This is a genomic window from Micromonospora sp. IBHARD003, from assembly GCF_056106285.1.
The window spans coordinates 6423221-6653906 of sequence record NZ_JBWBBX010000001.1; the positions used below are offsets into that span (position 1 = coordinate 6423221).

General features: G+C 70.7%; 182 protein-coding genes and 3 pseudogenes (2 of these 185 cut by a window edge). 96 read left to right on the forward strand and 89 right to left on the reverse strand.

The genetic code is table 11. The features are described 5' to 3' along the window. Both ACTWOL_RS28325 and ACTWOL_RS28330 read left to right on the forward strand, forming a co-directional pair. Positions 1 to 258, forward strand: partial view of a helix-turn-helix domain-containing protein gene (locus ACTWOL_RS28325; protein ID WP_474299636.1) — the 3' portion only. The gene continues 87 nt to the left of window position 1, outside the view; 258 of the gene's 345 nt are visible here — the last part of the coding sequence; its start codon lies beyond the left edge, outside the window; it ends in the stop codon at positions 256 to 258. Between the two features lie 173 nt (positions 259 to 431). Then, positions 432 to 2156 carry a hypothetical protein gene (locus ACTWOL_RS28330; RefSeq protein ID WP_474299637.1) on the forward strand — a complete coding sequence of 575 codons (1725 nt, stop codon included), beginning with the start codon at positions 432 to 434 and terminating at the stop codon, positions 2154 to 2156. Between the two features lie 266 nt (positions 2157 to 2422). Here the strand turns inward: ACTWOL_RS28330 and ACTWOL_RS28335 are convergent, their stop codons facing one another. From ACTWOL_RS28335 to ACTWOL_RS28345, 3 genes are all read right to left on the reverse strand, one after another. Beyond that, positions 2423 to 3568 carry an IS701 family transposase gene (locus tag ACTWOL_RS28335; RefSeq protein WP_474301278.1) on the reverse strand — a complete coding sequence of 382 codons (1146 nt, stop codon included), beginning with the start codon at positions 3566 to 3568 and terminating at the stop codon, positions 2423 to 2425. A 66-nt stretch (positions 3569 to 3634) separates the two neighbouring features. Next, on the reverse strand, positions 3635 to 4117 hold the full coding sequence (locus ACTWOL_RS28340) for a hypothetical protein (RefSeq protein WP_474299638.1): 483 nt from the start codon (positions 4115 to 4117) through the stop codon (positions 3635 to 3637). Between the two features lie 63 nt (positions 4118 to 4180). Next, positions 4181 to 4663 carry a hypothetical protein gene (locus tag ACTWOL_RS28345; protein WP_474299639.1) on the reverse strand — a complete coding sequence of 161 codons (483 nt, stop codon included), beginning with the start codon at positions 4661 to 4663 and terminating at the stop codon, positions 4181 to 4183. Between the two features lie 169 nt (positions 4664 to 4832). Here ACTWOL_RS28345 and ACTWOL_RS28350 point away from each other — a divergent pair, with 169 nt between their 5' ends. Next, positions 4833 to 5252: a TOBE domain-containing protein gene (locus tag ACTWOL_RS28350; protein WP_474299641.1), complete on the forward strand. Its 420-nt coding sequence runs from the start codon at positions 4833 to 4835 to the stop codon at positions 5250 to 5252. A 144-nt stretch (positions 5253 to 5396) separates the two neighbouring features. On the opposite strand, the gene pabB is transcribed toward ACTWOL_RS28350, so the two are convergent. Next, positions 5397 to 7673 carry an aminodeoxychorismate synthase component I gene (gene pabB / locus ACTWOL_RS28355; protein WP_474299642.1) on the reverse strand — a complete coding sequence of 759 codons (2277 nt, stop codon included), beginning with the start codon at positions 7671 to 7673 and terminating at the stop codon, positions 5397 to 5399. Between the two features lie 2 nt (positions 7674 to 7675). Continuing rightward, positions 7676 to 8386, reverse strand: coding sequence for a 50S ribosomal protein L11 methyltransferase (locus tag ACTWOL_RS28360; protein ID WP_474299643.1), 711 nt, complete (start codon positions 8384 to 8386; stop codon positions 7676 to 7678). A gap of 245 nt (positions 8387 to 8631) precedes the next feature. On the opposite strand from ACTWOL_RS28360, the gene ACTWOL_RS28365 reads away from it, so the two are divergent. Beyond that, positions 8632 to 10581 carry a helix-turn-helix domain-containing protein gene (locus ACTWOL_RS28365; protein WP_474299644.1) on the forward strand — a complete coding sequence of 650 codons (1950 nt, stop codon included), beginning with the start codon at positions 8632 to 8634 and terminating at the stop codon, positions 10579 to 10581. On the opposite strand, the gene ACTWOL_RS28370 is transcribed toward ACTWOL_RS28365, so the two are convergent. Then, on the reverse strand, positions 10560 to 11945 hold the full coding sequence (locus tag ACTWOL_RS28370) for an IS701 family transposase (RefSeq protein WP_474299645.1): 1386 nt from the start codon (positions 11943 to 11945) through the stop codon (positions 10560 to 10562). The genes ACTWOL_RS28365 and ACTWOL_RS28370 overlap by 22 nt on opposite strands. Positions 11946 to 12304: 359 nt before the next feature. Between ACTWOL_RS28370 and ACTWOL_RS28375 the strand changes: the two genes are divergently transcribed. Together ACTWOL_RS28375 and ACTWOL_RS28380 are read left to right on the forward strand one after the other, a co-directional pair. Further along, entirely contained in the window at positions 12305 to 13882 is a 1578-nt protein-coding gene (locus ACTWOL_RS28375; RefSeq protein ID WP_474299646.1) for an alpha/beta hydrolase, read from the forward strand. Between the two features lie 264 nt (positions 13883 to 14146). Next, a complete protein-coding gene (locus tag ACTWOL_RS28380; protein WP_474299647.1) occupies positions 14147 to 15244 on the forward strand; it encodes an XdhC family protein in 1098 nt (365 codons plus the stop codon). A 28-nt stretch (positions 15245 to 15272) separates the two neighbouring features. Here ACTWOL_RS28380 and ACTWOL_RS28385 read toward each other — a convergent pair whose 3' ends face one another. Continuing rightward, positions 15273 to 16703, reverse strand: coding sequence for an MFS transporter (locus ACTWOL_RS28385; RefSeq protein ID WP_474299648.1), 1431 nt, complete (start codon positions 16701 to 16703; stop codon positions 15273 to 15275). Between the two features lie 144 nt (positions 16704 to 16847). Between ACTWOL_RS28385 and ACTWOL_RS28390 the strand changes: the two genes are divergently transcribed. The 10 genes from ACTWOL_RS28390 to argF all read left to right on the forward strand — a co-directional run bounded on the left by ACTWOL_RS28390 (position 16848) and on the right by argF (position 28284). Next, a complete protein-coding gene (locus tag ACTWOL_RS28390) occupies positions 16848 to 17258 on the forward strand; it encodes a cell division protein SepF (protein ID WP_474299649.1) in 411 nt (136 codons plus the stop codon). A 297-nt stretch (positions 17259 to 17555) separates the two neighbouring features. Then, positions 17556 to 18743: an AAA family ATPase gene (locus ACTWOL_RS28395; protein WP_474299650.1), complete on the forward strand. Its 1188-nt coding sequence runs from the start codon at positions 17556 to 17558 to the stop codon at positions 18741 to 18743. Further along, a complete protein-coding gene (locus ACTWOL_RS28400; protein ID WP_474299651.1) occupies positions 18682 to 19053 on the forward strand; it encodes a nucleotide pyrophosphohydrolase in 372 nt (123 codons plus the stop codon). The genes ACTWOL_RS28395 and ACTWOL_RS28400 overlap by 62 nt, the downstream gene beginning before the upstream one ends. A gap of 125 nt (positions 19054 to 19178) precedes the next feature. Beyond that, positions 19179 to 19661 (forward strand): DUF6099 family protein, encoded by a 483-nt coding sequence (locus ACTWOL_RS28405; RefSeq protein ID WP_474299652.1) that lies wholly within the window; start codon positions 19179 to 19181, stop codon positions 19659 to 19661. A gap of 99 nt (positions 19662 to 19760) precedes the next feature. Further along, a complete protein-coding gene (locus ACTWOL_RS28410) occupies positions 19761 to 20684 on the forward strand; it encodes an LLM class F420-dependent oxidoreductase (protein WP_474299653.1) in 924 nt (307 codons plus the stop codon). A gap of 45 nt (positions 20685 to 20729) precedes the next feature. Further along, positions 20730 to 21647 carry a homocysteine S-methyltransferase gene (mmuM, locus tag ACTWOL_RS28415; protein ID WP_474299654.1) on the forward strand — a complete coding sequence of 306 codons (918 nt, stop codon included), beginning with the start codon at positions 20730 to 20732 and terminating at the stop codon, positions 21645 to 21647. 68 nt (positions 21648 to 21715) lie between these two features. Beyond that, the gene (locus ACTWOL_RS28420; RefSeq protein WP_474299655.1) at positions 21716 to 23176 is read left to right on the forward strand and encodes a 3' terminal RNA ribose 2'-O-methyltransferase Hen1; all 1461 of its coding nucleotides are present in this window, start codon (positions 21716 to 21718) and stop codon (positions 23174 to 23176) included. Continuing rightward, the gene (locus tag ACTWOL_RS28425) at positions 23173 to 25743 is read left to right on the forward strand and encodes a polynucleotide kinase-phosphatase (protein ID WP_474299656.1); all 2571 of its coding nucleotides are present in this window, start codon (positions 23173 to 23175) and stop codon (positions 25741 to 25743) included. The genes ACTWOL_RS28420 and ACTWOL_RS28425 overlap by 4 nt, the downstream gene beginning before the upstream one ends. Before the next feature lie 212 nt (positions 25744 to 25955). After that, positions 25956 to 27206, forward strand: coding sequence for an arginine deiminase (locus ACTWOL_RS28430; RefSeq protein WP_474299657.1), 1251 nt, complete (start codon positions 25956 to 25958; stop codon positions 27204 to 27206). Positions 27207 to 27267: 61 nt separating this feature from the next. Further along, complete coding sequence (argF, locus tag ACTWOL_RS28435; RefSeq protein ID WP_474299658.1) at positions 27268 to 28284, forward strand: ornithine carbamoyltransferase; 1017 nt, start codon at positions 27268 to 27270, stop codon at positions 28282 to 28284. Positions 28285 to 28299: 15 nt separating this feature from the next. Here argF and ACTWOL_RS28440 read toward each other — a convergent pair whose 3' ends face one another. After that, positions 28300 to 28863: an ATP-binding protein gene (locus ACTWOL_RS28440; RefSeq protein ID WP_474299659.1), complete on the reverse strand. Its 564-nt coding sequence runs from the start codon at positions 28861 to 28863 to the stop codon at positions 28300 to 28302. 363 nt (positions 28864 to 29226) lie between these two features. On the opposite strand from ACTWOL_RS28440, the gene ACTWOL_RS28445 reads away from it, so the two are divergent. Beyond that, positions 29227 to 30054, forward strand: coding sequence for an enoyl-CoA hydratase family protein (locus tag ACTWOL_RS28445; RefSeq protein ID WP_474299660.1), 828 nt, complete (start codon positions 29227 to 29229; stop codon positions 30052 to 30054). Positions 30055 to 30056: 2 nt separating this feature from the next. Beyond that, positions 30057 to 32360 carry a bifunctional salicylyl-CoA 5-hydroxylase/oxidoreductase gene (locus ACTWOL_RS28450; protein ID WP_474299661.1) on the forward strand — a complete coding sequence of 768 codons (2304 nt, stop codon included), beginning with the start codon at positions 30057 to 30059 and terminating at the stop codon, positions 32358 to 32360. A gap of 84 nt (positions 32361 to 32444) precedes the next feature. On the opposite strand, the gene ACTWOL_RS28455 is transcribed toward ACTWOL_RS28450, so the two are convergent. Both ACTWOL_RS28455 and ACTWOL_RS28460 read right to left on the reverse strand, forming a co-directional pair. Further along, the gene (locus ACTWOL_RS28455; protein WP_474299662.1) at positions 32445 to 33257 is read right to left on the reverse strand and encodes a PaaX family transcriptional regulator; all 813 of its coding nucleotides are present in this window, start codon (positions 33255 to 33257) and stop codon (positions 32445 to 32447) included. Positions 33258 to 33449: 192 nt separating this feature from the next. After that, entirely contained in the window at positions 33450 to 35063 is a 1614-nt protein-coding gene (locus tag ACTWOL_RS28460) for an AMP-binding protein (protein WP_474299663.1), read from the reverse strand. 158 nt (positions 35064 to 35221) lie between these two features. On the opposite strand from ACTWOL_RS28460, the gene ACTWOL_RS28465 reads away from it, so the two are divergent. Both ACTWOL_RS28465 and ACTWOL_RS28470 read left to right on the forward strand, forming a co-directional pair. Then, complete coding sequence (locus tag ACTWOL_RS28465; RefSeq protein ID WP_474299664.1) at positions 35222 to 36406, forward strand: acyl-CoA dehydrogenase family protein; 1185 nt, start codon at positions 35222 to 35224, stop codon at positions 36404 to 36406. Then, positions 36403 to 36801: a RidA family protein gene (locus ACTWOL_RS28470; RefSeq protein WP_474299665.1), complete on the forward strand. Its 399-nt coding sequence runs from the start codon at positions 36403 to 36405 to the stop codon at positions 36799 to 36801. The genes ACTWOL_RS28465 and ACTWOL_RS28470 overlap by 4 nt, the downstream gene beginning before the upstream one ends. A 217-nt stretch (positions 36802 to 37018) precedes the next feature. On the opposite strand, the gene ACTWOL_RS28475 is transcribed toward ACTWOL_RS28470, so the two are convergent. Next, the gene (locus tag ACTWOL_RS28475; protein ID WP_474301279.1) at positions 37019 to 38320 is read right to left on the reverse strand and encodes an aminopeptidase P family protein; all 1302 of its coding nucleotides are present in this window, start codon (positions 38318 to 38320) and stop codon (positions 37019 to 37021) included. 339 nt (positions 38321 to 38659) lie between these two features. On the opposite strand from ACTWOL_RS28475, the gene ACTWOL_RS28480 reads away from it, so the two are divergent. The 11 genes from ACTWOL_RS28480 (at position 38660) to ACTWOL_RS28530 (ending at position 51966) form a co-directional block, all read left to right on the forward strand. Further along, a complete protein-coding gene (locus ACTWOL_RS28480) occupies positions 38660 to 41059 on the forward strand; it encodes a collagenase (protein WP_474299666.1) in 2400 nt (799 codons plus the stop codon). A gap of 57 nt (positions 41060 to 41116) precedes the next feature. Further along, positions 41117 to 42466, forward strand: coding sequence for an NAD(P)/FAD-dependent oxidoreductase (locus tag ACTWOL_RS28485; RefSeq protein WP_474299667.1), 1350 nt, complete (start codon positions 41117 to 41119; stop codon positions 42464 to 42466). Then, positions 42463 to 42777: a (2Fe-2S)-binding protein gene (locus tag ACTWOL_RS28490; protein ID WP_474299668.1), complete on the forward strand. Its 315-nt coding sequence runs from the start codon at positions 42463 to 42465 to the stop codon at positions 42775 to 42777. The genes ACTWOL_RS28485 and ACTWOL_RS28490 overlap by 4 nt, the downstream gene beginning before the upstream one ends. Then, positions 42758 to 44332, forward strand: a complete 1575-nt coding sequence (locus tag ACTWOL_RS28495; protein ID WP_474299669.1) for an FAD-dependent oxidoreductase — start codon at positions 42758 to 42760, stop codon at positions 44330 to 44332. The genes ACTWOL_RS28490 and ACTWOL_RS28495 overlap by 20 nt, the downstream gene beginning before the upstream one ends. A gap of 187 nt (positions 44333 to 44519) precedes the next feature. After that, positions 44520 to 45419 carry a dihydrodipicolinate synthase family protein gene (locus ACTWOL_RS28500; protein ID WP_474299670.1) on the forward strand — a complete coding sequence of 300 codons (900 nt, stop codon included), beginning with the start codon at positions 44520 to 44522 and terminating at the stop codon, positions 45417 to 45419. Positions 45420 to 45587: 168 nt separating this feature from the next. Beyond that, positions 45588 to 46589 carry a proline racemase family protein gene (locus ACTWOL_RS28505; protein WP_474299671.1) on the forward strand — a complete coding sequence of 334 codons (1002 nt, stop codon included), beginning with the start codon at positions 45588 to 45590 and terminating at the stop codon, positions 46587 to 46589. After that, a complete protein-coding gene (locus tag ACTWOL_RS28510) occupies positions 46586 to 47632 on the forward strand; it encodes a proline racemase family protein (protein ID WP_474299672.1) in 1047 nt (348 codons plus the stop codon). The genes ACTWOL_RS28505 and ACTWOL_RS28510 overlap by 4 nt, the downstream gene beginning before the upstream one ends. Before the next feature lie 5 nt (positions 47633 to 47637). After that, a complete protein-coding gene (locus ACTWOL_RS28515) occupies positions 47638 to 48600 on the forward strand; it encodes an ornithine cyclodeaminase family protein (RefSeq protein ID WP_474299674.1) in 963 nt (320 codons plus the stop codon). Positions 48601 to 48640: 40 nt separating this feature from the next. Beyond that, on the forward strand, positions 48641 to 49351 hold the full coding sequence (locus ACTWOL_RS28520; RefSeq protein ID WP_474299675.1) for a GntR family transcriptional regulator: 711 nt from the start codon (positions 48641 to 48643) through the stop codon (positions 49349 to 49351). Between the two features lie 297 nt (positions 49352 to 49648). Next, positions 49649 to 51118: an MFS transporter gene (locus tag ACTWOL_RS28525; RefSeq protein ID WP_474299676.1), complete on the forward strand. Its 1470-nt coding sequence runs from the start codon at positions 49649 to 49651 to the stop codon at positions 51116 to 51118. 311 nt (positions 51119 to 51429) lie between these two features. Further along, positions 51430 to 51966, forward strand: a complete 537-nt coding sequence (locus ACTWOL_RS28530) for a hypothetical protein (protein WP_474299677.1) — start codon at positions 51430 to 51432, stop codon at positions 51964 to 51966. A 153-nt stretch (positions 51967 to 52119) separates the two neighbouring features. Here ACTWOL_RS28530 and ACTWOL_RS28535 read toward each other — a convergent pair whose 3' ends face one another. From ACTWOL_RS28535 to ACTWOL_RS28575, 9 genes are all read right to left on the reverse strand, one after another. Continuing rightward, positions 52120 to 52398: a hypothetical protein gene (locus tag ACTWOL_RS28535; protein ID WP_474299678.1), complete on the reverse strand. Its 279-nt coding sequence runs from the start codon at positions 52396 to 52398 to the stop codon at positions 52120 to 52122. A gap of 320 nt (positions 52399 to 52718) precedes the next feature. Then, entirely contained in the window at positions 52719 to 53126 is a 408-nt protein-coding gene (locus ACTWOL_RS28540) for a hypothetical protein (protein WP_474299679.1), read from the reverse strand. A gap of 303 nt (positions 53127 to 53429) precedes the next feature. After that, positions 53430 to 53762: a hypothetical protein gene (locus ACTWOL_RS28545; RefSeq protein WP_474299680.1), complete on the reverse strand. Its 333-nt coding sequence runs from the start codon at positions 53760 to 53762 to the stop codon at positions 53430 to 53432. A 3-nt stretch (positions 53763 to 53765) separates the two neighbouring features. Beyond that, positions 53766 to 58217 (reverse strand): DUF6531 domain-containing protein, encoded by a 4452-nt coding sequence (locus tag ACTWOL_RS28550; RefSeq protein ID WP_474299681.1) that lies wholly within the window; start codon positions 58215 to 58217, stop codon positions 53766 to 53768. Then, on the reverse strand, positions 58217 to 58699 hold the full coding sequence (locus ACTWOL_RS28555; protein ID WP_474299682.1) for a hypothetical protein: 483 nt from the start codon (positions 58697 to 58699) through the stop codon (positions 58217 to 58219). Before ACTWOL_RS28555 ends, ACTWOL_RS28550 begins: the two co-directional genes overlap by 1 nt. Continuing rightward, positions 58686 to 59141, reverse strand: coding sequence for an SseB family protein (locus ACTWOL_RS28560; protein WP_474299683.1), 456 nt, complete (start codon positions 59139 to 59141; stop codon positions 58686 to 58688). The genes ACTWOL_RS28555 and ACTWOL_RS28560 overlap by 14 nt, the downstream gene beginning before the upstream one ends. Before the next feature lie 203 nt (positions 59142 to 59344). Beyond that, positions 59345 to 60874: a helix-turn-helix domain-containing protein gene (locus tag ACTWOL_RS28565; protein WP_474299684.1), complete on the reverse strand. Its 1530-nt coding sequence runs from the start codon at positions 60872 to 60874 to the stop codon at positions 59345 to 59347. A 123-nt stretch (positions 60875 to 60997) separates the two neighbouring features. Beyond that, positions 60998 to 62167: a low temperature requirement protein A gene (locus tag ACTWOL_RS28570; RefSeq protein ID WP_474299686.1), complete on the reverse strand. Its 1170-nt coding sequence runs from the start codon at positions 62165 to 62167 to the stop codon at positions 60998 to 61000. Positions 62168 to 62272: 105 nt separating this feature from the next. Next, entirely contained in the window at positions 62273 to 63160 is an 888-nt protein-coding gene (locus ACTWOL_RS28575) for a winged helix-turn-helix transcriptional regulator (protein WP_474299688.1), read from the reverse strand. A gap of 56 nt (positions 63161 to 63216) precedes the next feature. On the opposite strand from ACTWOL_RS28575, the gene ACTWOL_RS28580 reads away from it, so the two are divergent. Next, positions 63217 to 64485, forward strand: a complete 1269-nt coding sequence (locus ACTWOL_RS28580; RefSeq protein WP_474299689.1) for an MFS transporter — start codon at positions 63217 to 63219, stop codon at positions 64483 to 64485. Positions 64486 to 64604: 119 nt separating this feature from the next. Here the strand turns inward: ACTWOL_RS28580 and ACTWOL_RS28585 are convergent, their stop codons facing one another. From ACTWOL_RS28585 to ACTWOL_RS28605, 5 genes are all read right to left on the reverse strand, one after another. Further along, positions 64605 to 65090: a GntR family transcriptional regulator gene (locus ACTWOL_RS28585; protein ID WP_474299690.1), complete on the reverse strand. Its 486-nt coding sequence runs from the start codon at positions 65088 to 65090 to the stop codon at positions 64605 to 64607. Beyond that, positions 65083 to 65877 (reverse strand): hypothetical protein, encoded by a 795-nt coding sequence (locus tag ACTWOL_RS28590; protein ID WP_474299691.1) that lies wholly within the window; start codon positions 65875 to 65877, stop codon positions 65083 to 65085. The genes ACTWOL_RS28585 and ACTWOL_RS28590 overlap by 8 nt, the downstream gene beginning before the upstream one ends. Positions 65878 to 66266: 389 nt before the next feature. Then, positions 66267 to 66488 carry a helix-turn-helix domain-containing protein gene (locus ACTWOL_RS28595; protein ID WP_474299692.1) on the reverse strand — a complete coding sequence of 74 codons (222 nt, stop codon included), beginning with the start codon at positions 66486 to 66488 and terminating at the stop codon, positions 66267 to 66269. After that, entirely contained in the window at positions 66488 to 66979 is a 492-nt protein-coding gene (locus ACTWOL_RS28600; RefSeq protein WP_474299693.1) for a DUF2975 domain-containing protein, read from the reverse strand. The genes ACTWOL_RS28595 and ACTWOL_RS28600 overlap by 1 nt, the downstream gene beginning before the upstream one ends. A gap of 463 nt (positions 66980 to 67442) precedes the next feature. After that, a complete protein-coding gene (locus tag ACTWOL_RS28605) occupies positions 67443 to 68324 on the reverse strand; it encodes a LysR family transcriptional regulator (protein WP_474299694.1) in 882 nt (293 codons plus the stop codon). Positions 68325 to 68384: 60 nt separating this feature from the next. On the opposite strand from ACTWOL_RS28605, the gene ACTWOL_RS28610 reads away from it, so the two are divergent. Together ACTWOL_RS28610 and acnA are read left to right on the forward strand one after the other, a co-directional pair. After that, positions 68385 to 68750 (forward strand): DoxX family protein, encoded by a 366-nt coding sequence (locus ACTWOL_RS28610; protein WP_474299695.1) that lies wholly within the window; start codon positions 68385 to 68387, stop codon positions 68748 to 68750. Positions 68751 to 69006: 256 nt separating this feature from the next. Further along, on the forward strand, positions 69007 to 71721 hold the full coding sequence (acnA, locus tag ACTWOL_RS28615; protein ID WP_474299697.1) for an aconitate hydratase AcnA: 2715 nt from the start codon (positions 69007 to 69009) through the stop codon (positions 71719 to 71721). 115 nt (positions 71722 to 71836) lie between these two features. Here acnA and ACTWOL_RS28620 read toward each other — a convergent pair whose 3' ends face one another. The 3 genes from ACTWOL_RS28620 to ACTWOL_RS28630 form a co-directional block, all read right to left on the reverse strand. Then, positions 71837 to 73213 (reverse strand): acyl-CoA thioesterase/bile acid-CoA:amino acid N-acyltransferase family protein, encoded by a 1377-nt coding sequence (locus ACTWOL_RS28620; RefSeq protein WP_474299698.1) that lies wholly within the window; start codon positions 73211 to 73213, stop codon positions 71837 to 71839. 100 nt (positions 73214 to 73313) lie between these two features. Further along, complete coding sequence (locus ACTWOL_RS28625; protein ID WP_474299699.1) at positions 73314 to 74588, reverse strand: aromatic ring-hydroxylating oxygenase subunit alpha; 1275 nt, start codon at positions 74586 to 74588, stop codon at positions 73314 to 73316. A 227-nt stretch (positions 74589 to 74815) separates the two neighbouring features. Next, the gene (locus ACTWOL_RS28630; protein ID WP_474299700.1) at positions 74816 to 78592 is read right to left on the reverse strand and encodes a GH92 family glycosyl hydrolase; all 3777 of its coding nucleotides are present in this window, start codon (positions 78590 to 78592) and stop codon (positions 74816 to 74818) included. A gap of 582 nt (positions 78593 to 79174) precedes the next feature. Between ACTWOL_RS28630 and ngcE the strand changes: the two genes are divergently transcribed. The 10 genes from ngcE (at position 79175) to ACTWOL_RS28680 (ending at position 92774) form a co-directional block, all read left to right on the forward strand. Continuing rightward, a complete protein-coding gene (ngcE, locus tag ACTWOL_RS28635; protein WP_474299701.1) occupies positions 79175 to 80629 on the forward strand; it encodes an N-acetylglucosamine/diacetylchitobiose ABC transporter substrate-binding protein in 1455 nt (484 codons plus the stop codon). 127 nt (positions 80630 to 80756) lie between these two features. Continuing rightward, complete coding sequence (locus ACTWOL_RS28640; protein WP_474299702.1) at positions 80757 to 81680, forward strand: carbohydrate ABC transporter permease; 924 nt, start codon at positions 80757 to 80759, stop codon at positions 81678 to 81680. A 1-nt stretch (position 81681) separates the two neighbouring features. After that, the gene (locus ACTWOL_RS28645; RefSeq protein ID WP_474299703.1) at positions 81682 to 82611 is read left to right on the forward strand and encodes a carbohydrate ABC transporter permease; all 930 of its coding nucleotides are present in this window, start codon (positions 81682 to 81684) and stop codon (positions 82609 to 82611) included. A gap of 206 nt (positions 82612 to 82817) precedes the next feature. Beyond that, positions 82818 to 84017, forward strand: coding sequence for an ROK family transcriptional regulator (locus ACTWOL_RS28650; RefSeq protein ID WP_474299704.1), 1200 nt, complete (start codon positions 82818 to 82820; stop codon positions 84015 to 84017). A 120-nt stretch (positions 84018 to 84137) separates the two neighbouring features. After that, on the forward strand, positions 84138 to 85250 hold the full coding sequence (locus ACTWOL_RS28655; protein ID WP_474299705.1) for a substrate-binding domain-containing protein: 1113 nt from the start codon (positions 84138 to 84140) through the stop codon (positions 85248 to 85250). A 174-nt stretch (positions 85251 to 85424) separates the two neighbouring features. Continuing rightward, a complete protein-coding gene (locus tag ACTWOL_RS28660) occupies positions 85425 to 86204 on the forward strand; it encodes an ATP-binding cassette domain-containing protein (protein ID WP_474299706.1) in 780 nt (259 codons plus the stop codon). Next, positions 86201 to 87496: a sugar ABC transporter permease gene (locus tag ACTWOL_RS28665; RefSeq protein ID WP_474299707.1), complete on the forward strand. Its 1296-nt coding sequence runs from the start codon at positions 86201 to 86203 to the stop codon at positions 87494 to 87496. Before ACTWOL_RS28660 ends, ACTWOL_RS28665 begins: the two co-directional genes overlap by 4 nt. 255 nt (positions 87497 to 87751) lie before the next feature. Then, a complete protein-coding gene (gene dxs, locus ACTWOL_RS28670; RefSeq protein WP_474299708.1) occupies positions 87752 to 89674 on the forward strand; it encodes a 1-deoxy-D-xylulose-5-phosphate synthase in 1923 nt (640 codons plus the stop codon). A gap of 150 nt (positions 89675 to 89824) precedes the next feature. Further along, on the forward strand, positions 89825 to 91336 hold the full coding sequence (locus ACTWOL_RS28675) for an amino acid permease (protein WP_474299709.1): 1512 nt from the start codon (positions 89825 to 89827) through the stop codon (positions 91334 to 91336). Positions 91337 to 91613: 277 nt separating this feature from the next. Further along, positions 91614 to 92774 carry a PLL family lectin gene (locus ACTWOL_RS28680; RefSeq protein ID WP_474299710.1) on the forward strand — a complete coding sequence of 387 codons (1161 nt, stop codon included), beginning with the start codon at positions 91614 to 91616 and terminating at the stop codon, positions 92772 to 92774. A gap of 79 nt (positions 92775 to 92853) precedes the next feature. Here ACTWOL_RS28680 and ACTWOL_RS28685 read toward each other — a convergent pair whose 3' ends face one another. Next, entirely contained in the window at positions 92854 to 93810 is a 957-nt protein-coding gene (locus ACTWOL_RS28685) for a hypothetical protein (protein ID WP_474299711.1), read from the reverse strand. A gap of 531 nt (positions 93811 to 94341) precedes the next feature. Between ACTWOL_RS28685 and ACTWOL_RS28690 the strand changes: the two genes are divergently transcribed. The 4 genes from ACTWOL_RS28690 to ACTWOL_RS28705 are packed head-to-tail and all read left to right on the forward strand — an operon-like array spanning position 94342 to position 99853. Continuing rightward, a complete protein-coding gene (locus ACTWOL_RS28690; protein WP_474299712.1) occupies positions 94342 to 96540 on the forward strand; it encodes a cache domain-containing protein in 2199 nt (732 codons plus the stop codon). A 5-nt stretch (positions 96541 to 96545) separates the two neighbouring features. Beyond that, entirely contained in the window at positions 96546 to 98279 is a 1734-nt protein-coding gene (gene pgsB, locus ACTWOL_RS28695) for a poly-gamma-glutamate synthase PgsB (protein WP_474299713.1), read from the forward strand. Further along, positions 98276 to 98758: a poly-gamma-glutamate biosynthesis protein PgsC/CapC gene (locus ACTWOL_RS28700; RefSeq protein WP_474299714.1), complete on the forward strand. Its 483-nt coding sequence runs from the start codon at positions 98276 to 98278 to the stop codon at positions 98756 to 98758. Before pgsB ends, ACTWOL_RS28700 begins: the two co-directional genes overlap by 4 nt. 21 nt (positions 98759 to 98779) lie before the next feature. Continuing rightward, entirely contained in the window at positions 98780 to 99853 is a 1074-nt protein-coding gene (locus tag ACTWOL_RS28705) for a C40 family peptidase (protein WP_474299715.1), read from the forward strand. Between the two features lie 172 nt (positions 99854 to 100025). Here the strand turns inward: ACTWOL_RS28705 and ACTWOL_RS28710 are convergent, their stop codons facing one another. The 5 genes from ACTWOL_RS28710 to ACTWOL_RS28730 all read right to left on the reverse strand — a co-directional run bounded on the left by ACTWOL_RS28710 (position 100026) and on the right by ACTWOL_RS28730 (position 107175). Next, positions 100026 to 102155, reverse strand: coding sequence for a 3-hydroxyacyl-CoA dehydrogenase NAD-binding domain-containing protein (locus tag ACTWOL_RS28710; protein ID WP_474299716.1), 2130 nt, complete (start codon positions 102153 to 102155; stop codon positions 100026 to 100028). Beyond that, positions 102152 to 103378 carry a thiolase family protein gene (locus tag ACTWOL_RS28715; RefSeq protein WP_474299717.1) on the reverse strand — a complete coding sequence of 409 codons (1227 nt, stop codon included), beginning with the start codon at positions 103376 to 103378 and terminating at the stop codon, positions 102152 to 102154. The genes ACTWOL_RS28710 and ACTWOL_RS28715 overlap by 4 nt, the downstream gene beginning before the upstream one ends. Before the next feature lie 820 nt (positions 103379 to 104198). Beyond that, positions 104199 to 105482: an HRDC domain-containing protein gene (locus ACTWOL_RS28720; protein WP_474299718.1), complete on the reverse strand. Its 1284-nt coding sequence runs from the start codon at positions 105480 to 105482 to the stop codon at positions 104199 to 104201. A 78-nt stretch (positions 105483 to 105560) separates the two neighbouring features. Next, positions 105561 to 106223, reverse strand: a complete 663-nt coding sequence (locus ACTWOL_RS28725; protein ID WP_242330499.1) for a response regulator transcription factor — start codon at positions 106221 to 106223, stop codon at positions 105561 to 105563. Positions 106224 to 106485: 262 nt separating this feature from the next. After that, complete coding sequence (locus tag ACTWOL_RS28730) at positions 106486 to 107175, reverse strand: DUF3000 domain-containing protein (protein ID WP_474299719.1); 690 nt, start codon at positions 107173 to 107175, stop codon at positions 106486 to 106488. Positions 107176 to 107266: 91 nt separating this feature from the next. Here ACTWOL_RS28730 and hemE point away from each other — a divergent pair, with 91 nt between their 5' ends. Beyond that, positions 107267 to 108388 carry a uroporphyrinogen decarboxylase gene (gene hemE, locus ACTWOL_RS28735; protein ID WP_474299720.1) on the forward strand — a complete coding sequence of 374 codons (1122 nt, stop codon included), beginning with the start codon at positions 107267 to 107269 and terminating at the stop codon, positions 108386 to 108388. 37 nt (positions 108389 to 108425) lie between these two features. Here the strand turns inward: hemE and ACTWOL_RS28740 are convergent, their stop codons facing one another. Continuing rightward, complete coding sequence (locus ACTWOL_RS28740) at positions 108426 to 109820, reverse strand: FAD-dependent oxidoreductase (RefSeq protein ID WP_474299721.1); 1395 nt, start codon at positions 109818 to 109820, stop codon at positions 108426 to 108428. A 28-nt stretch (positions 109821 to 109848) separates the two neighbouring features. Then, positions 109849 to 110844 (reverse strand): DUF4349 domain-containing protein, encoded by a 996-nt coding sequence (locus ACTWOL_RS28745; protein ID WP_474299722.1) that lies wholly within the window; start codon positions 110842 to 110844, stop codon positions 109849 to 109851. A gap of 142 nt (positions 110845 to 110986) precedes the next feature. Here ACTWOL_RS28745 and hemG point away from each other — a divergent pair, with 142 nt between their 5' ends. Together hemG and hemQ are read left to right on the forward strand one after the other, a co-directional pair. Beyond that, a complete protein-coding gene (gene hemG / locus ACTWOL_RS28750) occupies positions 110987 to 112429 on the forward strand; it encodes a protoporphyrinogen oxidase (RefSeq protein WP_474299723.1) in 1443 nt (480 codons plus the stop codon). Between the two features lie 4 nt (positions 112430 to 112433). Continuing rightward, on the forward strand, positions 112434 to 113147 hold the full coding sequence (gene hemQ / locus ACTWOL_RS28755) for a hydrogen peroxide-dependent heme synthase (RefSeq protein WP_474299724.1): 714 nt from the start codon (positions 112434 to 112436) through the stop codon (positions 113145 to 113147). A gap of 245 nt (positions 113148 to 113392) precedes the next feature. On the opposite strand, the gene ACTWOL_RS28760 is transcribed toward hemQ, so the two are convergent. From ACTWOL_RS28760 to ACTWOL_RS28785, 6 genes and pseudogenes are all read right to left on the reverse strand, one after another. After that, on the reverse strand, positions 113393 to 115042 hold the full coding sequence (locus tag ACTWOL_RS28760) for an alpha/beta hydrolase (RefSeq protein WP_474299725.1): 1650 nt from the start codon (positions 115040 to 115042) through the stop codon (positions 113393 to 113395). A gap of 179 nt (positions 115043 to 115221) precedes the next feature. Then, positions 115222 to 116265, reverse strand: coding sequence for a TIGR04222 domain-containing membrane protein (locus ACTWOL_RS28765; protein WP_474299726.1), 1044 nt, complete (start codon positions 116263 to 116265; stop codon positions 115222 to 115224). Positions 116266 to 116270: 5 nt separating this feature from the next. Continuing rightward, entirely contained in the window at positions 116271 to 116873 is a 603-nt protein-coding gene (locus ACTWOL_RS28770; protein WP_474301280.1) for an SCO6045 C-terminal-like domain-containing protein, read from the reverse strand. Then, positions 116862 to 117662, reverse strand: a pseudogene (locus tag ACTWOL_RS28775) (MbnB/TglH/ChrH family RiPP precursor modification enzyme); the annotation flags it as partial. The pseudogene ACTWOL_RS28775 and the gene ACTWOL_RS28770, both read right to left, overlap by 12 nt. Positions 117663 to 117799: 137 nt before the next feature. Beyond that, positions 117800 to 118582, reverse strand: coding sequence for a DUF4142 domain-containing protein (locus ACTWOL_RS28780; protein ID WP_474299727.1), 783 nt, complete (start codon positions 118580 to 118582; stop codon positions 117800 to 117802). A 118-nt stretch (positions 118583 to 118700) separates the two neighbouring features. Next, the gene (locus tag ACTWOL_RS28785; protein ID WP_474299728.1) at positions 118701 to 119603 is read right to left on the reverse strand and encodes a peptidyl-tRNA hydrolase; all 903 of its coding nucleotides are present in this window, start codon (positions 119601 to 119603) and stop codon (positions 118701 to 118703) included. A gap of 60 nt (positions 119604 to 119663) precedes the next feature. Between ACTWOL_RS28785 and ACTWOL_RS28790 the strand changes: the two genes are divergently transcribed. Continuing rightward, positions 119664 to 120341, forward strand: coding sequence for an AIM24 family protein (locus ACTWOL_RS28790; RefSeq protein WP_474299729.1), 678 nt, complete (start codon positions 119664 to 119666; stop codon positions 120339 to 120341). 451 nt (positions 120342 to 120792) lie between these two features. Further along, a complete protein-coding gene (locus tag ACTWOL_RS28795) occupies positions 120793 to 122163 on the forward strand; it encodes a S1 family peptidase (RefSeq protein ID WP_474299730.1) in 1371 nt (456 codons plus the stop codon). 111 nt (positions 122164 to 122274) lie between these two features. On the opposite strand, the gene ACTWOL_RS28800 is transcribed toward ACTWOL_RS28795, so the two are convergent. From ACTWOL_RS28800 to zapE, 3 genes are all read right to left on the reverse strand, one after another. Further along, a complete protein-coding gene (locus ACTWOL_RS28800; RefSeq protein ID WP_474299731.1) occupies positions 122275 to 123213 on the reverse strand; it encodes a PPK2 family polyphosphate kinase in 939 nt (312 codons plus the stop codon). Between the two features lie 153 nt (positions 123214 to 123366). Beyond that, the gene (locus tag ACTWOL_RS28805) at positions 123367 to 123792 is read right to left on the reverse strand and encodes an OsmC family protein (RefSeq protein WP_474299732.1); all 426 of its coding nucleotides are present in this window, start codon (positions 123790 to 123792) and stop codon (positions 123367 to 123369) included. A 61-nt stretch (positions 123793 to 123853) separates the two neighbouring features. Next, positions 123854 to 124924: a cell division protein ZapE gene (gene zapE, locus ACTWOL_RS28810; protein WP_474299733.1), complete on the reverse strand. Its 1071-nt coding sequence runs from the start codon at positions 124922 to 124924 to the stop codon at positions 123854 to 123856. Between the two features lie 37 nt (positions 124925 to 124961). Here zapE and ACTWOL_RS28815 point away from each other — a divergent pair, with 37 nt between their 5' ends. From ACTWOL_RS28815 to msrB, 4 genes are all read left to right on the forward strand, one after another. Further along, a complete protein-coding gene (locus ACTWOL_RS28815) occupies positions 124962 to 125732 on the forward strand; it encodes a pyrimidine reductase family protein (protein WP_474299734.1) in 771 nt (256 codons plus the stop codon). A gap of 136 nt (positions 125733 to 125868) precedes the next feature. Next, positions 125869 to 126321, forward strand: a complete 453-nt coding sequence (locus tag ACTWOL_RS28820) for a hypothetical protein (RefSeq protein WP_474299735.1) — start codon at positions 125869 to 125871, stop codon at positions 126319 to 126321. Between the two features lie 43 nt (positions 126322 to 126364). Further along, entirely contained in the window at positions 126365 to 127786 is a 1422-nt protein-coding gene (gene murC, locus ACTWOL_RS28825) for a UDP-N-acetylmuramate--L-alanine ligase (RefSeq protein ID WP_474299736.1), read from the forward strand. A 34-nt stretch (positions 127787 to 127820) separates the two neighbouring features. Beyond that, complete coding sequence (msrB, locus tag ACTWOL_RS28830; protein WP_474299737.1) at positions 127821 to 128228, forward strand: peptide-methionine (R)-S-oxide reductase MsrB; 408 nt, start codon at positions 127821 to 127823, stop codon at positions 128226 to 128228. 71 nt (positions 128229 to 128299) lie between these two features. On the opposite strand, the gene ACTWOL_RS28835 is transcribed toward msrB, so the two are convergent. Both ACTWOL_RS28835 and ACTWOL_RS28840 read right to left on the reverse strand, forming a co-directional pair. After that, positions 128300 to 128527 (reverse strand): hypothetical protein, encoded by a 228-nt coding sequence (locus ACTWOL_RS28835; protein ID WP_474299738.1) that lies wholly within the window; start codon positions 128525 to 128527, stop codon positions 128300 to 128302. Between the two features lie 225 nt (positions 128528 to 128752). Then, entirely contained in the window at positions 128753 to 129655 is a 903-nt protein-coding gene (locus ACTWOL_RS28840; protein WP_474299739.1) for an SGNH/GDSL hydrolase family protein, read from the reverse strand. Between the two features lie 530 nt (positions 129656 to 130185). On the opposite strand from ACTWOL_RS28840, the gene ACTWOL_RS28845 reads away from it, so the two are divergent. The 8 genes from ACTWOL_RS28845 to ACTWOL_RS28880 all read left to right on the forward strand — a co-directional run bounded on the left by ACTWOL_RS28845 (position 130186) and on the right by ACTWOL_RS28880 (position 138660). Next, entirely contained in the window at positions 130186 to 130995 is an 810-nt protein-coding gene (locus ACTWOL_RS28845) for a C40 family peptidase (protein ID WP_474299740.1), read from the forward strand. 31 nt (positions 130996 to 131026) lie between these two features. Then, positions 131027 to 132316, forward strand: a complete 1290-nt coding sequence (locus ACTWOL_RS28850; protein WP_474299741.1) for an RICIN domain-containing protein — start codon at positions 131027 to 131029, stop codon at positions 132314 to 132316. Positions 132317 to 132823: 507 nt separating this feature from the next. Continuing rightward, complete coding sequence (gene kdpF, locus ACTWOL_RS28855) at positions 132824 to 132913, forward strand: K(+)-transporting ATPase subunit F (RefSeq protein ID WP_290353327.1); 90 nt, start codon at positions 132824 to 132826, stop codon at positions 132911 to 132913. 8 nt (positions 132914 to 132921) lie between these two features. Then, positions 132922 to 134586 (forward strand): potassium-transporting ATPase subunit KdpA, encoded by a 1665-nt coding sequence (gene kdpA / locus ACTWOL_RS28860; protein WP_474299742.1) that lies wholly within the window; start codon positions 132922 to 132924, stop codon positions 134584 to 134586. Positions 134587 to 134621: 35 nt separating this feature from the next. Continuing rightward, a complete protein-coding gene (gene kdpB / locus ACTWOL_RS28865) occupies positions 134622 to 136736 on the forward strand; it encodes a potassium-transporting ATPase subunit KdpB (RefSeq protein ID WP_474301281.1) in 2115 nt (704 codons plus the stop codon). 21 nt (positions 136737 to 136757) lie between these two features. Further along, positions 136758 to 137471 (forward strand): potassium-transporting ATPase subunit C, encoded by a 714-nt coding sequence (locus ACTWOL_RS28870; protein WP_474299743.1) that lies wholly within the window; start codon positions 136758 to 136760, stop codon positions 137469 to 137471. A gap of 132 nt (positions 137472 to 137603) precedes the next feature. Beyond that, positions 137604 to 138290 (forward strand): response regulator, encoded by a 687-nt coding sequence (locus ACTWOL_RS28875; RefSeq protein ID WP_474299744.1) that lies wholly within the window; start codon positions 137604 to 137606, stop codon positions 138288 to 138290. Positions 138291 to 138372: 82 nt separating this feature from the next. Further along, positions 138373 to 138660 (forward strand): hypothetical protein, encoded by a 288-nt coding sequence (locus tag ACTWOL_RS28880; protein WP_474299745.1) that lies wholly within the window; start codon positions 138373 to 138375, stop codon positions 138658 to 138660. A gap of 79 nt (positions 138661 to 138739) precedes the next feature. Here ACTWOL_RS28880 and ACTWOL_RS28885 read toward each other — a convergent pair whose 3' ends face one another. Beyond that, positions 138740 to 140689 carry an APC family permease gene (locus tag ACTWOL_RS28885; RefSeq protein ID WP_474299746.1) on the reverse strand — a complete coding sequence of 650 codons (1950 nt, stop codon included), beginning with the start codon at positions 140687 to 140689 and terminating at the stop codon, positions 138740 to 138742. Between the two features lie 345 nt (positions 140690 to 141034). Here ACTWOL_RS28885 and ACTWOL_RS28890 point away from each other — a divergent pair. Continuing rightward, positions 141035 to 141241 (forward strand): annotated as a pseudogene (locus tag ACTWOL_RS28890) (peptide-methionine (R)-S-oxide reductase); the annotation flags it as partial. A gap of 201 nt (positions 141242 to 141442) precedes the next feature. On the opposite strand, the gene ACTWOL_RS28895 reads toward ACTWOL_RS28890, so the two are convergent. From ACTWOL_RS28895 to ACTWOL_RS28915, 5 genes are all read right to left on the reverse strand, one after another. Further along, on the reverse strand, positions 141443 to 142969 hold the full coding sequence (locus ACTWOL_RS28895; RefSeq protein ID WP_474299747.1) for an Ig-like domain repeat protein: 1527 nt from the start codon (positions 142967 to 142969) through the stop codon (positions 141443 to 141445). Positions 142970 to 143273: 304 nt separating this feature from the next. Further along, complete coding sequence (locus tag ACTWOL_RS28900) at positions 143274 to 144272, reverse strand: IPT/TIG domain-containing protein (protein ID WP_474299748.1); 999 nt, start codon at positions 144270 to 144272, stop codon at positions 143274 to 143276. A gap of 158 nt (positions 144273 to 144430) precedes the next feature. Then, the gene (locus tag ACTWOL_RS28905) at positions 144431 to 145219 is read right to left on the reverse strand and encodes an IPT/TIG domain-containing protein (RefSeq protein WP_474299749.1); all 789 of its coding nucleotides are present in this window, start codon (positions 145217 to 145219) and stop codon (positions 144431 to 144433) included. 790 nt (positions 145220 to 146009) lie between these two features. Then, positions 146010 to 147167: a pentapeptide repeat-containing protein gene (locus ACTWOL_RS28910; protein WP_474299750.1), complete on the reverse strand. Its 1158-nt coding sequence runs from the start codon at positions 147165 to 147167 to the stop codon at positions 146010 to 146012. Positions 147168 to 147507: 340 nt separating this feature from the next. Continuing rightward, positions 147508 to 149142, reverse strand: coding sequence for an alpha/beta hydrolase (locus tag ACTWOL_RS28915; protein WP_474299751.1), 1635 nt, complete (start codon positions 149140 to 149142; stop codon positions 147508 to 147510). A gap of 232 nt (positions 149143 to 149374) precedes the next feature. Between ACTWOL_RS28915 and ACTWOL_RS28920 the strand changes: the two genes are divergently transcribed. The 3 genes from ACTWOL_RS28920 (at position 149375) to ACTWOL_RS28930 (ending at position 152629) form a co-directional block, all read left to right on the forward strand. Continuing rightward, entirely contained in the window at positions 149375 to 150007 is a 633-nt protein-coding gene (locus ACTWOL_RS28920; protein WP_474299752.1) for a nucleoside/nucleotide kinase family protein, read from the forward strand. Between the two features lie 249 nt (positions 150008 to 150256). Further along, positions 150257 to 151216, forward strand: coding sequence for a DUF1444 domain-containing protein (locus ACTWOL_RS28925; protein WP_474299753.1), 960 nt, complete (start codon positions 150257 to 150259; stop codon positions 151214 to 151216). Positions 151217 to 151498: 282 nt separating this feature from the next. Continuing rightward, positions 151499 to 152629: a M24 family metallopeptidase gene (locus ACTWOL_RS28930; protein WP_474299755.1), complete on the forward strand. Its 1131-nt coding sequence runs from the start codon at positions 151499 to 151501 to the stop codon at positions 152627 to 152629. An 85-nt stretch (positions 152630 to 152714) separates the two neighbouring features. Here the strand turns inward: ACTWOL_RS28930 and ACTWOL_RS28935 are convergent, their stop codons facing one another. Together ACTWOL_RS28935 and treZ are read right to left on the reverse strand one after the other, a co-directional pair. Next, positions 152715 to 153221, reverse strand: a complete 507-nt coding sequence (locus ACTWOL_RS28935) for a GNAT family N-acetyltransferase (RefSeq protein ID WP_474299756.1) — start codon at positions 153219 to 153221, stop codon at positions 152715 to 152717. A 132-nt stretch (positions 153222 to 153353) separates the two neighbouring features. Further along, the gene (treZ, locus tag ACTWOL_RS28940; RefSeq protein ID WP_474299757.1) at positions 153354 to 155105 is read right to left on the reverse strand and encodes a malto-oligosyltrehalose trehalohydrolase; all 1752 of its coding nucleotides are present in this window, start codon (positions 155103 to 155105) and stop codon (positions 153354 to 153356) included. A 323-nt stretch (positions 155106 to 155428) separates the two neighbouring features. On the opposite strand from treZ, the gene ACTWOL_RS28945 reads away from it, so the two are divergent. Beyond that, positions 155429 to 156820: a GH1 family beta-glucosidase gene (locus ACTWOL_RS28945; protein WP_474299758.1), complete on the forward strand. Its 1392-nt coding sequence runs from the start codon at positions 155429 to 155431 to the stop codon at positions 156818 to 156820. A gap of 134 nt (positions 156821 to 156954) precedes the next feature. Here the strand turns inward: ACTWOL_RS28945 and ACTWOL_RS28950 are convergent, their stop codons facing one another. After that, entirely contained in the window at positions 156955 to 157836 is an 882-nt protein-coding gene (locus tag ACTWOL_RS28950) for a GNAT family N-acetyltransferase (protein ID WP_474299759.1), read from the reverse strand. 318 nt (positions 157837 to 158154) lie between these two features. On the opposite strand from ACTWOL_RS28950, the gene ACTWOL_RS28955 reads away from it, so the two are divergent. The 8 genes from ACTWOL_RS28955 (at position 158155) to ACTWOL_RS28990 (ending at position 169819) form a co-directional block, all read left to right on the forward strand. Continuing rightward, positions 158155 to 158703 (forward strand): DUF1707 and FHA domain-containing protein, encoded by a 549-nt coding sequence (locus tag ACTWOL_RS28955; protein WP_474299760.1) that lies wholly within the window; start codon positions 158155 to 158157, stop codon positions 158701 to 158703. Positions 158704 to 159218: 515 nt separating this feature from the next. Then, positions 159219 to 160073, forward strand: coding sequence for a universal stress protein (locus ACTWOL_RS28960; protein ID WP_474299762.1), 855 nt, complete (start codon positions 159219 to 159221; stop codon positions 160071 to 160073). Positions 160074 to 160336: 263 nt separating this feature from the next. After that, positions 160337 to 162415, forward strand: coding sequence for a transketolase (tkt, locus tag ACTWOL_RS28965; RefSeq protein ID WP_474299763.1), 2079 nt, complete (start codon positions 160337 to 160339; stop codon positions 162413 to 162415). Beyond that, positions 162412 to 164055, forward strand: coding sequence for a glucose-6-phosphate isomerase (pgi, locus tag ACTWOL_RS28970; RefSeq protein WP_474299764.1), 1644 nt, complete (start codon positions 162412 to 162414; stop codon positions 164053 to 164055). Before tkt ends, pgi begins: the two co-directional genes overlap by 4 nt. Beyond that, a complete protein-coding gene (gene gnd, locus ACTWOL_RS28975; RefSeq protein WP_474299765.1) occupies positions 164045 to 165076 on the forward strand; it encodes a phosphogluconate dehydrogenase (NAD(+)-dependent, decarboxylating) in 1032 nt (343 codons plus the stop codon). Before pgi ends, gnd begins: the two co-directional genes overlap by 11 nt. A 3-nt stretch (positions 165077 to 165079) precedes the next feature. Beyond that, entirely contained in the window at positions 165080 to 166549 is a 1470-nt protein-coding gene (zwf, locus tag ACTWOL_RS28980; RefSeq protein ID WP_474299766.1) for a glucose-6-phosphate dehydrogenase, read from the forward strand. A 130-nt stretch (positions 166550 to 166679) separates the two neighbouring features. Next, the gene (locus ACTWOL_RS28985; RefSeq protein WP_474299767.1) at positions 166680 to 167423 is read left to right on the forward strand and encodes an HAD family hydrolase; all 744 of its coding nucleotides are present in this window, start codon (positions 166680 to 166682) and stop codon (positions 167421 to 167423) included. Beyond that, positions 167420 to 169819, forward strand: a complete 2400-nt coding sequence (locus ACTWOL_RS28990; RefSeq protein ID WP_474299768.1) for a glycoside hydrolase family 65 protein — start codon at positions 167420 to 167422, stop codon at positions 169817 to 169819. The genes ACTWOL_RS28985 and ACTWOL_RS28990 overlap by 4 nt, the downstream gene beginning before the upstream one ends. A 75-nt stretch (positions 169820 to 169894) precedes the next feature. Here the strand turns inward: ACTWOL_RS28990 and treY are convergent, their stop codons facing one another. Both treY and glgX read right to left on the reverse strand, forming a co-directional pair. Next, positions 169895 to 172228 (reverse strand): malto-oligosyltrehalose synthase, encoded by a 2334-nt coding sequence (treY, locus tag ACTWOL_RS28995; protein WP_474299769.1) that lies wholly within the window; start codon positions 172226 to 172228, stop codon positions 169895 to 169897. Between the two features lie 187 nt (positions 172229 to 172415). Further along, positions 172416 to 174536: a glycogen debranching protein GlgX gene (gene glgX, locus ACTWOL_RS29000; RefSeq protein ID WP_474299770.1), complete on the reverse strand. Its 2121-nt coding sequence runs from the start codon at positions 174534 to 174536 to the stop codon at positions 172416 to 172418. 675 nt (positions 174537 to 175211) lie between these two features. Between glgX and ACTWOL_RS29005 the strand changes: the two genes are divergently transcribed. Continuing rightward, positions 175212 to 176456: an SAV2148 family HEPN domain-containing protein gene (locus ACTWOL_RS29005; protein WP_474299771.1), complete on the forward strand. Its 1245-nt coding sequence runs from the start codon at positions 175212 to 175214 to the stop codon at positions 176454 to 176456. Positions 176457 to 176510: 54 nt separating this feature from the next. After that, positions 176511 to 177233 carry an exonuclease domain-containing protein gene (locus tag ACTWOL_RS29010; protein ID WP_474299772.1) on the forward strand — a complete coding sequence of 241 codons (723 nt, stop codon included), beginning with the start codon at positions 176511 to 176513 and terminating at the stop codon, positions 177231 to 177233. Between the two features lie 116 nt (positions 177234 to 177349). On the opposite strand, the gene ACTWOL_RS29015 is transcribed toward ACTWOL_RS29010, so the two are convergent. Then, the gene (locus ACTWOL_RS29015; RefSeq protein ID WP_474299773.1) at positions 177350 to 178201 is read right to left on the reverse strand and encodes a phosphotransferase enzyme family protein; all 852 of its coding nucleotides are present in this window, start codon (positions 178199 to 178201) and stop codon (positions 177350 to 177352) included. A 345-nt stretch (positions 178202 to 178546) separates the two neighbouring features. On the opposite strand from ACTWOL_RS29015, the gene ACTWOL_RS29020 reads away from it, so the two are divergent. From ACTWOL_RS29020 to ACTWOL_RS29035, 4 genes are all read left to right on the forward strand, one after another. Beyond that, positions 178547 to 179116: an AMIN-like domain-containing (lipo)protein gene (locus ACTWOL_RS29020; RefSeq protein ID WP_474299774.1), complete on the forward strand. Its 570-nt coding sequence runs from the start codon at positions 178547 to 178549 to the stop codon at positions 179114 to 179116. A 457-nt stretch (positions 179117 to 179573) separates the two neighbouring features. Beyond that, on the forward strand, positions 179574 to 180779 hold the full coding sequence (gene mgt, locus ACTWOL_RS29025) for a macrolide-inactivating glycosyltransferase (protein WP_474299775.1): 1206 nt from the start codon (positions 179574 to 179576) through the stop codon (positions 180777 to 180779). Positions 180780 to 181357: 578 nt separating this feature from the next. Continuing rightward, complete coding sequence (locus tag ACTWOL_RS29030; protein ID WP_474299776.1) at positions 181358 to 182560, forward strand: S8 family peptidase; 1203 nt, start codon at positions 181358 to 181360, stop codon at positions 182558 to 182560. Positions 182561 to 182642: 82 nt separating this feature from the next. Next, a complete protein-coding gene (locus ACTWOL_RS29035; RefSeq protein ID WP_474299777.1) occupies positions 182643 to 183209 on the forward strand; it encodes a DUF1697 domain-containing protein in 567 nt (188 codons plus the stop codon). Positions 183210 to 183253: 44 nt separating this feature from the next. Here ACTWOL_RS29035 and ACTWOL_RS29040 read toward each other — a convergent pair whose 3' ends face one another. Further along, positions 183254 to 183445: a DUF4236 domain-containing protein gene (locus ACTWOL_RS29040; protein WP_474299778.1), complete on the reverse strand. Its 192-nt coding sequence runs from the start codon at positions 183443 to 183445 to the stop codon at positions 183254 to 183256. A gap of 286 nt (positions 183446 to 183731) precedes the next feature. Here ACTWOL_RS29040 and ACTWOL_RS29045 point away from each other — a divergent pair, with 286 nt between their 5' ends. Together ACTWOL_RS29045 and ACTWOL_RS29050 are read left to right on the forward strand one after the other, a co-directional pair. Then, positions 183732 to 184193, forward strand: a complete 462-nt coding sequence (locus ACTWOL_RS29045; protein WP_474299779.1) for a hypothetical protein — start codon at positions 183732 to 183734, stop codon at positions 184191 to 184193. 200 nt (positions 184194 to 184393) lie between these two features. Beyond that, positions 184394 to 184966, forward strand: coding sequence for an AMIN-like domain-containing (lipo)protein (locus ACTWOL_RS29050; RefSeq protein ID WP_474299780.1), 573 nt, complete (start codon positions 184394 to 184396; stop codon positions 184964 to 184966). Positions 184967 to 184984: 18 nt separating this feature from the next. Here ACTWOL_RS29050 and ACTWOL_RS29055 read toward each other — a convergent pair whose 3' ends face one another. The 14 genes from ACTWOL_RS29055 to ACTWOL_RS29120 all read right to left on the reverse strand — a co-directional run bounded on the left by ACTWOL_RS29055 (position 184985) and on the right by ACTWOL_RS29120 (position 198693). Beyond that, the gene (locus tag ACTWOL_RS29055; protein WP_474299781.1) at positions 184985 to 185773 is read right to left on the reverse strand and encodes a sirohydrochlorin chelatase; all 789 of its coding nucleotides are present in this window, start codon (positions 185771 to 185773) and stop codon (positions 184985 to 184987) included. A gap of 6 nt (positions 185774 to 185779) precedes the next feature. After that, positions 185780 to 186739, reverse strand: coding sequence for an ABC transporter permease (locus tag ACTWOL_RS29060; RefSeq protein ID WP_474299783.1), 960 nt, complete (start codon positions 186737 to 186739; stop codon positions 185780 to 185782). Further along, entirely contained in the window at positions 186726 to 187523 is a 798-nt protein-coding gene (locus tag ACTWOL_RS29065) for an ABC transporter ATP-binding protein (RefSeq protein WP_474299784.1), read from the reverse strand. Before ACTWOL_RS29065 ends, ACTWOL_RS29060 begins: the two co-directional genes overlap by 14 nt. A 52-nt stretch (positions 187524 to 187575) precedes the next feature. Further along, on the reverse strand, positions 187576 to 188685 hold the full coding sequence (locus ACTWOL_RS29070) for an aliphatic sulfonate ABC transporter substrate-binding protein (protein ID WP_474299785.1): 1110 nt from the start codon (positions 188683 to 188685) through the stop codon (positions 187576 to 187578). 219 nt (positions 188686 to 188904) lie between these two features. Beyond that, a complete protein-coding gene (locus ACTWOL_RS29075; RefSeq protein ID WP_474299786.1) occupies positions 188905 to 190245 on the reverse strand; it encodes a sulfate adenylyltransferase subunit 1 in 1341 nt (446 codons plus the stop codon). 2 nt (positions 190246 to 190247) lie between these two features. Next, a complete protein-coding gene (cysD, locus tag ACTWOL_RS29080; RefSeq protein WP_474299787.1) occupies positions 190248 to 191186 on the reverse strand; it encodes a sulfate adenylyltransferase subunit CysD in 939 nt (312 codons plus the stop codon). After that, a complete protein-coding gene (cysC, locus tag ACTWOL_RS29085) occupies positions 191183 to 191716 on the reverse strand; it encodes an adenylyl-sulfate kinase (protein WP_474299788.1) in 534 nt (177 codons plus the stop codon). Before cysC ends, cysD begins: the two co-directional genes overlap by 4 nt. A gap of 56 nt (positions 191717 to 191772) precedes the next feature. Continuing rightward, positions 191773 to 192474, reverse strand: a complete 702-nt coding sequence (locus ACTWOL_RS29090; RefSeq protein ID WP_474299789.1) for a phosphoadenylyl-sulfate reductase — start codon at positions 192472 to 192474, stop codon at positions 191773 to 191775. Beyond that, positions 192471 to 192650 (reverse strand): hypothetical protein, encoded by a 180-nt coding sequence (locus ACTWOL_RS29095; protein WP_474299790.1) that lies wholly within the window; start codon positions 192648 to 192650, stop codon positions 192471 to 192473. The genes ACTWOL_RS29090 and ACTWOL_RS29095 overlap by 4 nt, the downstream gene beginning before the upstream one ends. Further along, the gene (locus ACTWOL_RS29100) at positions 192647 to 194344 is read right to left on the reverse strand and encodes a nitrite/sulfite reductase (protein ID WP_474299791.1); all 1698 of its coding nucleotides are present in this window, start codon (positions 194342 to 194344) and stop codon (positions 192647 to 192649) included. Before ACTWOL_RS29100 ends, ACTWOL_RS29095 begins: the two co-directional genes overlap by 4 nt. A 125-nt stretch (positions 194345 to 194469) precedes the next feature. Then, complete coding sequence (locus ACTWOL_RS29105) at positions 194470 to 194553, reverse strand: putative leader peptide (RefSeq protein WP_361290638.1); 84 nt, start codon at positions 194551 to 194553, stop codon at positions 194470 to 194472. A 209-nt stretch (positions 194554 to 194762) separates the two neighbouring features. Continuing rightward, the gene (locus ACTWOL_RS29110) at positions 194763 to 195332 is read right to left on the reverse strand and encodes a GNAT family N-acetyltransferase (RefSeq protein WP_474299792.1); all 570 of its coding nucleotides are present in this window, start codon (positions 195330 to 195332) and stop codon (positions 194763 to 194765) included. A gap of 156 nt (positions 195333 to 195488) precedes the next feature. After that, positions 195489 to 196772, reverse strand: coding sequence for a helix-turn-helix domain-containing protein (locus ACTWOL_RS29115; protein ID WP_474299793.1), 1284 nt, complete (start codon positions 196770 to 196772; stop codon positions 195489 to 195491). A 262-nt stretch (positions 196773 to 197034) separates the two neighbouring features. Further along, positions 197035 to 198693, reverse strand: coding sequence for an acyl-CoA dehydrogenase family protein (locus ACTWOL_RS29120; RefSeq protein ID WP_474299794.1), 1659 nt, complete (start codon positions 198691 to 198693; stop codon positions 197035 to 197037). Between the two features lie 17 nt (positions 198694 to 198710). Here ACTWOL_RS29120 and ACTWOL_RS29125 point away from each other — a divergent pair, with 17 nt between their 5' ends. Both ACTWOL_RS29125 and ACTWOL_RS29130 read left to right on the forward strand, forming a co-directional pair. Continuing rightward, a complete protein-coding gene (locus tag ACTWOL_RS29125; RefSeq protein ID WP_474299796.1) occupies positions 198711 to 199898 on the forward strand; it encodes a YihY/virulence factor BrkB family protein in 1188 nt (395 codons plus the stop codon). A 157-nt stretch (positions 199899 to 200055) separates the two neighbouring features. Further along, positions 200056 to 200598: pseudogene (locus tag ACTWOL_RS29130) on the forward strand (DUF6597 domain-containing transcriptional factor); the annotation flags it as partial. A 53-nt stretch (positions 200599 to 200651) separates the two neighbouring features. Here ACTWOL_RS29130 and ACTWOL_RS29135 read toward each other — a convergent pair. Beyond that, the gene (locus ACTWOL_RS29135; protein WP_474299797.1) at positions 200652 to 201113 is read right to left on the reverse strand and encodes a VOC family protein; all 462 of its coding nucleotides are present in this window, start codon (positions 201111 to 201113) and stop codon (positions 200652 to 200654) included. Between the two features lie 241 nt (positions 201114 to 201354). Here ACTWOL_RS29135 and ACTWOL_RS29140 point away from each other — a divergent pair, with 241 nt between their 5' ends. From ACTWOL_RS29140 to ACTWOL_RS29150, 3 genes are all read left to right on the forward strand, one after another. After that, positions 201355 to 202089 (forward strand): response regulator transcription factor, encoded by a 735-nt coding sequence (locus tag ACTWOL_RS29140; RefSeq protein WP_474299798.1) that lies wholly within the window; start codon positions 201355 to 201357, stop codon positions 202087 to 202089. Between the two features lie 148 nt (positions 202090 to 202237). Continuing rightward, entirely contained in the window at positions 202238 to 203203 is a 966-nt protein-coding gene (locus ACTWOL_RS29145; protein WP_474301282.1) for a sensor histidine kinase, read from the forward strand. A 379-nt stretch (positions 203204 to 203582) separates the two neighbouring features. Further along, complete coding sequence (locus tag ACTWOL_RS29150; protein ID WP_474299799.1) at positions 203583 to 203924, forward strand: hypothetical protein; 342 nt, start codon at positions 203583 to 203585, stop codon at positions 203922 to 203924. On the opposite strand, the gene ACTWOL_RS29155 is transcribed toward ACTWOL_RS29150, so the two are convergent. From ACTWOL_RS29155 to ACTWOL_RS29165, 3 genes are all read right to left on the reverse strand, one after another. Then, positions 203899 to 204462, reverse strand: a complete 564-nt coding sequence (locus tag ACTWOL_RS29155) for a cupin domain-containing protein (protein ID WP_474299800.1) — start codon at positions 204460 to 204462, stop codon at positions 203899 to 203901. The two genes, ACTWOL_RS29150 and ACTWOL_RS29155, sit on opposite strands and share 26 nt — an antisense overlap. Continuing rightward, the gene (locus ACTWOL_RS29160; protein ID WP_474299801.1) at positions 204459 to 205682 is read right to left on the reverse strand and encodes a cytochrome P450; all 1224 of its coding nucleotides are present in this window, start codon (positions 205680 to 205682) and stop codon (positions 204459 to 204461) included. The genes ACTWOL_RS29155 and ACTWOL_RS29160 overlap by 4 nt, the downstream gene beginning before the upstream one ends. Positions 205683 to 205752: 70 nt before the next feature. After that, complete coding sequence (locus ACTWOL_RS29165; protein ID WP_474299802.1) at positions 205753 to 206838, reverse strand: type III polyketide synthase; 1086 nt, start codon at positions 206836 to 206838, stop codon at positions 205753 to 205755. Between the two features lie 217 nt (positions 206839 to 207055). Here ACTWOL_RS29165 and ACTWOL_RS29170 point away from each other — a divergent pair, with 217 nt between their 5' ends. Next, positions 207056 to 208339: a cytochrome P450 gene (locus ACTWOL_RS29170; protein WP_474299803.1), complete on the forward strand. Its 1284-nt coding sequence runs from the start codon at positions 207056 to 207058 to the stop codon at positions 208337 to 208339. A gap of 6 nt (positions 208340 to 208345) precedes the next feature. Beyond that, positions 208346 to 208573, forward strand: coding sequence for an acyl-CoA carboxylase subunit epsilon (locus ACTWOL_RS29175; protein WP_474299804.1), 228 nt, complete (start codon positions 208346 to 208348; stop codon positions 208571 to 208573). A 369-nt stretch (positions 208574 to 208942) separates the two neighbouring features. On the opposite strand, the gene ACTWOL_RS29180 is transcribed toward ACTWOL_RS29175, so the two are convergent. Beyond that, positions 208943 to 209902, reverse strand: a complete 960-nt coding sequence (locus ACTWOL_RS29180) for a hypothetical protein (RefSeq protein WP_474299805.1) — start codon at positions 209900 to 209902, stop codon at positions 208943 to 208945. After that, positions 209899 to 210912, reverse strand: a complete 1014-nt coding sequence (locus tag ACTWOL_RS29185; RefSeq protein ID WP_474299806.1) for an SPFH domain-containing protein — start codon at positions 210910 to 210912, stop codon at positions 209899 to 209901. Before ACTWOL_RS29185 ends, ACTWOL_RS29180 begins: the two co-directional genes overlap by 4 nt. Before the next feature lie 138 nt (positions 210913 to 211050). Between ACTWOL_RS29185 and ACTWOL_RS29190 the strand changes: the two genes are divergently transcribed. Then, positions 211051 to 211410 carry a DUF488 domain-containing protein gene (locus ACTWOL_RS29190; RefSeq protein ID WP_474299807.1) on the forward strand — a complete coding sequence of 120 codons (360 nt, stop codon included), beginning with the start codon at positions 211051 to 211053 and terminating at the stop codon, positions 211408 to 211410. Between the two features lie 25 nt (positions 211411 to 211435). On the opposite strand, the gene ACTWOL_RS29195 is transcribed toward ACTWOL_RS29190, so the two are convergent. The 9 genes from ACTWOL_RS29195 to ACTWOL_RS29235 form a co-directional block, all read right to left on the reverse strand. Continuing rightward, positions 211436 to 212206, reverse strand: coding sequence for a VOC family protein (locus ACTWOL_RS29195; protein WP_474299808.1), 771 nt, complete (start codon positions 212204 to 212206; stop codon positions 211436 to 211438). Between the two features lie 156 nt (positions 212207 to 212362). Further along, positions 212363 to 212770 carry a hypothetical protein gene (locus tag ACTWOL_RS29200; protein WP_474299809.1) on the reverse strand — a complete coding sequence of 136 codons (408 nt, stop codon included), beginning with the start codon at positions 212768 to 212770 and terminating at the stop codon, positions 212363 to 212365. Next, entirely contained in the window at positions 212697 to 213752 is a 1056-nt protein-coding gene (locus ACTWOL_RS29205; RefSeq protein ID WP_474299810.1) for a hypothetical protein, read from the reverse strand. Before ACTWOL_RS29205 ends, ACTWOL_RS29200 begins: the two co-directional genes overlap by 74 nt. Further along, positions 213742 to 215280, reverse strand: a complete 1539-nt coding sequence (locus tag ACTWOL_RS29210; protein WP_474299811.1) for a hypothetical protein — start codon at positions 215278 to 215280, stop codon at positions 213742 to 213744. The genes ACTWOL_RS29205 and ACTWOL_RS29210 overlap by 11 nt, the downstream gene beginning before the upstream one ends. A gap of 1 nt (position 215281) precedes the next feature. After that, positions 215282 to 216994, reverse strand: coding sequence for a hypothetical protein (locus ACTWOL_RS29215; protein ID WP_474299812.1), 1713 nt, complete (start codon positions 216992 to 216994; stop codon positions 215282 to 215284). After that, entirely contained in the window at positions 216994 to 220557 is a 3564-nt protein-coding gene (locus ACTWOL_RS29220) for a hypothetical protein (protein WP_474299813.1), read from the reverse strand. The genes ACTWOL_RS29215 and ACTWOL_RS29220 overlap by 1 nt, the downstream gene beginning before the upstream one ends. Before the next feature lie 2 nt (positions 220558 to 220559). Beyond that, a complete protein-coding gene (locus ACTWOL_RS29225; RefSeq protein ID WP_474299814.1) occupies positions 220560 to 223361 on the reverse strand; it encodes a hypothetical protein in 2802 nt (933 codons plus the stop codon). Positions 223362 to 223601: 240 nt separating this feature from the next. After that, a complete protein-coding gene (locus tag ACTWOL_RS29230; RefSeq protein WP_474299815.1) occupies positions 223602 to 224156 on the reverse strand; it encodes a hypothetical protein in 555 nt (184 codons plus the stop codon). A gap of 11 nt (positions 224157 to 224167) precedes the next feature. Next, positions 224168 to 225796: a proline-rich domain-containing protein gene (locus ACTWOL_RS29235; protein ID WP_474299816.1), complete on the reverse strand. Its 1629-nt coding sequence runs from the start codon at positions 225794 to 225796 to the stop codon at positions 224168 to 224170. Between the two features lie 706 nt (positions 225797 to 226502). Here ACTWOL_RS29235 and ACTWOL_RS29240 point away from each other — a divergent pair. Together ACTWOL_RS29240 and ACTWOL_RS29245 are read left to right on the forward strand one after the other, a co-directional pair. After that, the gene (locus ACTWOL_RS29240) at positions 226503 to 228407 is read left to right on the forward strand and encodes a caspase family protein (protein ID WP_474299817.1); all 1905 of its coding nucleotides are present in this window, start codon (positions 226503 to 226505) and stop codon (positions 228405 to 228407) included. Next, positions 228404 to 230686, forward strand: partial view of a CHAT domain-containing protein gene (locus ACTWOL_RS29245; protein WP_474299818.1) — the 5' portion only. It continues 528 nt past the right edge of the window; the window shows 2283 of its 2811 coding nt (coding positions 1-2283); its start codon is at positions 228404 to 228406; the stop codon falls past the right edge of the window. Before ACTWOL_RS29240 ends, ACTWOL_RS29245 begins: the two co-directional genes overlap by 4 nt.

The window sequence follows — 230686 nt, forward strand, 5'->3', positions numbered from 1 at the left end:
ACTCCCTCCCTGAGCAAGGTCGCGGCCTTGTGGAGCGGCAAGCCGGTCACGGTCCGGCTGGAGGACCTGGACAAGATCTGTGCGGCGCTGGACTGCACCGTTGCTGACCTGATGCAGGCCGAGCCGGAGTCCTATCTCTCCTCGCGGGAGCAGGGCGAGCGCCGGGTGGCGGGGGCTGCGGCCGATCGCGGCCCGGCCCGTACCCGGCGCCAGCCGCGGCCTGCGCGAACTGCCGCCCAACTGAGATCCAGGACATGACGCACTGGCGCCAGGTGGTCTTCCGCTTCACCGCTGAGCTGCCCATTCCCCATTCTCATTGGCGTCCGTGGTCACCGGAACCGAGCGTGCCTGTCGTCCGTGATGATCCACGGGTCTGCCCGTTGCAGGTGCCCGGTCAGCTGGCCTGGCCCTCCCCGCCCCGGACGCTGACCGTGGACCATGCACACCGGATCGCGGACCGCGCATTCGTGGAACTGCCGGCTCTCTCGGCGGCCGTCACGCACATGGCGTCCGAGCGGAATCTGAGCGACGCGTGGGGAAGGCTCGCCCTTCACATGGCCCGTCTCGCGCTCGCCAGCCGCGAAGCCGGCCAGACTCTGGTGCGCGAGCAGGACATCGCGCAACTGCCTGAACTGCGTGGGCCGTTGGTGGAACTATTCCGTCGCACGGGGCTCCTGAGGCGGCGCCCCAACCGCTGGCATCTCGCGCTCCACCCCCACCTGCCTGCCGTCAGCTGCGGACACTGCCTGTCCTGGTCCGGTACCACGTCAAAACTGTGCTCCGCCTGCAGGAACTGGCAGCGGTTCAACGAGCAGGGTGAGTGCCGGCGCTGCCACCGCATCCTCCCGCTGTCCCTGGGACGCTGCCGGCGCTGCCGCGTCGTCCACCTGGAGCAGACCCTGGCCGGTGCACCTGTCCCGGACCAGCTCTGGTTCGGCGGCGAGATCGACATCTACGCGAACAGGACCGGCCGCGACCTCAACACCGCACGACGGCACCAGGCTCAGCAGGCCAGGGCAGCCCGCCGCTGCTGGCCCGAGCACCTGATCGATCCTGCCCAGCTCGAACTCTTCCCTGTTCCGGAGCGGGACTGGAAAAAGGTCAAAGACCCCGGGTTGCTGAAGATCAGCCCCGCGGCACAGGCGATCGTCGACGAACTCGACCAACTCGCCCGAGCCCAGTCGTGGACCTCCGCGACCCGCAAGAAGAGCCTTCGCACCCTACGGGTGCTGCTGGGCTGGCTCGGCACCCAGACCCCGATCCTCGAACGCGACGTCTACGGGGTCGGGCGCATGACTCCGTATTACAACGCCGTCCGTGTCGCCGGGTTCCTCCAGACCAAGGGCCTTCTGGCCTTGGACTCACAAGCAATCGGCGCCGATGAAGCATCCGTTCAGCGCTGGACCGCGCAAGCGCCACCGCAGTTTCAGGCAGACCTCAAGGTCTGGGTGGCCGTGCTCCGTGGCGACGGCAAACGGCCCTCCCTGCCAATGCCCTGGAACACGATCCGCGGCTACATGCTCAACGTCGTGGCCGTCCTGGATACCTGGGGCCACTTCACGTCGCTCAACGAAGTCACCGAGACGGAGGTGAAGACGGCAGCCGTCAACTACTCCTACTTCACAGGGCTGCGGTCGCTCTTCAGAGCCCTGCGGCGCGAGCGCCGAATCTTCCGCGACCCAGCCCGAAACGTGCACCTCAAGGCTCCCGTCAGAGTCCCCCGCGCTATCCCTTCGGACCGGCTCAGGGGGCTCTTGGACCATGTCCCCGGAGCCAAGGACAAACTCGCCCTCGTCTTGATCGCTGTCTATGCCATCCGCCCCAAGCAGGTCGCAGAGATCCGGCTGGACGATCTCAACCGATCGACCGGACGCCTGCGGATCCCCAGACCGAACCGGCTCGACCACGAAGTCTGCCTGGACGAGTTCGCTCTCCGGCTGGTCAAAGACTGGCTGGTCGAGCGTCACCACCGGTGGCCACACAGCACCAACCCCTACCTGATCGCAGCCCCATCACCGCCATGCATGTCGACCAGCCCGCAGTCACCGCCTCCAACTTCCAGACACTGCGGGACCGGATCGGGATCAACGCCACACAGCTCCGGCAAGATCGATTCCTCGACGAGGCCCGCGAGACCGCGGATCCGATCCGGCTGATGCGTCTGTTCGGAATTACCTCGCACACGGCGATCTACTACGTCCGCGCGGCCTATCCCGAGCGCTTCACTATCGACCCCACACAGGCCTAGTACTGCAACCGCATGTGGGGGTCGTGGCCTCGGCGTTGGTAGTGGCAGCGGCGGGCGCGGGCTTGGCTGCGACGCCGGAAGTGTGACCAGTGCAGACGGTGCTCGTTGGCATGGCAGCGGGGCGCACAGTGAGGTGCCCGATCATCCGGCGGATCTCCGGGACGCTGAGGGGTATCAGGTCGTGCTCGCCGCATCCGCTGCCCCTTTTACGGCTTCTTGGGCGCGGACGGCGGTGAGGTAGGCGAGGGCGGCCATGGCCAGGGTGATGTGCCGGTACCAGGCCCGGTAGAGCCGCACCTGGTAGTGATCGAGCCCGCACTCGCCCTTCGCGGTCTGGAAGCATTCCTCCACCTGCCAGCGGGCGCCGGCCGTCCTGACCAGGTCTTTCAGCCGGGAGGTGACGGGGCCGTAGCAGACGTGGTAGGAGATCTCGGTCGGGTCGGCCAGGCTGCGGCGGGCCAGTACCCAGTGCCCGTACCCGTCCGCCCAGGACGGCCGGATCGCCACGCGGGCCCAGTGGTAGATCCGCTGGCCGTGGGCGCCGGCTCCGGCCGAGATCCGCTTCCATGCCTGCTTCGGCAACGCGGCGATCAACTCGTCGACGCGGGCGTCGCGACTGTCGGTGGTGGTGACGGTGTCATTGACCTTGGTGGCCAGCACGTGCGCCACCTTGCGTTCCTCCAGCCACACGCGGAAGTGTTTGACCTGCCCGTATGCCTCGTCCGTGGTGACCCAGGCGAAGGGCACGGCCGCGTCGATGGCGCGCTGCAGCATCCACTTGAGGTGTTCGATCTTGGTGGCGAACGGCACCGCGTCGTCGATCCCGGCCGCCCGGCACCGCTCGCGGTCATCGGTCCAGGAGACGGGCAGGTATAACTCCCGGTCGATCAACGCCCGTCCCTTGGGGGAGGCGTAGGCGAGGAAGGTGCCGATCTGGCAGTTCTCGGTGCGGCCGGCGGTCCCGGAGTACTGCCGCTGGACACCGGCTGACTTCACACCCTTCTTGAGGAAGCCGGTGTCGTCCCCGACGAGCACGCCGTCTTTGGTGCCGATGGTCTCCATGACGAAGTCGCGGACATCGTCGCGGACCGCGTCCTCGTCCCACTCGGAGTGGTTGAGCAGACGCTGCACACCATCCGGGCGGAGCTGGCCGACCTGCTCGGCCAGCGTCCAGCCGTTCTTCTTCTCCAACGGCGCCAGCAGGCCACTCATATAGTCCAGAGCCCGATCACGCGGCTCCGACCTGCCAAAACGTCCCGCGAACCGGGCATGCAACCCGGCTACACCCTCGGACCACGACTCGACCTGCTCAACCGTCAGCGACTGATCACACAGTCACACCAACGACCAACAACGCCGACAGTCACGCCACATGCGGTTGCAGTACTAGGCCTCAGGGTCGGCAGAAGTGCGCCCGTAGGTGCACGAGTAGGACTCGCCGGGTTCCCCGTACGCCGGGACACTCCCGCTCATCCGCAGCTCCCCGTTCTCCACATAGAACCCCAGAGACCTGTGGTCGTTCCTCTTCTCGAAACGAAGCACCAGATAAGGTGTCAGGCCAGGGTCCTTGTTGACCGCATGCCATTTCCCGTCGATCGTAAGGCGCGTCACCTTGTCGTCGTCCGGCCCGGGGCCGGCCCATTCGACCGGAAAATTCTTGACAGAGAAGCTGTAATCGTCACGCAGTCGAATGACCGGAAGCGGCTCTCTGCAATCCGGCGCTCCGTCCCATCGACCGACCAATTCGGAATGGCGCACGGCCTCCGGAAAGACGCGGGCCGGCCCGCTCGGCCCGCAAGCGGTCGAGGCGAGAACTGTCAGGGTGGCAGTCGCAAGGCCTGCACTGATGCGAAATATGTCGAATTGCACGCTGTCTGCTTCCAGCCGTTGGATGACGCCCAGTATGCCGGTCGGTGATCCGAAAGAGACGGCCTAGCAGGCGCTGGACGAGATCCAGCCTTCGTTGTCACGGTGGCGGTCCAGCCCCACGGCCTCGAACTCGTCCTCACCCAGGCCCCTTCGCGCGCCCAGCCGCCCCAGGCACTGGGAGATCGGGCTGACTGTTCGGGAGAACCGCTTCTTGGTTGGCACATCCAGCGGCCCCAGCACCAGTGCCCCGTCAGCCCAGACGGCGGCTCGTTGCTCGCCGACGTCACCAAAGTACTCGGCCTCCACATAGGCAACCGGCCCTGAGACCGACCACTGAGCGAGCAGTCTCTCGAAGCCACCTGGCAGTCGCCAAAAACCCAGATCCCCTGCGGCGCTGCCGTCCGTGACGCCGTCGAAGACCTCATCCGTCATCGGCATCAGCGACAGGCCCTGCCGAAGGGGCGCCACTCGGGCTCCCGGAACGTCCCGTGCCGCGGCACTCAGCAGCTCGTCCCCTGCGATTACCGCCTGCAGTACGTAACCCACCCCAGGCCCCTCCCCAACCGATTGGAGCCCTCATCTTGCCTGACGCGTCGGGCACGAACCCGAGCGCCTCTCACTACAGAACCGACAACCCACCAGCGAGTTCCTGCCACGGCTACCACCAGATTCTGCGAACCCGCTGGTTTCCTCCTACGACCGAAGGCGCTGACCCATGAGCCTGAGCATCCGCAACCAGCTCCCCGGAACGGTCACGGGCGTCAGCCCCGGCGAGGTCATGGCCGCGGTCAAGGTCCGCCTGGCCGGCGGCCAGGACATCACCGCCACGATCACCCTCGAGGCCGTGCGCGAACTGGCACTCGCCGAAGGCTCCTCCGTACGCGCACTGATCAAGTCCACCGAGGTCGCGCTCGCCACCGGACCGGTCCAGGGAGTGAGCATCCGCAACCAGCTCCCCGGGACCGTCACGGACATCGCCGCCGGCGGTGCCATGGCCGGGGTGAAGGTGAGCATCGAAGGCGGTGAACTCACCGCGGCCATCACCACGGAGGCCGTCACCGAGCTCGGACTCGCGCCGGGCTCCTCCGTCGTGGCGCTGATCAAGTCGACCGAGGTCTCCTTGGCCGGCGACTGAGCAGCCCTCGCCGGCCCCGGGGCCTGAGGTACGTGCCGACCGGTGGCGGGCCGTCCCGAGACTGTGCGGGAGCGGCCCACAGCCCGAGCCGGCCGGTCATTCCACTCAGCCGTTCTTCACGCGCCTCCGCCGTCGGCGGCGGGTTCAGACGGTCAGCGAGTCCGGGCGGCGGCCCGGGAAACGGCCCCCGGTCAGGGCCAGCAGCGGAGCCGCCTTCACCGCGGTCTCCTCGTACTCGGCCTCCGGGTCCGACAGCGCTATCACCGCTCCTCCGACCCCGTAGCGCACCCGTCCGGGCGTGACCAGGGCAGTCCTGATCACCACGCTCAGATCGGCCGCTCCCGACAGCGAGAAGTAGCCGATGGCGCCGGAGTAGACGCCACGCGGCCCCGCCTCCAGCCCGTCGATGATCCGCATCGTCCGGATCTTCGGCGCCCCGGTCATGGAGCCCGCAGGGAAGGAGGCGCGTACACAGTCGACGGCGCCGTGACCGGCGCGCAGCTTGGCGCGGACCGGGCTGACCAGTTGGTGGACAGTCGCGTACGTCTCCACCCGGAAGATGTCGTCCGCCTCGACCGAACCGCTCTCGGCGTACCTCCCGAGGTCGTTGCGCACCAGATCGACGATCATCAGGTTCTCGGCGCGGTCCTTCTCGTCCGACAGCAGCTCCGCCACCAGCGCGGCGTCCTCCGCCGGGGTCGCCCCTCGAGGCCGGGTGCCCTTGATGGGCCGGGACTCGACCACACCGTCCGCACCGACGCGGAGGAAACGTTCGGGCGAGGTGCTCAGCACCGCCAGCGAGCCGAAGCCGAGCAGCGCCCCGTACGGCGCGGGACTGTGGCGGCGCAGCAGCCGGTAGCCCTCCCAGGGATCCAGCGCGCCGCGCACCTCCGCCATGTTCGTCAGACACACCTCGTAGGTCTCGCCGGCGGCGATCTCCTCCTGGGCATGGGCGATCAGCCGGAGATACTCCTCGCGGTCGTGCCGCAGCCGGATCCCGGAGAGCTCTCCGTGGACCCCGGACAGCTCGGGCGGCGGTGCCGCGGCCGGCCGGCCCGCCAGCGTCGCGAGGGTGTCCGCGGTGGTACGCAGCCAGCTCCGGGCCGCCTCCTCGTCGCCGTCCTCGGCCAGCGCCAGGAGGTGCGTGGTCCGCGTGGCGTGGTCGAAGACCACCGCACGGTCGGCGAACACCATCACGGCATCGGCGTCCTCGGACCGGTGGGACGTCTCGCCTCCGCATTCGGCCTTCAGCTCATAGCCGAGGTATCCGACCCAGCCGAGGGCGAAGTCGCAGGGCAGGGGCGGCACTTCGGTGCGCGTGGCCCTGAGGTCCCGGTCGAGCCACTCGAGGAACCTGCCCCAGACGACCTCGGTGTCGCCCGCGGAGCGCACGGTGACCGTACGGCTGGACACGTCGGCCTTCGCCACCCTGGCGAGTGGTCCCGATGCGTCGCCCATGACCGAGAAGCGGCCGCTGTCGGCATCGGTCCTGCCGCTGTCGAGCCAGAAGGCGTACGGGCCCGAGCGGAAGAGGTGGTCGAAGACGACCTCGTCGTCCCAGCGGGTGGGGTACGCCTCGGCCAGAACACGCAGGGTACGGGCGGGCGTTCCGCCGTCCACCCTGTCGTCCGGCCCGGCCGCCCCGGCCTCCCCGGCCTCAAGCCCGCCGTCCGGCCCGTTGTGACGCGTGCTCTGAGCCGTGTTGCGCTGCGTCCCTTCCGGCCCGCCCCCCTGCCCGCCGTCCACGTCGCCGAGCGCCGCCGCCCGTGCCTCCCGGCCGACAAGCGGCGCGGCGGCAGCCGCGGCACCGCTCTGCTTCCGCCCCCCGCCCTGCCCCGCGGCCTGCCAGGACCGGGACAGCCGCATGAAGTTGGCGAGCAGCTCGTGCCCGTACCTGGTGAGGATCGACTCGGGGTGGAACTGCAGCCCCCACATGGGCCGCTCCCGGTGCTCGACCGCCATCAGGACACCGTCCGGTGTCCAGGCGACGGCCTCCAGCTCCTCGGGCAGTTCCGTCACGGCCAGCGAGTGGTAGCGCACCACGTCGAACGGCGACGGCAGCCCCGTGAACAGACCCGAGCCGCGGTGCAGCACCGGCGACACCCGTCCATGACGCGGCTCCGGGGCGCGCGCGACCCTGGCGCCGTGCGCCAGAGCCAGCCCCTGATGACCGAGACAGACGCCCAGCAGCGGAATCTCCGAGTGCGCGACGATCTCACGGCAGATCCCGAAGTCGGCGTCGACCGCCGGGTTTCCGGGCCCTGGCGAGATGACGACGTTGTCGAAAGAGGCGAGCGCCCCGGGATGCCAGTGGGGATCGTCGTTGCGCAGGACGACCGGTTCGGATCCGCTCACCTCGGTGATCTGGTGGAACAGGTTGTAGGTGAACGAGTCGTAGTTGTCGATCAGCAGGGTGCGCACGGCTACGCCCGGATCTCGAAGAGAATGTGCTCCAGTTCCTCGCTGCCTTCGAGGAAACGGTGCCGGTTCAGCACGTGCAGCTCCCGGCCGCACTCGTCGGCCAGTGCGTGCAGGCGGGCGATGTCACCGCGGTCGCTGAACTGCAGCAGGGCGCGGCCGCCCTCGTTCAACAAGAGCGGTGCCTCTGCCAGATAACGCCGGTGCGCCTGGTAGCCGGGGTCGACGTAGGCGGCTTCGTGCTCCGTCTCGTAGTGGTAGTCGGTAGGCGCCAGTACGAAGTTGGAGTGCCAGTACACGGTGTCGAACCGTTCGTCCTCGTCCAGCGCCGAGAACAGATCGCTGTGTACGGCCCTGACGCGGTCGGCGACTGCGTGCCGTACGGCGTTCAGCTCGGAGTTCTTCACCGCCGCCGTGCTGATGTCCGCCGCCACCACACGGTCGCAGCCGCCCAGTGCGGCCGACACGGCGATGATGCCGGTGCCGGCGCCGATCTCCAGAAACGATCCGTTGCGCCGGTAGCGGACCTCGCCGTCGCCGGTCAGGCCGAGGACCTCCATCGCGACCTCGGTCGTGGCCGAGAAGGGGGGCGCGAACACATCGTCCAGAAGGTCCCATTCCCTGCCGGCCATGACGAACGTCCTGGGCCGGTCCTCCCGCGTCAGGGATCGCCTGCTTCGCTCCAGAGATCTCAGATAGTTCGTGCGTTCTGTCATTCCCACCCCTTGCAGACCGATGGGGTGCCGCGTTTGCCGACACCCCCGGCCATGCTTTCCCAGCCAGGGATCGCCCGGAAGGTGCTCTCGGCACACCTCCGGTCGCTCGTAAAGGTGTTCCCGGCACATATGTGTGACCGTCTTCTCGCCTCCCGCTTGACCATCGCAAATGCAGAACTTAGGCTCCTTGAGATTGATCTTGGCTTCTGTGTGGGGGGCGCCAGTTGAACCCGGACGACGGATCCATGGACTCCGACGCACTGGCCGTCCTCGAACTCCTCTCCCGCGAGGCTCCCTCGAGCCGTTTCGACGAACTGCTGCGGACGGCGCGTCAGCAGCTGCTGCCGGAACCGCGGTTACGGCGACTGGAACAAGCGGTGCGGCTGGCCCAGGAGGTCCGCGCCACCGCCGAGCAGCGGCGCAAGCGCGAGGCCAGACTCGTCGCACTGGTCGACACGTCCCAGGACATGTGCTCCCACAGCGACTTCGAGGGCCTGCTCAACGTCATCACGAGCCACACCAGACGGCTGCTGAACTTCGACATGGCGTATGTCAGCCTGCGCCTTCCGGGCGGCGGTTCGTATGTGCACAAGTCGGATGGCGAGACCACCGCGCTCAGCGTCGGCCTGGAAATGGGACGCGGCTTCGGCCTGGGCGAGTACGCCCAGAGCAAGCAGGCCCCGTTCTGGACCGCCGACTATCTCGTCGACGACCGCTTCCCGCACTCCCCGAACATCGACGAGGTCGTCAGCTCGGAGGGTCTGCACGCCATACTCGTGGTGCCGCTGATCCACAGTGGTGCCACCATCGGCGCGCTGTACGGAGCATCGCGGGAGATCCGCCATTTCACGCCGGACGAGGTCAGTCTGCTGCGTTCGCTCGCGGTCCTGTCGGCGTCGGCGATCGAGGCGACCCGCCGCACGGACCGGATCGAGTCCGCCCTGGCCGACGCACAGTCGCGGAGCGTGCGCCTCACCTCCGCCCTGGCCAGGGCGGACCACTTCGCCGCGGTGCGGGACCGGCTCGCGACCCTGGTCCTCGAGGGCGGAGGGCTCCACGACGTCACCAAGGCGGCGGCCAAGGCCCTGGACGGCATCCTTGTCCTGAGGGACGCCGAAGGCCGGACGCTGGCCGCCACCGGGGAGATCCGGGAGATCGATCCGGCGCGGGTGGTCCGCGCGCTCGTCGACTCCCACGCGACGTCCGCACCCGTGCTGGTGGACGGCAGCGATACGGCGGCGGCCGTCTGGGCGACGCATGTCACCACCGGCGTCGAGGCTCCCGGCACCCTGCTGCTGAGGTCGCGTACCTCCCTGACCGACGACGACAAGAGACTGCTGTACGCCACGGGCCAGACCCTCGCCCTCGTGCTGCTGCTCGGTCACAGCGCTGCGGCCGCGGCTGGTCCGGCCCGTGACGAATGCCTGGACGATCTGCTGGCCAGCACCCCCCAGTCGCCGCGCCGGCTGGCCGAACGGGTCCGCCGGCTCGGGATCGACCCCTCCGCCGAGCACCTCGTCCTCGCCGTCCGCCCCGAGGGCGGCAAGCAGGGCGAGTCCGCCGTGTGGGCCTCCTCGTACGCCTATCGGCACGGCGGCCTGAAGACCGTAAGCGGCGACTGCCTCGTCCTCCTCCTGCCCGGGACGGACCCGTCGGCCGCCGCCCGTGCCGCGGCCGACGAACTGTCACCGCTGCTGGGACATCCCGTCTCCGTCGGGGCGGCGGGACCGACCCCGGACCTGTCGGCGGTCGGCAAGGTGTATCTCGAGGCGCGACGCTGCCTCGACACCCTGGTGGCGCTCGGCCGCACCGGCGGTGCGGCATCGGCCGAGGACCTCGGCTTCCTCGGACTCCTGCTCTCCGACGACCACGACGCCGACGCCTTCATCATCTCCGCCCTGGGCCCGGTGCTCGCCTACGACACGGGGCGGTCCACCGAACTCGTCCGCACCCTCGAGGCGTACTTCACCGCGGGCGGCAGCCCCACACGGGCGGCGCAGCAACTGCACGTGCACACCAACACCGTCTCGCGCCGTCTCGACCGCATCACCGAACTCCTCGGCCCCGACTGGCAGGAGCCGGGGCACGCCCTGGAGATCCAGCTGGCCCTGCGGCTGCGGCGCGCCCAGGGCGCCGTGTACCGAAGGCAGGGGCAGGGCGCGGTGGAGCGGCCTCAGGCCGAACGGGAGACGTAGCCGGACGGGCTGTGGCCCCCGCCCGCGAGTGCCGCGACCGCATGGGCGGCCGAGGCGAGGGTGATGTGGCGGTGCCAGCCGCGGAAGGACCGCCCTTCGAAGTCCTTCAGGCCGACCTGCTCGCCCACTTCGGCCAGATCCCGGCTCGTCCGCTCGGCGAGCTTGGTCAACCGCAGCAGGTCGTCCGCCGGTACGGAGCGCATGTTGGTGACCCACATCGCCACCGGGGCGTGCAGTGGGTCGTCCCATTCGCCGAGCAGCGTCAGCTCACCGGTGCCCAGTCCGAAGCCGCGCCCCGGACGGGATCCCGGACGTGTGCCCGGTAGGGAACCGGTCCGGTAGGCCGCGCCGGTGCGGACGCCCGGGGCGGCACCGAGGCCGTGCCCGTGGCGGCGGCCCGGCGCCGGCCCGCGGACGCCGCCTGCGCCGCCGCGGCCCGCGTCCGCCTCGCCGACCGGGACGGTGACGGCCAGCGAGCTGCGGCGTGTGTACGACGGTCCCCACGGGTCGGTCCACTCGATCCGCCGGCGCATCCCCCGGACCGACTCCACGATGGCCTGTGCGCCCAACGGGCCACCCCGGTAACCCGGTAGCGCGGGCGCGCGCACCGTGAGCGCGGTGCTGCCGCCGGCCCGTGCGATGACCGGTATCCCGGCTCTGGTGAACCGGTCGACGGTGGCCGGGAGGTCTCTCATGTGGGCCTGCAGCACCACCGGGCGCACCGGCACCCGCCACGAGCTCATCGACTCCAGGACCGCTGCCGCCGCGCACTCCTCGTCCGTCTGCGATCCGACTCCTTCCGGAATCTCCGCACGACGACGCCTGCCGGCGTCCCGCACCCAGACGTCCGGCAGATGCAGCCGCCAGTTCACCGGTGTGCTGAACGACTCGGACGCGTACCACACCCCGAACGCCTGCTGACCGTGGAACGCCAGCCCCAGACAGGGATCGAACATCCGGTCCACGCCCACCGACTGATTGCCTGCCTTGCGGATCGGCATGGACCGTACGACCCAGGCCTGGGGAGCGCTGAGCTCCTCCAGACAGGAGGCGAGCGCCTCCCGTACGGGCATCCACTCCCAGGTCGAGCTGCAGATGAAGTGGTGCAGACTCTGCTCGGCCGCCGAACCGCCCACCTGGGCGGCTATATGGCGGATGGACTTCCGGCCCCGGGCGCTCAGCAGCCCGCGCAGATACTGCTCGCCCTTCTGCCGCTGGTCCTTGCGTGCGAGCGACGCGAACAGCACCGCCGCGAGCTCCGTCGCCAGAGCCTCACGCGCATGCCCAGGGCCGTCGGCCATGAGCCGCAGCCGTACAGCAGCGGGCTCCCGCTCGGATCCCGTCCCGGCACGTGGCGTGGTCACAGCGCTCCCTCCGACGGCCACGGCGGCGTCCGGCCGCCTCTCCCAGCCTGGACGCCGAAGGCCCCGGCGACGAGGTGCGCGGACCCCCTCCGTATGGCCGCGCATGGTCGCGCTGCCACCATCCCGCCGGTGAGCAGGGAGAACCGGGTCAATACGGGTGACGCGGCGGCCGTACGGGCCGCCCGGATCCCACCGAGGAAGCGCCGGCGGGAGCCGACTGCGAACACCACACCGCTGAGCGGTACTTGACGCACCGGTTATGGGTTCGGCAAAGAACATCAGTACGACCTGTACCCAGCCGAGCCCGGCGCGAAAGGATCACCCGGTACAACTCCACACCACCAGCGGGAGGTTCTCACGTGAGACGCACAGCAGCGCTCGGCTCGGCCGGCACCCTGGTCGCCAGCACCCTCATGGTGGGCGCCATGGCGGCTCCGGTGGCCTCTGCCGAAAGCCGTGGCCATGCGGCGTCCGAGGCACGCGGAGCCCAGATCGCGGCGGCGAGGGCGGCCGTGAAGGGCATCACCTGGGCGGACTGCCCACAGGACTGGGGCATCGCCAAGCCCGTCCAGTGCGGTTTCGTCAGCGTTCCGCTCGACTACGCACGGCCGGACGGCAGGCAGATCAAGATCGCCGTCGACCGGATCGGCAACACCGGGACCAAGGCCGAGCGTCAGGGCGCGCTTCTCTACAACCCCGGAGGCCCCGGCGGTTCGGGGATGCGCTTCCCCACCAGGGTCACCAACAAGAACCCGCTGTGGGCCACGACCGCGAAGGCGTACGACTTCGTCGGATTCGACCCGCGCGGTGTCGGCCACTCCACCCCCATCTCCTGTGTCGACCCGCAGGAGTTCGTCAAGGCGCCGAAGCCCGACCCCGTGCCGGACAGCGAGGCCGACAAGCGAGTGCAGCGCGGCATAGCCGCCGCCTACGCTGACGGGTGCGCGAAGCGCAGCGGCTGGATGCTGCCGCACATGACCACGGCGAACACCGCTCGCGACCTGGACGTCATCCGGGCCGCGTTGGGCGAGAAGAAGCTCAACTTCCTGGGTGTCTCCTACGGCACCTACCTCGGTGCGGTCTATGCGACGCTCTACCCCGGCCACGTCCGGCGGATGGTCGTCGACAGCGTGGTCAACCCCTCGCGCGAGAAGATCTGGTACCAGGCGAACCTCGACCAGGACGTCGCCTTCCAGAAGCGCTGGAACGACTGGAAGGCATGGGTCGCCGGGAACGACGCCGTCTTCCACATCGGCGACACCCCGCAGAAGGTCGAGAAGCAGTGGGTCAAGCTGCGCGCGACGGCCAAGAAGAGCCCGCTCGGCGGGGTCGTCGGCCCGGCCGAACTCGTCGCCTTCTTCCAGAGCGCCCCGTACTACGACTCAGCCTGGGTTCCCGTCGCCCAGGCCTGGAGCAAGTACCTCGCCGGTGACACCAAGGCGCTCGTCGACGCGGCGGCGCCCGACCCGTCCGACACCGCGGGCAACATCGCCGCGGAGAACGGCAACGCCGTCTACACGGCCGTCGAGTGCGCGGACGCCAAGTGGCCCACCAACTGGAAGAAGTGGGACCGGGACAACACCCGGCTGCACCGCGACCACCCCTTCCTCACCTGGTCCAACGCCTGGATGAACCTGCCGTGTGCCACCTGGCAGTCCAAGCAGCACACCCCGGTGGAGGTGCGGACCGGCAAGGGGCTCCCGCCGGTGCTCATCGTGCAGTCCACGCGTGACGCCGCGACTCCCTTCGACGGCGCAGTCGAGCTCCACAAGCGTCTCAAGGGCTCGCGCCTGATCATCGAGAAGGGCGCCGGCTCGCACGGTGTGACCGGACTGGTCAACCCGTGCGTCAACGAGCGGGTGGACTCCTACCTGCTCAGCGGCGAGGTGGGGAGCCGCGACGTGACGTGCGCCCCGCACGCCACTCCCAAGCCGTAAGGCGGGGGGACTTCCGGAGGGGCGGCCGCACTGGCCGCCCCTCCATCGCGTCCGGCGCACGCTGCCGGTCCCGGATGCCCAGGCCAGTGGGACCGTTGGTGCGGCCGCCGCATCCGCGGCCATGGTGCCGATGCCCGCACACTCGCGCCGGGCGCCCCGAGAGCGGATCATGGAAGCGGGTCGCGGTCCGCGGTACGGCGCGGGTCGTCCCGCGCCGTACGCGCCATTCGGGACGTGTCCGCGGCACTGCGGGAGGAGCGGAGGATGCGTGAGATCCTGCCGACGCTCGGTCAGTGGTACGCGTCGGGTCTGCCCTTCGGCCTGGCCACCGTCGTCGCCGTAAGCCGCAGCGCCCCCCGCGGACCCGGTGCGGCGATGGCCGTCGGCCCGGACGACGAAGTCGTGGGAAGTGTGTCCGGGGGATGCGTGGAAGGGGCCGTGTTCGAGCTCGCCCAGGACGTCGTCGCAGACGGCGAGGCACGGCTGGAGACCTTCGGCTACAGCGACGAGGACGCCTTCGCCGTCGGTCTCACCTGCGGCGGCTCGATCACCGTGCTGGTGCGCCGGGTGTCGCCCGAGACGGATCCGGCCTTCGGCGAGGTCGCCGCTTCGGTAGCCGCGCACCGGCCGGTGACGGTGGCGACGGTGACGGACGGCCCGGCGCCGCGCGGTGCCACGCTCGCCGTATGGCCGGACGGTGTCACCGGCACACTCGGAGCATCAGGACTCGACGCCGCCGTCACCGCGGATGCCCGCGGCGAGCTCGCCCAGGGCCTCACCGGGAACCGGCACTACGGGCCGCGGGGCCAGCGCCGCGAGGACGACGTCACCGTGTTCCTGCAGTCGTTCGCCCCTCCGCCGAGGATGCTCGTCTTCGGTGCGATCGACTACGCCGCCGCCGTCGCCCGTATCGGAAGCTTCCTCGGCTACCGGGTGACGGTCTGCGACGCCCGGCCGGTTTTCGCCACCCCCAGGAGGTTCCCCGAGGGCGTGGAGGTCGTGGTCGACTGGCCGCACCGGTATCTGAGCGCCACCGGGACGGACTCCCGCACGGTGATCTGTGTCCTGACGCACGATCCGAAGTTCGACGTGCCGCTGCTGGAGGAGGCGCTGCGCCGCCCGGCCGCGTACATCGGGGCGATGGGGAGCAGGCGCACCCACGAGGACCGGATGAAACGGCTGCGGGAGACCGGTCTGGGCGAACCGGAGCTGGCGCGGCTGCGTTCACCGGTGGGCCTGGACCTCGGAGCCCGTACACCGGAAGAGGTGGCGGTGTCCGTGGCGGCGGAGATCGTCGCCCTGCGCTGGGGCGGCAGCGGTGCGCCGCTGACGACGACCGCCGGTGCGATCCATCCTTCCTGAACGGGCCGTGGACGGACCATGGACGGTGTCACCGCGTCGGCGTGGACGGCTCCGGCGCCTGCGACGCCGTACGGCGGTGGAGCACGGCCAGGGCGGTGGCCCCCACGAGGGCGAGTACGGACACCGCCCGCAGGACCGATTCGATGGCCGGTCCGTCGGAAGCCGCACGGGCCGCGGAGCCGCTCACCTCCTCCAGGACGGTCGCGGCGACCGCCACGGCCACCGCGCCGACAAGCACCAGTGAGGTGAGGACCAGTCCGGAGGCAGCGGCGAGGCGGGAGGCCGGCACATAGGACTGCGTCGCCACATTGGTCAGGGCCCATCCGAGGCCCACCCCCACGCCCACCACCGCGAAGACCGCCGTATACAGGGGGAGTGCGTTCGCCCAGGTCAGGGCGTAGAGGCTGAGCCCGCTCAGCAGCATTCCCGTGGCCATCAGCGATTCGGCGGGCCAGAGCCGGGCGAGTCGTCCGGACCAGTAGCTGGCGGCGCCCGCGCCCACCGACAGGGAGAGGAAGACCAGACCCGACTCCAGTGGGGACAGCCCGCGTGCCTGCTGCAAGTACAGGGCGGACAGCACCGCCACGAGGCAGTACACGACGTTCGACACCGAGCCCGCCGCCGTGACGGTGACGAAAGGGACGTTGCGCAGCAGCGAGAGGTCCAGCAGCGGTTCCGGGGCGTGCCGCTCGATGCGCACGAACACCATCAGCAGAGCGCAGCCGCCGACCAGGCAGATCAGGGTGGCCGGGGACGCCCAGCCCCAGCGGGCGCCCTGGTCCACGCCCAGCATGAGACCGGTCAGTCCCGCCCCGACGGCGCACACCCCGGGGATGTCGAAACGCTTGCCCGCCTGCTCGTCCCGGGTCTCCGGCACGAAGCGCAGCAACAGCACCGCCGCCGCCACACAGAACGGCACATTCAGCAGGAAGACCGCACGCCAGCTCACATGCTCGGCGAACGCTCCGCCGACGAACGGCCCGAGAGCCGTGCCGATGGCGCTGAAGGCGAGCACCGTCGCCACCGCTCTGCCCTGGCGTTCGTCGCGGAAGTACGCGGTGACCACGGCGACGGCCACCGGGAAGATGAGCGCGGCCGTCGCGCCCTGGACGACCCTTCCGGCGACGAGCCAGGTCACGTTCTGCGCGGCACTGCACAGCACGGAGACGGCCGCGAAGCCGGTGAGCCCCACCACGAGGATCCGGCGGCGGCCGTGGACATCCGCCAGACGCCCACCGGTGATCATCAATGCGCCGAGGGACAGCATGTAGCCGCTGACGAGCCACTGGAGATCGGTCGACGGGGTGCCGAAGTCACGGGCGATCACGGGAAGCATCAGATTGAGGGCGAACCAGTCCATCTGGACCAGCAGCATCGAGATGGCCGCCGCGGCGATGACCGCGCGGTCGCGCGGTGGGAAGAGGCCCTCCGCCTTCGTCCGACTGCCGGCTGTGGTCATGAGCGCCCGTCCTCCGCGTCACCTCATCGTGGCACCGGACCACGGGTGCTGCGACCGCTCGGCGCGGTGACCGGGGGCCGTCATCCGGGCCGTCGGCCGTGTCGGTGTTGGGCCGAACGGGTGAGGCGCGCCAGGATGGTCCCCATGAGCAGGTACGAGAGGTACGACGTCACCGACGAGCAGTGGGAGGGCCTGGCCCAGGTCGTTCCGCTGCGCGGTCGCAACGAGTGGCCGTCACGAGCAGACCACCGCACGATTTCGCAGTCCTACGACGCCGTTCCCGCGGAGGCCGAGCAGCGCCGCATGGTGGTGCTGCGGGTGCAGGTCTTCGCCGACGCGCGTGAGGTCGCCGAACACCTCATCGCCCAGGTGCCGGTGCTGCTGGACCTCACCAGCGCGGACCCCGACGTGGCCAAGCGCATCCTGGACTTCAGCAGCGGCGTCGTCTTCGGGCTCGGGAGCGGGATGCACCGGGTCGACCGCAATGTCTTCCTGCTCGCACCGACCGGCACGGAGGTCGAGGGCGCCGCGGCCGCTGCCGTGCCGCACGCTTAGGGGGCTTCTGATGGATCTCCGCGGCGTCGCGACGCCCGGCCCGCCCCCACGGCCTTACGGCGTGGGAGGTACCCCCACTCGCCGCACCGGCCGAAAGCTCAAGAACGTCCAGTACGAGGGCTTCGGCACCCCGAGAGCACGCACCGGACGCCGCTCCTTCCTCCACGGAGATCCATCAGAAACCCCCAGGTCCTGTCCGGGCGATCTTCTGCGCCTTTGCCGTGCGGTCCCCCGTTCGTGGGAAGCCCCGTCCGGCGTAACGGTTCGGCGTCCGCGCCGGCGCGTAGCGTCCCGCGCATGGACCTGCTCAGCACCCGGCCTGCGGTCACCGAACTACGGCTCTCGGCCTTCGCCGGGCATCGCGCGGGCGTGTTCCCGCTCGGCCCCGTGACGCTGTTCGCGGGGCCGAGCGGCAGCGGCAAGTCCACCGTGCTGCAGGTGCACGAGGCGCTGGCGCGGCTCGCCGGGGGCGCCGCGCTCGACCGGGTCTTCCCGGATCCGGCGGGCTGCGTCCCCGAGGGCGCGCCGGGGGACGCCCAGGGCCGGCGCGGGTTCAGGATCGGCTGCACGGTCTCGGGTCCGGCCGGCCCGGTGCAGCTCGACCTCGCCGTGCAGGCCGAGCCCGAACTGCGCATCGTCGGGGAGCGGTTGGCCTGCGGCGAGCGCGTGCTGCTGAGCACGGCGCTGACCGATCCCGGACGCCCCCGTGTGCAGGCCGCCTGGCACACGGCGGGAGCGGCCGCGGTCACCCGGGAGCCCCTTCCCGACGACCGGCTCGCCACCGCGCTGCTCCCGTTGCACGTGGCCGGCCGGACGGACGGTCAGCGGCAGGTCCTGACCGCGGCCGAGCAGGTGGTGGTGGCGCTGCGCTCGGTGTTCCCGTGCGACCCCCAGCCCCGGAGGATGCGCGCGTCCGCCCGTCCGGGCGAGGGGCGGCTGCTCCCCGGCTGCGACAACCTCGCGGCCGTGCTGCACCGCACCCGCCACGAATGCGTCCGCCGGCATGCGCGGCTGACCTCGGCGGCCGGGGCGAGCTGTGCGGGCACCGTCCGCGACGTGGGCGTGGAGGAGCTCCCGGACGGGACGCTGCGTGCGGTGATCGGCCGGGCGGCGGGAGGCCCGGGGACCCCGCTCGGGCGGCTGGGCGACGGTGAACTGCGCTATCTGGCCCTGGCCCTGGTCCTGCTGACCGGTCCGGGTGTGCTGTCGGTGGACCAGGCCGCCGAGGTGCCGGGGGCACTGCAGTCCCTGACCGTGCTCGCCGACGGTTTCGACCGCTGCCTGGACGGGCGCCAGACGGCCGCCCTGGCCTCGCTGGCCGCGTCGGTCTGTGCCGACGGCCATCTGCGGCTGGTGGGCGCGATGGGCGGGGACGGCGCATACGCGCGTGAGCTGGAGGGTGTGACGGTGGTAGACCTGTGCCGTGACGGAACTGGACGTGAAAGCGCTGCAGCGCAGGCTGGCCGAGTTCGCGGCCGCCCGTGACTGGGGGCCCTACCACACCCCGAAGAACCTGGCGGTGGCACTGACCGTCGAGGCGGCCGAACTCGTGGAGATCTTCCAGTGGTTGACCCCGGAGGAGTCGGCGCGGGTCATGGACGACCCCCGCAAGGCCCACCGGGTGGCCGACGAGGTCGCGGATGTCCTGGCCTATCTGCTGCAGTTCTGCGAGGTGCTCGGGGTCGATGCGCTGGCCGCGCTCTCCGAGAAGATCGACAGGAACGAGCTCCGCTTCCCCGCCGCCGAGCGGTGCCCGGACGACTCCTCAGACCGTGATCGTCACTCTACGGAGTGACTGATCTTTCCAAAACCGGCTTCCTGTCCACAGATTTCCGAATTCCCTTGGCTTTTCCTTTGGGGAACCCTCACTCTGGGTAGTGAGTCAGTGAACGGAAAGTCGTACGAACGGGGGCGGCGCACATGGAAGCGGAGCGACTTATCGCGGCCGGCCGGCACGCGCTGGCACAGTGCCGGGACGCGCTGGACGTTGTGGCGGAGGCATGGCAGGCCCAGGCCCTGGCCCAGGCGATCGGAGGCCAACTGGCCCTGTGCGGCCCCCAGGAGCTGCGGGGGGAGGCGCGTGCGCTCGGCGAGGGAGCCGGGCGCGTCGGCGGCCCCGCGGACCTCCCGCTGCTGCGTATCGGCAGTCCCCGGGCGGCGCAGCTCACCGAGGTCTCCGACCCCCGGCGGGCGCTGACACTGCTGGGCGCGCTGCTCGGTGAGGTCGGCATAGCCCTGGTCGGAGTCGCCTGCGCCACCGACGAGGAGGGGCTGTACTGGCAGTGCATCGAGGCCATCGACGCCACGGACGAGTCCGGCGACCGTGTGGGTGCGATGCTGCGAAGACTCTCCGTGCGCGAGCGGGGGAGGGTGGGCCCCGACTCCGCCGTCAGTCCGCCGTGACCGGTGCAGCGGCCACCGGTCCGCGGTGACGGCGCCGCAGCCGCCAGCCCGCTTCCGCGGCAAGAGGTTGAACCGCGGACGGCGGTGCAGGATGGATGCATGGATCTTCGAATCTTCACCGAGCCCCAGCAAGGGGCCTCCTACGACACCCTGCTGACGGTCGCCAAAGCCGCCGAGGACCTCGGCTTCGACGCCTTCTTCCGATCGGACCACTATCTGAGCATGGGCTCGGCCGACGGCCTTCCCGGCCCCACCGACGCCTGGATCACCCTCGCGGGTTTCGCCCGTGAGACCAAGCGGATCAGGCTCGGCACGCTCATGACGGCGGGTACGTTCCGGCTGCCGGGAGTGCTTGCCATCCAGGTTGCCCAGGTCGACCAGATGTCGGGCGGCCGGGTCGAGCTCGGACTCGGCGCGGGCTGGTTCGAGGAGGAGCACAAGGCCTATGGCATTCCCTTCCCCAAGGAGAAGTTCGCCCGGCTCGAGGAGCAGCTGGCCATCGTGACCGGTCTGTGGGCCACGGAGACCGGCAAGACGTTCACTTACCAGGGCACCCACTACCAGCTGCAGGACTCACCCGCACTGCCCAAACCCGCCCAGAGCAAGGTCCCGGTGCTCATCGGAGGCCACGGTGCCACCCGCACCCCCCGGCTCGCCGCCCGTTACGCCGACGAGTTCAACATCCCCTTCGCGTCCGTCGAGGACAGCGAGCGGCAGTTCGGGCGTGTGCGCGCCGCGGCCGCGGAAGCCGGGCGGGGGCCGGACGAGCTGATCTACTCGAACGCCCTCGTCGTCTGTGTGGGCAAGGACGACGCGGAGGTCGCCCGCCGCGCCGCCGCCATCGGGCGCGAGGCCGACGAGCTCAAGGCCAACGGTCTGGCGGGGTCGCCCGCCGAGGTCGTCGACAAGCTCGGCCGCTATGCCGCGATCGGCTCCTCCCGCGTCTACCTCCAAGTCCTCGACCTCGACGACCTCGACCATCTGGAACTGATCTCCACCCAGGTCGGCACCCAGCTGAGCTGAGCTGAGCGCCCAGCCGGCCGGCCGGGCCGAACACCCGGAGTACCCGTGAAGCCCGCCCGCCCTCTCGCCGCCGCACTCGCCGACGAGGCACTCGTCCTCGACGGGGGCCTGTCCAACCAGCTGAAGGCACAGGGCTGCGATCTGTCCGACGACCTGTGGTCGGCGCGCCTGCTCGCCGACGGACCCGAGCAGATCGAGGCCGCCCACACGGCCTATGTGCGGGCGGGCGCACAGGTGCTCATCACCTCCAGCTACCAGGCGACGTTCGAGGGGTTCGCCCGCCGTGGCGTGGGCCGGGCGGAGGCGGGCGCGCTGCTCGCCCGCAGCGTGGAGCTTGCCCGCGCCGCGGCCCGGTCCACCGACCGGGAGGTGTGGGTGGCGGCCTCGGTGGGCCCCTACGGCGCCATGCTCGCGGACGGCAGCGAGTACCGGGGCCGCTACGGGCTCACGGAGCGGGAGCTGGCGGACTTCCACCGGCCCCGGATCCAGGCCCTCGCCGCGGCCCGGCCCGACGTCCTCGCCCTGGAGACCGTGCCGGACACCGACGAGGCCCGGGCCCTGCTCGGTGCCGCGCGGGAGACCGGACTGCCCCTGTGGCTCTCGTACACCGTGGTGGGGGAGCGCACCCGCGCCGGCCAGGACCTCGCCGGGGCCTTCGCCCTCGCCGCCGACGACGACCGGGTGATCGCCGTCGGCGTCAACTGCTGCGACCCCGCCGACACGGACCGTGCCGTGGAGCTGGCCACACACATGACGGGAAAACCCGTCGTCGTCTACCCGAACAGCGGTGAGCGCTGGGACACCGCCGCCCGGGGCTGGCGCGGCGCCACCACCTTCGACCCCGAACGGGCCCGCGCCTGGCAGACGGCCGGTGCACGGCTGATCGGCGGATGCTGCCGCGTCGGCCCGGACCGTATCGCCGCACTGGCCGGCGTACTGCGCCGGGACGACGGCCCGCCGTGAGTGCCCCATGGCCCCGATACGCGAAAACGCCTGGTCGGCCAGGGGGCGCCCAGGCAATACTCGGACATGTGTTCCTGACGATCACCACGACCGGTACCCCCGAGCGTCCTGCCACCGACCTGGGCTTCCTGCTGCACAAGCACCCGGACAAGGCGCAGACGTTCTCCACCTCCCATGGCACGGCGCATGTCCTCTACCCCGAGGCCACCGCCGAACGGTGCACCGCCGCGCTGCTCCTGGAGGTCGATCCCGTGGCACTGGTGCGGCGCGGCAAGGGCAAGGGCCGCGGCGGCGCACCGGACTCGGCGCTCGCCCAGTACGTCAACGACCGGCCGTACGCGGCGTCCTCGCTGCTCTCCGTCGCCATGAGCACCGTCTTCAAGAGCGCCCTGCGCGGGGTGTGCCAGGCCATGCCGGAACGCGCCGGGACACCGCTTCCGTTGCGCATCGAAGTGCCCACGCTGCCCGCGCGCGGTGGCGCCGAGCTGGTGCGCAAGCTGTTCGTCCCGCTCGGGTGGGCCTCCGTCGACGCCGAGCCCGTCCCGCTCGACGAGCGCTTCCCCGAATGGGGCGACTCACGCTACGTACGGCTGGTGCTGGAAGGCGAGTTGCGCCTCGCCGACGCACTGCGGCAGCTGTATGTCCTCCTCCCGGTGCTGGACGACGCCAAGCACTACTGGGTCGCGCCCGACGAGGTCGACAAACTGCTGCGCGCGGGGGAGGGCTGGCTCGCCGAGCACCCCGAGCAGAAGCTGATCACCAGCCGCTATCTGTCACGGCGCTGGGGGCTGACCCGGCAGGCCATGGAGCGTCTCGAGCTGGTCCGGCTGGCCGAGAGCGACGACCTCGAGGTCGAGGACGTCGACAACGCCGTCGACGAGACCACCGACACCGACGAGCGCCCGGTCCCGCTGGCCGAGCAGCGCCGGGAGGCCATCCTGGCGGCGCTGCGCGCATCGGGCGCGGCCACCGTGCTCGACCTGGGCTGCGGACAGGGCCAGCTGGTGCAGGCCCTCCTCAAGGACACCCGGTTCACGGGCATCGTGGGCGTGGACGTGTCCGTGCGCGCCCTCACCATCGCCGCGCGCCGGCTCAGGCTGGACCGGATGGGTGAGCGCCAGTCCGGCCGCGTCACGCTCATGCAGGGCTCGCTGACCTACACCGACAAGCGCCTCGCGGGCCATGACGCCGCCGTGCTCAGCGAAGTCATCGAGCACCTCGACCTGCCGCGTCTGCCCGCCCTGGAGTACGCCGTCTTCGGCTCCGCCCGCCCCCGCACGGTGATCGTGACGACCCCGAACGTCGAGTACAACGTGCGCTGGGAGAGCCTGCCCGCCGGGCACGTCCGCCACAGCGACCACCGCTTCGAGTGGACCCGCGAGGAGTTCCGCCGGTGGGCGGCACAGGTCGCCGCGCGCCATGGCTATGACGTCACCCACGCGGGAATCGGCGACGACGACCCCGAGGTGGGCGCACCGACCCAGATGGCCGTATTCACCCAGACCACGAAGAAGGAGGAGGCGGCATGACCACCAGCACCGGCACCGGCGCCAGTACCCGCACCCTGCCCGTCCCCGACCTCTCCCTCGTGGTCCTCGTCGGCGCCACAGGCTCCGGCAAGTCCACCTTCGCCAGGCGGCACTTCAAGCCCACCGAGGTGATCTCCTCGGACTTCTGCAGGGGTCTCGTCGCCGACGACGAGAACGACCAGAGCGCGAGCGGCGACGCCTTCGACGTCCTGCACTACATCGTCGGCAAGCGCCTCGCTGCCGGCCGGCTCACCGTCGTCGACGCGACCAGCGTCCAGCAGGAGAGCCGCCGCCAGCTCGTCAGTCTGGCCGGGGAACACGACGTCCTGCCCGTCGCGATCGTCCTCGACCTGCCCGAGGACGTGTGTGCCGAGCGCAACGCGGCACGCCCCGACCGCGCGGACATGCCCCGCCACGTCATCGCACGCCACCGCCGCGAACTGCGCCGCTCGCTGCGCGGACTCGAGCGGGAGGGCTTCCGCAAGGTGCACGTCCTGCGCAGCGTGGAAGAGGCCGACGCGGCCCGGGTCGTGCTGGAGAAGCGCTACAACGACCTGAGGCATCTGACCGGCCCGTTCGACATCATCGGCGACATCCACGGCTGCCGCTCCGAGCTGGACGCCCTGCTCGCCAAGCTGGGGTACCGGGACGGCGCGCACCCCGAGGGCCGCACCGCCGTGTTCGTCGGCGACCTCGTCGACCGCGGGCCCGACAGCCCGGGTGTGCTGCGCCGGGTGATGGGCATGGTGGCCTCCGGCAGCGCCCTGTGCGTGCCCGGGAACCACGAGAACAAGCTGGGCCGCTGGCTGAAGGGCCGCCAGGTCCAGCACACCCACGGACTGGCCGAGACCATCGAGCAGTTCGAGCGGGAGGACGCCGCCGACCCGCAGTTCCGTGAGCGGGCGCGGGAGTTCATCGAGGGCCTCGTCAGCCACTACGTGCTCGACGAGGGCAAGCTCGTGGTCTGCCACGCCGGTCTGCCCGAGAAGTACCACGGCCGCACCTCCGGCCGGGTCCGCTCGCACGCGCTCTACGGCGACACGACCGGTGAGACCGACGAGTTCGGGATGCCCGTGCGCTACCCCTGGGCCGAGGACTACCGGGGCCGGGCCGCCGTGGTCTACGGCCACACACCCGTGCCCACCGCGTCCTGGCTGAACAACACCATCTGCCTCGACACCGGCGTCGTCTTCGGCGGCAAGCTGACCGCGCTGCGCTGGCCCGAGCGTGAACTCGTCGACGTACCCGCGGAAAAGGTGTGGTACGAGCCCACCCGGCCGCTCGCCACCGAGGCGCCCGGCGGTCACCAGGGCCGCCCCCTGGACCTGGCCGACGTCCATGGCCGCCGCATCGTGGAGACCCGTCACATGGGCCGCGTCGCGGTGCGCGAGGAGAACGCGGCGGCGGCCCTGGAGGTGATGAGCCGGTTCGCGGTCGACCCGCAGCTGCTCGCCTATCTGCCGCCGACGATGGCGCCGACCGCGACCTCCCGGGAGGAGGGCTACCTGGAGCATCCGGCGGAGGCGTTCGCCCAGTACCGGGCGGACGGCGTCGCCCAGGTGGTGTGCGAGGAGAAGCACATGGGCTCCCGGGCGATCGCGCTGGTCTGCCGCGACGAGGACGCGGCACGGACACGCTTCGGCGCGCGCGGCGTGACCGGTTCGCTGCACACCCGCACCGGCCGGCCTTTCTTCGACGACCCCCAGGTCACCGAGGAGATCCTCCGGCGTCTGCGCACGGCCGTCACCGGAGCCGGACTGTGGGAGGAACTGGACACCGACTGGCTGCTGCTGGACGGCGAGCTGATGCCCTGGTCGCTCAAGGCGTCCGGCCTGCTGCGCAAGCAGTACGCCGCCGTCGGCGCCGCGTCCGCAGCCGTGTTCCCCGGGGCGACGGCCGCCCTGGAAGCGGCCTCCGCACGCGGGGTGGAGCTGGGCGGACTCCTGGAGCGGCAGCGGGAACGGGCCGCGGACGCGGCCGCGTTCACGGAGGCCTACCGCCGCTACTGCTGGACGACCGACGGCCTGGAGGGTGTGCGCTTCGCGCCCTTCCAGATCCTCGCCGCGCAGGGCCGTTCGCTGGCCGCAGTGCCGCACGACGGACAACTGGCCTGGCTGGACCGGCTGGTGGAAGCCGGCACCGCCGCCGGATCCGGGCTGCTGCAGCGCACCCGCCGACTGCTCGTCGACACCGCCGACGAGCAGTCACTGCGAGCGGGCACCGACTGGTGGCTGGAGCTCACCGAGGCGGGCGGCGAAGGCATGGTGGTCAAGCCGCTCGGCGCGCTGGTACGCGACGACAAGGGCCGGCTGGTGCAGCCCGGGATCAAGGTGCGCGGGCGGGAGTACCTGCGGATCATCTACGGCCCCGAGTACACGCGCCCCGACCAGCTGACCCGGCTGCGCAGCAGGTTCCTGGGCCACAAGCGGTCGCTGGCGCTCCGTGAGTACGCGCTGGGTCTGGAGGCGCTGGACCGGCTGGCCGACGGGGAACCGCTGTGGCGGGTCCACGAGGCGGTCTTCGCGGTGCTCGCGCTGGAGTCGGAGCCGGTCGACCCCCGGCTCTGACCGACTCTGACCGGCACCGACGGGCACCGACCGGCACCGAGGCACCGGGCATGCCCGGCTCCCGGGGCGGGGGAGAGCCCCCACCCCGGGAGCCCGCCGCGCGAGGTCCCGGGCCGGACGCGGCGCCGGCAAAGCCGGCCTGATCCACAGGAATCTCCCGAGTTCACGTGCCCTGTGGGCGCGGACGGGGCCCGTCTGGGAACGTTTCTTCCATGGGATTCCATGTCGACTCCGAGACCGGGCTGCTGCGCCGGGTCATACTCCACCGCCCCGATCTGGAGCTGAAGCGGCTCACCCCCACCAACAAGGACGCGCTGCTCTTCGACGACCTCCTGTGGGTCCGGCGCGCCCGCCAGGAACACGACGGCTTCGCGGACGTGCTCCGGGACCGAGGCGTCGAGGTCCATCTCTTCGGCGACCTCCTGCGCGAGTCGCTCGAGATCCCCGCGGCCCGGAAGCTGGTGCTGGACCGCGTCTTCGACGAGAAGGAGTACGGGCCGCTGGCCACCGGCCATCTCCGCGCGGCGTTCGACGCGATGGACACGGCCGACCTCACCGAGGCGCTCATCGGCGGAATGACCAAGCGGGAGTTCCTCGCCGGCCACTCCGAGCCCTCGTCCGTCCGCTTCCACGTCATGGACCTGGACGATTTCCTGCTGGATCCGCTGCCCAACCACATCTTCACCCGTGACACCTCTGCCTGGATCTACGACGGCGTCTCCATCAACGCGATGCGCTGGCCCGCCCGCCGGCGCGAGACGGTCCACTTCGAAGCCATCTACAAGCACCATCCGCTGTTCACCGGCCCCGAGGCGGGTCCCTTCCACCACTGGTCCGAAGGCCAGGACGACTATCCCTCCACCATCGAGGGCGGGGACGTCCTCGTCATCGGCAACGGCGCCGTGCTGATCGGGATGAGCGAGCGGACCACCCCACAGGCCGTCGAAATGCTGGCGCGCGGGCTCTTCGCGACGGGCTCCGCACGGACGATCGTGGCCCTCGACATGCCCAAGGGGCGGGCGTTCATGCACCTCGACACGGTGATGACGATGGTCGACCACGACACGTTCACCCAGTACGCCGGCCTCGGCATGCTGCGCTCGTACACCATCGAACCGGCGGAGAGCGAGCACGGCGTGGGTCTGCGTGTCAGCGACCATCCGCCGGAGCACATGCACAGCGCGATCGCCGCCGCTCTGGGACTGCAGGACATCAGGGTCCTCACGGCCAAGCAGGACGTGCACGCGGCGGAGCGCGAGCAGTGGGACGACGGTTGCAACGTCCTCGCCGTCGAACCGGGAGTGGTCGTGGCCTACGACCGCAATGTGACCACCAACACCCATCTGCGCAAGGAAGGGATCGAGGTCATCGAGATTCCCGGCTCCGAGCTGGGCAGGGGCCGTGGGGGACCGCGCTGTATGAGCTGCCCCATCGAAAGGGACGCCGTGCAGCAATCCGTATAGTGATACAGGGGATCGTATATACTTCCAGTGTCCCCGCGTACGTGACCCAGGAGCAGCCACCATGGCGACACACCTCGAAGGCCGCCACTTCCTCAAGGAGCTCGACTTCGGTGCGGAGGAGTTCCGCGCCCTCGTCGAGCTGGCCGCCGAGCTCAAGGCCGCCAAGCGGACCGGTACCGAGATCCAGCGGCTGCGCGGCAAGCACATCGCGTTGATCTTCGAGAAGACCTCGACGCGTACCCGGTGTGCCTTCGAGGTGGCCGCTGCGGACCAGGGTGCGTCGACGACGTACCTCGATCCTTCCGGATCCCAGATGGGGCACAAGGAGTCCGTCAAGGACACCGCACGGGTGCTCGGGCGGATGTTCGACGGGATCGAGTACCGCGGGGACAGCCAGGCGACCGTCGAGGAGCTCGCCGCACACGCCGGGGTGCCCGTCTTCAACGGACTCACCGACGACTGGCACCCCACCCAGATGCTCGCCGACGTGCTCACCATGTCCGAGCACTGCGACAAGGCCGCCCGTGGTGAGCAGATCGCCTTCGCCTACCTCGGGGACGCCCGCTTCAACATGGGCAACTCCTATCTGGTGACCGGCGCGCTGCTCGGCCTGGACGTACGGATCGTCGCTCCCCGGGCCTACTGGCCCGGGGACGCGGTCCTCGCCCGGGCCCGTGCCCTCGCCGAGCTCAGCGGCGCGCGGCTCACGCTCACCGAGGACATCGCCGAAGGGGTCGCCGGCGCGGACTTCGTCGCCACCGACGTCTGGGTCTCCATGGGTGAGCCGAAGGAGGTGTGGGACGAGCGGATCAAGGCACTCGCCCCGTACGCGGTGACGATGGACGTGCTGCGTGCCACCGGCAATCCGGCGGTGAAGTTCCTGCACTGCCTGCCGGCCTTCCACGACCTCGGTACCCAGGTCGCCCGGGAGGTGTACGAGCGTCACGGCCTGGCCGAGCTCGAGGTCACGGACGAGGTCTTCGAGTCCTCCCACTCGGTCGTGTTCGACCAGGCCGAGAACCGGATGCACACCATCAAGGCGGTCCTGGTGGCCACGCTCGCCACCAGTGGTGAATAGATATACGGACGGCCCTTAGGGCTCGGCCCGTGGGGCCCGCGGTGTCGGCACCCCGGGCGCGGGCGAGCCCGTATCGGCCGTACCGGCGGCCGGAACGGCTGCCGTAGCCGTAGCCGTCTCTGCGGCCGGAGGCCGGGCCGGGGCCGGAACGGCGGGGAGGGTGAACCAGACCGCCTTGCCGTGCTCGGTGGGGCGGTGTCCGCAGGCGGAGCTGAGGGTGCGGATGAGCAACAGGCCGCGGCCGTGCTCCTGCCACGGATCGGGCTCGCGGGCCGCCGACGGGCCCGACAGTCCGCCGGGCGGAGCGGGGTCGGAGTCGTGCACCTCGACCTGGCAGCCCGTCGGCAGCAGCTCCACGACCAGCACGATCGGGTCGTCGCCGGTGGTGTGCTCCACCGCGTTGGCGACCAGCTCCGCCGTGAGGAGCTCCGCGGTGTCGCGGTCCGCGGATACGTCGAGGTCCGCGAGCACCGCGCGGATCAGGGCACGCGCCAGCGGCACGGCGGCCGACGAGCGCGGAAGCGCGAGCCGCCGGCAGGCGGTGGCCGCGGTCTCCGCGGTGGCGGGTGCGTGACGCAAGGCAGGGATCCCGTTCGCAGTGGTTCGGACTGCTTGATGCATCCGGTCTGCTTGATGCAGCTGTCAACATACGAAGGGCAAGTGGGCGATCATGCACCTTCTGGGCGTTTTGCCCGATGTCCGTGCCTGACCTGATACGGGACCTTTGCCGAGTTGCGACCGTGTGACGGGGCGTCGGCTGCCACCCCCTGTGCCGCGGGGCCTCCGCCGATCATCCAGAGGGGTGGGCGGCACGGTCCGAGGGCGGGGTAGCGGCGGCTCCCGGGTGTCGCTTATCGCGCCCTCATGACGAGAGTCACGGATGAGTGATAGCTTCATGGGGTAGGCAGGCACCGGCCCCGCAGCCCGAGGGAGGCCCTCTCCATGAGCCCCTTTCACAGCTCAGCGCCCCGTACCGAGCACTGGCGCCATCTGAGGCTGACCAGGCAGGACGGAGTCGCCACGGTCACACTCGACCGGCCCGAGAAACTCAACGCACTCACCTTCGGTGCCTACGCCGACCTGCGTGATCTACTCGCCGAGCTCTCCCGTGAACGCTCCGTGCGCGCCCTGGTCCTCGGCGGCGAGGGACGCGGCTTCTGCTCCGGGGGCGACGTCGACGACATCATCGGCGCCACCCTCGCCATGGACACCGCCCAGCTCCTCGACTTCAACCGGATGACCGGACAGGTCGTCCGCGCGCTGCGTGAGTGCCCCTTCCCGGTGATCGCCGCCCTGCACGGCGTCGCCGCGGGTGCGGGCGCCGTCCTCGCACTCGCCGCCGACTTCCGTGTCGCGGACCCCACGGCCCGCTTCTCCTTCCTCTTCACCAAGGTCGGACTCTCCGGTGGCGACATGGGTGCCGCGTATCTGCTGCCGCGGGTCGTCGGCCTCGGGCACGCCACCCGTCTGCTGATGCTCGGCGAACCGGTCCGGGCCGTCGAAGCCGAGCGCATCGGCCTCATCAGCGAACTCACCGAGGAGGGAGGCGCCGACAAGGCCGCCGCCTCCCTCGCCCGCCGCCTCGCCGACGGCCCCGCCCTCGCCTACGCCCAGACCAAGGCGCTGCTCACCGCCGAACTCGATATGCCGCTCGCCGCCGCCGTCGAGCTGGACGCCGCCACCCAGGCGCTGCTGATGAACGGCGAGGACTACGCCGAGTTCCACGCCGCCTTCACCGAGAAGCGCGCCCCGAACTGGAAGGGGCGCTGACCATGGGCGCGCCCGCCGACTCCCGGACCCCGCTGCGCGTCGCCGTCATCGGCGGCGGCCCCGGCGGACTCTACGCGGCAGCCCTGCTCAAACGGCTGGACCCCGCCCGCGAGATCACCGTCTGGGAACGCAATGCCCCCGACGACACCTTCGGCTTCGGTGTCGTCCTCTCCGACGAGACCCTCGGCGGCATCGAGCACGCCGACCCGGTGGTGTACCGGGCGCTGCAGGACGAGTTCGTCCGCTGGGACGACATCGACGTCGTCCACCGCGGCCACACCCTCACCTCCGGCGGCCACGGTTTCGCCGCGCTCGGCAGGCGCCGTCTGCTGGAGATCCTGCACCAGCGTTGCACCTCGCTCGGCGTACGGCTCCGCTTCCGCGCCGAGGCGCCGCCCGCCGCCGAACTGGCCGCCACCCACGATCTCGTCATCGCCGCCGACGGTGTGCACAGCCTCACCCGCGCCGCGCACACCGACACCTTCGGCCCCCGCATCACCACCCACCGCTGCCGCTACATCTGGCTCGCCGCCGACTTCGCCTTCGACGCCTTCCGTTTCGAGATCGCCGAGACCGAGCACGGGGTGATGCAGCTGCACGGCTACCCGTTCTCGCCCGGGGAGTCGACCGTGATCGTCGAGATGCGCGAGGAGGTCTGGCGGGCCGCCGGGTTCCACGAGTGCGACGAACAGCAGTCCGCCGAACGCTGCGCGAAGATCTTCGCGGACGCCCTCGGCGGACGCCCGCTGCGCGGCAACAAATCCGCCTGGATCGCCTTCCGCACCGTCGTCAACGACCACTGGTCGCACGGCACCACCGTGCTGCTCGGCGACGCCGCCCACACCGCGCACTTCTCCATCGGCTCCGGCACCAAGCTCGCCGTCGAGGACGCCCTCGCCCTCGCCGCCTGCATCGAGGAGCAGCCCACCGTCCCCGAGGCCCTCGCGGCGTACGAGGCCGAGCGCCGGCCGGTCGTCGAATCGACCCAGCGCGCGGCGGCGGCCAGCCTGCGCTGGTTCGAGGAACTCGGCACCTATCTCGGCCAGCCACCGCGGCAGTTCGCGTTCAACCTCCTCACCCGCAGCCGCCGTGTCACCCACGACAATCTGCGGCTGCGCGATGCCACCTTCACCGAGTCCGTCGAAGAGGACTTCGGCTGCACGCCCGGCACACCACCGATGTTCACGCCCTTCCGGCTGCGCGGACTCACCCTGCGCAACCGCGTCGTCGTCTCGCCCATGGACATGTACTGCGCCGAGGACGGGGTCCCGGGGGACTTCCACCTCGTCCATCTCGGAGGGCGGGCCCTCGGCGGCGCCGGGCTCGTCATGACCGAAATGGTCTGCGTCAGCGCCGAGGGACGCATCACCCCCGGCTGCGCGGGCCTCTACACCGACGAACAGGCCACCGCCTGGCGCCGTATCACCGACTTCGTCCACACCCGCTCACCCGGCACCGCCATCGGCGTCCAGCTCGGCCACTCCGGGCGCAAGGGTTCCACCAGGCTCATGTGGGAGGGCATCGACCAGCCGCTCGCCGACGGCAACTGGCCACTGGTCGCCGCCTCACCGCTGCCATACCGGCCCGGCGTCAACCAGATCCCGCACCAGCTGGACCGGGCCGGTCTCACCGAGATCCGTGAGCAGTTCACCGCCGCGGCCCTGCGCGCGGCGGACAGCGGATTCGACCTGCTCGAACTCCACTGCGCCCACGGCTATCTGCTCTCCGGCTTCCTCTCCCCGCTCACCAACCAGCGCACCGACACCTACGGCGGTTCCCTCACCGGACGGCTCCGTTACCCGCTCGAGGTCTTCGACGCCGTCCGGGCCGTCTGGCCCGACGACCGGCCCATGACCGTACGGATCTCCGCGACCGACTGGGCCCCCGGCGGCACGACGGCGGAGGACGCGGTCGAGATCGCCCGCGCGTTCGCCGCGCACGGAGCCGACGCCGTCGACGTGTCCACCGGCCAGGTCGTACCCGACGAACGCCCCGAGTACGGCCGCTCGTACCAGACCCCCTACGCCGACCGGATCCGCAACACCCTGCGCGTCCCGGTCATCGCCGTCGGCGCCATCTCCTCCTGGGACGACGTCAACTCCCTGCTCCTCGCGGGACGCGCCGACCTGTGCGCCGTGGCCCGCCCCCACCTGTACGACCCGCACTGGACCCTGCACGCCGCGGCGGACCAGGACTACAGCGGCCCGGCCGCCCCCTGGCCGCTGCCGTACCGGGCCGGCAGCCGCAAGCCGCCGACGGGCCGCACCGACGCGCCGAAACCCCGTCTCACCCTGCCGTCGTCGTGACGCCCCCGGCATCTGCGGCGCCCTGACGGGCCCAGCTGCCGGGCGCGGCACCCTTGCGCCCGCTCCTGCGCCGGAGGCCGGGTGTCAGCGCCCCGGGTTCACGAAACGCGCCCCGGCGTCCCTGAGCCGTGTGTGGAGCCCCATGAAGACCGCGGCCGAGCGCCCGCCCGGCCAGCCGTCGGGCAGCAGTTCCTCCGGCAGCCCCGGGTCCGCGTACGGCAGCCGGCGCCAGGAGTCGAGAGCGAGCAGATAGTCGCGGTAGGCATCCTCGGGCGGGGTGTCGTCACGTGCCTCCCAGGCCCGCAGCACCGGGCCGTGGGCATCCAGGAACTCCTCGTGCTGCTTGGCGATCCCCGCCAGATCCCACCAGCGCGCCGCCGCCTCGGCAGTCGCCGCGAAACCCAGGTGCTCGGCCCGGAAGAGGTCGACGTACGGGTCGAGTCCGAGGCGGCGCAGTGTGTGCGCGGTCTCCTCGTGGAAGCGGGCCGGCGCGATCCAGACGCCCGGGGCCGCGGTGCCGAACCCCAGCCGGGCCAGCCGTGAGCGCAGCAGATGGCGCTTGTTGCGCTCGGCCTCCGGTACGGAGAAGACGGCGAGGACCCACCCGTCCGCGAGCTTCGGCGCCGAGTGGTCGTAGATACGCCGGTCGCCGTCGTCGAGCAGCTGGCGGGCGTCCGCCGAGAGGGCGTACCCCGCCGCACCGGCGGCCGTGCGCTGTGCCACCAGCAGCCCGCGCCGCTTGAGCCGGGACACCGAGGAGCGCACCGACGGCGCGTCCACCCCGACCGCCGACAGCAGACGGATCAGCTCCGCCACCGCGAGCGAGTCCGCGGTCTCGCGTCCGTACGCGCCGTACAGGGTGACGATCAGGGAGCGGGGGGTGTGCTGTTCGGCCACGTGATCACTCTAGTGCCGGGACCGGAAGGGTTTGCCGGGAACCTCGCGGCGTCAGGTGCGGCAGGCGCCGGAAAGCGGACCCGGCGGGCAGGGAACGTAGGCCGCTCCCTCGCCCGCGGATCCCGCAGTTCCCACGGATTCCACAGAGCCCACGGATCGCATGGATCTCTCGGAGGTCCACCGGAGGGGCCCTCAGTCCCTCAGCCGGAAGCGTTGCAGCTTGCCCGTGGGGGTACGGGGCAGCGCGTCCCGGAAGACGATCGCGCGCGGGCACTTGTACGGCACCAGGCGGGTCCTGACGAAGTCACGCAGCGCGTCCGCCGTGCCGTCGCCGCGCTCCGCACCGTCGCGCAGCACCACATAGGCCGCCACGATCTGGCCGCGGAGCTCGTCGGGGTGCCCGACGACCGCAGCCTCCGCCACATCGGGGTGCTCCAGCAGCGCGTCCTCCACCTCGGGGCCCGCGATGTTGTAACCCGCCGAGATGATCATGTCGTCCGCGCGGGCGACGTAGCGGAACCATCCGTCCGGTTCGCGTACGTAGGTGTCCCCGGTGATGTTCCAGCCGTCACGGACGTACACGCCCTGGCGTGGGTCCGACAGATAGCGGCAGCCGACCGGCCCGCGTACCGCGAGGAGACCGGGCTCGCCGTCCGGCACCGGCATCCCGGTGGCGGCGTCCACGACCCGCGCCTCCCAACCGGGCACCGGCACCCCGGTCGTACCCGGACGGATGTCCCCGTCCGCCGCCGAGATGAAGATGTGCAGCAGTTCCGTGGCCCCGATGCCGTTGATGATGCGCAGCCCGGTGCGCTCGTGCCAGGCCCGCCATGTGGCGGCGGGCAGATTCTCCCCCGCCGACACACACCGCCGCAGGGACGTCACCTCGTGCGCGCCGAGTTCGTCGAGCATCACGCGGTACGCCGTCGGTGCCGTGAACAGCACGGAGACCCGGTGCGCCGCGATCGCCGGGAGCAGCTGCTTGGGCCCGGCCTGCTCCAGTAGCAGCGCCGAGGCACCCGCCCGCATCGGGAAGATCACCAGCCCGCCCAGACCGAAGGTGAAGCCGAGCGGGGGGCTGCCCGCGAAGACGTCGTCCGGAGTGGGCCGCAGCACCTGGGCCGAGAAGGTGTCGGCGATCGCCAGCACATCGCGGTGGAAGTGCATGCACCCTTTCGGGCGGCCCGTCGTCCCGCTCGTGAAGGCGATCAGCGCGACGTCGTCGGCCGCGGTCGCCACGGCCGTGTACGTCTCGGGCTTCCCCTCGGTCAGCCGCAGCAGGTCGTCGGGCGCGTCCCCGCCGTACGTGGTGATCCGCAGGCCCGGCACCTCGGCCTTCACCAGCTCGTCCACCCCGCGTACGTCGCACAGCGCGTGCTCCACACGGGCTATCTCGCATATCGTCGCGAGCTCCTTGGCCCGCTGCTGGGCGAGTACGGTGACGGCGACCGCGCCCGCCTTCATCACCGCCAGCCAGCAGGCGGCCAGCCAGGGCGTGGTGGGCCCGCGCAGCAGGACCCGGTTCCCGGGTACCACTCCCAGCTCGTCGGTCAGGACGTGCGCGATCCGGTTCACCCGTGCGCGCAGGTCCTCATAGCTCCAGACCGCACCGGACGTACCGTCACGGAAGACGGGCCGACCGCCTCCGTAGCGGTCGATCGTCGCGTCGAGCAGCTCCGTACCGCAGTTGAGCCGCTCCGGATAGCGCAGGCCGGGCGCGTCGAACAGCAGCCGGGGCCACTGCTCCGCGGGCGGGAGATGGTCGCGCGGAAAGGTGTCGCGGTGAGCCGAGGGTGACAGCTCCAAGGTTCGCCCCCCTTGTCGTGGTGGCGTCGCGCATCGAGCGTATCGTGAAGATGACGACAGTCAATGGTCCGCGATAAAGTGCCTTATCCGGGGACGACCGAGGGCGCGGCGCGGCCGCGCGGTCCCCGGGCCCCGGCCGTAGGGAAGTGGGGGACCGGATGTCCGCATTCTCGCTCGATCCTGCACAGACCGCCTGGTGCGCCGAGCTGCGCACCCTCGCCGTGGAGCGCTTGCGCCCACTGGCGGAGAAGGGAGAGCCGGGCAGGATCAACCGCCCGCTCGTCACCACCCTCGGCGAACTGGGCCTGCTCAAACGCCTGTTCGATGACGCGAGCGCACTCGACCTGTGTCTGCTGAGGGAGTCGCTCGCCCACGGCTGCACGGAGGCCGAGACGGCACTGGCGCTGCAGGGTCTCGGCAGCTATCCGCTGGTCCAGGCGGGGACCCGGGCGCAGCGCGAGCGTCTGCTCCCCGGCGTCATCGCGGGCCGCGCCGTTGCCGCCTTCGCGCTCAGCGAGCCCGATGCGGGCTCCGATGCCGCGGCCCTCACCCTCGAGGCCGCGCCGGACGGCGGCGGTTGGCGCCTCACCGGCGAGAAGCGCTGGATCTCCAACGCGCCCGAGGCGGATTTCTACACCGTCTTCGCCCGTACGGGTGAGGCCCCGGGTGCACGCGGCATCACCGCGTTCCTCGTTCCCGCCGACCGGCCCGGGCTCACCGGCAGCCCCCTCGAGATGCTCTCCCCGCATCCGATCGGGGCCCTCCGCTTCGACGGCGTACCCGTCACCCGCGACGATCTGCTCGGCGAACCCGGCGGCGGCTTCCGGGTCGCCATGAACACCCTCAACCTCTTCCGCCCCAGCGTCGGCGCCTTCGCCGTCGGCATGGCTCAGGCGGCGCTCGATGCCACGCTCGACCACACCGCGGAGCGCACCGCCTTCGGCGGTCGGCTCAAGGATCTCCAGGCCGTCTCCCACCAGGCCGCCGAGATGGCGACCCGGACGGAGGCGGCCCGGCTGCTGGTGTACGCGGCGGCCTGTGCCTACGACGCCGGTGCGGCGGACGTGCCGCAGCGCTCCGCCATGGCCAAACTGTTCGCGACCGAGACCGCGCAGTACGTCGTGGACACGGCCGTCCAGTTGCACGGAGCGCGGGCCCTCCAGCGCGGCCATCTCCTGGAGCATCTCTACCGGGAGGTCCGCGCACCGCGGATCTACGAGGGCGCGAGCGAGGTCCAGCGCAGCATCATCGCGAAGGAGTTGTACGCCAGGCGCGACGCTTGCGCGACGGGTAAAGGTCCCGGCCGGAGCGAAGCCCAGACCGACCCCAAGGACGTCCGATGAGTCTTGAACGCATCAACCCGCCGGGGCTGTCCCCGGCGAGCGGCTTCTCGCACGCCGTTGCCGCGAGCGGCTCCCGCCTGGTGTATCTCGCAGGCCAGACCGCACTCGACGCCAGCGGCAAGATCATCGGAGCCGGGGTCGTCGAGCAGTTCGAGACGGCCCTGTCCAACCTCCTCGAGGCCCTCGCCGCCGCCGGTGGAACACCGCACGATCTGGCCCGGGTCACCGTCTACGCCACGGACGTCGCCGACTACCGCGCCCACGCCGGGGAACTCGGACGTGTCTGGCACCGGCTGGCCGGGCGGGACTACCCGGCCATGGCGGTGATCGGGATCGTACGGCTCTGGGACGAGGAAGCACTGGTCGAGGTGGACGGGATCGCCGTGCTGCCGTAGGTCCTGTCCGGGCCCGAGAAGATCGCCCTGACAGGACGTTGGTGTATTGACCCGCAAGGCCAGGTGCCCCGGTCGACCCGCAAGGAGCCCGCCCCGCCTGCCGCACGCTTGGAAGGCGGGGCGCCCCCGGGGCCGCCCCCCGGCGGTCCTGGGGGGCCGGCCACATGCGTCACCCGTCGGCCCGTCATGTCGTGGCGGGCCGCACGGCGGACGCGCCTCAGCCGTCCAGAAGCGAACCCATCCACTCCTCGACGGCGTCCGCCGTACGCGGCAGCGCGCCGGACATCAGCCGGGCCCCGTCCGCCGTGACGACCAGGTCGTCCTCGATACGCACGCCGATGCCCCGCAGTTCGGGAGGCAGGGTCTCGTCGTCCGGCTGGAGATAGAGACCGGGCTCGACGGTGAGGACCTGCCCCTCCTCCAGCACCCCGCCGAGATAGGCCGAAGCGCGTGCCTTCGCGCAGTCGTGCACATCGAGCCCGAGCATATGACCGCTGCTGCAGAGGGTGTAGCGGCGATGGAGGTCACCGGCGGCATCCTTGAGGATGCCCCACTCGGCGAGGCCCTCGGCGATCACCCGCATACAGGCACGGTGGAAGTCGCGGAACTCGGCTCCGGGCCGGAGCGCGGCGATGCCCGCTTCCTGGGCGGCCAGGACGAGTTCGTACACCTGGCGCTGGACGGGGGAGAAGCGTCCGGAGAGCGGCAGGGTGCGCGTGACGTCGGCCGTGTACAGGGTGTCCGTCTCCACACCGGCGTCGAACAGGAGCAGTTCGGACGGGTCGAGCCGGCCGTCGTTGCGCGTCCAGTGCAGCACACAGGCGTGCGCGCCGGACGCGGCGATCGTCTCGTAGCCGGTTCCGTTGCCTTCCAGCCTGGCGCGCAACCCGAAGACCCCCTCGAGCCGGCGTTCCCCCCGGGGGTCGGCGAGGGCGCGCGGCACGGCACGCACGACGTCTTCGAAGGCGGCGGTGGTGTGATCGACCGCCAGCTGCAGCTGCTCGACTTCCCAGGTGTCCTTCACCAGGCGCAACTCGGAGAGCGCGGTGGCGAGTTCGGGGTCGGTCGCGGCGCTGCGTCCGGGCGGCAGCGCGCCGATGCCGTCCAGGTGCGCGCAGCGGATGCCGGTCAGCCGCTCGGCCTCCGCCAGGTCGGGACGGCGGCCCACCCAGAACTCGCCGTAGCGGCGGTCGCGGTAGAACTCGTCGTCGCCCTGACCCCGAGACGAACGCGGCCGCAGATACAGCACCGGCTCATGGCCGGACGGCCCCGACGGCTCGAGGACCAGGATGTGTCCGGGCTGGTCCTCCCCGGTGAGCCCGGTCAGCCAGGCGTAGGCGCTGTGGGGGCGGAACCGGTGGTCGCAGTCGTTGGAGCGCACCTTCAACTCGCCGGCGGGGATCAGCAGTCGCTCACCGGGGAACAGCGCCGACAGCCGTGAGTGCCGGGCCGGCGTGACGGCGCGGGCAGCCACTTCGGCGCCGGCGGGCAGAGGAGTGGGGGCCCAACCCGTACCCATCGAAGCCGTCAACTCGGGTGATACGGGCAGATCGTGACTACCGGTCGTCGGGCCGTTTCGCCCGGCGGTGCGACCCGTCGCGGGAGGGTGCTCCGAACCAGACAGCCCGGCAGGGCTGGTGGGACTCGTGGGGTGGGTGGCGCTGGAGGTGCGGTCGATCTCGGTCATCCGAGCTCCCTGGGAACGGACTTGGACGGAAGTCTTGTCAGTGCAATTTCACATTACTATGTTACGGGTCACATCGCGCTCGTCGGTTCGGTCAATCCCCATGCATGCCACGGCGGTTCGCGGTGACCGCACTGCCGCACGCTCCCAGCCACCTCCCACACAGGAGTCCCGGTGTTCCAGCCCAGATCCGTGCTGCCCATATCCCTGCGCAGGCCCCTGCTCTCCGGCGCCATCGCCGTCGCCGCCGTCGCCCTGCTTGCGCCTCTCGCCCCCGCCGCCGTCGCCGACGGAGCCGGGGCCGAGTCGACCCCGCGCACCGGCAGCCCGGTGCCCGCCGCGTTCGCCGCCCGACCCGGCAGTCCGGCCGCCCGCCCCGCCCACGCACCGAACCCCTTCGACGAGGTCGAGCGTCTGGCCAGCGCCCCCAAGAAGATCACCAAGGCCGCCTCCGCACCCGGTGAACTGGCCGAAGGCCGCATCCCCGGCCGCCAGGGAGCCCAGAGCGCCGGCGGGGTCCGCGCCGCGGCGACGCGCACCGGGGCCGGAGTGCCCTGCACCCTCGACGGTGTCACCCGCCTCGGTCCCGAGCAGCTCGCCGACTTCCTCGCCGACCCCGCGGTCACCGCCGACGGCTGTCTCCGGGGCCTCATCTGGACCTGGGACTCCCGGCTCGCGCCCATCATGTCCGACGCCCACGTCCAGGCCGTCGGCCGCCGGATCTCCTCACTCGCCGCCCGTCACGACGGCCGCAACGGCACGCATCTGCTGGAGATGTTCACGTATCTCCACGCCGTGGCCTACCACGACTTCTCGCGGCCGGAGATCGACATCACCGACCCTCCGACCACCGAGGTCCTGCGGCGCGCCACCAACGACTTCGGCACCGCGGCCCGCACCTTCGACGTCACCCGCACCAACGCCGAGACGCTGCGCGAAGCGCTCTACACGGGCAGCGCGCCCGGCGTGCGGCACAGTCAGCTCGGGCTCATCAAGAAGGTCCTGGCGACCATGGACAAGTACCACAAGGGCCAGTACGACGACGCCTCCTGGGGCGGCGCGGCACTGGCCGCCCTCTCCGTCAACTATCTGGGCATCTACCCCGGGAACAAGGACACCGCCTTCCACAACGTGGTCGCGCAGAACGCCTCCTACCGCACCGCCTTCCGCGCCTTCTCCGCCTACACCCACCTCAAGGGGACGCCCAACGAGTGGGTGGTGCGCGACGCACTGAGCGAATACGGGCGCTTCGGCCAGGTGGAGGCCCTCAAGGCGCGGATCGTGCCCGATCTCGGCACCCTGCTCCCCGTCGCGGTCGCCAACTTCGGCCAGGGCAGCCGCCCCTGGGCCTCACTCGTCACCTGGCTGGACTTCTTCGGGGCCTGTAAGCCGTACGGGGTCTGCAAGGACGACATCGAGCGGCGGATCTTCCCGTACACCTACACGTACGACAACGGGGCCATCAAGGTCCGCACCGGGCTCGACCGCGCGACCGTCGACCAGCTCTACTACGCGAGCAAGCAGGTGAAGGCGCAGTTCCACCGGGTGCTCGGCACCGAGCAGCCGCTGGCCGGCGACACCAACACCGTGCTCACCATCGTGCTGTACGGCTCCCGCTCCGACTACGAGGTCTACCACCCGATCCTCACCGGTATGGGGACCGAGAACGGCGGCATCTACATCGAGCGCGGCGCCACCTTCTACACGTACCAGCGCCGGGTGCCGCAGGACTCCTCGCTCACCCTCGAGGAACTCTTCCGGCACGAGTACGTGCACTACCTCAACGGCCGCTGGGCAGTGCCCGGCTACTTCGGAGAGGGGCCCTGGTACAACGGCGACCGCACGACCGCCATGGACGAGGGGACGGCGGAGTTCTTCGACGGGGCGACCCGGGACAACGGCATCGCGGTCCGCAAGTCCCTCGTCCAGGGGGTCATCGACGACACGGCGTCGGGCGGTCCGCGGATGAGCGTGAACCAGCTGCTGCACGCCACCTACGACGGTGACGGTTTCCGCTTCTACGACTACGCGGGCACGTTCTTCGAGTTCCTGTGGACGGAACGCCCCTCGCTGCTGCGTGAGATGTACGGATACCTCCGGGCCGACGACGTCGCGGGCTTCGACTCCTGGCGCAGCCGCGTCGGTGGCGACTCCGCCCTCCAGCGCGCCTACGACGCCTTCCTGGACGCACAGATCGCGAAGGTCGACGACCTGTTCGTGCCCAACACGTCGTACACACCCAACGACCGGCTCAAGGACGCCACGGCGGCGGCGGTCCGCTCGGCGTTCGCCCGCGCCACGTACTCCGACCCGGCCTGCACCGAGGGCGGCGACCTGGGCAAGCGGCGCTTCATCTGCACAGGGAGGATCACGGCCAACCTCTCGGACGTGAACAGCCCGGACCGCGTCTTCCGGGACATGTCCGAGACCGTCGACTACTTCCTTCTCGACCGGTCCGCGCCCGCGTCGACCAACCTGGCGGACATGAACTGCTCCTTCGGTCAGGTCGAGATCTGGTCCAACGGCCGGGCGGGCACGTCGACTTACCGCTGCGAGGGGCCGCTGCGAAGCTGACCGCCGGTTCTGCGCGTATCCCTTCCCCGCGGGCATGACATGTGACATATTACTGTCGTGTCCATCAGAAACCCAGCCGGTCCCCTGGACGCCGTCGTCATCGGCGCGGGCGTCGTCGGAGCGGCGTGCGCGTACTACGCGAGCCGCGCCGGACTGGCCGTCGCGGTCGTCGACCGGGGCTCGGTCGCGGGCGGCACCACCGGCGCCGGGGAAGGGAACCTGCTCGTCTCCGACAAGGAAGCGGGGCCCGAGCTCGACCTCGCGCTGCTGTCCGCCCGGCTCTGGCACGAACTGGCAGAGGTGCTCCCGCAGGACACCGAGTACGAACCCAAAGGCGGTCTCGTCGTGGCCCCCGACGAGACCGCACTGGGCGCCCTGCGGGACTTCGCCGCGCGGCAGCGCACGGCCGGCGTCGAAGCGCTCGAAGTCCCCGCCGACCGGCTCCAGGAGCTCGAACCCCATCTCGCACACGGGCTCGCCGGCGGCTTCCACTACCCACAGGACGCCCAGGTCCAGCCGGCCAGGGCAGCCGCCCGGCTGCTCGGCGCGGCACGGGAACGTGGCACCGTCCTACGGCTCGGCGAGGAGGTCACCCACATCCTCACCGCGCCGGGCGGCGGTATCCGGGGCGTACGCACCACACGCGGCGAACTCGCGGCCCCCGCCGTCGTCAACGCGGCCGGCACCTGGGGCGGCGACGTCGCCGCACTCGCCGGCGTCACCCTCCCCGTCCTGCCCCGCAGGGGCTTCGTCCTGATCACCGAGCCGCTGCCGCGCGTCGTCCGCCACAAGGTCTACGCCGCCGACTACATCGCCGACGTCGCCAGCGGTTCCGCGGCCCTGCAGTCCTCGGCGGTCGTCGAGGGCACGCCGTCGGGGCCGGTCCTGATCGGCGCCACCCGCGAGCGCGTCGGCTTCGACCGGAGCCTGTCGACCGGGGCGCTGCGACGGCTCGCCCGTCAGGCCGCCGCTCTCTTCCCCGTCCTCGAGGATCTGCGGGTGATGCGTGCGTACCACGGCTTCAGGCCCTACCTGCCCGATCACCTTCCCGCCATCGGATGCGATCCGCGGGTACCCGGTCTCTTCCACGCATGCGGGCACGAAGGAGCCGGCATCGGACTCGCCCCGGCCACCGGACTGCTGGTCGCCGAAACACTGACCGGTGGTCAGCCTGCCCTGGACCTGCGACCCTTCAGGCCGGAAAGGTTCGCCGAGCCAATGTCGGCTGACGACCGACGGGACGACAGTCGGGAGTGTGACGGACAGCGGGGCTCCGGCCGGCCGCACCCCGGACCGCGGGGCTGCGGCGACCAGGCCGGCTCTTACGAGGCAGGACCCCGTGACACCGCGGCGGGCCACCATGACACCGCATCCGCGGACTCCGGCGAGGCGGGAGAGACACAGTGACCAGAACACCGGCGTCCCTCGTGCGGGCCGAGCCCGGCCCTCACCACGAGATCACCTTCGACGGGCGCCCGATCCGCGCCCTGCCGGGACAGACCGTCGCCGCCGCCCTCTGGGCCGCGGGCATCCTCTCCTGGCGCACCACCCGCATCGGTGGCGCGCCGCGCGGGGCCTTCTGCGGCATCGGCGCCTGCTTCGACTGCCTGGCCACCATCAACGGCCGCCCCAACCAGCGTGCTTGTCTGGTTCCGGCGCGCCCCGGCGACGCGATCACCACCCAGGAGGGCACCGGACGTGACGACCTCGCCGTATGACTCCCCCTCGCCGGATGACACCCCTTCTTCGCATGACTCCCGCTCTTCGGACGGTGCACCCTCCCAGGACGGCTCCCTTCCGTCCTGCGACTCCTCCGCCACCTGTGAACTGGCCGTCGTCGGAGCGGGTCCCGCGGGACTCGCGGCCGCCGTGACAGCCGCCGACCTCGGGCTGGCGGTGACTCTGCTCGATGCAGGGGAGAGGCCCGGCGGGCAGTACTACCGGCATCCCGCACCGGCCCTCCGTGCCCGGCGCCCCGACGCGCTGCACCACGGGTGGCGTGCTTTCGCCGACCTTGAACGACGTCTGCGCGCCCACCGGGAGGCAGGCCGCATCCGCTATCTGCCCGCCCACCACGTCTGGACGGTGGTCCCTGACGACGATGAGCCGCAACCCGAAGCAAGCGGCCACGTCCCAGGTGCTCCCCATGCTCCCCAGTGGCGGCTGCACACCCTGGCCGGGCCGGGTGGCCCCGACGAGCGACCGGTGCTGGTCCGGGCCCGCGCCGTGCTGCTGGCCACCGGAGCCTACGAGCGCCAACTCCCCTTCCCCGGCTGGACCTTGCCCGGTGTCGTCGGTGCCGGCGGAGCCCAGGCGATGCTGAAGTCCGACCTGGTGGTGCCCGGACGGCGTGTGGTCGTGGCGGGCAGCGGTCCGCTGCTGCTCGCCGTCGCCGGGTCGCTCGCCGCCGCAGGGGCCAGGGTGCCCCTCGTCGTCGAGGCGGCGGCATACGGGGCGTACGTGCGTCGGCTGCCCGCGCTGCTGCGCAATCCCGCGAAGCTCGCCGAAGGGGCCGTGCACACCGGTGCTCTGCTGCGGCACGGGGTGCGGCTGCTCAGCAGACACGCCGTCACGGCGGTCCACGGCGCGGCACGGGTGGAGGCCGTCACCGTCACCCGGCTCGACCGGGACTGGCGGCCCGTGCCGGGCAGTGACCGCCGTATCGGCTGCGAGGCGCTCGCCGTCGGACACGGACTGGTTCCGCAGCTCGAACTCGCGACCGGGCTCGGTTGCGTCACCCGCCGCACACCCGACGGCTGCCTGGCGCTGGAAGTCGACGGCGAGCTGCGTACCTCCGTGCCCGGAGTCTGGTCGTCGGGGGAGACCGACGGCATCGGAGGTGCGGAACTCGCCCTCACCGAAGGCGAACTGGCCGCACGGTCCATCGCCCGGACCTTGCGCGGTACTGCATCGCCGCCCAGGCGCACGGCGGCACTCGTGGCACGCCGCCGCAGGCTCAGGGAGTTCGCCGATGCGATGGCTGCCGTGCACCGGCCCGGCGCCGGCTGGACCGCATGGCTCGACGACGCCACCGAGGTGTGCCGTTGTGAGGAGGTGCCCGCCGGACTGATCAGAGAGGCGGTCGGTGAACTCGGCGCGCACGACGCGCGTACCGTCAAGCTGCTCACACGCGCCGGCATGGGCTGGTGCCAGGGGCGCATGTGCGGGCCCGCCGTGGCCTGCCTGGTCGGAGACGAGCCGGCCGAAGACCGGCGGCCGCTGTCCTGCCCCGTGCCGTTGCGCCATCTCGCAGAACTGCCCGAACCACCCTGACCGTGAATCCCCCGAGCGTGAATCCCCCGAGCGCGAAGCCCCTGACCGTGCATCCGCTGAGCGCGAATCCCCTGACCTCGAACCGTTCTGACTTCGAACGGCTCTGACGACCTGTGTGGTGCGGCCGAGGGCTTGTGGCCGCCGCCCGCCTCCCAATAAAATGTCACATCGTACTTGAGGAGCTGACATGGCACTCGCACGTATCCGCCCCTGGCGCGGCATCATGGTCGCCACCGCCCTTCCCCTCCGCGACGACCACTCGGTCGACTACGACGCCTACGCCGACCATGTGGCCTGGCTCATCGACAACGGCTGCGACGGCGTCGTACCCAACGGCTCGCTCGGCGAGTACCAGACGCTCAGCGACGACGAACGCGCCCGTGTGGTCCGCACCGCCGTCGAGGCGGCGGGCGACGGAGACCGTGTGATGCCGGGCGTCGCGGCGTACGGCAGCGCCGAGGCGCGCCGCTGGGCCGACCAGGCCGCCGAAGCAGGCGCCGGATCGGTGCTCTTGCTGCCGCCCAGCGCCTACCGTGCCGACGAGGCGTCGGTGAGCGCCCACTACGCCGAGGTCGCCCGTTCCGGGCTGCCCATCGTCGCCTACAACAACCCGCACGACACCAAGGTCGACCTCACGCCCCCACTACTCGCCCGCCTCCACGGCGAGGGCTGCATCGTCGCGGTCAAGGAGTTCAGCGGTGATGTGCGGCGCGGCTACGAGATCGCCGAACTCGCCCCCGGGCTCGATCTGTTGATCGGCGCGGACGACGTCCTTCTCGAGCTGGCCCTGGCCGGCGCCGTCGGCTGGATCGCCGGATACCCCAACGCACTTCCGGAATCGTGCGTCGCCCTCTACCACGCCGCCGTCAGCGCGGACCTGGAGACCGCACTGCCCCTCTACAAGGCCCTGCACCCCCTGCTGCGCTGGGACTCCAAGACCGAGTTCGTCCAGGCCATCAAGGCGTCGATGGACCTCGTGGGCCGGCCGGGAGGCCCGACCCGCCCACCCCGTGCCCCCCTCGCGGCGGACCAGGAGACCGCCGTGCGCGCGGCCACCGAGAAGGCACTCGCGGAAGGGCTCCGGTAGCCCTGTCCGGTTCGTCATGTCCGGTTCGTCATGTCCGGTTCGTCATGTCCGGTTCGTCCTGTCAGGCAGCCCTGTCCGGCAATCCTGTACTGCCGGCCGTGAAGGCCCCCCGCGGCCGGGTCACCGGCCCGGGGCACCAGCCGCGCAGCAGAGCGAGAAGGTGATCTCATGCGCACGCGCCACGTGTTCCACGCCGTCGACTCACACACCGAAGGCATGCCCACCCGTGTCATCACCGGCGGTGCCGGTGTGATTCCCGGCGCCACCATGGCCGAACGCCGCACGCACTTCATCGAGCACCTCGACGAGATCCGCACCCTGCTCCTGTATGAGCCGCGCGGGCACTCCGCGATGAGCGGAGCGATTCTGCAGCCGTCGACCCGGCCGGATGCCGACTACGGTGTGCTGTTCATCGAGGTGTCGGGGCTGCTTCCGATGTGCGGTCACGGCACCATCGGCGTCGCCACGGTGCTCGTGGAGACCGGCATGGTGCAGGTCACCGAACCGATCACCACGGTCCGCCTCGACACCCCGGCCGGACTGGTGAGCGCGGAGGTGCGGGTCCAGGACGGTGCGGCCCTGTCCGTCACCCTCACCAACGTGCCGTCCTTCTGCCTCGCGCTCGACCGCAAGATCGAGGTACCGGGCCATGGCACGGTCACCTATGACATGGCATACGGCGGCAACTTCTACGCCATCGTCTCCCTGGACGCCCTCGGGCTCCCCTTCGACCGCGCGCGCAAGGACGAACTGCTCGCCGTCTCCCTCGCCCTCATGGACGCCATCAACAAAGCCGACCGCCCCGTCCACCCCGAGAACCCCCTCATCGGCGGCGTCAAGCACGTCTACCTCGCCGCCCCCGGTTCCGGTCCCGTCCGGTCCCGGCACGCCATGGCCATCCATCCCGGCTGGTTCGACCGCTCCCCGTGCGGCACGGGCACCAGTGCCCGGATGGCGCAGCTCCATGCCCGCGGTGAGCTGCCCATCGGCCGTGACTTCGTCAACGAGTCGTTCATCGGAACGGAGTTCACCGGCCGGCTGATCGGGGAGACCACCGTCGGCGCACTGCCCGCGGTCGTTCCCACCGTCACCGGCCGGGCCTGGATCACCGGCACCGCGCAGTACTTCCTCGATCCGTCCGACCCGTTCCCCGGAGGCTTCCTCCTGTGACCCCGCCGACCGCCCCGCCCCCCACGGCCGTCAGCGCCGTCGACTACCACGCCGCCGGCGAGCCGTTCCGTATCGTGGCCGACGGCCTGCCTCCCGTCCCCGGTGACAGCGTCGCCGAGCGATGCGCGAGCGCCATCGGCGACGGAGGCTCCGCCACCGCGCCACGCTCGGGGCCGCTCGACGACATCCGGCGTCTGCTTGTCCAGGAGCCGCGCGGTCACGCGGGCATGTACGGCGGCTTCGTCGTACCGCCCGACGACGACGGCGCTCACTTCGGCGTCCTGTTCTGGCACAAGGACGGCTACTCCACCGCCTGCGGCCACGGCACCCTCGCGCTCGGCGCCTGGGCCGTGGACAGCGGCCGCGTCGCCGCGCCCGACGACGGCTCCGTGCGGGTCGTCGTCGACGTTCCCTCGGGCCGTGTCACCGCGACGGTCCACCGGGAGCAGGGCCGCACCACCGCCGTCACCTTCCGCAACGTCCCCGCGCGGGTGACCGCCCGCAAGATCCCGGTGGCGACCAGCTTCGGCACGGCCGACGTCGATGTCGCGCACGCAGGCGCCTGCTACGTCTCGGTGCCCGCCGCCCAGCTCGGCCTCGACGCCGACCGTCCCTCGCTGCCCCGACTCGTACGCGCGGGGCGGGAGATCCGCGCCGCGCTGGCCGGACACCCCGCCACCTGGCACCCCGACAGCCCGCTGCTGTCGGGCGTCTACGGCGTGATCCTCTACGAAGAGCTGCCCGACACCCCCGCCGGACCCGCGCAGGCCAATGTGACCGTCTTCGCCGACGGCCAGATCGACCGCTCACCCTGCGGCTCCGGCACCTCGGCCCGACTCGCCCTGCTCGCCGAGGACGGCAGGCTCGGGCCGGGCGACACGCTGCACCACGAGTCGGTGGTCGGCACGGTCTTCACCGGTCGCGTCGTCTCATGTACGGACGGGGGGACGGTCACGGAGGTCACCGGAAGCGCCTACCGCACCGGCGAGCACACCTTCGTCCGCGACCCTTACGACCCGCTGCTCACTGGCTTCCTGCTGTGACCGCGGTGAGTACCGTCCCTGCAGCACCGCCCTTCCTCAGCGCCGACGACATCACCCGGCTGCTGCCGCCCGCCGCCGCCGCACAAGCGGTGGAGCAGGCCCTGCGAGACGGCCTGGACCCGGAGAGCTGCCCGCAGCGCACCGGCGTCGCCGTCCCGGCAGGGCAGCTGCTGGTGATGCCGGCAGTGGCGCGGGAGTACGCGGGCGTGAAGGTCGCCGGCGTCGCCCCGGCGAACCCGGAGCGCGGGCTGCCCCGGATCACCGGGAGCTATCTGCTGCTCGACGCCTCGACACTGGTCCCGCTCGCCCTGCTCGACGGGGCCGCGCTCACGGCGGTCCGTACTCCCGCGGTATCGGCCGTCGCCCTGCGGCACCTCGCGGTGGCCGACGCACACCACGCCGTGCTCTTCGGCGCGGGACCCCAGGCCTACGGCCACTTGGAGGCGGCAGCGGCACAGCGGCCCCTTGGCCGGGTCACGGTGGTCGCCCGCAGAACCGAGGCCGCGCGGCGGCTCGTGGCGTACGCCCGTGCGCGCGGTCTCGAGGCCCGCACCGGTGTCCCCCGGGATGTAGCGCATGCCGACCTCGTCATCTGCTGCACCACCGCACGCGAACCGCTCTTCGACGGACGGCTGGTGCCCGACCATGCCACCGTGGTCGCGGTCGGCTCGCACGAGCCGGACGCACGTGAGACCGACACGGCCCTGGTGCGCCGCTCGGCCGTGTACGCCGAATCGAGAGCGGCCGTATGGCGGGAGGCGGGGGACCTGGTCGTCCCGGAGACCGAAGGCGCCATCGGCAGGGACCACCTTGCGGGTACGCTCGCCGAGCTCGTCACCGGAGCCGTCACCGTGACCCCAGCCGGGCAGCCGAGGTTGTTCAAGAGCGTGGGCATGGCCTGGGAGGACCTCGTCGTCGCCGCGGTTGTCCACAGGGCATGGACCGGACAGTCCGGAGAGCAAACGTGACATTGTACGCTGGCTCCTCGCGGATTCACGGAGGCATGCCATGGGCGACCCGAAGCAGTTCACCCTGATCACGGCCCAGGAGAGGCTGCGCGACCAGGTCGCCCACGCATTGCGTGCCGCACTCGTCGCGGGCGAACTGCGGCCCGGCCACGTCTACTCCGCGCCCGGACTCGCCGCCGACTTCGGCATCTCCGCCACCCCCGTGCGCGAGGCCATGCTCGACCTCGCCCGCGAGGGCCTGGTCGAGCCGGTCCGCAACAAGGGCTTCCGGATCACCGAGGTCAGCGAACGCGACCTGGACCAGTACAGCGAACTCCGTGCGCTGATCGAGGTACCGACCGTCGGCAAAGTGACCCAGCTGGCCACCGTGGAGCAGCTGGAGGAGCTGCGCCCGGTGGCCGAGGAGATCGTGACGCACGCTCGGGAGCACGACCTCATAGGGTATCTGGACGCGGACCGCCGATTCCACCTCGGCCTGCTCGCACTCGCCGGCAACGACCGGCTGGTCGAGACGGTCGGAGATCTCCGCAAGCGCTCCCGGCTGTACGGGCTCACGAAGCTGGACGAAGCGGGTCGGCTGGTCACCTCCGCCGAGGAACACCACGAGCTGCTGGATCTGATGGTGGCCGGTGACGATGCGGGCGCCGAGGCGTGTATGGCCCGTCATCTCGGTCATGTCCGTTCTCTGTGGGCCGAGGCCAGGGACCAACCGGTGGAGCCGCGTCCGAAGCGCCGCCTCGGCAGCCGCTGACGTCTTCACCCGCGGAGCACACGCTCTCCCGGCCCCCACCCCACCCCGGCCCGCCCCCGCCCCTGCTCGCACCGGCCCGTCGCTCCCGGCCCAGGCCGATCGTGGACCGCCCCGGCCCGGCCCCCGCCGGGCTGGCGGCGTCTGCGGACGCGGACTACGGTCGAAGAGTGGGCTTAGTGCCGTGACCGGAACTGGCGGCCCACTGCCCCTCCCCGCCGAGGGCACAGCGCCATGACGAGCCCGCGACCCGCCCCGACACCGCGGACCACCGCCCCGGAGCGGGGTGATGGAAGCCCCGTGGCGCTGCTCGTCATCGCGTCCTGTCAGCTGATGGTGGTGCTCGACATCACCATCGTGAACATCGCGCTGCCCCACATCCAGACCTCGCTCGGCTTCTCCACGGCGAACCTCTCGTGGGTCGTCAGCGCGTACACCCTCACCTTCGGCGGCCTGCTGCTCCTCGGCGGACGGGCCGGAGACATCCTCGGCCGCCGCAGGGTCTTCGTCTGCGGGGTGGTGCTCTTCGCCGTCGCCTCGGCCGCGGCCGGACTCGCCGGGAGCGCCGCCGAACTGCTCGCCGCACGAGCCCTCCAGGGCATCGGTGGTGCCGTGGCGTCCCCGACCGCTCTCGCGCTGATCAGTACGACCTTCAGAGAGGGCCCCGAGCGCAACCGGGCTTTCGGCGTGTTCTCCGCCGTATCGGCGGGTGGTGGTGCCATCGGTCTGCTGGCGGGCGGTGTCCTCGTCGAATGGCTCGACTGGCGCTGGGTGTTCTTCGTCAATGTGCCGATCGGACTGCTCATCGTCTTCGCCGCCCCGCACTGGATCGCCGAGTCCGAGCGCCACCCCGGCACCTTCGACATCGCCGGCGCGCTCACGGCCACCGCGGGCATGGTGCTACTCGTCTACGGATTCATCCGGGCCGTACAACACGGCTGGCGGGACGGCCTCACCATCGCGTCGTTCGCCGGGGCGATCCTGTTCCTGGGCGTGTGCGTGCTCGTCGAGCGTCGCTCGGTACGGCCGATCATCCCCCTCCATCTGTTCGCCGACCGCAACCGGCGGGGGGCCTACGCGATGATGCTGAGCCTCGCCGCCGCGATGTTCGGCATGTTCTTCTTCCTCACCCTGTTCGTCCAGAACGTGCTCGAATTCAGCCCACTACAAGCGGGATTCGCCTTTCTGCCCGTCAGCGCGGTCATTGCGACGGGCGCGGCCACGGCCTCGCGACTTCTGCCCGGATTCGGGCCGAAGCCCTTCATGGCGACCGGTGCGCTCCTGGCGACGGCCGCCCTGATCTGGCTGATCCACATCGACCCCCATTCCACCTATCCGGGCAGTGTGCTCGGCCCGATGCTGGCCTTCGGCCTGGGAATGGGGCTGCTGTTCGTGCCGATCACGCTGACGGCCCTCTCCGGTGTCCCTTCCAGGGAGTCAGGCGCGGCTTCCGGCCTCCTCAGCACCCATCAGCAAGTGGGCGGCTCCCTCGGGTTGTCCCTCCTCATCACGGTGTACGGCACGGCCACCGGCAAGGAGGCGGAGCGGCAAGTGCCGGCGTTCCTCGCCAGGGCCACCCCGGCCGAGAGAATCCGCTTCGCGCGCACAGGTGCCCTTCCCACACCCTACGCGGACGCGATCCTCACAGCCGGTGCCACATCCGCCTTCGTCCTCGCCGCGGTCTTCACGGCCATCGCCCTGCTGATCGCCCTGCTGGTCATCCAGGTCAGTCCTTCGGACCTCGCGCGCCTCAACGGGGACAGCCCTTAGGGACCGAACAGGGGACGGCGACCCCGGCCCCGGGCACGATGCCTGGACCATTCGGGGCACTACCGTGCTCTCCCTGAGTGACGACCCGGAATATGTCACGGGTCCGCGCACTGCGGGCCGTGACATATTCGATGGCGGAAGAGGTCGCTCCGGGAGCCGGGCCGAAATGGCATCGCCACCTACTCAGCATGTGTTCTGAAGCCCTGCCGAATATCTACTCGGCGAATTCAGTGCCCACTTCGGCTGAATGACATGTAATGCCTACGCTTCGGTACGCCCGCGGCCTTGTGCTCATGGAGAGGAAAGCGCGAATGAAGAAGCTCACTTGGGCGGCCAGAAGCTTTGCGGCCGTGTCCGGAGCCCTGCTTACGGGCGCTCTCATCGCCCCGTCCGCGATGGCCGCGGACACCCCGGCAGAGGAAATGGCCGCCAGTATCGCGGCGCTGTCCGGGGGTGACTGGGGATACGGCGGCGGCGGCCGCGGGTGCAGCTCGGAGCGCGACATCGCCACCGTCGGCGTCGACGACAGCGACAGCCCTCTGTTCGGGACGCTGTTCAGCGGCACGACGAACCGCCAGGGAGAGGCATTCCTCAGCGACAGCCGGGACCCCGAGGACTGGTTCAGGCTCTCTCTGATCCCCGGCGCCCCGCGGTGCGCCGAGGACATCTCCCTGACGGTCAGTGAAGGCGACCCGGAGCCCGGCAACCTCCACATCACCGTGGTGGACAACAAGGGAGTGGTCCACGAGGCCGACTGCTCCGTGTCGAGCACGACGATCCTCGACGGCACGAACATCGCCTCGCTCTGCGGGCCCGGCTTCACCTCCAACCTGGGCACGCCGGTCTAGGTACATCGCCCCGGGACCGGCCGGGTGACGCCGGTCCCTTCCGAGGGAGCTTGAACGGGCGTGAGGGCCTTCCAGGTTCGGTTGGAGTGCGACAAGCACCGCCACCGAACGCACGGAAGGCCCTCACGCCCTGAGGCATTCCGGCACTCGTGTCTACGCCGGGGCCGGGCCCCGCTCCCGCAGTCTGCCGCTGCGTCGGTGGAAGAACCACGCCTGTCCGGCGGCCAGCATGATGTTGGCGCACGCCAGGGCCGTCCAGAGGCCCGGCAACCCGCCTGCGGCCGCGACGGGGATCGCCACCAGGGCGAGTGCCCCGTAATACACGGCGAAGACGGCAAGGCTCGGGACCGTGTCCTTGATGGCGATCAGACCGAAGCCGAGCACCGCCTGTACGGCGTCCGTGACGACCACAACGAGGACCAGCGGAAGCATCCCCGGTCACCATGTCGTGGGGCTTCGGGTCATGGGTGAACACCGAGACGACCGGGGACCGGAGCACGAAGGCGACCGCACCCAGAATCAGCACGGTCGCGAGTGCCACTCCGACTCCCGCCGTCACCCCGCTTCGCACCCCGCGGACGTCACGGCTCTTCACGAACGGTGCCAGCAGGGGGATCGGCGCCTGTCCGATCGCGATGGCGGCGGTGAAGATCACGTTCCCCGGCGTCCCAGACCGCTCCACGACCCGGCACCGCCCACCAGGACGAGCGAGAGCACCACGGCCGTCGCAGTGCCTGCGAGGCCCGCGCGCATCACCAGCCTCGACCGCCCGAGGCCCACGAGCGTGGACGTGGCCGAATTGCCGACGGCGGACACCAGCACACTGCAGGCGAGAAGTGCAGGCAGCGCGCCCAGTTGCTCGAGAGTGGTACCGGGGAGACCGGACGCCCGGCCGATGAACGGCAGTGCCGCCCCGGCGGCGGCGCCGAGCAGTCCGTGCTGATGCCGAGCCGGACGCCGTCGCGCACCACGGGAAGAAGGGCGTCGCGGTCGTCGTCCTTCGCCGCGACGAATGGCATCACGCCACGCATGGCCCCGGCGACGGCCGCGGTGGCCGGCGTGTAGATCGCCAGGGTGATGGCGAGGGCCGCGAGCGAGGTCGTGCCGTGTCTGCCGAGCACGGCGGTGTCCACCAGCGCACCGGCCGATGACGCGATCATGGTCACCTAGAGCGGAAGCGCCGCCACAACGATGCTCTTGACCGGACTCCGCAGTGCCTGCTGCGGCTTGCTCCGGTGTTCCGTCGTCTCCGTCATCCTCGCGCCGTCCCCCACTCCGGTGTGTACCGGGCATACCGGCTGTCTGTCGCGTATCCGCGGCGCGGGCCACCGGGGGCGGCGACGACCGGACGGACCCGGACCGACGGAACGGGGCACATCGTCGCCGCACGCCCCGCGGCGCCGTCGCCCGGGCCGAGCGCCGGCTCCCGCACACCGGGAGACCGAGCGCGGTTCACGACGCCGTCACGGCACCGTGAACCAGCAGACGTCACCCGAGTCGGGCAACCGCTCGTGCGACCGGACTTCCGCCGCGATCCGCTCCAGGACCCCGGCCTTCTCCATCCGCCACGGCACGAAGGGCTCTTGGTCCGACTCCGTCAGATCGCCCGCCCGCGCTCCGGCGTCGTACAGATCGCCGACGATCCGCAGGAGCAGCGCCAGCTGCTCCCGGAACGAGGCGCCGCGTCCGAGGAGGCTCCCCACGGACCCGCTGACGACCGAGAAACCGAGCCAGTCGTCGTGTGCGTACTGGACCAGATACTCGAGTTCGCGGCGGTATGCGTCCTGGTTCACCATGGCTCAGCTCCCGTGCTGCGGGATGTGGAATCGCTTCATGTCGAGGCCATCCACACCGTTGTAGTCGATGGTCGCTCCGCCGGACTTACTGAACGGGCGATACGTGACGGTCGCCTTGGGATCGTCCGACAGCTGCCACACTTCGATGTTGCCCTTCGGCGTGTTCTTGACCTCGGGCTCGCCGAGTTTGGCGTGCAGGTCCAGACGGATGCGTTCCAACTGCACGTCGTCGACCATGCGGACGCCGGGGCTGTCCTCCTCGCCCATCATCTTGCCGTCGCCGTCGACCGCCGTGGCACGCGCCGAATCATGCCGGGCCTGGTCGTCGGGATCGAGGCACTTCAGTCCTAGTGGGTCCAACCAGCCCAGGGGATTGGGTACGAAGGCATGGTGGTTGGGCGCGGCACTCAACCCGAGCGGGTCGGCCGAGACATAGGCGGCGACTTCGCTGTCGTAGTAGCGGAAGCAGTTGTAGTCCAGGCCGGTTTCCGAGTCGCGGTACTGGCCCGGGAAGCGGATGGGGCAGCCGGTTGCCGCCGAGCCGGGCGGGGCCGGGAGATCCGTGCCCCATACGGTGGTGCGGTGCTGCCAGGCGAGACGGCCGTCGGGAGTCACCAGCTCCGTCGGGGTGCCGACGACGTCCGTGACGATCGCGTGGAAACGGGCGTCGTCCTCCGCCCCGGCATGACCGTCGCTCTGGGCCAGGGGACGATGCGTACCCGGAGCGTGGTCCCAGGTGGTGAGGTGACCGTCGCTCGTACTTTCCTCGACCAGGCGCGTACCGTCCCAGGTGAAGGTGGTGCGGTCCACGACGTCGCCGTCGGCGCCGAGGCGCTGTTTGGCGGTGCGGCGGCCGAGGGGGTCGTAGATGTACTGCCAGTGCTCGCCGTCGGGCGTGGTGGCGGCGGTGAGACGGTCCTCGGCGTTCCAGGTGAAGGTCCATGTGCGCTGCTGGCCGTTCAGCAGCTTGCGGCTACGGCGGACGAGGCGGCCTTGGTCGTCGTGTCCGTACACCGTCCGCCCGGCGCGGCGGATCAGGGTTCCGCCGAACTCGCGTTCACCGGGGGAGGGATGGCCGGGAGCGGTGGCGTGCCCGACGTTGCCGACGCTGTCGTAGGCGTACCTCTCGCTCCAGCCGTGAGCGTGGACGGCCGTCACCCGTCCGGTCGTGTCGACGTCGAAGGTCCTTGCCCCGCCCGTCAGTTCACGGATCCCGGTGATGTGGTCGTCCGCCCGGTAGGCGTAGGTGCGGTGCTGGAGGAGGACCTGGTCGTCTCCCGGACGAGCGGTGAGCGACTGGACCGTCAGACGGTCGACGGCGTCCCACGTCTGTGTGAGGACAACCCCGTCGCCGACGGTGCGGGCGATCTCGCGACCGGCCGCGTCGTACGCGAACTCCAGCCGGTTGCCGCCGGTCGTCAGGCTGCTCGGGCGGCCTTCGGCGTCATAACTCCACTCGGACAGCGCGCCGCCTGGCGTGCGGCGTGACGTCCTGTGGCCCCGCGCGTCGTAGGTGTAGGTGCTGGTGCGGCCGTCGACCGACTCGGCGACGAGGCGGCCGGCGGCGTCGTACTCGCGTTGGACTTCGGCATCCGGGCCGGCGGCCCGGATCAAGCGGCCCACGGCGTCGTAGGCGCGGACCGTCTCGGTGCCGTCGTCAGTACGCGTGGACATGGTCCGGCCGAGGGCGTCCCGGTCGAAGCGGAGCGTCTCGCCCTCCCCGTTGGTCCGGGAGGCCAGTCGGCCGGCGGCATCGTAGGTGTACCCGAGGGACCGCCCGTTGAAGTCGGTCTCGCATATCAGACGTCCGGCTGGGTCGTACTCGTAGTTCCAGGTCAGGCCCTGGGGGTTGGTGACCTGCTTCAGCCGCAGCTCGGTGTCGTGGGCGAAGTCGTACTGTGCGCCGTCCGGATCGGTCCGGGTCGCGGGAAGGCCGAAGTGGGTGTGGGTGTGCCGCGTCGTGTTGCCGGCGAAGTCCGTGTGCTCGACGAGGTTGCCCTCGCCGTCCCACTGCCAGGTCTCGCGTGTGCCGTCCGGGCGTTGCCGCCAGGCCGGCTTGCCGTCGATGGTCCAGCCCTGCCGGGTGGTGCTGCCCAGCGGATCGGTCATGGCGGTGATGCGCCCGTGCGGGCCGCGTCGGACGGACGTGGTGTGGCCGAAGGGGTCGGTGACCGCCATCGGAAGGCCGGCCTCGTTGGCGGTGACGGTGGTCCTGTGGCCGAGCTCATCGGTGACGGTGCTGAGATGGCCGTGCACGTCGTAGGTGTAGTGGGTCCGGGCGCCAGCCGGGTCGGTGGCCGATGTGCGGTTGCCGCGCGCGTCATAGGTGTACCGCCACAGCGCGCCGTCCGGCTCCCGTACCTCCACCGGGAGGCCCAGGTCGTTGTACACGGCCGACCCCGTCGTGCCGTCGGGGCGCTCCACACGCAGGAGGTGACCGGCGCCGTCGTACGTGTAGCGGGTGGTGTTGCCGAGCGGGTCGGTCACGGCGAGACGCAGTCGGTTGGTCTCGTCCCATTCCGTGCGGGTGGTGTTGCCGAGCGGGTCGGTCTCGGCGACCACCTTGTACGCCTCGTTGCAGACGTACGTGGTCCGGTTGCCGAGGGAGTCGGTGTAGACGGTGGTGCGGGCGGCGTCGTCGTAGTGGAGTCGGCCGGTCATCATGTCGCCCGAGCCGACGGTCCGCAGAACGCGCCCGCGCCGGTCGTAGACATAGCCGAACGAGGTGCCGTTGCGGTCGGTCCATGCGGTGATGCGGTGTTCGCCGTCGTATGTGTAGCGCAGCGCCTCTCCCGTGGAGTTCACCACTTCGGTGAGGTCACCGGCCGTGTTGTAGCCGAAGGAGACGAGCGTCACCCCGCGTTCGCCGGTGCCGGTGCCGGTGCCGGTGCCGGGTCCGGTGTCCGTGCCGGTCCCTGTGCCGAGGAGCCGCAGGGCCGTGACGCGCAGCGCGGTCGGATCGGTGTCGACGGCGATGCGGTAGCCGCCGGAGTGGGTGATCTCCGCCGGATGCCCTTCGGGGCTGTACGCGATGGTGATGCGGTGTTCGTTGCGGTCGGTGACGGCGTGGAGGGCGAGTTCGGTCGCCCCGGTCACCGGCAGGGGAGCGAAGTGGAGGGTTCGTCCGCGCTCCGGCATCCGGATGGTCATGGAGCCGCCGGGCTTCCCGTCCCAGAGCAGTGGCCAGTGCGGGCCGCTGGCGGGAAGGGTCTCCACACCGGGGTGCGGTACGGGGTACCGCAGCAGCATGCCGTCGTCGGCGACGTAGACGATGCCCTCGGCGTCCATCTCCAGGCGCTGGTCGAGGGTGGCGGCCCAGGTACGGCCGAACCAGCCTCCGCAGGTGTGCCCGGAGACGTAGCTGCGTTCGAGGACCAGGGGCAGGGCTCCGGGCAGCGAGACGTCGGTGGCGGACATGACCATCTCGCCGGTTGCCACGTCGATCGGCTCGCCGGTGGTGCACCTCTCGTTGCCGCACTTGTCGTGCTTGCCCGGGTCCCCGTCCGCCCGTCCGCCGGCACTGCCGTCGCGGCTGAGTGCTTTCTGGCGGTGGGTCAGACGCTTGAGGGCGGCCCTGGCCGCGCTGCCGCCGCGCACCACCGCGCCGCCCCCGCCGCTGGCGAGGGCGAGCAGCACATCGGGGGTCAGCTGCCCTGCGGCGCGCCACGGGTTCCGCGACCACTCGTCCCAGTTGGCGACGGCCTTGGCGAACTCCTTCGGATTCTGCGCGGCGTAGGCGGCTCCGTCGGCCACTCCCGCGAGTTGCATGGCGAAGCCGTTGACGTCACCGTCGGTGAGCGGCTCGACGAGACCGAAGAGGCTGTCCACGCCGTCCGTGAAGCCCCCCCAGAGGTCGCCGGCGTTCTCCTTCGCCGCCGCCAGTCCCTTGGGTTTGTCCGGGGCGTCCTTGGCGCCCTTGCTCAGTTTGCGCTGGGAGTCGTCGACGACGGTCTGGAGCTCTTCGATGAGTTTGTCGAGCCGCCCGACGCACTTGGCCATGGCGGCCGCGCCCGGATCGTTCTCCGGCGGGCGCTCGGGCAGGGGATCGTCGCCGCGTTCGATGGCGTCGTTGTACGCCTCGACGTCCTTCCAGTGGCGCTTGGAGGCCGCCCGGGCATCGTCGGCGTCCTCGATGATCGGAATGCAGCGCTTGTGCACCGAGCGGAGCTTGTCCGCGTACGCGTCGAGGGCCGCGGCGGCGTCGAGGAAGTGCTTGTTGGCCGAGTCGAGCTCCTTGGGGAGCCGCTCGGTGGCCTGCTCGAAGGCGCTGGCGCCCTCGCCCGACCACTCCTTGAACTCCAGCACCTGGAGCTGGTCGCGGCCGTCGTCGAAGGCTCCGGCGTACGCGCGCAGTTCGATGACCAGGTCGTCGACCTTGTCCGGATCGCCGTAGATCAGGTCCTTGGGCGTGGAGCCGGCCGGTATCCGCTCCGGGGAGGGCCTGTCGTCCAGCACTACGCACTCACCTCGGTGGGGTCCGGGGGCCACTCCTCCTGCAGGAGCTTCTTCGGCGGGTCGAACGTGGGCCTGCCGACGTTCTCCCAGGCCCACTTGCCTGCGTCGCCGACGGGGAGCTTGGAGATGTTGTCCGGGGTGGGGGAGAAGTTCTCGACGTTGAGCAGGTCGGCGAGGATGTAGGCGGCGATCACCTCGTACAGCCGTGCCACCACCTCGTCGGCGTGGTCGGCGACCTGGCCCATGCCGAAGCCCCAGGCGGACAGGAAGCTCTTTCCTGAATCGAGGATCTCGAAGGTCGCGTTGCCCTGGAGGTGCGCGGCGAGTCTGTCCTTGTGGTCCTTGATGTTGCGTGCGGCGACGACCGACTCCTCCAGCGGGTCGATCATCTTCCGCACCGAGGCGATCTCGATCCTGTAGCCCTCGCCGGGCGCCGGAGCGTCTCCGCTCTGGCGGCCGTACATGGCGTCATGACTGGTCAACGCCTGATTCTCCCCCGTCGTCCTGCTGCCTGGGGCCATCGGTGGTTTCCGGCTCGCGCAGCGCCTCCACATCCAGCAGGAAAGGATGCTCGCCGAGCGGGTCGACCAGGGCCCGGATGCCGACGGGCAGGAGCTCGACGACGTCCGCGACGGTGGTGGACGCCCACGCACACGCGCCCGCGAAGTGCGCCAGACCCTCCACCGACGTGAACAGCGGCACCAGCGGGCCGGCCTCGGTCTCGGAGACCAGGAAGCCGGGCTGATCAGGGCGCTGGAAGTACAGGCGCGTCGCACGTGCGGCGACGAGCCTGTCCGCATCGGACATGCGCGCGGTCGCCTCCTGCCGCACCAGATCGGCAAGTGTCATCCGCCCGCCGGACCGCCCGGCACCGCCCCCACCCGCGTTCACGCCGCTCATGATCACATGTCGTGTATTGCTCAAGCAATTCCTGGACGGGACGGAGGGCGAGCGGGTCCGGCGAACGACGGTGGGGCCGTCCCGGCGGCGGGGCGTGGGCCGAGCCCGCCCGCCGGGACGGTCGCACGGGCCACGGCCCACCCTGTCCTGGCCCGTCAAGGACGGGAACAAGGACGGGAACAAGGACATGGTTCAGGAGGCGTGAAGCGGGAGGCATTACCCGCGGTTCAGATGTCCCGGAAGATCTCGATCTGCGCGCCCACCGAGTTGAGACGCTCCGCCAGATCCTCGTACCCCCGGTTGATGACATAGACGTTGCGCAGCACCGAAGTGCCCTCGGCCGCCATCATCGCCAGCAGTACGACCACGGCGGGCCGCAGGGCGGGAGGGCACATCATCTCGGCGGCGCGCCAGCGGGTCGGTCCCTCGACCAGGACGCGGTGCGGGTCGAGGAGCTGGAGGCGGCCGCCGAGGCGGTTGAGGTCGGTGAGGTAGATCGCACGGTTGTCGTAGACCCAGTCGTGGATGAGGGTCTGGCCCTGCGCGACAGCGGCGATGGCTGCGAAGAACGGCACGTTGTCGATGTTGAGGCCGGGGAACGGCATCGGGTGGATCTTGTCGATCGGCGCTTCCAGCTTCGACGGGCGCACCGTCAGGTCCACCAGCCTGGTACGGCCGTTGTCGGCGGTGTACTCGGCCGTGCGGTCGTGGTCGAGGCCCATCTCCTCCAGCACCGCGAGCTCGATCTCGAGGAACTCGATCGGCACCCGGCGGACCGTCAGCTGGGACTCGGTGACGACGGCCGCCGCGATCAGGCTCATCGCCTCGACCGGGTCCTCGGAGGGCGAGTAGTCGACGTCCATGTCGATGTCCGCCACGCCGTGCACGGTGAGTGTGGTGGTGCCGATGCCGTCGACGCGTACGCCGAGCGCCTCCAGGAAGAAGCACAGGTCCTGGACCATGTAGTTCGACGAGGCGTTGCGGATCACGGTGACGCCGGGGTGGCGGGCGGCCGCGAGCAGGGCGTTCTCGGTCACGGTGTCGCCGCGCTCGGTGAGCACGATCGGACGCTCGGGGCCGGTCGAACGCTCGACGACGGCGTGGTAGAGGCCCTCCGTGGCGGTGATGTCCAGTCCGAAGCGGCGCAGGGCGATCATATGGGGCTCGATCGTGCGGGTGCCGAGGTCGCAACCGCCCGCGTACGGGATCCGGAAGCGGTCCATACGGTGCAGCAGCGGTCCGAGGAACATGATGATCGAGCGGGTCCGGCGTGCCGCCTCGGCGTCGATGGCGTCCATGTCGAGCGTGGCGGGCGGGACGATCTCGAGGTCGGTGCCGCCGTTGATCCAACGGGTTCGGACACCGATGGAGTTGAGGACCTCCAGGAGCCGGTAGACCTCTTCGATGCGGGCGACCCGGCGCAGTACCGTGCGGCCCTTGTTGAGCAGCGAGGCGCACAGCAGTGCCACACAGGCGTTCTTGCTGGTCTTGACGTCGATGGCGCCGGAGAGCCGGCGCCCCCCGACGACGCGGAGATGCATGGGGCCGGCGTACCCGAGCGACACGATTTCGCTGTCGAGTGCCTCACCGATACGGGCGATCATCTCAAGGCTGATGTTCTGATTGCCGCGCTCGATGCGATTGACAGCGCTTTGGCTGGTGCCGAGTGCTTCGGCGAGCTGCGTCTGTGTCCAGCCACGGTGCTGCCTGGCGTCACGGATGAGCTTGCCGATGCGTACGAGGTAGTCGTCTGCCATAGAGGCAGGCTATCTCAGATATGAGATGAGCCGTCCAATGGGGTGGACCATGCGGGTGATCCCTGGTTTTGATGCTCCCTCACTGCATCAACTCGGGCAAAGGGTGCAATCCATTCGAGTGACTCACATCTTTCCTGCCGCGAGACGCCGGCGGGCCATCGTTCTCGCGTAGAGCAGATGGGCGATCGCCTCGGCCGCCAGGATCAGCACGACCAGCCAGGGCGCGAGATGGTGCCCGAAGAGCACGACCAGGACGGGGATGCCGACGCCCGGCACGGCCCAGGTGGCGACGCCCGTCACCGGCCGGCGGTAGCGCAGGGCGATGCAGGCATGGGTGAGGTGGTAGAGCGCCAGCCCGCCGGCCAGGGCGACGATCGCGCCCACGGGGAGATGGGCGTGACCGGCGTCGTCCACGGCCGTGGCGAGGCCGCCCGCCACGCAGATCACCGAGGCGGTCACGAAGAAGTGCAGGAATCCCGCGACGTCACGGGCGAGCAGAAAGGCCTCGCGTCCCCGGGCCGCTCCCAGCATCAGCTCCGCCGAGGCCGTCCCGTAGTCGAAGTACGACCACCAGAGCGCGGCGAGCAGTACGAAGCCCAGCAGCGCCGTGACGCCCGCCTGCGCCGTCCAGGTCTGGTCGGCCGAGGTGATCAGCGCGAGCACCGACTCGCCGAGCACGATGATCACGAACAGCCCGACCCGCTCCACGAGGTGTCCCGTGTGCAGCCGGCGCGCGATCTCGCTGCCGCGCGCGGTGAGCAGCAAGACCACCTCCGCGACGATGAGCAGCGCCCACATCGTGTACCGCCAGGGGCTCGGCACGAATGCGGAGGCCACCCACAGCACCCCGGACACGAGGCAGTAGGCGAGCGGCCGCCACTTCGGGACCCGCGTCGGCCCGGGCAGCCGGGTCGCCGGCCACCACAGCCCCAGCAGCACGAACCGGGTCCCGGCGTAACCGATCGCGTACGCGGGCCCCCGGTCTCCGGTCGCCTCGGGCACCGCCGCCGCCATCAGGGCGAGGCAGGCCATCGCCGAGAGCATCAGCAGCCGGCGGCGGGCGCTTTCGTCCGCGAAGACGTTGGCCGCGACGGTGAAGTTGATCCACATCCACCACGGCGGGAAGTAGAGCGCCAGGAAGACGCCGAAGTCCTGCGGGCTCGGGTTTCCGTGCAGGGAGTGGGACAGCTGTGCCGCGAAGGCGACGAAGACGAGGTCGAAGAAGAGCTCGAGCCAGTCCGCGTGCCGCTGCACCGGCGTCGCGCTTCCGGGGGCTTCGGATGTGGTGGTCACCGGCTCATTGTGCGAGAAGGGCCGGTGTGCTTCGAGGAGGTGGGTGGACAGCCTGGTCCCGGTGGGCTACGCGGCCCCTGTGCGAGCGGGGGAAGGGACGGGGCGTCACCGGGCCCCGGCCAGCGAGCCGACGAGCGCCAGGGCGTCGTCGACCGACCCCGCCGGGTCGTCGAGCGGGTACAGCACGCCGCGCACCCTTCGGGAGGAGTCGAGGACCAGGGTGAGCCGCTTGAGCCGGTCCACACCCGCTGCGCGGAAGGTGGGGAGCCGCAGTGTTCCGGCCAGTTGCAGCTCGGCGTCGGACAGGAGCGGGAACGCGATCCGCTCGTGCTCCGCGAAGGCGGCGAGCTGGTCGGGGCGCTGTGTGCTGACTCCGTGCACTGTCGCGCCCCGCTCCGCGAAGTCCGCCATCCGGTCGCGATACGTGCACGACTCCAGCGTGCAGCCGCGGGCGCCCGGGATCTCGCCCCAGCCCGGTGGGTAGTCGTGCCCGCCGGGTGCGTAGGCCCCGGGGAAGCAGTAAAGGACCGTCCAGGCCCGGTCCGTGGCCACCGGATCGACGGGTACGCCCCCGGGGCCGGTGAGCTCGAGCCCGGGGAGCCGTTGCCCCACCAGGGCGTGCACGCGCCGGGTCTCTGCGGAGTCGGTCGCGCTCGTGGCCGAGAGGGTGCCGTCGCCCATGACATGGCGGGCGCCCCAGTCCTGGAGGGCGACGAGGGCGGGGAGCAGGCCGCGTCCGGCCGGCGTCAGGTGGTACTCGTACCGGGGAGGGCGCGGGCTGTAGAGACGCTTCTCCAGCACCCCGTCCGCGACAAGGGCCTTCAGGCGCTCTGTCAGTACCTTGCGGCTGATGCCGAGCCCGTCCCGGAGCGCGTCGAACTGGTGCGTCCCGCCCGCGACGTCGCGGATGAGCAGCAGTGTCCATGGGTCCCCGACCACCGTCAGCGCCTGCGCGATCGCGCAGTCCGGGTCGCCGAGCTCTGTGTACCGCATGATCCATGAGTATAGTCAGTTCCCCAAAGAGACTCACTCGGACCACGGGGGCAGTTATGGCGACGGCGGTACAGGGGCGGGGAGAGAAGGGGGACCGGGAGGACCGGCCGGACCGTGGGTCGCGGGCGGCGGCGTTCTGGCGGTTCTGGGCCGCGTCGACGGCGAGCGGGATAGGCGACGCCGTGACGGCGGTGGCCCTGCCGCTGCTCGCGGTGCTGGTGCTGCATGCCTCGGCGTTCGAGGTCAGCCTGATCACGGCCGCGTCCTTCGCTTCGTGGCTCCTGATCGGCCTCCCGGCCGGAGTCCTCGTGCACCGACTGCCGTTGCGCGGGACGCAGGTGGCGATGGATCTGATCCGGGCCGCCGCGGTGGTCTCGGTGCCGGTGGCCGCCGCACTCGGTGTCCTGAGCCTGCCGCAGCTGATCGCCGTGGCCCTGGTGGTCGGGCTGGCGTCCGTCGTCTTCGACGTGGGCAACTCGACCTTCCTGCCCTCCATCGTCAGCAAGGAGGAGCTCACCGCCCGGAACAGCCTCACATCGGGGACCAGCGCGGCGACCCAGCTCGGAGGTCCGTCTCTCGGCGGGGTGCTGGTCCAGCTGCTCGGCGCGGCGATGTCGATCGTGGTCGACGCGGTGAGCTACCTCGTCTCGGCCGCGCTCATGAGCACCCTGCCGCGGGTGGCGCACCCCGCGCAGGAGGGTCCGCGCCGCCGTGTGGGCGAGATGATCCGCGAGGGCTGGCGGTACGTCACCCGCCACCCCGTCATGGGTCCTTGTGTGGCGGACGCGACCGCGGTCAACTTCGTCTGCGGCGGCCTGATGGCGCTCACCCCGGTCTTCCTGGTCCGCACCCTCGACGCTCCGCCTGCCCTGGTCGGGATACTCATCGCGACCGACGGCCTCGGCACCCTGATCGGAGCGGCGCTCACGCCCCGGCTCGTCGCCCGCCTCGGCAGCGGCCGGGCGCTGTGCCGGGCCGCGGTGATCGCCCCGTGCTTCGCGGCGCTGATGCCGCTGTCCGGCCACTCCGCGGCGCTCGTCCTGTTCGCCCTGGGAAACGGTGGCTTCGCCGGGGCCGTGGTGGTGACCAGCATCGTGACCCGCACCCACCGGCAGACCACCACGCCCCCGGAACTGCTGCCGCGCGTGATGGCGACGGTCCGCTTCGTCTCCTGGGGCGCCATCCCGTTCGGCGCGCTGGCCGCGGGAAGCGTCGCAGCCCTGTGGGGGACCCGCGCCTCCCTCGCGCTGATGGCCGTGCTTTCCGTCGTCAGCCCGGCGATCCTCCTGGCGAGCCCGATCCGCCGGATGCGCGAGCTCGAGTGAACGGGATGGGAGCGGTCACTCCGCTCGCGTCGCGTATCGGCCATGACGAGGAAGCCGCCGTGACGTAACAGCGACTCATTCACCTACGGCGACCTGCGTCTGTTGCTTACGCCTGGTGCTTACGCCTGGTGCTCAAGCCTGTTCCTCACGCCTGTGACGCGCGCCGACACCTCGGCCGTCTTGGGGCCCCCCGCTCCGCTGCCGGCCGCGGCCGAAGAGGAGATGGGTCCCGGGTCCAGGGCGTCGCGGAGGGCGGTCAGGATGTCCTCGGTGCCGGCGCCGAGTGACCGGGCAGCGGAAGCGAAGTCCCGGGCCAGAGTGGCGAGTTGGTCGGCATCGTGCGCGTGAGGCTCGGACGGGAGCGCCGCGACCCGGGTGCCCGCGCCACGGCGGGTGCGGATCAGCTCGGCGGCTTCCAGCTCGTGGTAGGCACGAGCCACTGTGCCCGGCGCGAGACCGAGGTCGGCGGCGAGCTGGCGCACGGTCGGCAGGCGCTCGCCCTCGGCCAGCCGGCCAATACGGATCAGCGCGGCCAGCTGCGCGCGGATCTGCTCGTACGGCGGTACCTGGCTGGTGGTGTCGACGCGGACGGCGGAGTCACTCATCGTCGACAGTCCCATCGTCGGCTGCCTCGTCGTCGACCGCCCGGGGTGCCACCACGGTGACCAGGGACCATTCGAAGGTGAACAGGCTCAGCAGGCCCAGGGGGCAGATCGCCACGATGGTGGCGGCGCCCAGCGGCCCGGCGCAGTCCTTCTCCGTGAGCGCGACGAGGATCATCAGAACGACGAGCAGCACCTGGCTCGACACCATCAGCCCCCAGGCTCCCGTAGTCGCCCACGCGCGATTGCGGCGCTGCTGGTCGCTGCCCGGGCCGTGGGCGATACGACGCAGGGCCCAGACGCAGGCGAGGGTTCCGACCGTGAGGGCGGCGAACATCGGGCCGCTGTAGTACAGGCCCGGCCAGGGACCGAGGGAAACGCGCATCCCTTCGCAGGTGACGGTCATGACACGCCCCGCGCTGCCTATCCGGTCGGGGGCGGAGGAGGCGGTGACCGCACCGATCACCAGCAGGGTGACGAGGGACGCCGCCTGCAGAAGAAGCAGGGGCGCCATACGGGGCGGCACTTGGTCCCGGACCAGGCGCGGGGCGAGACGCGCGGTGCGTACCGCTTCCTGGGGACGCAGGGTCAGGGCGTCGCCGAGCAGGACACCGCCCACCGCGCACAGGCCGAAAGCGGTGATGGCGAACACGAGAGGCATCGTGATGTCGTCGCTCTCCATCGTGACCAACTGCTGTGCGGTCACGACGCCGATGGCCAGACCCGACCAGCGGGCGTAGTAGTCGGCGTGGTCGAGGAGCCGGGACTGGAGCGGGACGGTGTCGAGCATATGGAGACCACCCAGATCATCTTGTATCAAGTGATGGGTACAAGATGCCCTGGTCGGGATCTTGTGTCAAACACTCGACACAAGGTGATGCGAAGGGGGCGGCTCCTGGTGCATCGGCAGGCATAAGACTTGTGGTCTGTCTCAACGAACCGAGTCCATGCAGGTCAGCGACGCCCGGACGACCAACGTCGTTGAGGCGGGACAGTGGGCACGGAGCCTCGAATCCGGTCCATGGGTGTCCGTTGTCAGCGAAGCCTGCTCCGCAGGAAGGGGACTCAACGGAATCTGCATCAACGCCCAGCGCGTGAAGGCGAGCAGAGCCTCGCCGGTGATGTCCTCAAGCCGGTCAAGGCAAGCGGGATCGGCGATGACGCATCGGCAGGCACGGTTCATTCGCCCGCGGTGCCCTCGACCTCCCAGCGAAGCAGGTCGCCTGGTTGGCACTCGAGCACCTCGCAGAGCGCGGCGAGCGTCGCAAAGCGCACCGCCTTGGCGCGGCCGTTCTTGAGTACCGCCAGATTGGCGGGCGTGATCCCTACGCGGTCCGCGAGCTCGCCCACGGACATCTTCCGCCTGGCCAGCATCACGTCGATGTCGACGGCGATCGGCATCAGATCACCTCGTCCAACTCGGCCTGCATCTGCGCCGCTTCGACGTCGCGGGCGACGGCCTGGGCGAGCAGCATCCGCAGCACGAGCACAATGAGCGCGACTCCCAGGATGGCCACGCCAATTCCGCCCATGATGAGGGTGACGCCCGGGTCGTCCCGCTGGCCGGGCGCATTCAGGGCCGTGACCGCGAACCACACGAGAGCAGCCGCAACGATCGCGCCGATGATGACGTCCACGTACCGGAAGGCGGCGTGGGAGAACACGGTTCCGCGTCGCACCATTGTTACCAGTCGCCATACACAGACCAGGGCGACCTGGACCGTCCCGATGCCCAGGATCGTGATCACGCGCAGCGGGGTCAGCGGGAGTGACCCGTCCTCCGGGTCACTCCCACTGACCAACGCCCACACCATCAATGCCTGTACGAACAAGGTGCCGGTGAGCACCACCACGAGCACGGCGCGCAGCGCGCGCACTGTCAGTTTTCCCATGCCCCAACCTTCCATCGAGCTACGATGGGAATCTATCGAATATCGATAGGTGAAACAAGGGCTGGGTCGAACGGCGGGCGCGCGGTTTCGCACGGCGGGATGCCGCCCCCGTCCGCGGCACGGCACGGCACGGCGCGATGCGAAGGTTTTCGATCTTGCCGAGTCTCAACCCATCCAGTCGCCGCAGGCAGGAGAGCCAGTAGCCCGGGTCCCAGGGTTTCGGCGTAGTCACATGACGTCCGATTTGTGGCTAGGGGGTTTCTGATGGGTCTCCGTGGAGGAAGGAGCGGCGTCCGGTGCGTGCTCTCGGAGTGCCGGTTGGAAGCCCTCGTACTGGACGTACTTGGGCTTTCGGTCGGTGCGGCGAGAGTGCGTGCCGGGCGTCGCGACGCCGCGGAGATCCGTCAGAAGCCCCCTAAGTGAGGTCGGCATTCTGGCGGGGCCGCGCGCCGGCGGCCCGGGGTCAACGCCGACTCAGCCGCCGCGCGATGGCATCCAGGAGCTCGTCCAGCGCCGCCTCGTGCGTCCGTCCCCGAGGCCGAGTCAGCCCCACCCGGCTGGGAGACACCCTGCGGACCGGACGGAACACCACGTCTGGGCGGGAGTGGAAACGGGCCGCCGACGCCGGGGCCAGCGCGACGCAGCCGCCCGCTACCGCTGCGAGCCACTCGTCAGGACGGCTGGTGACGGCGCCGATCCGGACGGGGTGTCCGTCCCGCTCCTCCGCCGCCAGCCAGTGCTCCCTCCACGCTCCGGTCTCGACTCCGGCCGCGACGAACGGCTCGTCCCACAGCTGCCGGAACTCCACCGTCTCGCTGTCCGCCAGCGGATGACTGGCGGGGAGCAGCACCCCCCGCTCTTCAACGAACAACTCGCGCACTGTCAACGTTTCCTGGCCCGGAAACGGCAAACGCACCACTGCCGCATCCACCTCGCCCTGGGCCAGGCCGGCGCTGGGGTCCGACCAGTCGAACTGCCGCAGTTCCACCCGCCACTCCGGCCGCGCCTGGTGGAATTCGGCGATGACCTCGGGGACGGCACCGACCGCGCCCGCGTCCAGGAAGCCCAGGCGCAGTACGCGTGCCGCCCGGCCGGTTGCCCGAACCGCCTCGTCCCAGCCGTCCAGCAGTGCGGGCACCCGCGAGGCGAACTCACGGCCGGCCTCGGTCAGCGCCATCCCCGACCGCGAACGCGCGAAGAGCTTTACCCCGAGATCCTCCTCCAGGCGCCGGATCCGCTTGGTCAACGCAGGCTGCGAGACGAAAAGCCTCTCGGCCGCCCCGGTCAGGCTGCCCTCCTCCGCCACTGCGACGAAGTACCGGAGCAGGCGCGTGTCCACATCCATGCCATCAGGTTATAGAAGCAGGTATTGGACGGTGCCAAGGCGCCCGCAGACTCTGAAGGCATGACCGGTACCCAGCTCGCGCTCCTCGTCGTCACCCTGCTCACCGCCGCCGTCAACGTCGGTATCGCCGCCGCCGACCTCGCCGGGGCACGCTTCGTACTGGCCAACTCGGCGGAGGTGGGTGTCCCCCGAGCCTGGCTGCCCCGGCTGGCCGCCCTCAAGCTGGCCGGTGCGGCGGGGCTTCTTCTCGGCCTCCACGACGCCGCACTGCGCCCTGTGGGCGCCGCTGCGGCCTGCGGCCTCGTCCTGTTCTACCTGGGCGCGCTCGCCTTCCATCTGCGCGCCCGCGTGCTCTACAGCCTCGCGTTTCCCGGTTTCTACCTCGCCGCCGCCGTTGCCTCGCTGGCCTTGCTCGTGTCCTCCTGATGGCGGTACCACTCAATGTTCGATGAGCACGCTCGCCCTTCGCTGCGACAGGTCACCGGTGTCCGGGCATGACCGTCCCGCGGGTCATGTATTAGAGTTATCTCGACATCGAGATATCTGTGAGAAGGCGTACCGCACACCTTCCCGTGCTGCTCGCTGGTAAGGCTCCCCTAACTAAGCCTTACCTTAGCGGATCGGGAGCAGCTGCAGACGGCAGGATGCGGTTCGTACGCGCACATGGAAAAAGGAGACTGTCGTGTCGGCGAACAGCTTCGACGCCCGCAGCACGCTACGCGTGGGCGACGAGTCTTACGAGATCTTCCGGCTGGACAAGGTCGAGGGCGCCGCGCGCCTCCCTTACAGCCTCAAGGTCCTGCTGGAGAACCTGCTCCGCACCGAGGACGGCGCGAACATCACCGCCGACCACATCCGGGCGCTCGGCGGCTGGGACTCGCAGGCGCAGCCGAGCCAGGAGATCCAGTTCACGCCGGCCCGCGTGATCATGCAGGACTTCACCGGTGTGCCCTGTGTCGTGGACCTCGCCACCATGCGCGAGGCCGTCAAGGAGCTCGGCGGCGACCCGGCGAAGATCAACCCGCTGGCCCCGGCCGAGCTGGTCATCGACCACTCCGTCATCGCCGACAAGTTCGGCACTCCGGACTCCTTCGCGCAGAACGTGGAGCTGGAGTACGGCCGCAACAAGGAGCGCTACCAGTTCCTGCGCTGGGGCCAGACCGCCTTCGACGAGTTCAAGGTCGTCCCGCCCGGCACCGGCATCGTCCACCAGGTGAACATCGAGCACCTGGCCCGCACGGTCATGGTCCGGGGCGGCCAGGCCTACCCCGACACCCTCGTCGGCACCGACTCGCACACCACCATGGTCAACGGCCTCGGTGTGCTGGGCTGGGGCGTCGGCGGTATCGAGGCCGAGGCCGCCATGCTCGGCCAGCCGGTCTCGATGCTCATCCCGCGCGTCGTCGGCTTCAAGCTCACCGGTGAGCTGGAGCCCGGCACCACCGCCACCGACCTCGTGCTCACGATCACCGAGATGCTGCGCAAGCACGGCGTCGTCGGCAAGTTCGTCGAGTTCTACGGCGAGGGCGTCGCCGCCACCTCGCTCGCGAACCGCGCCACCATCGGCAACATGTCGCCGGAGTTCGGCTCCACCGCCGCGATCTTCCCGATCGACGACGAGACCCTGAACTACCTGCGTCTGACCGGCCGCAGCGAGCAGCAGGTCGCCCTCGTCGAGGCGTACGCCAAGGAGCAGGGCCTCTGGCTCGACCCGGCCGCCGAGCCCGACTTCTCCGAGAAGCTCGAGCTCGACCTCTCCACGGTCGTCCCGTCGATCGCCGGCCCGAAGCGCCCGCAGGACCGTATCGTCCTCGCGAACGCCGCCCAGCAGTTCGCCCTGGACGTGCGCAACTACGTGGACGACGCCGACGAGGCGGGCAAGGAGTCCTTCCCGGCCTCCGACGCTCCCGCGTCCACCAACGGTGTCCCGACCCGCCCGACCACGGTCACGGCCCCCGACGGCTCGACGTACGAGATCGACCACGGCGCCGTCACCGTCGCCGCGATCACCTCCTGCACCAACACCTCGAACCCGTACGTCATGGTCGCCGCCGCGCTGGTGGCCAAGAAGGCGGTCGAGAAGGGCCTGACCCGCAAGCCGTGGGTCAAGACCACCCTCGCCCCGGGCTCCAAGGTCGTCACCGACTACTTCGACAAGGCGGGCCTGACCCCGTACCTCGACAAGGTCGGGTTCAACCTGGTCGGTTACGGCTGCACCACCTGCATCGGCAACTCCGGCCCGCTGCCGGAGGAGGTCTCCAAGGCCGTCAACGAGCACGACCTGGCCGTGACCTCGGTGCTCTCCGGCAACCGCAACTTCGAGGGCCGGATCAACCCCGACGTCAAGATGAACTACCTGGCGTCCCCGCCGCTGGTCGTCGCGTACGCCCTCGCGGGTTCCATGAAGGTCGACATCACCCGTGAGGCGCTCGGCATCGACACCGAGGGCAACCCGGTCTACCTGAAGGACATCTGGCCCTCCGAGGCCGAGGTCAACGACGTCGTCGCCAACGCCATCGGCGAGGACATGTTCAACAAGTCCTACCAGGACGTCTTCGCGGGCGACGCCCAGTGGCAGGCCCTGCCGATCCCGACCGGCAACACCTTCGAGTGGGACACCGAGTCGACTTACGTCCGCAAGCCCCCGTACTTCGAGGGCATGACGATGGAGACGACCCCGGTCACCGACATCGCGGGCGCCCGCGTCCTCGCCAAGCTCGGCGACTCGGTCACCACCGACCACATCTCCCCGGCCGGTGCCATCAAGGCCGACACCCCGGCGGGCAAGTACCTCACCGAGCACGGTGTGGAGCGTCGTGACTTCAACTCCTACGGCTCGCGCCGAGGCAACCACGAGGTCATGATCCGCGGCACGTTCGCCAACATCCGCCTGCGCAACCAGATCGCGCCGGGCACCGAGGGCGGCTACACCCGCGACTTCACCCAGGCAGACGCGCCGGTGTCGTTCATCTACGACGCCTCCCGCAACTACATCGAGCAGGGCATCCCGCTCGTCGTCCTGGCCGGCAAGGAGTACGGCTCCGGCTCGTCCCGTGACTGGGCGGCCAAGGGCACCGCGCTCCTCGGCGTCAAGGCCGTCATCGCCGAGTCGTACGAGCGCATCCACCGCTCGAACCTGATCGGCATGGGTGTCCTGCCGCTGCAGTTCCCGGAGGGTGCCTCGGCCGAGGCCCTCGGTCTGACGGGTGAGGAGACCTTCTCCTTCGCCGGTGTCACCGAGCTCAACGAAGGCACCACGCCGCGCACGGTCAAGGTCACCACCGACACCGGTGTCGAGTTCGACGCGGTCGTCCGCATCGACACCCCCGGTGAGGCGGACTACTACCGCAACGGCGGCATCATGCAGTACGTGCTGCGGAACCTGATCCGCAAGTAACCAGCCGCGGAGCCTGCTCCGCGCGCAGGTGCCGCCCGGGTCTCGGACACCCGGGAGCCACACGCACGAGGGCCGCGTCCCCGAGAGGGGGCGCGGCCCTCACGCGTCCGCCGCGTCACCCGCCGGCCGTCAGGCGCCGGCCGTCCGCCGTGGGAACAGCAGTCGGCACCGCCTCGCCGGAGCGGAGATGGCGCTCCAGGAACGCCGTCATCGCCGCCCAGGTCTCGCTCTGTGCCAGGGCCGTCGCCTGCGGAGTGCCACCGAAGACGAGCGAGGCCGTGCGGTCGACGGTCGTCGGGACGAGCGGGGGCCGGAGGACATGACCGGCGCCCCGGTGCACCAGCAGCACGTCGTCGGACCGCGCGGTACGGCGCCGCGCCAGCAGCGCGCGGGCCATGTCCTCCGCCGGCCACAGGGCGTCGTCGGTGCCGGCGATCGCCATCAGCGGCGCGGTGATGTCCTCGACCGGGATCAGCGCGCTCCGCACGGCGACACCGTCCCGCAGCCCCGTGCGGTAGGCGCCGCGCAGCCGCAGCGCCGAGGAACGCGCCGGGCCGCCCGGCAGCCGCCGCAGCAGCGCACGGCCGGCGAGCTGGGGGAGCAGCACTCCGCCGCGCACGGGGACGTACGGCAGCGGCACACCCCGGTACGTCCACGAGGAGGTCTTCGGCCCCGGCCCGCCGCGCCCCGGCCCGCCGCGCCCCGGCGCCTGCCAGACCACATGCGTCGGCGCCACGACCACCACCGCATGCACCGGGACGCAGGCCAGGGCGAGAGCCGCGAGGGCCCCACCCGTCCCTGTCGAATAGGCGACGACGGCGACCGGCCTGCCGGCCGCGACCGAGCCGACGGCCCCCGCGAAGTGTTCGAGCGGCACTCCCGCCGGGGCGCCGCCCGGTCCGTCCGCGTCCGGAGGCCCGACGACCACCGAGCGGAATCCGCAGCGCGACGCCAGCAGCGCCGCCGCCGGCGCGACCGCACCGGCACCGGAGGGACCGGGCACGAGCACCACCACCGGTCGTGTCTTGGCCTCCTTCGCGGCCTGCCACCCGGGGGCGCGCGGCTCGAACTCGACCAGCCTCAGCCTCCGGTCGTCCCGCTCCCGCCGGACGACCCCGCGGGCCCGCCAGCGGCGCACCACCGTCCGCCTCACCTGGCGGGCGGAATCGGCCGCGCAGCGGACGGTCCAGGTGAGCCGGTCGTCCGACGCCGTAAAGGCCACGGGCGGCCGGTTCCGGCGCACCGGGGTCATCGACCACCAGGGCCCGGCGGGATCGACGCCGGTGTACGAGCCCGTGACCGGGGCGTTCTCCGCCGTGCCCGCGACGCCCCGGGCGTTCGCCCGATACCGGTTGACGGACCGCCAGGCCGTCCCCGCCGCATCGGTCACGTCGATCCGCACGGTCACCTGCTCATGCGCACCGAGCCCCTGGACGACGAGATCGGGCACCACGTCGACCAGGCCGTCCCCGGGGGTGATGATCAGCTCCACGCTTCGGAACGTATGCCGCCACCGGCGTGCGGGCGACCGGGCGCTCGCCGGTCGGGTGAGAGCCTCGCCCTGACCGGGCACATGCGGAGCACGAAAGGCCCTAACGCCCTCCCGGGTGACCGTTCGTCAGACGTCCGGCCAGATACCGCTGGAACTGCCACAGCGGGCGCTCCAGATGGGAGAACCGTCCGCCGGAGGGCCCGGGCTCCGTGGCCAGACCCCGCTGAACACCCCGGATGGCGACGAGGTCCTCTCCCTGGACCAGCTCCAGCTGCTCACGGGACAGCCGCAGATACGTCTCGAAGCCGGGCGACTCCTTCGCGGCGGCCGGGACGAACACGGTGGCCAGGGCGTCATGGGTGCCGGGGCCGGTCGGGATCCAGCGGAAGCAGGTCACGCCGGTCGGCAGCAGCGCCAGGATCACATGGGGGAAGACGCCGGCGATCAGCATCCCGGACAGCTCCGTGTCTCCCAGTCCCGGGACGGTCGTGGACAGAGCCGCCGTCATGTCCTCGCCCAGAGCCTCCGCTGCCATGGGGGCGAAGGGCATGAACGCGCTGAACCAGCGGCCGTCGCACTCGTGGAGCACCGTGTCCTTGCCGGGCAGCACGGGCTCCAGCGTGCTCGCGTGCGTGCCCATGTGGTGATAGCTCTCGGCGCCGTTCTCGACCGCCACCTTCCAGTTCGCCGGGACGCCGTCCCAGCGGGCCGTGTACGCCACGACAAGGTCGCCGAGCCCGTAGGGCGAGAGCACCTCGTCCAGGCCCGAGAGCTGTGGACCGAGGGGCTCCGCGTCCGGGTCGTCGTTCACCATGATGAGGCCGTGCCACACCTCGAGCCGGTGGTGCGGCAGTCTGCAGGCGGACCGGTCGAAGTCCACCCTGTTCATCAGCGGGGCGCCGTGCAGCTGTCCCGCGTACTCGCCGTTCAGCTTGTAGGTCCAGGTGTGGTACGGGCATGTCAGCCGCTTGAGGTTGCCGCGTTCGGAGGTGGTCTCGGGCGGCAGCACGTCCATGAAGCGGTGCCGGCACACCCGGGAGAGGGCGTGCAGCTCGCCGTCCTCGTCACGGGTGACGACCAGTGGTCCGCCCGGCAGGTCGACACGCAGATAGTCCCCGGGCCTGGCGACCTGGTCGACGTGTCCCGCGCACAGCCATTCCCCGCGGAAGATCCGTTCCTGCTCCAGCCGGTGGAAGGCGGGGGATGTGTAGGCCCGGGCCGGCAGGGTCTCGCCGCGCTCCAGGGGGAGTGCCGCGATCCGGTCCAGTTCGTCGAGCAGCGGACCGAGTTCGGTGTCCTGGCAGAGTCCGGTGTCCAGGCAGAGTCCGGTGTCCGGGTCGAGGCCTGCGTCCGGGCCGAGTTCGGTGTCCTGCACGGTGCGACCGCCTTCCGTGTCGGGGGTTCGGTGCACTCGACGCTAGGCCGCGGTCCCTGCACGGCGGATCGGCACCAGGACCGATCTCCCCGGTAGGTCCCGGTACATCCTTCGGATGAGCGGCGATCCCGCACCGGGGCCGTCCCATGGCCGCGGGCACCCACTTGACCTGCGGGAACGGCCGATGGGCCGCAGCCGGGAAGCTGCGGCCCCAACCGGAGACACACCTAGGCGATCATCTCCATTTCCGCGAGGGACGCACCCGCGGCCGGCACCAGCCGGTACCGCTCGAACGTCCCCGGCCTGGCGATGGTGAACACCCGGGTCTGTCTGTCCCAGGCGAAGGACTCGCCGGACCGTTCGTCGACGTCGGTCCAGACGGTGCCGTCACGCGAGCCCTGCAGCACCCAGCCCGACGGCGCCGTGCCCTTCGCCGACGACGTGAGCGTGTACTGGACCGCACGGGTCCCCGACGTGACCGGCAGCTCCACGGGCGCCGACGCCTGCAACGAGGCCTCCGTGGCGGAGGTGTTGTCGAAGAGCGGGCCAGGGCCGCTGATCCGGTCGCGCCGCGGTTCGGGGACCCTGTCGTCCTGGGTGACGGAGACCGGGGCCGCGTCGCGTCCCGTACCCCAGGACGAGGGCTCCGGCCCCATGGCGAACTCCAGCGTGCCGCCGAGGGCGAGCAGTTCGTGGGACAGACCGGTGGAGTTCCACGACCGACCGTTCACCTTCACACCCTGGACGTAGATGTTCCGGGCGCTGTTCCGCGGGGCTTTCACCACCAGCTCACGGCCGTTGTCCAGACGTACGGTCGCCTTGGTGAACAGCGGTGAGCCGATCGTGTACTCCCCGCTGCCCATCACCAGCGGATAGAAGCCCAGCGCGGAGAAGAGGAACCAGGCCGACTGCTCGCCGTTGTCCTCGTCGCCGTGGTAGCCCTGGCCGATCTCGCTTCCGGTGTAGAGGCGGGAGAGCACCTCGCGCACCTTCTCCTGCGTCTTCCAGGGCTGCGAGGCCGCGTTGTACATGTAGGTGACGTGGTGGGCGACCTGGTTGGAGTGGCCGTACATGCCCATCCGTACGTCCCTGGCCTCCGTCATCTCATGGATGACGCTTCCGTACGAGCCCGCGAACTCGGGCGAGGCGGTTTCCGGGGTGGCGAAGTAGGTGTCGAGCTTCTTGCCGAGCGCGGCCCGGCCCCCGTACAGGTTGGCCAGCCCCCGCGAATCCTGGGGAGCGGTGAACGCGTACCCGTATCCGTTGGTCTCGGTGTAGTCGTAGCCCCAGATCCTCGGGTCGTACCGGTCCGAAGGGACGCGCCAGTCGCCCTTCAGGTCTCGGCCCTGGAAGAAGCCCGCCCTGGAGTCGAACAATGTCACATAGTTGCGTGCACGGTTGAGGAAGTACGCCGACTCGTCCCGGTAGCGGGGCTTCTTCGTCTTCTTGTAGAGGGCGTCGGCCATCCGGGACAGGCCGTAGTCGTTCAGATAGCCCTCCAGCGACCAGGACAGGCCCTCGTGCGTCTCCGTCGACGCGTAGCCGAGGAAGGGCGAGGTCTCCATGCCCTTGCGACCCACGCCCCGGTGCGGCGGTGCCACGGTCGCGTTCTTGAGTGCCGCCTCGTAAGCGGTCTCGGCGTCGAAGCCCCGCACGCCCTTGACATACGCGTCGGCGAAGGCGACGTCGGAGGAGGTGCCGGTCATGAGATCTGCGTAGCCGGGCGAGGACCAGCGGGAGATCCAGCCGCCGTCCCGGTACTGCTGGACGAAGCCGTCGACGAGTTCGCCGGCCTTCCGCGGGGTGAGGAAGGAGTACGCGGGCCAGGTCGTCCGGTAGGTGTCCCAGAAACCGTTGTTGACGTAGACCCTGCCCTCGACGATCTTCGCTCCGGTGCGGGTGGGAGTGTCGGGTCCGGTCTGCGGCGAGAACGGGCTCGCGTACATGTGCTTCCCGCCGACCTTCTCGAAGCCGGAGTTGGGGTACAGATACAGCCGGTAGAGCGAGGAGTAGAGGGTCACCAGCTGGTCGTGGGTGGCGCCCTCGACCTCGACCCGGCCGAGGATGTCGTCCCAGGCGTCCTGCGCGCGGTCCCTGATGAGGCTGAACCCGGCCGATTCCGGGATCTCCTGGGCCAGGTTCTTCTTCGCCTGGTCGATGCCGATGAGCGAGGTCGCGATGCGCAGGGTGACGGTACGGTCGGCGCCGGCGTCGAAGCGCAGATGCCCCTTGACGCCCTGTGAGGCCGACGAGATGACGGGCGCGTCGAAGACGCCGTACACGAACAGCCGGGTGGCGCCCGTGGACAGCCCGCTCTTGACGTCCGAGTAGCCGGTGAAGGAGCTGGTCGCGGGGTCGAGGGTGAGACCGGCCTGCTCGGTGACATTGTCGAACAGCACCGCCGCGTTCTCACCCGGATAGGTGAATCGCATCATTGCGGCATGGTCCGCCGGAGCGATCTCGGCCTTGAGTCCGTTCTCGAAGGTCACCCCGTAGTAGTGCGCACGAGCGGTCTCCTTCTCATGACGGAAGGGGAGGGCCCGGGCGGTGCGCGAGGTGTCCGGTGTGCCCTCGGCCGCCGACGGCATCAGCTGGAAGGTCTGCCGGTCGCCCATCCACGGACTGGGTTCATGGCTGGCGCTGAACGCCTGGACGGTCGGCAGGTTGTCCGCGTTGTTGGCGCGTGCGTACTCGTACAGCCAGCTCAGCGAACCCGCGTTGGTGACGGGTGTCCAGAAGTTGAAGCCGTGCGGCACCGCGGTCGCCGGGAAGGTGTTGCCGCGTGAGAACGAGCCGCTGGAGTTGGTGCCGCGGACGGTGGAGACGTAGTCCGAAAGACGTCCGAGCCGCTTCGCGGGTGCCTTGGGGGCGAGCCGGATGTCGTCGATCCAGCCCTGGAACTTCGCGGGGCCGCCGGGGGCGTCGTACGCCACCAGGATCCGGTCCACCGTCTTCCCGGCCGCGACCGAGCCGATCCGGGATGTCACCTGGTTCCACTGGTTGACGTAGAGCCGCTTGGCCGCGCCCTGGCCCTGCGGCGTCAGCAGACCGCCGTACGAGTCCACCGCCCGGAGTTCACTCAGATAGGTGCCGTCGGTGAAGGCGAGATCCACGGCCACGTTGGTGGCCGGGTACTTCAGATCCGTCTCCGCCATCGAGGGGAAGACCCGGTAGGACAGCTCGGTGTCCTGTCGCACGGCGGTGTCGACGTCGAAGACCTTGTTGTACGAGTAGGCGCGCCCTTCCGCCTTGTGGGTTCCGGCGTACCGCAGGGCGCGCTTGCCGGTGAAGCCGGCGTTCGCCTTCGCCGTGGGGGAGCCGCCGGGGCCCCGGTCGACCAGGCTGCGCATGTCGTCGGGCGCCGGTGGGCCGGTGCTGCCGTCGGAGAACTGGACGTCGGCCAGCTGGGTGGCCTCGGTTGCGCCGTTGTTCCGGGTGATCTCCAGGCGGTAGTGGGGGTAGGCGTCCGCCGATGCGGCGTCGATGTCGTACGTCTTCGTCTGGAAGCGCTTGTCGAAGGCCTCGCCCTCACGGGTGTCGAGGGTCTTCCAGTCCTTGCCGTCCGCGGAACCCTTGAGGGTCCAGTCCCTGGGGTCGCGGGTGGCGAAGTCGTTCGCCGAGGTCAGCGCATAGGTGGCGACCTTGACCGGGGTGTCCGTGTCGAATTCGATCCACGCGGACGTCCGAAAAGCCAGCCATTTGGTGGAGGGCTGGAGATCGACCAGATTCTCCTTGACCTCGCCTGCGCCGCTGTGTTCGTCGCTGGCGCGCAGTTCGACGACCTTGTCGGTCACATTGCCCGGTATTCCGGTGGCGAAGCCGCCGTCGACACCCGAAGATCGCTTGTTTCCGTCGGGTCCCGTTTCCACGGTGTTGCGCCAGTCGGGCTGGGCTTCGCCGGATTCGAATGACGTGGTGAATTCCGCCGCCGGGGCGGCGGGCTGGGAGGGAACGGCGACGGCGGCCGATTCACCCGTCACCACCAGCAGAGAAGTGGCCGCCACCAGGGCGGCCGTGCGGAGTCGTCTGTACCGAGGGCTGGGTCTGGGCTGCATACCGAGCCTTTCCTCCCGCCGAAGCGATTCCGGACAACGTTGTCATGGGCATTGCACGGGCTCCAGTAGGGAGGCAAGTGCCGCATGGTGTCAAGGGTGTTGACGGTGTGGCAGGTTAGGAATCAGCCGTTTCGATGAGATTCTTGCGCAGCAATGGACGGGAATGGGGAAGAGGGTGCCGAGTGGTACTCCCGTATCCGCGAGGTCTCAACTCGGGAAAGACTGGCGGCCGACCTTGTTTTCGATCTTGCCCGTATGGCGGGAAGTGGACTATACCTGTCGGCGTTCGCCATTCGTACGCGCGGCGAGCCGGGGCCCGGTTTACGCAAAGGGCTCCGGGGGACGGGTGACGCCGGGCGGCCGCGGTCTTCGTCCGCCGCCCCGACAGCTCTCCGTTCCCGCTGTACGGCACTGACCCCCTGCACGACCCAGCTTCAGTAAATGACCGCGGTGGCGGGGCCCTTCGCCTCAGGCGACAAAGACGGGCGACCGGTACACCGCCTGAGTCCTGGAGAAGGCGAGGACTTGAGCATGGGATCCACCTCCGGCCACCCGAACGGCGGTCTCGGCCGCCGCGATCTGATCAAGCGTTCCGCGGCACTCGGCCTCATCACCGTTCCCACGATCGGCTTCCTGTCGGCCTGTGCCTCCGGTGGCGGAGGCGGCGCGAGCGGTCCCAAGGTCGAGAAGGGCAAGGTCACCAAGACCAACCCGCTCGGCGTCAACGAGAGCGCCGCCCTCGAGGTCGTCATCTTCGACGGCGGGTTCGGCCAGCAGTACGCCATCGACGCGGAGCAGAAGTACAACACGGCCTTCCCGAAGGCCCCCAAGGTCACCCACAAGGCCACCCAGAAGATCCAGTCCGAGCTCCAGCCCCGCTTCAACGGCGGCACCCCGCCGGACCTCATCGACAACTCCGGCGCCGAGCAGATGGACATGGGCGTGCTCGTCGGCAAGAAGCAACTCGCCGACCTCACCCCGCTGCTGGACGCGTCCTCGGTCGACGACCCGACCAAGAAAGTGCGCGACACCCTGCGCCCCGGCATCGTCGAGATGGGCCAGTTCGACGGCGCGCCCGTGTGGATCCTCTACTACGCCTACACCGTCTACGGCGTCTGGTACTCGCAGAGCGCGCTCGAGCGTCTCGACGCGACGTACCCCGAGACCTGGGACGAGATGCTCGCCCTGTGCGAGAAGGCGAAGAAGCAGGGCATCGCGGGCTGGACGTACGCGGGCAAGCACCCCTACTACCTGCCGTTCTCGCTCTACCCGTTCATCGCCAAGATCGGCGGCCGGGAGGTCCTCGACTCCATCGACAACCTGGAGCCGAACGCCTGGAAGCACCCGGCCGTCAAGGCCGCGTTCGAGGCGTACTACGAGCTGTACAAGAAGGGCTACATCCTCAAGGGCACCCCGGGCCTGGACCACATCCAGTCCCAGACCGCCTGGACCAAGGGCAAGGCGCTGTTCATCCCCAACGGCTCCTGGGTGGAGAACGAGGCGGCCGGCACGATGCCCAAGGACTTCAATCTCGCCGTCGCCGCGCCGACCGGCCTCGACGCCTCGGACAAGATGCCCTTCGGCACCATCTGGGCCTCCGGTGGTGAGCCCTTCATCGTCCCGGCGAAGGCGAAGAACGTCGAGGGAGGTATGGAGCAGTTGCGCATCATGCTCGGCCGGGAGTCCTCGATGAACTTCACCAAGCAGGTGAAGTCGCTGACCGCGTTCAACGGCGGCACCGACGGCATCGAGCTGACCCCGGGTCTGAAGTCGGGCGTCGCCGCGCTGGAGAAGGCCGGTGCGAACGTTGTCAACCCGCGTCTGCAGGACTGGTACGTCAAACTCCAGAAGGAGCAGATCGGTGTGGCCGGTCTGGGCGAGATGATGGCCGGCCGGCTCACCCCGGCCGAGGCGATCGGCAGGATCCAGGGCTTCGCCGACAAGGCCGCCCAGGACTCGTCCGTCAAGAAGTACAAGCACCAGTGAGCGGCCGGTGCTCCCGGGGGCCCGCCCCCGGGAGCACACGGCACCCGGGTCCCGTCCGGGCCGGTCCTCGGCGACCGCACGGGACAGCCCTTGGACGGCACACTCGGGACGATCGGGGTCGGTAACCATGCAGCACGGCAAGTACCGGTTCATCGTGGGGTTTCTGGCCGCCCCCCTGGCGCTGTACGCGGTTTTCGTCATCTGGCCCTTCGTCCAGTCCATCTACTACTCGTTCACGGACTGGACCGGGCTGAGCCCGGACTTCTCGATGGTCGGCTTCGACAACTACGCACGGCTGTGGGACGACGACGTCTTCTGGAAGTCGCTCCGGCACAGCCTGCTGTTCGCGCTGGTGCTCCCGGTGGTGACGATCGGCCTCGCCCTGTTCTTCGCCTTCATGATCAATGTCGGCGGGCGGCACCGGAGGGGGGCCGCGGTCTCCGGGGTGCGGGGCTCCTCCTTCTACAAGATCGCCTACTTCTTCCCGCAGGTGCTCTCGATCGCGATCGTGGCCCTGCTCTTCCAGTTCGCGTACAACCCGGAGAGCGGAGCGATCAACTCCGCGCTCAAGGCGATCGGACTCGACGATGTGCAGCCGCTCTGGCTCGGTGACCCGGACCTCGCCCTGTGGTGTGTGATGGCGGTCCTCGTCTGGTCCACGGTCGGCTTCTTCGTCGTCCTCTTCTCCGCGGGCATGGCGTCCATCCCGAAGGACTTCTACGAGGCGGCGCTGCTGGACGGTGCCGGCCGGATCACCACGTTCTTCCGGATCACGCTGCCGCTGCTGTGGGACACCATCCAGTCCGGCTGGGTCTACATGGGCATCCTCGCCCTCGGCGCGGAGTCCTTCGCGGTGGTGCAGATCATGACCACGGGACCGGGTGGTCCCGACTACTCGACCACGGTGATGGTGCTGTACGTGTACCAGTCGGCGTTCCGTGACGGTGCGGCGGCCTACGCGACCACGATCGGTGTCGCCCTGCTGATCGTCACCCTGGCCTTCGCGGCCGTCGTGATGAAACTGGGCCGGCGCGAGCGCCTGGAGTACTGAGATGAAGACGACCGAAACATCTCCCGCCGGCACCGCGGAGCCTCTGCCGCACGTGGTGAAGACCGAGCTGCCCGGTGCGAAGTCGAAGCGCGGGAGCAGGCGCGGCGGCGGCAGGGTCCTCAACGTCTTCTCGCACGGCATGCTGATCCTCTGGGCCTTCATGGTCGTCATGCCGCTGCTGTGGGCGGTGATGACCTCCTTCAAGGACGACAACGCGATCTTCAGCTCGCCGTGGTCGCTGCCGGACCGGCTCCATGTCGAGAACTGGTCCCGTGCCTGGAACCAGGCACATATGAGCGACTACTTCCTGAACACGGTCCTGGTGGTCGCCGGCTCACTCATGGGCACTCTGCTGCTCGGTTCGATGGCGGCGTACGTCCTTGCCCGGTTCGACTTCCCCGGGAACCGCTTCATTTACTTCCTCTTCATCGGGGGGATGAGCTTCCCGATCATGCTGGCACTGGTCCCGTTGTTCTATGTGATGAACAACATCCAGCTCCTGAACACGATCCACGGACTGATCCTCGTGTACATCGCGTACTCGCTGCCGTTCACCGTGTTCTTCCTGACCGCTTTCTTCCGTACGCTGCCCACTTCGGTGGCCGAGGCGGCGCTGATCGACGGGGCCTCGCACACCCGGACGTTCTTCCAGGTCATGCTGCCGATGGCCAAGCCCGGTCTGATCAGTGTCGGGATCTTCAACTTCCTGGGGCAGTGGAACCAGTACATGCTGCCGACGGTGCTGAACACCGAGCCGGACCAGAAGGTCCTCTCCCAGGGACTGGTGCAGCTCGCCGTCAGCCAGGGATACAAGGGCGACTGGTCCGGCCTGTTCGCGGGCCTGGTGATGGCGATGCTGCCGGTGCTGGCCGCGTACGTCGTCTTCCAGCGACAAGTCGTCGCGGGCCTCACGGCGGGCGCCCTGAAATAGCCCTGCGCGCCGCTGCGCCCCCGCGTCCGCCCCCGCCCGCGGCAGTGGCCCAGGGGCGGTACTGGTGCTGCCCGTGGACGCCGTGAGGGCTGCCCGTGGGCCTTCCGCGGGCGCCCGGGCTTTTGCTCAGGTCTTGACGGGGAGCGGCCCGAAAGGCTCCCCTTAGAGTTCACATGTTGGAGTTAGCAGCGGGAGTGTGTGAGTCGATGGAGACTCCGGGGTCGCAGACATCTCTGCATCGGGCCAATCTCGAGCGGGTGGTCCGTGCCGTGCGCATGGCCGGTTCGCTCACCCAGGCCGAGATCGCGAGGTCGACCGGCCTCTCCGCCGCCACGGTCTCCAACATCGTTCGCGAACTGAAGGACGGCGGCACGGTCGAGGTGACCCCCACCTCGGCAGGCGGCCGCCGGGCCCGCAGCGTGTCGCTGAGCGGTGACGCGGGCATCGTCATCGGCGTCGACTTCGGGCACACCCATCTGAGGGTCGCCGTGGGCAATCTCGCCCACCAGGTGCTTGCCGAGGAGTCCGAGCCGCTCGATGTCGACGCCTCGTCCGAAGAGGGCTTCGGCCGGGCGGAAGTCCTGGTCAAGCGGCTGATCGCGGCCACCGGAATCAGCACGGACAAGGTCGTCGGCGTGGGCCTCGGTGTGCCGGGCCCGATCGACGTCGAGTCCGGGACCCTGGGCTCCACCTCGATCCTTCCGGGCTGGACCGGGATAAACCCCAGTGAGGAGCTCTCGCGCCGGCTCGGGGTGCCCGTCTACGTGGACAACGACGCCAACCTCGGAGCGCTGGGCGAGCTGGTCTGGGGCAGCGGCCGCGGAGTGAAGGACCTGGCGTACATCAAGGTCGCGAGCGGTGTGGGTGCCGGGCTGGTGATAGACGGCCAGATCTACCGGGGTCCGGGCGGTACGGCCGGCGAGATCGGGCACATCACGCTGGACGAGTCGGGTCCCGTCTGCCGCTGTGGCAACCGGGGTTGTCTCGAGACCTTCGCCGCGGCCCGCTATGTGCTTCCGCTGCTCCAGCCCAGCCATGGCCAGGATCTGACCATGGAACGGGTCGTCCAGCTCGCCCGCGAGGGCGATCCGGGCTGCCGCCGGGTGATCGCCGACGTCGGGCGGCACGTCGGCAGTGGCGTGGCGAATCTGTGCAATCTCCTCAATCCCACCCGGGTGGTACTGGGCGGCAACCTGGCCGAAGCGGGAGAATTGGTGCTTGCACCGATCAGGGAGTCGGTCTCCCGGTACGCGATTCCCAGCGCGGCCCGCCAGCTCTCCGTCCTTCCCGGGGCGCTGGGCAGCAGGGCCGAAGTGCTGGGTGCGCTGGCCCTTGTGCTGAGCGAAATGGGCGATTCGACACTTCTGGACAGCTCGACTCCCGCCGGGGCTCCTGTCTTCACTTAGATAACGAATGGCACCGTTGTCGTCTCGTTAAGGATTTACTCCTTGACGACGGCCTGGCGGCCGAGTTGACTTCCAGCCACCTCGGCCGCGGCGATGCGGCCTCGTCAGGGAGGTTTCTGAATGAACACGCAGATGCGTCGTGCCGCCGTGGCTCTGGCCGCCACCGCCATGGCCGTGTCCCTCGCCGCCTGTGGCAGCGCCAAGGAGTCCGGCGAGAAGGCCAACGGCTCGGGCGAGAAGAAGGGCAACGACCTCAAGATCGGTCTCCTCCTCCCGGAGAACCAGACCGCCCGCTACGAGAAGTTCGACAAGCCGCTCATCGAGAAGAAGATCAGCGAGCTCACCGGCGGCAAGGCCGAGGTCGTCTACGCCAACGCGAAGCAGGACGCCACTCTGCAGAGCCAGCAGGTCGACACGATGATCACCAACAAGGTCGACGCGCTGATCCTCGACTCGGTCGACTCCAAGGCCATCGCCGGCAGCGTCAAGCGCGCCAAGGAGGCCGGCATCCCGGTCGTCGCCTTCGACCGCCTCGCCGAGGGCCCGATCGACGCCTACACCTCCTTCGACAACGAAGAGGTCGGCCACGTCCAGGGCAAGGCGCTCCTCGAGGCGCTGGGCGACAAGGCCAAGACCGGCAAGATCGTCATGATGAACGGTGCCATCACCGACCCGAACGCCGCCCTGTTCAAGAAGGGTGCGAAGGCCGAGCTCGACGGCAAGGTCACCGTCGGCAAGGAGTACGACACCAAGGAGTGGAAGCCGGAGAACGCCAACGCCAACATGGAGGCCGCGATCTCGGCCCTCGGCAAGGACAACATCGTCGGCGTCTACTCCGCGAACGACGGCATGGCGGGCGGCATCATCACCGCCCTGAAGGCGGGCGGCTTCACCAAGCTTCCGCCGGTCACCGGCCAGGACGCCGAGCTCGCCGGTGTGCAGCGCATCGTCGCGGGTGAGCAGTTCATGAGCGTCTACAAGCCGTACGCTCCGGAGGCCGCCGCGGCCGCCGAGATGGCGGTGAATCTCGCCAAGGGCGAGAAGCTCGGCGGTATCGAGACCGCCCGGGTCGACAGCCCCACCAACAAGGGGATCCCGGCGGTGCTCGTCCCGGTCGTCTCGCTGACCAAGAACAACATCAAGGACACCGTGGTCAAGGACGGCGTCTACACCGTCGCCGAGATCTGCACCCCGAAGTACAAGGCCGCCTGCGACGCGCTCGGCCTGAAGTAAAGGCTTCGGTGCCCCGCCCCAGTCCAGCCCCGCTATCGGGGCGGGGCACCGGACAGAAACGCTTCTTCACTCCGGTTCAACCGGTTCTTCTGAATACTTGATTCTGCTCGACCCACCGCGCCTTCCCGGGGGCGCGGGATCCCCGCCGGTCAGGCGGCGAAGGAGATGGTTCACGTGTCCGCTACGCCCGTGCTGGCGTTGCGCGGGGTCTCCAAGCGGTTCGGTGCCGTTCAGGCGCTCACCGACGTAGAGCTTGAGGTCCACGGCGGCGAGGTGGTCGCTCTCGTAGGCGACAACGGCGCCGGAAAGTCCACGCTGGTCAAGACGATCGCAGGCGTGCACCCCATCGATGAGGGCGTCATCGAGTGGGAGGGCAGGTCCGTCTCGATCCACAAGCCGCACGACGCCCAGAACCTGGGCATCGCGACCGTCTACCAGGACCTCGCGCTGTGCGACAACATCGACGTCGTCGGCAACCTCTACCTCGGCCGGGAGCTGCGCAGGCGCGGCGTCCTCGACGAGGTCGAGATGGAGCGCCGCTCCCGCGAACTGCTGAGCATGCTGTCGATCCGCATCCCCAGCGTCCGTATCCCGATCGCCTCGCTCTCCGGCGGTCAGCGGCAGACGGTCGCCATCGCCCGTTCGATGCTGGGCGAGCCCAAGCTCGTCATCCTCGACGAGCCCACGGCCGCCCTCGGCGTCGAGCAGACCGCCCAGGTCCTCGACCTCGTCGAGCGGCTGCGCGAGCGCGGTCACGCGGTCATCCTCATCAGCCACAACATGGCCGATGTGAAGGCTGTCGCCGACAAGGTCGCGGTGCTCCGGCTCGGCCGGAACAACGGCGTCTTCGACGTCAAGTCCACCTCGCAGGAAGAGATCATCTCCGCCATCACGGGCGCCACGGACAACGCCGTGACCCGTCGTGCGGCGCGCACCTCGGAGGCGCAGAAGTGAGCACCCACAAGACCTCCACCTCCATCGGCGGCGGACACCAGGTAGTGAACCCGGACGCGGCGCACGACGCGGTCACCGCGGTCGACCCCCGCCTGCTGGTGCGCGAGCAGGGCTTCGCCGGCTACATCGGCGAGTTCAAGCGCAAGATGCACGCCGGCGACCTCGGCTCGCTCCCGGTGGTCATCGGTCTGATCCTGATCTGCGCGATCTTCCAGAGCATGAACTCGCAGTTCCTGTCAGCGCAGAACCTGAGCAACATCGCGGTCACGATGGTCGCCACCGGCATGATGGCCGTCGGCATCATCTTCGTGCTGCTGCTCGGCGAGATCGACCTCTCCGTCGGTTCCGTCAGCGGTGTGTCCGGCGCGATCGTCGCCGTGCTGACCGTGACCCACGGGATGAACGAGTGGCTCGCCGTGCTCGTCGCCCTGGGAAGCGGAGCGGCCATCGGCGCCCTGCACGGCTTCTTCTTCGCCCGGATCGGCGCCCCGGCCTTCGCCGTCACCCTGGCGGGCCTGCTCTTCTGGCTGGGCTTCATGCTCCAGCTGCTCGGCGACCAGGGCACCATCAACCTGGACGGCGAGGGGATCGTCGGCCAGCTGACCACGTACTACTTCCCCGACGTGGCCGCGGCCTACGGTCTGGCCGCGTTCTCGGTGGTGGCCTACTTCCTCTCGGCGTTCCTCGACAGCCGCCGCCGTGAGGCCGCCGGGATCCCCTCCCGCCCGGTCGGGGACATCTTCTTCCGGTCCGTCCTCCTGGCGATCGCGTCCTTCGCCGCCGCGTACATGTTCAACCAGTACAAGGGTCTGCCGCTGGCGCTGGTGCTGTTCCTGGTCGTGCTGGTGGTCACCGACTTCCTGCTGCGGCGCACCGCGTACGGACGCAAGATCTTCGCCCTCGGCGGCAGCGTCGAGGCGTCCCGCCGCGCCGGTATCAACGTCACGGCGATCCGGATCTCGGTCTTCGCCATCGCGGGCACCTTCGCGGCCATCGGCGGTCTGTTCTGGGCCTCCAAGATCGCGGCGGCCAACCAGAGCGCCGGCGCCGGTGACCTGCTGATGAACGTCATCGCGGCGGCCGTCATCGGTGGCACCAGCCTCTTCGGCGGCCGCGGGCGCACCTGGAACGCCCTGCTCGGTGTGATGGTGATCGTCTCGATCCAGTACGGCCTGGCTCTCGAGGGCATTGCCACGCCGATCCAGTACATGATCACCGGTGGTGTGCTCCTCGCCACCGTCGTGATCGACTCGGTCACCCGCAAGACGCAGAAGACCGCAGGTCGCGCCTGAGGTCCTTCGCTCGGATCAGCCCCGTGTGATCCGAACGGCAGGCCCCAACGCCGCGCACGCAGTGCCCGGCACCGGAACCGGTGCCGGGCACTGCTGCGTGTTCCTGTGAGGACGCGGGTAGGTGATGCCCCGTCCCTGATCCGGGTCCGCCAAAGGAGGGACGCGCAAGGCACTGCCCGATGACTGCCGCCGGGGGCGGAACACTAGACTCGGCGGATCGGCACGCTCGACCAGCTCACACGCAAGGAGGCACGGGTGGCATTGCTTACCCGTATCAAGGGACCGCGGGATCTGGACCGGCTCGGCCCGGAGCAGCTCGACCAGCTGGCCGCAGAGATCCGGACATTCCTCGTGGACGCCGTGTCCAAGACCGGCGGTCACCTCGGCCCCAACCTCGGTGTGGTCGAACTGACCATCGCCCTCCACAGGGTCTTCGAGTCCCCGAAGGACAAGGTCCTCTGGGACACGGGCCACCAGAGCTACGTGCACAAGCTGCTGACCGGCCGCCAGGACTTCTCGAGGCTCAAGATGAAGGGCGGCCTCTCCGGCTACCCGGCGCGTGCCGAGTCCGAGCACGACGTCATCGAGAACTCCCACGCCTCGACGGTGCTCGGCTGGGCCGACGGACTGGCCAAGGCCAACGAGGTCCTGAAGAAGGACGACCACGTCGTCGCGATCATCGGCGACGGTGCCCTCACCGGCGGTATGGCCTGGGAGGCGCTGAACAACATCGCGGACGCCAAGGACCGCCCGCTCGTCATCGTCGTCAACGACAACGAGCGCTCCTACGCCCCGACCATCGGCGGCCTCGCCAACCATCTGGCGACCCTGCGCACCACCGACGGCTACGAGCGCTTCCTCGCCCGCGGCAAGGAGATCCTCGAGCGCACCCCCGTCGTCGGCAAGCCCCTCTACGAGACCCTGCACGGAGCCAAGAAGGGCCTCAAGGACTTCATCGCCCCGCAGGGCATGTTCGAGGACCTGGGCCTGAAGTACGTGGGTCCCATCGACGGCCATGACATCGCCGCCCTGGAGTCCGCGCTCACCCGGGCGAAGCGCTTCGGCGGCCCGGTCATCGTGCACTGCCTCACCGAGAAGGGCCGCGGCTACCAGCCCGCCCTCCAGGACGAGGCGGACCGCTTCCACGCCGTCGGCAAGATCCACCCCGACACCGGTCTGCCGATCGCCAGCTCCGGGCTGGACTGGACGTCCGTCTTCGGCGAGGAGATGGTCGCGCTCGGCAAGGAGCGCGAGGACATCGTCGCGATCACCGCCGCGATGCTGCAGCCCGTCGGCCTGGACAAGTTCGCCAAGGCGTTCCCCGAGCGGGTGTACGACGTCGGCATCGCCGAGCAGCACGGCGCGGTCTCCGCGGCCGGTCTCGCCACCGGCGGAGTGCACCCGGTCTTCGCGGTGTACGCCACCTTCCTCAACCGTGCCTTCGACCAGGTGCTCATGGACGTCGCCCTGCACAAGTGCGGGGTGACGTTCGTGCTGGACCGCGCGGGTGTCACGGGCACCGACGGCGCCTCGCACAACGGCATGTGGGACATGTCGATCCTCCAGGTCGTCCCCGGTCTGCGGATCGCAGCGCCGCGCGACGCCGACCAGGTACGCGCCCAGCTGCGTGAGGCCGTAGAGGTCAAGGACGCGCCGACGGTGGTGCGCTTCTCCAAGGGCGCGGTCGGCCCCGCGGTCAAGGCCGTCGGGCGGATCGGCGGCATGGACGTGCTGCGCCGGCCGGGTGCCGAGCGTCCGGACGTGCTGCTGGTCTCGGTCGGTGCGCTCGCGCCCATGTGCCTGGAGGTCGCCGACCTCCTCGACAAGCAGGGCATCTCCACGACCGTGGTCGACCCCCGCTGGGTCAAGCCGGTCGACGAGGCGCTCGCCCCGCTCGCCGAGAAGCACCGGGTCGTCGTCACCGTGGAGGACAACATCCGGGTGGGCGGTGTCGGCGCGGCCGTGTCCCAGGCCCTGCGTGACGCCGGAGTCGACCTTCCGCTGCGCGACTTCGGTATCCCGCCCCGCTTCCTCGACCACGCCTCCCGCAAGGAGGTCATGGCGGAGATCGGCCTGACGGCACCGGACATCGCCCGGCAGGTCACGGGCCTGGTCGCCAGGCTCGACGGCCGTCTCGACGACGAACCGGCCGAGGCCCGCGAGCCGGCCCGCGACTGACGTCACACGGAGAATCCCGCGCATTGGGCCGGTCGGACCATCCCACAGGGGTCCGACCGGCCCTTTCGTGTGAAACGGAGCATCAGCGCGGGCGAGGTTCCGTACCCCTCTCGATCATGGGCTTACGGCCATGGGTACGGAGGTACGCCGGTGAGTACGGATCAGAAGTCGCCAGATTCCGGATTGTTCCGGACGAAGTCGGTCGAGCAATCGATCCGGGATACCGAAGAACCCGAGCACGCGCTCAAGAAGTCGCTCTCCGCCTGGGATCTGACCGTCTTCGGTGTCGGCGTGATCATCGGCACGGGCATCTTCGTGCTCACCGGCAAGGTGGCCAAGGAGAACGCGGGCCCCGCCACCGCCCTCGCCTTCGTCGCCGCCGGTATCGTCTGCGCGCTGGCCGCCCTCTGCTACGCGGAGTTCGCCTCCACCGTCCCCGTGGCCGGCTCGGCGTACACCTTCGCGTACGCCTCCCTCGGCGAGCTGGTGGCCTGGATCATCGGCTGGGACCTCGTCCTGGAGTTCGCCCTGGGCACGGCGGTGGTGGCCGTCGGCTGGTCCGGCTATGTGCGCTCGCTGATCGACAACGCGGGCTGGCACCTACCAGCCGTACTCGAAGGGCCGGACGCACCCGGCGGCACCTTCGACATCCTGGCCTTCCTGCTGGTGCTCGTACTCACCGTGATCCTGGTCATCGGCATGAAGCTGTCCGCCCGGATCACCGCGATCGTCGTGGCCATCAAGGTGACCGTGGTCATGATCGTGATCATCGCGGGCCTGTTCTTCATCGTGGGCGACAACTACAAGCCGTTCATCCCGCCGTCGCAGGTCCCGCCGGGCGGTATCTCGGGCTGGAACGCCCCGCTGATCCAGCTCATGTTCGGCTATGAGCCGACGAACTTCGGTGTGATGGGCATCTTCACCGCCGCGTCCGTCGTCTTCTTCGCCTTCATCGGGTTCGACGTGGTGGCCACCGCCGCCGAGGAGACCAAGCACCCGCAACGTGACATGCCACGTGGCATCCTCGGCTCGCTCCTCATCTGCACCGTGCTCTACGTCGCCGTCTCGATCGTCGTGACCGGTATGCAGCACTACAGCCGGCTGTCGGTGAGTGCCCCGCTGGCCGATGCCTTCAAGGCCATCGGGCACCCCTTCTACGCCGGCATCATCAGCTTCGGCGCCGCTGTCGGCCTCACCACCGTCTGTCTGATCCTGCTGCTCGGCCAGACCCGGGTGTTCTTCGCCATGAGCCGTGACGGGCTGCTGCCGCGCTTCTTCTCCATCACCCATCCGCGGTTCCGCACCCCGTACCGGCCCACCATCCTGCTCGGCGTGATCATCGCCGTCGTCGCCGGCTTCACCAGCATCAACGAACTCGCGACGCTGGTGAACATCGGCACCCTCTTCGCCTTCGTCCTCGTCGCCATCGGTGTGATCGTCCTCCGCCGCACCCGTCCCGACCTGCACCGCGCGTTCCGTACCCCGTGGGTGCCGGCGCTGCCCATCGTCTCGGTCGCCGCCACCGTGTGGCTGATGCTCAACCTGCCGGGCGAGACCTGGTTCCGCTTCGCGGTGTGGATGGTGATCGGTGTGATCGTGTACTTCGCCTACGGCCGCAGGCACAGCCGCCTCGGCCAGCTGGGCAAGGACGCCCGGTACTGACGGCCGGCACCCGGGCAGCCCGGCCGCGGGGGAGGGCACGGACAACAGGGGTACGGACAACAGGGGCACAGGCAACGCGGAGCCGGGAGGCGGACGCCCAGGAACGGGCCACCGCCTCTCGGCGGCCAGTTCGGCGAAGCCTGACGATCATGGAGAATCCGCAGCTCAGAGGGGTGGGACCAGGCGTTTCCGCAGCGCGCGACCAGACCCTTCCGGGGGTGTTATCGTCACCTCGATCGAGCGCCTGGGCGGCGTCTCGGAAAGGTGGCGACGGGCGATGTCACTGAGGCCGGCGCGGAGGTCCAAGCGGCGGACGGGCGAAGCCCAGGAGCCCCCCAGGGAGTCGCTTCGCACGGTCCGGACGGCGATCGCTCTCCCGGCCGACCCCTCCCTGCCACCGACCGCCGGCTGGCTGCTGCGCGGCAAGGACGGCCGCCTCGCCGCGTACACACCGGGCGCCGGCGGTGTGCTGCGCTGGACGGAGAAGCAGGCCGGCGTCGAGGACTGGACCGGTCCCGAGCTCTTCCCCGCACCCGGGATCCTGCCCTTTCTGGCGATCGCCCAGGGCCCGGACGCCTACGTCCAGCTGGTCGGGCTGCGGCGCACACGGCTCCCGGACGGCCAGAGCGCCACCGACGTCGTGCAGGCCATCCAGTACCAGTCAGGCCGCCCCCTGCGGGAGTGGTACGCCCTGGGCAGCCCGTACCAGGACCGCGAGCTCGCCGCGCGCATGGGCCTCCCGGCGGCCGTCGTCGATGCCGCCGGCTCGCTGCACGTCTTCGTGCGCAACGCGGGCGGCGGCGTCTGCGGCCGGTCCCAGACGCCGAACGGCAAATGGAACAAGTGGGCGGATCTCGAGGGCAGCGCGATCGTGGGCGTGCCCTCGGCGTCGCTCACCGGCAGCGGTCTGATGGAGGTCCTCGCACCGACCGCGGAGGTCGTCGCGCGCTGGGTGCAGGACACCCCGGGCGTGGCGTTCCGGCGCGCCGAGGACGTCAGAGCCGCCATCGCCGAGAGCTCGATGAGCTCCGCGCGCACGGGGGTCAAGCGTCTCAGCCATGCCTGGCGCGATGCCGCCACGGGGGCCGTGCACATCTGGCGCGAGGGAATGACTCCGGTCGCCGTCGGCGGCGAAGGCGGGACGGGGCCGGTCGCGATGCTGCGCACCCCGGTCGACGGCGTCGACTGCACGATCCTGGCCCAGCGCGGGAAGGACGGGCGTCCCGCCATGGCCGCGTGCCCGACCGAGGAGGAGCCGGCGGGCATGACCTGGACCTCGACGGGAGCACCGTGCGCCGGTGTGCCGGCCCTCGCGGTCGACGGGAACGCACGGGTGGTGCTGGCGGCGTTCGGCGCGGACGGCACCCTGCGGGTGGCCCGGCAGAAGGCCGAGGCGGGGTTGGCGATGGAGCCGTGGACGGCGGTCCCGGTCGGCTGACCCCGGTTCATGACCGCCCCCGGCTCGTTCGGCCCTGCGCCCTCCCCGGCGTTTCGGTTCCGGGCCTTTCCCGGCTCTTTCAGCCCTGTGTCCGCCCCGGAGTGTCCTCCGACCAGGCCCGGGTGACCGTGCCGATGGCCTCTGTCGCGCCGGCCGCGTCCTCGGCCGACATGCGGACCTTGTTGCTGAATTCGATGTGGAGGAAGGGAACGTCCTCTTCCGCGGCCTTGCGGCCCTGGACGTTGCTGCGACCCTCGAGCGGACAGCTGCGTGCCCAGGCCCGGCACACCTCGAAGTGACGGGCACGAAGGGCGTCGGCGAGTGCGCGGCCTTCGGCGTGGGCCAGGTCACCATTGCCCGCGGAGGCGATGACGTCGTAGCCGGGTGCCGAGTCGTCCGCGTATCCGTGCAGTTGGATCCCGGGCAGTCCGCGTTCCGTGAGCTCCGCGCAGACCGCGTCGAAGACGCTGTCCGTGCGATGCGCCACATCGGCGGCGTCGTCCTCGCCGGCCCGGCGATGTGCACCGGCAACCACCAGCACACCGCCGGGTGAGCCGCGCAGCACACGTACGCCGAGTTCCTCGGTGCGCCGGTCCGCCACGGGGTGCGGCACCTGTACGGACCAGCGGGCCGGAGCGGAGAGATCGACGTAGACGCGTCCCCACCCCCGGGGAGCAGGCGAGTCCTCGGTGCGGTCGGCGACTTCCGCGTACTGCCGGCCCGAGACGCTGTCGGTGAGTGCGCGGATCGTGAAGTCCACGTCGGACAGCTGCCTTTCGGCCTGGTCACGGCGGCCGTCCAAGAGCAGGGCGACGCCCTCGGCCACGGTCCGCCGGTCACGGCCGGAGGGGCGCCGGTAGCCGCTGTCCTCGCCGAAGCGGGAGGTGTACTCGGTGATCCGTTGCTCCAGGTTCACCGTCCCGTTGCCATGGCGGTTGGTGTCGTCGCCGACAGGCCCCGTACTCTCTGTGGGGCCGGGGCCATGGGTCAGACTCAGCAGGAGCCCGGTGAGCACGGCGGCAGCAACAACGATCACCGTTGTTGCAATTGTTACCGTCTTTGTCCGGTTAATGGTCATAGCTATATAAAGATATCCAGGTGATGAAACGCTTTTCGCGCCGGTCGCTGTCGTCTCCCGGCACCGCACCCGAGCCGCCCGTGGGCGCCGCCCGCGGCGACGGCCGTGCGGCGCTCGGGCGGCGGTCGGTGTGGCGGCATGGGGACCTGGTGTCCGGCCCGGGTGAGGGTACGGGTGAGGCGCGGTCCCGGGAGCGGCCTCCGGACTGATTTGCCCGCCCTGTCCTTCGTGGCTTCGATCACATTCTCTGTATTCGCGCAACTCAATTGCCATGACGCCGGTCTGATGTGGGGTTCGCACGGCAGTGCGCAACACTGCGTGCCCGACCGCCCCTGAGGCGTGACAGGTGAGGCGCTGGTTGCCTCTGATGTCATGGTTTGTCAGGAGAGGAGCTCCACCTTGGCCGCTTCGTCCACGAAGCGGCGGCATAAGGTCCGCCGACGGGCTGACATGTCCCTGTTGGGTGGCATACGTCCCCCTATAGCCGTCTTGTCAGTTCTGCTCCTCGCCCTGGCGGGCATCACCGCCCTCTCCCTGGGGCGCGTCTCGAACGAGCGCGTCCCGAAAGCCGTTCAGACGTCCCAGCAGCACTTCGCCGAGGACGGCGCCATCGCCCTGCGCGCCTCCATCGACGAGAGCGTCACCGACCTGACGCGTACGGCCGGACTCTTCAACGCCGCCGCCCCGGTACCCGCCGACTCCGTACTCGACAAGATCGGCAACGTCTACCAGAAGTGGCTGGGCACCGCCGTCGTCGAGATCACCTCGGGCAAGCTCCTCGCCGCCCGCGGGGAGAACGTGCCGCTGACCGCGATCGACCGCTCCAAGCTCGGCGACGAGTACGGTCTGACCCCCCGCCTGGTCCGCCTCCAGAACGGTGAGACCCGGCTGCTCGCCTTCGCCGTGCTGGCCTGGCCGGGCCAGCCCCAGAAGCTGCTGGTCGCCTCCAGCGGACTGAAGGTGCCCGGCATCAGCCTGGGCAGCTCCCGCGCCATCGCCGTCACCGACCAGCAGGGCCAGGTGCTCAGCCAGGACGGCATCCCCGAGCCGGAGCAGGCCAAGACCTCGGCCCAGCGCCAGAAGATCGCCAACTCCGGCAAGCAGCTGAAGACGTTCGCCACGTCCGCCGCCGGCAAGGCGAACGGCCACCCACTCAAGGCCAAGGAACCCGGATCCGGAGGCTTTCCCGGCATCAGCGGAAGCCTCGTCGGCGGCCACTACCTCGGCCACCGCTCCGTCGCCGGATACGCCACCCTCGCCGGAGCACAGCCCGGTGAGTCGACCGTCGCGACCGGCCTCGGGCTGCGCGTCGTCGCCATGGTCAACGTCTCCGAGGAGACCACCACGGTCAGCAAGCCCGCCTTCGGTCTGCTCGCCGCGGGCGCGCTGCTCCTCATCGGCGGTGTCACCGTGGCGGTGCTCATCGGCACCGTGCAGCGTCCGCTGATCCGGCTCTTCCTGGAGAGCCGACGCCTCACCCGCGGCGAGCTCGTACGTCCCGTCACCGCGCCCAGGTATGGCGAGGCGGCGCGGATCGGCGCGGCGCTGGAGCGGCTGCGCCGCCAGCTCCTCGGCGACCCCGCCGAGTCACCGTCGCGTTCCCGGACCCGGCTCAGCGCCCGTACGGTGCTCGCCGTCTGCGGAGTGCTGCTGCTCGTCTGGTGCGTCCCGCTCATGCTGCTGTTCAACCGCGCGGGCGGCTCGGTCGTGGTGCCGAAGCAGATCGTCCACGACCAGCGCGAGCGCACCGAAACCCTCACGGACCGGGTACGCCGGGGCCTCAACGAGGGCCACGCCGACCTCGCCTCGGTCGCCGCGCTGATCGGCGACCGCAAGTCGCCGTCGGAGATGACCAAGGTCCTCGAGCGCACCATGTCGGAGCATCTGCGCTACGACTCGCTCTACGTCCTCGACGCCGACGGAAAGGTCGTCGCCCGGTCCGGTGCCGATCCGCACAGCCCCGCGGGCAAGGGCCCGGTCAAGGAGCCGATCCGGCTCCTCGACAAGCAGGGCAAGGAGCCGGTGGTCATCGGCACCGCCGAGATCGCGGGCCGCAAGGGAGCCGCCGTGGTGGGCGAGTTCCGGATCGAGTTCCTGAACTCGCTGGTCAAGCGCCCGGGGCTCGGCGTGGTCCGGGTCGTCGACTCCAAGGGCGAGGTCGTCGCGGGCAACAGCGGCTTCCTCGCGTTCGAGGGCCTGCCCGACGACCGCCTCGGCGACCTCGTGGAGCAGGTCAACGTGAAGTCCGGCGAGAACAAGGACAAGGACCTGGACCCCAGGGGTATCCGGTACCGGGACGGCAGCACGGTCCGGATCGCCGCCGCGGCGCCCTTCGACGGCGGTGGCGCGGCGAAGTCCCTCGGGTGGACCGTCGTCAGCTGGCAGCCGGCGTCCGGGCTCGCGATCCCCGAGTACAACCTCCAGAACCGCACGGTGCTCACGGGTCTGCTCGGTGTCACTGCGGCCACCGCCTGCCTGGGCTGGCTCTACATCGTCGTCGTACGCCCGCTGCGTGCCCTCGTCGGCCAGGCGGAGGCCCTGGCGGACGGCGACCGCCGCACCGTTCTCTATCCGCGCCACCACGACGAGGTCGGCGCCGTCGTCCGCAGCCTCGAGCTGATCCGGCAGCAGTTGCCGGGACAGCAGCGCAAGCGGGACGGCGCGACGTCCCCCGCCGGAAGGAACTGACCACCGTGCTCTTCCTCTACACCGTGCTGGTGGTGTGCAGCGCGATCCTGCTGGTCGCGGGGATCATCGAGCAGCGCAGGCATTTCGTGAACCTCGAGCACATACCCACCCGGGTCCTGGTCAACGGGATCCGCGGGAAGTCCTCCATCACCCGGCTGTGCGCGGGAGCGCTGCGCGGCGGCGGTCTCACCACGGTCGCCAAGACGACCGGGACGGCAGCCCGCTTCATCCATCCCGACGCCACCGAGGAGCCGGTCTACCGCAAGTTCGGCATCGCCAACGTCGTCGAGCAGATCGGCATCGTCCGCCGGGCCGCCGCGTACCACCCGGACGCGCTCGTGATGGAGTGCATGGCGGTCATGCCGGCGCTGCAGGAGATCAACCAGTCCAAGCTGATCCGCTCCACGATCGGCGTGCTGTGCAACGTCCGTGAGGACCACGTCGCCGAGATGGGCCCGACCCTCGACGACATCGGCCGCTCGCTGTCCCGCTCGATGCCGCACGGCGGCATCTGTGTCACCGCGGAGAAGGAGCGCTTCCACGTCCTTAAGGAAGAGGCGGACAAGCGGGACTGCAAGCTGGTCTACGCCGACCCCGAGATGGTCACCGACGAGGAGCTGCGCGGCTTCAGCTGGTTCACCTTCAAGGAGAACGTGGCGATCGCCCTGGTCGTCGCCGAGCTGCTGGGCGTGGACCGCGGGACCGCGCTGCAGGGCATGTACGACGCCCCGCCGGACCCGGGTGTCCTCTCCGTCGAGCGGTATGTCACCGAGGACGGCAAGAAGCTCCGCTTCGCCAATGTCTTCGCGGCCAACGACCCCGAGTCGACGCTGATGAACATCAACCAGCTCCTCGACCTGGGGGCGATCAGCCGCCCGCTCAACGTGGTCATCAACTGCCGTCCCGACCGCGTCGAGCGCAACGGCCAGATGGGCCAGATCGTTCCGGACCTGCAGCCGGACCAGGTGTTCGTGATCGGCCACCCGGCCAAGAGCGCCATCGACGCGATCCCCGCCGAATGGCGTGGCCGCGCCGTCGACCTCGGCGGCGACGGACGCGACAGCGAGGAGTTCATGGCCGAGCTGCTCGGCAGGCTCGGCCCCGACTCGTCCCTCGTCGCCATCGGCAACATCCACGGCCAGGGCGAGGTGCTCCTGGAGCACCTCGCCGAGCTCCCCGCCGACGAGAGCGCGGCGGGTGACCCCTCCTCGCAGCCGGCGGCCCCCATGCCCGCCACTGCGGAAGGTCCCGCGACCCCGGTCGTGCAGGACGTCGACACGACGCGGATGTACGCCCCCCACGTCGACCCGTACCAGCAGTACTCGCAGGCGTACGAGAACCGCTACGGCCACCGGCCCCACGTGCCCGAGCAGCGGGGTGGCGCACCCGGCTACGGGCACCGCGTCCATGTACCCGAGCAGCGGGGTGGCATGCCCGACGGCGGCGTTCCGCAGCACGGCGCGCCCCAGTACGGCGTTCCCCAGCACGGCGCGCCCCACAGCGGCCGAGCGCACGGTGGTGGCCAGGCGTACGGCGATCCGGTGTACGGCGATCAGGCGTACCGGGATCAGGCGTACCGGGATCAGGCGTACCGGGATCAGGCGTACCGGGACCAGGCATACGGCGACCAGGCCCATGACGGCCACGGCCAGTCCCGCGGCACCTTCGAGCCACGCGTTCCTCCGACACCCCCCACCGACGAACCGCACCAGTGGTACAGCCCAGGAGAGCCCCGTTGATCCCGTCCGTCCTCACTCCCGAGATCGCCGCGGTCGGCATCGCCCTCGGGCTGCTCTTCTCGCTGGTCTGCTATCTGACGACCAACCTCTCACCCGGAGGCATGATCACCCCGGGCTGGCTCGCGCTCACCCTCGTCGAAGACCTCCAGCGCGCCGCGATGGTCGTCGGCGTCACGGTCCTCACCTACGTCTGCACCCTGGTGCTGCAGCGCTATGTGATCCTCTACGGCAAGCGGCTGTTCGCGGCGGTCGTGCTCACCGGTGTGATGCTCCAGGCCACCGTGATGATCGTGCTCTCGCTCGAGTTCCCGCTGATGTACAGCAACCAGACCCTCGGGTTCATCGTCCCCGGCCTGATCGCCTACCAGCTGGTGCGCCAGCCCAAGGGCCCGACGCTGCTGGCCACCGGCTCGGTGACGCTCATGGCCTATGTCGTCCTCACCGCCGGGATCCTCCTCGGCGTCATGCCGTCCGCCTGACCGCCCCACCGGAGCCGACACATGAATGCCAAGAAGAAGACCCCTCGCGTCGTGCACGCGGCGATCGTGATCGCGCTGCTCGCAAGCAGCGCGTACCTGACCGTCGAACTGCGCAAGGACGAGCAGGCCAAGGCACCGGCGATCCAGTCCGTCACGGACACCCCGGTGCTCGGATCGGGCGGCGGCAAGGTCAGTGGCAAGCAGACCTGGGAGCGTCTGAAGAACCCCGAGCGCTCGGTGCTCCGCGGCGAGGGCGGGCAGGTGCTCGCCACCTTCACCGACAAGGCCCGCACCGCGACCCTGAAGGGCCCGAGCCGTAGCTTCACCGAGTCCGTCAACACCACCTCACGGGTGAAGACGGACGACTGGGTCCGGCTGATGCCGGAGCCCTGGCGCAAGGGCGCCGAGAAGGAGCAGTGGTTCAAGGACTGGTTCAAGGAGTACTACGGGAGCGACAAGGAGGACGTCTTCGCGATGGCCTTCGAGTACGTCCAGGGCGTGCCCGTCAAGAAGGACGACGAGGGCATCCCGTACCGGGGCGACGCCAACTTCGGCCCGCTCAACCCGAACGGCAGCGCGGGCAACGACCTGCGCGAGGAACTGTCGGACTTCTACGACTACCTCGGCATCCCGTACACCTTCCGTGACGGCACCACCCAGCAGTTCGAGGCCAAGCGTGCCCGTTCCGTCGACTGCTCGGGCTATATGCGGCTGGTGTGGGGCTACCGCGCCCGATATCCCCTCGCCTCGTCCGACACCACCGGCGACGGTCTGCCGCGCAGCGCGAACGGTATGGCCCGCTCCAGGGTGGGTGCCGATGTCATTCCGCTCAAGGGCGTCGCACCCACGGACCGGCCGAAGTCCATCGATGTGCTCCAGCCCGGTGACCTGGTCTTCTTCAAGCTGGACGCCCGCACCAAGGACCGGATCGACCATGTGGGCATGTACCTGGGCCACGACGGCGACGGCCACAAGATCTTCATCTCCAGCCGGGAGGAAGTGAACGGCCCCACCATCGGTGACAAGGGCGGCACTTCACGGTTGGACGGGAACGGCTACTACGCGACGACCCTGCGCAGCGCGAAGCGCCTGTAGGGCAGCCGTACGCGGCACACGGCGGTCGTACCCGGTGAGCCGGGGACGACCGCCGTGTCATGACCGGGACGGTCTTCGGCGCGGCGGCCCGTGCGGCCACAGCGGCGTACAGCACGAACGGGCCGTACGGGACTCGCATCCCGTACGGCCCGTTCGCCGTGCCGACTACGCCTTACGCGGGGACGCTCGCGACGCCCTGCGCCAGGAACGTCTTGCCGTTCACCCGCTCGCTGACGCCCTCACGGTCCAGGTACGGCGTGATGCCGCCCAGGTGGAAGGGCCAGCCGGCGCCGGTGATCAGGCAGAGGTCGATGTCCTGCGCCTCGGCGACGACACCCTCCTCGAGCATCAGGCCGATCTCCTGCGCGACCGCGTCCAGGACGCGGGCCCGGACCTGCTCCTCCGTCAGGACGCTGTCGCCCTGCTTCAGCAGCGCCGCGACCTCGGGGTCGAGCTCGGGCTTGCCCGAGTCGTACGTGTAGAAGCCGCGCTTGCCGGCCTCGACGACCGCCTTCAGGTTCGGGGAGACCTTGAAGCGCTCCGGGAAGGCGCGGTTCAGGGTCTCGGAGACATGGAGACCGATGGCCGGGCCGACCAGCTCCAGCAGCACCAGCGGGGACATCGGCAGACCGAGCGGCTCGATGGCCTTCTCGGCGGTGGCGACCGGGGTGCCCTCGTCGATGACGTTCTGGATCTCGCCCATGAAGCGGGTCAGGATGCGGTTCACGACGAACGCCGGGGCGTCCTTGGTGAGCACCGCGGTCTTCTTCAGCTTCTTGGCGACGCCGAAGGCCGTGGCCAGCGAGGCGTCGTCGGTCTTCTCACCGCGGACGATCTCCAGCAGCGGCAGGATCGCGACCGGGTTGAAGAAGTGGAAGCCGACCACGCGCTCCGGGTGCTGGAGCTTGGAGGCCATCTCGGACACCGACAGCGAGGAGGTGTTGGTGGCGAGGATCGCGTGCGCCGGGGCGACGGCCTCGACCTCCGCGAACACCTTCTGCTTGACGGTCATCTCCTCGAACACGGCCTCGATGATGAAGTCCGCGTCCGCGAAGCCCTCGGCCTTGTCGAGGACACCGGTCACCAGCGCCTTGAGGCGGTTGGCCTTGTCCTGGTTGATCCGGCCCTTGCCCAGCAGCTTCTCGATCTCGGCGTGGACGTAGCCCACACCCTTGTCGACGCGCTCCTGGTCGATGTCCGTGAGGACGACCGGGACCTCGAGGCGGCGCAGGAAGAGCAGTGCCAGCTGGGAGGCCATCAGGCCGGCGCCGACGACACCGACCTTGGTGACCGGGCGGGCCAGGCTCTTGTCCGGGGCACCGGCGGGGCGCTTGCCGCGCTTCTGCACCAGGTTGAAGGCGTAGATGCCGGAGCGCAGTTCGCCGCCCATGATGAGGTCGGCGAGGGCGGTGTCCTCGGCGTCGAAGCCCTTCTGCAGGTCGCCGTCCTTGGATGCCTCGATGATGTCGAGGGCGCGGTACGCGGCCGGAGCCGCACCGTGCACCTTGGAGTCGGCGATGAACCGGCCGCGGGCGACGGCCTGGTCCCAGGCCTCACCGCGGTCGATCTCCGCGCGCTCGACCACGGTCTCGCCCTTGAGGACGGACGCGGTCCAGATCAGCGACTGCTCCAGGAAGTCGGCGCCCTCGAAGATCGCGTCGGCGATGCCGAGCTCGAAGACCTGCTTGCCCTTCAGCTGCTTGTTCTGGTTGAGCGAGTTCTCGATGATCACCGAGACGGCGCGGTCCGCGCCGATCAGGTTCGGCAGGATCGTGCAGCCGCCCCAGCCCGGGACCAGACCGAGGAAGACCTCGGGCAGCGAGAAGGCCGGCAGGGCCTTGGAGACCGTGCGGTACGAGCAGTGCAGACCGACCTCGACACCGCCGCCCATCGCCGCACCGTTGTAGTACGCGAAGGTGGGGACGGCGAGCGTGGCGAGGCGCTTGAAGACGTCGTGGCCGCCCTTGCCGATGGCGAGCGCGTCCGAGTGCTGCTTCAGCAGCTCGACGCCCTTGAGGTCGGCGCCGACGGCGAAGATGAACGGCTTGCCGGTGATGCCGGCGCCGACGATGTCGCCGTTCGCGGCCTCGGCCTCGACCTGGTCGATCGCGATGCTGAGGTTGGCCAGCGACTGCGGGCCGAAGGTGGTCGGCTTGGTGTGGTCGAAGCCGTTGTCCAGCGTGATGAGGGCGAACTTGCCCGCGCCGCCGGGGAGGTCGAGGTGGCGTACGTGCGCCTGGGTGACGACCTCGTCCGGGAACAGCTCGGCCGCGCCCTTCAGGAGCTCAGCGGTGGTGCTCACTTGTTGCCTCCGGCGTCCTTGTGGTGCGGGTTCTCCCAGATCACGGTGGCGCCCATGCCGAAGCCGACGCACATCGTGGTGAGGCCGTAGCGGACCTCCGGCTGCTCCTCGAACTGGCGGGCCAGCTGCGTCATCAGACGGACGCCGGAGGAGGCGAGCGGGTGGCCGTACGCGATGGCGCCGCCGTACTGGTTGACGCGGGCGTCGTCGTCGGCGATGCCGTAGTGCTCGAGGAAGGCCAGGACCTGGACGGCGAAGGCCTCGTTGATCTCGAACAGACCGATGTCGTCGATCGACAGGCCGGCCTGGGCGAGGGCCTTCTCCGTCGCCGGGATCGGGCCGTAGCCCATGACCTCGGGCTCGACACCGGCGAAGGAGTACGCGACCAGGCGCATCTTGACCGGGAGGTTGTTCTCGCGGGCGAAGTCCTCGGAGGCGATGAGCGAGGCGGTGGCGCCGTCGTTCAGACCCGCGGCGTTACCGGCGGTGACGCGACCGTGGACACGGAACGGAGTCTTCAGGCCCTGAAGGTTCTCGAACGTGGTGCCCGGGCGCATCGGCTCGTCGGCGGTGACCAGGCCCCAGCCGGTCTCGCCGGCCTCGGGGTTGGTGCGGCGCACCGAGATCGGCACCAGGTCCTGCTGGATCTTGCCGTTGGCGTACGCCTTGGCGGCCTTCTCCTGCGAGCGCACGGCGTACTCGTCGGCGCGCTGCTTGGTGATCGTGGGGTAGCGGTCGTGCAGGTTCTCCGCGGTCATCCCCATGAACAGGGCCGACTCGTCGACGAGCTTCTCCGACACGAAGCGCGGGTTGGGGTCGACGCCCTCACCCATCGGGTGGCGGCCCATGTGCTCGACACCGCCGGCGATGGCGATGTCGTAGGCGCCGAAGGCCACGCTGCCCGCGACCGAGGTGACGGCGGTCAGCGCGCCGGCGCACATGCGGTCGATGGAGTAGCCGGGCACGGACTGCGGCAGACCCGCGAGGATGCCGGCGGTGCGGCCGATGGTCAGACCCTGGTCACCGATCTGCGTGGTCGCGGCGATGGCGACCTCGTCGATCTTCTTGGGGTCGAGGTCCGGGTTGCGGCGCAGCAGCTCCCGGATGGCCTTTACGACGAGATCGTCGGCACGGGTCTCGTGGTAGATGCCCTTCGGGCCCGCCTTGCCGAACGGGGTGCGGACGCCGTCGACGAAGACGACGTCCCTGACGGTACGAGGCACGATGGCTCTCCTCCAGGGTGCGGGATGGCACTGCTGCACGTGCGCGGCTAAGCGCGCGCTTGCCCTCATGCTACTTGCGGGTAACAGGGTTGCCCACCCCTTGCCGCGGGAGCGGCGAACGTCACACATGGGTCGCGCTGCGGTGCGGGTGCCTTTGGCGGTGCGGTGGTGCGGGTACCTCTGCGGGGTGGGCGGTGCCCGGGTTGGCGCCCGGTGTGTCCGTCCTCAAGTGCCGGACGGGCTGAGGGTGTGTGGGCGTGCCCGGTGTTGTGTTGGTGGGGGTTGGTGCCGTTCCGGGGCTCGCGTCCTGGACGGCATGATTTACGGCGCGCCTTGACCCTGCCGTGATGGCATCGCCTGCGGTGCGCGCCACAAATCACGCTTTAGTGTCCCGGACACGACCCCTCCACGGCCCCTGTCCCGCAGACGGGGCCCGGTGGCCCCTCAGGGGGATCATGTGCGGCCGAGTCAACCTGCCCAGTCCCGCCCCGGGGCGCCTACCGTGCCCGGGAAGGGGGGACTCGGAGGGGTCGTGTGCAGAGACACTAAAGCGTGATTTGTGTCGCGCTGCGACAGCGGTGCCTTCGCGGTCCGGGGTTGCGCGACGTAAATCATGCCGTCGTCGCATACGAGCCCCGCAGAGGCCCCCAACCTCACCGACAACGCCCAGGGCAAGCCCGATCACCCTGAGCCCGTCCGGCGATTGAGGACGGACACCCCGGGCGCCAACCCGGTAGGCGGCAACACCGCACCGCCAGCCGCACCGCGCACCGCACCGCCAGCCGTACCGCGCACCGCACAGCGCAGCGCACACGCAGCGTTATGGCAGGGCTGACAACGCGCGGGTCAGCAAAGGTGTCACCTGTTCGACCTGCCAGGCGCGGGCGCCCAGGGCCGTGAGGGCCTGGGCCACCGCGTCGGGGGTGCCGTCAGCCGGTGGCTCCCAGCACACCCGCCGCACCGTGTCCGGAGTGATCAGGTTCTCCTGGGGGAGGCTCAGCCGTTCCGCCAGCGCGGACACCGAGGCCCGTGCCGCCGAGAGCCGGGCCGCCGCCGCGGGGTCCTTGTCCGCCCAGGAGCGCGGGGGCGGGGGACCGGCCACCGGCTGCCCCGGCTGCGGCAGCTCCGCGTCCGGCAGCGCCCTGGCCCGGTCCACCGCGGCCTGCCACTGCTCCAGCTGGCGCCGCCCCATCCGGTGCCCGAATCCGGGCAGCACGGTCAGCGCCTGTACGTTCACGGGCACGGCCAGCGCCGCCTCGACGATCGCCGTGTCGCTCAGCACCTTGCCCGGGGAGACGTCCCGCCGCTGTGCCACCTTGTCGCGGGCCGTCCACAGCTCGCGTACGACCGCCATCTGCCGGCGCCGGCGCACCTTGTGCATCCCCGACGTACGCCGCCAGGGGTCCTTGCGGGGCGGGGCCGGCGGAGCCGAGGCGATCGCCTCGAACTCCTGCTGCGCCCATTCCAGCTTCCCCTGCCGGTCGAGCTCCTTCTCGAGCGCGTCCCGCAGATCGACCAGGAGTTCCACGTCCAGGGCCGCGTACCGCAGCCATGGCTCGGGCAGGGGCCGCGTGGACCAGTCCACGGCGGAGTGGCCCTTCTCCAGCGCGAAGCCGAGCACCGACTCGACCATCGCGCCGAGTCCCACCCGCGGGAAGCCCGCGAGCCGCCCGGCCAGCTCGGTGTCGAAGAGCCGGGTCGGCACCATGCCTATTTCGCGCAGGCACGGCAGGTCCTGGGTGGCCGCGTGCAGGATCCACTCGGTGCCGTCGAGTGCCGCGCCGAGTCCGGAGAGGTCGGTGCAGCCGACCGGGTCGATCAGTGCCGTGCCGGCGCCCTCACGGCGCAGCTGGACGAGATAGGCGCGCTGGCCGTACCGATAGCCGGACGCGCGCTCGGCGTCCACGGCGATGGGGCCGCTGCCGGCGGCGAACGCGGCGACAACGGACTGGAGGGCCTCGGGGGTGGAGACCACGGGGGGAATGCCCTCACGCGGCTCCAGTAGGGGGATCGGCACCCCGTCGAATACGAGGCCGTCGTCCGGGGGGCCGCCCCCGGGGGTACGCAGGTCCGGCTCTGCTGCGGTCTCTTGGGCGTCGGTCACCTGTCAAGGGTATCTGTGAACGGAAGCCGCCCGTCGACGGAACGTTCCGTCGACGGGCGAGGGGTGCTCCTGGGGACGTCAGTGGATGATGCCGGTGCGCAGCGCGACGGCCACCATTCCGGCGCGGTCGCCGGTGCCGAGCTTGCGCGCGATCCGGGCGAGGTGGCTCTTCACGGTCAGGGCGGACAGGCCCATCGAGACGCCGATCGCCTTGTTCGACTGGCCCTCGGCGACGAGCCTGAGCACCTCCACTTCGCGACCGGACAGCTCGCGGTAGCCGCCGGGGTGGCTCGGGGCGCCGGGGGGACGGCGGTGCAGCCGGGCGGCCGCCGAGCCGATGGGTGCGGCGCCGGGGCGGGTGGGGTGGCCGAGGTTGGTGCGGGTGCCGGTGACGACATAGCCCTTGACCCCGCCGGCCAGGGCGTTCCGGACGGCGCCGATGTCGTCGGCAGCGGACAGCGCGAGCCCGTTGGGCCAGCCTGCCGCACGGGTCTCCGACAGCAGGGTCAGCCCGGAGCCGTCGGGCAGGTGGACGTCGGCCACGCAGATGTCGCGCGGGTTGCCGACGCGGGGACGGGCCTCCGCGATGGACGACGCCTCGATGACGTCACGTACTCCGAGCGCCCACAGGTGGCGGGTGACGGTGGAGCGGACGCGCGGGTCGGCCACGACGACCATGGCCGTCGGCTTGTTCGGGCGGTAGGCGACCAGGCTTGCGGGCTGCTCGAGGAGAACGGACACCAGGCCTCCTGGAAAGGTGGGGGGACGGAGCCGGCTCGGGGATGAAGCCGGGGCGAACCGTGCTTGAAGGGTCACCACCTCTTCGGCAGCAATCTCACCCGCCTTTAGAGAATGATCACGATTTGGTGAGTAACAATTCCGGCAATTCGGACGCGTGATCGATCATCCTATGAATACGCCCTCCGGGGACCGTCCCGGTGCCGTGTGCTTCGCCGGTGCCATGTGCTCCGTCGGGCCCGCCGCGTCGGCGGCGGTGGGCGGACTACCGCGCGTGGGGGCCGCGGCGCTGCGGCAGCGACACCACGCCCGCGCCCGGGCCCGTGGGCTCCGGGCCGCCGGAGCCCGACGGCGGCAGTCCCGCGACCTGGCACAGCAGATCGCACCAGGCCGCCAGATGTGCCGCGGTGTCGGGCACCCCGTCCCTGCCCTCGAGCGGTGTCCAGGAAGCACGGATCTCGATCTGGGTCGCCGGACGGCGGTCGGCGAGCGCCCCGAAGTAGTGGGAACCGGCCCGGGTGATCGTGCCGCCGGCCTCGCCGTGGAACAGCCCCCTCGCCTCCAGCGACCCGGTCAGCCACGACCAGCAGACCTCGGGCAGCAGAGGATCGGCCGCCATCTCCGGCTCCAGCTCGGCCCGCACCAGTGTGACCAGCCGGAACGTACCCTTCCATGCCTCGTGGCCCGATGGGTCGTGCAACAGCACGAGACGGCCGTCCGCGAGGTCCTCGCCGTCGTCGACGACCGCGGCCTCCAGGGCGTACGCGTGCGGCGCCAGCCGCTGCGGCGGGCGGGTCCGCTCCACCTCGATCTCCGGACGCAGCCGGGCGGACGCCAGCGCGTCCACCGCCAGGCGGAACGCGCGCGGGACGGAGTTCCGCTCCCCGCCGTCCGCGTCGTCCGCGCCGTCGGAGGAATCGGAGGAGTCGGAGTACTGTCCCTGAGCCGCAGCCATGCGGGGAAGAGTAAGCGGAACGGAGGCCGCGTGCAGGGAGGGACACCCGGCCCGGGCAAGCCGCTTGCGCCCACATGCGAAGATTCTGGGCGTGAGCGCCAACGACCTTCCCACGACTCCCGCGACTTCCGGTACCGACCGCGCCGGGGACGAGGCCTTCGCGGACCGCAGGCCCCGGCCCTCCGCCACCCACGACTCCGCCTTCCTCAGGGCGTGCAGGCGTGAGCCGGTGCCGCACACGCCCGTCTGGTTCATGCGGCAGGCCGGACGGTCACTGCCCGAGTACCTGAAGGTGCGCGAGGGCATCCCGATGCTCGAGTCGTGCATGCGGCCGGAGCTGGTCACCGAGATCACCCTCCAGCCGGTGCGCCGCCACAAGGTCGACGCGGCGATCTACTTCAGCGACATCGTCGTCCCGCTCAAGGCCATCGGCGTCGACCTGGACATCAAGCCGGGAGTCGGCCCGGTCGTCGCCGAGCCCATCCGCCGCCGCGAGGACCTGGCCCGGCTGCGCGATCTGACCCCCGACGACGTCGCGTACGTCACCGAGGCCATCGGCATGCTCACCACCGAGCTCGGCGCCACGCCGCTCATCGGGTTCGCGGGCGCGCCGTTCACCCTCGCCAGCTATCTCGTCGAGGGCGGTCCGTCCCGCAACCACGAGCACACCAAGGCCCTGATGTACGGCGACCCGCAGTTGTGGGCCGACCTGCTCGACCGGCTGGCCGACATCACCTCGGCCTTCCTGAAGGTGCAGATCGAGGCCGGTGCATCGGCCGTGCAGCTCTTCGACTCCTGGGTCGGCGCGCTGGCCCCCGCCGACTACCGGCGTTCGGTCATGCCCGCGTCCGCCAAGGTGTTCCGCGCGGTCCAGGACTACGGCGTGCCGCGCATCCACTTCGGTGTCGGTACCGGTGAACTGCTGGGCCTGATGGGCGAGGTGGGCGCGGACGTCGTCGGCGTCGACTGGCGGGTCCCGCTCGACGAGGCCGCCCGGCGGGTCGGCCCCGGCAAGGCGCTCCAGGGCAATCTGGACCCCGCGGTCCTCTTCTCCTCGCCCGAGGCGGTCGAGGCCAAGACCCGCGAGGTGCTGGACGCCGCCGCGGGCCTCGAGGGCCATGTCTTCAACCTGGGGCACGGTGTGCTGCCCACCACCGACCCGGACGCGCTGACCCGGCTCGTGGAGCACGTTCACACCGCGACGGCCCGCTGACCCCCGGACCCCGGGCCGGAACCGGCCCGGGGTCGGCTCAGAACCCGGCCTTCCGTACCGCCGCCACCGCCTTGCGCGCGGCCACCAGGACCGGGTCCCAGACCGGCGAGAAGGGCGGGGCGTACCCCAGGTCGAGGGACGTCATCTGTTCCACCGTCATCCCGGCCGTGAGGGCGACCGCCGCGATGTCCACCCGCTTCGCGGCGCCCTCGCGCCCGACGATCTGCACGCCGAGCAGCCGTCCCGTACGGCGCTCGGCGAGCATCTTCACCGTCATGGGCGCGGCGCCGGGGAAGTAGCCGGCGCGGCTCGTCGACTCGACCGTCACGGTCACGAACTCCAGCCCCACTTCTCGGGCGTCCTTCTCCCGCAGCCCGGTGCGCGCGATCTCCAGATCGCAGACCTTGCTCACGGCCGTCCCCACGACCCCGGGGAAGGTCGCGTATCCGCCGCCGACGCCGGCGCCGATGACCTGGCCGTGCTTGTTGGCGTGCGTGCCGAGCGGGACGTGCCGCTCGCGGCCCGACACCAGGTCCAGCACCTCGACGCAGTCGCCGCCCGCCCAGACGTTGTCGTAACCGCGCACCCGCATCGCCAGATCGGTGAGCAGCCCCCCGTACACCCCGAGCGGCAGCCCCGCCGCCAGGGCCAGCTCCGTCTGCGGCTCCACACCGATGCCGAGCACGACGACGTCCGCCGGGTACTCGGCGTCCTCGGTGGCGACCGCGCGCACCCTGTCCTGCCCGGTGAGGATCCCGGTCACCGCGGAGCCGTCGACGGTCGTGATGCCGAGTCCGTCCATCGCCGCGTGCACCAGCCGGCCCATATCGGGGTCGAGGGTGGCCATGGGCTGCTCGCCGCGGTTGACGACGGTCACCTCGAAGCCGCGCTTCAGCAGCGCCTCGGCCATCTCCACGCCGATGTAGCCGGCTCCCACGACCACGGCGCGCCTGCCCGGTGCGCGGGACAGCGTGTCGAGCAGCGCCTGCCCGTCGTCGAGGGTCTGAACGCCGTGCACACCGGCGGCGTCGATACCAGGCAGCGACGGGCGCACCGGCCGGGCGCCGGTCGCGATGACGAGCTTGTCGAAGTCCGTCCACGACTCGTCGCCCGACTCCACGTCACGGGACCGAACCCTGCCCCCGCCCTGCGCCGGGCCTCCCGGTCGTGGCAGGTCGATCTCCAGGACCTCGGTACGCATCCGCAGATCGATCCCGCGTGCCCGGTGCTCCTCGGGCGTCCGCGCGACGAGCTCGTCGCGCCCGGGCACATCACCTCCGATCCAGTACGGAATGCCGCACGCCGAATACGAGGCGAACGGGGACCGCTCGAAGGCGACGATCTCCAGTTCCTGCGGACCCTTGAGCCTGCGGGCCTGCGACGCGGCCGACATCCCTGCCGCGTCGCCGCCGATGACGACCAGTCGTTCCATGGGGAACACGCTACGTGCGAGCGGTCGTTCAGTGCTGCTCGCCCGCGGACGCCGCCGGCTGCTCCGGCACCGAGGCCGCCGTGGCGGGCGCCTGAGCGGGATCGGCCGCCTGAGCCGGGGCGGGAGCGGTACCGCGCCGCCGGAGCGGCCGGACCAGCCACCGCCACAGCGCGTACAGCACCGCGATCAGGGCGGCGAAGGGCGCCACCGCACCGAGGACCAGCGCGATCCACCGCAGAGCCGACACCAGGGCGTCCCAGCCGCCCCCGAGGGCGTCCAGGAACCCGGGGTCGTCCTCCTCGGCGCGTGCCGTGCGCTCCCGTTCGGACAGCTCCAGGGTGATCGTCGCCATCGTCGTACGGTCCTTGAGCGACGCCTGCTGGGCCAGCAGGGACTCCAGCTCGGACTGGCGCCTGCTCAACTCGCCTTCCAGCGTGACGACATCGGCGAGCTTGTCCGCCCGGTCCATCAGGGCCCGCACCCGTGCCACGCTCGCCCGCTGGGTGGCGATCCGGCTCTCCACGTCGACGACCTGGTCGGTGACGTCCTTGGCGTCCGCCTTGCGGGAGAGCAGCTTCCCCGAACCCTCGAGTTCGGTGAGCAGTGAGGCGTACCGATCCTGGGGAACCCGCAGCACGATGCGCGAGTTCACATGGGTGTCGTCGATGCGCTCGGTGGTCTCGCCCGCGACATGGCCACCCGCCGTCTCGACGGTCGTGCGGATCCGCGCCAGCGCCTTGGTGGCGTCCTTCACCTCCACCGACAGCTCGGCCGTGCGGATGATGTGAGTCCCCGCGGCCACCGGCTTTTTCGCCGCCCCGCTCTGCTGCGGGCCGCCGGCGGGCTTCTCCGCCGTGTATCCGGACCCGGCCGCCGGGCCGTTCCTGCCTCCCGCATCGGGCGCGCCCGCCCCGGCCGCCGACTTCGCGTCCGCTGTGGACGCGCTGTCGGACGCACCGCAGCCCGCGAGCGCGAGTGAGACGGTCAGCAGAGCCGCGGCGAACCCATGACGCCGTACACGCATGTCGTTCCCCCCAAGGGGTGGTGGTGGATGACTGACGGTTCGACGCCCCGGACGGGGGAGGGGGTTGCCGGTTTCCGGTCCCGAAGCGGTCACGGTCAGGACTCGTTACGGGCGGTGGCGGGCGGTCTGACAGAGTGGACGCATGAACGCGGACACACGTGCGGGGGAGCCGGCCCATGTCGTCGTCATCGGCGGCGGGATCTCCGGGCTCGCCGCCGCGCACCGGCTGATCGCCGCAGGGGTCCGCGTGACCCTGCTGGAGGCGGCCTCCCAGCTCGGCGGCAAGCTCCAGGCGGGCGAGATCGCCGGTGCCCCCGTCGACTTCGGCGCCGAGTCGATGCTGGCCCGCCGCCCGGAGGGCGTGGACCTCGCGCGGGCGGTCGGCCTCGCCGACCGTCTGCAGCCGCCGGCCACGGCCACCGCGTCCGTGTGGACACGCGGCGCGCTGCGCCCGATGCCCAAGGGGCATGTGATGGGTGTGCCGGGCAGCGCCGACGCCCTGACCGGACTGCTCACGACCGAGGGAATCGCCCGGATCGAGCACGAGCGCGGACTGCCCCCGGTCGAACTCCCCGACGATGTGGCCGTCGGCGCCTTCGTCGCCGAACGTCTCGGCCGCGAGGTCGTGGACCGGCTGGTGGAGCCGCTCCTCGGTGGGGTGTACGCGGGCGACGCGTACCGCATCTCCATGCGCGCCGCCGTCCCCCAGCTCTTCGAAGCGGCCAGGGCCGCCCATGGCTCGCTGCAGGACGGTGTGCGCGAGATCCAGCGCCGGGCCGCACTGCGCGAGGAGACCGGCCCCGTCTTCATGGGCATCGAGGGCGGCATCGGCACCCTGCCGCTCGCCGTCGCCGACGCCGTACGGGCCGGGGGAGGGGAGATCCTGACCGAGGCCCCGGTGCTCGGCCTGACCCGCGGCACCGACCACTGGCTGATCCGCACCGACACCCGGCAGCTGACGGCCGACGCGGTGGTGCTCGCCGCCCCCGCCTGGGCGGCCTCCGCGCTGCTCGCCGCCGAGTCCCCGGCGGCCTCCGCCGGGCTCGCCGCCGTCGAGTACGCGTCGATGGCGCTGGTCACCCTCGCCTTCCGCCGTTCCGACCTGGCCGGACAGCTCCCGGACGGGTCCGGCTTCCTCGTCCCGCCCGTCGACGGCCGCACGATCAAGGCGTCCACCTTCTCGGCACAGAAGTGGAGCTGGGTGACCGAAGGGGCGCCGGACCTCTTCCTGCTGCGCACCTCGGTGGGCCGCTACGGAGAAGAGGAGCAGCTGCAGCGCGAGGACTCCGAGCTCGTCGACGTCTCGCTGACCGACCTCGGCGCGGCCACCGGGCTGACCGCCAGACCGGTCGCCAGCGAGGTCACCCGCTGGATCGACGGTCTGCCGCAGTACCCGGTCGGGCATCTGGACAGGGTCGCCCGCATCCGCGACGCGGTGGCCGAGCTCCCCGGGCTGCGGGTGTGCGGGGCGGTCTACGACGGTGTGGGCATCCCCGCCTGCATCGGCAGCGGCAGGCGCGCGGCGGAGGAGATCATCGCCACGGCACCCCTGGTACGGGGCACTGTCCGGGACGGGCGAGAATAGGCCTATGACTGCGCCCGAAAAGATCCCGAACGCCGGTAAGAAGGCGAAGGACCTCAACGAGGTCATCCGCTACACCTTGTGGTCGGTCTTCCGGCTGCGCGACGTACTGCCCGAGGACCGGGCCGGTTACGCCGACGAGGTCCAGGAGCTGTTCGACCAGCTCGCCGCCAAGGACGTCACCGTCCGCGGGACGTACGACCTGTCCGGACTGCGCGCCGACGCCGATGTGATGATCTGGTGGCACGCGGAGACCGCGGACCAGCTCCAGGAGGCGTACAACCTCTTCCGCCGTACGCGCCTGGGCCGCGCGCTGGAGCCGGTGTGGTCGAACATGGCGCTGCACCGCCCCGCGGAGTTCAACAAGTCGCACATCCCGGCGTTCCTCGCCGACGAGACACCGCGCAACTACGTCTCGGTGTACCCGTTCGTGCGCTCGTACGACTGGTACCTGCTGCCTGACGAGGACCGCCGCCGTATGCTCGCGGACCACGGCAAGATGGCCCGTGGTTTCCCGGACGTGCGGGCGAACACGGTCGCCTCGTTCTCCCTCGGCGACTACGAGTGGCTCCTTGCCTTCGAGGCCGACGAGCTCTACCGCATCGTCGATCTGATGCGCCATCTGCGCGGCTCCGAGGCCCGGATGCACGTCCGTGAGGAAGTCCCCTTCTACACCGGACGGCGCAAGAGCGTCGCGGATCTGGTGGCCGGACTGGCCTGAGGCCGTCCACGACCCGGCCTGGACCTAGGGGGCTTCTGACGGATCTCCGTGGCGTCGCGACGCCCGGCACTCATTCTCGACGCACCGGCCGAAAGCCCAAGTACGTCCAGTACGAGGGCTTCCGGCCGGCACGCCGAGAGCACGCACCGGACGCCGCTCCTTCCTCCACGGAGATCCATCAGAAACCCCTGGGGCGGACCGTCTCCCCTTCGGTGTGGACGGCCCGCCCCCTTTGACCCGGAAGATCAGACAGCAGGCGGCAGACTGCGCTCGCGTTCTGCGGCCCGCTGCTCCAAAGACACCGGGTCCGGCTGCGGGTGCGGCGCGCATGACGCGCGCCGCACCGGCGTCCTGCCCTCCAGCAGATACGCCTCCATATGGCCGTTGACACAGGCGTTGGCGCCCCCCGCGATGCCGTGCGAACCGGCGTCCCGCTCGGTGACCAGCACCGAGCCGCCCAGCCGCCGGTGCAGCTCCAGTGACCCGCGGTAGGGCGTCGCCGCGTCCCGCTCGGCCGCCAGGATCAGCAGCGGCGGCAGCACGCCGGGCGCCGCGCGCACATCGAGCGGCCGCTGCCTGGGCGCGGACCAGTACGCACACGGCAGGTTCATCCACACATTGGCCCAGGTCTCGAACGGCGCCAGGCGCGCCAGCGCCGTGTTGTCGCGGTTCCACACCTTCCAGTCCGTCGGCCAGGGCGCGTCGTTGCACTCGACGGCCGTGTAGACCGCGTTTCCGTTCTCCTCCTCCTGCGCCTCCCCGGGATCCGGCGCCGCGAGGGCGATGAGCGGACGCGCGTCGCCCTTCAGATACTGCGCGAGCGCGGCAGCCCGCCGCGGCCAGTAGTCGTCGAAGTAGGCGGCCTGCAGAAATGCCGAACGCAGTTGTCCCGGCCCCACCTTCCCGCCCGCCGGCTCATGGGCGAGGCGGGCCCGGGCCAGCTCGTAGCTCCGCTGGACCTCCGCGGCCGTCTCCCCCAGGCCGTAGACCGCGTGGTGCCGGGCGACCCACGCGCGGAAGTCCGCCCAGCGGCGCTCGAAGGCCAGCGACTGCTCGAGATTGCTGTGGTACCAGATCTTGTGCGGGGAGGGGTCCACGGCGGAGTCGAGCACCATGCGCCGCACATGCCGGGGGAAGAGCACGGCGTGCAGCGAGCCCAGATAGGTGCCGTACGAGGAACCGGCGTAGGTCAGCCGGTCCTCGTGGAGCGCCGCCCGCAGCACCTCGAGGTCGCGGGCGTTGTTGAGGGAGTGGATGTGCCGCAGATACGCGCCGCCGTTACGGGCGCAGCCCCGGGCGTAGGCCTTCGCGCGGGCGATCCGCTCCAGTTTGTACGACTCGGAGGGCTCGACGGGGGCCTGCGTGGGCGCCTTGGTGAAGTCCGCCGGATCCTGGCAGGACAGCGGAGCGGACCGGCCCACTCCGCGGGGGGCGTAGCCGACCAGGTCATAGGCCTCGGCGATCTTCTTCCACTCGGGCCAGCGGGAGGCCTTGGGGAAGTACATGGCCGAGCCGCCCGGGCCGCCGGGGTTGTAGACGAGTGAGCCCTGGCGCTGGGCGGGGGTGCCGGTGGCCTTCACCCGGCTGACGGTGAGCCGGATCCCGCGGGCCAGAGGGTCGGCGTAGTCGACCGGCACCTCGACCGTGCCGCACTCGACGTACTGAGGGAGGTCCTCGACGGCGGCGCAGGGACCGAAGCGGATCCCGGCGGCACGGGCACGAGCGGCGGCGACCAGCGTCCCCTGGTGCTCCGGCGAGGAGACGACGGCGAGCGGGGACACGGCGGGGGAGCCCGGAGTAGGGGAGCCGGGGGCGGTGGCTCCGCCTGCGGGTGCGGCGAGGATGGCCGGCAGGACCAGGGAGCCGAATGCTCCGCACCACACGCGTGCTCTCATCGTGTATCCCTTCGTACCGCCGTGGAACGAAGGGACACCGCAGGGGTGGGGCTTGTAAAGCACCGCTGTTCGGTGTCGGCGTCAATGACCCCGATGCGTCATCACCGGCGGCCGCGCGGCGGGCGCCCCCGCACCGGCCGTGGTCGGAGCCCCTTCCACCACGGCCGGCGCGCGCGGATTCAGCTGGAACTGCTTCCGCAACTCGAGCCGCCGCCACAGCTCGAACTGCTTCCGCAGCTGGACCCACCGCCGGAGCTGCTTCCGCAGCCGGAGCCCCCGCCGCCCGACGAACCCCCGCAGCCGCCGCTGCAGCCACCGCTTCCGCCACAGGAACCGCCTCCGGCCCCGCCGCAGCCCCCGCCACCGGATCCGCCCGGGTCGGCGGCCGAACCTGCGCACCAGATCACGGCCGCGGGGAGCAGCGCCGCGTCGTGCGAGCCGGTGGAGGAGGGCCGCGCCTGCCCGGTGCGAACCATCCGGGCGGCTGCCGCCAACTGTGCCTGGAGCACGGGGTCGGGCAGCGCGCGCAGACCGTTCAGCGCGACCAGATGGGCGGCGTCGTTGGCGTGACCGAAGGACCGGCGGTACTCGGACGCGGCCCGCCTGCCCGAAGGGGTCACCTTGTTGCCCGCACGTGCCGAGCACACGATCCCGATGACGAAGCCCCCCAGGAACGCGGGCAGGATCTTCACGAAGAAGGGCAGGGAGAAGTCCGCGTACCCCTCGACGGCCATGTACTGGACCACCGTCAGCACGATCGAGACCGGTAGCAGCAGGAAGCAGCAGATCGTCTGGGCGATGGCCCGGCGCCGCCAGGTGCGCAGCACGTGGGGTTCCGCCATCAGCCCCCGTGCCGCGAGCCCGTCACCGATCTCCTGCACGGCGGGGCTGCGCATCACGCCCAGCCGCAGGGTGTGGAGCGCCCCGTGTGGTGCGGCGGAGGCCTCCTGGATCACGGCTCGCTCCACCGGGTCGTGCGCCACGGGCCGGTGCACCGCGACGATTCCGGGACCGCCGACGGCGATCCGGCCGTCGGAGGCCATGGCGGCCAGCGCCGTGTCGACGACCCTGGCCGGTCCACCATTGAGGAACGCGGCCTCCATGACGTCGTGCACGGCCGCGCCGCCGCTGCCTCGGCGGCCGGCCGCCGACAGTCCCCGGATCAGCAGCACCGACGAGACCGCCACGGCGGCGTTCACCAGTAGGGCAAGGATGTTCAGCACGGTGATCAGCTCCTGACGAGGGCGGCACGGGCCGCCCGTACGATCCGGGTCGCACGGCGGGGCGGCCGGGCCCCCGCGCGGTCCTGCCACCACTGGGTCAGTCGCCGGCGCGCGCCCGCATCCTGCGGCAGGCCCGCGATCAGCAGATGCTCGGCGAAGTCCAGGGCCTCCCTGCGGTATCCGCCCCGCATGGGCCGGCCCTGCGTGTACTTCAGGAACGAGGACCGGTAGCCGCTGCCGAGGATCTCCGGCAGCTCCGGCGCCACCTTCGCCACCACGTCGGCCCGCTTGGCGGCGAGCGCGCGACTCTGCACCCTCAGGCGCCGTGCGTCGAATCCTTCCGGTACGGGCGTCCCCGCGACCAGTGCGGACAGCAGCGCGGACTGGGCCAGCGCGATCCGCTCGCGCGCCGCCGCCGCGGTGCCGGTCCCTTCGGCCGGACCTCCGGTGGCCCCTTCGACGGCCGTGCCGGTGGCCGTGCCGGCAGTCGCACCGGTGGTGCCTTCGGCGGACGAACCGCCCTCGGTCAGAGCGGGAGACGGCGACGACGGGGCTGCGGACGGCGACGAGGGAGCTGCGGCGTCCAGGGTGCGCCTGATCGCCGTCAACTCCGCCGCGAGCTCCCCGGCCTCCGGGAAGTCGTCGTCACGCTCCAGCAGCACGCCCGGCGGGTCGGTGCGCCGCCGCAGCTCCGCCAGGATGTCGAGGACGGGGCGGGACACCGGATGGGCGTGGGTGTCGTGCCAGACGCCGTCGCGCTCCACGCCGCCGGCGACGTGGACGTACGCGATCGCCTCGACGGGAAGCCGGTCGAGGGCGGCCAGCGGGTCCTCGCCGCGGTTGACACGGTTGGTGTGGAGGTTGGCGACGTCGATCAGGAGCCGTACGCCTGTGCGCTCGACGAGTTCGGCGAGGAACTGGCCCTCCGTCAGCTCGTCGTCGGGCCACGAGATGAGCGCGGCGATGTTCTCCAGCGCCAGCGGCACCGGGAGGGCGTCCTGGGCGATGCGGACGTTCTCACAGAGCACGGCCAGGGCGTCCCGGGTGCGCGGGACGGGAAGCAGATGCCCGGCCTCCAGGCCGGGGGAGGCCGTGAGCGGACCGCCCGCGCGGACGAACGCGATGTGCTCGGTCACCAGTGGCGACCCGAGCGCCTCGGCCCGCTCGGCGAGCGCCGTCAGGCGTGCCGGGTCGGGCCGCTCCGCCCCGCCGAGGCCCAGTGCCACTCCGTGCGGGACGACCGTGACACCACGCTCCCTCAGCCGTACGAGGGAGTCCGGCAGGTGCCCGGGGCAGACGTTCTCCGCCACGACCTCGACCCAGTCGACTCCGGGCAGTCGTTCCACGGTGTCGGCGATCTCCGGGCGCCAGCCGATGCCGGTGCCGAGCCTTTCGATCCTTTTCACGGGTCCCCTCCTCTGCGTGTGCAGGGGTCATGGCCCGGCCAAGCCTGGCCGAATCCAGAGGAGGGGACGTTCAGAGCTTCATTTGAGGTTCCGGACGAGTCCGGCCGACGAGTCCTGCCACCGCAGGGCTACTGCTGGCCCCCGGGTGCCGGCCGGTTGGTGTTGACCGCAGTCGGCGCGCCGGGCTGGGTCGAGGGGCGGGATGTGGCCTGCCCGGGGTCCTGCGGAGAGACCGGGGACGGAGCCGGCGGGAGGTTGCCGTCCGGCGGCGGCGGGCCCGTCGGGCTGGCCGTCACTCCGGTCGCCGCCTCGTTGGCGATCGCGTCGAAGTCCACCTTGCCGGTGCCCTCCAGCATGGTGATGTGGTCCAGCACCGTCTGGTTGGTATCGGTCGCGAGCTGCCGGATCAGGACGTTGCGGGTGGTGTGCCGGACCTGGGCGACCAGCGCGAAGACCTTGCCGTGCGCATTGCGCAGCAGGTTCGCGAACTTGTACTCGTACTCCTGACCGCTCGCCGCGGACAGCTCCTTCAGCCAGCCCTGCTGCTGCTCGTTGGGCTGGTTCGGCAGCTCGACGCCGAGCTTCGCCGCGACATCGCGGGCTCGCTGGTCCAGATCGGTGTGGCCGACGACGAGATGGTCACCCGCGTCCTTGATGGCCTTGCTCGGCGCGCGCTCGATGGCCTGCTGGCCGGCGGGCAGCTCCCACAGACCGGCCAGGCGCACCTTGACCAGGAAGTCGCGGTCGGTCGCCGACAGCGGGCCCCACTGGGTCGCCACGGCTGACGCGTTCAGATTGGCCTGCCCCGTGCCCGAGCGGTCGGCGTAGGACCATACGGGGAACGCGAGCGCGCCCACCGTTGCGACCAGCGCCCCGATGATGAGTGCCGTCCCGTTGATGCGCCGCAGCAAGTGTTCCTCCCCAGCAGTTGTGCACATGCCGCACCGGCTCTCGGGCCGAAGCGGCGCTGCAACCTACTTCGCATTACTGGGAAGTACGCAGCGGGAAGGCGCCGTGTTCAAACCGTCTTCAGCTTTCGGGGCTTCGCCCGCGCACCGGATGTCCGGCCACGACCGTGACCGAGCCCGGGGCGATCTCGGTGAAACCCGCGTCGCGTACGGTCGGCAGGCCGCTTGCGGTGAGTGCGGCCCAGCGGCCGGGCGGTGCCGTCCGTACGGCAAGCGGGAATCCCGCAGCGTGCCAGGCCGCACGCTCGGGCTCGTCCATGTCCCACCACAGCAGCTGGGCTCCGTGACCGACCTGGGCCATCTCCTTGCCGGTCGACATCCGCAGCCCGGGGTTGAGCCAGATCACGGCCCGGCCTGGATCGGACGCTTCCGCCGGGCGCGGCTCCTGCGGGTCCTGCGCATCCTGTGCGCCCTCCGGATGCACGGGGACCTCCGGATCCACGGGGACCTCGGGGTCGTCGAGCTCTGTGCCGGACACCTGGAGTTTCACCAGTTCCCTGGGCCAGCCGTCCAGCGGCACCGGCGGGAAGACCCGTACCTCCGCGTGCTCGCCCGTCACCGTGATCCCGGGCAGTGCCGATGCCTTGCGCCACTCCGCGCCGCGCGCACGGCGCACCACCTTGCGGATCCGGGCGTCCTGCCAGTCCCTCACGGCCTGTGCCCACGCCCCGTCGCCGAGCGAGCGCTCGTCGGAAAGCAGCACGAGCACGGCGCGTGCCGCGGTCTCCAACGCGTCGGTACGGGACGGAGGATCGGTCTTCTCGATCCGGACCACCAGCGGCAGCACGAACTGCGGGGCCTCGTCGCGCGCGGTCCGCTCGTGGCGGAACGGGCTGTCGGCGGAAGCGGCGGAGGAACCGCGGGAGGGCTCGTCGGCGGAGTCCGCCGGGGAGCCGGCGGAGAGGCCGGCGGAGGAGGGGGAGGAACTGTCGGTGCGGGTCACCTTGCCCAGTTTGCCAGCCACGGAAAACGTACTCCCCGTACTCCTTGGCGGAACGAGAACCTCCGGGGCACGATGCCCGTCATGAAGAGCGACCTCTTTGCCGGCGAGTACCTGGCGCAGCCGGCCACCGTCCCCGGGATGAGCCTCCAGAACGCCAAATCGATCAAGTACGCGGTCAGCGGGGAGATGCTGGCGAGGCAGGGTTCGATGATCGCCTTCCGCGGCGATCTCCAGTTCGAACGCAAGGGCCAGGGCATAGGCGGCATGCTCAAGCGCGCCGTCACGGGCGAGGGACTTCCGCTGATGACCGTCCGCGGTCAGGGGGAAGCCTGGTTCGCACACGAGGCTGCGAACTGCTTCGTCGTCGACATCGAGCAGGGCGACGCGCTCACCATCAACGGACGCAACGTCCTCTGCTTCGACTCGACGCTCTCCTACGAGATCAAGACCGTGAAGGGTGCCGGGATGACCGGCGGCGGCCTGTTCAACAGCGTCTTCTCCGGATACGGCAAGCTCGGCGTCATCTGCGAGGGCAACCCCATCGTCATACCGGTCACCGCGCAGCAGCCGGTGTACGTCGACACCGACGCGGTGGTGGGCTGGAGCGACAGGCTGACCACATCGCTGCACCGCTCGCAGTCCTTCGGTTCGATGATCCGCGGCGGCTCGGGCGAGGCGGTCCAGCTGATGCTCCAGGGCGAGGGATTCGTGATCGTCAGGCCCAGCGAAGCGGCGCCGCACAAGCCCACCTCCCAGTGAGCCGGGCCGCGGGCGGTCGGTCATCGCGGCCGGTGCCCTTCGCCTGACCGGGGAGGAGCCGGCCCTCCTCGACAAGGCACGCGATGCCGACGTCTGAGCACGCCTGTGTCCGGATCCCGGCCGGGGTCCGGACACAGGCGCATCTGTTCCGGGGAGCACTGCCGAGAGCACTGCCGCCTCGGAGGCGCCTTCAATCGGCGTACAAAAACGGTCACTCGCGGAAAATCTACGATCAACCGTCGATGTCCTGAAGAGCTCACCCTGACGCATCGTCAAAAAGATTTTCTGGACGCGATGATGAACGGAACCGCTGCCTCCATCCGTATGAATGGCCGGACGCGTCCCCGGTCGCCCCCCTCGGCGACCGCAGTCCGTAATACCCCCAGGAGGCGAAGAGTTGAGTCACAGGCGAATACCCAAGCGGAATGCCATTCTCGCTGGAGCCGGGGCGGTGGGCATCGCCGCAGCGGCTGTACTGCTGCCGAATGCCAACGCTTCGCAGTCCGGCGAGGGGGAGCAGCCGGACGCACCCAGGAAGATGAGCGCCGCATCCGCGTCGGAGCTGCTGCAGCAGCTGGGAAAGCAGCTCGGTGAGTCCTACGGCGGCGCCTACTACGACGCGGGGAAGAAGCAACTCGTCGTCAATGTCGCGGGCGACGACAGCAATGCGAACGCCAAGGTCAGGAAGGCCGGAGCGGTCGTCAGGAGCGTGCGGAACAGCGTCGCCTCGCTCAAGTCGGCCACCGACTCGCTGTCACAGAAGGCCGCTGTGCCGGGCACGGCCTGGGCCATCGACCCGCGTACCAACCAGGTCCTCGTGACCGCGGACCGTACGGTCAAGGGCGCACGGTGGGACAAGCTGGAGTCGGCGGTCGGCTCACTCGGCGACGGCATGGCCCGGATCAAGAAGTCCTCCGGTGTGTTCAAGCCCTTCGTCGAGGGCGGCGACGCCATCTTCGGCGGCGGTTCACGCTGCTCGCTGGGCTTCAACGTCACCACCCAGAACGGACAGCCCGGCTTCCTCACCGCGGGCCACTGCGGTGTCGCGGCCGAGAAGTGGTCCGACCAGCAGGGCGGTGCGCCGATCGGCACGGTCCAGGAGGCGGTCTTCCCCGGTCAGGGCGACTTCGCGCTCGTCACCTACGACGACCCGAACACCCAGGCGCCGAGCACGGTCGACGTGGGCAACGGCCAGCAGGTGGAGATCCGGCAGGCGGCCGACGCGGCCGTCGGCCAGGAAGTCATCCGCATGGGCAGCACCACGGGGCTGAACGACGGCCAGGTCACCGGTCTCAACGCGACCGTGAACTACCCGGAGGGCACCGTCTCCGGGCTGATCCAGACCAATGTGTGCGCGGAGCCCGGGGACAGCGGTGGTGCGCTGTTCACCAGGGAGGGTGACGCGATCGGGCTCACCTCGGGCGGCAGCGGTGACTGCAAGCAGGGCGGTGAGACCTTCTTCCAGCCCGTGACCACGGCACTGCAGGCGGTCGGCGCCCAGATCGGTGCCGGTAACGGCGGCGGTGACAACGGCGGCGCGGCGAACGCCGGTGCCGGTGACGGTGGTGCTGCGAACGCGGGTGCCGGTGACGGTGGTGCTGCGAACGCGGGTGCCGGTGATGGCGGCGGTGACAACGGTGGTGCTGCGAACGCGGGTGCCGGTGACGGTGGTGCTGCGAACGCGGGTGCCGGTGACGGCGACGCCAACGCCAATGCCGGTGCGGACCCCGGCCACGGTGGCGGCGGTGACGCCGGTGCTGGTGATGACGGTGGTGACGCCGGTGCCGGTGGTGACGGCGGCGCATCGCAGCAGCACGGCTGAGGCGCAGCAGGCCGAAGAGCGGCCCCGGTCATCGATGGATGACCGGGGCCGCTCCTCGTACCCGCGGAGCGCCGGCAGAGCCTTTCGTCGGCAACGGCAGGACCGGCCTGATCAGTGGCCCTCGAGCAGCGTCGTGCGGAACTTCTCCAGATCGACGTCCGGTTCCGGATACCGCGGGTCCAGCTCCTCCAGACACTCCAGCAGCAGCCGGCCGACCGCCCAGTTCCGGTACCACTTGTGGTCCGCGGGGACGACGTACCAGGGCGCCGCGACGGTCGAACAGCGCTCGAGTACCCGCTCGTACGCCTTTTGGTACGCGGGCCACAGCGCGCGGTCCTCGAGGTCGTCCGGATGGAACTTCCAGCGCTTCTCGGGGTCGTCGAGCCGGGCGAGCAGCCGCCGGCGCTGCTCCTCGTAAGAGATGTGGAGGAAGACCTTCACCACCGTGATGCCGTCGTCGACGAGCGAGCTCTCGAAGTCGTTGATCTCGTCGTAGCGGCGGCGGACGGTCTCCCGCGGCGCCAGCTCACGCACCCGCGGGACCAGCACGTCCTCGTAGTGCGAGCGGTCGAAGATGCCGATCATGCCGGGCGGTGGCAACTCCCGCATGATGCGCCAGAGGAACGGGTGGTCCCGCTCCTGCGGAGTCGGCGCCTTGAACGCCTTGATGTGGCAGCCGGACGGGTTGAACTGCCCGACGACATGCTTGACCGTGCCGCCCTTGCCGCTGGTGTCCATGCCCTGGAGCACCAGCAGGACGCGCCGCCGGTCGCCGCCGGTGCCCGCCGCGTAGAGCCGCTCCTGCACCGCTGCCAGCCGCTCGCCCTGAGCGGCCGCGGCCACGCGGGCCTCGGGCTTGTCCCGGGGACCGACCGGCGTGGCCCCGGTGTCGTACGAGGCGAGGTCCACGGTGCCACCGGGCCCGACGCGGAGCAGCCGGCGAAGCCGGAACCGGGTGTCGTGCCCGTCCCCGCTCGTGCTGTCGTGCCGGTCCCCGCTCGTCCTTCCGGTGTGCGGACCGCCGTTGTCACGGTCGGCGTTGCTCGCCATCACACGCCCCTTTTTCTCGGACTCGACCGCCGGATTCGATCGCAGAAGTCATCCGAAGGTCCTGGGGGGCGGGGCGGGAGCCGTGACCCGCATGCGGGCCCGTGTCCTGGTGCGGCACGGGAGACATGCGGGCCACTCCGCCCCGGGCAGGACCTACGCCAGGTCGGCGCTCAGGGTGATGTTCGTGCCGGCCAGTGCCTGGCTCACCGGGCAGTTCTTCTTGGCTTCCTCGGCGGCCGCCTTGAAACCGTCCGCGTCGAGGCCGGGGACCTCGCCGGTGACCGTCAGATGGATGCCGGTGATGCCCTCACCGGGCTGGAAGGTGACCTCGGCCTTGGTCTCCAGGCGGGTGGGCGGGGTGCCCGCGCCGTTGAGACCGTGGGAGAGGGCCATGGAGAAGCAACTCGAGTGGGCGCCGGCGATCAGCTCCTCGGGGCTGGTCTTGCCGTTCGCCTGCTCGGCGCGCGACGGCCACGAGACGGGGAAGTCGCCGATGCCGGACGAGTCGAAGGTGACGACGCCCGAGCCCTTGAGCAACTCGCCTTCCCAGACGGTGTGTGCCTGACGCGTGGTGGCCATGGTGGATCCCTTCTCAACGAACTCAGTGAATCGGTTCCAACTGGGCCCAACCTACTGGAAGCTAATGGTCGACGAGGCCCTTGGCGTCCCGGGCCAGCGCGGTCAGCCGCGAGATGGCCCGGAAGTACTTCTTCCGGTACCCGCCCTTCAGCATGTCGTCACTGAACAGCCGGTCGAAGGGGAGCCCCGATGCCAGCACCGGCACCTCGCGGTCGTAGAGCCGGTCCGCGAGGACGACGAGCCGCAGTGCCGTCGACTGGTCCGGTACGGCCTGCACATCGGTGAGGCAGACGGCGCGCAGACCGTCCGTGAGCGCTCCGTAGCGGCTGGGGTGGACCCGTGCGAGATGCTCGAGCAGCGCGGGGAAGTCGTCGAGCGAGGCACCCTGGGTGGCGTGTGCCGCCGTGGTGACCTGCTTGTCCGTGAACGGTGGCGGGGCTTCGGGAAGCCCGCGGTGGCGATAGTCCTCGCCGTCGATCCGCAGTGGCCTGAAGTGTGCCGACAGTCCCTGGATCTCGCGCAGGAAGTCGACGGCGGCGAACCGGCCCTCGCCGAGCTTTCCGGGCAGGGTGTTGGACGTGGCCGCAAGCGCGACGCCCGCGTCCACCAGCTTGCCCAGCAGGGTCGACACCAGCACCGTGTCGCCCGGGTCGTCCAGTTCGAATTCGTCGATGCACAGCAGACGGTGTCCGCCGAGGGTGCTCACCGTCTGCTGGAATCCGAGCGCGCCGACCAGGTTGGTCAGCTCGACGAAGGTGCCGAAGGCCTTGAGGGCCGGCTCGGCGGGGGTGGCGTGCCACAGCGAGGCCAGCAGATGGGTCTTGCCGACTCCGTAGCCGCCGTCCAGATAGACCCCGCGCGGCGCGACCGGGGCCGCGGGCTTCTTCGCGAACCAGCGCCGTCGGCCGCTCCCCGTGGCATGCGCACCGCCCAGGCCCGCGGCGAAGGAGCTCAGTACCGAGACCGCTTCGCTCTGGCTGGGCTGCCGCGGGTCGGGGACGTAGGTGTCGAAGCGGACCGAGTCGAAGCGCGGCGGCGGCACCATCTCCGCGACCAGACGCTCGGCGGGGACGTGGGGCTCCCGGGCGCACAGGGACAGTGGAGCCGCTTGGGTTATGGGGCTGGTCGACACAGTCGTCCACTCTACGGGCCGTGCCAGACTGCACCGCATGCGACGCCTGTTCCCTGTGACCGACCCGACGGCCCCCGACCGGGAGTGGAGCCTCGACGAGCTCGCCGACGCCTACGCCTATCCCGGCGAGTGCTCCGGCGGTGACCGGGTGTGGCTGCGGGCCAACATGGTCGCGTCCCTGGACGGTGCGGCCCAGCACGGGGGGCACTCGCAGCCGCTGTCCTCCGGCACGGACATGCGGATCTTCGGCACCCTGCGGGCGCTGGCCGACGCGGTGGTCGTCGGGGCGGAAACGGTACGCCAGGAGGGCTACCGTCCCACCCGGGCCCGGGACGTCTTCGCCGAGCGGCGGGCCGCGGCCGGGCAGGGGCCCGCCCCGGCGATCGCCGTGATCAGCGCGAGCCTCGACCTGGACTTCACCCTGCCCCTCTACGTCTCTCCGCCGGCGCCGACCCTGGTGCTGACCGGGGCCGCGGCCGCCCCCGACCGGATCGCGGAAGCACGGAAGGCGGGGGTGGAGGTGCTGATCGCGGGCGACGGTCCGGGCGTCGACCCCGTCCGAGCCGTGCGAGCCCTGGCCGACCGCGGAATGACGAGGCTGCTCACCGAGGGCGGGCCGCGGCTGCTGGGCCAGTTCGTCGCGTCCGGAGTACTGGACGAGCTCTGTCTGACCGTGTCGCCGATGCTGACCGCGGGCGACGCCCAGCGGATCGCCGGAGGTCCGTCGGTGGCCGTCCCGGAACGCTTCGGACTGGCATCGCTACTGGAGGAGGACGGGTATCTGTTCACCCGCTACCGTCGGGTGTGACCGACGGTCGTGGCAGACGGTGGGCGTTGTTCGTTCCGGTTTGCCCCGGGTGGGCACTATTACTCACGAACCCCGTGCATACACGGGGAAGGATGGTTTCCGCAGAAGGGCGCCCGACGTGTTCACCAGCGTATTGATGATCGAGAAGCCCCTCACGTCCGTCGACGTGGACTTCGTCACCACCCTGCACGGGGACGAGGCCGTCTCGTTCATCGTGCTCATGCAGCCGCGCGGTGACCAGGCGGACCTGCTGCTGCGCGCCATCGACGACGTTGCCATGGGCGAGCTCAAGGAGGCCGTCCGGGAGGGGGACGAGCCCGAGGGCAATGAGGCGAGAAAGCCCGCCGAGCTCGCACTCGAGCGCTCGCTGGCGGCCCTGCGCGCGGCCGGCAGCGAGGCCGTCGGACAGGTCGTCGAAAACCATCCGCTGGACAAGCTGAAGACCGTCGTGGACGAGTCCGGGGCCGACGAGGTGATCGTGCTCACCGCACCGCACTACGTGGAGGAGTTCTTCCACCGCGACTGGGCCTCACGGGCCCGGCACAAGGTCGGCGTACCGGTGCTCAAGCTCTTCGCCCACAGCGAATAGGCTGGGGGGCCTCGTACGACGTCGCACTCTGGGAGACACACAGATGGCACCCGGCATCCCCCACGCCATGGAACGGCCGCACTTCATCGGCATCGGCGGCGCCGGAATGTCCGGGATCGCCAAGATCCTCGCCCAGCGGGGCGCGAAGGTCGCGGGAAGTGACTCCAAGGACTCGGCGACCGCCGAAGCCCTGCGCGCACTCGGTGTGACCGTTCACATCGGACACGCCACCGAGCACCTCGCGGACGACGCCTCCTGCGTCGTCGTCTCCAGCGCCATCCGCGCCGACAACCCCGAGCTGGCCCGTGCCGCCGAGCTGGGCGTGCCGGTCGTGCACCGCTCCGACGCCCTGGCCTCCCTCATGCGCGGCGCCCGCACCATCGCCGTCGCCGGCACCCACGGCAAGACCACCACGACCTCGATGCTGGCCGTCGCGCTGAGCGAGCTGGGTCTCGACCCCTCGTACGCGATCGGCGGTGACCTCGCGGGTCCCGGCACGAACGCCCGGCACGGCGAGGGCGAGCTCTTCGTCGCCGAGGCCGATGAGAGCGACCGCAGCTTCCAGAAGTACGACCCCGATGTCGCGATCGTCCTCAACGTCGAGCTCGACCACCACGCCAACTACGCCTCCATGGACGAGATCCACGAGTCCTTCGAGGCGTTCGTCGCCAAGATCCCGCAGGGCGGCACCCTGGTCGTCGGCGAGCACTCCGGCGCCCGGGAGCTGGCCACCCGTGTCGGCGCGCGCGAGGACCTGACCATCGTGCGGGTCGGCGAGGACGAGGCCGCCGACCTGCGGATCCTCGAGATCAAGCCGAACGGTATGGCCAGCGAGGTCACCGTCTCCCTCGCCGGGGCCTCACTCGCCCAGAGCCCCGGGGCGGGCCGCGAGATCACCTTCACCGTCTCCGTCCCCGGCCGCCACTACGCCCACAACGCCGCCGCCGCGCTCGCCGCAGGCGTCCGCACGGGCATCGACCCCGCCGGGCTGGCCGCCGCGCTCACCGCCTACACCGGTGTGGGCCGCCGCCTCCAGCTCAAGGGCGAGGCCGCGGGCGTCCAGGTCATCGACTCGTACGCACACCACCCCACCGAGATGACCGCCGACCTGGAGGCCATGCGCGCCGCCGCGGGCGACCGCAGGCTGCTCGTGGTCTTCCAGCCCCACCTCTTCTCCCGCACCCAGGAGCTCGGCACCGAGATGGGACAGGCGCTCGCCCTTGCCGACGCCTCCGTGGTCCTCGACATCTACCCCGCCCGCGAGGACCCGATCCCGGGTGTCACCAGCGCCCTGATCACCGACGCCGCGACCGCCGCGGGCGCCCGGGTGACCCCGGTCCACGACAAGGCGGCCGTCCCCGGGGTGATCGCGGGAATGGCCCGGCCCGGTGATCTCGTTCTCACCATGGGCGCCGGCGATGTCACGGACCTCGGTCCGCTGATCCTGGCCCGCCTGTCGGACTGAGGCCGTCCACGGCCCGTAGCGAGGGAGAGCGAGCATGGCGTACGACGTCGAGAAGCCGGACGAGCAGTGGCGCGCGGAGCTGACCCCGGCGGAGTACGCCGTGCTCCGCGAAGGTGGCACCGAGCCCGCGTTCCGCGGTGAGTACACGGACACCAAGACCAAGGGCGTCTACTCGTGCCGGGCCTGCGGCGCCGAGCTCTTCACCTCGGGGACCAAGTTCGCGTCGCACTGTGGCTGGCCGTCCTTCTACGACCCGAAGGACTCGGACGCCGTGGAGCTGATCGAGGACCGCTCACACGGCATGGTCCGCACCGAGGTGCGCTGTGCTCGCTGCGGCTCGCACCTCGGTCATGTCTTCGAGGGCGAGGGCTACCCGACCCCCACGGACCAGCGGTACTGCATCAACTCGATCTCGCTGCGGCTGGAGCCGGACGAGGGCTGAAGCGGCAGTCCGCCTTGATCGGAAGGTGCCGGGGCTGACGGCGGGCTTGGGTCCTCAAGGGGAGCCGCATTTCAAGGCCGGTCGTGCCGTACCCGGCCGTATAGCCAGTGATTGCGGACCTCCCACGTCGAGGTATCGGTCAGGCGGCGTTCTGCTTTTCGGCCCCGGGACTTGGACTGCTTCTGTGACTGTTCCGCAGCCACGTTCACGATCGTGTCGGTGGGGTTGTCGCTCCTGACGACGCCCGTGGTACCGGCGGTAATGCCGCCGGTCAGCAGGCCCGCGGCAGCGATGGCCACTGCCAGCGATCAGATCTTCCGTGATCGTGCAATATGCATGCTGATGCTCCCTTGAGCTGAAGGTTGGGTGATCGAGCCGGGCTTGTGACGTGGCCTCGTTTGCGGTCGCCCCTGCTTGGGGTCGTCGGCCCCAAGCAGGGGCAGGGGGCAGGGTCCCTTCGGGCCCGGATCTATGGCTGTGCCGATAGCCCTTCCGGGCTTCCGGCGCAGCCACGTCCGTATTGGCTACGGCTTGACCTTCTGCCAGATCAGCCAGCCGAAGGCCTCGTGACCGAGGGCGTTCGGGTGCATGGACTCGACGGTGGGCATGCTGAGCCCGTTGACCCACTCGGGGTTCTCGCAGACCGCATGTCCCTTGAAGGCCCGCTCCGCGTCGACGAACTCGAATCCGTGACGCTGGGCGGCGTCGGCGGTGACGTCGTTGAGGGTCTGGGCCGCAGCATTGATCTTCTGTCGGGTCTTCTGCCCCATCAGCCCGTCCGCCCGGCAGCGGTCCTGCGCATCCCGCAGGATCTTGGGGTATCCGACCGCCAGAACCCGGGCGTTGGGTGCCTTGTCACGGATCTTCTTGTAGACCTTGTCAAGACGGTCAGGCAGTTTCTCGGCGTAGTCGCGCTGAACCTTGTCGATGGGATCGGTGCAGAGCTTGCCATCGCTGAACGCGATGCACTTCTTGAGGACCCCGGTGAATCCGAAGTCATTGGCGCCGACCTGGACGGTCACCAGATCGGTCCGGCTATTCAGCGTCCCGAGCTGCTCACGGATCACGGCTGTCGTGTTGGCTCCACAGAACGCCTTGAAGTCCAGCGTGGCTCCGAGGGCGCCGGCGACACGACGCGGGTACGCCTTCGTGGAGTTGGCGACGCGGATCCGCTTTTCCTCGTCGATCCAGCAGCTGTTCGCCTCCGCGGTCGGCGACCCCGCCCCGATGCCCGCGGCAACGGAGTCACCGAGCGCCACGTAGCGTACGGGCGCCGCAGCCTTCCCCGCCGCGATATGGGCGACCGAGTCGGTGGCCGTGTCGGTGGTGAGGGCGTCGGTGGAGGCGACTGCGCCGCCGGTCAGCAGGCCGGTGGCGGCAGCGGCCACGGCCAGCGAGTGGGTCTTTCGTGATCGTGTGATGCGCATGCTGATGCTCCCTTGAGCTGTTGGCTTGATACGGGATGAGCCGGGTTTGTTCACGGCCTCGGCTGTAGTTGCGCCCGCCCGCGGTCGTCGACACCAGCGGGCGGCCCGGCAGCGTGCGGCGGCGCCTTCGACTGGGGGCGCTGCCTGGCGGTGCGGGGCGGTGGAATAAGCGTTGCCCGGGCGACAGTGGCGGGGCAACGGATCCGGCGGACGGGACAGTCCGGAGTTGTCTGTGCTGGTCAGACGCAGTGTCCTGGGGAGGCTTCGCTGTCCATGTCGAGGGGCCCGGTGGCAGCGGACGGAGCCGGACTGTCCGGGACGCCGGAAGATCTGGCGGGACACCTTCACGCCGGATGAGCCTCCTGTGGGGGCCGCGAACTCCGCGGCCTGCGAAGGAGGTTGTGATGGATCAGCAGACGTTGACGAGGCCCGGGCGGCTGGCGCCGAGGCACGAAGGGGCCCCGGTTTCCCATAGGCGCCCACGGGCCCGTGTTCCGCGCAGGAGCGGTGAGCGGGAGGTGTGGTGGGCGTTGCCGTTTCTGACGGTGCTGTTCGCGCTGTTCATGCTGCTCGGCGCGGGCCTGGCCGTGAACGAACCGGACGGTGCGCCGTCGGCGGCGCGGCCGCCGGCGAGTCTCGAGCCTCAAGAGCCGACCGCCCCCAAGCCGCCTCAGCTGCCGCACCCGGTGGAGAACCCCGGCAAGCCGGCCGAGCCCCATCCCGGCCGGGACGCCGCCAGACCCACGCCGGTGAAGAAGGTGATGCTGCTGCCCGGCGACACCCTCTACGCCCTGGCCCACAAGCACGGCACGACCGTCAAGGCCCTCCAGCAGCTGAACGGCCTGGGCAGCTCGACCCTGATCTACGCCGGCGACCCGCTGCGCGTGCCGTCCAAGCCCGGCCCCACCGGCCACGGGTCAAAGGGCGTATCCTCCCGGCCCGCGCCTGCGCCGGAGGAGACCGGCACTCCGGGCACGAAGCAGCCTGAGAAGGGCAGCACCGCAGCGGTCGCCTACGCTCGGGCGCAGCTCGGCAAGCCCTACGTCTGGGGCGGCACCGGGCCCCGCGGGTTCGACTGCTCGGGCCTGGTGATGCGGGCCTGGCAGAAGGCCGGCGTGCACCTGCCGCGCACCACATGGGACCAGGTCGAGGCAGGCAAGGCCACCACCCGCGCCCGGCTCGTCCCCGGCGACCTGGTCGTCACCCGCGGCGGAGCACACATCCAGCTCTACATCGGAGACGGCAAGGTCATCCACGCCCCCCGCCCCGGCCGCACCATCACCATCGCGGCCCTGACCGATGCCTCCGACGTCGTCAGCTACCGCCACATCACCCGCTGACCGCGGCCTAGCCTTGAGGATGCATTCCTCCATGCGCCATCTGACCTTGCCGGTTCCGCTCTCCCCGCGCCTGAGCACTACTCTCCTCAACACGTGTGATCGAGGAGGGGACATGGGGGAAACGGGACCGGACCCGAAGACCGCCCGTACACCGGCGGAGTTCGTGGCCACGATGCGCCAGTTACGCAACTGGGCCGATCTGAGCTACCGACAGCTGGAACGCAAGGCCGAGGACGCCGGCGACGTACTGCCGCGCACCACACTGTCCGGCGTCCTGGCACGCCAGGACCTCCCCCGCGAAGAACTCCTGACCTCCTTCGTCCGCGCCTGCGGTGCCGACCCCGCAACCATCGACGCCTGGGTGGAAACCCGCCGCCGCCTCGCCATGAGCACGAACCCCGCAACACCAGCCACTGGTGAAGCGGCGCAAGCCCCGCACACCCCCGAAGGCGCGGAGACCACAACCGCCTCGGAGAGCGCATCACTCACGTCGCCCCCTGATTACACGCCACCAGATCCCAGCGTCAGCGCGGGTCCCAGAACGAGCGGCAACGAGCGCCAGGAGCCGGAGACCACTCATCAGGACGAGGGGGCACCCGTCAGGACCCTCGACCCCCCGGACACCTCTTCCTCGTCGGTCAGCCGGCCTTCAGCCAGGCGGTTTGGGAGGAAGGTCGTCCTCACCGCGAGCACGGCTACTGTCCTTGCCGCTCTTACCATTGGCGCGCTGACGCTCTGGTTGAACAATTCCGAAGTCGGCCGCAAGGGCGACGCTTCGCCGTCGAGGTCACAGTCAATGCGTGCGGCCCCCCGTTCTGCATCGCCCAATCTGCCGCTTTCCCCGGGGACGTACCGAATGCGCACAGCCGACGGGCGCTGCCTGGCTACACGTCAGGACCAAGCGAACCCCGACCAAGGCATCGACCGCTTCTTCTACCAAACGGCGTGCACGACGAGCGAGAGCATCAAAGTGACGCTGGAGGTGGAGAACGGCCTCTACAGGATCACCACTCGCGGCAAGGACTCTGAACCGGACTTCTGCCTGGGGATCCCCGGAGGGGCAGTCACCGACGGAGCAGATGCCATGTTCGCGTACTGCGGAGACCATGGACTGCTGGAGGCTGAGCAGTTCAGTCTCGAAAAGGTCAGCACCCACGGCGGAGGTTTCCGCATCAGAGCAGCGCATCTCCGCTTCGTGCCGCAAAGCCAGAGGAAAGACCTCTGCATCGGCTCGCCGGACGGCGACCACAGAGCGTGGGCCCCCATGTTCCAGTTCGAATGCCTCCCCTCAGCACGACAGGTCTTCGAGTTCCTGAAGTAACCCAGATGGTGCGGCAACAGCACGCCCGACTCAAAGAATCACGAGACGACCGCAGCGCCCCACCTGGCTCACGTACATGAAGACCGGCGGGCCGAGACCTGGCACATCCCCGACTGCCCGGCCATGGGGTCACCACCACGTCACACTGAAACGCGGTCTCGGCACGGCCCGGACCTGCGGATGGGAGACCCACGCCACCGCCCCGGGACGGGCTCTCGAGAGGCTGGGGGATTTCAGGAGCATGCCGGCGAGCAGGCATGGACGTGCCGACGATCATCATCGTTCCGCCAGCGGCCTCGCCCGGCGTAGGGGATCCGTAAAGACGGCGCAGCGACGCGTCAGGGTGGCGTTAACGCGAGCTGCGTGATGGCCGAAACGCGCTTTCCTCGTCTGGTCCGAGAATCCGCATCTCATCCAGGAGCACCCGATGGCCGACGTGGCCTTCGTCGTCACCACACTCGCGGTCTTCGCGCTGGTGGCTCTCGTTGCCAAGGGGGTGGCGAAGCTGTGACTGCCGAGAACATCGTCGGCCTGATCGTGGCCGCCGCCCTGCTGGGCTATCTCGTCCTCGCCCTCGTCAAGCCGGAGAGGTTCTGAGCACGGACATGAGCCCCGAACTTGCTGGCGTGCTCCAGCTGCTCGCGCTGATCGCCGCCCTCGCACTGGCCTACCGTCCCCTCGGGGACTACATGGCCCGGGTCTACTCCTCCGACAGGCACCTGCGGGTGGAGAAGTGGATCTACAAGGCCGTCGGCGCCAACCCTTCCGCCGAGATGCGCTGGCCCGCCTATCTGCGCGGGGTCCTGGCGTTCTCGGCCGTCAGCGTCCTCTTCCTCTATCTGCTGCAGCGCGTGCAGGGCAGTCTGCCCGGCTCGCTCGGCTTCGCCTCCATCGACCCGGACCAGGCGTTCAACACCGCCGCGTCCTTCGTGTCGAACACCAACTGGCAGTCGTACTACGGCGAACAGGCCATGGGCCACGTCGTGCAGACCGGTGGCCTGGCGGTGCAGAACTTCGTCTCCGCCGCGGTCGGCATAGCCGTGGCGGTGGCCCTCGTTCGCGGCTTCGCCCGCTCCCGCACCGGTGAACTGGGCAACTTCTGGGCCGACCTGGTCCGCGGGACCGTCCGCATCCTGGTGCCGCTCTCCGTGATCGCCGCGATCGTGCTGGTCGCGGCGGGCGCAATCCAGAACTTCGCCGGCATCCACGAGGTCGGCCAGTTCATGGGCGGCAGCCAGCAGTGGAACGGCGGTGCGGTGGCCTCCCAGGAGGCCATCAAGGAGATCGGAACCAACGGCGGCGGATACTTCAACGCCAACTCCGCCCATCCCTTCGAGAACCCGAACGCCTTCACCAACCTGTTCGAGATCTTCCTGATCCTGCTGATCCCGTTCTCGCTGACGAGGACCTTCGGCAAGATGGTCGGCTCGGTCAGGCAGGGCTACGCGATCCTCGCCACGATGGTGACCATCTGGATCGCCTTCGTCCTGCTCATGTGGGCGACCGAGTACGCCGGTCACGGCCCGGCGTTCGAGGCCGCAGGCGGCGCAATGGAAGGCAAGGAGACCCGCTTCGGCATCGGTGCCTCGTCGATCTTCGCGGTCTCCACCACGCTCACCTCGACCGGCGCGGTGGACTCCTTCCACTCCTCGTTCACCGGTCTGGGCGGCGGAATCACGATGCTCGCCATGATGCTGGGCGAGATCGCACCCGGTGGTGTGGGCTCCGGCCTCTACGGCATGCTGATCATGGCGATCATCGCGGTGTTCGTCGCCGGTCTGATGGTCGGCCGCACCCCCGAGTACCTCGGCAAGAAGATCGGCACCCGCGAGATCAAGCTGGCGGCCTGCTACATCCTCGTCACCCCGGCGCTGGTGCTCTGCTTCACCGCCGCGGCGATGGCGCTGCCCACCCCGGTGAACTCCCTGACCAACAGCGGTGCGCACGGTTTCTCCGAGATCCTCTACGCCTACACCTCGGGCGCCAACAACAACGGCTCCGCGTTCGCGGGCCTGAACGCCGACACCGAGTGGTTCAACACCACGATCGGCCTCGCGATGCTGCTGGGCCGGTTCCTGCCGATGGTGTTCGTCCTGGCGCTGGCGGGCTCGCTCGCCGAGCAGAAGCCCGTCCCCGCCACCGCGGGCACCCTGCGCACGGACAAGCCGCTCTACGCCGGTCTGCTGGTCGGCACGATCCTGATCATCACCGGTCTGACCTACTTCCCGGCCCTGGCGCTGGGCCCGCTCGCCGAAGGGCTGGCGTCATGACCACCGATATGAAGAAGCAAGAGGAGCCCGGCTCCATGTCCACTGCCACCTCGAGCCCGCCCCGGGCCCCCCACAGCGATGTGCCGACCGGGTACAAGCCCGAGACCGGACGCGTCGGCGGGGGTCTGTTCGATCCCAAGCAGCTGGTCAAATCCCTCCCGGACGCGATCAGGAAGCTCGATCCGCGGGTGATGGTCAAGTCCCCCGTGATGTTCGTCGTCCTGATCGGCTCGGTACTGACGACGGTGTTCGCGGTCATGGACCCGACCGACTGGTTCGGCTGGGCGATCGCCGCTTGGCTGTGGCTGACCACGATCTTCGCGAATCTGGCGGAAGCGGTGGCCGAGGGTCGCGGCAAGGCCCAGGCCGACACCCTGCGCAAGGCCAAGACCGACACCGTCGCCCGCCGTCTCGCCAAGGACGGCAGGACCGAGGAGCGAGTGCCCGGCACGGACCTGCGCATCGGCGACCTGGTCGTCTGCGAGGCCGGCGACATCATCCCCGGCGACGGTGACGTCGTCGAGGGCGTGGCGTCGGTGGACGAGTCCGCCATCACCGGCGAGTCCGCCCCGGTCATCCGTGAGTCCGGCGGAGACCGCTCGGCCGTCACCGGCGGTACGAAGGTGCTGTCCGACCGGATCGTCATCAAGATCACGACCAAGCCCGGCGAGACCTTCATCGACCGGATGATCGGACTCGTCGAGGGCGCGGCGCGGCAGAAGACCCCCAACGAGATCGCGCTGAACATCCTGCTCGCCTCACTGACCATCGTCTTTCTGTTCGCGGTCGTGACGCTGCAGCCGTTCGCGACCTACGCGGGCGCCCCGCAGACGATGGTCGTGCTTGTCGCGCTGCTGGTCTGTCTCATCCCGACCACCATCGGCGCACTGCTCTCGGCGATCGGCATCGCCGGCATGGACCGGCTCGTGCAGCGCAATGTGCTCGCCATGTCGGGCCGCGCGGTCGAGGCCGCCGGTGACGTCTCCACGCTGCTGCTGGACAAGACCGGCACGATTACCCTCGGCAACCGCCAGGCCGCCGAGTTCGTTCCGGTCAAGGGCGCCACCGCCGCCGAACTCGCCGACGCCGCACAGCTGTCGTCGCTGGCCGACGAGACGCCCGAAGGCCGCTCGATCGTCGTCCTCGCGAAGGAGAGGTACGGGCTGCGGGAGCGCCACCAGGGCGAACTGGCCCAGGCCACCTGGGTGCCGTTCACCGCCCAGACCCGTATGTCGGGCGTGGACGTGGACGGGCACATGGTCCGCAAGGGCGCCACCGCATCCGTCATCGCCTGGGTGAAGGAACGCGGCGGCACCATCGCCGACGACGCCGGCACCATCGCGAACCGGATCTCCGAGGCAGGCGGCACACCGCTCCTCGTGGCATCCGAGGACGGCGACAAGGGCGCCCGGATACTCGGCGTCATCCACCTCAAGGACGTCGTCAAGGACGGCATGCGCGAACGGTTCGAAGAACTGCGCCGTATGGGCATCAAAACCGTCATGATCACGGGTGACAACCCGCTGACGGCCAAGGCGATCGCCGATGAGGCGGGCGTCGACGACTTCCTCGCGGAGGCGACTCCCGAGGACAAGATGGCCCTCATCAAGCGGGAGCAGGCCGGCGGCAAGCTGGTCGCGATGACGGGTGACGGCACCAACGACGCCCCCGCGCTGGCTCAGGCGGACGTCGGTGTGGCCATGAACACCGGTACCTCGGCCGCCAAGGAAGCCGGGAACATGGTGGACCTCGACTCCAACCCGACCAAGCTCATCGAGATCGTCGAGATCGGCAAACAACTCCTCATCACCCGAGGCGCCCTGACGACCTTCTCCATCGCCAACGACGTGGCGAAGTACTTCGCGATCATCCCCGCGATGTTCGCGGTCGTCTATCCGGGCCTGGACAAGCTGAACATCATGGCCCTGTCCTCACCGGAGTCCGCGATCCTGTCCGCGGTCATCTTCAACGCGCTGATCATCATCGCCCTGGTGCCGCTCGCCCTCAAGGGCGTGCGGTACCGGCCCACCAGCGCGGACAAGATGCTCCGCCGCAACCTCGCCGTCTACGGACTCGGCGGCCTCATCGCCCCGTTCATCGGCATCAAGCTCATCGACCTGCTCATCTCCCTCATCCCCGGGCTGCGTTAACCAGAAAGCGTGCTGATCGCCATGAACTCATCGTTTGGAAACGCGGCACGGCTGCTCGGAGCGGGCCTGCGCGCCCTCCTCGTCCTCACCCTCGTGACCGGCGTCCTCTACCCGCTGCTGGTCACGGGTGTGGCCCAGGGCCTGTTCCGCGACAAGGCGAACGGCTCCGAGATCACGAGTGACGGCAAGGTCGTGGGCTCGTCGCTGATCGGCCAGACCTACAACCTGCCGAAGAAGAACCCGGACGACGCCGAAGAGGCCGCGGTCCCGGACCTGAAGTGGTTCCAGCCCCGCCCCTCCAACGGCCTCGGCAGCAACAGCGTCAACACCCAGTACTCGCTCATCCTTTCCGGAGCGACCAACCGTTCCGGTGACGACGGCGCGGTCGACGGCAAGTGCCCGCAGAACGCCGAGGAGGGCACGCTCTGTGCCCAGGTCGTCACCGCCAAAGCGGCCGTGGTCAAGGACAACTCCACCGCCACCTACACGGTCAAGCCCGAGGACGTGCCGGCCGACGCCGTCACCTCCTCCGGCTCGGGCCTGGACCCGCACATCTCCCCCGCTTACGCGAAGCTCCAGGTCCACCGGGTCGCCGAGAAGAATCACCTCACCGTCGCGCAGGTCGACAAGCTCGTCGCCGACCACACCCAGGGCCGCGTCCTCGGCTTCATCGGCGAACCTCGCGTCAATGTTCTCGAACTCAACATCACCCTCAAAGAACTGATCAAGGGTTGAGCCATGGGGCACCACGCGGGAGCCAACAGCCTGGGAACTTCTGCCGGGCCGTCGGCTCCCGCCTGCGCGTCCACCACATGACTCCCGACCAGTCCCCAGACCCCCGCAGCGAACAAGGAAGGCCGCACGCCGATGACCCGGGTGCTCGTTGTCGAGGACGACCCCCAGCTCGTCCGGGCTCTCACGATCAATCTGAAGGCCCGCAAATACGACGTGGAGGCTGCGACAGACGGCGCCGCCGCCCTGCGACTCGCCGCCGCCGGCCCGCCGGACGCGGTCCTGCTCGACCTGGGCCTGCCGGACGTCGATGGGCTCGAAGTCATCAGGGGACTGCGCCGCTGGAGCAGAGTGCCGATCGTGGTGGTCTCCGCCCGCCGCACCTCCGACGAGAAGATCGAAGCGCTGGACGCCGGCGCCGACGACTACGTCACCAAGCCGTTCAGCATGGACGAACTGCTCGCGAGGCTGCGCGCCGCCGTACGGCGCCGGGAAACCGCCGGGCCCGTCGCCGATGATTCATGGGTGGTCATCACCGACGACTTCACCGTCGACCTTGCGGCGAAAAAGGTGAACCGCTCAGGCAGCGACGTACGCCTCACACCGACCGAGTGGCACCTGCTGGAGCATCTGATCCGCAACCCCGGACGTCTCATCAGCCAGCGGCAACTGCTGGAAGAGGTGTGGGGCCACTCCGTCGGGAACAGGACCAACTACCTCCGCGTCTACATGGCACAGTTGCGTCGCAAACTCGAGTCGGACCCCTCGCGCCCCCGGTACCTGATCACCGAACCCGGCATGGGATACCGCTTCGAGGCCTGAACCACACGCCACAGTCCCCTCGGACACTCCTCTCTTCTCACCCCTGAGCAAGCCCTCGTCATTCGACGCAGAGATCGGAACCATGGCACGCGGAAAACTTCGGATCTACCTCGGCGCGGCGCCGGGCGCGGGCAAGACCTACGCCATGCGTGTCCCATCCGCCCACCGCGCCCTCGGCCGTCCGATCGCCGCGTACGTCCGCAAGGCCGCCGAGGAGTCTCCCGGTACGCGGATCACGGTGCTCATCCCCGAGGCCGAACCGGGCCGCCTGTGGCAGCGCGTTCTGCAGAACCAGCGCGGCGCCGTCGTGGCGCACGCCCTACGCAGGGACACCGACGCGGTCATCTGCAGACTCCGCTTCCGACTCTGACGCATGACAGGCGCGGAGCAGCGTCCGCTCGGAGATGGCGACGGCAGAGGCAGAGCCGAGTTCACGGCCGGCTCATCACTCAGCCGACGTGGACACGGGGCCGGTTCGCCCGGTTGGGTTCGGCGACGCGCAGGACCTCGCGAGTGACGGGCGCGACCTCGCCCTGGCCGAAGAGGAAGAACCGGAGGAAGTTGGCAAACGGGGTGCCCTCGGTCCATTCGAAGTAGATCTGCGGGCGCTGGCCAGTGGTGTCGCGTACGTGGAGGAGGAAGGCGGCCAGGGCGTTGGGAATGGACGAGCTTTCGAGTGTCAGGACGCGATAGCGGCCGTGCATGACCTCGCCCCGCACGCTCAGGCCGGCTTCGAACTCGGAGGGGTCGCGCACGGTGACCTCGACGAAGACCAGGTCGTCCTCCGGCGGGATGTCGTTGTCGCTCCGGATCTGCTGGATCTTGTCGCGGTACTCGGCGACGTCACGCTGGTCGGGCTCGTTGGCGATGAAGCGGGCGGTGCGATGCGAGATGTCGCGGACGAAGCGTTCGGCCATCGGGTCCAGGGTCACACCGGTGACGCGGAGCTCGAAGGCGCGGGCGAGCCGGGAGACCAGGGACACGATGATGATGCCGGCGATGAAGCAGGCGCCGATCTTCACGCCGTCGGGCCGCTCGACGACGTTGAGGGCGGTTGTGTACAGGAAGACGGCAGCGATGACGCCGAAGGCGATCGTCCAGTTCCGTTGCCCGGCGCGGTGGGCGGCAATGGTCACGGCGATCGCCGCGGAGCAGATCAGTACGAGTACACCGGTGGCGTAGGCGCCGCCCTGGGCGTCGACGTCGGCGTTGAAGATCCAGGTGACCAGGAACGCCACGAGGGTGAAGACGATCACCATCGGGCGCACGGCACGGGCCCAGTGAGGCGCCATCCCGTAGCGCGGGAGGTACTGGGGCATCAGGTTCAGAAGCCCGGCCATCGCGGAAGCTCCGGCGAACCAGAGGATGGCGATGGTAGCCACGTCGTAGACGGTGCCGAAGGCACTGCCGAGGTACTCGTGCGCCAAGTAGGCGAGGGCACGCCCGTTGGCTTCGCCGCCTGGCTGGAACTCCTTCGCCGGGATGAGCAGCGTGGTGATGAAGCTGGTGGTGATCAGGAAGACGCTCATGATGAGCGCGGCCGTGGTGAGCAGCTTCTTCGTCCCGCGGATGCGCCCGGCGGGCCTGTCCGGGGCGTCGCCGGGCTTGCCCTCGACGTGCGGCATGACCGCGACGCCGGTCTCGAAGCCGGACAGGCCGAGCGCCAGCTTGGGAAAGACGATCAGCGCCACGCCGATCATGGCCAGGGCGTTTCCGTGTGAGGCCGTGAGCGCGGTGGTCCAGTCGGTGATGACGTGGGCCTCGGTGGCCAGGTGCCACAGGCCGGTGACCACGACGACGGCGTTGAGGGCCAGGTAGGCGCCGACCAGCGCGACGGCGACGCCGATGGCCTCCAGGAAGCCCTTGAGGAACACCGCGCCGAGCAGTGCGATGAGCAGCAGGGTGACGATCAGCTGCTGGCCGTGGAGCCAGGGGGGCACATGGGGGTTTTCGATCAGGTGGATCGAGGAGTCCGCCGCCGACAGGGTGATGGTGATCAGGAAGTCGGTGGCGGCGAAGCCGAGCAGAGTCAGGACGAAGAGTTTGCCCTTCCAGAACGACAGCAGCCGCTCCAGCATGGCGATCGAGCCCTGCCCGTGCGGGCTCTCCTCCGCCACCCTCCGGTACACCGGAAGCGCTCCCGCCAGGGTGACGAGGACAAGCACGATGGTCGCCACCGGGGACAGCAGTCCGGCCGCGAGCGCGGCGATGCCGGGTTGGTAGCCAAGGGTGGAAAAGTAGTCCACACCGGTGAGACACATGACCCGCCACCACCGCTGCCCCTTGTGTGCGGGCTCCGGTTCGGCGCGTGCCCCCTTCTGGTGCCTGGCCATGTCTGACAGACCCTGCAACATCCAGGCGCGGAAGCGACTGGTACGGGCCTGTGCGGGTGCGGCCATCTGTGCTCCTGCCCAACGGCGAACGATTCCGGCCGTCCACCCGGCCGACTCGATCAGCGTAAGCAGAAATGAAACACCCGGCTTGCGCGCCCGCAGCGCGCCTCAAGCTGTCGGGACGGAGATCCCGCGAACATAGGCCGATGTATTGGCAACCCTTCTGAGCTGGGCAAACCGCACATTGACTCATGCGTTACGGCACCGAACGCGACCCCTTTGCCCCCGGTGAGGCGGGGTGATCCGGACCTTCCTGGCGCGCGTTAAGAGAGCGTCAGGAATTGCCTCGCGGATCGCGTAAATGCCGCAATTCGCCCGCAGGTGTTCCTGCTGCGACGGTGATGAAGATGGTGCGGCTGGCCGTCCTTCTACGACCCGAAGGACTCGGACGCCGTGGAGCTGATCGAGGACCGCTCACACGGCATGGTCCGCACCGAGGTGCATTGCGCCCGCTGCGGCTCGCACCTCGGGCATGTCTTCGAGGGCGAGGGCTACCCGACCCCCACGGACCAGCGGTACTGCATCAACTCGATCTCGCTGCGGCTAGGGGGTTTCTGATGGATCTCCGTGGAGGAAGGAGCGGCGTCCGGTGCGTGCTCTCGGGGTGCCGGCTGGGAGCCCTCGTACTGGGACGTACTTGGGCTTTCGGCCGGTGCGGCGAGAGTGAGTGCCGGGCGTCGCGACGCCGCGGAGATCCGTCAGAAGCCCCCTAGAGCCGGACTCCGACCCCGAGGGCTGACATCGGTCTCGTGGCGGGCGTCAACTCCACGGGCCGTGCCCGGTCCCATGGTCGTGGTCAGGACGGTCCGGGTGGTTCGGGTGGTCAGGACGGTCCGGGTGATTCGGGTAGTCGGGACGGTCCGAGTAGTCGGGACGGTTCGAGTAGTCAGGACGGCTCGGGTGGTCAGGACGGTCATCGCAACCGCCGGAGCCGTCGTGGCCGGTCCAGACGTCGCCCGGCACGACCGTGTGGACGAGGACGGGGGACGTGGATTCGGCGTACGTCGCGCCGCCGTTGTAGTGGGCGGTCAGGAAGTGGTCCCCGATGGGCAGGGCGGGGATGGAGAGGGCCGCCCTGCCGTCGCCGAGGGGGACGGTGCCCAGGGCCGTGGTGCCGTCGAAGAAGGTGACGGTCCCGTCGGCGGGCCTTTCGCCGTCGGCGCCGGACACGGTCGCGATGAGGGTCACTTGTTGACGGCACGTGGACGGAAGCGGATTCGAGGCGATCGTGGTCGTGGTCGGGGTTGCCGCGCTGCGCACGGTGCCGAAGGCGACGTCCAGCGGTCCGGTGCCGACCGGGATGGTGGCGGTGACCTGGTTGGTGGCGGTGTTGATGACCGACACGGTGTTGTCGTTGCCGTTGGTGACGTAGGCCTTCGTGCCGTCGGGAGTGACCGCGGCCCCGATCGGTCCGGTGCCGACCGGGATGGTGGCGGTGACCTGGTTGGTGGCGGTGTTGATCACGGACACGGTGTTGTCGTTGCCGTTGGTGACGTAGGCCTTCGTGCCGTCGGGAGTGACCGCGACGTCGAGCGGTCCGGTGCCGACCGGGATGGTGGTGGTGACCTGGTTGGTGGCGGTGTTGATGACCGACACCGAACCGCCGATCGAGTTGGTGACGTAGAGCTTCGTGCCGTCGGGAGTGATCCCGGCTCCGAACGGCGCCGCGCCGACCGGGATGGTGGCGGTGACCTGGTTGGTGGCTGTGTTGATCACGGACACGGTGTCGCCGTTCGAGTTGACGACGTAGGCCTTCGTGCCGTCCGGAGAAACGACGACCGCGAGCGGTCCGGCGCCGACCGGGATGGTGGCGGTGACCTGGTCGGTCGCCGTGCTGATCACCGAGACGGAGCTGTCGGTCACGCTGGTGACGTAGACCTTGGCGCCGTCGGGTGAGACGGCGACGCCGACAGGGAGGGCCCCGACCTGGATGGTGGAACTGACTGTGTTGGTCGCGGTCTCGATCACCGACACCGTGTTGCCGTTCTGGTTGGTGACGTAAGCCTTGGCGCCGTCGGGAGTGACTGCCACTCTGACGGGCCCGGGGCCGACCGGGACGGGGCTGCCGGCAACGGGTGCGGCCGGATTCGCGACGTCGATCACCGACACGGTGTTGTCGGCTTCGTTGGTGACGTAGGCATAGGTCCCGGAGGGGACGGGCTCGACGGCCGTCGCCCGGACCTGGGGAAGCAGAGCCGGGGAGAGGGCGGCGAGGACCAAGGCGATCAGCGCCGCCGCGGCACGCCCCGCGAGGCCGAACGCGGTGCGGGCTGCTGCTGCCCGCACGCCTGGTACCGGGCGCCGGTGACGATCCGTCCGAACCCCAGGACTCATGTCCGGTCCACCTCTCTTCACAGCATCCCGCCGGCGGACGTCGCATCAGGCATGCGGGAAGGACGGAACCGGGGTGCAGGGCCCGCGGCCGGCACACGAAAGGCCTCACTCACTGCATACCATCATTAAAAGACCAAGACTCGGGCATATCCGCCTTCGACCTGAATGGCCGTCACCGCAGTAGAGCAGCTGAGCGGTGGCCGCCGTGGTCCAGCCGGTGCCGGCCTTGGGGCTGTGGTTCGGGTGACGTGCCGGTTCAGGTGACGTACTGGTACGGGATGCCTGGACTGGTGCCCGCCGGGGTGCGCACGACAACCGTCGCCGCCCCCGGAATCCCCGCGGGGGCGATGGCGATGACCTGGGTGTTGGAGACCGTGGCGAAGGGCACCGGGACGCCCGCGAAGCGCACTTCGTCGGCGTAGGTCAGGTTGCTGCCGGTGATGGTGACGATGGTTCCGCCGAGGGCAGGACCCGACGAGGGGATGAGGCTGCTGAGGGACGGGTTGGCGAGGTAGGTGTAGTAGGCGTTTCCCGGCCCGTTGGTGCTGGTGCCGCCCGGGGTGGTGACGGTGACGGCCACGGTGCCCGATCCGCTGGGGGCCAGTGCGGTGACCTGGCTGTCGGAGTCGATGCTGACACCGGTGGCCGTACTGGCTCCGAAGCGGACGGTGCTGGTGAGAGTCAGGTTGCTGCCGGTGATGGTGACGGAGTTTCCGCCGGCGAGAGGGCCCTTGTCCGGGCTGACCACGCTGATGGCCGGAGCCGGGATGTAGAAGTAGGGCAAGGGATTGCTGGCACCGCCCGGCGTGGTGACCGTGACGTCGGCGGGGGCGGCCGGCCCCGCCGGCGCGGTGACGGTGACCTGGGTGGAGGTGTTGCCGGTGATGGCGGCCGGACTCGTGTCGAACTTCACCGCGGTGGCCCCTGACAGGCCGCTGCCGGTGAGGGTGACCGAGTTTCCCCCCGAGGTCGGTCCCCGGCTGGGTGTCAGGGAGCTGAGCACCGGGGTCGCGACGTAGGTGTAGGCGACGCCGTTGCTCGTGCCCGACGTCGCGACGACCGTGACGTTGACCGTCCCGGAGCCCGCCGGCGAGGTCGCGGTGATCTGACTGGTGCTGATCACCGTGAACGATGCTGAGACGGTTCCGAACCTCACGGCGGTGACCCCGCTGAAGCCGCTGCCGTTGATCGTCACCGCGGTTCCTCCCGCGGTCGGTCCCGTGTTGGGATTGAGACTGCTCACTACCGGGGCCATGAGACCTGTTCCTTCCTGCGCTCCTCAGGACGCTGCGCCCTGGCTGACGTGTGTCGACCAGGGCGCAGCGGGTTCACGTTCGGCGGTCATCAGGTCGTGCCCGACCGGCCGGCGAGGTACGGACGACCCGTTGGCGCCGAGCTGGCGGGGCCGGGGGATCAGATGACGGTGAACACGTCACCGGCGACGATCGCGGTCTGGCCGCCCGGAGTGGTGGCCCGGACGTCGTACGTGCCCGTGGCGAGCCCCGAGGGGACGGTGGCGACCAGCGTGGTGGCGGAGAAGCTCGAGAAGTCGGCTTGGACCGCGGCACCGCCGCCCGTGGGGGTGAAGGTCACGCTGCTGACATCCACCAGGTTGGTTCCGGTGACAGTGGTGTCCGAGCCGACCGGACCTGAGGCGGGGGCCAGGCCGGTGATGGTCGGGGCGTCGTAGTAGGTGTACTGGGTGGGGGCTCCGAGAGAGATGCTGGTGCCTCCGGTGGTGGTGACGGTGCAGTCCACCGTGTCGAAGCTGGCACCGCCGAAGGCGCCGTGCGCGGGGCAGGTGACGGTCAGCTCGCTGTCCGACACGACCGTCAGCGCGGTGCCGGCGCCCACGGCACCGAACGTCACCCCGGTCGCGGTCAGCAGGCCACTGCCGAAGACACTCAGGGGAGTGGCCGTCGCCGGACCGTTGTTGGCGCTGAGGCCGGTGGGTGCCGGGGGATCGATATAGAAGAACGACAGCGAATTGCTGGTCGAAGTTCCCGCGGTGACACTGACGTTGACCTGGCCGGGGCACAGGACCGGGATGACGACGGTGACGGTCGTGGCGCCGACCGTGGCGGGGTTGACCTTCTTCGTTCCGAAGTTCACCTTGGTCGTGCCCGACAGGCCCGTGCCGGTGAGGGTGAGGGTGATGCCGTTGTGGCTCTGGGTGGGCGTCAGCGAGGTGAGAGTTGCCATGGCGGGTCTCCTTGAGCTCGTTGTGCTCCCGTGGCAGGAGGTGTGGGGTTGACCGTGCGTGGTGTGGTCCGCGGCTTCACGGCATGCCCCTGGCGTTTGCGGCGGGATGTGAAGCCGGGTGGTGGAACCGATGGGCTGCCACGGCGTTTCGAGCGCACGCAGCGGGGCCGGTTGGGGTGGGCGAGTAGGGCGTCACGAGGCCTTGAGGCAGGCACCGTGCGGTGGAACGGTCCGCGTCTCGCTGGGACGGTCTACTGGTCCTCGTGCAGAGGACTGGCCATCCGGAGCGAATTGCCGACGGATCGTCTGATCCTGACGGATCGGAGATCCAGACGGAACGGTTGATCCAGGCGGTCCGTCTCGCCTGAGTCTGATTGAACCCGATGGATGCCGGCACCAACAGAGCGTATTCGGGGCATCAGATATTTATGCGATTGTCATGTTAACTTCGAATGTGCCTATTTATGCGCGGGGGGTGCGCCGCTGTTCAACTCTTGCGTGTTTTCGATCTCCAGCAGGCGTGAATCACCAGGCCTTTCTCCCCTGCGCTCTGATCTGCTTCGAGGTCCTGGGCTGCGCATCCATCCGGGGTCGGGGTCCTGTCGTCGGAGTGACTCGCGGTGGCTTCGGCGAATTCATGCCCGATAACGCGCCGATTTTGCGGAGTTCATGAACTCGAAATCAACTACTCGTTGTTGACCTCGTAGACAATGCTCAAGCTCCCAGGCAGCGAGCACAGCTGGTTGGAAATCTGGCGCGGTCGCCGCTGTCTTCGACCGGCGCGTCTTGGTCAGATAGCGGACCGCAGCGGCGGTGCCTGCCACGTCATCCCCGGGGGCTGGAGTAGGGGTGAGGGCTCGGGGCCTGGGTCATCGGTGTCGACGACTCCGGCGGCTGTGTGGTCGAAGTCGGAGGGCCAGCGGGTGTGCTCGCTGGCCAGGGCGCCGGTCAGGCGTGCTTCGACAAGGTTGGCGGTGCTCAAGTCGGTGCCGCGCAAGTCGGCCATGCGGAGGTCGGCGCGGTGGAAGACCGCGCCGTGGGCGTCGGCCTTGCGCAGGTTTGCCTCGCGCAGGTCGGTCTCGGTGAAGTCGGCGTCACGCAAGTCGGTTTCGACCAGCTTCGCGGCCCGCAGGTCGGCCAGAACGCAGCGAGCACGGCGGAGAATCGCAGTCGTGAGGTCGGCGTGCCGCAGGTTGACCGAGACCAGGGACGCCTGGGTCAGATTGGCGTGGTACAGGCCCGCGGCCTCCATGCAAGCGCGGTCGAAGTTGACCTCGGGAAACCAGAGTCCGTCGCAGTCGGCTCGGCGCAAGTCGGTGATGCTGAGATTGACCCAGGACTGCTCCCGATGCCGGCACAGCACGCCGAGCGCGGTCAGCGCCACCTGGGCGTCGGCGGCGCGAGTCTCCAGGGGCGCGATGTCGTTGATGGGCACGTCTGCCGCCGGTGATTCCGGCCCGGCGGGTGGCCAGGGCAGGTGTGTCCGCGGATACGCGGCTTGGATGGAGATGATGGCCTCCCGGTCGCGGGCGGACTGCTCTGCGATCCGCCACAGGGCGTGCAACCCGCCGATGCGCACATCCGGCTTGTCGCTGCCGAGCTGGTCGACGGCCCGGCTGAATCGGTCGGTGACGTAGCCCTCCTGGGTGGCACGCAAACCGTCCTGACTCACCCGCAGTTGACGCCAAGTGGCGTACGCGCCGAAGAGCACGACCAGGCCGCCTACCACCTGCAGGAGCGTCGTACGGACATCGTTCACCGCCTTCAGTCGATCCTGTGCGGCGACGCTCGCCCCGGCGAGATCGTGGTCGACCACCACACCCGGCAGTACGACGAACACCGTGCCCAGAATGACCAGCCCCGCCGCCGCGGCCAGTAGACCTGCGGCTGCACGACGCCTGACCAGCCCGTCGTGCCATGCCCGCCGCCTGCGGTTCGGTTCCCCCATCTCCATGGACACGAGAGCTTAGGCACCGCTCAGAAGACGATCAAGAGTGCCGTGGCACCGGCCCGTGACATGAGAACGTCCCTACGGGTCAGGTCAGTTGTGAGGTCCACCTGGGCCCGTGCGGCCTGTTCACATCCTGCCTTGTCTCGGGTCCCGCGCGCACTTGGGCGAGCACCACGCGCCTGGCGCGAGCAGCGACGCCGCAAGACCTCCGCGCGGATCTGCGTGGAGCACACCGATGCCGAGTACAAGCAGTGGCGGCCCCTGCACCAGCCAACCCGCCAGGCCGGCGCGCCCCGAACTCAATCGCTCCCAAGGTTGTTGGTCGGCTACGGCCGGTTCACCGGGCGGCCGTACGCGCGCCCGGTTCGGCCAGTCCGCCGCCTCCCGTGTCGACGCCGCCCTCCGGCCCGGTCGGGGCGAACGGGGGAGTGTCCTGTGGGCAGACGGTTCCGACGGGAGGCAGGACACCGTCGACGAGGTAGCGGCCCTCGTGATGGTCGGCGCAGCTGCTGAGGTTGGCCACCGAGGTGTGCCCGTAGCCCTCGACGGTGAGCAGCTGCGCGTTGGCGAGGTCCCGCTTCATGGCCAGCGCACCCTGGTAGGAAGTGGCCGGGTCATAGGTGGTGTTGACCAGGAGCAGCGGTGGGGTCGGCCGGTTCCAGGGACCCGTGTACGGGTCCGCCGCCGTCGCGGGCCACAGGGCACAGGCCGAGGTCGACCAGGGCACCACGCGTCCCATGTCGCCGGCGCGGTCGTAGCCGAAGTCCGCGAGGGACGGGTAGCGCGGGAGGTCGCGGGGGTTGGGGCTCTCGGAGCAGCGCACCGCCTCCGTCTGCTCGAACCCCGGGTACTCCGGCAGACCGGGAGGCGGCGGGGTTTCCTGCGGGGCCCGTCCCTGCCACAGCTCCTGCAGGCCGTCGGCCAGTTCGGTCCACAGCGGGTGGACGGTGTAGAGGTGCTCGAAGGCCGAGACGGCCACCGCGGCATAGGTCCAGGCGTCCACCGGCTGCCGCTTCAGGCGCTCCATCAGCCGGTCGAACTTGGCCCGGGTGGCCCGCGGAGTGCCCGCGGAGAAGGCACAGCGATCCGTGCTCTCACGCCCGCACAGGTCGAGGAACCGCCGCAGGGTCGCGGCAGCGCCCAGATCGGCGCCCGTGCGCTGGAACATGGTCAGCAGGGGCTCGCTCCGCGCGCCGTGGTTCACCCACGCCTCGGGGTCGATGTTGGCGTCCAGGACCATGGCGCGGACCCGGTCGGGGAAGAGGTTCGCGTACGTGGCGCCCAGGAACGTCCCGTAGGACACGCCCAGATAGCTGAGCCGCCGGTCGCCCACGGCCGCTCGCAGCCGGTCCAGGTCGCGTGCCGTGTCGGCGGTCGAGACATGCCGCAGCAACTCGGGGTCGCGCTTCTCGCAGCGCCTGCCGAGGTCCGCGTACCCGTCGAACCAGACCCTTCTCTCCTGCTCGTCGACCGGGAAGCCGGCGGGCATCCGCGCAGCCCAGTCGTAAGCCTCCTGCGTGGAGTCGAAGCAGCGCACGGCGGTGCTGCTGCCGACTCCCCGGGGGTCCCAGCTGACGAGGTCGAACCGGCGGCGCACTTCCTCCGGGAAGGCCTCGTACGTCAGCGGCAGACCCACCGTGCCGGGGCCGCCGGGACCTCCGGGGTTGTAGAACAGGGTGCCGATACGGAGCCCGGGGCCGGTCGCCTTCCGTTTGATGACGGCCAGTTCGATCGTGCGTCCGCCGGGGTCGCGATGGTCGAGCGGCACCTGCATGGTGGCGCACTCGAAGCCGGGAGCTTCGCGGCAGGGGCTCCAGCCCAGCGCCGGAGCGGTGACCGGCGGGACCGGGCCGCCGGTATGGGCCTGCCCGGGAGCGGTGGCCGCCGGGGTGTGCATCGCCGTGCAGAGCACTGCCGCGACCGCGATCGCGGCGCAACGCCCCCGGCCCGGTATCCCGCCTGGTATGTGCATGCTCGTCCTTACGCCGGCACCGCGTCGGATGACCGTCCGGAGGTCCGTCGGGCCACAGCATCCGATCCCACGGCAGCCCTGACGCGCCCGCAACACACCTGCGGCCGAATGGAGGTAGCTGCCACCCGGCCGGACGCACCAGGGGAGGCGGTGCGTTTGAGGTGGGGGCACCGTGTGGTGGTTCCGGCTCCGGGCGCTCCGGGGGCGCCGGGTGTCCCCGAGGGCGGGCACAATGCCTGCCATGGACCCGTCGATCCAGCAGCTCACCGACCGGGCCCGGCGACTGGCCCGGCCCGGTGCCCGCCGGATCCTCGGCATCGCCGGACCACCGGGAGCCGGCAAGTCGACGCTCGCCGAAGACCTCGTGGCACGGCTGGACGGTCTCGCCGTACTCGTCCCCATGGACGGCTTCCATCTGGCCCAGGCCGAGCTGGAGCGCCTCGGCCGGGCCGCCCGCAAGGGGGCGCCGGACACCTTCGACCCCGCCGGGTACGCCGCGCTGCTCGCCCGGCTCCGGGCACCGGGGGACGGCACCACCGTGTACGCACCCGCCTTCGACCGGAGTCTCGAGGAGCCCGTGGCGGGCGCCATCCCGGTCGGCCCCGGCATCCCGCTCGTCATCACGGAGGGCAACTACCTGCTGCACGACGAGGGCGCCTGGGCCCGTATCCGCAATCTTCTCGACGAGGTCTGGTACCTGGAACTCGACGAGGCGCTGCGGGTACCCCGGCTCGTCGACCGGCATGTGCGCTTCGGCAAGGAACGGTCGTACGCCGAACGCTGGGTCAGGGACTCGGACGAGACCAACGCCGCTCTGGTGGCGCGGGGCCGGCACCGGGCCCGGCTGACCGTGCGGATGGGCTGAGCCCCGCGTCCGTCCCGGTCGGCGGACCGTGCCGTGGCGCCACGGCGCCGCGCGCCCGAGGGCCGGCGGCCGGGGTCTGCCGCACGCCCGAACCCGGAGAGCGGGCCCGGCGGGGAGGTCGGTAGGCTCGAATGCAGAGCACACCCGGGAAGGCCCGCGGGGAAGGTCCGCGGGACGGGACCGGCGGGAAAGAGACCAGACCCGAGCACACGCGGGAACCGAGGACACACGGGATGAGCGGGGGCTGAAGTGGGGCTGTTCCGGCGAGGACCCAAGCGGGACGGGGACGACGTGCCCCGCGACGAGGAGTTCGCCTACTTCTCGGTCCGCGAGGCCGCACGCTTCCGCGGCCAGGTCCGGGAGGCCTTCGCGGAACAGGGCCTCGAGGTCACCGTCTACGCCGACGTGGTCACCGACAGCTCCGGGCGGCAGTTCGGGCTCGGTAACCTCGCGGCCGTCTGCCACAACGACGAACGCGGCCCCCGGGTGTGGCCCGAGGTGATCCGCGGCCACGTCGCCATGGTCCTGCGCACCATGGACGCGCCTTCGGCACTGGACACCCTGCCGCCGGAGCAGATCCGCGCCCAGCTCTACCCGAGGGTGATCGGCTCGGAAGGCCTCGATCCCAGCACCTTCGGCTACGCCCGGCACCTCGCCCCCGGCCTGTGCGAGGTACTCGCCCTCGATCTCCCCGAGAGCGTCATGATGCTCACCGACGAGGCCCTGGAGCCGCTCGGGAAGATCGAGGAGCTGCGGGAGCGCGCGATGGAGAATCTGCGCGCACTGCCGGTGGAGGGCCACGAGACCATCGAGGACGGCGGCGGCATGCGCTTCGATGTCGTCGTCGGCGACTCCTTCTACACCGCGAGCAGGGTCCTGGTGCTCGACGCGCTCGCCCGTCAGGTCACGGGGCAGCACATCACCGCCGACGGCGCGCTCGTCGCACTGCCCTTCCGGCACCAGGTCGCCTTCCATGTGATCCGTGACGCGGGCATCCTCCCGACGCTGAACGGCATGGCGGCCTTCGCCGCCTCCGGGTACGCCGACACGCCGGGCGCCATCACGCCGTACGTCTACTGGTGGCGCGACGGGACGCTCACCCAGCTCAGCGACCGGGGAGAGGACGGCGACGGGCTGCGGATCGTCGTCGACAGCGAATTCCAGGACCTGCTCGAGAGACTCCTCGGCCGTAACCCCGGGGACGACTGACCTCCCGGGGACGACTGACCTCCCGGGGAGGACTGACCCCCGGAGAGGCCTGACTCCCGGAGAGGCCTGACTCCCGGGCAGGACCGACCCCGGGGAGGACCGAGCCCGCCACGGTCCCGAAGACGGCGTCCCCCGGAGTGAGGCCGGCGGGATCGCCGGGCGAGTACCGCGCGTCGTGGGTTTGCCGCTTCGTGTGCCGTGCGAAAACCACTGCGGGGCCGCCCGGTTGACCAGCCGGTCCGGCCCCGGACGCTGTCCGCCAGGCCGCCGAAGAGGAGCCCCATGCTCGCCATGAACACGACGCCCGAGCCCTTCACCGCCGAGGACTACCGGTCCCGGATGGCCCGCGCCGCCCGCTGCGCCGCCGAGGCCGGCCTCGGCGGGCTGCTGGTGGCTCCCGGACCCGACCTGGCCCATCTCACCGGCTACCGGCCGGTGTCCTCCGAACGGCTCACCCTGCTCGTGCTGGCCGAGGGCCGGGATCCCGTCCTGGTGGTGCCCACCCTGGAGGCTCCCGACGCCGCGCACGCGGCCGGCGCCCCGGCACTCACCCTGCGTGACTGGACCGACGGGCAGGACCCGTACGCCGTCACCGGGGCGCTGCTGGACGGCAAGGGCCGCTTCGGGGTGAGCGACAACGCCTGGGCCATGCACCTGATCGGTCTGCAGAAACAGCTGCCCGACAGCTCGTATGTGTCCCTCACCGATGCTCTGCCCATGCTGCGCGCGGTCAAGGACACGGCCGAGCTGGCGAGGATGGAGGCGGCGGGCGCCGCCGCCGACGAGGCCTACGGCGAGATCCTCAAGGTCCGCTTCTCCGGCCGCAGGGAGAGCGAGGTCGCGGCCGACCTCGCCGCACTGCTGCTGCGTTTCGGCCACTCACAGGTGGACTTCACCATCGTCGGCTCCGGCCCGAACGGCGCCAACCCGCACCACGAGGCAGGCGACCGCGTCATCGAGCGGGGCGACATGGTCGTACTGGACTTCGGCGGTATCAAGGACGGCTACGGATCGGACACGACCCGCACGGTCCACGTCGGCGAACCGACGTCCGAGGAAGTGCACATCCACAACGTGGTGCTCGCCGCCCAGCAGGCCGGGTTCGACGCCGTCCGTCCCGGCGCCGCCTGCCAGGACGTGGACCGGGCGGCCCGCGCGGTCATCGAGTCCGCCGGATACGGCGAGTACTTCATCCACCGCACCGGCCATGGCATCGGCGTCACCACCCACGAGCCGCCGTACATGATCGAGGGCGAGGAACGGCCGTTGGTGCCCGGCATGTGCTTCTCGATCGAGCCGGGGATCTATCTGCCGGGCCGTTTCGGTGTGCGGATCGAGGACATCGTCACGGTCACGGAGAGCGGGGGACGCCGCTTCAACAACACCCCGCGCGAGCTCGCGATCGTCGAGTAGGTCCTGTCCGGGCGGTCCTTCGCGGACCGCCCGCGGCGTGGGGTCGCCCGGGGTTCGCGTCCCCGGTCGGCCGCACGCCGCGGTGTCACAAGGCCCGTCGCATACAGGCCCGGGGCCACCGGTCCAGGCCGTGTGCCGCTTCGCGTTCGCGGATCTTCCGCAGCCCGGGGGTGAGCTCGCTGCCGGCCAGGAGCCGGAACCCGCAGCGCGCGTAGTACGGGGCGTTCCACACGACCTCGGTGAACGTGGTCAGGGTCAGGGCGGGTGCCCCCTCGCCCGTGGCGTGAACGGCCAGATGGTCCAGCAGGGCCCGGCCGATCCCGCGGCGTGCGCTGTCCGGGTGCACCGACACCTGCTCGACATGGAGACCGCCGTCGACGCGGTCGGCGATCAGATAGGCGACCGGGGTGCCGGCGTCGTCGGCCGCGACCCAGGCCAGCCCGGCGCGGTGGTACCGGGCGAGCTCGTCGAGCGGGAGCGGCTCGTCGTCGGCGATCTCCGGCATGCCGATGTCCCGGAAGCACTGCCCGGCGGCCCTCTCGATGTCCTGGAGGCGAGGCAGCTCGTCCGGGTGCACGGCACGGATATGCATGAACGCCATTGTCCAGGCCGGGCCGGACGGTGCCACCGAATTACGGATCCGGTGGCCGCGCCGGCTGCCGGTGGCCGCGGGCCGTTCGGGAAGAGCCGCTTCCCCCACGCGCCTTCCCGTCCGCGCCGGTGCTCACTCGTCCGCGAGCACCACGCACGACTCGCCCGGCAGCTCCAGGGTGCCGTCCGGCCCGGGAGCCCGCACCCCGTCCCACACCGCGAGCACCCGGGCCGCGCCCCCGCCCAGTGGGATCACGGCCCGCTCCTTGCCCAGGTTGAGCGCGACCCGCAGGTCGCCGCGGCGGAAGACGAACCAGCGGGCCTCCTCGTCGTAGGCGATCCGCACCGCGGCCAGATCGGGGTCGGAGAGGTCCGGCTGGGAGCGGCGCAGCGCGATCAGTTCGCGGTACCAGGCCAGCAGCCGGGCGTGGGGGTCGCGGGTGCGCTCGGTGCGGTCGAGGCAGGAGCGCTCCCTGGTCGCCGGGTCCTGCGGGTCGGGGATGTCGTCAGCCGACCAGCCCGATGCCGCGAACTCCCGGCGCCGCCCCTGCCGTACGGCCTCGGCGAGCTCCGGGTCGGTGTGGTCGGTGAAGTACTGCCAGGGGGTACGGGCGCCCCACTCCTCACCCATGAAGAGCATCGGTGTGAAGGGTGCGGTCAGCACCAGCGCCGCCGCGCACGCCAGCAGTCCGGGGGAGAGCTGTGCGGAAAGACGGTCGCCCAGGGCGCGGTTGCCGATCTGGTCGTGGGTCTGGGCGTAGCCGAGGAAGCGGTGCGCGGGGGTGCGGGTGAGGTCGACCGGGCGCCCGTGCGTACGGCCGCGGAAGGTCGAGTAGGTGCCGTCGTGGAAGAAGACATGCCCGAGCGTCTTGGCGAGCGCGGCCAGCGGGGCGCGTGCGAAGTCCGCGTAGTAGCCGCGGGACTCGCCCGTCAGGACGGTGTGCAGGGCATGGTGGAAGTCGTCGTTCCATTGGGCGTGCAGTCCGAGGCCGCCCTCCTCACGCGGTGTGGTCGTGCGCGGATCGCACAGGTCCGACTCGGCGATCAGGAACACCGGCCGGTGTACGTCGGCGGCGAAGGCGTCCACGGCGTAGGACAGTTCCTCCAGGAACGTCAGCGCACGGCTGTCGGCGAGCGCGTGGATCGCGTCCAGCCGCAGCCCGTCCAGACGGTAGTCACGCAGCCAGGCCAGAGCGCTGTCCACCAGAAAGGAGCGCACCTCGTCCGAGCCCGGGGCATCCAGGTTGACCGCCGAGCCCCACGGTGTGTGGTGCGTGTCGGTGAAGTACGGCCCGAAGGACGGCAGATGGTTGCCCGAAGGCCCCAGATGGTTGTGCACCACGTCCAGGACCACTCCGAGGCCGAGGCCGTGCGCCGAGTCGACGAAGCGTTTGAGCGCGCCGGGCCCGCCGTACGGTTCGTGCACCGCCCAGGGCGCCACACCGTCGTACCCCCAGCCGTGTGTTCCCGGGAAGGGACACACAGGCATCAGCTCCACATGGGTGATGCCGAGATCGGCCAGTTCCGGCAGGTGGGCCGCCGCGGCGTCCAGTGTGCCCTCCCGGGTGTACGTGCCCACGTGCAGCTCGTACAGCACCGCACCGGCAAGTCCCCGGCCGGGCCAGTCGTCGCTGCGCCAGACATGGGTGTCCGGGGCGACCACCGCGCTCGGCCCGTCGGGGCCGTCGGGCTGGCGGCGCGCACGCGGATCCGGCAGCAGCGGGCCGTCGTCCAGCACAAAGCCGTAGCGTGTGCCGTCCGGTGCGTCCGCATCGGCCGTCCACCATCCCTCGCGCGCGGGATCGCGTCGCATCGGCCGGCGTGCACCGTCCAGCCACAGCACGACCCCGTCCCGGGCGTGCGGCGCCCACACCTCGAACAGCACTGGCGTATCCCCTGTCGTGTCGGTCCGTCAGCTCCGTATCGGTGGCACTCGCATCCATCCTGGCAAGTCCGAGGTCTGGAGGAGTGCTACTCACCGGTACTAAGGGCGGTCCCGTAATACCCGGCAGACCAGCGCGCGGCGTCAGATGCATGGGGCCTCCCCAGGCCCAACGGGCCGTGGGGAAGCATCGCAAGGCGGAGAGGCACGCTCATACTGGGCGTATTCGGGTGCTTCGACAACTCCCCCAGGCGGTAGCTGGGGGAGTGCCGTAGCTGTCGTCGTGCGCCTGGTGGGTATTGCGGGACAGCCCTTAGGGTCCGGTCATGACACCGCCGCCCGTACCACCCGCCGCGACGCTGCCCGTGTTCCCGCCCGGATTCCTCTGGGGAGCGTCCGCGTCCGCGTTCCAGACCGAGGGCGCCGCCGACACCGACGGCAAGGGCCCTTCCGGCTGGGACGCATTCGCCGCACAGCCCGGCCGCATCAAGGACGGCGCCGACACCGCCCGGGGTACGGGGTTCCACGAGCGTTACCGCGAGGACGTCGCTCTGCTCGCCGGACTCGGCGCGGGGGCCTTCCGTTTCTCCATCAGCTGGCCCCGGGTGATTCCCGCTGGCAGCGGGCCCGTCAACGCGGCGGGCCTCGGCTTCTACGACCGCCTCGTCGACGAACTGTGCGCGCAGGGCATCACACCGGCGCCGACCCTCTACCACTGGGACACCCCGCTGCCGCTGGAGGAGGCGGGCGGCTGGCTGAACCGCGACACCGCCGCCCGCTTCGCCGAGTACGCCGCCGTCGTCGCCGAACGGCTCGCCGACCGCGTCCCCATGTGGATCACCATCAACGAACCTGCCGAGGTCACCATGCTCGGCTATGCGCTCGGCGAGCACGCCCCAGGCAAGCAGCTGCTTTTCGACGCCCTGCCCGCGGCCCATCACCAGCTGCTCGGCCACGGTCTCGCGGTCCAGGCGCTGCGCGCGGCCGGTGCCTCGAACATCGGCCTCGCGGTCTCCCACTCACCCGTGCGGGCGGCGAGCGACAGCGACGAGGACCGCTCCGGCGCCGACCTCTACGACACGCTCACCAACCGGTTGTTCTCCGACCCGCTGCTGACGGGCCGTTATCCCGAGGGGTTCGACGGCCTGATGCCGGGGCCGGTCGCCGACGACCTCGCGGTGATCTGCGAGCCCCTCGACTGGTACGGCGTCAACTACTACAACCCCATGCTCGTCGGCGCGCCGGCGCCGGACGCCCTGGACTCGTACGCCGGACTCGGCATGCCCGCGGAACTCCCCTTCGGGCTGCGTGAGATCGAGGGGGTGGAGCGCACCCACTTCGGCTGGCCGGTCGTCCCCGACGGACTGAGTGAACTCCTCGTCACCCTCAAGGAGCGCTACGGCCACCGCCTGCCGCCGGTGCACATCACCGAGAACGGCTGCTCGTACGACGGGATCGACGACGCCCGCCGCATCACCTTCATCGACGGGCATCTGCGCGCGCTGCACCGGGCGGTCGAGCAGGGCGTCGACGTGCGCGGCTACTTCGTCTGGTCGCTGACGGACAACATCGAATGGGTGGAGGGCGCGTCACAGCGCTTCGGCCTGGTGCACGTCGACTACGAGACTCTCGAGCGCACGCCGAAGGCGTCCTACGCCTGGTACCGGGAGGTCATCCGGGCGCAGCGGGAGGCATCGGCGCTGCCGTCCGACGGCTGACGGGGCGGGCACCTGGCGCCGGTGCCCGCCCGGTGCGGGGCAGGCGGGGACGGGGGACCGGTCGATGACCGGTCCCCCGCGCACACCGTCGCCAGGCGCCCGCCTCAGCCGGAGCGCACGCGGCTGTCCGGCCCTCAGACCAGATGGATCCGTTCCTGCACCACCGGATGCCCGGCCCTGGCGAAGTTGGCCGCCATGGGGAAGTTCCCCTGGTCGGTCGCGCCCGCGATGAACCCGGCACCCTGCTCGGCCAGGAAGTGCGTGCACTCGGCGAGCAGGTCGTAGGCGTAGCCGTGGCCGCGCTGTTCGGGGACGACGCCGATGAAGCCGACGCACGGACCGGACGGGTTGTGCGCCGGGATCTCCAGGCCGACCAGCTCCCCTTCGGGCGTGTACGCCAGCCGCCACCACTCGCGCGGCGACGGGCACCAGTGGAAGAAGTCCAACTCCTCCTGGGCGGCGCGGTCGAGCCCGCCTTCGGCGATGGCCCGCAGGGAATGTGCGTCCAGGGTCTTCGAGTGGACGCGGCGCAGGACGTCGAAGAAGACGGCGTCGTCGGGCTCCGGCCTGAACTCCAGCCGGCCGGGGCGCTCCGGCAGTCCACACTCAGGCGTCCACCGGTACTGGAAGCGCTCCACGAGCACCTCCATGCCCGCCGCGCGGGCGGCGCGCAGCCTGGCCTCACCCGCGGCCCGGGCGGCCGGGTCGTCCCGCCAGCCGGCGGGCAGGATGAGCTCGTACTCGACCCGGTAGGGGGAGCTGCGCAGCAGTTCGCTGCCCGCCTCCTCCTCACCCTCGGCCACGTCGAACCAGTTGAGATTGATCGGGGCGGTGTCATCGGGGCCGCCCCACCAGGCGGCCCGGGCCACGACCCTGCCGTCGCGCAGGGCCACCCGCTGCCACTCGGGGCGGTGGGTGACACGGGCCAGGGCACGGCCCACGCCGAGCGGGTCGGGCAGGGTGGCGAAAAGCGATGCGTCGCTCGAGGAGAGCGCGCGGATGACCAGATCGGTCATGGATAAGTCCTCCGGGACCACACGTGAATGACGCGCTCCCGGTCAGACACAGAACGCCGGGCGGACGGGGCGGGAGCGCGGGAACATGGAACACACGGCAAACACGGCACTCCCCTCCTTCCGTCGGACCTGGGCGTCGTGATCACGCTAATCGGTACCGGGAGCGGGCGTCCAGTGCTTTTCGCGGACACTGCCGAACACCGGCGGACCCCCTCGGACACCGCCGCCCCGACTCTCAAGAGCGGTGGACGCGCTGCGGAAGTGATCTTCGACGGTGCTTCTGGACACCCCGGGGCGCTCGGCCCGACAATCACGTTTGTGACGTCCTCCTTTGAGTTCCAGACATATCCCGCCCGCGTCTCCGACGCGGACCGGGACCGTGCGCTGGACAGACTCCGGGAGGGCGCCGTCCAGGGCAGGCTGTCGTACGACACGTTCATTCGGCGCGTGGATCTCGCCCTCGCCGCGAGCACCCCCGGTGAACTGCGGTCCCTCACGGCCGATCTGCGCACCGAGGGCCGGTTCTCCAAGAGAGTGTTCAGCGCCGTCGGCAGGATCTCCGCGTTCTCCGTACGGATCGGCCGCGCCTGGCAGGCCGAGAAGCTCCCGCCGCTGCTGCTGCCCGAGCCGGGACCGTGTCCCCTGCGTATCGGCCGCGACCCGTCCAACGGGCTGAGGCTGAGCCATGAGACGGTCTCGCGTCTGCACGCCGAACTGACCCTGCGCGGCGGGCTCTGGGTGCTGCGCGACCTGGGCTCCACCAACGGCACCACGGTCAACGGCCGGCGGGTGACCGGCTCGGTCGTCGTCCAGGCCGGGGACATGGTGGGCTTCGGGCGGATGAGCTTCCGCCTCGCCGCGCGCTGAAACTCCGCGCTCCCGTGCACCGGCCGCACCCGGGACCTAGTGCTGTGGCCGGATAGGTTTGCCGGGAAGGTCGCGGCGTCCGGTGCGGTGTATCGCCAGGCGGAGAATCGGCCTTGTACTGGATGTACTCGGGTGATTCGACAACGCAGCGAGACGCCGTGCAGGACACCGCGAGCCGGTGAACCTATCCGGTCACAGCACTAGGGGGCTTCTGATGGATCTCCGTGGCGTCGCGACGCCCGGCCCTCGCTCTCGCCGCACCGGCCGAAAGCTCAAGTACGTCCCGTACGAGGGCTTCCAGCCGGCACTCCGAGAGCACGCACCGGACGCCGCTCCTTCCTCCACGGAGATCCATCAGAAACCCCCTAGTGTCCTGCGCCGAGGCCCCCGCTCACCGTCCGTGACGCTCTGAATCGCGGCGCCCGCCGCACCTCGGTAGCTTCGTGATGAGGCGTGCCTGTGCGCGGTGGCTCGTGACGGCGCTGCGCACGAGCCCCGAGGCAAGGAGGAGCACCATGTCCCTACCCGTCGCTGTGGGAGTGGACGGCTCCGGCGAGAGCATGGTGGCCGTGGACTGGGCGGCCGACGAGGCCGCGGTGCGGGACACGAACCTGCGTCTGGTGTACGCCTCACGCTGGCAGGAGCACCGGCTTCAGGCCGTGAAGCCGACGCGCGAGGCTCAGGCCGAGGAGGACCGCTCCCTGCTGGCCGCGGCCGAGCAGCGTGCCCACACCCGCAGGCCGGGGATCGCCACCTCCGCCGAGGAGATCGAGGACGCCCCCGCCAGACTGCTGGTGGACGTCGGTTCCGGCGCTGAGCTGCTGGTCCTCGGGTCGTCCGCACTCGGCAGCGCCTCCGGGTTCATCGTCGGCTCGGTGGGACAGGAGGTCGTGGCGGACGCGAAGGGCCCCGTGGTGCTGGTGCGTCCGGGCTACGGCGAAGAGGGCCTCGGAGCCGGCCGCCCCCAACGAGGCAAGGTCGTCGTCGGTCTCGATGTGGGGCACGGTGACGACGGCGGCGAGCTGCTGGAGTTCGCCTTCGACTTCGCGGCGAGGCACGATGCCCCGCTGCACATCCTGCACGGTTGGCACGCCCCGGCCTTCCACCACCGGGAGGCCGAGGTACGCGGTGAGCGGGAGGCGGCGCTGTCGGCGGCCGTACGCCCCTACCGGGACAAGTTCCCGCGCGTCCAGGTCACCGAGGACGCCGCCCCCGGCCGCCCGGCCGACCGGCTCGTGGAGTCGGCCGCGGAAGCCGGACTGGTGGTCGTCGGCAGGCGCCGGGCGGCCAGGGGCTCCCACATCGGCTCCACCGCGCACGCCGTGATCCACCATGCCCCCTGCCCGGTGGCCGTCGTACCGCACGCCTGAGCGGAGCAAGCCCGCCTGTTCACCCGTCCCTGTTCACCCGTCGCGGGTGAGGCCCGGAGCCGCGTGCGCCGGTCAGGCTGGCACCAGGATCGCCCGTGCCGTGCGGCGGGCGGGGCGCCCGGACGGGGGTCGCGGGCGCCCCGCCCGCTCGGTCGGCCCCGCATCGGTCCGCCGTACCCGGGTACCCGCCGTACCCCGGACCCGCAGCACGAGTCGTACACGTACCCGCCGAACCCGCCGTACCGCCGGAAACGGGAGCGCATATGACCACCCTGGACATCGACCTGGACACGCTGTCGGTGAACACCATCCGCGGCCTGTGCATGGATGCCGTGGAGAAGGCCGCGTCCGGGCACCCGGGCACCCCCATGGGCATCGCGCCCGTCGCGTACACGCTCTGGCAGCGGTACCTGCGGTTCGACCCCGCGGACCCGATCTGGCCGAACCGCGACCGCTTCGTGCTCTCCGAGGGACACGCCTCCACGCTGCTCTGGTCCCTGCTGCATCTGACCGGGGTCAGAGCGGTCGACCCGGACTACGAGGTGCTGGGGCGACCCTCGGTCACCCTCGACGACCTGAAGTCGTTCCGGCAGCTCGGCTCCCGCTGTCCCGGGCACCCCGAATACCGCTGGACCAGCGGGGTCGAGACCACGACCGGGCCGCTCGGACAGGGCGTCGCGACCTCCGTCGGCATGGCGATGGCGGGCCGCTGGCTCGCCGCCCGCTACAACCGCGACGACTTCCCGCTCTTCGACTACGACGTGTACGCACTCGCCGGGGACGGCTGCATGATGGAGGGCATCGCCTCGGAGGCCGCGTCGCTCGCCGGGCACCAGCAGCTGTCCAACCTGTGCTGGATCTACGACTCGAACCGGGTGACCATCGAGGGCCACACCGGCATCGCCTTCACCGAGGACGTCGCCGCCCGGTTCCTCGCGTACGGCTGGAACGTGACCACCGTCGCCGACGCCAACGACCTCGACGCCGTGGACCGCGCCTTCCACACCTTCCGGACCGAGACCGAGCGCCCCACGCTGATCCTGGTGCACAGTCACATCGGCTACGGCTCACCCGTGGAGGACTCGCCCAAGGCGCACGGATCGCCCCTGGGACCCGACGGAGTGCGGACGGCCAAGCGCTTCCTCGGACTGCCCGAGGACCGCGAGTTCTGGGTGCCCGACGAGGTCCGTACGCGCTTCGAGCAGGGCATCGGCGCCCGGGGCGCCGAGCTGCGCGGCGCCTGGGAGAAGCGGTTCGAGGCGTATCGCGCGGCCTGGCCCGGGCTCGCCGACGAGATCCAGCGCATGCAGCGCCGTGAACTGCCGCACGGCTGGGACAGCAAGCTCCCCGAGTTCCCCGCCGACCCCAAGGGCATGGCCACCAGGGAGTCCTCGGGCAAGGTGCTCAACGCCCTCGCCGAGCGGGTGCCCTGGGTCATCGGCGGCTCCGCCGATCTGGCGCCGTCCACCAAGACGCGGCTCACCTTCGAGGGGGCGGGGGACTGCGAGCCGGACGAACCGTACGGGCGCAATCTCCATCTGGGCGTACGCGAACACGCGTCGGCGGCCGTGGCCAACGGAATGGCCCTGACCAAACTGCGGCCGTACTGGTCCGGGTTCCTGATCTTCTCCGACTACGCCAAGGCCGCCATCAGGCTGTCCGCGCTGATGGAGATCCCGGTCGTGCACATCTTCACCCATGACTCGATCGGTGTCGGCGAGGACGGCCCCACCCATCAGCCGGTCGAACAGATCGCCGGACTGCGGGCGATGCCGGGCCTGCTGGTGTTCCGCCCCTGCGACGCCAACGAGGTCACCGAGACCTGGCGGCTGGTCGCAGGACTGCGCCACGAGCCCGCCGCACTGGTCCTCTCCCGCCAGGCCCTCCCCACCCTCGACCGCACGCGGCTCGCCTCCGCCACCGGAGTGACCCGGGGAGCCTATGTGCTGGCCGACGCACCCTCGGGCGAACCCGAGGTGATCCTGCTGGCCACCGGCTCGGAGGTACATCTCGCGCTGTCCGCCCGGGACGAGCTGGCGGCCGACGGCATCCGGGCGCGCGTGGTCAGCATGCCCTGCTGGGAGCTGTTCGACCGCCAGCCCAGGGAGTACCGCGACCGGGTGCTGCCGCCGCACATCACCGCACGCGTCGGCATCGAGCAGGCGTCGACTTTCGGCTGGGACCGCTATGTCGGCGACGGCGGCGCGCTCATCGGCATGCACACCTTCGGCGCGTCCGCGCCACTGAAGCAACTGCTGTCCAAGTTCGGCTTCACCCCCGAGCGGGTGGCCCAGGCAGCGCGCGAAGTGCTCGAACGCCGGCAGGAGGCGATGACCCGATGACGGCCACCCTGCTCCGCAAGCGCCCCGCATGGCAGGCGCTGGAACGGCACCTGGAGGAGATCGCCGCGCGCGATCTGCGGTCCCTGTTCGCCGAGGACCCGGGCCGCGGCGAGCGGCTGCGGGCCGAGGCCGCCGGGCTCTACCTCGACTACTCCAAGCACCGGGTGACCGACGAGACGATGAGCCTGCTGCTGGACCTCGCCAGGGAGTCCCGCCTTGAACACCACCGGGACGAGATGTTCCGCGGCGAGCGCATCAACGTGTCGGAGAACCGGCGGGTCCTGCACATCGCCCTGCGGATGCCCCGCGGCAGTTCGCTGGTCGTCGACGGCGCGGACGTCGTCCCCGAAGTCCACGAGGTGCTCGACCGGATGGCCGCCTTCACCGAGCGGGTGCGGTCGGGGGAGTGGAAGGGCGCGACCGGCAGACCGATCCGCAATGTCGTCAACATCGGGATCGGCGGCTCCGATCTGGGACCGGTGATGGCGTACGAGGCACTGCGCCACTACACCCGGCGGGACATGACGTTCCGTTTCGTCTCGAACGTCGACTCCACGGATCTCGTCGAGGCCCTGCGCGACCTGTCCCCCGACGAGACGCTGTTCATCGTCTCGTCCAAGACGTTCGGCACCCTGGAGACCCTCACCAACGCCCACTCGGCACGGGACTGGCTGGTGGGCCGGCTCGGCGAGGAGGCCGTCTCCCGGCACTTCGCCGCCGTGTCCACCAACGCCGAGCGGGTCACCGCGTTCGGCATCGACACCGACAACATGTTCGGCTTCTGGGACTGGGTCGGCGGCCGCTACTCGATGGACTCCGCCATCGGCCTGTCGACCATGCTCGCCATCGGCCCCGAGCAGTTCCAGGAGATGCTCGCCGGCTTCCACGACATGGACGAGCACTTCCGTACCGCCCCGCTGAGCCGGAACCTGCCGGTGCTGATGGGTCTGCTCGCCGTCTGGTACGCGGACTTCTTCGGCGCCCAGACCGTCGGCGTCATGCCGTACGAGCAGTATCTGAGCCGCTTCCCCGCCTACCTCCAGCAGCTCACCATGGAGTCCAACGGCAAGCACGTCACCCTCGGCGGCGACCGGGTCGACTACGAGACCGGGCCCGTCTACTGGGGCGAGCCGGGCACCAACGGCCAGCACAGCTTCTACCAGCTGATGCACCAGGGCACCCGGCTGATCCCGGTCGACCTGATCGGCTTCGGCAAGAGCCTCAACCCGCTGGGCGACCACCACGACATCCTGTCCTCCAACATCTTCGCCCAGGCCCAGGCCCTCGCCTTCGGCCGCACCGAGGAGGAGGTCCGCGCGGAGGGCACCGCCCCCGAAGTCGTGCCCCACCGGGTGATGGAGGGCAACCGGCCCTCCACCGTGCTGCTCGCCGAGAAGCTCACCCCCCGTGTCCTCGGCCGACTGGTGGCTCTCTACGAACACAACGTGTTCACCCAGGGCACCGTGTGGAACATCGACTCCTTCGACCAGTGGGGCGTCGAGCTCGGCAAGGTCCTGGCCGCCGAGATCATCCCGGAGCTCACCGCGGAGCCGGAGCCGGACCTGCGCCACGACTCGTCCACCAACGCCCTCATCCGTCACTACCGCGCTCTCAGGAACGGGGTCGGCCATGACCACTGACACACCCATGCAGCTCGGCATGATCGGCCTCGGCCGGATGGGCGCCAATCTGGTGCGCCGGCTGATGCGCGACGGCCACCGCTGTGTCGTCTTCGACCTGGACACCGAAGCCGTCAAGGAGCTCGAGAAGGAAGGCGCCACGGCGGCCTCGTCCCTCCAGGACTTCGTGGGCAAGCTGGAGCGGCCCCGCAACGTCTGGCTGATGCTGCCGGCCGGAGTGGTGCAGAAGACCCTGGAGGAGCTCGCCGGGTTGCTCGACGCCGACGACACCGTGATCGACGGCGGCAACTCGTACTACCGGGACGACATGACCCGGGCCCGGGAACTCGCCCCCCGCGGCATCCACTACGTCGACTGCGGGACCTCCGGCGGTGTCTGGGGCCTCGAGCGCGGCTACTGCCTGATGATCGGTGGCGAGGACGAGGCCGTGGCCCGGCTCGACCCGGTCTTCAGCACCATCGCCCCCGGCAGGGGCCTCGCCGAACCCACCCCCGCCAGGACCCGGGCCGACGGCACCGCCGCCGAGGGCTATCTGCACTGCGGGCCCAACGGCGCCGGCCACTTCGTGAAGATGGTCCACAACGGGGTCGAGTACGGGATGATGGCCGCCATCGCCGAGGGCCTCAGCATCATCAAGCACGCGGACGCGGGCCTGACCAGCCGTACCGTCGACGCCGAGACCGCGCCGCTGCGCGAGCCCGAGGCGTACCCGTACACGATCGACGTGGCCGAGGTCGCCGAGGTGTGGCGCCGCGGCTCCGTCGTCAGCTCCTGGCTGGTCGACCTCATCGCCGACGCGCTGGCCTCCTCGCCGGGGCTCGACCGGTTCACCGGACGGGTCTCGGACTCCGGAGAAGGCCGCTGGACGGTGCTGGCGGCGGTCGACGAGAGCGTGCCCGCCCCGGTCATCAGCGCCGCGCTCATCCAGCGGTACGAGTCGCGCGGTCTCGGCGAGTTCACCGACAAGGTGCTCTCCGCGATGCGCGGTGAGTTCGGCGGTCACGCCGAGAAGGCAGGGTGAACGATGTCCGCTCCCACCCAGCCGTCGGGCGGCGTCCAGGTCCCCGACGACCATGTCATCGTCCTGTTCGGCGCCACCGGCGACCTGGCCCGGCGCAAGCTACTGCCGGGGCTCTTCCACCTCGCCAAGGCCGGACTGATGCCCGCCCGCTACCGTATCGTCGGCTCGGCCCCGGCCCAGGCGGCGCTCAGCGACGACGACTTCCGCAAGCACGCCCGCGAAGCGGTCGCGGAGTTCGGCCGGTCGGACCAGGAAGGACCGGAAGGCGAGGACTGGCAGCGGTTCGAGGACGCCCTGTCCTTCGGCGCGGCGGACCCAGACGACCCCGCGCCGCTCCTCGCGGCCGTCCGGACGGCCGAGCAGGCCATCGGGGGCAGCCCACGGCGTCTGTTCCACCTCGCCGTGCCGCCGAAGGCCTTCCCGTCCGTCGTCGAGATGCTGGGCGCGACCGGTCTCGCCGAGGGCGGCCGCATCATCGTGGAGAAGCCGTTCGGCACGGACCTCACATCGGCCCGGGCACTCAACGCCACGATCCACGCCGTCTTCGACGAGTCCCAGGTCTTCCGCATCGACCACTTCCTCGGCAAGGAGTCCGTCGACAACATCCTCGCCCTGCGCTTCGCCAACGGCTTCCTCGAGCCCGTCTGGAACCGCGACCACATCAGTCATGTGCAGATCGACGTGCCCGAGAAGATCGGCATCGAGGGCCGCGCGCAGTTCTTCGAAGGCACCGGCACCTTCCGGGACATGATCGTCACCCATCTCTTCCAGCTCATGGGATTCGTGGCGATGGAACCGCCCACCAGCCTCACCGCGAAGTCCCTGCGGGACGAGAAGAACAAGGTCTTCCAGACGATGCGGCCGCTCGACCCGGCGCACGTCGTCCGCGGCCAGTACGAGGGCTACCGGGACGAGCCGGGCGTCGACCCGCGGTCGGACACCGAGACCTTCGTCGCCCTGCGCGTGGAACTCGACAACTGGCGCTGGGCCGGTGTGCCGTTCTATCTGCGCTCGGGCAAGTCCCTCGCCGAGGGCCGGCACGTCGTGACCCTCGGCTTCCGGGAACCGGCCCTGCGGATGTTCCCGTTCGCCGCGCGGACCGGCTCCGAGCACCCCCCGAACAACGAGCTGGTGATCGATTTCGCCGATCCCGGACGGATCTGCGTCCGCTTCCTGGTGAAGGAGCCCGGCCCGGCGATGTGTCTCGACGAAGCCGAGATGGTCTTCGACTACGCCGGCTCCTTCAACGCGATGTACGCCCTCGAGGGCTACGAGCGGCTCATCCTGGACGCGATGCTCGGCGACCAGTCCCTGTTCACCCGGTCCGACGGCATCGAACGCCTCTGGGAGGCGTCGGCCCCGCTGCTGGAGCACCCCCGGCCGGTCGAACCGTACGCCCCCGGCTCCTGGGGACCCGACAGCATCCACGAGCTCATCGACCCCTACCGCTGGAGCCTGCCGGACCGTCACTGACCCACCACGCCCGGGACGGTCGTACGGCGGAGCCCGCAGCACTGCGGGCTCCGCCGCCGCAGCCACGGCTGTATCCGCCGCCGCGCGCTGATCCGCCGGTGACGGCGGGACAGCCCTTAGCCTCGAACCCATGCTGGGTCTTCCGGATCACGTCCGCACCTGCCTGTTCGACCTCGACGGCGTGCTCACCCGTACCGCGAAGGTGCACGCTGCCGCGTGGAAGGAGATGTTCGACGACTATCTGCGCACCCGCTCAGGGCGGGAGGGAACCCCCTTCGTGCCCTTCGACGCCGTCCGCGACTACGACGAATACGTGGACGGGCGGCCGCGTGAGGACGGGGTCCGCACCTTCCTCGCATCCCGGGGCATCGAGCTTCCCGAGGGCACGCCGGACGACGGGCCCGACAGCGAGACCGTGGGCGGTCTCGGCACCCGCAAGAACGACCTGGTCCTGCGCAAGATCCGCGAGCAGGGCGTGGAGGCGTACGAGGGCTCGGTGGCGTTCGTGCGCGCGGCCCGCGACGCCGGAATGCGGCGGGCCGTCGTCTCCTCGAGCGCCAACTGCCGCGACGTACTCGTCGCGGCCGGCATCGAGGACCTCTTCGAGGAACGGATCGACGGGATCGTCACCCGCGAGCAGCAGTTGCGGGGCAAACCCGCACCGGACACGTATCTGGCCGCGGCCAGGGCCCTCGGAGCCACGCCCGGGACCGCGGCGGTCTTCGAAGACGCGCTGGCCGGCGTGGAAGCCGGGCGCGCAGGGGGTTTCGGGTTCGTCGTCGGTGTCGACCGGGCAGGTCAGGCCACCGAACTACGCCGGCACGGCGCCGACATCGTCGTGGACGACCTCGCCGACCTCCTGGAGCCGCAATGATCACCCACTCCGGCTACGCCGTCGAACCGTGGTGCCTGCGCGAGACCGATCTGCACTTCGACCTCCTCGCCCAGAGCGAGTCCGTGTTCGCGCTGTCCAACGGCCACATCGGATGGCGCGGAAACCTCGACGAGGGAGAACCGCACGGACTGCCCGGCTCCTACCTCAACGGGGTGCACGAGCTCCATCCGCTGCCCTACGCCGAGGCCGGCTACGGCTATCCCGAGTCCGGCCAGACACTGATCAACGTCACCGACGGGAAGATCATCCGGCTGCTGGTGGACGACCACCCCTGCGATCTGCGCTACGGCGAACTGACCTCCCACGAGCGGGTCCTCGACTTCCGCACCGGAGTGCTGCGCCGCACCGCCGAGTGGACCACGCCCGCCGGGCGCGCCGTACGCATCACCTCGCACCGGCTGGTCTCCTTCACCCAGCGGGCCATCGCCGCGATCGCCTACGAGATCGAGCCGCTGAACGGCGAGTCCACCGTCGCCGTCCAGTCCGAACTGGTCGCCAACGAACAGCTGCCGCACGACACCGGTGACCCGCGGGTCGCCGCGGCGATCGACGCCCCCCTCGAAGCCGAGGAGGACTTCGCCCAGGACACCCGGCTGCGCTTGGTCCACCGCACCAGGAAGAGCCTGCAGCGGGTGGCGGCCGCCGCCGACCACATCATCGAGGGCCCCGAGGGGACGACCTGGTCGTCCGAGAGCGAACCGGACGTCAGCAGGCTCACCGTGACCGCCACCCTGGCCCCCGGCCGGCGGCTGCGGCTGGTGAAGTTCGTGGGCTACGGCTGGTCCTCCGAGCGCTCGCTGCCCGCCCTCCACGACCAGGTCGACGGCGCGGTGGCCGCCGCACGCAGCACCGGCTGGGAAGGGCTGCTCGCCGAACAGCGCGACTTTCTGGACCACTTCTGGTCCTGCGCCGACGTCGAGGTGGACGGTGACGCGCAGATCCAGCAGGCCGTGCGCTTCGGGCTGTTCCATGTGCTCCAGGCGGCCGCCCGCAGTGAGGAGCGGGCGATCCCCGCCAAGGGCCTGACGGGAACCGGCTACGACGGGCACTCGTTCTGGGACGTGGAGTCCTTCGTGCTGCCGATGCTCACGTACACGGCGCCGGGCACCGTCGCCCCCGTGCTGCGCTGGCGCCACGCCACCATGCCGGCCGCACGTGACCGGGCCCATCAACTGGGACTGGCCGGAGCCGCGTTCCCCTGGCGGACCATCAGCGGGGCGGAGTGCTCGGCCTACTGGCCGGCGGGCACGGCGGCGTTCCACGTCAACGCCGACATCGCCTATGCCGTGGCGCGCTATGTGAACGCCACCGGGGACGAGACGTTCGAGCGCGGGCCCGGCCTCGACCTGCTGGTGCACACCGCGCGGCTGTGGCACTCGCTCGGCCACCACGACTCCGAGGGCATCTTCCACATCGACGGCGTCACGGGCCCCGACGAGTACAGCGCCATCGCCCGCGACAACCTGTACACCAATCTGATGGCCCGCAGGAACCTGCTGGTCGCGGCTGAGACGGCGGGGCGCCACGCCGACCGGGCCGAGCAGCTGGGCGTCGACGACGAGGAGACCGCCACCTGGCGCGACGCCGCGGCCCGGATGGCCGTGCCGTACAACGAGGCGCTCGGTGTGCACGAGCAGTCGGCCGGATTCACCGGGTTCCAGCGCTGGGACTTCGAGTCCACGGACCCCGATCAGTACCCGCTGCTGCTGCACTTCCCCTACTTCGACCTCTACCGCAAACAGGTGGTCAAACAGGCGGACCTCGTCCTCGCCATGGCGACGTGCGGGGACGCCTTCACAGCCGAGGAGAAGACCCGCAACTTCGCCTACTACGAGGCCCTGACGGTGCGGGACTCCTCGCTGTCGGCGTGCTGCCAGGCCGTGATGGCGGCGGAGACCGGCCATCTGAGGCTGGCGTACGACTATCTGGGCGAGGCAGCCCTGATGGACCTGGAGAACCTGGAGCACAACACCCGCGACGGGCTGCACATCGCGTCCCTCGCGGGGACCTGGATGGCTCTCGTGCTCGGCTTCGGCGGGCTGCGCCACCACGACTCGGAGGGAGGCCGGGCGGGCCACCTGGGGTTCGCTCCCCGGCTCCCCGAAGCGCTGGCAGGAGTGACCTTCACGGTGCTGGTGAAGGGGCGCACCCTGCGCGTGCGCATCCGCCACTCGGGGGCGCGCTACACCCTGGTCGAGGGCGAACCGCTCGGCATCCTGCACCACGGCGAACCATTCACCGTGAGTGCCGGTGAGCCGGTGGAGCTCCCACTGCCGCCCGTGCCGGTCCAGCCGGAACCGCAGCAGCCCAAGGGGCGTCGCCCGGCCGACCGGATGGGCGGCGCGGAACCGATCACAGGGGAGCAGCCGTTCTGAGCCGAACGGGTCGCGGGGCGGCTGGTCCGGGCACGGGTGGCCCGGGCACAGCCGTCCGGGTCGCCCCGGCCCTGATCAGCTGCCGGTCACTCGCTCCAGCAGCGCCACGGGCCGCTCGGCGAACAGCTCCGCCGCCGAAACGCCTTCCGCGCCTTCCGCGCCTCCTGTGAACTCCCGCCCCGGAGAGAGCAGATCGGCCCAGCGGCCCTGCGGAAGACCCAAGGACGTCCCGCCCCAGCCGCCCGCCGCGTCAAGCCGCAACGAGAGCCGGGTCACGGCCGTGACCACCTGGCCCGAGCGGCAGAAGGCCAGGCAGTGTGACGCGGCCGGGCCCGAGGCCGCCAGGGGCGTATAGCCGCCGGACGCGTCGAACACCTCGGGCCTGCGGCTCCGCAGCTGCAGCGCCGCACGGGTGAGCGCCGTCTTCTCGTCCGGCGGCCGTTCCCGGAACGGCTCCCGGTTGTCCGGGTCGACCAGGGCCAGATACCGGTGCTCGGTGCCCTGGTAGAGCTCGGGCACCCCCGGCATCGTGAGGTGCACGAGCGCCGCCCCCAGAGCGTTGGCCCGTACGTGCTCGTCGAGTTCACGGGCGAACAGCGCCAGTGTGTACAGAGGCGGACCCGCAGGCCCCGCCTCCACGAACGCGTCCACCGCCCGCTCGTATCCCGGATCCGGTTCGGTCCAGCTGGTGTGCAGACCCGCCTCCCGCGCGGACTTCAGCAGGGCGGGCCCGATCCGGTCCGGACGCGGGATCCCGAGCCCGAACGCCGTCTGCCAGGCCACCCATGCCAGATGGTGGTCCGGAGCGGTCACCCAGGAGAGCCCGGTCAGCACCTGCTCCCAGCGCTCCGGGCACTCGGACAGCACCGCGATCCGGGCCCTGACATCCGCGCTGCGCTTGGTGTCGTGTGTGGACAGCACCGTCCCGGTGGCCGGCCAGTCCCGGGCGAGCCGCGCACAGTAGGCGTGGAACTCCTCGGGGCCGACTGCCGGATGCTCGGGGTCCCCGCCCACCTCGTTCGCCGAGAGCAGCGGCACGTACCGGTAGAAGGCGGTGTCCTCGACGGACTTGGCGCGCAGCGCGGACGACGTCTGGGCGAAGCGGGCACGGAACGCCGTCTGAGCCGGACCCCGGCCCGTGCGCCCGAGCCCGAGTGCCAGATCCCGGACGATGTCCACCGCCTCGGCCTCCTCGGCGACGGCGAACGCGGCCTTCGCGCGCTGGGCCGTGTCCGCGGTGAGCACCGCCTCGCCCCCGGTGCGGTACGGCCGGTAGACCGGCATCCGCACCAGCAGCTCCCGGATCGCCGTGCGCAGAGCCCACGGGGCGTGGTCGCGCAGTGCGGTGTCGGCCGCGCACACCCGCTCCGCCAGTCTGGCGAGGGCTTCCGTCTCCGCCACCAGCTGGTGTGTGAGCACCTTGTACGCGGCGCGCCGCACCGTGGCTCCCCAGTAGCCTCCCCGGTCCCCGCCGGGGGAGGCGAAGCCCCGGTAGACGCGCAGCAGTTCCTCGGCGCCGTCCGGGTCGGTGAAGACCCCGTCGATCCGGTACAGCGCGTCATAGCCGGTCGTGCCGGCGACCGGCCAGGATGACGGCAGCCGTTCGCCGCGGGTGAGGATCTTCTCCACGACCGTCCAGCAGCCGCCGGTCGCCCCGTCCAGCCGGTCCAGGTACTCCCCGGGGTCGGCGAGACCGTCCGGATGGTCGATCCGCAGCCCGTCGACGACACCGTCGCGCACCAGCTCGACGATCTTGGCATGGGTGGCCGAGAAGACCTCCGGGTCCTCCACGCGGACCCCGATCAGCTCGGAGATGGTGAAGAACCGCCGGTAGTTGAGCTCGGTGCGGGCCAGCCGCCACCAGCCCAGCCGGTACCACTGCGCCTCCAGCAGTTCGGGCAGCGGCAGCTCCTCGGTGCCCTCGCGCAGCGGGAAGCGCTGGTCCTCGTAGTGCAGCTCGCGCCCCCGCACCCGCAGGGCGTCCAGTTCGTCGCCGAGGCGTCCGGCCAGCACCGGCATCAGCACCTTGCCGCCGCCCGCGTCCCAGTCGATGTCGAACCAGCGCGCGTACGGTGAGCCCGGCCCCTCGCGCAGGGCGTCCCACAGCGCCCGGTTGTACCGGGGCACGGCCGCCATGTGGTTGGGGACGATGTCCAGCACCAGTCCGAGGCCGTGCCGCCGTGCCGTGGCGGAGAGCGACCGCAGCCCCTCCTCGCCGCCGAGTTCCGCGCGTACACGGGAGTGGTCCACGACGTCGTAGCCGTGCGCGGAGCCCGGCACCGCCTCGAGCACCGGTGACAGATGCAGATGCGAGACCCCGAGACCGGCGAGGTACGGCACCGCTTCCTCGGCGGCCCGGAAGGGGAAGGCCGGCTGCAGCTGGAGCCGGTAGGTGGCGGTGGGCGTCATGCGAACGTACGTACCCGCATCCCGGGCTTCTGTGTCATCGGCTCCGGAGCGGATCCGGAAGGGCCGTCCGACGTTCACCCGATACGACGAGCGCCGGCTCGTGCCCGCCGGGCCGCGGGTGCCCTGCCCGGGTCGGTCAGGACCCGGACACCGGTGTCACACCCTCATGCCGGCTCGCCCGCCCCGCTCACGCCGGCCTCCGCAGCACCACCAGGCTCCGCCCGATCATCGGGACCCGCTCGCCGGCCGCCACCTTCGGCCCCTGGCCAGGAGGAACCCCCTCGGGCCGGGCGGTGTCCACCAGCACCTGCCACTGCCTGCCGTGGTTGACCGGCACCGCGAAGTCCAGCTCCTCCGCGCTCGCATTGACCATCAGCAGGAACGAGTCGTCGGAGATCCGCTCACCGCGGGGACCCGGCTCCGAGATCGCGTTCCCGTTCAGAAAGACCGTCAGGGCCCTGGCGTGGGCGGCCTGCCAGTCCCGCTGGGTCATCTCGACGCCCTCCGGGGTGAACCAGGCGATGTCGGAGAGCTCGTCGTGGGTGCCCTCGACCGGGCGGCCGTGGAAGAAACGCCTGCGCCGGAAGACCTGGTGGTCCCGGCGCAGCCACACCATCGCCCGGGTGAAGGCCAGCAGCGACCCCGGCTCCTCCTCGGTCGACGACGGCCAGTGCACCCAGGACAGCTCGGTGTCCTGGCAGTAGGCGTTGTTGTTGCCGCGCTGAGTACGGCCGAACTCGTCACCGTGGCTGAGCATCGGCACGCCCTGGGACAGCATCAGCGTGGCGATGAAATTGCGCATCTGGCGGCCCCGCAGCTCCACCACCTCGGGATCGTCGGTGTCGCCCTCCGCGCCGCAGTTCCACGAGCGGTTGTGGCTCTCGCCGTCCCGGTTGCCCTCGCCGTTCGCCTCGTTGTGCTTCTCGTTGTACGAGACCAGGTCCCGCAGGGTGAAGCCGTCGTGGCAGGTCACGAAGTTGACCGAGGCCAGCGGGCGCCGTCCGTCGTCCTGGTAGAGGTCCGACGACCCGGTCAGCCGGGAGGCGAACTCGGCGAGCGTACGCGGCTCCCCTCGCCACAAGTCCCGAACCGTGTCGCGGTACTTGCCGTTCCACTCGGTCCACAGCGGCGGGAAGTTGCCGACCTGGTAGCCGCCCTCGCCCACGTCCCAGGGCTCGGCGATCAGTTTCACCTGGCTGACCACCGGATCCTGCTGGACCAGGTCGAAGAACGAGGAGAGCCGGTCCACCTCGTGGAACTGCCTCGCCAGGGTCGCCGCGAGATCGAAGCGGAAGCCGTCCACATGCATCTCGGTGACCCAGTAGCGCAGCGAGTCCATGATCAGCTGGAGCACGTGGGGGGAGCGCATCAGCAGGGAGTTCCCGGTCCCCGTGGTGTCCGTGTGGTAGCGGCGGTCCTCCGCCAGCCGGTAGTACGAGGCGTTGTCGAGCCCGCGGAAGGAGAGCGTGGGGCCGAGGTGGTTGCCCTCGGCCGTGTGGTTGTACACCACGTCGAGGATGACCTCGATGCCCGCCTGGTGCAGCGCCCTGACCGCCGACTTGAACTCCAGCACCTGCTGTCCCCGGTCGCCCCAGGAGGCGTAGCGGTTGTGGGGGGCGAAGAAGCCGATGGTGTTGTAGCCCCAGTAGTTGTTCATCCCCGTGTCCACCAGCCGGTGGTCGTTGACGAACTGGTGGACCGGCATCAACTCCAGTGCTGTGACGCCGAGTTCGGTGAGATGGGAGATCACGGCCGGGTGGGCGAGGCCCGCATAGGTCCCGCGCAGTTCCTGCGGCAGTGCCGGGTGCAGCATCGTCAGGCCCTTCACATGGGCCTCGTAGATGACCGTCCGGTGGTAGTCGGTACGCGGCCGGCGGTCGTCGCCCCAGTCGAAGTACGGATTCACGACGACGGAGGCCATCGTGTGCGGGGCGGAGTCGAGGTCGTTGCGCGAGTCCGGTCTGCCGAAGTGGTAGCCGTACACCGCCTCGCCCCAGTCGATCCGTCCGCTCATGGCCCGTGCGTAGGGGTCGAGGAGCAGTTTGGCGGAGTTGCACCGCTGCCCGCGCTCCGGTGCGTACGGACCGTGCACGCGAAAGCCGTACCGCTGACCGGGCATCACGCCCGGGAGGTAGGCATGGCGCACGAACGCGTCCGTCTCACGCAGTTCCACCGCCGTTTCCGAGCCGTCGTCGTGCAGCAGACACAGCTCGATGCGGTGCGCGGCTTCCGAATAGACCGCGAAGTTGGTACCGGCGCCGTCGTAGGTGGCACCGAGGGGATACGCCTGTCCCGGCCAGACCTGCATAGATAAGACTCTTCCACTTCTGATCCGGGTGCGGGGGACCACTTCGGCCAGATCCTCCCCGAAAGAAGGGCAAGCACCTAGGACTTAACCACCGTCCTACCGGGTGACCATGTCAAAGAGCGAGTAAACGTACGCAGACGCGTGCGGTGCCACCTGGACAGGCGGACCAGGGGGCACCGCCATTGCGGTGACAGTCGCTCCGGGAGCAGGCTTCACCCTTCCGGACGCGGCAGGGGCGTGAATGGGGGGCCGGATGAGCGCTCCTGCGCCCCGGGGCCCGGCCACGGGCCCGAAGCCCCGGGGCCCGTCGGACGCAGGCGCTGCGACACCCCACTGCGGCCGGCCGTCGCCGGACCCCGAGGACCACGCCCGGTCGCGTCCGGGCGAGAGGCGCCGCCCCACCGGTGTCCGTGGTCAACATCGCGTTCCCTCGCGTCGCCCGGGCCGGGAACGGGCAGCCGATCCGGTCCACCGGCAGGATGTACGGCCCGTATCCGGGGGTGCAATCACGATGAATCCGCCCACTCCGGACGATCTCGCCGCCCGGAACGGAGCGGGAACGGAACTCATCCGTCCGGGAGTTGAGGAAGGAGACGGTGGATCCGGCTGCACCGCGTCCCATCGGCGGAGTACCCTTCCTTGATCGTTGGAGGGGAGCGGGAAGGCGGTGCGCGGGTGAGCTCGGGAGGGCTGGAGCTACCCCCCGGTGACGCAGGTCACGAGGGGGACTCGGCCGATGTCCCGCCCGGCGCGGTATCGCTCGCCAGGCCGGTCGAGATGACATCTCACATCGGACCCGAACTGGACTGGAGTGCGGATGCCTGGAGCGAGGTACGCACCCGCGCCCAGCGGGCCGGACGCGCCTACATCTGGCTGAATCTGGTCGAGCAGCGGCTGCGCGCGGTGGTGGCCGCCGTGCTCAGACCCGTGTACGAGCCCGTGCACGGCGACGACTGGGTCGTGGCGGCCGCGGGACCGGCGGGCCAGGAGTGGGTACAGCGGGCCGTGGCGGTGCGGGAGGTGTCGCGCCGCAAGGGGTATCTGCTGGACCCGGCCGACGACAACACCCTCAGCTTCCTCACGCTGCCGCAGCTGCGGGAGCTGATGGTCCAGCACTGGCCCTGCTTCGAGCCGTACTTCGACGACCGCCGCGAGGTGGAGCTGGCCCTGGACGAGCTCGAGGTCGCGCGGAACGTGGTCTCCCGCAACCGGGCGCTGAACGAGGCCGTACTGGCTCAGGCCGAACGGGCCTCGGCCCGGATCCTGGAGATCCTCGGCAGCGGCGCCGGGGTGCCGTCCGCCGACCGGCTGCCGGTCGACGCCGTCGAGGACCTGGTGGGGGACCGTTACGCGGACGTGGTCTCCGTCCATCCGGACCGGGTCCGGCTGCAGCGTCAGCTGCCGGCCGAGGACCTCTTCGGCGGCGCCCGGCGGCTCGACGCCATCGGCATAGGCCTGAACCTGCTCGTGCAGAACTTCTCGGGACGCCGGCTGGTCCGGCTCGCCGAGGCCGGAGCCCGGGTCCGGCTGCTCTTCCTCAACCCGGCGAGCAGCGCCGTCAAGCGGCGCGAGCGCGAACTGGGCCTGAAGAAGGGCGAGCTGAGCCGCGGGGTCGAGATGAACATCCTGCACATGAGGCGCGTGCGGTCGAGGCTGCGCGACCCGGGAGCGTTCGAGATCCACGTCTTCGACGAGACTCCCCGGTTCACGGCGTATCTGGTGGACGGCGACGGGCCCGACGGGCTGGCGGTCGTGCAGTCGTATCTGCGCCGGGCACGGGGCATGGAGGCCCCGGTGCTGGTGCTGCGCGGCTCAGGCCGGTCCATGGTGAGATCCGGTCAGGAGAGCGAGAGCGGCCTGTTCCAGACGTACCGCGAGGAATTCGAGTCGGTCTGGAGCGACTCCCGACCGGTGTCCTGACTGTCAGTGCCACGTGCGAGAGTTTCGTTCGCATCACAGACGAGGGGGCAGCGCATGGCGTGGCATCACGAGCCGCTGGTCGGCTTCGACCTGGAGACGACCGGCACCGATCCGCTGGACGCGCGCATCGTGACCGCGGCGGTCGTCGCGGTGGAGGACGGCCGGCCCGTACGGCAGCAGACCTGGCTGGCGGACCCGGGGATCCGGATTCCCGCGCAGGCGTCGGCGATCCACGGCATCAGCAGCGAGCGTGCGGCGGCCGAGGGGCGTCCGGCGGGCGAGGTCGCGGAGCAGGTCGCCGAGTCGCTGGCGGGCTACTGGAGAAGCGGCGTCCCCGTCGTGGCGTACAACGCGGCGTTCGATCTGACGCTGCTGGCCGCCGAACTGGCCCGCCACGGCCTGCCACCGCTGTCCGAGCGGCTCGACGGAGCACCGGTCGGCCCCGTCGTCGATCCGTACACCATCGATCGCGCCGTGGACCGCTATCGCCGGGGCAAGCGCACCCTCGAGGCGGTCTGCGCCGAGTACGGGGTCGTGCTCGACGACGCCCATGAGGCATCGGCGGACGCCCTGGCCGCGGTCGGGGTGGCCCGCGCGATAGCGGAGCGCCACGCCTCGGTGGCGGCGCTCGCACCCGCCGAGCTGCACACCCGTCAGATCCACTGGTACGCGCAGTGGGCGGCGGACTTCCAGGACTTCCTGCGCCGCAAGGGCACCCCGGACGCGGTGGTGGACGGCTCCTGGCCGCTGCGGGCCCTCGCCGGTGTCTCCGGCTGATCCGGTGACATGGGCGCCAGGGGCGGCGTCGCGGCGGGTGAGAGTCCCGGCGGGAACCCGGCGCGCCACGCGGTCCCCCGGGCGTCGCCGGCCACCCCGGGTGCCGTGATCGCCGCTCAGAGCTGACGCCAGCGGACCCCCGGGTCGTCCTGGCGCAGCGAGGCCACACGGCGCCGGAACTCCGACCGGGCCTTGGCGCTGGAAGGGGCGTGCTGGGCGACCCAGGCACAGCTCGCCGTCTCACGGGCACCCCGCAGGACCGCGCAGCCCGGCCAGTCGCGCACATCCCAGCCGTAGGCCGCGGTGAACGCGTCGTAGGCCTTGCGAGGGAGCCCGTAACGGTCGAGCGAGAGGGCCAGGACCACGAGGTCGTGCTCGCGCAGGTCCGAGGAGAACGTCTCCAGGTCGATCAGGACCGGACCGTTCGGTCCGACATGGACATTGCGGGGGAGCGCATCTCCGTGGATGGGGCCCGGCGGCAGATGCGGTGTCAGGGCTTCGGCCGTGGCGGCGAAACCGTCCCGCCGCTCCCGCAGATAGTCCGCGTCCGCCGGGTCGATCGCGTCACCCGCCAGACGCAGCCATCGCTCGACACCCCCGAGCAGCTCCCGGCGCGGCAGGGCGAACGGGGCGGCCGGCAGGGCGTGCACCAGTCGCAGCAGCGGAGCCAGATCGCGTGGTTCCGCGGGACGTACCGCGGGCGGCAGCCGATGCCACAGTGTCACCGGATGGCCCCGCACCAGCAGGGGTTTCGGCTCCGCGGCCCGCACCGCGGGCACACCCGCCTCCTCCAGCCACTGCGCCACGGCCAGTTCGTGCTCGGCACGCTCCAGCAGCTCCTCGTCGCGACCCACCTTCACGACCACGTCAGCGGACGCGAACACCGCGTTCTCCCCGAGGGCCAGCAGTTCCGCCGGCCCCGGCACTCCCGCCGCGGCCAGCACCGTCCGTGCGTGTGTCTCGTCCATGGTGGGGATTCTTGCAGTGCCGCAGGTGGAGGAGCCTGCCCGACGGACCGTCGGAAGGGGACCCGGGTCGTGGATGCCCCGTCCGGTTCCCCGGCCGCGGGCCCGGGGCCCGGACGCGGGCTTGGCCGGTGGGGGCGGCCGTTGGGCCGATAGGGGAGCGACCGTGCCATTGGCAGGGGGACACGTGCACGTCGGGCGGCCGGCGGGCGAAGCCGAGGTCTAGGCTCGCGACGGAAAGCGGTTTCGGACCTCATGCGGCCGAAAGCCGGAAGTGGAGCAGGGGTCGCGCTTCCCGTCCGACGCGTTGCGCGTACCTGTACGTCATCAGATGCCGGGGAGTAGGCCATGCGGCGGTTGTGGGCAGCGGGCGCGGTGTTCGTGCTGGCGGGAGCGGGGCTCATGGGCCCGGCGCAGACGGCCGGGGCCGTGTCCCCGCGGACGGCTCCGGCGGCCGCGGGGTGCTCGAGTGCCTGGGGCAGCGGTCTCAAGTCGTCCGGCGGCGCCGCGGCGAAGCCCCTGCGGGACATCACGACGGGCCGGCACACCTGCTACGACCGCATGGTCTTCGCCGTCGGCGGCGCCAAGGGCGGGCTCGGCTACGACATCGGCTATGTCGACACGTTCCACCGGGACGGCTCCGGTGACCGGATGAAGGTCCGCGGCGGCGCCATCCTCCAGATCTTCGTGTCCGCGCCCAGCTGCGATCCGGTGACGCTCCGGCAGACGTACGCGGGGAAGGCGGGGCAGCCGCTGCCGGGCGTGAACGTCAGCGCGTACAAGACGTTCAGGGACGCCAGATTCGGGGCGAGCTTCGAGGGCCGGACACAGGTCGGTCTCGGCGTCCGGGCCAGGCTCCCGTTCCGGGTGCTGAGGTCCGGTGACCGGCTCATCGTGGACGTGGCGCACACCTGGTGATGTGACCTGCCGGGTCGCGAAGTTGGCGATGCCACCGTGTCCGCCCCGGCGCGGACACGGCGACGGGCGGCCCCCGGTGCTGCCGCCCGCGAGCGGTACGGCCGACGCAGCCCGCTCCCGGTCCTCACGCGTGTGGAGGTGCCGGGAGAGGGAGCGGGGAGGCGCGTCAGACGCCGCCCGCCGTCACGCACAGCGGCTGGCTGCCCTTGATGCAGCTGCCGCCGAGATCCTTCCGGAAGACCGCGCATCAGCGGTCACGGTTCGCACCGTCCTGGTATCCGGACCAGGCTTGCCCCGCGTCCCGCCCTTCTGACCTCACATCACCTCGCCTGACCTGGTACCGCGTTCGCGCGATCCCGGCGCCGGTCCTTGCGGTGTCCGAAGCACGGTGCCCGGCCGTGGGGCGTCAGGACTCTATTCGTTGCACGAGACGTCTCGTCTCGCGTACGGTGCGGTCATGAGCACACCGAAGCCCGCCCACATCGCCATGTTCTCCATTGACGCGCCCGGGCACGTGAATCCGAGCATCGAGGTCATCCGGGAGCTCGTGGCTCGGGGACACCGTGTCAGCTATGCGATTCCGCCGTCTTTCGCCGAACGGGTGGCCGCGACGGGTGCCCGGCCCGTTCCCTACACCTCCACGCTGCCGACCGACGACGACCCCGACGCATGGGGCACCGAACTGATCGACAACATCGAGCCGTTCCTGGACGACGCCATCCAGGCCCTGCCGCAGCTGGCCGAGGCGTTCGCGGGCGACGAGCCCGACCTCGTGCTGCACGACATCACCTCGTATCCGGCGCGGGTGCTCGCCCACCGCTGGGGCGTGCCCGCCGTCTCCCTGTCGCCGAACCTGGTCGCCTGGGAGGGATACGAGAAGGAGGTCGGCGAACCGATGACCGCCGGGCTCAAGGCGTCGGAGCGGGGCAGGGCCTACTACGCCCGCTTCGAGGCCTGGCTCGCAGCGAACGGCATCGACACCCACCCGGACCCGTTCGTGGGTCGCCCGCAGCGGTCGATCGTGCTCATCCCCAAGGCCCTGCAGCCACACGCCGACCGAGTCGACGAGTCCGTGCACTCATTCGTCGGCGCCTGCCAGGGCGACCGCGCCGAGCAGGGGGAGTGGCAGCGGCCGGCCGATGCCGGGAAGGTGCTGCTGGTGTCGCTCGGCTCGACCTTCACCAAGCAGCCGGACTTCTACCGGGCCTGTGTGCGGGCGTTCGGTGATCTGCCCGGATGGCATGTGGTGCTGCAGATCGGCAGGCATGTGGCTCCGGCGGAACTCGGCGCCGTCGCGGCCAATGTCGAAGTCCGCTCCTGGGTACCGCAGTTGTCGGTGCTCCGGCAGGCGGACGCGTTTGTCACCCATGCGGGCGCGGGCGGTTGCCAGGAGGGCCTCGCCACCGCCACGCCGATGGTCGTCGTCCCGCAGGCCGTGGACCAGTTCGGCAACGCGGACATGCTCGTCTCACTGGGCGTGGCCCGCCGGGTGCCGGTCGAGGAGGCCACGGCGGAGGCGTTGCGCGCGTCGGTGCTCGCTCTGGTCGACGACCCCGAGGTCGCCCGCCGCCTCGGGGAGATCGCACGCTCGATGGCCGCGGAGGGCGGTACGAGCCGCGCCGTGGACCTCATCGAGGCGGAACTGCCCGCGCCCAGGCTCTGATCGGGGCCCGGACCGTTCGGTCCCGGTCCCGGGCCGGATCGTCCGGTGGCGGTCCCGGATCCGTCGTCACCGCACCGAACACAATCGGCGGAATCCCGGACACGACCGGGACCGAGGTGGATTCGTCGTGCCGGAAATCGCCGTCCGGGACGTCGCAGTAGTGCTCTGCTCGCCATGCCGATCCCGGTTGTATCCAGATCGCCCGCATGGCGAATTGTGCGGCAGAGCCGCGTACGTCTCGCGAAATGGACAACCCCTTCTACCCTCTGTATGCGCGTCAACACCCGGCGTACGGAAGGCTGTTGAAGCATCCCGATTTCGTGCCCTATTGGCCCGGATCGGCGCCGGGAAGGTGGGTGGCAGTCAATCTCCATGACACGTAAAGGGTTTGAGTGGGTTCGCGTCCGACATGAGGGGGCATGGTGGATTTCTCATTACGAAGACTTGTTGAGTAAGTCACAGCTGCATGAAGGTCTTGATCTGAGCCCATCAATCGGTCAGGGTTTCGAAGCGGCCCCCGGAGATTTTCCGTCCAGAGGCCATTCCCCCCACAAAAGATGACGAGGAGATCCCTCTTCATGGCAACTCACAAGCGCGCAAGCAAGATCAAGCTGACCGCGGCGATCACCGCCGCGGCTGCCGCCGCAGGAGTGTCCGTTCTCGGTGCGTCGTACGCCGGGGCCGCCACCGCTCCCGCGGAGGGCAAGATCTACGGCGCGAATGCCGAAGGCGCAGTCACCGGCAGCTACATCGTCCTGCTGGACAAGAAGGCGGACAAGCAGGAGCTGGCCGAGGAGTACGGCGGCACGCTGCAGCGCAACTACAGCTCGGCGATCAACGGCTTCTCCGCGAGCGGTCTGTCGGAGACCGAGGCCAAGCGTCTCGCCGCCGACCCCGCCGTGGCCAAGGTCGTCCAGAACAAGAAGTTCTCCATCAACGCCACCCAGGAGAACCCGCCGTCCTGGGGTCTGGACCGTGTCGACCAGGCCGACACCGCCGGCGACAGCAAGTACACGTACCCCGACGGCGCCGGTGAGGGCGTCACGGCGTACGTCATCGACACCGGAGTCCGCATCACCCACAAGGACTTCGAGGGCCGTGCCACCCACGGCTTCGACGCCGTCGACAACGACAACACCGCCGACGACGGCAACGGCCACGGCACGCACGTGGCGGGCACCATAGCCGGCGCGTCGCACGGTGTGGCCAAGAAGGCGAAGATCGTCGCCGTGCGCGTCCTCGACGACAACGGCTCCGGCACCACGGAGCAGGTCGTCGCCGGCATCGACTGGGTGACCAAGAACCACCAGGGTCCCTCGGTCGCCAACATGAGCCTCGGCGGCGGCGCCGACCCGGCGCTCGACGAGGCCGTCCAGAAGGCCATCGCCTCCGGCGTGACCTTCGGTGTGGCCGCGGGCAACGAGTCCAGCGACGCGGGCCAGGGCTCCCCGTCACGGGTCAAGGAAGCCATCACCGTGGCCTCTTCGACCAAGGACGACAAGCAGTCCGACTTCTCCAACTTCGGTTCCGTCGTGGACATCTACGCTCCGGGCTCGGACATCACCTCCGCCTGGAACGACAGTGACGAGGGCACCAAGACCATCTCCGGTACGTCGATGGCGACTCCGCACGTCGTCGGCGCCGCCGCGGTCTACCTGGCGGGCCACAAGGACGCCACCCCGGAGCAGGTCGCCAAGGCCCTGACGGACGGTGCCACGCCCGACAAGATCAGCAACCCGAGCGAGGGCACGCCCAACAAGCTCCTGAAGGTCGTCGAGTGATCGCCTGACCGTCGACCGGCCATGAGCCGGCGGCCGCCGTGCCCTCCCCCACGGGGCACGGCGGCCGTCTTATGGTGTGACCATGGCGAAGACGAATGCGTATGCGCTGCTGCTGCGCGGGATCAACGTCGGCGGACAACGCAAGGTCCCGATGGCCGATCTCCGCACACTGCTGACGGAGTTGGGCCACGGTGGCGTACGCAGCCATCTGCAGAGCGGCAACGCCGTCTTCACCAGCGCCGAGGGGGACGAGGAGCGGCTCGCCTCCGGCATCGAACGGGCCATTCACGAGCGGTTCGGGTTCGGCGTCGACTGTCTGGTCCGCGGGGCGGCGTATCTGCGCGCCGTCGTCGACGACTGCCCCTTCCCGGCCTCCGAACTGGAGGGCAAGCAGCTCCATGTCACCTACTTCTCCGAGTGGGTGGACCCGGGACGGCTCGCGGGCATCGACGCGCAGGCCCACCTCCCCGAGGAGTACCGGCTCGGCGACCGTGCGCTCTATCTCTACGCCCCGGGCGGACTGGGCCGTTCCAAGCTCGCGGCGGCACTCGCCCGACCGAGCCTGCTCAAGGGGATCGTCGCCACGACGCGCAACTGGAACACGGTCGTCAGACTGGCGGAGATGACCGAAGAGGCGTCCGCCGGATAGGCACCGGGGACGCCGCACCGATCACTCTGGTCGAGGCGCGTCCTTCAGCGCCGCTGGGAGTTCCGGTGCCAGCTGAATCCCCCGGGGAGCCTGACGGAGGCGCTCTGGTGGCCGCCGCTGTGCCGAGTGACATGGGCTCGGCGCGTGCCGAAGCTCAGCGACCAGCTGCGTCCGCTGACATTGAGATGCAGCAGCTTCGGGATGATCGTGATCCGCTTGTGGTAATAGATCGACATATCGGCCTCCTTGCCGTCATGGTGCCCCGGGAACTCACCGCGGCTGTCACCGCTCTGCCACGGCCCTGTCACCGCACGGCAGACATGTCCCCGCCCGGAGCGGCCCTTTCCCGGCCGCGGCCCGGTTCTCCTCCGGATGGACCGGCGAACGGGCGCCCTGCCCCCGGCCTGGTCACCCGGCTTGGTGGTCGGCTCTCGAAGTCCTTCGGGGGTCGGCACCGAGCGCTGGTCGGCGGTACAGGCAACCCCGAAGGACTTCGAGCGTGGACCACTTAGGCTCGGCCTCATGTACGACGACGGCGACGGACCCCCGCGGCCACAGGACCCCGCTGCCGCGCAGGCGCGGGCGGCCGAGGTGCGGGTCGCGTTCGACGGGCTGCTGCAGATCCGCCGACTGGCCAATACCGAGGCCGCCGAACCGGAGGCGACCCCGGCACCCTGGGAGCACGGCCGGATGGTCCGGGCCGTCGCACTCGCCCTGGAAGCCTCCGGAATCCCGCCGTCCGCGGTCGACGGGTCCGGCCGCCGCGCGGCGACCGGATACCGGGTGCGCACAGCGGACGAGGAGCCCGGAGCCGTCACCGTCGAATGGCTCGGACCGCCCGGCGGCGCTGCGGCGTCCGGGGAGCAGAGCGCGCTCGCCGAGTGCGCCCGGGTGCTGGAGTCGCTGGGCTGGGACGCCCTGGTGTACCGGGGCCGGGGGCGCCGGCGCTTCGTGGAGGTGCGCCCTGTGCACGGCGGGCGCTGAAGTGGACCGGGGCCGCCGGTTCGCCAGCGCCCGGTTCTCACGCCGCGCCCGGCGTACTCCCGTGTCAGGCCGCGCGTTTCCCGTCTCCGCCCCTCGTGATCCGGCCCTTGTGTGGCCGAAAGCAGGGAAGCGGGCAACTATGGCAGGGTCCCCCCGTCTCACTATGTGTACCTGTCACACATCAATGTCGGGAGTAGGTCATGGGACGCTCAAGGACAGTGGGTGCGGCGCTGGTTCTCGCAACCGCGGGGCTGGTGAGCACGGCGGGGCCGGCGGGGGCCGTGTCCCACCCGGAGGTGGTGCCGTCGGCCACCGCATGCTCGACGCCATGGGGCAGTGGCACCAAGTCGGCCACGGACACGGACGACAAGTCGCTGAAGAACATCACGACGGGCCGGCACACCTGCTATGACCGCATGGTCTTCGACGTCGGCGGGGCCAACGGCAAGGTCGGCTATCACGTCGGCTATGTCGACGCGTTCCACCAGGACGGTTCCGGGGACCTCATACCGGTGAGCGGGGGCGCCATCCTCCAGATCTTCGTCTCCGCGCCCAGCTACAACCCGGAGAACATGCGCCCGACCTATCCGGGCACGGCCCGCAAGCCGCTGCCGGGCGTCGACCTCACCGGATACAAGACCTTCAAGGACACCAAGTTCGGCGCGAGCTTCGAGGGGCAGACGCAGGTCGGTCTGGGTGTTCGCGCCAGGCTGCCGTTCCGGGTGCTCCAGTCCGGGGACAAGGTCATCGTGGACGTCGCCCACACCTGGTGACCTGTGCCGGCGGGGGTGTCAGGCCCCCGCCGCGCGAGCCGGCACACGGGTCCGCAGGGGGAGCCGGCGCAGCCGGGCCCCCGCCCGGGACTCGTCGTAGCGGCGGAGCAGGAGCCGGGCCAGCTCGGGCGAGGGGCCGAGGACATCACCGAGGACATCCGCGCCCGCGCTCCCGGCGCCGTCGGCGATACGGTCCGGAAGGCGGCCCGGGGCGATCACATACGGCGCGACCGCCACCCGGCGCACCCCCTCGGCGCGCAGCGCGCGCACCGCGTCCTCGGTGCGCGGCAGAGTGGCGGAGGCGAACGCAGGCCGCACGGCGCACCAACCGGTGTGCCGCAGCTCCCGCGCCATTTCAGCGATCACTGCGATCGCCTCCGGGTCGGATGAGCCCGCCGAGGCCAGGACGACCCCGGTCGAGCGTTTGTCGGCCGGGCTCAGCCCGGCTTCGTACAGCCGTCGCTCCAGAGCGTCGAGCAGCAGCGGTGAGGGGCCGAGTACGTCGGCCTGGACGATCCTCAGCCGCGGATGCCTGGCCCTGGCCTCGTCGAGTACGGACGGGATGTCGGTCTTCGCGTGGAAGGCGCGGGTCAGCAGCAGCGGCAGGGCCACCACGTCCCGGACGCCGTCGTTCGCCATCCGTTCCAGCACCTGCGGTACGGCCGGGGCGTTGAAGTCCAGGAACGCGGTCGACACCCGCAACCGCGGCCGCAAGGACCGTACGCGCCGCACCAGGGCGTGCACGGTCGCGGCGTGCCGCGGATCGCGGCTGCCGTGGGCGATGACGAGCAGTACGGGATCGTGCATGAGAGTTCAGCTCCGGGCGAGCAGACCGCGGCTGCGCAGCACCCACCGCTCCAGCGGGCTGAAGATCAGCAGGTCGATGGCGATGCCGACGATCAGGATGAGGACGATCGCGAGGAACACCCCGGGCATGTCGAAGTTGTTGCGGCCGTTCTCCAGCAACTGGCCAAGACCCAGGCCGAGTTCGGGCGACGAGGCGATGATCTCGGCGGCCATCAGGGAGCGCCAGGAGAACGCCCAGCCCTGCTTGAGACCGGCCAGATAGCCGGGCAGCGCCGCCGGCATCACGATGTGCCAGGTGCCCCGCAGGCCGGTGGCACCCAGGGTCCGCCCGGCCCGCAGGAACAGCGGCGGCACCTGGTCCACGCCCGACACCAGGCCGTTGGCGATGGAGGGGACGGCGCCGAGCAGGATCACCGTGAACATCATGGAGTCGTTCAGCCCCAGCCAGATGACCGCGGGCGGCACCCAGGCCACCGAAGGCAGCGACTGGAGCCCCGACAGGATCGGGCCGATGGCGGCGCGGACGAACTTCACCCGGGCCACGAGCAGACCGAGTGGCGTCCCGATGGCGAGCGCCAGGGCGAAGCCGAGCAGACCACGCGAGACACTGGTCCAGATGACCTCGAACAGGGTGCCCTGGAGCCACATCTCGGACACGCTGTCCCATATCGCGGACGGCGGCGGCAGCTTGTAGTCGTCGGTGACCTTCAGCGCCACCAGCAGCTGCCACACCGCGAGCACCAGCGCGACCGCCACCACGGGCGGCAGGACCTTGCCCACCAGCACCTGACGGACGGGTGTGCGATGGGCCTGGACGGCGTCGAGCGCGTCGAGTCCGGCCTCGAGCCCGGCGAAGTCGTCCGCCTTCGGGTCCTTGGGGTCCTTGGGGTCCTTCGGGTCCCTGAGGTCCCTCGAGTTCTTCGAGACCGGACCGGTGACCTCGTCGGTGGTCTCAGTGCTGGCCATGGCGGCGGATCTCCCCACGCAGTTGTTCGGTGATCTCGACGGACAGCTCGGCGACGGCGGCGTCCTCGATACGGCGCGGCTGGGGGATGCCGACGCGCCACTCGTGCGCGATCCTGCCGGGCCGTGACGACAGCAGCACCACGCGCTGGGCGAGGCGCACCGCCTCACGGACGTTGTGGGTGACGAAGAGGACCGAGACGTCCGTCTCGCGCCAGATGCGGGTCAGCTCCTCGTGCAGCACATCGCGCGTGATCGCGTCGAGCGCGGCGAACGGCTCGTCCATCAGCAGCAGGTCGCTGTCCTGGGCCAGCGCCCTGGCCAGCGCCACGCGCTGGCGCATACCGCCGGACAGTTCGTGCACCCGCTTGCGGTAGGCACCGCCGAGCCGGACCAGGCCGAGCAGCCGCTCCGCCTCGTCCCGGCGCTCGTTCTTGGGCACCCCGCGCAGCCGCAGGGCGAGTTCGATGTTCTTGCCCGCGGTCAGCCACGGGAAGAGGGCGTGCTCCTGGAACATCAGGGCGGGCCGGCCGCCGGGGGTCTCGATGGACCCCGCGGTCGGCCGGTCGAGCCCCGCGACCAGATTGAGCAGGGTGGACTTACCGCACCCGGAGGCCCCCAGGAGCGTGACGAACTCGCCGGGCGCGACATCGAGGCTGATGTCGTCCAGGACGAGCTGCGGTCCGGCCGGTCCTGCGAAGGACTTCGAGACGTGCGCGATACGGGCGGCGTGCGGCACTGCCGTGGCGGCGGCACCGTCGGCGGCCTTGGCGAGCGTGGTGGCCATGGTCGTCACCTCCTGGGAGCGGATGCGGGATGTGCTGGTCGTACGGGCGCCGCTACTTCGCGCCGAGTCCGGCGTCGGCCACCTCGGGCTGCCCCTGGGCCTTCAGCACCTTGTTGAGCAGCGTCAGGTCGTAGATGCCGGCCAGGTCGGGCTTGTCCAGCAGACCCGCCTTGACCGCGTGGTCGGCCTGTGCCTGGAGCGTGGCGGCCAACGGATCGTCGGTGATCTGGACGGACTTCCACGCCGGGTCGATGACCTCGGGCTTCAGCTCCTTGCCGCTGAGTTCCTTCAGCGCGGCGTTCGCCGATGCCTTGGCCCGGTCCGGGTTGGCCTTGATCCAGGCATTGGTCTTCACCGTGCCGCGCAGCACGGCCTCGACCACGTCCGGGTGTTCCTTGAGGAAGGTCTGCGACACGATGACGTTGGTGATCACGAACTTCTTGTCCGGCCACAGCGTGGTCTCGTCCAGGAGCACCTTGCCGCCCCCGGCGACCAGCTTGGACGCGGTCGGCTCGGGCACCCAGGCCCCGTCGATGGAGCCGGACGCGTAGGCGTCGGGGGTGACCTTGTTGTCCGTGCGGACCACGGAGACATCGCCCTTGCCGCTCTGGGCGTCGACCTTCCAGCCCTTCCCGGAGATCCAGTTGAGGAACGCCACGTCCTGGGTGTTGCCGAGCTGCGGGGTCGCGATCTTCTTGCCCTTGACGTCGTCCAGGGTCTTGATCTTGTCCGGGTTGACCACCAGCTTCACCCCGCCGGACGCGGAGCCCGACACGATCCGCAGGGCCTGGCCCTTGGACTTGGCGTAGCCGTTGACCGCGGGGGAGGGACCGATGAAGCCGATGTCGATCGAGCCGCCGTTCAGGGCCTCGATCTCGGAGGGGCCGGCGTTGAAGGTCTGGGTGGCCAGCTTGGTGCCACCCAGCTCCTTGGCTATCAGGCCTTCCTGGACGCCCACGAGTGCGGTGGCGTGCGTCAGATTGGGGAAGTAGCCGATCCGCACCGTGTCCGCGGAGAGCTTCTTGCCCTCGGCCGCCACCTCGGTCTTCTTGTCGTCGGCCTTCGAGCCGTAGCCGCAGGCGGTGAGCGCCACGGCCAGCAGGGGGAGGGCGGCGGCAGCGACGACGCTGCGGCGCAGAGCGGTGGTTCGGGTGGCAGGCACGGGAGGTGTTCCTCTCGGAGGCCCGGCGGTCACGCCCTCCTACGGGCGTGGCCGGGATGTCGGCGTCTTGGGTGGTACGGGGTGCGGGGGGTGTGGGCGCGCAGGCAGTGCGCGTACGTCATCGCGCACATCGCGTCACCCCGCCCGTGCCCGCCCCGAGGTTGCCGCTGCCGACGCGGCCGCCTTCCTTGGCGAAGGTCGAGTAGATGTCGGACGTCATCAGAAGTCCCAGCCCTCGTCGTCCGCGGCGGTGCCGGCCTCGGCGGTGGCGAAGGACTCGCCCGCCATGCCGGCCGCCAGGGTGGTGCCGTCGGCCGGGTCGATCAGCAGGAACGATCCCGTGCGGCGGGAGTCCGCGTAGGAGTCGAGTGCGAGCGGCTCGGCGGTGCGGACCTTCACGAGGCCGATGTCGTTGGCCACGAGCTGTCCGGGCGCCGGGTGCTGGGACAGATCGTCGAGCGTCAGCTTCGACGGGATGTCCTTCACGATCGCCTTGACCGTGCGCGTGGTGTGCTTGAGCAGCACCCGCTGGCCCACCGTCAGGGGCTGGTCGGCGACATGGCAGACGGTCGCCTCCACGTCCTGGGTGGTGGCCGGCGCGTCACCGGACGGCACGATGATGTCGCCGCGCGAGACGTCGACGTCGTCCTCCAGCAGGAGCGTCACCGACTGGGGGGTCCATGCGACGTCCACCGGGGTGCCCAGCAGATCGATACCGGAGATCGTGGAGGTCTGGCCCGAGGGGAGCACGGTCACGCTCTCGCCGACCCGGAACGTACCGGCCGCGATCTGACCCGCGTAGCCGCGGTAGTCGGGGTGCTCGGAGGTCTGCGGCCGGATCACGTACTGCACCGGGAAGCGGGCGTGGCAGGCCGTCAGATCATGGCTGACCGGCACGGTCTCCAGGTGCTCGAGCACGGTCGGGCCGCCGTACCAGTTCATGTTCGCCGAGGCGTCCACGACATTGTCACCGGTGAGCGCGGAGATCGGGATCGCGGTGATCTCGGGTACGCCGAGCTCGCTCGCGTACGCCGTGAACTCCTCGGCGATGGTGGCGAAGACGGACTCCTCGTAGCCGACCAGATCCATCTTGTTCACCGCGAGCACGACGTGCGGCACGCGCAGCAGCGCGGCGATCGCGGCGTGCCGGCGGGTCTGCTCGACAACACCGTTGCGGGCGTCGACCAGGATGACCGTCAGCTCGGCCGTCGAGGCCCCCGTGACCATGTTCCGGGTGTACTGCACATGGCCCGGGGTGTCGGCGAGGATGAACCGGCGCCGGGGCGTGGCGAAGTAGCGGTAGGCCACGTCGATCGTGATGCCCTGCTCGCGCTCGGCCCGCAGACCGTCGGTGAGCAGCGCCAGGTCCGGAGTCTCCTGGCCGCGGGAGCGCGAGGCGTGCTCGACGGCCTCCAGCTGGTCGGCCAGCACCGACTTGGAGTCGTGCAGCAGCCGGCCCACCAGGGTGGACTTGCCGTCGTCGACCGATCCGGCGGTGGCGAAGCGCAGCAGGGTGGTGGCCGACAGCTCTTCGGCCAGCTGCTTGGTGGAGCTGGTCATCTCTAGAAGTACCCTTCGCGCTTGCGGTCTTCCATCGCGGCCTCGGACAGCTTGTCGTCGGCGCGGGTCGCACCCCGCTCGGTGAGCCGGGAAGCGGCGATCTCGGCGATCACGTCGTCCAGCGTGGTGGCGTCGGAGTCGACGGCACCGGTGCAGGACATGTCGCCGACGGTGCGGTAGCGGATCAGCCGCGTCTCGACCGTCTCGCTGCCCTTCGGACCGCCCCACTCGCCCGCGGTCAGCCACATCCCGCTGCGGGCGAAGACCTCGCGCTCGTGCGCGAAGTAGATCTCGGGCAGCTCGATCTTCTCGCGCTGGATGTACTGCCAGACGTCCAGCTCGGTCCAGTTGGACAGCGGGAACACCCGTACGTGCTCACCGGGGGCGTGCCGGCCGTTGTAGAGCTGCCACAGCTCGGGGCGCTGGCGCCGCGGGTCCCACTGCGAGAACTCGTCCCGCAGCGAGAACACCCGCTCCTTCGCCCGGGCCTTCTCCTCGTCGCGCCGCCCGCCGCCGAAGACGGCGTCGAAGCGGTGCTCCTGGATGGCCTCGGTCAGCGGCACGGTCTGCAGCGGATTGCGGGTGCCGTCGGGGCGTTCGCGCAGCTTGCCCGCGTCGATGTACTCCTGCACCGACGCCACGTGCAGCCGCAGCCCGTGGTGGGCGACCGTGCGGTCGCGGTACTCGATGACCTCGGGGAAGTTGTGCCCGGTGTCCACGTGCAGCAGCGAGAACGGGATCGCGGCGGGCGCGAACGCCTTCAGAGCGAGATGCAGCATGACGATCGAGTCCTTGCCGCCGGAGAACAGGATCACCGGCCGTTCGAACTCGCCCGCGACCTCGCGGAAGATGTGCACCGCCTCGGACTCCAGCGCGTCCAGATGCGTCAGCGCGTACGGGCTGTCCGTCGCCCCGCCCACGGTGTCGACACTCGTCGTCATGCCAGCTTCCTTTCGGTGAGCAGCGCGTACAGAGCCGCCGCCGACTGCTGCACGGTCTGGGTGTGCGACTCGATGCGCAGGTCCGGGGACTCCGGCTCCTCGTACGGGTCGTCGACTCCGGTCAGACCGCTGATCTCGCCCGCCGCCTGCTTCGCGTACAGGCCCTTCACATCGCGCACCGAGCACACCTCGACCGGAGTGGCGACGTGCACCTCGACGTACGGGGTGCCCTCGGCCCCGTGACGTTTGCGGACGGCCTCGCGGCTGTCGGCGTACGGAGCGATCACCGGCACCAGGACCTTCACGCCGTTCGACGCGAGCAGCTCGGCGACGAAGCCGATCCGCTGCACGTTGATGTGCCGGTCCTCGCGGCTGAAGCCGAGGCCCGCGGAGAGGAACTCGCGGATCTCGTCGCCGTCGAGGACCTCCACACGGTGGCCCTCGTCGCGCAGCCGGTCCGCCAGCGCGTACGCGATCGTGGTCTTGCCCGCGCTCGGCAGTCCGGTGAGCCAGATGGTGGCCCCAGTCACGTGCTTCTCCCGGTGGTTGAGGGTCGGCCCGGTCGGTTCTCGGTCGGTCGTCGTCATCAGCCGTGCAGCCCGCACTCGGTCTTGCCGCGGCCCGCCCACCGGCCGGCGCGGGCGTCCTCGCCCTCCAGTACGCGGCGGGTGCAGGGGGCACAGCCGACGGAGGCGTATCCGTCCATCAGCAGCGGGTTGGTGAGCACGCCGTGCTCGGCGACGTACGCGTCCACGTCGTCCTGCGTCCAGCGCGCGATCGGCGAGACCTTGACCTTGCGGCGCTTCTCGTCCCAGCCGACGACCGGGGTGTTCGCCCGGGTCGGGGACTCGTCACGGCGCAGGCCCGTCGCCCAGGAGTCGTAGCCGGCGAGGCCCTCCTCCAGCGGCTTCACCTTGCGCAGTGCGCAGCACAGGTCGGGGTCGCGGTCGTGCAGCTTCGGGCCGTACTCGGCGTCCTGCTCGGCCACGGTCTGCCGCGGCGTGAGCGTGATGACGTTGACGTCCATCACGGCGGCCACGGCGTCCCGGGTGCCGATGGTCTCCTCGAAGTGGTAGCCGGTGTCCAGGAAGACGACATCGACGCCGGGAAGGACACGGGACGCCAGGTGTGCGACGACCGCGTCCTCCATGGAGGAGGTGACGCAGAAGCGCGGGCCGAAGGTCTCGGCCGCCCAGCGCAGGATCTCGAGGGCGGAGGCGTCTTCGAGGTCCCGACCCGCCTGCTCGGCCAGCGCCTTGAGTTCCGCTCCGGTCTGAACCGGTGTCATATCCCGTCCCCTCCGCCCTGGTCCTGCCGTACGCCCCGGGCGAGCAGCCCGAGGAACTTCAGCTGGAACGCCCGGTTGCACGCCGCGCACTCCCACGCACCATGGCCTTGTTCGCTCGGCCGCAGGTCCTCGTCGCCGCAGTAGGGGCAGTAGAAGGGGGCAGCGCGCTCGCTCACGAGAGGGCCTCTTCCGTCGCACGCGCCGCCCAGGTGGCGAAGCGCTCGCCGTCCACGCGCTCCTCCTGGAAGCGCTTCAGAACACGCTCGACGTAGTCGGGCAGCTCGGCCGAGGTGACCTTGAGACCGCGGACCTTGCGGCCGAACCCGGCCTCCAGGCCGAGCGCACCGCCCAGATGGACCTGGAAGCCCTCGACCTGGTCGCCGTTCTCGTCGAGCACCAGCTGCCCCTTGAGACCGATGTCCGCGACCTGGATACGGGCGCAGGCGTTCGGGCAGCCGTTGATGTTGATCGTGATCGGTACGTCGAACTCCGGGATGCGGCGCTCCAGCTCGTCGATCAGCGAGGCACCGCGGGCCTTGGTGTCGACGATGGCCAGCTTGCAGAACTCGATACCGGTGCAGGCCATCGTGCCGCGCCGGAACGGGGAGGGGGTGACCCGAAGGTCCAGGGCCTCCAGACCGGACACCAGCGACTCGACCTGCGACTCCTCGACGTCGAGCACGAGCATCTTCTGCTCGGCGGTGGTGCGCAGGCGACCGGAGCCGTGGCCTTCCGCCAACCCGGCGATCTTGGTGAGTGTGGCGCCGTCGACCCGGCCGACGCGCGGTGCGAAGCCGACGTAGAAACGGCCGTCCTTCTGCCGGTGCACACCGACGTGGTCGCGCCACTGCTGCACGGGCTGCTCGGGCGCAGGGCCGTCGGCCAGCTTCCGCCGCAGGTACTCGTCCTCCAGCACCTGGCGGAACTTCTCCGCGCCCCAGTCCGCCACCAGGAACTTCAGGCGGGCACGGGTGCGCAGGCGGCGGTAGCCGTAGTCGCGGAAGATCGAGATGACGCCCTCGTACACGTCCGGGACCTCGTCCAGCGACACCCAGGCGCCCAGCCGCACACCGATCTTGGGGTTGGTGGACAGACCGCCGCCGACCCAGAGGTCGAAGCCGGGCCCGTGCTCGGGGTGGTTCACACCCACGAAGGCGACGTCGTTGATCTCGTGCGCCACGTCCAGCAGCGGCGAGCCGGAGATCGCCGACTTGAACTTGCGGGGCAGGTTGGAGAAGGCCTTGTTGCCGACGATGCGGCGCTGGATCTCGTCGATGGCGGGGGTGCCGTCGATGATCTCGTCCTCGGCGATGCCCGCGACGGGTGAGCCGAGGATCACACGGGGCGTGTCGCCGCAGGCCTCGGTGGTGGACAGACCGACGGCCTCCAGGCGGTTCCAGATCTCGGGCACGTCCTCGATCCGGATCCAGTGGTACTGGACGTTCTGCCGGTCGGTGATGTCGGCGGTGCCCCGGGCGAACTCCTCGGAGATCTCGCCGATGACCCGCAGCTGCTCGGTGGTCAGACGCCCGCCGTCGATGCGGACGCGCAGCATGAAGTACTCGTCGTCCAGCTCCTCCGGCTCGAGGATCGCGGTCTTGCCGCCGTCGATCCCGGGCTTGCGCTGGGTGTAGAGGCCCCACCAGCGCATCCGGCCGCGCAGATCATTGGGGTCGATCGAGTGGAACCCGGCCTTCGAGTAGATCGTCTCAATACGTGTCCGCACATTGAGACCGTCGTCGTCCTTCTTGAACTGCTCGTTGCCGTTGAGCGGCGTGAAGTGGCCAACGGCCCACTGTCCCTCGCCGCGGTGGCGTCCGGCCTTGCGGCGGGGCGTGGCGATGGCGGGCTTCTCGGGGGTGGCGGCCATGACGATACGTCCTTCGGGACTGCAGGAGGGCGGCTCTGACCTGCGTGCGGGCAGCACCGATCAGGGGTGTGGCGCAGCGCTGCGCAGGAGTGGGGATATCTCGGGATCGCGGTGGGGCTGTGTTGTCAGCGCACCGGACACATGGCGCTGGACATGCGGCCGAGGTCGACGTGCCGCCGACTCACCAAGGCAATTCCAGCTCGAGACATGACGGAAGCGTGTCACGCTCGTTTGGACTCAGTCCACTTGTATCCAGAATATGGACATCATTGTCCCGCACTGCGAGACGGTGTGTCACCCGTCACCCTTATCGGGGTGCCCTGCCGGGTCGGACCCTCCGAAGGACGACCTATCGGGCCCGGACCTCCGAAGCACGACCTATCGGGCCAGGACCCTCCGAAGGGCTGCCCTGCCGGCCTCAGTCCCGGGCGGCACCGGGCCACGGCCCGGGCGTCCCCGTCTCCGGCTCCTCCTCGACCTTGGTGTCGAACAGGGTGAAGCCGCGACGCAGATAGTTGTCCATCGCGTGCGGACCGTCCTTGGAGCAGGTGTGCAGCCACACCCGCTTCGTCGGCCCCAGGCCCGGCCAGCGCTCGGCGAGGTCCCAGGCGCGCGCGGTGCCGTACGCCAGCAGATGACCACCGATCCGGCGCCCCCGGAACGCCGGGATCAGTCCGAAGTAGACGATCTCGACGACACCCTCGGCCTGCGCCTCGAGCTCGACATAGCCGGCGGGCGTCCCCTTCTCGTACACCACCCAGGTCTCGACTCCCGGCCGGGCCAGCATCTCGTCCCACTGCGCGTACGTCAGACCGAGACGATCGGTCCAGGCGATGTCCCCGCCGACCGCCGTGTAGAGGAAACGGCTGAACTCGGGCGACGGCACCTCGGCCCGCGCGATCCGCACATCGCCCGTGGGCTCGGCGGCCGGGCGCAGATCGTCGGGCGAGGTCTGCTCCAGGGACCACGTGGTCACAGCGATGCTCATGCCAGCCAGGGAACCATGCCAGCGACCCGCCGCCAAACCCCGGCCCGACAGGACGCCCAACCCGGCCCGGCCCGGCTCCGAGCCCCAAGCCCCAAGTCCGACCGGCCCGGGACCGCGGAGGCCGCGGCCCCGCACACCGGGCCGCACCCGGTGGCGCTACGGCGACGAGCGCCGCGCCCCGGCGATGGCAGGCGCGCAAGAGTGAGGCAGCAGATCCGCGGGACGGGCCGGCCGTACGACCTCCACCTCGACCTCCTCGCTGAAGCGGTACGGACGGTGCGCGAGCACCCCCGACAGGGTGCGGCGCACGCGTGACATCTCGGCGCGCACCGTCACCGTGCGCGTGGCGTCGCCGAACACGTCGGCCGCCAGTTCCGCCGCCGTGCGGCCCTGCCGGTGCGTCGCCAGTACGTACAGCAGCTCGGCGTGGCGTGGGCTGAGCTCCTGGGTCCAGCTTCCCGCCGGCCCCGAAACGGCGACCGTCCAGCGGCGGGCACGGCTGAGGTCGAGCACGACCCGGCTCGCCGTCTCCTCCGGTTCCGCCTCGTCGGGCCGCACCAGCCAGCCGCCCGGCAGCGGCTCCACGGTGCACATGCCGAGGGACGGCAGCCACACCCGGCCGGCCCGGAACGACTTGGGCAGCGGCAGCCGGTCCATGGGCGCGATACCGGCCACCGCCGCCGTCCAGCCGTGCGGATCCACGGCCAGGGCCTGGCCCGGCAGCCGGCACAGGATCGGCGCGGCGACCGCACGCAGCCGTTCGATGGTCCGCAGATGCCGCTCCCGCAGTTCCGCCTCGGCCAGCCGGGCCACCGAGGCGACCAGTGCGAGCGTCGCGGGGTGGAAGCTGGACGCCGGGCCGCTGACATCGACGATGCCCAGCAGCGTTCCGTCGCGCGGATCGTGCACCGGCGCCGCCGCGCAGGTCCAGTTGTGCAGGGTGTGCACGAAATGCTCGGCCGAGTGGACCTGTACGGGACGCCGTGCGGCGAGCGCGGTGCCGATGGCGTTGGTACCGGTGGCGTCCTCGCTCCAGGCCGCACCCTCCTCCAGCCAGATGGTGTCGGCCTTGCGTATCACGCCCGCGTTGCCCTGGCGCCACAGCACCCGGCCCTGAGCGTCCGTCACCACCATGATCTGCAGGGAGGCGTCGGCGATCTCGGCCAGCCCGCCGCTGAGCATGTGCATCACCTCGCCGATCACCGTCGCACGACGGCGGTGCTCCAGCTCGTCCGGTGCGAGCAGCACACTGCTGGTGTCCCGGTCGGGGTCGAGGCCGAGCCGGAACATCCGCTGCCAGGAAGCGTCGATGACCGGGCGGGGCGCGATCGGCGGGCGACGGCCGGCCAGGATCGCGGCGCGCACCTGATGGAGCAGACGGGTCGCGTGTAAGGCGTCCATGGCGGCGAGCCGTGTCATGTCGAGAGCCGTGTTCCTCATTCCTACCCCCCGCCTCGGATGGCGCATGCCGACTGATGCGGCCGGAACGGACCGGAGCGGGACCCGTGCCGCGCACCGCCGCCTCCGGGTCCCATCGTGCCGCTCGCGCATCCGCCGGGAGGTGCGGTTCGTATATCTCCCGCGACTGTCTGCAACCGTCTGCAACTCTGGCGAACGACGGTCCGATGTATGAAAGTGACATGAGCAGAGGGTGGTGCCGTGTCGGCGCAGCACCACCCTCGGTTCGTCGCACCGCTCGGCCTCACACCCCGACGCGCGCCCGCTCCACCACCGCCGCCAGATCCAGCCCGTGCGGCAGCGTGCCGAACGCCGCGCCCCAGTCCCCGCCGAGCCGCGAGGCACAGAACGCGTCCGCCACCTCCGGCGGCGCCCAGCGCACCAGCAGCGAACCCTGCAGGACCAGCGCCATCCGCTCCACCAGGCGCCGCGCCCGCACCTCCGCCGTCTCCAGATCGGCCAGTTCGGTCAGCACCCCCTTGATCGCGCCGTCCAGCCGGTGATCGGCGCCCCGGGCCTGCCCGATCTCACGCAGATAGGCGTCCAGTACGCCCGGCTCCCTCCGCAGCGCCCGCAGCACGTCCAGCGCCTGGACGTTCCCCGCGCCCTCCCAGATCGAGTTGAGCGGCGACTCGCGCAGCAGCCGGGGCATACCGGACTCCTCCACATACCCGTTGCCACCGAGGCACTCCAGGGCCTCCGCGGTGAGCGGCGTACAGCGCTTGGTGACCCAGTACTTGGCGACGGGCACCACGAGCCGCAGCAGCGCCCCGTCCATCTCGCTCCCCGCGTCGGCGGCATCGCGGGCCGCCGCCAGCCGCATCGCGAGCGTCGTCGCCGCCTCCGACTCCAGCGCCAGATCCGCCAGCACATTGCGCATCAGCGGTTTGCCGATCAGCGGACCGCCGAAGGCGTTGCGGTACGCGGCATGGTGTACGGCCTGGGCGACGGCCTGCCGCATCAGCGCCGCCGAGCCGAGCACACAGTCGAGCCGGGTCGCCGCCACCATCTCGATGATGGTGCGCACTCCCCGTCCCTCCTCGCCCACCCGGCGCGCCCAGGTGCCGTCGAACTCCACCTCGCTCGACGCGTTCGACCGGTTGCCCAGCTTGTCCTTGAGCCGCTGGATGAGGAAGACGTTCCGGGTCCCGTCGTCCAGCACCCGGGGCACCAGGAAACAGGTCAGACCGCCGGCTCCGCCCGTGCCCTCCGCCTGTGCCAGGATCAGGAAGCCGTCGCTCATGGGCGCCGAGCAGAACCACTTGTGCCCCGTCAGCTCGTACGTGCCGTCCTCGGCCAGCGGGCGCGCCCGGGTCGTGTTCGCCCGGACGTCGCTGCCGCCCTGCTTCTCCGTCATCGCCATCCCGAAGAGCACGCCGGGCTTCTCGGCGGCCGGGCGCAGCCCGTCCTCGTACATCCGGGAGGTGAGCAGGGGCTCCCACTGCGCGGCGAGCGCCGGATCGGTGCGCAGCGCGGGCACCGCCGCGTGCGTCATCGACACGGGGCAGCCGTGCCCGGCCTCCACCTGTGACCACACGAGGAAACCTGCCGCGCGCCGTACGTGTCCGCCCGGCCGCCCCCAGGCGTCCGTCAGCCCCGAGGTGACGGCCTTGCCCAGCAGCCGGTGCCAGGCGGGATGGAACTCGACCTCGTCGATCCGGTTGCCGTACCGGTCGTGCGTACGCAGCACCGGAGGATTCTCGTTGGCCAGCACACCCCACCGCTGCGCCTGCGACGAACCGGCGGTCCGGCCGAGCAGCGCCAGATCCTCCAGAGCCCGATCCAGGAGCTCCGGCGCGAGATGCCGCTCCACCGCCTCGGCCAGCGCACGGTCCGAGGTGAAGACGTCGTACCCCACCAGGGGCGGAGCCTGATTGGTCACTGTGTGGGTGCTGGTCGCCATGCCGATACGGTAAGGAGGTGCAGGCAGCAAACGAAACACCCGAGCGGCGCCGAGCGGGCCGTCTCCACCGGGTCCGGGTCCTCTACCGCAATGTATCCAAGCGGAGGCTGGCCTGGCTGCTGCTGAAGGACACCGTCAACTCGTGCATCGAGTACCGCATCCTGGGTCTCGCCGCCGAAGCGGCGTTCTTCACCCTGCTGTCGCTGCCGCCGCTGATGCTCGGCATGCTGGGACTGCTCGGCTACGTGGACGACTGGACCGACACCACCACCGTCGCCTCGATCCAGGAGAACATCCTCCACGCGTCGGGGACCGTGCTCTCCGACCGCGGTGTCAACGAGATCGCCAAGCCCCTGCTGGAGGACGTCACCCGGGTCGGCCGGCCGGACCTCATCTCCATCGGCTTCGCGATCGCCCTGTGGTCCGGTTCGCGGGCCGTGAACGTCTTCATCGACACCATCACCGTGATGTACGGCCTCGACGGCCAGCGCGGCATCGTGGCCACCCGGCTGCTCGCGTTCCTGCTCTACCTCGTCGCGCTGCTGATCGGCTCGGTGGTCCTGCCGCTCGCGGTGGTCGGCCCGGACCGGGTGATGGAGTTCCTGCCCTTCGGCACGGAAGTCGTCGGCGTCCTGTACTGGCCGGTGGTGATCCTGCTCTCCGTCGCCTTCCTCACCACCCTCTACCACGTGTCGGTGCCGGTGCGTTCGCCGTGGGTCGAGGACATCCCGGGCGCGCTCGTCGCCCTCGCGATGTGGGTGCTCGGCAGCTTCCTCCTGCGGATCTACCTCGCCAGCACCGTCGAGGGCCCCACCATCTACGGCTCGCTCGCCGCCCCCATCGCCGTACTGCTCTGGATCGGCATCTCCGCCTTCGCGGTGCTCGTCGGCGCCGCCGTGAACGCCGCCATCGACCGGGTCTGGCCCTCCGTCACCACGGCGGCCGCCCGCGCCGCGAACGAGCGCGTACGTGCGGCCCACGCAGCCGAGCTGGTGGCACGGGCCCGTGCCGCGGCGGTGGCGGAGAGCGAGGACGACGTTGACGGCGACGACGCGGACGACGACGAGGACGAGGACGACGGGATCGGTGACGACGACGGCGCCATGCCGTCCGAGTTCCCCGAGCGCTGGTCGAAGTTCCTGCCGCCGGACGACGTGAAGTCCCGGCTGCACACCGGGCGGGAGCACCGGCACCACAAGGAATAGGGGTCGGCACATCGCTCGGAGCAGCCGTGAGGTCCTGTGCGGTCGAAGGCCCCTGCGCCCGGACAGCCTTTAGCCTCATGGGGTGTACGAAGAACGTCCCTCGCGGTTGGACGGCGCGGTCGTCTGGAGCCGCAGCGAGTCCGGGGCGGGGCCGGCTATGCCCGTCCTGCCCGACGGGTGCATGGACCTGCTGTGGACCGAGGGCAGGCTGCTGGTCGCCGGGCCCGACACCCGGGCGCACCAGCCGCCCGGGTCCGGTACCGGCTATGCGGGCGTGCGTTTTGCCCCCGGTACCGCGCCCGCCTTCTTCGGGGTGCCCGCGTACGAGCTGAGGGACCGGCGGGTCGACCTCGGCGAGCTGTGGCCCGCCGCGCGGGTGCGGATGCTGGCGGAACGGATCGGGGGTGCGGCCGACCGGGCGGCGGCGCTGGAGGCGGTGGCCCTGGGCCACGCCGTGGACGTCCCGCGGCCCGATCCGCTGCTGAACGCCGTCGTCGCGGGCCTGCGGGCAGGGCGGTCCGTGGCCGCGACGGCCGATGCGGTGGGGCTCGGGGCACGCCAGTTGCACCGCAGGTCCCTGGCCGCCTTCGGTTACGGCCCCAAGACCCTCGCCCGCGTGCTGCGGCTGCAGCGGGCTCTGGCCCTGGTGCGGGCCGGTGCGCCCTACGCCGCAGCGGCTGCCGCCGCGGGCTGCGCCGACCAGGCGCACCTCGCCCGCGAGATGCGGGACCTGGCCGATCTCACGCTCGGCCGCTACGCCGAGCTGGCTGCCGTGTCCTCTGCCGTGTCCGTCGTCTCCGCCTCCGCATCCGCCGCTGAGGGCCGGGTGTTCGGTGCGAACAGCGAGACGCCGGAGCCGTCCGGGTCGAGCACGACGGCATAGCGCTGGCCCCAGAAGGCGTCCCAGGGCTCGAGGTGGCCGCGATGGCCTGCCGCCACCAGGTCTTTGTACAGCGTGTCCACTTCGGTGGGGCTGTCGCAGAGGAAGGCGAGGGCGACACGGTCGCCGCCCGTGGGCCGGGTCCAGCCGGGATCGAAGGACCTGACGGTCTCCTCCGTGTCCCAGAGCACCCTCAGCCCGCTGGGCAGCGTCGCCTCGGTATGCGGCGCGGAGTCGGCCCCGGCGGGGATGTCGAGCCCGAGACGGCGGTAGAAGGCGAGTGAGGCGGCCATGTCGGCGACGACCAGGCCGACGGCGTCGAGTCGTGGAGTCATACGGCCACGGTAGGAGCGCGGCGGACAGCGGGTCTTGTACGAATCGGACGCATCCCGCGCGCCTCTCCTCGCTGCTTCCCGCGTGCGTCGCCTCGCTCATCCGGCGGGCCCGCCCGAAGTGCCGTGCTCGGCGCGCTTGATCCTCGTGAGGTGTCCGGTGGCGGTCACCGCCGTCCGCCGTCATGGATCCGTAAGGGGTGCCGGTGCGCTACCGAAGAAGCGGGCGGATCACACTGGGCTTATGCAGAACATCCTCGTCGTCGACGACGATCCCACCGTCGCCGAAGTCGTCACCGGCTATCTGGAACGCGCCGGCTTCGCCGTATACCGTGCCGCGGACGGCCCGCAGGCCCTGCGTGCGGCGGGGCGGACATGGCCGGACCTGGTCGTCCTGGACCTGATGCTGCCCGGGATGGACGGGCTGGAGGTGTGCCGCAGACTCCGGGGCCAGGGACCCGTGCCCGTGATCATGCTCACGGCGCGCGGGGACGAGGACGACCGCATCCTGGGCCTCGAGATCGGCGCGGACGACTATGTGACCAAGCCCTTCAGCCCGCGTGAACTGGTGCTGCGGGTCGAGTCCGTACTGCGCCGCAGCCGTGCCGCGGCAGCGGCCCCGCGCGACGAGCCGGTGATCGCCGGTGCGGGCATCACCCTCGACCACGCCGCCCGCCGCGCCACCAAGGACGGCCGGGAACTGGGCCTGACGCTGCGGGAGTTCGACCTCCTCGCCCATCTGATGCGGCACCCGGGCCAGGCGATCGGCCGGGAACAGCTGATGCACGACGTGTGGGGCTGGGAGTTCGGGGATCTGTCGACCGTGACGGTGCACGTCCGGCGGCTGCGCAGCAAGATCGAGGACGACCCGGCGAGGCCCCGGCTGATCCAGACCGTCTGGGGCGTCGGTTACCGCTTCGACGTTCCCCGGGAATCCGACGCGCCCGGGGACTCCGGCGTACCCGTGGAAGGGGCCTGACGCCATGAACGACTTCCTGCTCATCGCCCTCTTCGCGTTCCTCGGCGCGGCCCTCGCCGGCCTCGCCGGAGCCTTGGCGCTGAGGCTGCTCAGACACCGGTCGGTCGCGGTGTCGCTGACCGTCGTCGCCGCGGTGACCGTCGTCGCGATGCTCGCGGGGACCCTCGCGGTCGCCCAGGCGATGTTCCTGTCCTCGCACGACCTGAGCGTCGTCACCACGGTGGTCGCGATGGCGGCCGTCGTCTCACTCGCCACCGCACTGCTGCTGGGCCGCTGGGTCGTCGCCCGCAGCCGGGAACTGGCCCTCGCCGCCCGTACGTTCGGCGAGGCGGGCAGCTTCGCCGCACCCGGCGGCGGCGCGACGGCCGAACTCGAGGAGCTGAGCCGTGAACTCGCCGCGACCAGCGAGAAGCTGGCCGCCTCCCGGGAGCGGGAACGGGCTTTGGAGACATCGCGGCGTGAGCTGGTCGCCTGGATCTCGCACGATCTGCGTACCCCGCTCGCCGGGCTGCGCGCGATGTCGGAGGCGCTGGAGGACGGTGTCGTCCAGGACCCCGAGCGGTACTTCCGGCAGATCCGCACCGAGGTCGACCGGCTCAACACGATGGTGGGGGACCTCTTCGAGCTCTCCCGCATCCACGCCGGCGCACTGGCGCTCACACCGACCCGGATCTCCCTGTACGACCTGGTCGGCGAGGCACTCGCGGGCGCCGATCCGCTCGCCCGCGAGCACGGGGTCCGGCTGGTGGGGGACGGGGTCGAGCCCGTACCGGTGGAGGTGGACGGCAAGGAGATGACACGCGTGCTGGCCAATCTGCTGGTCAACGCGATCCGCCGGACACCGGCCGACGGCACGGTCGCGGTGGCGGCGCAGCTGCGTGAGGACAGCGTGGTGCTGTCCGTGACCGACGGCTGCGGCGGTATCCCGGAGGAGGACCTGCCCAGGGTCTTCGACACCGGCTGGCGCGGCAGCCAGGCGAGGACGCCTCCGGCGGGCGCGGGGCTCGGCCTCGCGATCGTCCGCGGCATCGTCGAGGCCCACGCGGGGCGTGCCGACGTACGGAACGTGGTCGGCGGCTGCCGGTTCGAGGTGACGCTCCCGGCCGCGCTGTAGGCGTTCTGTCCCCGGAGGGATCGGCGATAAGCGGACCGGGACGGTCAGAGACGCCTGCGGTGGACAGGGACGGTCAGGGGCTGACGGCGGCTGCCACGAGGCGTATGCCACCGGGGCGGCCGTCCCCTCGCCGGGGCCGCCTCTTCGCCCGGGCGAAGAGGTGTGGGGAGGCCCCGGGCGCTGCCACGACCCGTACGGCTCCTCGGTGAGGCCGGGGTGGGTCGTCCTCGTCGATGTGTCATGTTCCCTTCCGTGCACAGGTGTTGGCGCCCGTATGCGGTACCCGGCGGCCGGCGTGGCTGCTTCGGAGGCCCGTTGTCAGTGGCATGGGGCAGGGTGGACGTGCGCTGTCGCAACCACCCGGGAAGGAAGGCCACCGATGAGTGCCACCACCGTGTTGACGTACCGTGAACGAGCCGCGGCCCAGGCCTATCTGAGGCTGCTGGGCGCCGTGCGCGCGGCGCTCGCCGACCCTCCCGGCTCCCCGCCGCACCCCGGTCCTCCCGGTCCGACCGGCCCTCCCGGCATGTCCGGCCCCTCCGGCTCCTCCGGCCATCGCAGGCCCGTGGAACCGCCCGCCCCCCTGCTTCTCGCCGCCCCCATGGCAGAAGCGGATCAGGCCCTCGCCGCCGCAGGCCTCGCGGGCAACGAGGCGGCCCTCTTCGGCCTGGTGCGGGACCTGCACAAGGCCGGTCTCAGGCGTCGTGCCGCAGGGGCGTGAGCTGCTCGATGTCATAGCGCTCCCGCAGCGCCGCGATCGCCTCGTGGTCGGGCGGGCCGCCCGAGTCGAGGATCTCCAGGAGCTCCTCGAAATAGCGCTCGTGATCGGGTGGCGGCGACGCCTGGAAGAACATCTTCGCCGACTCGCCCAAGCGGTTGGCGAAGGCGTGCGGGCAGCCCGGGGGGACGACGATGACCGTGCCGGGACCCGCGCGCACCGTGCGGCGTCCGGACGGCGACTCCCAGTGGCGCCAGTCGTCGCGTGTCCGCACGCGCGGCTCGAAGGCGAGCACGTCCAGCTCGCCTTCGAGCACGTAGAAGAGTTCCTCACTGTGCGAGTGCACATGGGCCCCCACGTCGAAGCCCGGCGGGACCACGACCTCGAAGCTCGACGCCACGCGCGAGTGCTCGCCCGTGACCTTGAACGTCACCTGCTGGGCCGCCGTGTTCAGCGTGCGGCCCTGGCCCGTGGGCACCAGCAGGCCGTCGGGAGACCGGGCGTACTCGGCGTCGACGGACGCCCGGATGTGCGCGGTCACCAGGTCACCGGCAATCTCTCGGGCCCGCGGATGGCCGCTCCGGGACGCCAGCCCAACTCCTCGGCCGGGACCGCGAGGCGCAGCGGGGGGAAGCGGTCGAGCAGCGTGGACACGAGGAGTTCGGCTTCCAGCCGGGCCAGCATGCCGCCCAGGCAGTAGTGCGGACCGTAGCCGTAGGCCACGTGTGGGTTCGGGCTGCGGTCGAGCACGACCTCGTCGGGCTCCGGGAAGATCCGGGGGTCGCGGTTCGCCGCCAGGTACGAGACGTAGACCGCCTCGCCCGCCTTGATCTCGTGCCCCGCGACGACCAGATCCTCCTTGGCGATCCGGGACAGTCCCACGGACTTGCGGTGCGGGACGTAGCGCAGGAGTTCGTCGATGGCCGTGGGCCGCAGTTCCGGTTCGGCGCGCAATCGGTCCTGGTGCTCCGGACGGGTGAGCAGGATGTAGAGCATGTTGCCGGTGTTGTGGGTGACCGCCTCGCCGCCGATCTGTATCAGCAGGGCGAGACCGACCGCCTCCTTCTCGGTGATCTCGCCCTCCGCGATGGCCGAGGAGAGCAGCGCGGTCACGTCGTCGCCGCCCGTGCCGCGCCGTTGCCGCAGCTGCTCGGTGAAGTACGCGCACATGCGGGACTTCGCCTCCTCGCTGCGCTCGGCGCCCTGGGCCGACGACAGGATGCTGGTGGTCCACTCGTGCATCCGCGGGCGGTCGGACTCCGGGACCCCCATCAGCTCACAGACCACGGCCAGCGGGAACGGGGCGAGGATCCGCTCCGTCACGTCGGCCGGCGGGCCGTCGGACAGCACCCGGTCGACGAGTTGGTCGAGCAGCTTCTGGGCGCGGTCCCGCAGCTGCTCCACCCCCCGGCTGGTGAACGCCGCCGCGACGGCGCGCCGCAGCCGCGTGTGGTCCGGTGGGTCCTCGAACCCGACGGCCCCGGCCACGGGTATGAAGTGCGGCAACAGGCGCGTGACATCGTGCTCGGCGACCGCCTTGCGGCTGAAGCGCGGATCGTTCGTCACCATCCGCACGTCCTCGTGACGCGTCGCGAGCCACGCCCAGCCCTCGCCGTGGGGGAGTCTGACACGGGTCAGAGGACCCTCCCGCATGAGATCGGACAGCACTGGGTCGAAGTCCACACCGGACAGGTCCTGGCCGGGCCAGAAACGGACCGGCGGGCGGGAGTCGCCGGTGGTGGTCGTCGTCTCTTCGTGCATCGTTCGGTTCCTCCGCGGGGCGAGGGCACGACTCCGGCCGTGGCCGGGGCCTGGGGGCGAGGACCAGGGGCTACCGGGCCGTGAACCCTGGCGACGGGGCGGCAAGGTCCGGGACGGTCCAGCGGCCCAGCGTCATCTCCGCGGTGATGCCCGGGCCGAACCCGGCGAGGATGCCACGCGCCTTGTCCTCGGTGCTTCCCTCTTCGAACAGCCGCCGCAGGGCGTCCAGGACGACGGCGCTCGCGATGTTGCCGTACTCGGTGAGCGTCGCCCGGCTGAAGCGGAAGGCCTCCGGCTCCACACCGAGGAACATGCTCAGGTCGTCCAGGATCCGGGGTCCGCCCGCGTGGATGATGTAGAAGTCCAGCGCGGTGACGTCCCAACCGTGCTGGCCGGCCAGTTCCTTGAGCGCCGGCGCCAGCGGCTCCATCGTTCCCGGTACCCGCTTGTCCAGCTTGAAGTGGAAGCCGGTGGCGCGGACGTCGTAGGCGATCCAGTCCTCGGTGTGCGGGACCAGATACGAGCCGTTGCGCTCCAGCGTCACTCCGAGACCGCCCCGGCCGCGTACCACCGCGGCCGCGAGTCCGTCCCCGAAGAGCCCGTTGGACAGGAGGTTGCCGACGCTCACATCGGTGGGCTGGTAGCACAGCGAGCAGAACTCGCAGGCCACGATGAGGGCGTTGGCCTCGGGGTAGGCGGTGCAGAAGTCGTGGGCCCGGTTGATTGCGGCACCGCCGGCGGCACAACCGAGCTGGGCTATGGGCACCTGACGGACATCGGTGCGGAAGTCCATGGTGTTGATCAGCCACGCGGTGAGCGACGGCATCATGAAGCCCGTGCACGACACGAAGATGATCACGTCGATGTCCGCGGCGCGGAGCTCGGCATCCTCCAGCGCCTGCCGTATGACGGCCGGAACGCGGGCTTTGGCCTCGGATTCGTAGAACGCGTTGCGCTCCTCGAAGCCGGGATGTCGCAGCGTCTCTTCGATCGGCCGCAGCAGATGGCGTTTCTCCACCCCCGTGTTCCGGATCAGACGCAGTGCCAGTTGGAGTTCCGGGTGGTCCGCGTGAACGGATTGTGCCAGATCAAGGGTCTGCTCCATGGTGATCACGTGCTCGGGCACGGACACCGCGGGTTTACACAGAGTGGCCATGATGTGCTGCCCCTTCTCTCACCTTTCCTCCAAAAGGATCAGCGACGACATGCCGTCGCGCTCGCCGGGGAATCCCCTCCAGGTTGCGCCGAAAGGGTGATCCCAGGGCGTGTCCGGGCCGATGGCCGTGCAATCGGGAAGGGATGGGGTCCTGGCGGGGGCGCTGTCAGCTCACTGCATGTGGACCGTGTTTGCGCGCGTGTTCACAAACCGGGAGATGAACACGATGACGTCCGAACCCGAGACGGTGGCCGCACCCGGCACCGCTGCCGGGGGCTGTCCCCTGACCGCTGCCGGTCCCCGGCACAGCGGGACGGTCCACGAATGGACCCTGGAGGACTTCCGGGCCCTCGACTTCGACCCGTTTCTGACCGGACTTCTCCGGGACGAGCCGGTCGCCCGCATCCGGCTGCCGTTCGGCGAGGGAAGCGCATGGCTCACCACCCGGTACGAGGACGTCAAGCAGGCGTCGTCGGACCCCCGGCTGAGCCGGACCGCTTTGATCGACCGTGCGGTGACGAGCGGTTCACCGCATGCCATCGCGACGCAGCGCGCGGCACTCAACTACGCGGATCCACCCCGGCTGACCACCATGCGCAGCGTGGTCGCCCGCGCCTTCACCGGCAGGAGCATGCAGCGGCTGCGCCCGACGGCCCAGCGGACGGCGGACCGCATGCTCGACACGATGGAGCGGCAGGGGCCCCCGGCGGACCTGATGGAGCATCTGCACGGCCCCTTCCCGCTGGCCGTCGTCTGCGATCTGCTGGGCGTACCGCAGGACGAGCGTTCCGGGATGACCTCCTGGGCCGACGTCATCATGACGCCGCGCCCGGCTCCCTCACGCAGCCGGGAGGCCCGGAGCACGGTGCGGGACGTCGTCGTCGGCGTACTGCGCCGGCGCCGCACCGAGCCCGGCGACGATCTGGCGGGCGTCCTCGCCGCCGCCGCGGACGCCGGCGAGATCACCGAGGACGAAGCGGTCTCACTGGCGACGGCCATCCTGGTGAGCGGAGCCCACGCGGTGCGCAACAACAGCGCGAACATGGTCTACGCCCTGCTCACCCATCCGGAGCAACTCGCCCGGCTGCGGGCCGCCCCGGGCCTGCTTCCGCAGGCCGTCGACGAACTGCTGCGCTACATCCCGCACCGCAACGGCGTCGGCCTTCCCCGGGTGGCGACCGAGGACCTTGAGATCGGGGGCGTGCGGATCCGGCGCGGCGAGGCGGTCTACTCGTCGTATCTCGCCGCGAACCGCGATCCCGCGGTGTTCGGAGCCCCGGACGTGCTCGACGTCGGCCGCGGACCCATGGCCCATCTGTCGTTCGGCTACGGACCCCACCACTGTGTCGGCGCGATGCTGGCCCGGATGGAGTCCGAGATCATGCTCGGAACGCTGCTGGACCGCTTCCCGCGCCTGGCCCTCGCGGTGCCGCCCGAACACATCGTCTGGCAGCGGGGCGGGCTGATCCGCGGCCCCGAGACGCTGCCGGTGAGTTGGTGAGCGGCCATGATCGATGAGGTATGGATCGTGCACGGGCAGCCCGACGACACCGAACTTGCTGCCCTGATGGCGGTGCTGACCCTGGTGGCGGGCCATCGCGACGGCACCGGTGCGCACGGCGCCGGGATCCGAAGGGCGCACTGGGACCGCGGCTGGGGCGGTGGTCTGCACCCCAGCGGCTCCTGGCGGGTACGGGACAGGACGGTGACGGCGTTCGACCCCGGGAACCGCTAGGGGGTTTCTGATGGATCTCCGTGGAGGAAGGAGCGGCGTCCGGTGCGTGCTCTCGGAGTGCCGGCTGGGAGCCCTCGTACTGGACGTACTTGGGCTTTCGGCCGGTGCGGCGAGAGTGAGTGCCGGGCGTCGCGACGCCGCGGAGATCCGTCAGAAGCCCCCTAGTGCCGTGACCGGATAGGTTCACCGGCTCGCGGCGCCCTGCACGGCGCCTCGCTGCGTTGTCGAGTCACCCGAGTACATCCAGTACAAGGCCGATTCTCCGCCTGGCGATGCACCGCACCGGACGCCGCGAGCTTCCCGGCAAACCTATCCGGCCACAGCACTAGACACGTTCGTTCTCAACGCCCGGCCGTTGCTCCGACCGGGTCACACCAGAAGCCGCAGCGAGGTGTCCGACACGCCCAGCCGGACCGTCTGCCCCCAGGTCAGTTCCAGGGCATCGGACTCCATACCGTCGCCGAAGGCGACCAGCCGGTCGGACTCCACGGTGAGCGACAGCCGTTCGGCGGCGGTCAGGGTGCCTTCCACCAGGGACGTTCCCGTGACGGGCGAAGGCCAGGCCTCCCGTACGTACCAGATCAGCCGGCGCTCGGCGGGCCCGGGCAGCGGCCGGGTGCGGCCCCGCTCCAGCCAGAGCGACCGCAGCCAGCCGGAGGCCCCGGTACCGGTGCCGACGAGGACACCGGACGAGGCCTGCGCCTCGGGCTCGGGCCGGGCACCGGCTCCCTGCGGCGGACCGGTCCGCGCGGGTCCGTCCGGCTGTGCCGGCCCGCCGCGGCGGTCGAGGCCGAGACGGTAGCGGGAGGTCTGGTGGCCGGGCCGGCCGAGATAGATCTCGTTGAGCGCGACGATGCGCTGGGTGTCGTCGGCGACGGCCTCCACCATCGTGAGCTCGTCGGCCGTGCCCCCGCCGGCGACGGCGGCACGCAGCAGCCCGGCGGCGTCCGCTGGCCGGTGCCGTACGAGGACCCCCGGATTGCGGCCGGGGTCGGTGTCGATGCCCACGACCGGCTGGCCCGACAGGTACTTGGCGGTGTTGGCGACCAGACCGTCCTGGCCCACCACGACCACCACGTCCTGCGGGGCGAACAGGAACCGGTCGAGATCCGCGCGTTCCACGCGGGTCTGCCGCCATCGCAGCGGCACGGCCGCGGTGACCTCGCGCAGGGCCCGCAGGGTGCGCCGGTGCCGCTCGACGACCTCCCCGATGCCGCGCCCGCGCGAGGACAGGAAGAACTCGGCCTGCCCATGGCTGCCGTGCCGGGCGAGCAGCTCCTCGTACTCGGTGGTGCGGTGCACAAGGACCGCTCGCGGGGCGAGACTCACCGCTCCTCCGGGCCCCGGCCGCCGCCGAGCCTGGCGAGCAGTCCGGTGAGGACATCGGGCGACAGAGTGATGCTGTCGATGCGGGGCAGGTTTTCGGCAAGACGGGTGACGGCGAGCGCCCGCAGCGTCTCGGGCGAGGTCTCGGAGTGGACCCGCAGCCAGGCCGCCTGCGCCGCGGCCCGCGCCTCGCCCGTCTCGCGCGCGGCCGTGGCCTCCGCCTGGGCCAGCCGGACCCTGCGGGCCGCCTCGGCCCCGGCGAGCACGGCATCGGCGGCGGCGCTCTCCTCCGCCTCACGCCGGGCGTTGGTGCCCTTCTGCTCGACCAACTGCTCTTCCCTGCGCGCGAGTTCGATGCTACTCGCCAGCTCGTTCTCGGCGATGGCCCGTTCCCGCTCGACGGCGACGGCACGCCGCTCATAGGTGGCGCGGTCGGCCTCCTGCTGGATCTGCTCACGTGCGGGAGTGCGCAGCGCGCGCTCGACCTCGGGTTCCGGGCGCAGCGCGATCACCCGTACGGCGACGACCTCGAGGCCGGTGGCCGCCAGCCGGGGTTCGGTGCCCAGCCCGTCTGAGATCCGCTCGCGTACGGCCGTGACCCCGTCCGCGAGGGCCGCGGCGAGCGGAGTGCGCGCCAGTACGTCGAGTGCGTGCTGCTGGGCGGTTTCGGTGAGCAGGGTGGCGATCTGCTCCAGCGGTGTGCCGCGCCAGACACCGGTGTCCGGGTCCACGGAGAAGTCCAGCCGTGTGGCGGCGGTGGCCGGATCGCCGATCCGGTAGGTCACCGTGGCCTGTACCGCGATGTCCTGGAAGTCGTAGGTCCTCGCGTGGAAGGTCATGGCCAGCTCCCGGTCGTCGACCGGGACTTCGGAGAGCGCGGCGGTCAGCGCCCGGTACCAGAAGCTCAGCCCGGCCCCGTCGTGGACGAGCTTGCCGCGGGAGTGGTGGCGTACGTGGACGGTGGGTGCGGAGCGGAGATGGCGCCATCCGAAGCGCCTGGTGATGTCGGCCATGGTGGGACAACCCCCTGTGGTTCTTCTTATCGTCGAGATGACGATATTGCCTCCTTCGATTATCGTCAAGATGACGAGATAAGGGGATGGGAGGGTGACGCGTTTGCGCGGCGTCGCGGTCCGCACCAGGCTGGCGGGATGGATGAGATCACCGTGCGCAGGGTCTACGACGCCCCGGAACCGGACGACGGCACCCGCGTCCTCGTGGACCGGCTCTGGCCCCGGGGCGTCTCCAGGGAACGGGCGGCCGTCGACGAATGGCTCAAGGAGGTGGCTCCCTCCAACGAGTTGCGCACCTGGTACCACAAGGACGCGACCCGCTATGAGGAGTTCGACTCCCGCTATCGCGACGAACTGCGCCAGGGAGCGGCAGCGGCGGCCCTGGACCGGCTGCTCGAACTGGCCAGGGGCGGTCCGATCACGCTGGTCACCTCGGTCAAGGCGATCGAGGGCAGCCATGTCCCCACACTCGTCGACCTGGTGGAACAGGAACGCTAAAACAGGCCCGGTCCGCAAGCGGGCCTCAGCCCGGGGACTCCTCTGGCGCCCGTTCCCCGGACGTGAGATGGAACAGCCCGTCCTCAGGGTCCCGCAGCGTCGCCACCCTGCCGAGCGGCGTTTCCTCGGGAGCCGAGACCACCGTGCCGCCCGCGGCCGTCGCCCGCTCCACCACGGCGTCGACATCGGGCCGGCAGAAATGCACGTGCCAGCGCGGACGGACGACCGGATCCTGCGACTCCGCGACGCCGCCGCCGAATATCCCGGCGACCGGATGCCCGTCGGCAAGGAGCATCACCCGGTCGTGCTCGTACCGCACATCGATGCGGTCGGGTGCTCTGCTGTCCCATTCGAACACCTCGCCGTAGAACAGCGCCGAGGCGAACGGGTCCCTGGTGCGCAGCTCCAGCCAGGCGACGGCGCTCGTCCGGCGTCCGGCGTGCCAGCCCTCGTCGACCGGCCCCTCCCAGATGCAGAACATCGCGTCCTGGGGGTCGGCGGCCCAGGCCATCCGCCCCCTGCCGAAGGCGATGGGACCCACCGCCACCGTGCCGCCGCGCTCCCGGATGCGTGAGGCCACGGCGTCCGCGCTGTCGGCCGCGAGGTACGCCGTCCAGACGACCGGCAGCTTCACGCCCATGGCCTGAGCGGACTCCACCAGCCCCGCGACCGGCAGACCGTCCGCCAGCGCGAGGGCGTACGAGCCCGGGCCGCGGACACCGGGCTTGAATTCCCAGCCGAAGACGGCCCCGTAGAAGTCCTGCGCGGCGCGGATGTCCTGCGTGCTCAGACTCACCCAGCAGGGCGTGCCCTGAAGCCCACGCGCTGTGGTCGTCAAGGCCGCTCACCTCACTCTGCGCATCCCCGCACGGGTATCCACCTCCCTCACACCTTTCAACACAATCAGGGCCCCCGCCACCGCAGGCCGGGCCCGCCGTGGCGGACCGGAGCCTCAGGTCCGCTCCGGGACCCGGCGTGCCTCGCCGAAGTCCCACAGGGCGACCGCGGACCGGTCGCCGCCCGGGCAGCGCACCGGCACGTTCACATCGGAGAAGAAGGCAGTCAGGAAGGGCTTCCGGCCAGCCCAGCGCTGCGCGAACCACTCACCGAGTTCCTCGCGCAGCAGCAACTCGGCCATGGGCGCACTGCACACCGCCAGCAGATCCCCCGGTCCGGTCTCGAACCGGGCCCAACGCAGCTCGGACGCCGCCGACGGCAGACGTGCCCCACGCGCGCCGGTGAACACCTGGCCCCAGAGCCCGTCCCTCCATCGCAGGACGGAGCAGTCACCGACGCCGAAGGCCGTATGCCGCCGCCCCGGGTGATCGCCCAGCTGGGTCAGCAGTCCGGCGAACGCCACGTCGACCGCCCCGTCGCCCGCGGCCCCGGCCGGCCGCACCGTCGCTGCCGGCGACCGGGGCCGCGCCGGCGACTTCGGCCCGTGCCACCAGACGGACGGAGTGAGCCACCCCCTGCACCGCCGTCCGCAGGAGGGCACCGAGCTCGCCGTCGTCGTCCACCGCCGGAGCGCCGTCGTGCGTCGGACGGTACAACTCCGCGCCGAGCCGCTCGCCGTAGTGGCCGAGCTGTGCGGCGAGGCTGCGGCAGGTCCGCTCGGCGGCCGATCGCGACCACAGCCCGCGGGGGGCACCCGCCGCGACGACACTGAGCAGCGTGGGGGAGGGGATCTCCTCCACCAGCCCCAGCAGCACCGAGTCCCGGCGGTGCTCACCGTCCTCGCGCTGCCGCTCGCCCCGCACGGAAGCCGCACGGACGACCAGCGGGCCGAGGTCCGCGCCGTCGACGGTGCTGTCGGCTCCGGCGTCCCTGCCCAGCGGCAACCGGCGGGGTACGGCCGCGGTGTGCGGTGGTTCCCCCGGTGGGCCGGGGGCGGCCGGGTCGTCCGCGCTCCCCGCGGCGGTCCGGGCGAGCCGCGCGGCGAGTTCGGCCTGCAGCCTCGTCTCCACCGCCGCGGAGAGCCGCGCCTCCACCTGCGCCGCGATCCCGGCCTCGACACGGGCCCGTATCCCGGCCTCCACCTCGGCGAACCGGGCCTGCGCACCCGCTTCGGCTCCGGCGAGCCTGGCGTGCAGCGCGCGGTTGTCCGCGAGCGCCTGGTCCCGTTCGCCACGGAGCACATGGAACTGCGTTTCGTAGGCCCGTCGCATCCGCTCTTGTTCTGCTGCGAGTCCAGTCGTGTGCAGCGCCTGGGGTGACGGTGGGGCGGGAGGGAGCGGGCCGGGTGCCCGGTGGCGGGCCTTGAGAGCGAGCCGGCCGCACAGGGCGAGTGACATCACGAGCAGGACGAGCAAGGTGACGAGAAGCACTGACTCAACCTCCATGCGGCGGACCCCCCTTGGCGGCCAGCCTCCGTACGGTCCGTTCCGCGAGCGCGGTGGCGGCGAATGCCTCGAGCCGGTCCCAGAGCTCCTGTGCGCCGTGTCCGGGAAGGGGCGCGGGGACCGGCTCCGGCGGTGATTCCACTGGCGATTCCGGCGCCGACTCCGGCGTCGACTCCGGAGCCGGATGCGGCGACGGTGAGGGAAACGGTGATGAGGACGACGGTGTATGACGTGCCGTCATGTCGTGGCAGCCGAGCCGGATGTCCCGGCAGGCGGCCCGCAACCGGGCGGCCGTCAGCTCCGGAACGCTGCGCTCCGCCTCGTCGACGAGCGGACGCAGCACGGTCTCCGCGAGCGCCACCAGACCCGACGCCTCCCACTCCGCCTCGGCCTGCCGCACCGCATACGCGGGCCGTCTTGCCGCCGGATCCATCAGCCGGGCCGCCCGTCCGGCCTCCGCCGGGGCCACGGCGTACACCGGCAGACCTTCGGCCCCGGGCCCGAGAGCCCGCCTTCCGCGCCCCTGCAGCCAGCGACCCAGTGCGGCCATACCCCGGGTGCCGCGCAGACCCCGGACGGCGGCGACCAGCACCACCGGCGGTGCGTGCGGCGCCCGCCGGACCCGTCCGAGCAGCCGTCCGAGCAGCACCGTGGCCGCAGAGGGCTCCGCCTCCCCGCCGAGTTCGTCCGCGGGGACCACGGCCAGCACCAGATGGGCGGCGTGCAGTACATCGAGGGCCGTCCTGCGCAGAGCGCGCCCGGTTCGGGGCCCGGCACCGTCCGGTCGCCGGACGGGGAGGTCGACGATTTCGACGCGCAGACCGCCGTCAGGACCCGGCACAGGCCAGGGCAGCGCACTTGTGGGGAACGCGGTGCGTATCACCGCAAGGGGAGCGGAAGCCAGCGACGCCACGGCCTCGTCCAGACCCGCCGACAGGGTGCCGGCCGTGGTCAGGTCCTGGCAGCGGCGCCAGGTGCGGGCCACCGTTTCGGCGCCCGCGCAACCGGCCGGGAACAGGGGCCCGTCGACGGTCCCGGAGATCCGGCCGCGGAGCCAGGCCGCTGTCCGGGGCGCGGCGGGAAGCACCACATCCGGGTGACAGCGGGCACTCAGCAGACGCACAAGTCGGTCGGCCGCTGCCGACTGGCCGCAGGACAGCCGTAGTTCGGGGCAGTCCGATGCGCTCTGCACGACGCAGACGGGGAGCAGGTCGGTGGCGAAGGGAGGGTCGGCGATGCGCAGCCCGGTCAGCAACGGCACGAGGCCCGGCCCCCAGCCGGTGCGGGGGACCACGACCCTGAGCGGAACACGCCCCGCGCCACCGCTCCGCTCCGGCCTGCGGGTCCGCGCCGACCCGTGCGGCCCGGACAGGTCGCCGAGCAGCGCCACATCGGCCGCGAGCTGCGGGGACAATCCGGCGGCACGGCCCACCCCGGACGCGGCCAGCAGGGCGCTCGCCCGCACCCACCACGGGCCGCCCCGCGCCTCGGCCCCCGCCCCATACGCGCTCCATGTCGGATCCGTCATGTCACAGCCCACCGGAGCGCGGGGGTTCGGGCCGCTGGACCACCCTGCCGCGGAACTCGGTCCCCCGGCCCGTGCGCCGGCGCAGCGGAGTCTGGAGTACCCACTGCACCAGCTGGGCCGAGTCGCGGCGGCCGTCCCCGCCGACGCCGTTGCGGGTGTACTGGTCGAGATCGGAACTGTGCCAGGAACGGATGTCCTCGAAGACCGGTACATGGCCCACCTCGCGGGCGAGGGGGGCCAGGATGCCCGACACCTCCCCGCGCCACCGCCACCACCAGCTCTCGGGCGCGGCCGCCGGCTCATGGTGCAGTCCGCCCAGGAGGAGGTCCACGGTCAGCGCGGACCTCAGCCGGGCCTTGGCGGTCCAGCTGTCCCGGCCGCTCAGCGCATGGGCGACGGTCTTCAGGCCGATCATCAGTGTGGGCTGGTAGGCGTGCCTGTTCTTCTCGTTCAGCAGTGTGGGGAACGCGTCCGGGTTCAGGACGGCCCGCAGTTCCCGGTCGCACTCCACCAGGCGCAGTGCCTGCTCGGCACGGGCGGCCCAGTGCAGCCTCGGATCGTCGGCGTCGCAGGACCAGGCGTCGACGATGCCGAGGGCCTCGCGGATCCCGTCGCGGGCCGCGGCGGCCGCCTGCCTCACGTCCGGGTCGGTCGCCAGGACGAGCGTGACGAGCACCCCTTCGTGCAGCCCGTCGAGCTCCGGCACGATGTGCCCGGCCCGGTGGCCGTCGGAAGCGACCGGTCCGGAGGCGCCGGCGTAGAAGTGCGTCGCTCCGGCCAACCGCTCCCGCCAGACAGCGGCCTCCTTCTCGGGCAGGCGCAGCAGGGCCAGATGCAGGGACTCCCAGGCGGCGCGGGCGGTGTCCCGGCCGGCAGCGGAGCCGGCCGGACGGCGCCGCCAGGTGCCGACGTATGTGCCGTGGGTCCGGTGCAGTTCGTCGCCCAGCTCGGTCAAGCGGGTGACGAACCGGGTCGTCCGGTCGACGGGTTGAGCGGTGCCGGGCGGAGCGGACCCTCCGCCGGGGGGTGCGGCGCCGGTCGTCGTCTCGGGTGTGATGACGCCGTTCGCGGTGTCGGTGCCGTTCGCGGTGGGGGGCCGGGCGCCGGTCCCGGAATCAACTTCCCCCGGTGCCGATGGCGATGGCGGTGGCGATTCCGCCCCGGCCTCGCTTCCGCTCCCGGCCTCCGCACCGTCACCGGCCTCGGTGCCGCTCCCGGCCTCGGCCTCGTCACCGGCCTCGCTGCCGTTCCCGGCCCCCGCCTCGTCACCGGCCCCGGTGGCCAACTCCTCGTCCCGGGACGCATCTTCTGTCACGGCCTCCGTCACGGCCCCGTCAGGAGTACCCGTCCCCGCCGCCGCGTCGTCCTGGCCCTCCCTCTCCGTACCGGTCTCGCCGGACGTCGGCCTCCGCGATGCCCGCTCCGGGTGTTCCGCCCCGCCGACCTCCTCGGAGCCGCCGCCGGACGGAGCCCGTCTGGCCTCCCGGATCGCGAAGTCGAGCGCGATGGCGGCACTGCGCAGCATGCCGACCGTCTCGTCGGGGTCGTCGACATACGGCACTTCGGACCCCTTGACCTCGTGCAGCGTCTCCAGGCACCGGCCCAGGGCCGTCAGCACGGTGGCGCGGCACTCCGAGTGGCCGGCCCCCAGGAAACGGCTCACGAGCGCCGCGAACGTGTCCCACTCCTCGGCGGCGCCTTTGACTGCGGCCATCAGTGGCTCCCGTTCGTCGGGTCCCAGTGCTTGTTGAAGTTGCTGACACCGCGGTTCATCGGCCGGTGCAGCACCCGGCCGGGCCGCTGCTCGACCTCGCGCAGTGTCTCCGCGGGCAGATAGGGGACGGCGCCCCGGTGCACACGCAGCCGGCCGTGGGCGTCCAGCGTCGCCGAGTGCTCACCCTGGCCAGGGGCGGTGAGCCGGCCCAGGAACTCGGCTTCGCCCGTCCCGTCGCGCCGCAGATAGAAGTGGTAGTGGCCCCGGACCGGGGAAGGCGCGATGACCTCGACCCGTCCGGGCACCGGTGGTTCCTCGGAGTCGGTGGTCTCGTGGAAGAGGTCGGCGAGGTACAGCCCGCCCGCGCTCTGACCGGTCCCGGGAGGGACGGCCTGCGGTGACGGGAACACCTCGATCAGATCGGGCGGCCCCGCCTCCGGCGCGCCCAGCGACACACAGATGCTGCCGGGCAGCGTCCACTGGCCGAGCGGGGCGTTGAAGGTGAGGCCCGCAGCCGCGTCGTCCAGTGCCAGACCCGGTCCGTTGACCAGCAGATGCGGTGTGCCGTTGCAGAGCAGAACGGAAGCGAAGAGCCGGTGGTCCATCTCCAGCTGGTAGTTGACCCCGCTGCCGTCCATCCGCCGCCAGACCTCGCCCAGCGGCTCCTTCATCGACTCGGCGTCGGCCGCCAGGAACAGATTGAAGCTGCCCCACTGGATCGAGTCCTTGGACGAGACCGCCCGGTACAGCAGGATCAGATCGCTCAGCGGCTGCCAGCCGGTGCGTACGCCCTTGGTTCCCCGTGGGTCGAGCTCGATGAACGGGGTTCCGGCCCGTAGTACCGGCAGCACCCGCGCCTCGCCGGTCACCGGACCGAAGTCGCTGGGCAGTGCGGAGAACAGCCCCTGCGTCCTGATGTCGAGATCGCTCAGGCGGATGGCCGCGTCCGTGGCCCGCAGCCGGCCGCGCCGTCCGCCGAGGACACCGGCGAGGGCATGCGTGGAATGGGCCCATGCCGCGCCGAGCGAGGTGGCCTGCTTGGCGATGAAGCCCCGTTCCACCGAGAGCGCGGTGGGGTTCCATCCCAGCGGGATCTGTGCGTCCGTGCCGGCTTTGGTGAGGACGTCGACGACGCTCTCCCGGACCTGCTCCAGTGCGCTGCTGCGGCCGGAGAGCACCACCTGGTCGAGCGCCGGGGCGGGATGCGGATCCAGCCCCTTGGCGATGCGCTTGGCGTTCTCCTCGTGGATCCGTGTGAAGACCGTCCGTACGAGATCGCTGCCCATCTCCGCGGCCCGGCTCAGCACCGGCTGCAGCAGCTTCCGGAAGTCGCCCGGGTCGAGCCCGACCTCCTTCGCGGGGCCGAGCCCGTGCCGGCAGGCGTCGAGTACGGCCTGGACCTGGTCGGTGCGCACGGTCCCGGCGACCACCGCCCCTCCGGTCCCGTCCTCGCCGCCGGTCTCGCCGCTGCCCAGCGCCCGCTTCTGCTGCTCGGCCAGGTGCCACAGCAGCTGGAAGCGATGCTTTCGCTGTACGCGCTCGTCTTCGTCGTGCACTTCGTCCCAGCGCGTCGGCAGGTACTCGTCGAGCATGCGGTGGACGTCGGGCGCGACGACGGTGCCGAGCATCTCGGAGGCCTGGTCGGCGATACGGGTCGAGAGACTGCGCGTCGCGGCCGAACCGTTCGTACCGGCACCTGCCCCCGTACCGCCGTCCGTACCGGGACCGGCGTCGGCACCGGATCCCGCACCGGGGGTGCCGGGGCGGAGCTGGTCGACGAAACACGCCTTGATCCAGTAGAAGACCTGGAGGGTCAGCAGGTCCCCGCCCAGCTGACCGTGCCCGGTGGAGCCCAGCAGCTGGGGTTCGAGCCGGTAGTCACGGCCCGAGACGAACTCCTGCTCCTCCGTCAGCTCAGGGGTCTGGTCCACCAGGGCCAGCCGCAGCAGCGCGATGTCCGTCGTGCCCCCGCCGATGTCGATGGCCAGCAGGATCCGATGCCAGGTCGGCGGATCGTCGCCGACGTGCCGCGAGCGCGAACGCAGCGCTTCCAGGCCCAGGTTCTGGTTGTCGGACAGTTCGCGCATCACGAAGAACAGGCTGGCGGCCAGCCCCTCGTCGTAGTCCATCACCACCTGCGGGATGCCGAGACCGGTGCGTACCAGGGTCTCCAGCCGGAGCTTGGTCTCCGGCAGGATGCTCGTCGGGTAGGTGACCACGGCCGTGCGCAGCCGTGGCTCCGACACATCGGCCGGGCGGCGGCTCAGTTCCTCCGCCCGCTCCACGAGGCGCAGATACATGTGCTGGGCGAGGTGGACGGCACTCATGTCGGTGCCGGCCACGGAACGCGGCGGATGCTCCAGCAGCGCCCGCTTGACTCCGGTGACGGCGCCTTCGGCCCCGTCCCAGGACAGTTTGAAGCGCCGGTCCTGCGGCAGCGGGGGCTCACCCGTCATCTTCCCGTCCGGCCACGGAAGTTCGACCAGCGCGCTGGCCGGGGCGTACGTGCGCTTCCCACTGAGCGCTTCGTAGTCGACGGGCAGCAGCTTGTGGCGGTCGAGCGCCGGTGTGCTCATCACGCGCGCGTAACCGTCGTACAGACGCGACACCAGCCAGTCCCGCAGCGCCGGACGGTTGTCCTGGTGCAGGCACTGCTCCACCTTCACCATGAGGGCGTCCACCACATCGGCGTCGTTGAGCCGTGCCAGGGCCTCCCGGCCGGTGATCCGCTGCCCGCCGCGGCGGCCCAGCACCAGACGGCCGGCCAGGATCTGCTCGACCGCCTTGCGCCAGTCGGCGGGTGCGTCGGCGGGCGGTTCCAGCAGCTCGGCCAGCAGCCCGGCGAGTGCCGCCGACTGATCGGGGTCGACCAGCCGGTGGGTGATGCTGCTCAGGTCCCACAGCGTCGCGGTGGATGCCGTGGACCCCAGGTCGACGACGACGAACTGCTGGAAGTGGCCACTCGCCGGCTGCGGCGGCCTCAGGGCCAGATACTCGCCGTCGTCCGCGGCGGCGAATCCGGGGAATCCCGCCGTCGTCGCCGACGCCGGCGGCGGCTGCTCGCCGGGACCGGCGAACTCCACGGTCACACTGCCGGATGCGGTGTGATTGCCCGCCGGTCCCGTGAAGTCCAGGGACCAGTGCACATCGACCCGCAGCGGCTTCCCGGTGTACGCGGGACCCGTGAGCGCCGTACGGGGGTCTCCGTGCACCAGGCTCACCGGCAGCCTCGCGTCCGTGGACAGGACCCGCAGCCCGTCCACGCTGACGATGGTGTAGTCCTGGGGGACCCAGACGCTCTCCAGGGCCTGGACCAGCCCCGCCGGCAGGGGCTCCCCGGGTTCGGCGCGCACCTCGACACGGGGCGGCAGATGGACGGTGACATAGCCGAACGTGCCGGGCTCGCGCTCCACCAGCACCTCGGGAAGGGCGAATCCGTCACGGCCGGCGAAGACGCGGAAGTGACGGCGGCCCAGTGCGACGACGCCCGGATGGGGCATGCCGGGGTTGCCGGTCGCCGTACCGTCCGGGACGCGGAAGGAGATCTCCAGTTCGCTGCTCATGGTCAGTCGACGCTCCAAGTCCTGATGAGGCGGTCGATCGGCTGCTCGACGTACTCGCGGTACTCCTCGCCACGGCCTGCGCCGAGGTCGTCACCCCCCTGACCGGGGCCGGCGGCGCCGCGGTCGCCGCCGTCTCCCGGTGAGCCGCCCGGCCGGTCGCCGCCGGGGCTCCCGAAGGGGCCGTCGCCCGGCGGGTCCTTGCGGGGCGGCACGACGTCGTTCTCCGTGAGGAGGGCGGCCGACGCCTGGTCGTACACCGGGATGAGCTGCCGGGTGACCTGCTGGAGCAGCTCGTCCAGATGGTCCGTGACGGTGCGGGCCGCGGCATCCGCCGTGTGCTGGCGCAGTTCCACCACCCGCATCGGATGCCGTTCCCGCTCCTCGATGTGCTCCTCGAGGTCCCGCATCAGGTGGTGCCAGGCCAGGGCGTGGCCGGGCCGGGCGGGGAAGCGGCGTTCCAGTTCCGCCCTGTCCCACGCCCGGTATTCGAGCCTCGGCATGATCTTGCCGATCGTCTTCTCGGGGTCGAGGCACGTCCACAACTGCCCCAGCTGACGGCGGGCCTTGGCCGTTCCGCCCCGCCGGCGGGTATAGAGCTCGGCGAGCAGGGCCCGGGTGTCCGGTTCGCCGAACCACTCACGGAGCGCGGCGAACTCCTGCTGCCAGTGGGCCGCCCAGTCCTGGCACCACTCCCGGAGCCGGTCGTTGCCGTTCCCGCTCCACTCCTGGACCGTGTGCCGGAAGTTCTCCACGAAGACGCCGGAGGAGTCCTCCGCGGGATCACCGTCGCCGAAGCCGTCGTCCGCTCCGTCCGTGTCCGCCTCGTCGAAGCCGGGGTAGACGTCGAAGGGGACGCTCGAATCCTCGTCCGGCGGGCTGCTCTTGGTGACCAGATGCTTCTGGTCACGGTCGGCGCGCTCCAGCAGCTGGTGCCACTGCGTCCACTGGAAGACGTCCCGGTGCACCGCCGCGGCGGTCGACGTCAGGCTCGGCGGCCCGGCCGGCGTTCCCTGCTCCCCTTCGTCGTAGTACGGCCTCGCCCCGGCCCGGTCCCCGGCGGACACGCCGCGGCTGCGCAGCGCGTGCAGGGCGGGGCGGACCCGCTTGTCCAGCAGAAAGCGCAGCTCGGCGAACATCTCCGTGATCTCGCGGTAGGCGGCGTTCTCGCCGGCGGCGGAGCGGTGCACCTGGCGCTGGAGCGCGATCAGCGCCGCGTCCAGTTTCCGGCGGGAGCGCTCGGCCCGCTCGAGTTTCTGGGCCACGCCGTTCTTGCGTACGTGGTCCTCGACCAGCGCTCGCAGACGGGCGATTCCGCCGTCCTCGTCGTACGCCCGCAACCGCGGCGTCCAGACGTTGGCGGGCTCGGTGGCCCCCAGGCGCGCCGCGATCGGCTCCCACGGCCGCTCGCCGGGCGGCGGCAGCTTGCCGATGGCGGCCCGCACGCGGTCGCGGGTGTGCTCCGGGAGATGGGTGTACGACAGCTCGTAGCGGCGGATCGCGGGGATCGGCGATGTCACCACGATGCCGTCCTGGCGCCCCCGGACGAACTTGCTGCCGTAGACGTGGATGCCGTTCAGCTCGTCGGCCTGACGCAGCAGCTGGGCGAGGGGCAGTTCGGCGTCCGGCGGAGCCGTGAGGGACGGAAGGTGAGTGCGGTCGAAGACATTGGCGGCGACGAGTGCGGCCTGGCCGAGTGCTTCGGGGGTACGGCCGTCCTCCAGGAGCATGTCCCAGAACTCGGAGGCCCCCTTGGACTGCGGCCGGGCGGAGAGGATGACCAGGAGGATCGTGTGCACGTCGACGAGCGCGCGCCGGCTCAGTGACTTGTCACGGCCGTAGGAGCCCGCCGCGCCGATTCCGGGAAAGTCCAGGAACCGCACCTGGTGTTCGGCGGGCAGACCACCGAGGGCCCAGTGGTCGGGGGAGACCGTGACCTCCTGGATCACCCGCTCGATCAGCGGGAAGCTGCGGCTGAGCGCATCGCCGTCCTCCTTGCGGATGCCGTCCCGGTTGAAGGGGTTGACGGACAGCTTGGGCGCGGTGGCGGGGGTGACGTTCTCCACCGGCAGTTTCAGCGCCTTGTCGACGACCTTCCGCCGGACGGTGACGCTCTGGCCGAGGACGCTCAGCTCTCCCTGCTGGCTCAGCAACGCGTCCCTGATCCGGCACAGTTCGACCACGGTGTCGCGGTGGGTGTCGTCGATGATCTCCGGGGGAACCGGACGGGCGCCCCCGCCCGGCTGGGCCGGCCACAGACAGGGGTACCAGCTGTCGAACGGAGCCCAGCCACGGGCGTCGGTCACCGGGTCGTAGCCGCCGAGGGCGCTGCCCGCACCCAGCTCAGGGTGTCTCTTGTCCAGTCTGGTGATCAGGCTGGAGAGGATGTCCTGGACGCAGCGGCTGAGCTGCGCTTCGGTCAGATAGCGGATCTCGGTGTACTCGGCGGCCCGGGTGGGGCTGCCGGGCTCGCCCGCCGTCAGCGCGAGCACGGTGATGTTGCCAGTGGTGGGGCGCTCCTCGGCGGGCAGCAGATCGGGACAGCCCAGAAGGGTGCCGAGCAGCAGGGACTTGCCGACGCTGTACTCCCCGACGACGCCGATCGTCACCGGGGACACGGCCCGGTCCAGCAGCTCCTGGGCTGCCTCCCTGACCCGTTCCCTGGCGATGTGGCACTCCGGGGTGTCGGGTATCTCCTGCTCCTGGAGCATGGCCTGGGCCTCCTGGGCGTACTGCCGCAGATCGGCGAGTGCGGTGGGAGAGGCCCCGGCGGGGTCTGTGGCTGCTGAGGCGGATGTGTGGGACACGGCGACTCCGCGGTGAGTGCGTAAGCGGTCGGAACACGGTCGTTCGGGTCGGTGGTGCGGGGGCTGGTGGTCGTCAAGGTGTGGGCGGCGAGGGGAGCTGGTGGTCCCGGTGCTGGTGCCGGTGCGGTTCCGGTGACGACGGCCCGGGCGGTGGAAGGTCGGTCGACGGGGGTCGGTGGCGAAGCCCCGGGTGGTGACGGGCGGACGACACGGGTTGCCGGTCCGGGACACGGCCGCTGTTCAGCCGAGCAGGAAGAACAGCTCGATCTCCGCGGTGCCGGACGGGACGCCGGGATCGGTGTTGTGGTAGCCGCGGATGATCTTCTCGTCGTAGGGCGGGAAGAAGCTCGGCGCCGCCTGCGGCAGCTGCTTCGCGACGGACGTGGCGTACGCGGTGCTGGTTCCGGTGTCGACGGCACCGCCCGGCAGTCGGCCGGCATTGCCGAAGACCATTACGAACGCCGCACGCCGGCCCCGGAACTGCTGTGTCCTGGCGCGGACTTGGGTCCGCAGGCTCGCGACGGCCTTCGACGAGCCGGCGATGAGACCGTCCGGATCGGTGCGTACGGTGATCGACTCGGTGTGCGGATCGAGCCCTTCGGCCGGCGGCGCGGGCGTCCGGCTGCTCGGGGCCGGAGACGAGGAGACGGACACGGACGGCGCGGTGCGGATGCCCGCTTCCTTCGGACGGACCTGCTGGGCGGATCCCTGCGTCGTCTCGCCGCCGAGCACCACGACCACCATGACCAGCAGCAGATCGGCGAAGAGCCATCCGGCCAGCCGTGTCGCCGGCATGCCGCTCCTCTTCATCGGTCCCCCTCGGCGACCGGCTGCGGGATGCGGGAGCCATCGGTGGCTCCGGGGCGGGACGGCCCGTGTCCGGAGCCCCGGGAGCCTTGGTGCGGAAGTGGCCCAGGCCGGTCCTGCGGCGGGTGGGCTTGCTGGGGGTGCGGTACGGACCGTGGCGCCGCGGAGTGCGGCCCGGGCGGCGACTGTGGCGCCCGGGTGTCCGGGGTACTCGGGATACCCGGGTTGTCCGGGCCGTTCGGGAGTGACCGCAGGGCCGTATGCAGCCGCTCGACGGCGTCCGCCAGCCGGTCGGCGGATTTCGTCAGCAGATCCTGCGCCCCGGCCAGGGAGTCCTGCGCGGCGAGGCCCGCCGTGCCCGACTCGGCGATGCGGGCGGACAGTTCGGCCGTGACCGAGCGCACCTCGTCGCGCAGGGAGACGGCCAGCGCCGTGACCGCGAGATCGTAGGCGGTGCCGATGCGTTCGGCGCCTTCTCTCGCCGCGTCCTCGATGGCGGCGGGGAACGCCGCGAGCGTGTGGTCGAGGCCGTTCAGCGTCGCCGTCAGGACCTGGGTGGACTCGGCGGCCGACGCCCGTACGGCGGTGAGGGACCCGGTCACTTCCTCCACCGCCCGGCTCATCCAGGCCCCCGCGCGTTCGGCCGATGCCGTCTCGCGCTGGCGTGCGTCGAGCGCGGCCCTGTCGATACGGTCTGCCGTCGCTTGTCCGGCACCGCCGATGCGGTCCGCCGTGAGCCGCCCCGCCCGGTCGAGGCCTTCGGCCAGGGCCGAGCCCGACCTCGCCAGTTCGTCGGTCAACTGCCGGGTGCCGCTCGCCACTTCTCCGGCCGCCTGCGTGGCGGTGCGTACGGACTCCCGAACGTCCGCCGTGCCCGTCAGCAGTTCGGCCACGGCCGACTCGAGTGCCCGGGCCGCCGCGAGGTGCTGCTGTGCCGCGGTGCCGGCCTCCGTCAGAAGGGTGCGGGCGCTTTCCTGGACGTCGGCCGCCCGGGTCAGCAGCTCCCGCAACCCCGAGGCCGCGCCGCGGAGTTCTTCGGCGAAGCGGGCGGGAGAGGCGTGCGCGGCGCGCTCGGCGAGCGCCTCGACCTGGGCGAGGGCCCCTGACAGACGGGGCACGAGCAGTCGGCGCTGGGTCTCGTCCGCGGTCTCCCTGAGCCGGGCCCGGACGGTCGTCCCCATGAGGGCCAGCAGTGCGACGACGGTGTAGACGACCATCATGTCGAAGTGCAGGAAGGGCCACAGATGTCCGTCGAAGCCGCGCTGCCAGAGGGTGAGGAAGGACGCGGAGGACGCGGAGGATCCCGTGGTGCCGTCCTGACCTGTGGTGGACTGGCTCATCCGCTGGTACGCGTAGGCGGCGGCGCCGAGCCCGGCCCACGTGACGAGGAGCGGGGCGAAGACGAGCACCGAGGGCAGAGCGGAGAGCAGCCGTCGCGCCCGGCCGTCAGGAGCGGCGGGCGCGGCCGTCAGGGCGTCCGGTGCGCAGTAGGCGGCGGCCAGCCGGCCACCGGCCCACAGACGCAGTTCGTCCTTGTCGTCCGCCTCCACCGCGTCCGCGAGTCGGCGCAGCGCGCCGGCGTGCACGGCGCAGTGCGGGTGGTCCGCGAGCTCGCGTAACTCGGCCACGAGGCGTTCGGGTTCGTGATGGGTGGGCCCGGCGGCGCATCGCTTCCCTGACATCTCCGATGTCCCGGGCGACCGCGACCTCCCGGATACGGGGGAGGCTGCGCCGCCCCGTATCCGAATACGCTTCGAAAATCCGCCCACATGTTCCGGCAACCCCATGGTGCTCCCCCCGTCGGGCCTGGGCCGGTTCTGAAATATGCCATCGATCGGCAGGGGGTAACCAGTCGTATTGCGGAATTGGTCGGACGGCCCTGCGGTATCCAGGGTGGTGAGGCGGACCGGGCCCCTGACGAGGGACGGCGTCGAGCGACACCTGGGATGTGAGTGCTCGTTTGGGGCGCCGGTAGCGGCGATGTCGAAGCGGGATACGAATCGCTCGATAATTGCTTTCCGTTCTGTCTTTTGTTGACCGGATCGCCGATCGGAATGTGTCAGAGGGGTGCGTTATCCACAGGCGTGGCGGCTTTCGTCGAATCGCCGCTACGGTCGGCAGCGGATATTCCGGCTGGGAGGGCTGGGAAGGAATGCGGGGGAGGGCGAGGAACACGGAACCGGAGCACGCGGGGAACGCGGAGAACCGGCGAACACGGACGACCGGCGAGCGCGGAGAACGCGGAGAGCCGCGTCATCGGTGCCGGCCGGGAGCAACGCGCAGACGACCGGCGCCCGTACCGATGGGCGTCCTTCTTCCACGTGGGGGTATGAGATGACGCTGCGAGCCGTGCTGATCGGTGCCCAGACCTATGGGCTGACCGGTGTGCACACCGATGTGGAGCTGATGCACCGAGTGCTGAGAAGCCATGGCTTCACCGACATACGGACCTGCACCGGCGGTACGGCGTCCTACGCGGGCATCACCCGGGCGCTGGGCCGTCTCGTCGCGGACACCCGGCGGGGCGACGGCGTCGTCGTCTACTACTCGGGCCACGGTGCCCTGCTGGACGGTCTGCAGTACCTGGTGCCCGTGGACATCGGCGACGGTACCGCGTCCGACTTCCGGGGCTTCCTGGCCGAGGAGCTCACCGCCGTCGTCCGCGAACTCGCCGGGGCGACGTCCAACGTCACGGTCATCCTCGACTCCTGCCACTCCGGCGGGGCGGTGCGCGAGGCGTCGTACACCTCGGGCAGGTGGTTCCTCAAGTCGGTGCAGCTGCCCCGCGTCCCCCAGCACGCGGGCCTCGCACGTGCGGCGGCACTCGCGCGACCCGGCGACCCCCTCGTTCCGGGTGTCGTCCGGCTCACCGCCTGTCAGCGGCACGGCTCCGCCTATGAGACCGAACTGCGTCCCGGCGCGGGGAGACAGGGAGTGTTCACGGCGGCCCTGGCGGAGTTGCTCGACCCGCACAGGCACCCCCGTGTGCCCTGGTCGGTGCTCATCGCCCAGGCGCGTGACCGCATCCAGCAACAGCAGGTGCGCCAGTGGCCCGACGCCGGAGGGCCCTCGGGGCGGCTGCCGTTCTCGCTGGAGGAGCCCGCCCAGCCCGAACAGCTCCCGCTGCAGCGGCGGGACGGCCGCTTCGTCGTCCCCGGCGGGGCCGTATTCGGCCTCGGCCCAGAGGACACCGTCAGCGTCGTACTCCCCGGCGGCCGGCACCGCCGCGACACCCTGATACCGGCGACCGTCGACGAGATGAAGGCGGGGGACGCCCTGCTGCGCACGGCGCCGTCCGCCGCGCCGATGCCCCTGGCCGAGGCGCCGCTCACCGCACAGCCGCCGCCCGGTTCGTACGCACTGGTCGTGCGGACCCACGATCGCCGCCAGGTGTTCATCGACGCCGATGGCCCCTTCGCCGAAGCCCTGCGCAAGGAACTGGCCCGCTGTCCGCGGCTGGCGGAGACCGAGGAGGAAAGCCTCGCCTTCGCCGTGGTGCGCGCGCCGAGCGGTGCCGCCTGCGAGGTGCTCGACCCGGACGGGCTCGCCTTCCGTGCACCGGAGCGGACCGCGCACCGCGATCCGGTGCGGCTGACCGCACTGCTGGAGGAACTGGCCCGTGGCGACCGGGTCCGACGCCTCAGGGACCCGCACGGCGGAGCCCGTCTGGACGCCTCCGCGGACGTCCGGTTCGAGGTCAGGGGGCAGACGCCGCAGGGCGGATGGCGCGCCATGCGACCGGACGGCGAGCGGCTGTACGGCGGTGACCGCTACCGCGTCACGGTCACCAACCACTCCTACAGGCCGCTGTATCTGTGGGTGATCGGCATCGGACTGAGCGGTCGCACCACCCTGGTCACCAACGACCAGCCCGGCGGCTATCTCGTCGAACCCCGCAACGCTCTGCGCCCCGGGATGTGCACCACTCCGTCGGTGACGGTCTACTGGCCCGCCGACGTGCCCGAGCTGGGGCCCCGTACGGAGACCGTGCATCTGCTCCTCGGCGACCGCCCGATGGACCTCGCGGCTCTGGCGTCCCGCGAGGCCCCCGACCGGTCCTTCGGCGCACACGATCCCGCGCTCGGGGCGCTCCTTCAGGAGGTCTGGGAGGGCGTGCGGGACCAACTGCTCGACACGGGCCGGGAGTTCCACTACCGCCTGTGGACCGTGCACGCGGATGCGCTGCCCCAGCCGCGATCGCGCACGACGACGCAGCAGCGGCAGGGGGCCGGGGCATGAGCCGGCGCGCAATGGAGCACATGAGGCAGGCGGACCATCTGGCCGAGCAGCGGCGCTGGCCGGAGGCATACGCGCGGTACCGCAAGGCCGCCATGGAGTTGTCGGACCCCTGGCTCTCCGCCCTGGGCTGGCAGCAGGCCGCCGTCGCGGCGGGGCAGCACGCCCGCTATCCCGAACAGGCCGAATGCAGTCGGCGCAGCCTTTCCCTTCTGCACGGCATCGAGAAGGGCACACCCCTGCTGCGCCGCGCCAGGATCGCGGCACTCCTCGCTCTGACGGAGGCGCTCTACCACACCGGGCAACTCGCCGAGGGCGAGCACACCGTCCGGCAGGTCTTCGACCTGATCGACGACGAGGACCCCGACTTCACGGCCGAATGCTTCCACCGGCTCGGACAGGCCTGCATCCTCCGGGGTGAGATGGGCGGCGCCCTCACGGCCTTCGCCAGGGCTGCCGGGACGGCGCGCGCGGCGGGGGGCGGGATCCTGCTCGCCCAGGAGCTGGTGACCCTCGGACTCGCCGCCAACATGGCGGGCGACCACACGACCGCCCGGGACTGCGCGGACGAGGCCGAGCGGCTGGCCCGGGCGTCGACCGCGGTCGATCGCGTCAGGATCCTCGCCGGTGCCATGAGCCTGCAGGGGGTCGTGCTACGACGCGGACTGCGCTTCGAGGAAGCGGTGTCGAAGGGCCGGGAAGCCCTTGCGCTGCTGCTGACCGCCGGCGGGCCGGACGCCGGCACCGCGCTCGCACAGATGCGTGAGGGTCTCGCGAATTCCCTGATGTTCTGCGACGAGCCGAAGCGTACGGCGGAGGCGGTGGAGCTGCTCACGCGGAACTACGCGGAGGCGGCCGAGCGCGGCGACGGCATCTTCCTGTTCTCCGCGGCGGCGAACCTCGCCAACGCCCATACGACGACGGACGACATGGACACGGCGCTCGCCTGGTCGCAGCGAGCCGTGGCCATGGCACGTCAGGGCGGGTCACCGCACTTCGTCGCCTCCGCGCTGCTGACCCTCGCGGCCGTACTGCAACTCAGGGGCGATCACGAGTCCGCCGAAAACCGGCTGACGGAAGCCGTCACACTGTGGGAGCGGGTGAGGGCGACCTCGCGCAACGAGAACGAACACATAGGCCTACTGGGCGAACAGGCCCAGGTCTACCGCTCCCTCCAGCGCTGCCGGGTCGCGCGCGGCGACACGGACGGCGCCCTGGAGGCGGCCGAGCGGGTCCGCGGACTGCTGCTGGAGCAGCGGATCCTCGCGCTGAGGGGAAGCGGCCCAGGCGGCACGTCCGCCGATGGCTCCAGCGGTGACGCCCCCGGCATGCCCGGTACGGCGACCGCGGTGGGCGGCCCGCGACCGGCCGGTGCACCGGGAGCCGGTGCGAACACTCCGGGCAGGGCGGCCCGGATGCTCTCGGAGCAGGCGGCCGAGCACGACACCGTCATGCTCGTCTACAGCCTCCTCGGGCCCCAGCGCCCCTCGCCGGTGAGCCGCGCCACGACCGCTTTCATCTGGGTGATCACGCCCGACGGCACCCGGCGGCACCATGAGGTCGACGTCACGGACCTCACCGTGTTCAGCGAGGAGTTGCTGGCCGCCGGTTCTGCCGCTTCGGCCGGTGCGGCCGGTACCGCCGACGTGGCGGCGGACCGTGGACCCCGTGCCGACCTGCCCGGAGCTCGTCAGGCCGCACTCCCCACCACACCAGGCGATATGCCTCCGGTCGGTGGGGAAGGGGCGGCAGCCGTCGCCGGGCCGGAGGCCAGGCTGCTGCGAGCGCTGTCGCGGGGCACCGCTCCCGGTGACCGCACTACACGGGACAGCCTTCCCCTCGGCGGCCGGGACTGGGGCCCGGTCGTCGAGGAAGAGGGCCTGCGCCTGTTCGCGGACACCTTCCTGCGGCCCGTGGAAGACGACATCGCGGCGGCAGGCACCAGCCGGCTCGTCATCGTGCCCGACGGATATCTGCACTACATCCCGTTCACCGCGCTGCCGCTGAAGGACGACACCCCACTGGTGGAGCGGTACGCCGTGTCCCTCGCACCCTCCACCCGGCTGCATCCCGGCAGTCGGCGGGGCGGCGCCCCGCCGACGGTCGGCCCGCACCAGGCGCTCGTGGTGGGCAACCCCGACCCGCCCTCGGAACCCCTCCTTCCGGGGCTGCCCGCCCCCGTGCTGCCGCCACTGCCCGCTGCCGAGCGGGAGGCACGCGCCGTCGCGGGGCTGTACGGGACACACGCCCTGCTCGGTGCCCGGGCCACCCGGCAGGCCGTC

What these genes read in the sequence shown, in the direction of transcription:
- ACTWOL_RS29030 (WP_474299776.1), top strand. Translation starts at nt 181,358, where the DNA reads ATGGCAACTCACAAGCGCGCAAGCAAGATCAAGCTGACCGCGGCGATC.
- ACTWOL_RS28640 (WP_474299702.1), top strand. Translation starts at nt 80,757, where the DNA reads ATGCAGCACGGCAAGTACCGGTTCATCGTGGGGTTTCTGGCCGCCCCC.
- ACTWOL_RS28885 (WP_474299746.1), bottom strand. Translation starts at nt 140,689, where the DNA reads ATGGCCGCACCCGCACAGGCCCGTACCAGTCGCTTCCGCGCCTGGATG.
- ACTWOL_RS28880 (WP_474299745.1), top strand. Translation starts at nt 138,373, where the DNA reads ATGGCACGCGGAAAACTTCGGATCTACCTCGGCGCGGCGCCGGGCGCG.
- ACTWOL_RS29065 (WP_474299784.1), bottom strand. Translation starts at nt 187,523, where the DNA reads ATGGCCACCACGCTCGCCAAGGCCGCCGACGGTGCCGCCGCCACGGCA.
- ACTWOL_RS28915 (WP_474299751.1), bottom strand. Translation starts at nt 149,142, where the DNA reads ATGCACATACCAGGCGGGATACCGGGCCGGGGGCGTTGCGCCGCGATC.
- ACTWOL_RS28985 (WP_474299767.1), top strand. Translation starts at nt 166,680, where the DNA reads ATGCTGGGTCTTCCGGATCACGTCCGCACCTGCCTGTTCGACCTCGAC.
- ACTWOL_RS28920 (WP_474299752.1), top strand. Translation starts at nt 149,375, where the DNA reads ATGCCTGCCATGGACCCGTCGATCCAGCAGCTCACCGACCGGGCCCGG.
- ACTWOL_RS28600 (WP_474299693.1), bottom strand. Translation starts at nt 66,979, where the DNA reads ATGGGAAAACTGACAGTGCGCGCGCTGCGCGCCGTGCTCGTGGTGGTG.
- ACTWOL_RS28505 (WP_474299671.1), top strand. Translation starts at nt 45,588, where the DNA reads ATGCGCACGCGCCACGTGTTCCACGCCGTCGACTCACACACCGAAGGC.
- ACTWOL_RS28990 (WP_474299768.1), top strand. Translation starts at nt 167,420, where the DNA reads ATGATCACCCACTCCGGCTACGCCGTCGAACCGTGGTGCCTGCGCGAG.
- ACTWOL_RS29035 (WP_474299777.1), top strand. Translation starts at nt 182,643, where the DNA reads ATGGCGAAGACGAATGCGTATGCGCTGCTGCTGCGCGGGATCAACGTC.
- zwf (WP_474299766.1), top strand. Translation starts at nt 165,080, where the DNA reads ATGTCCGCTCCCACCCAGCCGTCGGGCGGCGTCCAGGTCCCCGACGAC.
- ACTWOL_RS28540 (WP_474299679.1), bottom strand. Translation starts at nt 53,126, where the DNA reads ATGATCGCGTCATCGGCCGGTGCGCTGGTGGACACCGCCGTGCTCGGC.
- ACTWOL_RS28390 (WP_474299649.1), top strand. Translation starts at nt 16,848, where the DNA reads ATGAGCAGGTACGAGAGGTACGACGTCACCGACGAGCAGTGGGAGGGC.
- ACTWOL_RS29140 (WP_474299798.1), top strand. Translation starts at nt 201,355, where the DNA reads ATGCAGAACATCCTCGTCGTCGACGACGATCCCACCGTCGCCGAAGTC.
- ACTWOL_RS28360 (WP_474299643.1), bottom strand. Translation starts at nt 8,386, where the DNA reads ATGACAGAACGCACGAACTATCTGAGATCTCTGGAGCGAAGCAGGCGA.
- ACTWOL_RS28545 (WP_474299680.1), bottom strand. Translation starts at nt 53,762, where the DNA reads ATGGTGAACCAGGACGCATACCGCCGCGAACTCGAGTATCTGGTCCAG.
- ACTWOL_RS29190 (WP_474299807.1), top strand. Translation starts at nt 211,051, where the DNA reads ATGGATGAGATCACCGTGCGCAGGGTCTACGACGCCCCGGAACCGGAC.
- tkt (WP_474299763.1), top strand. Translation starts at nt 160,337, where the DNA reads ATGACCACCCTGGACATCGACCTGGACACGCTGTCGGTGAACACCATC.
- ACTWOL_RS29220 (WP_474299813.1), bottom strand. Translation starts at nt 220,557, where the DNA reads ATGAGCAGCGAACTGGAGATCTCCTTCCGCGTCCCGGACGGTACGGCG.
- ACTWOL_RS29120 (WP_474299794.1), bottom strand. Translation starts at nt 198,693, where the DNA reads ATGGCGACCAGCACCCACACAGTGACCAATCAGGCTCCGCCCCTGGTG.
- ACTWOL_RS28450 (WP_474299661.1), top strand. Translation starts at nt 30,057, where the DNA reads ATGGGCGCGCCCGCCGACTCCCGGACCCCGCTGCGCGTCGCCGTCATC.
- ACTWOL_RS29045 (WP_474299779.1), top strand. Translation starts at nt 183,732, where the DNA reads ATGTACGACGACGGCGACGGACCCCCGCGGCCACAGGACCCCGCTGCC.
- ACTWOL_RS28650 (WP_474299704.1), top strand. Translation starts at nt 82,818, where the DNA reads ATGGAGACTCCGGGGTCGCAGACATCTCTGCATCGGGCCAATCTCGAG.
- ACTWOL_RS28365 (WP_474299644.1), top strand. Translation starts at nt 8,632, where the DNA reads ATGGACTCCGACGCACTGGCCGTCCTCGAACTCCTCTCCCGCGAGGCT.
- ACTWOL_RS28445 (WP_474299660.1), top strand. Translation starts at nt 29,227, where the DNA reads ATGAGCCCCTTTCACAGCTCAGCGCCCCGTACCGAGCACTGGCGCCAT.
- ACTWOL_RS28395 (WP_474299650.1), top strand. Translation starts at nt 17,556, where the DNA reads ATGGACCTGCTCAGCACCCGGCCTGCGGTCACCGAACTACGGCTCTCG.
- ACTWOL_RS28520 (WP_474299675.1), top strand. Translation starts at nt 48,641, where the DNA reads ATGGGCGACCCGAAGCAGTTCACCCTGATCACGGCCCAGGAGAGGCTG.
- ACTWOL_RS28960 (WP_474299762.1), top strand. Translation starts at nt 159,219, where the DNA reads ATGTCCCTACCCGTCGCTGTGGGAGTGGACGGCTCCGGCGAGAGCATG.
- ACTWOL_RS28425 (WP_474299656.1), top strand. Translation starts at nt 23,173, where the DNA reads ATGACCACCAGCACCGGCACCGGCGCCAGTACCCGCACCCTGCCCGTC.
- ACTWOL_RS29215 (WP_474299812.1), bottom strand. Translation starts at nt 216,994, where the DNA reads ATGGCCGCAGTCAAAGGCGCCGCCGAGGAGTGGGACACGTTCGCGGCG.
- ACTWOL_RS28350 (WP_474299641.1), top strand. Translation starts at nt 4,833, where the DNA reads ATGAGCCTGAGCATCCGCAACCAGCTCCCCGGAACGGTCACGGGCGTC.
- ACTWOL_RS28590 (WP_474299691.1), bottom strand. Translation starts at nt 65,877, where the DNA reads ATGCTCGACACCGTCCCGCTCCAGTCCCGGCTCCTCGACCACGCCGAC.
- ACTWOL_RS29160 (WP_474299801.1), bottom strand. Translation starts at nt 205,682, where the DNA reads ATGCACGAAGAGACGACGACCACCACCGGCGACTCCCGCCCGCCGGTC.
- ACTWOL_RS28405 (WP_474299652.1), top strand. Translation starts at nt 19,179, where the DNA reads ATGGAAGCGGAGCGACTTATCGCGGCCGGCCGGCACGCGCTGGCACAG.
- ACTWOL_RS28530 (WP_474299677.1), top strand. Translation starts at nt 51,430, where the DNA reads ATGAAGAAGCTCACTTGGGCGGCCAGAAGCTTTGCGGCCGTGTCCGGA.
- ACTWOL_RS28730 (WP_474299719.1), bottom strand. Translation starts at nt 107,175, where the DNA reads ATGGCTGCGGCTCAGGGACAGTACTCCGACTCCTCCGATTCCTCCGAC.
- ACTWOL_RS28840 (WP_474299739.1), bottom strand. Translation starts at nt 129,655, where the DNA reads ATGCGCATCACACGATCACGAAAGACCCACTCGCTGGCCGTGGCCGCT.
- ACTWOL_RS29100 (WP_474299791.1), bottom strand. Translation starts at nt 194,344, where the DNA reads ATGGCCGCCACCCCCGAGAAGCCCGCCATCGCCACGCCCCGCCGCAAG.
- ACTWOL_RS28655 (WP_474299705.1), top strand. Translation starts at nt 84,138, where the DNA reads ATGAACACGCAGATGCGTCGTGCCGCCGTGGCTCTGGCCGCCACCGCC.
- ACTWOL_RS28465 (WP_474299664.1), top strand. Translation starts at nt 35,222, where the DNA reads ATGTCCGCATTCTCGCTCGATCCTGCACAGACCGCCTGGTGCGCCGAG.
- kdpB (WP_474301281.1), top strand. Translation starts at nt 134,622, where the DNA reads ATGTCCACTGCCACCTCGAGCCCGCCCCGGGCCCCCCACAGCGATGTG.
- ACTWOL_RS28500 (WP_474299670.1), top strand. Translation starts at nt 44,520, where the DNA reads ATGGCACTCGCACGTATCCGCCCCTGGCGCGGCATCATGGTCGCCACC.
- glgX (WP_474299770.1), bottom strand. Translation starts at nt 174,536, where the DNA reads ATGCAGGTCTGGCCGGGACAGGCGTATCCCCTCGGTGCCACCTACGAC.
- ACTWOL_RS28870 (WP_474299743.1), top strand. Translation starts at nt 136,758, where the DNA reads ATGAACTCATCGTTTGGAAACGCGGCACGGCTGCTCGGAGCGGGCCTG.
- ACTWOL_RS28380 (WP_474299647.1), top strand. Translation starts at nt 14,147, where the DNA reads ATGCGTGAGATCCTGCCGACGCTCGGTCAGTGGTACGCGTCGGGTCTG.
- ACTWOL_RS28535 (WP_474299678.1), bottom strand. Translation starts at nt 52,398, where the DNA reads ATGCTTCCGCTGGTCCTCGTTGTGGTCGTCACGGACGCCGTACAGGCG.
- msrB (WP_474299737.1), top strand. Translation starts at nt 127,821, where the DNA reads ATGGCGTACGACGTCGAGAAGCCGGACGAGCAGTGGCGCGCGGAGCTG.
- ACTWOL_RS29090 (WP_474299789.1), bottom strand. Translation starts at nt 192,474, where the DNA reads ATGACACCGGTTCAGACCGGAGCGGAACTCAAGGCGCTGGCCGAGCAG.
- ACTWOL_RS28930 (WP_474299755.1), top strand. Translation starts at nt 151,499, where the DNA reads ATGCTCGCCATGAACACGACGCCCGAGCCCTTCACCGCCGAGGACTAC.
- ACTWOL_RS28595 (WP_474299692.1), bottom strand. Translation starts at nt 66,488, where the DNA reads ATGCCGATCGCCGTCGACATCGACGTGATGCTGGCCAGGCGGAAGATG.
- ACTWOL_RS29115 (WP_474299793.1), bottom strand. Translation starts at nt 196,772, where the DNA reads ATGAGGAACACGGCTCTCGACATGACACGGCTCGCCGCCATGGACGCC.
- ACTWOL_RS28430 (WP_474299657.1), top strand. Translation starts at nt 25,956, where the DNA reads ATGGGATTCCATGTCGACTCCGAGACCGGGCTGCTGCGCCGGGTCATA.
- ACTWOL_RS28585 (WP_474299690.1), bottom strand. Translation starts at nt 65,090, where the DNA reads ATGAGTGACTCCGCCGTCCGCGTCGACACCACCAGCCAGGTACCGCCG.
- ACTWOL_RS29040 (WP_474299778.1), bottom strand. Translation starts at nt 183,445, where the DNA reads ATGTCGATCTATTACCACAAGCGGATCACGATCATCCCGAAGCTGCTG.
- ACTWOL_RS29205 (WP_474299810.1), bottom strand. Translation starts at nt 213,752, where the DNA reads ATGGAGGTTGAGTCAGTGCTTCTCGTCACCTTGCTCGTCCTGCTCGTG.
- ACTWOL_RS28790 (WP_474299729.1), top strand. Translation starts at nt 119,664, where the DNA reads ATGAAGAGCGACCTCTTTGCCGGCGAGTACCTGGCGCAGCCGGCCACC.
- ngcE (WP_474299701.1), top strand. Translation starts at nt 79,175, where the DNA reads ATGGGATCCACCTCCGGCCACCCGAACGGCGGTCTCGGCCGCCGCGAT.
- ACTWOL_RS28805 (WP_474299732.1), bottom strand. Translation starts at nt 123,792, where the DNA reads ATGGCCACCACGCGTCAGGCACACACCGTCTGGGAAGGCGAGTTGCTC.
- ACTWOL_RS28905 (WP_474299749.1), bottom strand. Translation starts at nt 145,219, where the DNA reads ATGGCAACTCTCACCTCGCTGACGCCCACCCAGAGCCACAACGGCATC.
- cysD (WP_474299787.1), bottom strand. Translation starts at nt 191,186, where the DNA reads ATGACGACGAGTGTCGACACCGTGGGCGGGGCGACGGACAGCCCGTAC.
- ACTWOL_RS29075 (WP_474299786.1), bottom strand. Translation starts at nt 190,245, where the DNA reads ATGACCAGCTCCACCAAGCAGCTGGCCGAAGAGCTGTCGGCCACCACC.
- ACTWOL_RS29210 (WP_474299811.1), bottom strand. Translation starts at nt 215,280, where the DNA reads ATGACGGATCCGACATGGAGCGCGTATGGGGCGGGGGCCGAGGCGCGG.
- ACTWOL_RS29185 (WP_474299806.1), bottom strand. Translation starts at nt 210,912, where the DNA reads ATGGCCGACATCACCAGGCGCTTCGGATGGCGCCATCTCCGCTCCGCA.
- ACTWOL_RS28565 (WP_474299684.1), bottom strand. Translation starts at nt 60,874, where the DNA reads ATGGCAGACGACTACCTCGTACGCATCGGCAAGCTCATCCGTGACGCC.
- ACTWOL_RS28900 (WP_474299748.1), bottom strand. Translation starts at nt 144,272, where the DNA reads ATGGCCCCGGTAGTGAGCAGTCTCAATCCCAACACGGGACCGACCGCG.
- ACTWOL_RS29170 (WP_474299803.1), top strand. Translation starts at nt 207,056, where the DNA reads ATGAACACGATGACGTCCGAACCCGAGACGGTGGCCGCACCCGGCACC.
- ACTWOL_RS29145 (WP_474301282.1), top strand. Translation starts at nt 202,238, where the DNA reads ATGCTCGCGGGGACCCTCGCGGTCGCCCAGGCGATGTTCCTGTCCTCG.
- ACTWOL_RS28875 (WP_474299744.1), top strand. Translation starts at nt 137,604, where the DNA reads ATGACCCGGGTGCTCGTTGTCGAGGACGACCCCCAGCTCGTCCGGGCT.
- ACTWOL_RS29020 (WP_474299774.1), top strand. Translation starts at nt 178,547, where the DNA reads ATGCGGCGGTTGTGGGCAGCGGGCGCGGTGTTCGTGCTGGCGGGAGCG.
- ACTWOL_RS29015 (WP_474299773.1), bottom strand. Translation starts at nt 178,201, where the DNA reads ATGGACGAGACACACGCACGGACGGTGCTGGCCGCGGCGGGAGTGCCG.
- pgi (WP_474299764.1), top strand. Translation starts at nt 162,412, where the DNA reads ATGACGGCCACCCTGCTCCGCAAGCGCCCCGCATGGCAGGCGCTGGAA.
- ACTWOL_RS29175 (WP_474299804.1), top strand. Translation starts at nt 208,346, where the DNA reads ATGATCGATGAGGTATGGATCGTGCACGGGCAGCCCGACGACACCGAA.
- ACTWOL_RS29240 (WP_474299817.1), top strand. Translation starts at nt 226,503, where the DNA reads ATGACGCTGCGAGCCGTGCTGATCGGTGCCCAGACCTATGGGCTGACC.
- ACTWOL_RS28475 (WP_474301279.1), bottom strand. Translation starts at nt 38,320, where the DNA reads ATGGGTACGGGTTGGGCCCCCACTCCTCTGCCCGCCGGCGCCGAAGTG.
- ACTWOL_RS28610 (WP_474299695.1), top strand. Translation starts at nt 68,385, where the DNA reads ATGACCGGTACCCAGCTCGCGCTCCTCGTCGTCACCCTGCTCACCGCC.
- treY (WP_474299769.1), bottom strand. Translation starts at nt 172,228, where the DNA reads ATGACGCCCACCGCCACCTACCGGCTCCAGCTGCAGCCGGCCTTCCCC.
- ACTWOL_RS28385 (WP_474299648.1), bottom strand. Translation starts at nt 16,703, where the DNA reads ATGACCACAGCCGGCAGTCGGACGAAGGCGGAGGGCCTCTTCCCACCG.
- ACTWOL_RS29050 (WP_474299780.1), top strand. Translation starts at nt 184,394, where the DNA reads ATGGGACGCTCAAGGACAGTGGGTGCGGCGCTGGTTCTCGCAACCGCG.
- ACTWOL_RS28935 (WP_474299756.1), bottom strand. Translation starts at nt 153,221, where the DNA reads ATGCATATCCGTGCCGTGCACCCGGACGAGCTGCCTCGCCTCCAGGAC.
- argF (WP_474299658.1), top strand. Translation starts at nt 27,268, where the DNA reads ATGGCGACACACCTCGAAGGCCGCCACTTCCTCAAGGAGCTCGACTTC.
- ACTWOL_RS28945 (WP_474299758.1), top strand. Translation starts at nt 155,429, where the DNA reads ATGACACCGCCGCCCGTACCACCCGCCGCGACGCTGCCCGTGTTCCCG.
- ACTWOL_RS28745 (WP_474299722.1), bottom strand. Translation starts at nt 110,844, where the DNA reads ATGCGTGTACGGCGTCATGGGTTCGCCGCGGCTCTGCTGACCGTCTCA.
- ACTWOL_RS28740 (WP_474299721.1), bottom strand. Translation starts at nt 109,820, where the DNA reads ATGGAACGACTGGTCGTCATCGGCGGCGACGCGGCAGGGATGTCGGCC.
- ACTWOL_RS29105 (WP_361290638.1), bottom strand. Translation starts at nt 194,553, where the DNA reads ATGTCTCGAGCTGGAATTGCCTTGGTGAGTCGGCGGCACGTCGACCTC.
- ACTWOL_RS28410 (WP_474299653.1), top strand. Translation starts at nt 19,761, where the DNA reads ATGGATCTTCGAATCTTCACCGAGCCCCAGCAAGGGGCCTCCTACGAC.
- ACTWOL_RS29230 (WP_474299815.1), bottom strand. Translation starts at nt 224,156, where the DNA reads ATGCCGGCGACACGGCTGGCCGGATGGCTCTTCGCCGATCTGCTGCTG.
- ACTWOL_RS28645 (WP_474299703.1), top strand. Translation starts at nt 81,682, where the DNA reads ATGAAGACGACCGAAACATCTCCCGCCGGCACCGCGGAGCCTCTGCCG.
- ACTWOL_RS29110 (WP_474299792.1), bottom strand. Translation starts at nt 195,332, where the DNA reads ATGAGCATCGCTGTGACCACGTGGTCCCTGGAGCAGACCTCGCCCGAC.
- ACTWOL_RS28575 (WP_474299688.1), bottom strand. Translation starts at nt 63,160, where the DNA reads ATGCGGTACACAGAGCTCGGCGACCCGGACTGCGCGATCGCGCAGGCG.
- ACTWOL_RS28850 (WP_474299741.1), top strand. Translation starts at nt 131,027, where the DNA reads ATGCGCCATCTGACCTTGCCGGTTCCGCTCTCCCCGCGCCTGAGCACT.
- kdpA (WP_474299742.1), top strand. Translation starts at nt 132,922, where the DNA reads ATGAGCCCCGAACTTGCTGGCGTGCTCCAGCTGCTCGCGCTGATCGCC.
- ACTWOL_RS28800 (WP_474299731.1), bottom strand. Translation starts at nt 123,213, where the DNA reads ATGGCGAGCAACGCCGACCGTGACAACGGCGGTCCGCACACCGGAAGG.
- hemG (WP_474299723.1), top strand. Translation starts at nt 110,987, where the DNA reads ATGAACGCGGACACACGTGCGGGGGAGCCGGCCCATGTCGTCGTCATC.
- ACTWOL_RS28910 (WP_474299750.1), bottom strand. Translation starts at nt 147,167, where the DNA reads ATGGGGGAACCGAACCGCAGGCGGCGGGCATGGCACGACGGGCTGGTC.
- ACTWOL_RS28760 (WP_474299725.1), bottom strand. Translation starts at nt 115,042, where the DNA reads ATGAGAGCACGCGTGTGGTGCGGAGCATTCGGCTCCCTGGTCCTGCCG.
- ACTWOL_RS28815 (WP_474299734.1), top strand. Translation starts at nt 124,962, where the DNA reads ATGCGACGCCTGTTCCCTGTGACCGACCCGACGGCCCCCGACCGGGAG.
- murC (WP_474299736.1), top strand. Translation starts at nt 126,365, where the DNA reads ATGGCACCCGGCATCCCCCACGCCATGGAACGGCCGCACTTCATCGGC.
- ACTWOL_RS29060 (WP_474299783.1), bottom strand. Translation starts at nt 186,739, where the DNA reads ATGGCCAGCACTGAGACCACCGACGAGGTCACCGGTCCGGTCTCGAAG.
- ACTWOL_RS29135 (WP_474299797.1), bottom strand. Translation starts at nt 201,113, where the DNA reads ATGACTCCACGACTCGACGCCGTCGGCCTGGTCGTCGCCGACATGGCC.
- ACTWOL_RS28580 (WP_474299689.1), top strand. Translation starts at nt 63,217, where the DNA reads ATGGCGACGGCGGTACAGGGGCGGGGAGAGAAGGGGGACCGGGAGGAC.
- ACTWOL_RS28680 (WP_474299710.1), top strand. Translation starts at nt 91,614, where the DNA reads ATGTCACTGAGGCCGGCGCGGAGGTCCAAGCGGCGGACGGGCGAAGCC.
- ACTWOL_RS29055 (WP_474299781.1), bottom strand. Translation starts at nt 185,773, where the DNA reads ATGCACGATCCCGTACTGCTCGTCATCGCCCACGGCAGCCGCGATCCG.
- gnd (WP_474299765.1), top strand. Translation starts at nt 164,045, where the DNA reads ATGACCACTGACACACCCATGCAGCTCGGCATGATCGGCCTCGGCCGG.
- ACTWOL_RS29165 (WP_474299802.1), bottom strand. Translation starts at nt 206,838, where the DNA reads ATGGCCACTCTGTGTAAACCCGCGGTGTCCGTGCCCGAGCACGTGATC.
- ACTWOL_RS28605 (WP_474299694.1), bottom strand. Translation starts at nt 68,324, where the DNA reads ATGGATGTGGACACGCGCCTGCTCCGGTACTTCGTCGCAGTGGCGGAG.
- ACTWOL_RS28705 (WP_474299715.1), top strand. Translation starts at nt 98,780, where the DNA reads ATGAATGCCAAGAAGAAGACCCCTCGCGTCGTGCACGCGGCGATCGTG.
- ACTWOL_RS28820 (WP_474299735.1), top strand. Translation starts at nt 125,869, where the DNA reads ATGATCGAGAAGCCCCTCACGTCCGTCGACGTGGACTTCGTCACCACC.
- hemQ (WP_474299724.1), top strand. Translation starts at nt 112,434, where the DNA reads ATGACTGCGCCCGAAAAGATCCCGAACGCCGGTAAGAAGGCGAAGGAC.
- ACTWOL_RS29150 (WP_474299799.1), top strand. Translation starts at nt 203,583, where the DNA reads ATGAGTGCCACCACCGTGTTGACGTACCGTGAACGAGCCGCGGCCCAG.
- ACTWOL_RS28470 (WP_474299665.1), top strand. Translation starts at nt 36,403, where the DNA reads ATGAGTCTTGAACGCATCAACCCGCCGGGGCTGTCCCCGGCGAGCGGC.
- mgt (WP_474299775.1), top strand. Translation starts at nt 179,574, where the DNA reads ATGAGCACACCGAAGCCCGCCCACATCGCCATGTTCTCCATTGACGCG.
- ACTWOL_RS28950 (WP_474299759.1), bottom strand. Translation starts at nt 157,836, where the DNA reads ATGACCGATCTGGTCATCCGCGCGCTCTCCTCGAGCGACGCATCGCTT.
- ACTWOL_RS29010 (WP_474299772.1), top strand. Translation starts at nt 176,511, where the DNA reads ATGGCGTGGCATCACGAGCCGCTGGTCGGCTTCGACCTGGAGACGACC.